The following is a 199,072-nucleotide window of genomic DNA, read 5'->3' on the forward strand; positions in this document are numbered from 1 at the left end:
ACCGCCGCCCGTTGCTCGACCGGCGCCGCCTCCGCCTGCGATGGCGCGTCCTGCACCACCTCCACCTCCGATGGCGCGACCCGCGCCGCCGCCACCTCCGGTTGCGCGGCCTGCACCGCCTCCCATGGCGGCCGCGCCGCCGCGTGCCGCGCCGCATCCCCCGCCACGGCCAGCCGGCCCGCCACCAAAGGCCTGTCCGCCCGGCCAGCCCAAGTGCTAGGAGGCTGAAGGGCAGGGACGTCGGGAAGTGACAGGGAGCTTGCGGGCGTCCCGGATGGCCCCTTATTTCCTTGCTTCTGGCCGAAATGGCGCTATATAGCGCGCCATCTCACACGGAAACATGGCTCACAAGGCCGTCCGGTGGCAGCCGGGGCGAGAACGCTCCGTTTTGCTCACACGTTTCCGGAGGAACCAACCGGAGAATTAGAACGATGGCGCTACCCGATTTCACCATGCGTCAGCTGCTCGAAGCTGGCGTGCACTTTGGTCACCAGTCTCACCGCTGGAATCCGAAAATGGCTCCGTTCATTTTCGGCACCCGCAACAACATCCACATCGTCGACCTCGCCCAGACCGTGCCGATGCTGCACCAGGCCCTCCAGGCCGTCAGCGACACGGTGGCCAAGGGCGGCCGCATCCTGTTCGTCGGCACCAAGCGCCAGGCGCAGGACGGCGTCGCGGACGCGGCCAAGCGCTGCGCGCAGTATTTCGTCAATTCGCGCTGGCTCGGCGGCACGCTGACCAACTGGAAGACGATCTCGGCCTCGATCAAGCGCCTGCGTCACCTCGACGACGTGCTCTCGGGCGGCGAAGCCAATTCCTACACGAAGAAGGAGCGCCTGACGCTTCAGCGCGAGCGCGACAAGCTCGACCGCTCGCTCGGCGGCATCAAGGACATGGGCGGTCTGCCCGACCTGATCTTCGTGATCGACACCAACAAGGAAGACATCGCGATCCAGGAGGCCCAGCGCCTCAACATCCCGGTCGCCGCGATCGTCGACACCAATTCGGACCCCAAGGGCATCACCTATGTGGTGCCGGGCAATGACGACGCCGGCCGCGCCATCTCTCTGTACTGCGATCTCATCGCGCGCGCTGCGATCGACGGCATCTCGCGTGCCCAGGGCGATTCGGGCATCGACGTCGGCGCTTCGGCTCAGCCGGTCGCCGAAGAGCTGCCGGCGCCCTCGTCGAGCGGTTTCCAGGGCCTTGCGGGTCCGCGCGGCACCGCCGACGACCTCAAGAAGCTCCCGGGCGTGTCGGGTGCGATCGAGAAGAAGTTCAACGACCTCGGCATCTTCCACTATTGGCAGCTCGCCGAGCTCGACCACGACACCGCGCACACGATCGGCGAAGAAGTCGGTCTGCCGAGCCGCGCGGACGCCTGGGTGGCCAAGGCCAAGGCGCTGACCGCGGAAGCGGAATAGTCAAAAAGAGCGATGGGTTGGCCGGATAGGATCCGGCCACCATTCCAGTTGACGCAAATTGCTGAGATGGAGCGCGGCGGGGCGCTACGATGCCACGCTGCGGCAAACCGGCAGGCACAAAGGATTTCAACGATGGCAACGATCACAGCGGCGATGGTCAAGGATCTGCGCGAGTCGACCGGCGCAGGCATGATGGACTGCAAGGCCGCGCTGACCGAGAACGACGGCAACATGGAAGCGGCGCAGGACTGGCTTCGCAAGAAGGGTCTGTCCAAGGCTGCCAAGAAGTCGGGCCGGGTCGCGGCAGAGGGCCTGATCGGCGCGCTCACCAAGGGCACCAAGGGCGTCGTGGTCGAGGTCAATTCCGAGACCGACTTCGTCGCGCGCAACGGCCAGTTCCAGGGCCTCGTCAAGATGATCGCCCAGGTCGCCTTCGACGTCGGCGCCGACGTCGAGAAGATCAAGGCCGCCAAGGTCGGTGACGTCACGATCGAAACCGCGATCAATGACGCGATCGCCACCATCGGCGAGAACATGACGCTGCGCCGCGCCGCCCAGCTCGAAGTGAGCCAGGGTGTGGTGTCGCACTATGTCCACGGCGCCGTCATCGACGGCGCCGGCAAGATGGGCGTGATCGTGGCGCTGGAATCGCCGGGCAAGGCCGACGAGCTTGCCGCGCTCGGCCGCCAGATCGCGATGCATGTCGCCGCCGCCAACCCGCTGGCGCTCGATCCGTCCGGCCTCGATCCGGCGGTAGTCAAGCGCGAGAAGGACGTGCTCGCCGACAAATATCGCCAGCAGGGCAAGCCCGAGAACGTGATCGAGAAGATCGTCGAGTCCGGCCTCAAGACCTACTACAAGGAAGTCTGCCTGCTCGAGCAGGCCTTCATCCACGACACCGGCAAGTCGGTGGCGCAGGCGGTGAAGGAGGCCGAGGGCAAGGTCGGCGGCGCTGTGAAGATCGCGGGCTTTGTGCGCTATGCTCTCGGCGAGGGAATCGAGAAGCAGGAAAGTGACTTCGCGGCCGAGGTCGCCGCGGCCAGCGGCAAGAAGTAAGCGCCGGAACGTTCCTTCCGGCGTGCCGCCGGAAGCGGCGCCCGGACAAGGAAGGTGCTCATGACTGATCCGGTCTACCGTCGCGTCGTGATCAAGCTGTCCGGCGAATATCTCGCGGGACAGCAAGGCTTTGGCATCGATCAGCCGACCGTCGACCGGGTTGTGGACGATCTGATCGCGGCCCGCCATCTCGGCACCGAGGTCGCGGTCGTGATCGGCGGCGGCAATATGGTCCGCGGTGTCGAGGTCTCCTCCCGCGGGGTGTCGCGCACAACCGGCGACACCATGGGCATGCTCGCCACCATGATGAACTGCCTCGCGCTGGAAGCGGCGATCGAGCGCAAGGGAACGCCGGCGCGGACGCTGTCGGCCTTCGTCATGCCGGAGATTTCCGAGCTGTTTACCCGCACTGCGGCACACAAATACCTGGCCGAGGGCCGGATCGTGCTGCTTGGCGGCGGGACAGGCAATCCGTACTTCACCACCGACACGACCGCGGTGCTGCGTGCCGCCGAGATCGGGGCGCAGGCGGTCCTGAAGGCGACCAATGTCGACGGCGTCTACTCGGCAGACCCGAAGACGGATCCGACCGCCACGCGGTTCGACCGTCTGACGCATTCGCAGGCGATCGAGGGCGGCTACAAGGTGATGGATGCGACCGCCTTCGCGCTTGCCCGCGAGACATCGCTGCCTATCATCGTATTCTCGATCGCGGAGCCGGGGTCGATCGGCGCGATTCTGCGTGGCGTCGGCCACGGAACCATCGTCGCCGGCTGACGGCTCGTCTTGCGTGCCCCGAGGGAAGGGCGCGGAGCGGTTGCCGGGATTTTGAAGGAGAAACGTGATGGCCACGGGTAATTTCGACCTCAACGAAGTGAAGCGCCGCATGCAGGGCGCCGTCCAGTCCCTCAAGCACGAACTCGGCGGCCTGCGCACCGGCCGCGCCTCCGCCTCGATGCTCGATCCGGTTCAGGTCGAGGCCTATGGCAGCCATATGCCGCTGAACCAGCTCGCCACCGTCAGCGTGCCGGAGCCGCGGCTGATCTCGGTGCAGGTCTGGGACAAGTCGATGGTCAAGGCGGTGGAGAAGGCAATCGTCGATTCCAATCTCGGCCTGTCGCCTGCGACCGAGGGCCAGGTGCTGCGCCTGCGCATTCCCGAGCTCAACGAGGAGCGGCGCAAGGAGCTGGTGAAGGTCGCGCACAAATACGCCGAAGCCGCCAAGGTCGCCGCGCGCCACGTCCGTCGCGACGGCCTAGACGTGCTCAAGAAGCTCGAGAAGAATCACGAGATGTCGGAGGACGATCAGAAGCGTCACGCCGACGAGGTGCAGAAGGCGACCGACGGGACCATCGCCGAGATCGACCAGTTGCTGGCCGCCAAGGAAAAAGAAATCCTCACCGTCTAAGGCCGCTTCCATGTCCAACGCCGCCGCGCCAGCAACGGAAGGACCCGACCGGTCCGAGGCGCCTGCGCATGTCGCCATCATCATGGATGGCAACGGGCGTTGGGCGGCCGCGCGCGGCCTGCCGCGTGCGGAAGGGCATCGCCGCGGTGTGGATGCGCTGCGCCGCGTGGTGCGCGCCTCGCACGAGCTCGGCATTCGCTATCTCACCATCTTCTCGTTCTCTTCGGAGAACTGGTCGCGCCCGGCGAGCGAGATCGGCGACCTGTTCGGCCTGCTGCGGCGCTTCATCCGCAACGATCTGGCGAGCCTGCATCGCGACGGCGTCAAGGTTCGCATCATCGGCGAGCGCGAGGGGCTCGAGAGCGACATCTGCGGGCTCCTCAACGAGGCCGAGGAGCTGACACGCGACAACACGCGCCTGACGCTCGTCGTCGCCTTCAACTACGGCTCGCGGCAGGAGATCGCGAAAGCGGCGCAGAAGCTCGCCCGCGAGGTTGCGGAGGGCAAGCGGGATCCAGCCACGATCGACGCCGAGACGCTCGGGGCGCATCTCGACGCGCCCGACATTCCCGATCCCGATCTCATCATCCGCACCAGCGGGGAGCAGCGCCTGTCCAACTTCCTGATGTGGCAGGCCGCCTATAGCGAGCTCGTGTTCGTGCCGATCCACTGGCCCGACTTCGACAAGGCGGCGCTGGAAAGCGCGATTGCCGAATTTGCCAGGCGCGAACGCCGTTTCGGCGGCCTGGTCGCGAAAAACGCCTCGTGAGCGAACCGGACGCCGCACCGGCGGGCGCTCAGCCTGCCCCGAGCAATCTCGTGCTGCGAGTCCTCGCAGGGGTGGTGCTGGCGCCGCTCGCCATTGCGCTCGCCTACGCCGGCGGCTGGCTCTGGGCACTTCTCGTCACCCTGGTCTCGATCGGACTGTTCGCCGAATGGCTGATGGTGGTGGGCGCGAGCTCGGTCGCGCTGACGGGCGCGGGGACGATCGTCATTGCCATCGTGGGATTTTGCACGGCCTTCGGTGCCCTCAAGACGGCCGTCATCAGCGGCTTCCTCGGCGGCGCGATCGTCACGCTGATTGCGCGGAGGAAGTTCTTCTGGGCGGCGACCGGGTTTGCCTATGCGTCGGCGGCGCTGCTGGCCTCGATCCTTTTGCGGCAGGATCTCGTCAACGGTTTCGCCGCGCTGATGTTCGTGCTGCTCGTGGTGTGGGCGACCGACATCGGCGGCTATTTCGCCGGCCGCAGCATCGGCGGGCCGAAACTGTGGCCGCGCGTGAGCCCGAAAAAGACTTGGTCCGGAGCGCTCGGCGGCTTTGCGGCGAGCCTTGCCGTTGCGGCCGGCTTTGCCGCCTGCGGGATCGGAAAGGCGGTTCCACTGCTGCTCGTCAGCGCCGTCCTGTCGGTGGTATCGCAACTCGGCGATCTCTTCGAATCCGCAGTGAAGCGGCGCTTCGGAGTCAAGGATTCCAGTCACTTAATTCCCGGCCATGGCGGGCTTATGGACCGCCTGGACGGTTTCGTCGCCGCCATCCTGGCGGCATGGATTATCGGCTTTCTCCGCCACGGTGTGCATAGCGCCGGAAGCGGTCTTATGGTTTGGTGAGGATATGAGCGCGGTCCCATTGCGTAACAACAGGCTTGCGGCGTCCGGCGTCCGCAGCGTCACGGTTCTCGGCGCCACCGGCTCGATCGGCGACAGCACGATGGACCTGCTGCGCGCCTCGCCCGAGCGCTACCGTGTCGAGGCGCTGACGGCGAACGGCAATGTCGCGGCGCTGGCCAAGCTCGCCAGGGAATTCTCCGCGCGCTATGTCGCGATCGCCGACACCTCCAAGCTCGGCGAGCTCAAGGCCGCGCTGGCGGGCACCGGCACCGAATGCGGCGCCGGCGAAAGCGCGGTGATCGAGGCCGGCGCACGTCCGGCCGACTGGGTGATGGCGGCCGTGAGCGGCGCAGCGGGACTGAAGCCGGCGCTGGCGGCGGTCGATCGCGGTGCCCATGTCGCGCTCGCCAACAAAGAGTGTCTGGTCTGCGCCGGCGATTTCTTCATGCAGCGCGCGGCAAAGGCGGGCGCCTGCATCCTGCCGGCCGATTCCGAGCACAATGCGCTGTTCCAAGCGCTGAGCTCAGGCAATCGCGACGAGCTCGTCCGCGTCATCATCACGGCCTCGGGAGGTCCGTTCCGGACCTGGAAGCCCGCCGACATCGAGCAAGCCACGCTCGAGCAAGCGCTGAAGCATCCGAACTGGAGCATGGGCCAGAAGATCACGATCGATTCCGCCTCGATGATGAACAAGGGGCTCGAAGTGATCGAGGCGTCCTATCTGTTCGCGCTCGCGCCCGACGAGATCGACGTGCTCGTTCATCCGCAGTCGATCATTCACGGCATGGTCGAGTTCTCCGACTGCTCCGTCGTGGCCCAGCTCGGCGCGCCCGACATGCGGACGCCGATCGCGCATTGCCTCGGCTGGCCCGATCGCATCAAGGGGCCGGCGGCCAGGCTGGACCTCGCCAAGATCGGCCAGCTGACCTTCGAAGCGCCGGACTTCGAGCGCTTCCCCGGACTTCGGCTGGCCTACGATTCGCTCCGGACCGGGAAGGGCGCGACCACCGTCTACAACGCCGCCAACGAGGTCGCGGTCGCCGCCTTCATCGCCGGCAAGATCCGGTTCGGCGCGATTGCCCGGCTGGTCGAGGCGACCCTTGACGATTGGATCAAAGGTGGGAACCAGGCGCCCCTGACGTCCGCCGACGATGCAATATCCGTTGACCATGTTGCGCGAAATAGGGCTGCCGCCCTATTGCCTCAAATTGCCTTAAAGGCATCCTAGCTGGTTCGGTGCCAGGGCCTTGCGGCGCTGGGTGAGGGAAATCGATGATCGACTTTTTCGTCCATAGTTTCAATACGTTGAGCCATGGGCTCCTCGGTTACGCAGTCCCCTTCTTGTTCGTCCTGACCATCGTCGTGTTCTTCCACGAGCTTGGCCATTTCCTGGTCGCGCGCTGGGCGGGTGTTCGCGTGCTGACCTTCTCGCTCGGTTTCGGACCAGAGCTGGTCGGTTTCAACGACCGCCATGGCACCCGCTGGAAGATCTCGGCAATCCCGCTCGGCGGCTACGTCAAGTTCTTCGGCGACGAGAGCGAGGCCTCGACACCGTCGTCCCAGACGCTCGCGGCGATGACGGCCGAGGAGCGCGCCGGCAGCTTCCACCACAAGAAGGTCGGTCCGCGCGCCGCCATCGTCGCGGCCGGACCGATCGCGAATTTCATCCTGGGCGCGCTGATCTTTGCTGGCATGGCGCTCTACTATGGCAAGCCGAGTACGATCGCGCGTGTCGACGGTGTGGTCGCCGACGGCGCGGCGGCTGCGGCCGGCTTCAAGGTCGGCGACGTCGTCATCCAGATCGACGGCAAGCCGATCGAGAGCTTTGCCGACATGCAGCGAATCGTTGCGATGAACGCAGGTTCGGCGCTTGCGTTCCAGGTGAAGCGGGACGGCGCCATCGTCTCCCTGACCGCGACCCCGGCGCTGCTGGAGCGCAAGGATCCGTTCGGCAACAGTCATCGTCTCGGCGTTCTCGGTATCGAGCACAAGTCGCAGGCCGGGGAGGCCTCGACCACGCCGGTCGGCGTCGGTGAGGCGCTCAAGATCGGGGTCGAGCAGGTCTGGTTCATCATCACCAGCACCTTCAAGTTCCTAGGCTCGCTGTTCGTCGGGCAGGGCAATCCGAACGAGGTCAGCGGCGTCCTGGGAATCGCGAAGATGTCGGGGCAGGCGGCCAGCGCCGGGTTCCAGTTCGTCATCAATCTCTGCGCGGTGCTGTCGGTCTCGATCGGCCTGTTGAACCTGTTCCCGATCCCGCTGCTCGACGGTGGCCACCTCATGTTCTATGCGGCCGAGGTGGTCCGTGGCCGGCCCTTGTCCGAGCGGACCCAGGAGATGGGGTTCCGAATCGGACTGGGCTTGGTGCTGATGTTGATGGTGTTTGCGACCTACAACGACATCCTGCGGATGGCCGCTTCCTGATCGAGGCTTTTTTGTGGCGTTGCTGTTCAGCAACGTCCTGGAATGAAATTGAAATCACGGCGCTTTCGGCCGTTTGCGCCGTCGGTGAAATTGGCTACAAGCGGCCTGAACTTGGGGAATCTCCAGACCGGCGTTGGGGTTGGGTCTGGCAGGGAATGATAAGGGCGCGTTGCGCGATGAAGTTTGGACTGCGACTCCGGGGGGGCTTGCTCGCAACCCTGATCATGTTCGGCGCGCCGGTGATTGCCCCGGTTGGGGCTGTTTTCGTGTCTTCGTCTGCATTCGCTCAGACCGTCCAGTCGATTTCCGTCGAGGGAAATCGCCGGGTCGAGGTGGAGACGATCCGCTCCTATTTCAAGCCGGGTCCGGGCGGCCGCCTGGATCAGGCTGCCATCGACGACGGCCTCAAGGCGTTGATCGAGACCGGCCTGTTCCAGGACGTCAGGATCAACCGCGGTCCCGGCGGCCAGATCATCGTCTCCGTGGTGGAGAATCCGGTGATCGGGCGCCTCGCCTTCGAGGGCAACAAGAAGATCAAGGACGAGCAGCTCTCCGCTGAAGTCCAGTCCAAGGCGCGCGGCACTTTCTCCCGCGCCATGGTGCAGTCCGACACGCTGCGAATCGCCGAAATCTATCGCCGGTCCGGCCGCTACGACGTGCGCGTCACGCCCGAGGTCATCGAGCAGCCGAACAATCGCGTTGACCTGATCTTCACGATCGAGGAGGGCGCCAAGACCGGCGTCAAGTCGATCGAGTTCGTCGGCAACAACGCGTTCTCGTCCTACCGCCTCAGGGACGTCATCAAGACGCGCGAATCGAACCTGCTGAGCTTTCTCGCCAGCGGCGACATCTATGATCCCGACCGCGTCGAGGCCGACCGCGACCTGATCCGCCGCTTCTACCTCAAGAACGGCTTCGCCGACGTCCAGGTCGTGGCCGCGCTCACCGAATACGATCCGGAGAAGAAGGGCTTCAACGTCACCTTCAAGATCGAGGAAGGCGCGCAGTACCGCGTCGCCGCGGTCAACTTCCGCTCGAGCATTCCGAACTTCGATCCAACCTCGATGCGCGGCTATTCGCGCGTCAATGTCGGCTCGCTCTACAACGTCGAATCGGTCGAGAAGTCTGTCGAGGAGATGCAGATCGAGGCCTCGCGCCGCGGCTATGCCTTCGCCGTGGTCCGGCCCGGCGGCGACCGCAACTTCGAGGCACACACGGTGTCCGTCGTTTTCAACATCGACGAGGGCCCGCGCACCTATATCGAGCGCATCAACCTGCGCGGCAACACCCGCACGCGCGACTACGTGATCCGCCGCGAGTTCGACATCTCGGAAGGCGATGCCTACAACCGCGCGCTGGTCGATCGTGCCGAGCGGCGCCTGAAGAACCTCGACTATTTCAAGAGCGTGAAGATCACGACCGAGCCGGGCTCGTCGAGCGACCGCGTCATCCTGATCGTCGACATGGAAGAGAAATCGACCGGCGACTTCTCGATCTCGGGCGGTTACTCCACCACCGACGGCGCGCTGGCCGAAGTGTCGGTCTCCGAGCGCAATCTGCTCGGCCGCGGCCTGTTCGCCAAGGCGTCGGTGACCTATGGCCAGTACGCCCGCGGCTACTCGCTGTCGTTCGTCGAGCCGTATCTGCTCGACTACCGCGTCGCGCTCGGCCTCGACCTCTATCAGCGCCAGCAGCTGGCCAACAGCTACATCTCCTACGGCACCAAGACGCTCGGCTTCTCGCCGCGCCTCGGCTTCTCCTTGCGTGAAGATCTGGCGCTCCAGCTGCGCTACTCGATCTACCAGCAGGAAATCACGCTGCCGAGCTACCTGGCGAACTGTAACAACGTGCAGTTCCTGCCCGATGGCAGCGCGAATCCGTTGTTCAATCCGAGCCCGGCCTTTGCCAATGCCAACGGCATCAACCTTGCGTCGACGAACGGCCTGGGCTGCTACAACGATGGCGAAGCCTCGCTGCCGGTGCGCAAGGAGCTTGCCAACGGCAAGACCCTGACCTCGGCGCTCGGCTACACGCTGACCTACAACACGCTGGACAACAACAAGAACCCCACCGACGGTCTGCTCATCGACTTCCGGCAGGATTTCGCCGGCGTTGGCGGCGACGTGAGCTATCTGAAGACCGTGGCGGACGGAAAGTACTATACTCCGCTGGTGTCTGACATCGTCGGCATCGTCCGTCTGCAGGGCGGTATCCTGACCAAGGTAGGCAGCGATCTGCGCATGCTCGACCACTTCCAGATGGGTCCGAACCTCGTCCGCGGCTTTGCCCCGAACGGCATCGGCCCGCGCGACCTGAATCCCTTCGGTACCCAGGACGCGCTCGGCGGCACCAAGTACTGGGGTGCTTCGCTCGAACTGCAGATGCCGTTCTGGTTCCTGCCCAAGGAAGTGGGTCTGAAGGGTGCGGTCTATGCCGATGCCGGCGGCCTCTTTGATTACCAAGGGCCAACGAGCTGGACCACGACCAACGAGGTCAATGCGCCCGGCTGTATCCCGTCGACCATCAATCCGTCATCAGCGGGCACCTGTACCGGTCTCGTGTTTGACGACAGCAAGGTGGTCCGCACGTCGGTTGGTGTCGGCCTGATCTGGCAGTCGCCGTTCGGCCCGCTGCGCTTCGACTACGCCGTGCCGCTCACCAAGGGCAAATACGACCGCACGCAGGAGTTCCGGTTCGGCGGCGGCACCACGTTCTAATTCGATCAGCACGGCACGATCCGGATCACTGGAGCCGGTTTCCGAAAGGGATCGTGCCAATCCAAGACATGAGGCATGATGCGGCCCGACCGCTTCATGCCGAAGCCGGACCGCGACGGGGTGGAATGGCGCAGCCGATCTTCTTCACAAAACCGCCTGCCACAGCGTTGGCCGATATCGCCACGCTGACCAAGGCGCAGCTGGTCGACCCCGCGAGGGGCGGCCATGTCATTACGGGCCTGGCGTCGCTCGACGAAGCCGGCCCGATGCATCTGGCATTCTTCGACAATCTCAAATATGCCGAGCAGCTCAAGGCAACCAGGGCGGGCGCTTGTCTGGTCAGTCCGCGTTTCGAGGCGGAGGTGCCCGCACATGTGGCCGTGCTGCGGGTGGCGCAGCCGTTCCGCGCCTTCGTCAGGATCGCGCGCGAATGGCACGGGGACGCGCTGAGGCCGCAATCCTGGGTCGGCAATGACGGTATCGCGCCCTCGGCGATCATCGATCCCTCGGCCCGGCTCGAGGACGGCGTGATCGTCGATCCCCTGGCCGTGATCGGCCCGGGCGTCGAGATCGGCAGCGGCACCGTGATCGGCGTCGGAGCGGTGATCGGCCCCGGCGTCAAGATCGGCCGGGACTGCAACGTCGGCGCCCGCACGGCGATCCAGTGCGCCCTGATCGGCAACAACGTGCTGATCCATCCCGGCTGCTCGATTGGCCAGGACGGTTACGGCTTCATCTTCTTCGGCCCCGAGGGCCATCTGAAGGTGCCGCAGACCGGGCGCGTGCTGATCCAGAACGACGTCGAGGTCGGCGCCAACACCACGATCGACCGCGGCTCCTTGCGGGACACCGTGATCGGCGAGGGGACCAAAATCGACAATCAGGTCCAGATCGGCCACAATGTGACGATCGGCCGGCACTGCCTGCTGGCGGCACAGATCGGCCTCGCCGGCAGCCTGACCATCGGCGACAACGTGGCGCTTGGAGCGAAGGTTGGCATCAACAATCACCTCAAGATCGGCGACGGGGCTCAGGTCACCGCCATGAGCGCGGTCAAGGACGACATTCCGCCGGGCGGCCGCTGGGGCGGGCATTTCGCCAAACCGACCAAGCAGTGGTTCAAGGAGATCATCGCGGTGGAGCGCCTGGTACGCGACAGCAAGGCCGAGCCGAAGGACGAGGGACGGGAATGACGGCGGAATCACCTGTTAAGTTCGAGCTGGTGGATATCAACGCCATCCTCCAGACCCTGCCGCACCGTTTTCCGATGCTGCTCATCGACCGCGTGATCAACATCCGCGCCGATTACAGCGGCATTGGCATCAAGAACGTCACCTTCAACGAGCCGGCGTTCCAGGGGCATTTCCCCGAGCGCCCGGTCTATCCCGGCGTCATGATGATCGAGGCGATGGCGCAAACCGCGGGCGTGATCGGCATCAAGTCGGTCGAAGGCACCGAGAAGCCGCGGGCGGTGTATTTCCTCACCATCGACAAGTGCAAGTTCCGCAAGCCGGTGCTGCCCGGCGACACCATCGAATATCACATGCGCTCGCTCGGGCGCCGCAAGGCCATGTGGTGGTTTCACGGCGACGCCAAGGTCAACGGGCAGGTCGTCGCGGAGGCCGATGTCGGCGCCATGCTGACGGACTGAGCGGCCAGATGCTCCCGCATGGGCCTCACGCGCGACAATCGTAACGGCTGCCGGCCGTCTCTCGCCTGATATTCTGGTTGAAGAACTGGCCCATGGACGGCGCGCCCAGGAGGCGTTCGACCGTGTCGGCCGTCACGCCGCAATAGCGGTCATAGGCGCCGTCAGCCGCGACGACGAGATCCTGCCGCGCGCGATCGTAACAGACCCGCTGAAGCACCGTGCTCCTGGTGATGTCGCGGCACTCGAACGTGCCGAGATCGATGAGCTGGCGTTCACCGGTCTCGACCGTCTCGGACACGATCGGTGTACCGGCGAGCTGTGCAAGCAGAAGGACCAGGGCCCTGACCACGATAGCTGAAGCTCCGTATGAACATGTTGATGGGCCGGCAGGACCGCTTCATCCGGCACTTGAAATACGCCGAGATGATACGTCACTGGACAGATCGGGCATAGTCGCGCTAACGAGCGGAAAACCAAGCGACTTCAACACATAACCAGACCTTCTTGACGAGTAAGATTGGCTTGATGAGCAAGATTGATCCCACCGCACGGATCGCGGACGGCGCCGTGATCGGCGAGGGCTCCGAGATCGGACCCTATTGCATCATCGGCCCGAACGTCGTGATCGGCGCGAATTGCAGGTTGATCGGACAGGCCACAATCATCGGCCATACCTCGGTCGGGGACGGCTGCGTGATTTCGCCGTTCGCCGTGCTCGGCGGTGCGCCTCAGGATCTCAGCTATAGGGGCGAGCCGACCCGGCTTGAGATCGGCTCGGGCTGCACCATCCGGGAAGGTGCGACGATGAATGTCGGCACCATCAAGGGCGGCGGACTGACGCGCGTCGGCAGCGGCGGTTACTTCATGAACAACAGCCATGTCGGCCATGACTGCATGGTCGGCGACAACGTGATCTTCGCGACGTCAGCAACACTCGGCGGCCATTGCGAGATCGGCGATGCCGTTTACATCGGCGGCCTGTCTGCTGTGCACCAGTTCACCCGCATCGGCTCCTATGTCATGGTCGGAGGTGTCTGCGGTGTGCGCGACGACGTCATCCCGTATGGGCTCGTCAACGGCCAGTACGCGGTGCTGGAGAGCCTCAACCTGATCGGCATGAAGCGTCGCAAGTTCACCAGGCAGCGGCTCGCGACCGTGCGCGCGTTCTACCAGAAGCTCTTCCACGGGCCCGGCACGTTTGCGGAGCGTCTGGAGGCGGCGCGGCCGCTCGCAGGCGAAGACCCCGCGATCGCCGAAATCCTCGACTTCATCGGCAAGGGCAAGCGTCCGCTCTGTCTCCCCGCCATCGCGAAGTGAGTCCGGGATGGCCGCGGGCATGACATCGGCGGCTTCGCAGGTTTCATCACCGGTCGGCATTGTCGCCGGCGGCGGCGCCATGCCGTTCGCGGTCGCCGAGTCGCTCGCCGCGCACGGCATTACGCCAGTGCTGTTTCCGCTGCGCGGGGCCTGCGATCCCGTGCGGGTGGAGAAATTCCGCCATCGCTGGATCTCGGTCGGCCAGCTCGGCCGCGCGATGCGGCTGTTTCGCGAGGAGGGCTGCCGCGACCTGATCTTCATCGGCACGCTGGTGCGGCCTTCGCTGTCGGAGATCCGTTTCGACGTCAAGACGCTGCGCCTGCTCGGCAACGTCATCCGCGCCTTTCGCGGCGGCGACGATCATCTGTTGTCCGGTGTCGGCCGCATGCTCGAGCAGGACGGCTTTCGCATGGTCGGCATCAAGGACGTCGCACCGGATCTCCTGATGCCCGAGGGCTGCATCAGTCGCGCCTGGCCCAGCGACACCAGCAAGGCCGACATCGAGCGCGGGCGCGCGGTGCTGACCGCGCTCGGTCCGTTCGACATCGGCCAGGCTGCCGTGGTGATCGACGGCCATGTCGTAGCGGTCGAGGACATCGAGGGCACCGACGCGCTGCTCGCCCGCGTCGCGCGGCTGCGTGAGGAGGGCCGCATCCGTGCCGCCACGGGTCGCGGCGTGCTGGTGAAGGCGCCGAAGAGCGGCCAGGATCTACGTTTCGACCTGCCGACGATCGGCCCGCGCACGATCGAGGGCGTCGCGGCCGCCGGCCTTGCGGGCATCGCCGTCATTGCCGGCAACACCATTGCCGCGGAGCCGCAAGCGATGATCGCGCTTGCCGACGCCAAATATCTCTTCATCATCGGCCTGCCCGCGTGATGCAGGGGCGCGATCCCATGCGCAAGATCTTCCTGATCGCCACGGAGGAATCCGGCGATCGGCTCGGCAGCGCCTTGATGAAGGTGCTGCGCCAGCGCTTCGGCGACGGTGTGCAGTTCGTCGGCGTCGGTGGCCGCACCATGGCGCGTGAAGGGCTCGAATCGCTGTTTCCGATCGAGGAGCTCTCGATCGTCGGCTTTGCCGCCGTGGTCCAGCAATTGCCGAAGATCCTGCGGCTGATCCGAGAGACCGCTGACGCGGTGGCCGAGGCCGCGCCCGACGCCCTCGTCATCATCGACAGCCCCGACTTCACCCATCGCGTCGCCCGGCGCGTGCGTTCGCGCAGTCCCGGAATCCCGATCGTCGATTACGTCTCGCCGCAGCTCTGGGCGTGGCGGCCGGGACGCGCACGGACCATGCTCGGCTATGTCGACCATGTGCTCGGCCTGTTGCCGTTCGAGCCGGAGGAATACCGCAAGCTCGGCGGGCCGCCCTGCAGCTATGTCGGCCATCCCCTGATCGAGCAATTGTCCTCGCTGCGGCCGAACGCAGAGGAGCAGGCGCGCCGCGACGGCGCGCCGCCGGTGCTGCTGGTACTGCCCGGCAGCCGCCGCAGCGAGATCCGGCATCACCTCGACGTGTTCGGTGCGGCGCTCGGCCGGTTGCAGGCGGCGGGCCGCACGTTCGAGCTGATGCTGCCGACCATGCCGCATCTCGAAGCCACCATCCGCGGGGGCATCGCGAACTGGCCGGTCAAGCCGCAGATCGTGATCGGCGAGAACGAGAAGCGTGCCGCTTTCCGCATTGCCCACGCCGCGCTGGCCAAGTCCGGCACGGTGACGCTCGAGCTTGCGCTGTCGGGCATTCCGATGGTGACGGCCTATCGCGTCGGCGCGATCGAAGCCTTCATCCTGCGCCGCGCGATCCGCGTCTCCTCGGTGATCCTTGCCAATCTCGTGATCGGCAAGGATGTCATTCCCGAGTATCTGCAGGAGGACTGCACGCCGGAGAAGCTGGCGCCAGCGCTCGCCGAGCTGCTGACGGATTCGCCGCTCCGCCGGCAGCAGGTCGAGGCCTTCGCCCAGCTCGATCAGATCATGTCGACCGGCAACAAGTCGCCGAGCGTGCTCGCGGCCGACATCGTGCTGGCAACGATGCGCAAGGGGCGGCGGTAGACGAGGGGTCTTGCAGGGGGCGAGCGCCAGGGTGGCCGGATCACATTCTACGTAAGTCCACCATCGACCCGGAAACACTGGCTGGTGATGCGCCGGCTTTCGTCGGAAGCGAGGAACAGCGCCATATTGGCGATGTCATCCGGCGTCACCGCATCCGGCACGGCTTGGCGCGAGCGCATGCCCGCAATCACCCGTTCGTCCGGATACCACAGCCGGCGCTGGCGCTCGGTGATCACCATCCCCGGTGCAATCGCGTTGACGCGAATGCGGTCGGGGCCGACGATCCGGGCCAGCGAGTTGGTGAAGCCGACGATCGCGGCCTTCGCCGCGGCATAGGCCGGCAGCGCCGGCGCGCCGCGCATCCAGGCGACCGACGACATGTTGATGATCGAACCGCCGCCACGCGCCTGCATCTGCGGCACAACCGTCTGCGCTGCGAAGAAGACATGCTTGAGGTTGACGCCGATCGTCCAGTCGAACTCGGCCGGCGTCACCTCGGAGAGCACATGGCGCTGATCGTTGGCGGCGTTGTTCACGAGGACGGCGGCATCGCCGAGGGAGCGGTGGATGTCGATCATCGCGGTGCGCAGGGCCTCGATGTCCAGGAGATCGCAGGGCACGAACAACGGCGCGGTCCTGCCTGCGGCCGCGATCTCTCGCACCAGCGTTTCGCCGGCATTGGTGTCGATGTCGAGGAAGGCGACGCGCGCGCCCTGAGCCGCGAAGGCTCGTACGAAAGCGGCACCGATGCCGCTGGCGCCACCGGTGATCAGCACCACGCGGTCCGCGAGGCCGGCATAGCTCGTCTGGGTCATGCGATCAGTCGCTCCGTCTCGGGGTCGAACAGGCAGATGCGCCGGGTGTCGAGCGCAAAGGGGGCGGGGGAGCCGGGCGTCGGGCGAACGTCCGGAGAGATGCGCGCCTGCGCCGGCTCGCCGCCAAGCCGAAGCAGGACGATGGTCTCGGCACCGGTGGGTTCGACCATCTCGACCGGCGCGGTGACGACAACGGGCGAGCTTGCTGCGCCGGAGAACACGCGGTCCCCCTCGGCGATGCATTCCGGTCTGATCCCAAGCACCACCTCGCGGCCAATATAGGATGCGGCGCTATCGTAGCCCCGCAGCTGCAAGCGGACCTCGTCCGGCCGCCCGGCGCCGACCACGACCACAGGCCCGCCGGTACCGGTCTCCAGCCGCGCCGGCATGGTGTTCATCGGCGGCGAGCCCATGAAGCGTGCGACGAACAGGTTGGCGGGGTAGCGGTACACGGTATCGGGGTCGGCGAATTGCTGCACGCTGCCCTGATGCATCACGGCGATCCGGGTCGCCATCGTCATGGCCTCGATCTGGTCGTGGGTGACATAGACGATGGTGGCCCCGATGCGCTGGTGCAGCCGCTTGATTTCCATCCGCATCTCGACGCGCAGCTTGGCGTCGAGATTGGACAGCGGCTCGTCGAACAGGAAGAGCAGGGGATCGCGCACCAGCGCACGGCCCATCGCCACGCGCTGGCGCTGGCCGCCGGACAATTGCGAGGGTTTTCGGCCGAGCAGCGGCTCGATCTGGAGCAGCTTTGCGACGTTCGCGACCGCCTTGTCCTGCTCGGCCTTCGGTACATGGCGGCATTCCATACCGAAGGTGATGTTCTGGCGCACCGTCATCGAGGGATAGAGCGCGTAGGACTGGAACACCATGGCGATGTCGCGGTCCTTGGGCGGGATGTCGTTGACCACGCGTCCGCCGATCTCGACCGTCCCCGCGCTCGGCCGGTCGAGGCCTGCGACGATGTTGAGCAGGGTGGACTTGCCGCAGCCGGACGGCCCGACCAGCACGGTGAACTCGCCGCTCTCGATGTCGAGCGCGATGTCCTTGAGCACCTCCAGATTGGCGTAGCGCTTGGACAGGGCGCGAATGCTCAGTGCTGCCATGACTGCTCCATCATTTCACGGCCCCGGCAGTCAGGCCGCGGACGAAATATTTGCCGCCGAGGAGATAGATCAGCAGCGTCGGCAGCGCCGCGATGATCACCGCTGCGCTCTGCACGCCGTGCTGCGGGATGTCGGCGACGGCGGCGGACAGCGCGATCAGAGCGGCCGTGACGGGCTGCTGCTGGCCGGTCGTGAATGTCACGCCATAGAGGAATTCGTTCCAGATATGGGTGAACTGCCAGATCACCGTGACGATCAGGATGGGGCCTGAGAGCGGCAGGATGATGCGCCAGAAGATGCGGAAGAAACCGGCGCCGTCGATGCGCGCGGCCCTGATCAATTCATGGGGAATGGCAACGTAATAATTCCGGCAGAACAGCGTGGTGAAGGAGAGCCCCTGAATGGTGTGGATCAGCACGAGTCCCGTCAGCGTATTGATGAGACCGATGTCGCGCAGCACGATGGTCCAGGGCAGCAGGCGCATTTGCTGGGGCAGGAAAAGGCCGAGGGTCACGATGCCGTAGATCCAGTTGTCGCCGCGAAATCGCCAGAGCGATACGGCGTAGCCGGCGATCGCACCGAGCAGGGTCGAGAAGATCGTGGCGGGGATCGTGACGAGCGCGGAGTTCAGCATGTACGGCCGGATGCCGGCGCAGGTCTCGGCGACGCAGAAGCCGCTCCAGGCGACGGCGTAATTGCTCCAGGCCCATTGCTGCGGCCAGCCGATCATCGAGGCCTGCGCGATCTCCTCGTTGCTGCGGAGCGAGTTCAGCACCACGACGACCAGCGGCGTGAGCCAGGCTGCCGCGATCAGCGAAACGATGAGATAGATCAAGATCCGGCTCGGGGCGAAGGTGTGCTCACGCATGGGCGGCCCGCCGTCGCTGGACATATCGCCACGCCGCATAGGGCAGCAGCACTGCGAGAAGGATGAGCAACATGAGTACGGCCGCCGCCGCGCCGCGGCCGAGCAGGCTGCGCTGGAACATCAGGTCGTAGACCACCAGTGCCGGCAGCTGCGTGGCTATTCCCGGGCCTCCATTGGTGAGCGCGCGGACGAGATCGAACGTCGAAATCGCGAACTGCAACTGGATCACGACCACGGTGATGGTGATCGGCCACAGCGAGGGCAGGATGATGCGCCGGTAGATCCGGATCGGTTCGGCCCCGTCGATCTGCGCGGCCTTGATGATGTCCGTGTCGACGGAGCGAAGGCCGGCAAGGAACAGCGCCATGGCAAAGCCGGAGGATTGCCAGATCGCCGCGATGACGATGGTCCAGATGGCCATGTCGCGGTCGATCAGCCAGTCGAACTTGAAGGAGGTCCAGCCGAGGTCGTGAACCAGCTTCTGGATTCCAAGACCAGGGTTGAGCAGCCAGCTCCAGACCGTGCCGGTGACCACGAACGACACCGCCAGGGGATAGAGGAAGATGGATCGCAGCACGTTCTCGCCGCGAATGCGCTGATCGAGCAGGATCGCAAGGATGAGGCCGGCCGCTGCGCTCAACAGCACGAAAGCGCTGCCGAACAGCAGCAGATTGTCGAAGGCGATCTGCCAGTTCCGCGAAGCCGCGACCGCCGTGTAGTTGCGCAAGCCCACCCAGCCCGTGACAGGGACCAGAGTGGATGGCGTGAACGATATCCAGATGGTCCACAGCGAGAACGAGACGAGGTGCGCGGCAGACAGCAGCAGCGGCACCCAGATCATCAAATATTCCGGCAGCCGGCGCACCCATTCGGGAAGCGCCGGCCGACCCGGTCTCGTCAAGACGGCATTGCTCAACGTGCGCCCTCGACGGCCTCGGCGAGGCGCGTGGCGGCCTGCTCGGGCTTGATCGTCTTGTTCTTCACATACTCCGTGATCACGTCGATCATCGCGGCGGTCATGCCGTTTTCCTGCGCCATGTTGTGCGCAAGGCTCAGGACCGCCTGATTGCTGGCGATGGCCTCTTTCAGCGCTGCCGCGGTCCGGCGTTGACCGTCCGACCAGCCTTCGCCGGACAGATCGACATCGGTGCGCACCGGGATCGATCCCGTGATCTGCGAGTACATCGTCTGGATCGCCGGATCCATGACGAGCTGGGCCATCAGCGTCTGGCCGGCTTGCAGGTCGGCCTCCTTGCGCTGCCAGAAGATGAAGGCATCGGCATTCAACAGGAACACCGGCTTGCCGTTGTCGCTGGGGCCCGGCGCAATCATGAAGTCCTCGAACTTGAAGCCGGCATTGCGCAACACGCCCTGGGCCCAGCCGCCCATGATCATCATGCCCATGTCGCCGTCGACGAAGCGCTTCAGGTTGGTCGAGAAATGCTGGGCACCGACATTGGGATCCATCCAGTCGGCGATCTTGCGCAGCTGCGCGAAGGCAGCCTTGATCTCGGCCCCCTTCAACGCCTTGTCGTCGAGATTCATGATGGCGGCGCGATAGGCGGCGGGACTGATGCCGGCAAGAGCTGCCTCGAATTTTTGACCGTCATCCGGGCGCGTACCGCCATTGGCGATGGGATGGTTGACGCCGCCCGATTTCATCTTCTCGGCCAGCTCGTTGAAGTCCGTCCATGTGACCGGGACCTTGTCAGCCTTGGCCTTGTCCATCGCGCGTTTGGACAGGAACAGCATGTTGGTGCTGTAGATCTGCAGCGGCAGTGCAATCCATTTGCCTGCCGGCTTGTGCAGGCGCGCAAGATCGGGAGCGACGACCTTTTCGTAGCCGGCAGCGGCAACGAGAGCGTCGAGATCGACGGTCGGCGCGATCTTCGACCAGGCCGCAATCTCCGGACCCTTGAGCTGCGAGCAGGCCGGCGGATCGCCAGCCATGATCTGCGCGCGCAGCTTGTTCATCATCTCGGTGGTGAAGCCGGGGACGGGCGAGTGCTGCCAGACGCCGCCTTTCTCCTCGAACTTCTTGCCGAGCGCCGTGATGGCCGCCCCATCGCTGCCCGCGGACCATTGCGAGATCGCGGTCAGGCGCGGCTTGGCCGTGCCTTGCGCACGGGCAAATGCAGGCAGCGCGAGCGCAGCAACGGATCCAGCGAGCAGACGGCGCCTTGTTGTGGTCATCGGCATGGCAGTTCCTCCCGGTATGATGTTCTTTGCGCGTTCTCGACGCGTTGCGGCGGCACGGTTCAGGCCATGTCAGGCGGCCTCCGTCGAGGTGACGGGCATGCCGCCGCGGCTGGCGAGGCAAAAGGCGGCGAAGGCAAGGGCAGCCTGCGGATCGTTGCCGGTCGAGGGCGGCACGAAGGCGACGGACACTTTCGCCAATGTCCGGCCGCCCAGGAGGCAGGCGTCGATCCCCTCGATCACGGCGCTGCGATCGTCATCACGGAGCAGCGATGGCCAGCCACTGATGGCAACGCCACCGCATGGCTTCACGTTCAGCGTGTTGCCGATCGCAAGGCCGAGCCGGAACAGCCGCCGCCGCAACTCCTGGCGCACCCGCGCAGGGAGCGGGACCGCGTGCACCCATTCGCTGCCGAGCTGGAGCAATTCGGCTTCGGAGATGTCGAGCAGCTCGGCCAATGCGGGGAGCGAGGTGTAGGCCTCGACGCAGCCGCAATGACCGCAGCGGCAGCGCGGTCCCCCCGGTTCAAAGACCATATGGCCCAATTCGACCGGCTGGAGTGCATCGGCCTCGGTCGGGTCGTCCATCCAGGCGCCGGCGACGCCATGGCTGACAAAGACGAACAGATGCGTGCCGCTGAACGGATAGTCTTGCGTCCGGCAGCGATGAAAGGTGGCGTGCGCCACGACCGAATTGGTGAACTCCAGCGGCACGCCGGCGAACATCTCGCCGATCATGGCACCGAGGTGCGCGACGTCGCAGGGGATGATCGGATTGCCTGCCGCCGTCAACCGGCCAAGGCCCGGAATGGAGACGCCGATCTGTGCGAGCGTGATGCGGCGGCGGCGTGTCCAGTCGCGCAGCAACGTCATCGCCTCGCGGAACACGCGACCAACCGTTTCCACGGTTGGTGCTTTCGGCAACGGCAGGCGCTCGGTGTAGTGCAGTTCGCCCGAGAAACTGCCGACGCCGATGCTGAGCCATTGTGCCGTCAGTTCGAAGGCTGCGAGCGCCACCGTGCCGTCGAGCGACACCAGGCCCGTCGGGCCGCCGACGTAAGGGGCAGGGCGCCGTACCTCCTCGATCAGGCCTTCGGCCTTCAGGTCGAACAGGATGCGCGACAGGCTCGCCTCGGACAGCCGCACGGCCTTCGCCAGCGGCGGCCGGAACGAGCCGCCGAACTGGAGCAAGTGAGTCAAAATGGCAGCGCGCGTCTGCCGCCGACTTCTCGGCTGCTCCGGCATCTCCGTCCCTATCGTCATTCTTACTTAGAGTAAGAATGCGCGCGGAGCGTTCAGGCTGTCAAGCGTTTGCGGCGTGAGCCGCCGACTTGTTGTTGTGCGCGGCAGCAAGCGTGGGACAACATGATGGTCTCGCAGGGTGGCAAAGCACTGACCCACTCCACGAATGCACAAACAAGAACGGCGCCATCGCGAGATGGCGCCGTTTCGAAAGCCGTGATGGCCGAACTTACTTGCGATCGCCGATCGGCACGTAATCGCGCTTGGTGACGCCGGTGTAGAGCTGGCGCGGTCGGCCGATCTTCTGCTGGGGATCCTCGATCATCTCGCTCCACTGGCTGATCCAGCCGACGGTGCGGGCGACCGCGAACAGCACGGTGAACATCGAGACCGGGAAGCCCATCGCCTTCAGCGTGATGCCCGAATAGAAGTCGACGTTCGGGTAGAGCTTGCGATCGATGAAGTACTGGTCGCTGAGCGCGATCTTCTCGAGCTCCATCGCCACCTTCAGCATCGGATCGTCGCCATGGCCGGTCTCCTTGAGCACGGCGTGACACATCTTCTGCATGATCTTGGCGCGCGGATCGTAGTTCTTGTAGACGCGGTGACCGAAGCCCATCAGGCGGACTTCGGAGTTCTTGTCCTTCACCTTGGCGATGAACTCGGGGATCTTGTCGACCGTGCCGATGTCGTAGAGCATGTTGAGCGCGGCTTCGTTGGCACCGCCATGCGCCGGGCCCCAGAGGCAGGCGATGCCCGCCGCGATGCAGGCGAAGGGGTTGGCACCGGAGGAGCCGGCGATGCGCACCGTCGAAGTCGAGGCGTTCTGCTCGTGGTCGGCGTGCAGGATGAAGATCTTCTCGAGCGCATCGGCGAGCACGGGGCTCACCTTGTAGTCCTCGCAGGGCACCGCGAAGCACATGTTGAGGAAGTTCTCGGCAAAGCCCAGCGAGTTCTTCGGATAGATGAAGGGCTGGCCGACGGTGTACTTGTAGGCCATCGCCGCCAGCGTCGGGATCTTTGCGATCATGCGCATGGACGCGATCATGCGCTGCTTCGGATCGTTGATGTCGGTCGAGTCGTGATAAAATGCGGCGAGCGCGCCGACGGCCGCAACCATGATCGCCATCGGATGGGCATCGCGGCGGAAGCCCTGGAAGAAGCGGGCCATCTGCTCGTGCACCATCGTGTGATGGGTCACGCGGTGGTCGAAATCCTTCTTCTGCGAGGCGGTCGGCAGGTTCCCGTAGAGCAGGAGATAGCAGGTCTCCAGGAAGTCGCCGTGCTCGGCGAGCTGCTCGATCGGGTAGCCGCGGTATTCCAGCACACCCGCGTCGCCGTCGATATAGGTGATCTTGGACTGGCAGCTCGCGGTCGAAGTGAAGCCCGGATCGTAGGTGAACAGGCCGGACTGGCCGTAGAGCTTGCCGATATCGACGACATCGGGCCCGACGCTGCCGCTGAGGATCGGAAGCTCGTAGTTCTTGTTTCCTACCGTCAGCGTGGCGGTCTTGTTGCTTGGTTTTGCGTCCATCGTAGTCCCCGATGTGTGGTGAAACGGGCCGAAGCCGGAGGCCCCTAGGCAGATCAGGGGGCAGGCCGGATGTTCCAGAATGTACGGGGGAGATGGGTATATTATTGCTGTGTGCGCTGCAAGATCGCCGCACGCATGGTCGACTTACGTCGTAGACTGGTCCTTGAGCCGGCCCAGGGTTTCCTGGCGCCCCAGGACGTCCAGAACCTCAAATATACCAGGCGACGTCGTCCGTCCGGTGAGCGCCGCCCTGAGCGGCTGGGCAACCGCGCCGAGCTTGAGACTGTTTTCCTCGGCAAAGGCGCGCAGCGCGGCTTCGGTGGTGGCGCCGCTCCAGGTCTCGACCTTCTCCAGCGCGGAATGAAGCTGGCCGACCAGCCTGCGGTTCTCGGGTGTCAGCACCGCTTGCGCCTTGGGATCGAACTCCAGTGGCCGGTCGGCGAAGATGAAATGGGCGGCGTCGATCAGCTCGATCAGCGTCTTGGCGCGCTCCTTCAGGGCCGGCATGGCCTTGAGGAGCTGCGCGCGCGTGGTGTCGTTTAACTTGGCCTTAAGCTCGTTGCGTCCGGGCACGTGGTCGAGCACGTCCTCGAACATCTTCACGAGCGATTGATCGTCGGTGTGGCGGATGTAGTGACCGTTGAGGCTTTCCAGCTTGGCGAAATCGAAGCGGGCGGCGGCGCGGCCGACGCTGGCGAGGTCGAACGCCGCGATCATCTCCTCGGTCGAGAAAATCTCCTGGTCGCCATGGCTCCAGCCGAGCCGGACGAGGTAGTTGCGCAGCGCAGCCGGAAGGTACCCCATGGCGCGGTAGGCATCGACGCCCAGCGCGCCGTGCCGCTTGGACAGTTTTGAGCCGTCCGGGCCATGGATCAGCGGGATGTGGGACATGCTCGGCAGCGCCCAGCCCATCGCATCGTAGATCTGCTTCTGGCGCGCGGCGTTGATCAGATGGTCGTCGCCGCGGATCACATGGGTGACACCCATGTCGTGGTCGTCGACCACCACGGCGAGCATATAGGTCGGGTTGCCGTCGCCTCGGAGTAGGACGAGATCGTCGAGGTTCTCGTTCTGCCAGACCACGCGTCCCTGGACCTGGTCCTCGATCACGGTCTCGCCGGTCTGCGGCGCGCGCAGGCGGATCGTGGGCTTCACGTCTGCGGGGGCAGTCGCGGGATCGCGGTCGCGCCACATGCCGTCATAGAGGCGGGTGCGCCCCTCGGCGCGCGCCTTCTCGCGCATGGCGGCGAGCTCCTCGGCCGTGGCGTAGCAGCGATAGGCCTTGCCGTCGGCCAGCAGCTGCTCGGCGACCTCGCGGTGGCGGGCGGCGCGGGCGAACTGGTAGATGACCTCGCCGTCCCAGCCTAGCTCCAGCCATTTCAGGCCGTCGAGGATGGCGGCGATGGCGGCCTCGGTGGAGCGCTCCCGGTCGGTGTCCTCGATCCGAAGCAGCATCTTGCCGCCGTGCTTCTTCGCATAGAGCCAGTTGAACAGCGCCGTGCGGGCCCCCCCGATATGGAGGAAGCCGGTCGGCGAGGGAGCGAAGCGGGTAACGACGGAATCGGACATTCTTGGCAGGGCCTATGCATTGGAGGCGGTGGTGTATAGCAGGACCGGAGCATAACTAAAGCCCGACGGCGGACATGCTAGGCCTTGGCTCAGCCACGCGAATTTGGCAGAAGGGCCGCTGATTTCCCTACAGGATTTTCGTGATGACAGAACCGGTGGCGACTGAGGTTGGGCGCGATTTCATTCGTGACATCATCCAGGCCGACCTCGATCAGGGCAAGTACAAGGAGATCGTGACCCGGTTCCCGCCGGAGCCGAACGGCTATCTGCACATCGGCCACGCCAAGTCGATCGCACTCAACTTCGGCATCGCCCAGGAATTTCCGGGCCGTTGCCATCTGCGCTTCGACGACACCAACCCGGTCAAGGAAGAGCAGGAATACATCGACTCCATCCAGGCCGACGTGCGCTGGCTCGGCTTCGATTGGGGCAAGAACCTGTTCTTCGCCTCTGACTATTTCGACCGCCTGTACGAATGGGCGGAGCAGCTGATCCGCGATGGGCTCGCCTATGTCGACGACCAGACCCAGGAGGAAATCCGCCTCACGCGCGGCACGCTGACCGAGCCCGGCAAGAACTCGCCGTTCCGCGACCGCAGCGTGGACGAGAACCTCGACCTGTTCCGCCGCATGAAGGCCGGCGAATTCCCGAACGGCGCGCGCGTGCTGCGGGCCAAGATCGACATGGCCGCGGGCAACATCAACCTGCGTGACCCCGTGCTGTACCGCATCCTGCATGCGCATCATCCGCGCACCGGCACCAAGTGGAACATCTATCCGAGCTACGACTATGCGCATGGCCAGTCGGACGCGATCGAGGGCATCACGCATTCGATCTGCACGCTGGAGTTCGAGGACCACCGGCCGCTCTATGACTGGTTCATCGAGAAGCTGCCGGTGCCGTCCAAGCCGCACCAGTACGAGTTCGCGCGGCTGAACCTGACCTACACGCTGCTGTCCAAGCGCGTGCTGACCCAGCTCGTCCGCGACGGCCATGTCGCAGGCTGGGACGATCCGCGCATGCCGACCATGGCGGGCATGCGTCGCCGCGGCGTGCCGCCGGCCGCGCTACGCGAATTCGTCAAGCGCATCGGCGTCGCCAAGGCCAACAGCGTGGTCGACGTCGGCATGCTGGAGTTCTGCATCCGCGAGGAACTGAACCGCACGGCGCAGCGCCGCATGGCGGTGCTGAAGCCGCTGAAGGTCGTGATCGAGAACTATCCGGAAGGGCAGACCGAGGAACTCGAGGCGATCAACCATCCCGACGACGCTAGCGCCGGCACGCGCAAGATCACGTTCGGTCGCGAGCTCTATATCGAGCAGGACGACTTCATGGAGAACCCGCCGAAGAAGTTCTTCCGCCTGTCGCCGGGCACCGAGGTGCGGCTGCGCTATGCCTATTTCGTCAAGTGCACCGGCGTGATCAAGAACGACGCGGGCGAGGTGGTGGAGCTGCGCTGCACCTACGATCCCGCGACCAAGGGCGGCAACGCGCCCGACGGCCGCAAGGTCAAGGCGACCATGCACTGGCTGCCGGCGGCGACCTCGAAGCCGGCGGAGATCCGCATCTACAACCAGCTGTTCGCAAATCCGAGCCCGGATGCCTCTAATTTTGCGGCCGATCTCAATCCGAACTCGCTGGAGATCCTCTCCGATGCGCGGGTCGAGGCTTCCGTCGCGGAGAGCAATTCGACCGCGCCGATGCAGTTCGAGCGCCAGGGCTACTTCGTGCGTGACAGGGACTCGACCCCCGGCAAACCGGTGTTCTCGCGCACCATCGGCCTGCGCGACACGTTCGCGAAGGAAGTCGCGAAAGGTTGATGCGCCCATGAGCAACGAAGCCGACGCCATCGTTTCCGCTGTCATCGCGAAATGGTGCGCCGGCTTTGCCAAGCTCGACGCCGTGGCGCTGTCATCGCTCTATGCGAAGGATGCGTTCTTCTTCGGCTCCAACCCCAAACTCTATCGGGGCAGGGACGGCGTCGCCGACTATTTCAACGGGCTGCCGCGGTGGCGCAAGCCGAGCGCGGCCTTCTCCGAGGTGAACGCGGTGCAGGCCAGCCCCGATCTGGTCAACATGGCCGCGACCATCGCGTTCGATCTCGCCGGCGAGCGCCCCGATCTCGTCGTCAAGATGAGCTGGGTCCTGATCCGCGAGGACGGCGACTGGAAGATCGTCAATCATCACGCCTCGTCACAGGCGCCGCTGATCTGATTGGCCATCTGCGTCAGTTTTGTCATTCCGGGATGGCCCGAAGGGCCAGGCCCGGAATCCATAACCCCAGCTCGTGGTTATGGATTCCGGGCTCGCGCCAAGCGGCGCGCCCCGGAATGACATCCGAACAAGAACCCGAGGTCTCTTGCTGCGTTGAGGTAGATTCCAAATAAGGATCCCGCCATGCAGAACATCGCAGAGCATATGGAAGTCATCGGCGCCGACGGCGTCCATGTCGGCACCGTCGATCGTGTCGAGGGCAACCGCATCAAGCTGACCAAGAAGGACAGCGGCGAGGGCAGCCACAAGGGGCACCATCATTTCATCGACAAGAGCCTCGTTGCCGACGTCGAGGGCAACAAGGTCCGGCTGTCGGCCAAGGCCTCGGTCGCGGTGACGATGGAAGAGGAAAAGTAAGGCGCCGCGACGCCTGTTCCTGATCTGTACCGCTATTCGCCCGGTCGCACGTTCCGGTAGCCTCCGCACCCGTCGCGTATCGTAAGGTGCAGGGGAATGGCGGAGCCGGGCCGGCCAGTGCGCTCCCAGGGAGTTGCCGGGACGTGGCCGGTCGGCCGCGCCGTACCGGCTGGCGGCTTTGCGCCGGCGCGCTTTGGCGTCTGGCCGGCTATCGTCGAAACGCTGCGCGAATGGGCCCGCGCCGAGGCCGGCCCTGGCCGGCTATTGCCCTGGGTGCCGGTCGCCTTTGGTGGCGGCATCGCGCTGTATTTCGCCGCCGATCATGAGCCGGTGCTGTGGGTCGTTGCCGCGACGGCGGCCGTTCTCGCGCTCGGCGCGGTCGTGCTGCGACGGAGCCGGCTGTTTGCCCTCGCGATCATGATCGCGGCGGCCGCGGCCGGTTTTGCCGTGGCGACCTGGAAGACGGCGCGCATCGCCCATACCGTGCTGGCCAAGCCGCTCTATTCGGTGTCGCTGTCGGGCTTCGTGGAGGCGCGCGACATCCGCGAGCGCACCGATCGCTTCGTGCTGCGCGTCAGCGCGATGGAGGCGCAGCGCAGCGACGTCAAGCTCGATCGCGTGCGCCTGTCGGTGCGCAAGGGGACGGCACCGGAGGTCGGCGGCTTCGTGCAATTGAAGGCGCGGCTGCTGCCGCCGATCTCGCCGGTGCGCCCCGGCAGCTACGATTTCTCGCGCGACATGTTCTTCCAGGGCATCGGCGCCTCCGGCTTCGTGATGGGCGCGATCACGGCCGCGCCGACGCCGGATGCCGTCGGCTCGCGGCTGCGCTACGCGGCCTTCATGCAAGGCTTGCGCGATGCGATCGATGCCCGCATCCGTGCGACGCTCGAAGGCGACAATCGCGCGATCGCGACCGCGCTACTGACGGGGCGGCGCGACGCGATCACCGCGCCCGTCAACGACGCGATGTTCGTCTCGGGGCTCGGCCATGTGCTGTCGATCTCCGGCTATCACATGGCGGTCGTCGCCGGCGTCGTGTTCTTCGCGGTTCGCGCGCTGCTGGCGCTGATTCCGGGGCTGGCGGTCGGCTTCGCTATCAAGAAATGGTCGGCGGCCGCTGCGCTTGTGGCGGCTGCGTTCTACCTGCTGCTGTCCGGCGCAGAGGTCGCGACGCAGAGATCGTTCTTCATGACGGCGGTGGTTTTGATCGCCGTGATGGTCGATCGCCGCGCCATCACGTTCCGGACGCTGGCGGTGGCCGCGCTGATCGTGCTCGCCGTCGCGCCCGAGGCGCTGGTTCATCCGAGTTTCCAGATGTCCTTTGCGGCAACGCTCGGGCTGGTGGCGCTGGTGCAGATCGGCATGCCGAACCTGCTCGCATCGCCCGATCATTCCGCAACGGCGCGGATCGCGCTGTGGGGCGGCCGCGAGATCGCGATGCTGTTCCTGGCCTCGCTGATTGCGGGGCTCGCGACCACGCCATACGCCGCCTTCCACTTCCACCGCGTGACGCCATACGGCGTGCTCGCCAATCTCGGCGCGATGCCGGTGGTCTCGGCGCTGGTGATGCCGGCGGGGCTGTTGGGGTTGCTCGCGGCGCCATTCGGGCTCGACGGCGCGTTCTGGTGGCTGATGGGGATCGGCATCGAGTGGATGATCGCGGTCTCGCGCTGGGTGGCGGCACTGCCGGGTGCCGTCGGCCGCATTCCCGCGTTCGAGATCGCGCCGCTGATCGCGGCGAGCCTCGGGATCATCGTGATGGGGCTGTTGCGCACGCCCCTGCGCTGGTCCGGGGCCCTGGTGCTGCTTGCCGCGATCCTCTGGGCGATGTCGGTGCGGCAGCCCGATATCCTGATTGCCGGGGATGGCGCGAGCGTCGCCGTGCGGGGCCGTGACGGGCGGCTGCATGTGATCCGCGCGAGCAAGGATGGCTTCCTGCTGAGGGAGTGGTTGGCTGCCGATGCCGATCCGCGCGATGCCGGCAGCGCCTCGTTGGCCGACGGTGTGTCGTGTGACGAGTCCGGCTGCGTGACGCCGCTCGCGGACGGACGGCTGGTCGCGTTGGCGTTGCGCATCGACGCGCTGGCTGATGATTGCAGCCGCGCCGCGCTGGTGGTGACGGCGCGCCCAGCGCCGCCCGATTGCGCGGCGATGGTGGTCGACAGGCCGCGGCTCGCCAGTCAGGGCGCGCTGGCTCTGACGCGGAGCGGTGACGGCTTCTCGGTTCGGGCGGTGAGGGCGAGAGGCACAAGCCGCCCCTGGCTGCCGGCCGGCGCCGGCGAGGGGGATTTCGACGGCAGCCTTGCGCCGAAGACGGCCGTGCCCCGCAACCGGGACGCAACGCCATCGGAGACGGATTTTCAGGCGGACGATTGAGGAGCGGTGCGGGGGAGGTCGGACCGGATTTCGCAGGACGCAAACCATACCATCTCGCCGGCCTCGGCCGGCGATGGCATTGCATTCCTGGCCCACGACCATCGGCCGGGGCGACGACGTCAGCCGATCGGCAGGCGCGTGATGGTGGACCGCGTGTCGGCGACGATCTGCGGCTTGTGCTCGCGTTCGCCAACCGGCTGGGTCACCGGCAGTTGCAGCACGGTCGCGCGCTGGCCTTCGACGAGCTGTGTCACCAGCACGTATTTGCCGTCGGGGAATTCGATCGCGTCATGATGGCGATCGGGAATGTGCGGGTCGATCTTGCCGAACTTGCCGACGCGGGAGTTCACGGTGCGCGTCCAGATCCAGCGATTGTCGTAACGGACGTTGTCGGCGAAAGCGAGCTCCGTTCCCGGCAGCAGGCAGACTGCGACGGAGAGATCGGCTTCGGAGGCGAAGCCGCGCGTCGAGGTGCCACGGAAGGTTGTCGTGACGATCGTCTCGCCGACTTCGGCGGGGCGCGTCGCGACGGCATGCAGGCTGTAGTCACACATCGGGTGCTCCTCATGCGAAGATAGCAACCCGCACCTCTTTTGGAGGCGCAGGCCTCTATCAGGTGGAAGCAAGCAACGCTCTGCTTCGTTGTAGGCAAATCTGCGGCTTTGCGCCGCAAGCCGCGATCACATTATCTTTCCCGGATTCGATAGGAACAAAGCCGATGCATGCGTATTCGGAAGGCGTGCGTCAGCGCCCCGCGGGCGCCGACCAGCCCGAGTATTGCCAGCTCGCTTGCGGAATGGCGGTGCGATTGTATGGCAGCGGCTTACGTCACCGTTGCTGCGATCGGCGCAGCAACGATCGTCCATGAAACGTCCGGCGCAACACCTGTCCTCGCATTCTCAGGCCGCGAAGCGATGTTGCGTCGTGCGGCGTGTCGAGGATGAGCCGCCGAAAGAGGGGGCCGGACAATCTGAGCAGAACCGGAAAAACCATCCAGCCGGAGCGGATAGCGGATCCGCTCCAATAGGTGTCGAGCGACCGCAGGACCGCTCAGTACTTGCGGTACAGCCCGATCAGCTTGCCCTGAATCTTCACGCGGTTCGGCGGAAGAATGCGGACCTCGTAGGCGGCGTTGGCGGGCTCGAGCGCGATAGAGGCGCCGCGGCGGCGGAAGCGCTTGAGCGTGGCTTCCTCGTCGTCGATCAGCGCCACCACGATGTCGCCGGTATCGGCGCTCTCGTTGCGCTGGATCAGCGCCATGTCGCCATCGAGGATGCCGGCCTCGACCATCGAATCGCCGCGGACTTCGAGCGCGTAGTGCTCGCCCGAGCCGAGCATGTCGGGCGGCACGCTGATGGTGTGGCTGCGGGTCTGCAGCGCCTCGATCGGCGTGCCGGCCGCGATGCGGCCCATCACGGGCACCGCGACGGGACGCTCGCCCTCGTCCACAGGCGGGCTGGAGGTCGCGCGCACCTTGCCGAGATTGCCCTCGATGACGCTCGGCGTGAAGCCGCGGCGGCTGCCGGCGGCGGCCTGGAGCTCGGGCAGCTTGATCACCTCGATGGCACGGGCGCGGTTGGGCAGGCGGCGGATGAAGCCGCGCTCCTCGAGCGCAGTGATCAGGCGATGGATGCCTGACTTCGAGCGCAGGTCGAGCGCATCCTTCATCTCGTCGAAGGACGGCGGCACGCCGCTTTCCTTCAGACGTTCGCTGATGAACCGTAGAAGCTCGTATTGTTTGCGCGTCAACATCTCGACGAAAGTCCCCCGGTTGATGTCGTTCGATTCCGAGACGAGGAGTTCAGCGATAAGCTGCTACACGTTCGAAACAAATCATGAACGGACACTATATGTTCGATATGTGTTCCGCAACTGCTTAATTTACGGTGAACAGAGCGAAGCTCGCGCGATGCGTGTGGCCGTGCAGCTCAGGCGGGCAGGCGCAGCACCTCGCAAGGCGTGCCGGCCTCGGCCCTCGGCGCGAACGGTGCGCGCACGAGAAGTACCTGCGCCGCAGCGAGATTCGCAAGCAGAGAGGAGTCCTGATGGCTGACGGGATGGGCGACGAGCGCGCCGTCGTCACGCTGTTCCAGGCGCGCACGCAGATAATCCTCGCGCTGGTCGTTGGCACCGAGATCGCGGCCCAGCACGGCGCGCTCGCGGCGATGATGAATCACTGATCGGCCCGACAGGGCGCGAATCAGCGGCACCATGAACAGGAAGGCGCACACGTAAGACGACACGGGATTGCCGGGGAGGCCGATCACGCGCATTGCGCCGAGCCGTCCGTGCATCATCGGCTTGCCGGGCCGAATCGCGATCTTCCAGAACGACATCGAGATGCCTTCGTCCTTGAGCGCCTGCTGGACCAGATCGTGGTCGCCGACCGATGCGCCACCGGTCGTGATCAGGATGTCGGCGCCGCTCTCCCGGGCGCGACGGATGCCGGCGGAAGTGGCCTCCAGCGTATCGGCGGCAACGCCGAGGTCGATGGTCTCGGCGCCCTCGCTGCGGGCGAGCGCGTGCAGGGCATAGCCATTGGAATAGACGATCTGCCCGTGACCGGGCGTGGTGCCGGGCATCACCAACTCGTCGCCGGTGGCGAGGATCGCGACCCTCGGACGGCGGCAGACGGCGAGATGCGGGTGATTCATTCCGGCGGCCAGCGCGAGATCGCGCTCCGTGAGACGGCTTCCCTTGCGGAGCAGCACGTCTCCCTCGCGGAAGTCGACGCCGGCGGGGCGGATATGCCGCCCGGAAATCGCGGCTTCCTTGATCGTGACAAGCTTGCCTTCCGCGACGGTGTCCTCCTGGATCACGACCGCATCGGCGCCGTCGGGAACGACGCCGCCGGTGAAGATCCGCACGGCTTCGCCGGGGCCAACCCTTCCCGCGAACGGGCGACCCGCCGCGACCTCGCCGACGACCGCGAGCCTGGAATCGACCGTTGCCGCGTCGGCCGCGCGCACGGCATAGCCGTCCATCGCCGACATGGCCTCCGGTGGCTGCGTGCGCCGCGAAGCGACGTCGCGCGCAAGCACGCGATGGTAGGCCTCATCGAGGGAAACCATCTCTTCAGGCAACGGCTCTGCACCCGCCAGCACCGCGGCAAGCGCGTCAGAAACGGGCATGAGGGCCACGGGCGGAAACTCCTGCAAATCGTTGGCGAGAGTTCTAGCCGAGTGCAGGCGCGAGGCAAAGCAGCACACAGGATGATTTATCCTGCGCGATTTCCGTCGTGGGCAGGGAGCTCAAGTCCGCCGCGGCATGATCCGGACGGCGAGACAGACCGGCACGAGGATAGCCATGGCGAGGACGAGAATGACGAGCGCCACGGCCAACATCGCTCAACGTCCTGTCGGATCGCTCGGACCGACGTCCGGTGCGACGTCGGGAGCTCTGGGATCCTGATCCTTGTCGGGCAGCGGATCGGCCAGGGACTTCAGGTCGGCCGCCTTGCTGATCAGCTTGGCGGAGAGGTCAGAATCCGAGGTGGTTCTGGCGAATTCAAGCAGGAGAGAGGCTTGCTTGGTGAGATAGGTTTTGCCCAGCACGTCGATCAGTCCGATGTAGAAATCCCAACAGACTCATGAGTCCGAAGGGTGGTACTCCGTTCCCGGAACTCCGTATAAAAATGCACAAAGGGGTTGGGTTCCTCATCCTCCGCAAATTTGGCTCCGGGAACCGAGGGCATGACCTGTCGCGGCGACTGCCTGGCATTCAGATGCCAAGCGCCCTCAACGCGTTCCCGACGTCGCCGGGCGACGTCACGTGCACGGGCGTTCAAGCCGACAGCCCGCTGAGGCTCGGCGGCCAAACTGGTGTAAGCTCTGCGGCACACGTTCTCTTGAAGCGAGGAGCGCCCATGACACGAAAAATTCTCATCATGGGGCTTCCGGGCGCGGGTAAGACGACGCTCGCCAATATTCTGGCGCCGCTGCTCAATGCAGTTGTTTTCAATGCGGACTCGGTTAGGGCCAATATATCGAGAGACCTCGGCTTTAGTCACGAAGATCGCGTTGAACATGCCCGCCGCATGAGCTGGATGTGTGACCGGGTAGTCGAAGCGGGAGGAACGGCGATCGCGGACTTCATTTGCCCGACGGAGGAAACGCGGGCTGCATTTGGTTCTAGTTTCACGATTTGGATTGATCGCATTCAGGAGAGCCGATACGCAGACACCAATCGCATGTTTACACCGCCCAGCCATTTTGATGTGCGCGTCAATGCGGATGGCACTGTCCGATATTGGGCGGAGCAAGTGTTGGCACGCTTGCGACCGGCATTTGATCCACAACTGCCGACCGCGCTGTTCATCGGCCGCTATCAGCCGTTTCACCTTGGCCATCAGCGCCTGATCGAAGAGGGCCTGCGTCGTGTCGGCCAGGTGTGCATCGCTGTTCGCGATACGCACGGAATCGATCAGAAAAACCCGCTATCGTTCTTCGCGGTGAAGCAACGGATCGAAGCTGCGCTGTCGGCCCACGTAGGCCGCTTCATTGTCCTGCCGATGCCCAACATTACCAATGTCTATTACGGACGCGACGTTGGTTACGCAGTCGAACGCATCGTGCTCGACGAGGCAACGGAAGATATCTCCGCCACGGACCTGCGTCGGATGAGTGCCGCGCCGATGCCCCGATAATCGTCGTCAAGCGCTGCCGTCGGTCTCGAGCGGATCGTGAGTGATGAGGTTCAGAATCTCGTCGGAGGTGAAGCCGAGCGCCATCGGCCGCACCACATCCGGGACCACGCCGAGATCGTAGAGTTCCGTCACAGATCCATCGATACGGAACCAATGAACGCACGCACCCGTATCGAGATCGATGATCTGCACCCCGCACCATGGCTCCGAATCGGCCTCGGCGAGCCTGCGGTCGAGGGCCAGCCCTTCAAAGCGCTCGTAGCGTGGTTTTGACAGTCCCACGAATGCGTACCTGCCATGGAAGGCGAGCCCGCGCACGAAACCCGGACAGAAGGCGAGCACCCGAAATCGCCCATCTTCCGCCGAGGCGCCGCGCTCGATCCAGCCGATCTCGCCGGTTCCGGAGTTCAGCAACCACAATCTGCCGCGATACATGCGCGGAGAATGGGGCATTGAGAGCCCTCCGAGAACGACGGCGCCGGACTGCACGTCGATGACGATGCCGCCATTGGCGCGCCGGTCGCGCCAGCCATCGACGGTGTCGGATTTGCTGACCGCCGTCACGTAGCGTGGCACGCCGGCTTCCATGGCGAGTCCATTCAAGTGGCACCGATCCTCTTTGACGATCTTCGAAATGAAAGAAGGCTTCCAAAATGGCGTGAAGCTGTGCCGCTCGGATGTCGTGGCAAGGCAGTTATAGAGCGTATTGACGAAGACGATGCCGCCATCTTTCGTCAAGCCGATGTCGTGAACGTCGAGCTCGCCGGTGATGAATAGTTCACGCGGGACGTAGCATGCATCATGCAGATCGTTGATTGTCTGCTCGCGCTTGAGCACGTTCCTGAACTTGACGATCTGGAACAGTGTGGCGAGAAGAATGGTGTCTCGATCCGCGACGCAGATTCCCATCGCTTTGTGAAAAAAACGCTCATGCACCAGAAGTCCGCCATCGACGTTCTGCCCGATCAGATAGAACTTGCCTGATTGATAGGACGAAACGGCGAGTGCGATGCGCTCTGAACCAAGAAAGGACGGCAGCCCTGGCGACATGGAATACTTGACCGCGTCGCCGCCGCGCTTGCCGCCCTGCTCAGCAGCAGCGTCCGTGCGCAGTCGATCGGCAGGTCGCTCGATCACTTCGTTGCCTGTGATGCTCCTGGATAACGTCAACACTAACCGAGTTCTTGCGGAAACACCAAGCCGGAGTCTCGCCCGACCCGGCTGACTACTAGCGCGGGAGGTCGTTACTGTGTAAAAACGCAGGTAGCGCGATTTAGGTGGGTTGGAACCTGCATTTGCTGGAGGCCTTATTGGCCGAACGGTCATTGCGTCATCTGATCTTGTCCTCCTCGATGCTCGCCAGCGCGGTCATCGGTTATGGCCGCCGCGCGTACGCCGCCTGTGTTCCGGCCGGCGGATCGAACTTCCTATGCTCCGGCGCCAGCACGGCCCAGTCGGTCTCGGCTGCCAATGCCAATGTCTCGACGCTGCCCGGCTTCAGAGTCACGACCGTGTCGTCCAATGCCCTGGCCATTACCGGATCCGGCGATCTCTTTTACACGGACACGAATTTCTCGGCCCTGACCGCGACCTCAGGCAATGGGTTGAACGTATCCAATGCCGCCGGCCCGGGCAGCATTACCATCAACACCAACGGTGCCGTCACCGCCCGCAACTACGGCATTCGCGGCCGAAACTTCGGTAGCGGAGCGCTGTCGATCACGGCCAATGGAGACGTCATCAGCACCGGCACCGGCGTGGCTTCGCTGTCGCGCGGAATCGTTGCCGTGAGTTCCGGAACCGACCTTAGCGTGACGACGGGAGTCGGGACCACCGTGAGCGGATTGCGATACGGCATCTTGAGCCGCAACTACGGCACCGGCACGACAACTGTGACCGCCAATGGGGATGTCGCAGCCAGTGGCACGACGGGAACAGACGTCGGCATCCTTGCGCGCGGGACCGCAGACGTCGTTGTGACGACGGCGGCCGGCACAACTGTCAGCGGGCAAGAAATTGGCATATCCGCGCGGAGCGACGGCGCCGGTGCATTGAATATTACCGTCAATGGCGACGTCACGGGAAATACGGCCATTTACGCCAGAACAGGCGCCGGCGGTTCCATTGCGATCAACGTCGGATCGGGGAGCAGTGTGACCTCCAACGGCACTGGTTATGCCGTCGACACGTCCACTTTTGCTTCCGCTAACGGAGCCACCAATCTTACGGTCGCCGGCACACTGAACGGCGGGACGGGCGGCGCAGTCCGCTTCCATCAAGGATCGGCGCTGGCTGACCGGCTGGAATTGCATCCGACCGCGGTGATCAACGGCACCGTCTTCGCCGGACCGGGCACCGATACGCTTGCGTTGGGGGGGACTGGCACCGGGAGCTTCGATGTCTCGCGGATCGGCTCGGCCGCGCAATATCGGGATTTCGAGACCTTCGAGAAGGTCGGCGCAAGCCAATGGACCCTGACGGGCATCAACACCGGGATCCCCGACTGGATCGTAAATGCGGGCGTGCTTTCCATCCAGGCGACGATGCCCAACACCGACTTCAGCGTGAACGGCGGAACGCTGGCGCTGGTCGGCGCCGGCAACATCTCCAATTCGATTGTCAACCTGAACGGCGTCACCAGCGTGCTGGATATCTCTGGCGCGGTGGCGGGGGGAACGATCGCGTCGCTCTCAGGTGTGGTCGGCAGCGCGGTTACGCTCGGCAATCAGACTCTGATACTGTCGAACGCCTCCGGGACCTTCGGCGGCGCAATCGCCGGCTCAGGCGGGTTGACGCTCGACGGTGGCACCGAAAGGCTAACCGGGATCAGCACCTACACGGGCGCCACCACCATCAATGGAGGAACGCTGCTGGTGGACGGCTCCATTGCATCATCGAGCGGCGTTACCGCCAACAGCGGCAGTACGCTGGGCGGCACGGGGACCTTGCCGACCACAGCGATCAACGGCGGCATACTCTCCCCCGGACCTATGATTGGCACACTTAACGTTCAGGGCACCATCAGTTTCACGCCCAACTCCACGTACCAGGTGGACATTTCCCCTGGGTCCAGCGACCGCACGAACGTGACCGGGACCGCCGCACTCGCCGGTACCGCACACGTTATCGCCGGGGCCGGCAGCTATCCAAGGAATACGACGTATGTCATCCTCACCGCTGCCGGCGGGCTGAGCGGAGCATTCTCAGGCTTGAACTTCGCATCCGACTTCCTCTGTGCCTGTCTCAGCTACGATGCAAACAATGTGTATCTGCAGATCACCAGCACGGGGCTGACGTTCGCGGGTGCCGGGCAGACTCCGAACCAGATCGCTACGGGCGGCGCCGTTGAAGGACTCGGCGTCGGCAATCCGATTTATGACGTGATCGTACTCGGCAGCGCGGAGCAGGCCCGCTCCGCGTTTGACCTGCTTTCGGGAGAGGTTCACGCCAGCGCCGTCGGCATGGTGCTTGACGATTCGCGCCATGTCCGCGACGCGCTGCTTGGGCGGCTGAGACAATCCTATGGCGGCAGTTCCAATCCGCTTGCGAGTCTCACTCCCGGCGGTCCGGTGTTGGCCTATGCCACGACGATGACCGATCATCCCGCACCTGGCTTCGGAGCCAAGAAAACAGCTATGCCTGCGGAGAACGTTGTCGCGGGGTGGGGGCAAACGATCGGAGCCTGGGGGCGTAATGCCGGTGACGGCAACGCGTCCGCACTTTCGCGCTCGGTCGGCGGTTTTATGACCGGGTTCGATGCGAACGTCGGCGAAATGTGGCGATTCGGCGTTGCCAGTGGCTATGCGCGCTCCTGGCTTCGAGCCGACGAGCGGAAGTCGTCCGGAACGGTCGGCAGTTACCATTTCGGTCTTTATGGCGGTGGCCAATTCGGCGCCCTCGGATTGCGGGCCGGCGTGGCCCATACGTGGCACGACCTCGAGACGAGCCGCAGCATAGCCTTCGCAGGCGGGGAAGGGTGCTGCGCCTCCATGTTCAGCGATACGGCGACGGCCAGCTTCGCGGCTCGCACCGCGCAGGCGTTCGGCGAAATTGGCGCTAGCTTCTTTGCCGGCCGTGCTGCCATCGAGCCGTTTGCGAGCGCTGCCTATGTGAACGTCCACACCCATGGCTTTACGGAAAGCGGCGGCGCGGCGGTGCTCACCGCAAACGGACAGTCGAATGATGCGGTCTTCACGACGTTGGGGGCACGGGCCGCCATGACCTATGCGCTGCCCGATCGCGCGACGATCACGACTTATGGCATGCTCGGCTGGCGCCGCGCCTTCGGCGACACTACGCCGGTCATGGCCATGGCCTTTGCCAGCGGCGGTGCCGGATTTAACATTAGCGGCAATTCGCTCGCACGGAACGCGGCCCTCGTCGAAGCGGGCCTAAACCTGCACTTCAGCCCGACTGCGACCATTGGCCTCTCTTACGTCGGCCAGCTCTCGGATCGGGTGACTGATCACGCGATCAAGGGAAATCTGATCTGGCGGTTCTAAGCGGGCCGTCCAACGCGTCTTGATTTAAGTGTTGCCGACGAACTCCGACAATGCGGGAGCGGGTCTAGGACAAGCCTCGGTCGCGCCCCCAAGCTACCGGTCGTCGCAGCCCAATTCAGATGCCAAGCGCCCTCAATGCGTTCCCGACGTCGCCGGGCGACGTCACGTGCACGGCGTTCAAGCCGACAGCCCGCGCGCCCTCGATGTTCTCGGCGAGGTCATCGAAGAATACGATGCGCTCCGCCGGCACGCCGATCGCGGCGACGACGTGGTCGAACGCCTCCGCGTCCGGTTTGCGCAGGCCGATGCTGGACGACAGATACAGCTCGCGGAAATGGCCGAGCACGCCGGCATATTCCTTCGAGAAATAGTCCACGTGCGGCCGATTGGTGTTGGAGAACGCGTAGAGCGGCATCTGCTTCGCCGCGCGCGGCAACAGCTCGGCGATGTCGGGCATCTCCCCGGCGAAGATCGCATTCCAGCCTTCCAGGAACTGCGCGTCCGAGATGCCGATTCCGAGTGAAGCACGCAGCGAGGCGAAATAGTCCTCGTCGCTGATCTTGCCCATCTCGTGCAGCCGGTAGGCCTCGTCGCGCACATAGCGCGCGACGATGGCCTCGGGCTGGCAGCCGGCATGTCCCGCCCAGCAGGTGATCGCCTTGGAGAAGTCGATATCGAGCACCACGCGCCCGAGGTCGAACAGAAGCGCATCCGCGCTGCCGGGAGAGAGCGATGTCATTGCGTCCTTTTCACTTCAGTATCGGCAAGTCAGTAGCGATAGGGCTCGTGGTCGAACAGCGGGAATGCGCTGAACACGCTGGGCGCGTTGGTGGCGGTCGCCGGATGCAGGCAAGATTTGTCGACCTCGGCGAATGAGGTGGCGCCCAGGAGGCCAAGGCAGCGCAGCACCTCGTCCTCGAGCAGCTCCAGCATCCGGGTGACACCGGCTTCGCCCGCCGCCGCCAGCGCCCAGCATTGCAGCCGGCCGATGCCGACGAGGTCCGCGCCCGCCGCGATCGCCTTGACGATATCGGTGCCGCGGCCGAAGCCGCCGTCGACCATGATCTTGGCGCGGCCCTTCACGGCATCGACAATCTCGGGCAGCACATGCATGGCGCCGCGGCCGTGGTCGAGCTGGCGGCCGCCATGGTTGGAGACGTAAATCCACTCGACGCCGTGATCCAGCGCGATCAGCGCGTCCTCTGCCGTGGCAATGCCCTTGAGGATCAGCGGTATTTTGAACTTGTCCTTGATCATCTTCACTGTCCGCCACTCCAGACCCTTCTGGAAATCGCCGCCGGTGGCGCGCAGGCGGCTCTCGCGAACGTAGCGCTTGGCGATGTCGCGTTCACGACGGCTGTAATGGGCGGTGTCGACGGTCAGGCAGAAGGCGGCATAGGCGCTCTTCTCGGCCCGGCTGACGACATCGGCGACGAAGGCATCGTCGCCGCGGACATAAAGCTGATAGAGGCGCAGCGCGTCGGGCGCGGCTTCGGCGGTCTTCTCCAGTCCTGGCTCGGACACCGAGCTCAGCATGTGCGCCGCACCGAAAGTGCCGGCGGCGCGTGCCACGCTTGCCGCGCCATCCGGATCGAAGATCTCGAGGGCGCCGACCGGGGCGAGCACCACCGGCAGGCGCATCCTGCGGCCGAATTGATCGACCCCTCCGTCGACCTTGCGGACATCGCGCAGCACGCGCGGGCGGAAGGCGATCTCGTCCAGCGCCATGCGGTTGCGGCGCATCGTGGTCTCGGTCTCGGCCGCGCCGACGATGTAGTCCCAGGCGTTCTGGTTCAGGTTGGCGCGCGCTTTCCGGATGAACTCGTGGAGGTTCTGGAACGTCTCGTTGCTGGCGCCGAGCTCGACGTTCCTTTCAGGCCGGATGCGGGGCGCTTCGTTCATTGTCGTCCTCCCGAGAATTTGAAGTCTTATCGTCATCGCCTATCGCGTCCGGCCCTCGAAAACCATCCTAAAATCGCATAGCTGCGAGGCATGGGCGGCCCGACCGGTTTCCCGCTTTGCGCGAAACAGTTTCGGAACGTTGCCAAAAGTTTAGTCCAAGGCGAAGGGATTTCTTCGGTATACCCGCCAGCGTGGCATCCCGGCCTTGAAGAAACCGGAATGGTATTGTGAGAAGTGGGCTGGATCGCCATTTGCATGGCGCTCCCAACCCGAAGAGAACCGCCAAGCAAAAGGCTACGTCATCCATGCGGAAAACCCTGCTGTTCCCCCTCGGCGCGCTCACCGGAGCGTGTCTGACTCTTCTGGTAGCCGGCCCACATAGCGGAGTATGGGCGGCGCGGGCAGCAGCGAGCGCGGACGATGCCTATTCCCAGCTCAATTTGTTCGGCGCGGTGTTCGAGCGGGTCAAGGCCAGCTATGTCGAGAAGCCCGACAACGCCAAGCTGATCGAGGGCGCGATCACCGGCATGGTGACCTCGCTCGATCCGCACTCGCGCTACATGAACGCCAAGGCCTGGACCGAGATGCAGGAGACCACCTCCGGCGAGTTCGGCGGGCTCGGCATCGAGGTCACCATGGAGGATGGCCTCGTCAAGGTGGTCTCGCCGATCGACGACACGCCGGCCTCGAAGGCCGGCATCATGTCCGGCGACCTCATCAGCAAGATCGACGGCGAGGCGGTGCAGGGCATGACGCTCGAGCAGGCCGTCAACAAGATGAAGGGCCCGGTCGATACCAAGACCAAGCTCACCATCGTGCGCAAGGGCGCGGACGCGCCGCTCGACGTTTCGATCACGCGCGAAATCATCCATGTGCGCCCGGTGCGCTTCCGCGTCGAGAACGGCGACATCGGCTATATCCGCGTCACCTCTTTCAACGAGCAGACCACCGACGGTTTGAAGAAGGCGATCGCGTCGATCTCCAGGCAGGTCCCGGCGGAGAAGCTGGCAGGCTACGTGATGGATCTGCGCAACAATCCGGGCGGACTGCTCGATCAGGCCGTGTCGGTGTCGAGCGCCTTCCTGCAGCGGGGCGAGGTCGTCTCGACCCGCGGCCGCAATCCGGAAGAGACTCAGCGTTTCACCGCGCATGGCGGCGATCTCACCAAGGGCAAGCCGCTCGTGGTCCTGATCAATGGCGGATCGGCCTCGGCCTCGGAGATCGTGGCCGGCGCGCTGCACGACCACAAGCGCGCGACGCTGATCGGCACGCGCTCGTTCGGCAAGGGCTCGGTGCAGACCATCATTCCGCTCGGCTCCGGCAACGGCGCGCTGGCGCTGACCACGGCGCGCTACTACACGCCGTCGGGCCGCTCGATCCAGGCCCAGGGCATCGCGCCCGACATCGAGATCCTGCAGGACGTGCCGCCCGAGCTGAAGGGCCGGATGGACACCATGGCGGAATCCCAGATGCGCGGCCATCTGCAAGCCGCCGACGGCACCGAGCAGACCGGATCGCAATCCTACGTCCCGCCGGAAGAGAAGGACGACAAGGCCCTGCATGCGGCCTATGACTTCCTCCACGGCGTGACCGCGAATGCCGTCGCTTCGAAGCCCGCGTCGAAGGCTGCGGTTCCGAACTAAATCTGACGACCTCCAGATGCGGATCGCCCGGGAGTGGATGACCACTTCCGGGCGAATGTCTTTCGGGACGCTCTCGGAGTCATCCCTCCATCGCGGCGGAAGGCCTAACCGGCCTCGCGGCGGCGGCCCTCACTGCCTTCGCGCCGGGCAAGCCGGCTGCGATGCAGCGCGAACAGCTCCAGCATCTTGTCGGCCGGCTTCGCGGCGCTGAACAGATAACCCTGCATCTCGGAGCAGCCGAGCGTGCGCAGCAGGCGCCGCTGCTCCTCGGTCTCGACGCCCTCGGCTGTGGTGGTCATGCGGCGGGAGGCCGCCAGGTTGACGACGGCCTGAACGATGCTGGCGGAGCCGTCGGGGCGGGCGATGTCGTCGACGAAGCAGCGGTCGATCTTGATCTTGTCGAAGGGGAAACGGTGCAGATAGCTCAGGGATGAGTAGCCGGTGCCGAAATCGTCGAGCGCGATGCGGACGCCGATGGCACGGAGCTGGTGCAGGATCGCGAGCGCGGCATCGTCGTCGCGGATCAGAACTGCTTCGGTGATCTCGAGCTCGAGCCGGCTCGCCGGCAGGTTCGACGCAGCGAGCGCCGCCATGATCTTCAGCGCCAGCGTGCCGCTCTTGAACTGCACCGGCGAGACGTTGACAGCGAGACGGATGTCGTCGGGCCAGGTGGCCGCGTCCCGGCAGGCGGTCGCGAGCACCCATTCGCCGATCTCGTTGATCAGGCCGGTGTCTTCGGCGATCGGGATGAACTCGGCAGGCGAGACCATGCCGCGCTCGGGATGGCGCCAGCGCACCAATGCCTCGCAGCCGGTGATGCGGTCGTCCTTCAGGCCAAGGCAGGGCTGGTAATAGACCTCGAGCCCGCCTTCGAGACTCCCTTGGGCGATGGCGTGGCGCAGGTCGCTCTCGAGCCGGCGGCGCTCGCGGACCCTGGCGTCCATGTCCGGCTCGAAGAAGCGGTAGGTACGGCGTCCGGCGGACTTCGCCGCGTACATCGCCATGTCCGCATTCTTGAGGATCTGGTCCAGCACCGTTCCGTGTTTCGGCGCAAGCGCAATGCCGATGCTGGCATCGGTGGTAAGATGATGGCCCATGCAGTCGAACGGCGTGCGGATGGCCTCGAAGACCCGCGCGACGAGCTCGTCGACCTGATCCAGCGACGTCACCGCGCTCTGTACGATGGCGAATTCGTCGCCGCCGAGCCGCGCCACGAAGTCCGCCGGGCCTGCACAGCGCTGGAGGCTCGCGGCTACCGATTTCAACAGCTCGTCGCCGACGAGATGGCCGAGCGCGTCGTTGACGCCCTTGAACTCGTCGATGTCGATGTAATGCACCGCGATCTGTTCGCCGTCGCGGACCGCGGCCAGCGCTTCGCGCAGATGCTCGTGGAACATGGCGCGGTTGGGCAGGTCCGTCAGCGCGTCGTAATGGGCGAGGTGGGTGATGCGCTCCTCGATGCGACGGCGCTCCGTGATGTCCTCATGGGTCGCGACCCAGCCGCCATCCGCGAGCGGTTCGTTGAGGATGTGGATCGAGCGGCCGTCGGAAGTATCGACCACCATGGAATTGCGGACATGGATGTCCTTCAGCACGAGCGCGACGTAAGCGTCGACGTCGCCGGTGAACGAGCCGGTTGCCCTGCGATGGGCGATGATGTCGTGGAAGCTGGAGCCGGGCTTCACGACCTCGGCCGACAATCCATACATCTCGATGTAGCGCTGGTTGCAGACCACGAGCCGCTGCTCGGCGTCGAACAGCAAGAGGCCCTGCGTCATGTTGTTGACGGCGCGGTCGAGCCGCTGCTTCTCCAGAGTCAGCCGTTCGCGCGAAAGGCGGTGCTGCTCCAGCAGCTTGCGCACGATCGCAATCAGCACGCCTGCGATGGCGAGCGCGGAAGAGGCGGCGACCGAGATCAGGATGCCGATCTGCTCGCGCCAGTCAGCCAGGGCCGCCGCGCGCGTCGTGCTGGCCATCATCAGGATCGGGAAGTGCGGCAGGGCGCGCGCGGAGATCAGCCGGTCCTCGCCGTCGACGGGACTCGTGAAACGGCCCGCGAAGTGATCGAGGCCGAAAATCCTCTGGTTCGCGAACGAACCGGTCTTGAAATTGTGTCCCATCAATTCGCTGGAATGGGGATAACGGGCGAGCAGCGTGCCGTCGCGATGCAGCATCGAGATTGTTGCACCTTCGCCGAGCACGACGGAGGCAAAGAATTTTTCAAAGTTGGCGGGCTCGATTCCGCGTCCGACGACACCGAGGAACTCGCCACGTGGCCCGACGATCCTCCGGGCCACCAGGATGGTCCATGCGCCGGAGATGCGGCTATGAAGCGGCTCGATCAGGACATCCGGCGAATGGGGATCGTACTTGAAGGTGCGGAAATAGGCGCGATCGGCAACGTTTACTTTTGGAGCCGGCCATGCCCTCGTCGTGTTGATCAGATTGCCTTCGGCATCGATGACGTTGACGCCTCCGATGTAGGGCAGCGCCTCGATCTTCGACCGCAGCATCTGGTGGACGTCCTCGCCCGAGAGACGCTTGCGATAATCTTCCCCGGTCATGATTCCGCTCGAGCGGACGTGGTCGACGAAATCCTTCTGGATGACCGCGAAATCCTGCAATTGCTGATCGAAATGGTGAGCGAGCAGCAGCACGGTGTTTTCCAGCTCGCGGCCGGAGTTGCGCAGCGCTCGCTCGCGGAAATTCTGCGCCATCAGGACCGAGCCTATGGCGATGGCCGCGATCAGCAGCGTGCCGCCCACCACCAGCCAGCGGATCGGTCCGCCGCGCACGAAGGCCTGGTCAAAGAAGCGACTGCCGAATTTCGTCATCATGCTGGATCATTGCCGGGCACACCTCAGGATCAATTCTTGGCCCTGGAAACACCCGTTGGTTTACGGGAACGGTGTGGAGGCAAAGTTAGCAAGCGCGGTTAACGCAACGTGAAAGGCCGCGCACAAAAGCAATCGATGTGCGCCGCGCGAGGGGGGCCGAAGCAAGCGGTTTCAGGCGCGGTAGTGGCCGGACTTGCCGCCGAGCTTCTCGACCAGGTGGATGCCTTCGATCCGCACGCCGCGCTCGACCGCCTTGATCATGTCGTAGATGGTGAGGCAGGCGACCGAGACGGCCGTGAGGGCCTCCATCTCGACGCCTGTCGGGCCCGTCACCTTCACGCTGGCCCGAACGAGGCAGCCCGGCAACGTCACGTCAGGCTCGATGTCGACCGTCACTTTCGACAGCGCGAGCGGATGGCAGAGCGGGATCAGCTCCGATGTGCGCTTGGCGGCCATGATGCCGGCGATGCGCGCGGTGCCAAGCACGTCGCCTTTCTTGGCATTGCCCGACACGATCAGGTCGAGCGTCGCCCTGGTCATCACGACGCGGCCTTCCGCGACAGCAAGCCGCTCGGTCGCGGGCTTGTCCGAGACGTCGACCATCCGCGCCTCGCCGGAGGCGCCGATATGGGTGAGGGCGGGGCCGGCCTTGGATTTGGCCGGCTTCGTCCTGGCTGGATCCGTCCTGGCTGGCTTGCGCGCCATATCAGCGCGTGCCCGTCGCGCGCGCATTCGTGTTGCGCGCGAGCAGCGCGCGCGTCGCCGCAGTGACGTCGGCCTGCCGCATCAGGCTTTCACCGACGAGGAACGTCGTTATGCCGACGCGCTCGAGCCGGGCGAGATCTTCTGGCGTGAAGATACCGCTTTCGCCGACCATCAGTCGGTCCTGAGGGATCAACGGCGCCAGCGCCTCGCTGGTCGCAAGCGTGGTCTCGAAGGTGCGCAGGTTGCGGTTGTTGACGCCGATCATCGGCGACCGCAGCTTCAGCGCCCGCTCGAGCTCGGCGCGGTCATGGATCTCGATCAGCACGTCCATGCCATAGGCGATGGCGGCGTCTTCGATATCCCTCGCGGCGGCATCATCGAGCGCCGCCATGATGATCAGGATGCAGTCGGCGCCGTGCGCGCGCGCCTCGACCACCTGATAGGTGTCGAACATGAAATCCTTGCGCAGCACCGGCAGGGACGTTGCCGCGCGCGCCGCCACCAGGAAGTCGAGATGGCCCTGGAACGAGGGCGTATCCGTCAGCACCGACAGACAGGCCGCGCCGCCCGCCTCATAGGCTCTTGCGAGTGCAGGCGGGTCGAAATCGGCGCGGATGAGGCCCTTGGAGGGCGAGGCCTTCTTGATCTCGGCGATCAGCGCATAGTCGCCATGGGCAAGCTTGCTCTTGATCGCGCGCACGAAACCACGCGGCGCGGACGCGGCCCTGGCTTGCGCCTCCACGGCGGAGAGCGGACGCGTCCGCTTCGCTGCCGCGATCTCCTCGCGCTTATAGGTCTCGATCTTGGTCAGGATGTCGGACATGCGCAATTCAGCTGTTGGAGACTGCGACCAGGTGCTTCAGCTTCGCGTTGGCCGCGCCGCTGTCGATTGAGCGGGCGCCGATCACGACGCCCTCCTTGAGGTCCTTGGCGCGGCCGGCCACGACCAGCGCGGCGGCGGCGTTGATCAGCGCCACGTCGCGATAGGGGCTCGGCTTGCCGTCGAGCACGCTTTGCAGAGCGATCGCATTGGCATCGGCGTCACCGCCCCTGAGCGCGCCGGCCTCGCAACGCGACAGTCCGGCCTCCTCGGGCGTCACCTCGAAATTCCGGATCTCGCCATTGTGGAGCGCGGAGACGAAGGTCGGGCCGGTGAGGGTGATCTCGTCGAGGCCATCGGAGCCGTGCACGACCCAGGCGGATTCCGAGCCGAGGTTCTTCAGCACCTGCGCCAGCGGCTGCACCCATTGCCGGGAGAACACGCCGACCATCTGCCGCTTCACGCCGGCCGGATTGGACAGGGGGCCGAGCAGGTTGAAGATCGTGCGCGTCGCAAGCTCGACCCGGGTCGGGCCGACGTTCTTCATCGCGGGATGGTGGGCGGGGGCGAACATGAAGCCGATGCCGCATTCGCGCACGCAGCGCCCGACCTGCTCCGGCTTCAGATCGATCTTCACCCCGAGCGAGGCCAGCACGTCGGCGGCGCCCGAGCGCGACGACAGCGCGCGGTTGCCGTGCTTGGCCACGGGCACGCCGGCGCCCGAGACGATGAAGGAGGCGCAGGTCGAGACGTTGACCGAGCCGGATCCGTCGCCGCCGGTGCCGACGATGTCGACGGCTTCGGGCGGCGCCGTCACGGTCAGCATCTTGGAGCGCATCGCGGAAACGGCGCCAGTGATCTCGTCCACGGTCTCACCGCGCACGCGGAGCGCCATCAACAGGCCGCCCATCTGCGAGGGCGTAGCCTCGCCCGACATCATGGCGTCGAAGGCGGAAGCGGCTTCGTCACGCGACAGGCTGGCGCCGGTCGCCACTTTTCCAATGATCGATTTCAGGTCGTCCATCGCGTGCTTTCAACTCACTGGTTCGCGCCGGTCACCTGCGCGAAGGCGGCCTGATTGATGGTGGTCCCGATGTCGGTCTCGAGCTTGTTGACGTAGGAGGCAACCTGCTCCTCGGTCAGGGCCCGGTCGAGGCTCTCCTTCAGCTTCTTGACCGCGTCGGAGGCGAAATCGACCGCGGGATCGACGATGTCGGTGACGCGGAAGACGATGACCTCGCTGCCGCCGCTCACGGCCGTCTGTCCGACGCCGTCCTTGGCGGTGCGGAAGGCGGCCGACACGACGGTGGCGGGCACGCCGGCGGGCGAGTCGTCGCGCTTGAAGCCGGTGGCGGTCTCGACCTTGGCGCCGACCGCGGCGGCCTCGTCAGTGAGCTTGCCGCCTGCTTCGAGCTTCTGCACCATCTCCGTCGCCTTGGCCTTCAACCTGGCCGCGATCTGGTCCTGGCGCCAGCGCGCCTCGACCTGGTCGCGGACCTCGTCGAGATTGCGGTCGTGCGAGGGCGTGATGGCGAGCACGTCGTACCAGACATAGCCGCCCTTGAACGAGATTGCGTCGTTGTCGACGCCGACGTCGGTATTGAAGGCCTGCGACACCACGTCGAGACCCTGCGGGATATTGGCGACCGGCTGGCCGTTCGGGGCGCGGCCGGAACGGTCGACGGCGTCGATGGTCACGGCGGTGAGGCCGAGCTTCTGCGCCGCGTCGATCACGCTGGAGCCGCCGCCACGCTCGTCTTCCATCTTGTCGCGGAGATCGGCGACCTTGACGCGCGCGCGCTCGGTCGCGATCTCGCGCTTGATGTCGCCGGCGAGGCTCGCGTAGTCCGCCTCTTTGCCCGGCTCGATCTTGTCGACCCTGACGATGGAGGTGCCGAGAGCGCCCTGGATCGGCTGGCTGATCTCACCGACGGGAAGCGCGAAGGCGGCATCGCCGACCGCGGGATCGAGCGAAGACTTGGTCACGAGGCCAAGGTCGACGTCGGAGGCACTCAGCCCGCGCTCCTTGCCGAGATCCTCGAACGACATCCCGCCGGCGAGCCGTTCGCGCGCGGCCTGCGCCTCGGCCGCATTCGGGAATACGATCTGGTGGATCTGGCGCTTCTCCGGGGTGCCGAGCCGGTCCTTGCGCTGCTCGAACACCTTCTTCGCGTCCTCGTCGGAGACCTCGGTCCATTTGCCGATGTCTTCCGGCGAGATCACGACGAAGGCGATCTTGCGGTATTCGGGCGCGCGGAACTGGACCTTGTGATCCTCGAAATAGGTGGCGAGGGCTTCGGGAGAGGGCGCGTCGATCTGGCCGGCTTGAGCTGCGTCGAGCCTGACGAATTCAATGGCGCGCTGTTCGTTCTGGTAGCGCGTCAGCACGTCGATCATGGTCTTCGGCGGCTCGATGCCAGCGCCGATCGTGCCAGTGATCTGGCGGCGCAGCGACACCTTGCGCTGCTCGGCGACGTAGCGCTGCTCGGTATAGCCGAAATTGCGGATCACGGCCTGGAAGCGGTTCGCATCGAAATTGCCGCCGACGCCTTTGAAGTTGGGGTCGTTCATGATGACCTGGCGGATCTGGTCGTCGGTTTGGCCGAGCCCGAGCCGGCGCGCCTCTTCGTCGAGGGCGGCTTCCGCGATGGTCTGCTGGAGCACCTGGCGATCGAGGCCGAAGGCGCGGGCCTGGTCGGGCGTCAACGGCCGGCCGAACTGGCGGCTGATCTGCTGCAGGCGGTCGGTGTAGATCTGACGGAACTCGTTGACCGAAATCTCCGTGCTGCCGACCTTGGCCACCGTGGACTGTCCAAAGCCTTTGAAGATGTCGGCGATACCCCAAATGCCGAAACTGACGATCAACACGCCCATCACAATGGCCATTATCGTCTTGCCGAGCCAGTTTGATGAGGCCTTGCGCATTCCTCGAAGCATTTGGTCCAACTTGTTTGGTCAGGAGGGGAACGGAGCGCGTCTTAATGCAGATTCCGCAAAAGCGCGTCACCAAATTGATCAATCATCATAAAGTGGCGGCTTTCCCCCCGCAACCTCGCCTCACGCGGCCCCTCGAGACTGCGGTTAAAGGCCCCAAAGCGTTTTCCAGCGAAGTGGACCCGGTTCGCTTCACGAAAACGCGTCAAAACAAGAATCTGGAACTGCCGCGACAGCTCTGCTAGCGCATCCACAAACCTCATTTTGCTGGACCTTGACATGACCGACGCCATCCGACCGCTGATTGCCGGCAACTGGAAAATGAATGGCCTGAAGGCCCAGGCTGCCGAATTCGACGCCATGCTCAACGGTGCGGCAGACGTAGCCGGCAAGGCCGACCTGCTGGTTTGCCCGCCGGCGACCCTGGTCGCCGCCTTCGCCGACAAGGCGCGGGGCAAGAAGGTCGCGGTGGGAGCCCAGGACTGCCATCCCAAGGCCTCCGGCGCCCATACCGGCGATGTCGCCGCCGAAATGCTGGTGGATGCGGGCGCAACCGCCATCATCGTCGGCCATTCCGAGCGCCGCGCCGACCACGGCGAGGGCGATGCTCTGGTCCGCCAGAAGGCCGAAGCCGCCTGGCGCGCCGGGGCGACGGCGATCGTCTGTATCGGCGAGACGCAAGGCCAGCGCGATGCCGGGCAGACCCTGGACGTCCTGCGTGGCCAGCTCGACGGCTCGCTGCCGGACGGCTCCACCGCGGCCAATCTGGTCGTGGCCTACGAGCCGGTCTGGGCGATCGGCACCGGGCTGACGCCCACGGCCAGGGATGTCGAGCAGATTCATGGCTTTATCCGGGAACTCCTGATCTCCCGGTTCAAAGACGAAGGTGCCAGAATGCGCATCCTCTACGGCGGATCGGTCAAGCCGTCCAACGCGGCCGAGCTGATGGCGGTGAAAAACGTCGACGGCGCGCTGGTCGGCGGCGCCAGCCTGAAAGCGGCCGATTTCCTTGCCATCGCCAAAGGCTGTCCTAACTAAGCGCTGCCCGACCTCGTTCAAGCCGTTGGTTCGGATCCGATCGGGGGTGGCAATACCCCTCCCGATCGTGTAACACCGCGCAACTTCAGGAAAACCCGCGAAGCGCGATCGGCCGCCGTCAGGCGCCGTCCGCTTGTGAAGGATACTATGCAGACCGTTGTCATCGTCATCCACCTCATGATCGTTGCCGTCATGATCGGCACCGTCCTGCTCCAGAAGTCGGAAGGCGGCGGGCTCGGCATGGGCGGAGGCGCCGGCTTCATGTCGAGCCGCGGCACTGCGAATCTTCTGACGCGGACCACTGCGATCCTGGCCGTCGGATTCTTCCTCACAAGCCTGTTCCTGTCCTGGTACGCCGGCTACGACCGCAAGCCGTCATCCATCATTGGCACGCCTGCGTCACAGACCCAGCCGGCCGGCGGGTCGCCGATCGCGCCGCCGACCTCGGGTGGCATCCTGGATTCGCTGAAGAAGGCCGACGAGCAGCAGAACCAGGCGCCATCGGGCCCGCAGGTGCCGCGCTCGCAATAAAGCAGGGGGGCCATGCAGGCCGGCTGCTACCGTCCTGCATCAACAATCCCCATCAAGGCACTGTCACCACTCTTAGTTCTGGCTCACCCACAGGCCCGCAAAATCTTTGGGGCGGAATACGAATCGCTTTGGCGAATCGAATTTAGGGGATTAGAGGTTAAGTCCCATGGCGCGGTACATATTCATCACCGGCGGCGTGGTTTCTTCGCTCGGCAAGGGTTTGGCTTCGGCGGCACTCGGTGCCCTGTTGCAGGCCCGGGGCTACAAGGTCCGCCTCCGCAAGCTCGACCCCTATCTCAACCTCGATCCCGGAACGATGTCGCCGTACCAGCACGGCGAAGTGTTCGTGACCGACGACGGCGCGGAGACCGATCTCGATCTCGGTCACTACGAGCGCTTCACCGGGCGGCCGGCGACCAAGGCCGACAACATCACGACGGGGCGCATCTACCAGGACATCATCTCCAAGGAGCGCCGTGGCGACTATCTCGGCGCGACCATCCAGGTGGTTCCGCACGTCACCAACGCCATCAAGGAATTCGTCCTCGACGGCAATGACGATTACGATTTCGTGCTGGTCGAGATCGGCGGCACCGTCGGCGACATCGAGGGGCTGCCGTTCTTCGAGGCGATCCGCCAGCTGAAGAACGAGCTGCCGCGCGATCACGCCGTTTACATCCATCTCACGCTGCTGCCCTATATCCCGAGCGCCGGCGAGCTGAAGACCAAGCCGACGCAGCACTCGGTGAAGGAACTGCGCTCGATCGGCATCCAGCCGGACATCCTGCTCTGCCGCACCGACCGCGAGATCCCGAAGGAAGAGCGACGCAAGCTCGGGCTTTTCTGCAACGTGCGCGAAAGCGCCGTGATCGAGGCGCGCGACGTCGACAACATCTACGCCGTGCCCGAGGCCTATCACGACGCGGGGCTCGACGACGAGGTGCTCGCCGCCTTCGGCATCGCCTCGCGTATTCCGCCGGAGCTGCGCAGCTGGCAAGAGATCAACGAGCGCATCCGCAACCCCGAAGGCAACGTCACCATCGCCATCGTCGGCAAGTACACCGGCATGAAGGATGCGTATAAGTCGCTGATCGAGGCGCTCTCGCATGGCGGCATCGCCAACAAGGTGAAAGTCAATCTCGACTGGATCGAGAGCGAGATCTTCGAGAAGGAGGATCCGGCGCCGTTCCTCGAGCACGTCAACGGCATCCTGGTGCCGGGCGGCTTCGGCCAGCGCGGCGCGGAAGGAAAGATCAAGGCGGCACAGTTCGCGCGCGAGCGCGACGTGCCGTATTTCGGCATCTGCTTCGGCATGCAGATGGCGGTGATCGAGGCGGCGCGAAACCTCGTCGGCATCGAGGACGCCAACTCCACCGAGTTCGGCCCCACCAGGGAGCCTCTGGTCGGCCTGATGACGGAATGGCTGCGCGGCAACGAGCTCGAGAAGCGCTCGCAGGCCGGCGATCTCGGCGGCACGATGCGGTTGGGCGCCTATCCCGCGACTCTGAACCGCGGCAGCCGGGTCTCGCGGGTCTATGGCGGCGCGACCGAAATCTCCGAGCGTCACCGCCATCGCTACGAGGTCAACACCGCCTACAAGGATCGGCTCGAACAGCACGGCTTGAAGTTCTCGGGGCTCTCGCCCGACGGCGTGCTGCCTGAAATCGTCGAGTACGAGGACCACCCCTGGTTCATCGGCGTCCAGTTTCACCCCGAGCTGAAGTCGCGGCCATTCGAGCCGCATCCGCTGTTCGCCTCGTTTATCGAGGCGGCGGCGAAGCAGAGCCGGCTGGTGTAGCGCGCTCTGGGCCTTTGACGATCGCGCCGTTCGTTGCGACAACTCCCTGCCGCAAGAACAACAATGCAGGGAGTGAGCTCCGATGATCTACGAAATGCGTCAGTATCGCTGCGTGCCCGGCCGTCTGCCGGCGCTGTTGAAGCGCTTTGACACGGTCACGCTGAAGATCTGGGAGAAGCACGGCATCAAGCAGGCCGGCTTCTTTACGACGCTGATCGGTGAATCCAACCAGGAGCTGACCTATTTCCTGGCCTGGGAGTCGCTCGCCGAGCGCGAGAAGAAGTGGGGCGCGTTCATGACCGATCCGGACTGGCTTGAGGCGCGCGCCAAGTCGGAAGCGGACGGCCAGATCGTCGGCAACATCGTCAGCCAAATCCTGGCGCCCACCGCTTTCTCGGCGGTGAAGTAGCCATCCCTGCCGCAGCGGGGAACCCTGGCGCAACCCTGATATTCGAACGGCCAGGGCGGAAGAGGGTTGATCCGACCCTCATCGCGGTTATGGTCGCGCCGAAACGAGGGATTTGTCTTGAGCTCTTCGAATTCAGCGGCGCCGGTCGTCACCATTGGCACGGTCAAGTTCGGCAATGATCTGCCGATCTCGGTCATTGCCGGGCCGTGCCAGCTCGAGAGCCGCCAGCATGCGCTGGAGGTGGCCTCCGCGCTGAAGGAGATCGCCGCGCGGCTGAACATCGGCCTCGTCTACAAGACCTCCTTCGACAAAGCCAACCGCACCAGCGCGTCGGCGGCGCGCGGGCTTGGCCTCGCGCAGTCGCTGCCGATCTTCGCCGAGATCCGATCCTCGCTTGGCCTGCCGGTGCTGACCGACGTGCACGAGGCCACGCAATGTGCCGAGGTGGCGCAGGCCGTGGACATCTTGCAGATCCCCGCCTTCCTGTGCCGCCAGACCGATCTCCTTCTGGCCGCGGCCGCAACCGGCAAGGTCGTCAACGTCAAGAAGGGCCAGTTCCTGGCGCCCTGGGACATGGCCAATGTGGTGAGCAAGATCACCGGCGCCGACAATCCCAACGTGCTCGTCACCGAGCGCGGTGTGTCCTTCGGCTACAACACGCTGGTCTCCGACATGCGCGCACTGCCGATCCTGGCGCGCACCACCGGCGCGCCCGTGATCTTCGACGCCACCCATTCGGTGCAGCAACCCGGCGGGAAGGGGACCTCCTCCGGCGGCGAGCGCGAATTCGTGCCGGTGCTCGCACGCGCGGCCGTTGCGGTCGGCGTTGCCGGCGTCTTCATCGAGACCCATCCTGATCCCGACCACGCGCCCTCGGACGGACCCAACATGGTGCCCCTGCGCGAGTTCGAGTCGCTGATCGCAAGACTGATGGCGTTCGACGCGCTCGCAAAGAATCCGCGCTGATGCAGGAAGGCGAGGCGCGGCCACACGATCACGGCTTGCCGCCAGCGCTCTACGTCATATCAGGCGCGAGCTTCGCCGCTGCACTCTCGGCACGTGCGCTCGATCCGGTGCTGCCGCACGTTGCCGAGGATTTTGGCGTCAGCATCGCCACTGCCGCGGGCTTTGCCGCGGTGTTCGCTTTTACCTTCTCGATCATCCAGCCGATCATCGGCGCAGCCGCCGATCTGTTCGGCAAGACGCGGCTGATGATCGGCTGCCTCGCGCTGCTCGGCCTTGCCAACATCCTGGGCGCGCTATCGTCCTCGTTCTCGGTTTTGTTCGCGACCCGCATTCTCGCCGGCATCGGCTCCGGCGGCGTGTTTCCGGTGGCGCTGAGCCTCACCAGCGATCTCGTCGGGCCCGACAAACGCCAGGTCGCGATCAGCCGCACGCTCGCCGGCGCCATGACCGGCAATCTGCTCGGCGCCTCGGCTTCCGGCCTGATCGGCGATTTCCTCGGCTGGCGTGGCGTGCTGGCGGTGCTCGGCGCGCTCGTGATCGTTGCCTCGATCGCCGTTGCGGCCGGCTTCCGCGGCGCCAAGGTCAAGCATCCGCCGAAGATGAGCCTGTCGGCGCTGAAGGCCGGCTATCGCACCATCTTCACCAATCCGAACGCCTATGTCTGCTACTCGGCGGTGTTCATCGAAGGCTGCTGCGTGCTCGGGCTGTTTCCCTACATCGCTTCGTTCCTGTTCGAGCTCGGCCAGACCTCGCTGTCGATCGCCGGCATCGTCATCGCCGGCTTTGCGGTCGGCGGCCTGTTCTACACGCTGACGGTGTCGCGCCTGCTGCCTTGGCTGGGCGTCAGGGGCATGATGATCGCGGGCATGACGCTGGTGGCCTCGCAGCTCGTCGCCGTGGCCTTCGGCCCGCGCTGGGAGGTTCAGGCGCTCAACCTCATCGTCATGGGCTGGGGGTTCTACATTGCCCATGGCTGTCTCCAGGTGTTTGCCAGCGAGCTCTCGGTCGAGGCGCGCGCCACCGCGCTGTCGCTGCATTCGTTCTTCTTCTTCATGGGGCAGACCGTGGGACCGCTCGCCTATGGCTTCGGCCTCCAGCACGGCGGCAAGGTGCCGACGCTGCTCGTGAGCGCCGCGATCATGGTGGTGCTGGGCCTCGTCTGCGCCCGACTGCTCAAGCAGCGCGCGCCGGCGGATGCGCTGGCCTGACGGACAGCGACACGAGACTAGCTCAAGCAGTTCTTGCGATACTCGGCCGGCGTGACGTTCATGTGTCTGCGGAAAATCCGATTGAGATGGCTTTGATCTGAAAATCCGCTCAAGAGCGCAATTTCTTTCAGGGCGAGCCGATCCTTGCGCAGAAACTGACAGGCGCGCTCCACCTTGCGGCTCAGGACATAGGCATGCGGGCGCATGCCATAATGCACCTGGAACTTGCGCGCGAACTGCACCGGCGAGCAGTTGCAGATACTGGCCAGTTCCTCGAGCGTGATGTTCCTGGAGATGTTCTGCTCGACATAGTCCTCGATCAGCCTTGCGTGCGCTGGCCTGAAGCGCCCGTGCGAACAGGGCAGCTTGAATTCCACCGAGGCATAGTTTCGCAAGATGTGCACGCTCGCCTGAAGTGCCAGCGCATCGTAGCAGAGCCGGCCGCCCGGACCGCCTTCGGACACCTCCTGCACCATCCGGTCGCCGATCCAGGTCAGCACCGGATCTTCGATCCTGAGCAGATCGTGGAGCTCAACGCCCTCTGAGTCGCGGTCGAATGCCTCGCTCGCGGTCTTCGTCATCAGGCCCGGCGAGATGTAGAAATGGCTGACCTCGAGGTCATTGCTCCAGCGCCAGTTCGAAGGCTCCGCGCGTGTCAGCAGGGTTGTGACGCCGCGTCCGACGTGATCCTGCTTCCAGGCGCCAGTGACGCGGCGGTTCATCGACGTTGTGCCTTCGCGATAGACGACAATCAGGAAGTTCTCCGACGGCGGCACCCAGATGTCGGACGGCGCATAGCGGAAGACGCGCAGCCTAAAGTCAGCCTTGCCTACCGCGGAACTGTCCAGCATCAATTGGCCGGGAGCGTAGCGTGGCAGCTCCTCGACCGTGATGAATTGGCCCATCGCGTGAGACTCCTTCCCTGAATTGTAAGGCGCGTTGACCGCTTCTGCTTCTCATTGGCCGTACGGCGGAGACGAGCATAAGCCGGTTTTGCCATTTGCCAAGCGAGCCGCGTTGCCGAACTGCAGTACCGGCAAGGGAACGTGCGGCTTCGTTCAAAGGATTGTCCGATTTGTTCAAGCTCCAACCGCCGGAAGACTCATAGCTTCCCCCGTCCCGCACTGACGGGATCAAAAATGACGCGCTGCACCACCATCCGATCGCATGACGGGTGGGGAAGATCGTGCGCACTCAAAAATCACCGAGGAGGAAAGAATGGCGGAAGTCGCGACCAAGTCCAATGGAAGCAACGGTTCGCATGGAACCGCGAAGTTCGATGCCGTGGTTGTCGGAGCCGGCGTCGCCGGGCTCTATCAGCTCTATCGTCTGCGCGAGCAGGGATTGAGCGTCAGGGCGATCGACGCCGCGTCAGGCGTCGGCGGCACTTGGTACTGGAATCGATATCCCGGCGCGCGCTTCGATTCTGAGGCCTACATCTATCAGTATCTTTTCTCCGAGGAGCTCTACAAGGGTTGGAGCTGGAGCGAGAAGTTTCCGGGCCAGCCCGAAATCGAACGCTGGATGAACTACGTCGCCGACCGTCTCGATCTGCGCAGGGACATCCAGTTCGGCACGACGGTCAAGAGCGCGCATTTCAACGAGGCCACGCAGCGCTGGCTGGTCACGACCGACCAAGACGACGTGATTGATACCCAGTTTCTGGTGACCTGCTGCGGCATGCTGTCGGCTCCCTACGTGTCGTTTCCGGGGCAGGAGACTTTCGAGGGGCAGTTGTTCCATACGGCGCGCTGGCCAAAGCAGCCTGTCGACCTCGCGGGCAAGCGCGTCGGCGTCATCGGCAACGGTGCGACCGGCATCCAGGTCATCCAGACGATCGTCGGCGATGTCGGCCATCTCAAGGTGTTCATCCGCACGCCGCAATACGTCATCCCGATGAAGAATCCGAAATTTGGAGCCGCGGATGCCGAGGACTACAAGTCGAGATTCAAGTCGCTCACGGAACGCCTGCCGCGCACCTTCACCGGCTTTGAATACGACTTCGAGCACGCCTGGGCAGACCTCACGCCGGAGCGCCGCCGGGCGGTGATCGAGGATTGCTGGAATGACGGTTCCCTGAAACTATGGATATCCTCGTTCGCCGAGCTGTTCTTCGACCCGGAGGTCAATGCCGAGATCTCGGAATTCGTGCGCGGGAAGATGCGCGAACGGCTCGGGGATCCGAAACTGTGCGATGCGTTGATTCCGGCCGAATATGGGTTCGGAACGCACCGTGTACCGCTCGAGCAGAACTTCCTCGAGGTCTTCCATCGTCCCAACGTCGAGATCGTCAGCGTCAAGAGCAATCCGATCGAACGCGTAACGCCGCAGGGCATTCAGACCGCTGACGGTACGGTCCACGAGCTGGATGTCATTGTCCTTGCAACCGGCTTCGACGCCGGCACCGGTGCCTTGACGCGCATCGATATCAGGGGCCGCGACGGCCGATCGCTGAGGGAGGACTGGGGCAGGGACATCCGCACCACGATGGGCCTGCAGGTTCACGGCTATCCCAACCTGTTCACGACCGCCGTCCCGCTCGCGCCGTCGGCCGCGCTGTGCAACATGACCACGTGCCTGCAGCAGCAGGTCGAATGGATCGATGACTGCATCAGGTACATGCGCAGCAAGGACCTGAAGGTGGTCGAGCCGACAAAGGACGCCCAGGATGGCTGGGTGGCCCATCACGACGAGATCGCGAATGCGACGCTGATCGCGAAGACCAGTTCCTGGTACCTGGGCTCGAACGTCGAAGGCAAGCCGCGCCGTGTCCTGTCGTATTGCGGCGGCGTCGGCGCCTATCGGCAGAAGTGCGACGAGGTCGCGGCGAACGGTTACGAGGGCTTCGCGATGCAATGAGCGCTCGCGATGCGAGCGTCGACCATATCAATCCAATCCAGCACGGAAGGACGATCATGATCATGAATTTTGGCGCGACGGCAGATGCCGTTCTCGACGGCGTCGTCACATCCACACCGCGCGTGCCCGGCGTTGTCGCAATGGTGACGGACCGCCAGCGCAACATCTATGAAGGGGCGGCCGGCAAACGCCGTCTCGATCAGCCGGCGGACATGACCACCGACAGCGTCTTCGCCATCTTCTCCACGACCAAGGCGATTACCGGCACGGCCGTTCTGCAACTCGTCGAGGAGGGCAAGCTCGATCTCGATGCGCCCGCGAAGCGCTACGCGCCCGAGATCGGAAAGCTGCAGGTGATCGAGGGCTTCGATGCAGCGGGCGAGCCGATCCTGCGCGCGCCGAGGCGGGATATTACCACGCGCATGCTGATGACCCACACGGCGGGCCTGAGCTACGATTTCATCAACCACACCTATAACCGGCTGGCCCAGGAGAAAGGGCAGCCCAGCGTGATCACCGCGACCAAAGCCTGCCTGATGACCCCGCTGCTGTTCGATCCCGGCGAGCGCTGGGACTATGGGACAAATCTCGACTGGTGCGGCCAGATCGTCGAGGCCATCACGGGCAAGCGACTCGGTGAGGTCTTCAAGACGCGCATCTTCGAACCGCTCGGGATCAAGGACATGACCTTCGAGCTGACCGACGCTATGCGCAAGAAATTGGCCGGCATCCACGCGCGAAACGCCGACGGGTCGCTGACGCCGATGGATTTCGAGCTTCCGGCAAAGCCCGAGGTCCACATGGGCGGCCACGGCCTGTACGGCACGGTCGGCGACTACATGCGTTTCATCCGCATGTGGCTGAATGACGGGGCTGGCGAGCACGGTCGCGTGCTGAAGGCCGAAACCGTGCGGATGGCGGAAAAGAACCATATGGGCGACAAGAAGGTAACGCCGATCACAGGCGTCATCCCGTCGCTTTGCAACGACGCGGAATTCTTTCCGGGTCAATCCAAATCCTGGGCGCTGAGCTTCATGGTCAACGACGAGGAAGCCCCGACGGGACGTCCCGCCGGCGCGCTGGGCTGGGCCGGGCTTGCCAACCTGTTCTACTGGATCGATCGGCAGAACAATGTCGGCGGGTTCTGGGCCACCCAGATTCTGCCCTTCGGCGATCCGACGTCGTTCATCGGCTATATGAACTTCGAGACGGCGTTCTACCAGAGCCAGAGGCAGCGCTTGGCAAGCTAGGACCATGACGCGAGAACGGCATCGTCGCTATCGACCGAGGCCGTTTTCTCTCGAAGGTCAGCGTGACCGAGATATGCATTAGCCCCGCCCGCGATAGGGCGCGACGCCTTGCTCGGGCACCCACAGGCCCTTCGGTACGCGGCCGGTCTGCCAGAACACGTCGATCGGGATGCCGCCGCGCGGATACCAGTAGCCGCCGATGCGCAGCCACTTCGGCTTGATCTCGCTGGCGATACGCTTGCCGATCATCACGGTGCAGTCCTCGTGGAAGGCGCCATGATTGCGGAAGCTCGCGATGTAGAGCTTGAGCGACTTCGACTCCAGCAGCCACGCACCCGGCGCGTAGTCGATCGTCAGATGCGCGAAGTCAGGCTGGCCAGTGACCGGGCACAGCGAGGTGAATTCCGGCACGGTGAAGCGCACCAGGTAATCGGTGCCCTTTTGCGGATTGGGCATGCGGTCGAGCTGGGCTTGTTCCGGTGTATGCGGCCACTCGACCGCCCGGCCGAGCTGGAGGGGTTTCTTCGCCATCGTCGTCACATCCTGTTTCGGGTGCCGGGATGGACGCAAATGCCGCTGCCGTCAACCGCTCGCGATCGTCTGGATCATGACGATCCGGTCGTTGCCGGACTCGCAGCCCCAGAGCTCGCCCGGCCTGCCATCGAGCTGGCGCACATTGGCGTTGGCCTTGTCGCTGACGAACACGTTGAACCGTTCGGTGGTGGGATCGAAGCGCACGATGGCGTTGGCGGAGAAATCCGTGAGCCAGACCTTGTCCTTGTCGTCGACGTAGACCGCGTAGGCGCGGGGACGTTCGCCCGGCAGCTTCCACGTCTTCCAGGAGCCATTGGCGGGATCGTGCACCGAGACATGGCCGCTATTCCACTCGCTGACCCAGATCAGGCCCTTCGAATCCGACCAGACGCGCCGCGCGCCCTGGTTCGGCGTCGGCGGTTCGGCCACGGTCGCATTCCCGCTCGCGAGATCAATCTTCGCGATGTAGCTGCCGGCGAGCGAGGCGTACCAGACATCGCCCTTGGGCGTGACAGTGATGCCGTAGGGACCGATGCCCTTCGGCGCCTTGAACACATTCATCTCGCCGGTCTTCGGCGCGAGCCGGCCGTAATAACCGGATTGGCCGGTGAACCAGTAGGTGCCTTGCTTGTCGAACACGCCAGTGTTGAGATTGGCGTAGGCGAACTTTTCCGGCAGGCGGAACAACGTGACCTTGAGATCGCCGGGGTCGACCCGCGCGATCGCGTTCTGGCCGCCCTCGGTGATCCAGGGCGCGCCGTCGGGACCGATGGTCACGCCATGCGGCGCTGCGCCCTGGCCGAGGCTCACCGTCTTGAAACTGCCATCCCGGGGATCGAGCCTGCCGAGCAGGCCCTTGCCCTGCGCCGTGAACCAAACCGCGCCGTCAGGAGCGGGCGTGAGATCGTGCAGGCCGACGCCCGGGCTGACCGGATAGTATTTTGTCCGGAATGGGGCGTCCTGCGCAAACCCTGGGCGGGCGGTGAGCAGCGCGGCGCTCGAAGCAAGAAACTGGCGGCGATTCATGGCGTTACCCCGACTGTTTCAGATTGAGGTTGGGCACGCGGACCAGATGCAGTCGAGCATAATCTCAGGCGCTTCACGCGTCAGTCGAAGCGGCTCTTCCAAGCGTTCACATTTGCTTGCGGCCCGTGTAAGACCCGCGGCACCGATCAGCCCTAACGAACGGAAGTGGACATCATGACCGCCATCATCGACATCATCGGCCGCGAAATCCTCGATAGCCGGGGCAATCCCACCGTCGAGGTCGATGTCGTGCTGGAGGACGGCGCGCTCGGCCGAGCCGCGGTGCCGTCGGGCGCCTCCACCGGCGCCCACGAGGCCGTGGAACTGCGCGACGGCGACAAGGCCCGCTATCTCGGCAAGGGCGTCTCCAAGGCAGTCGGCGCCGTCAACGGCGAGATCTTCGAGGCCCTGAGCGGCCTCGACGTCGAGCAGCAGGCCCAGATCGACCAGATCATGATCGACCTCGACGGCACGCCGAACAAGAGCCGGCTGGGCGCCAACGCCATCCTCGGCGTCTCGCTTGCCTGCGCCAAGGCCGCGGCGAACTCGCTGGACATGCCGCTCTACCGTTACGTCGGCGGCACCTCCGCGCGCCTGTTGCCGGTGCCGATGATGAACATCATCAATGGCGGCGTGCATGCCGACAACCCGATCGACTTCCAGGAGTTCATGATCCTCCCCGTCGGCGCGTCGAGCTTTGCCGAGGGCCTCCGCTACGGCGCCGAGGTGTTCCACACACTGAAGTCGGAGCTCAAGAAAGCCGGCCACAACACCAATGTCGGCGACGAGGGTGGCTTCGCCCCGAACCTGCCGTCGGCCGACGCCGCGCTCGACTTCGTCATGAACGCGATCGGCAAGGCCGGCTTCAAGGCGGGCACCGACATCGTGCTCGGCCTCGACTGCGCCTCGACCGAGTTCTTCAAGGACGGCAAATACGTCTATGAAGGTGAGGGCAAGACCCGCTCGATCTCCGAGCAGGCGAAGTATCTTGCAGACCTGGTCTCGCGCTATCCGATCGTGACCATCGAGGACGGCATGTCGGAAGACGACATGGAGGGCTGGAAGGAGCTCACCGATCTCATCGGCAGGAAGTGCCAGCTGGTCGGCGACGATCTCTTCGTCACCAACGTCAAGCGCCTCGCCGAAGGCATCAAGGCTGGCCGCGCCAACTCGATCCTGATCAAGGTCAACCAGATCGGCACGCTGACCGAGACGCTCGCCGCCGTCGAAATGGCGCACAAGGCCGGCTACACCTCGGTGATGTCGCACCGCTCCGGCGAGACCGAGGATTCCACCATCGCCGACCTCGCGGTCGCCACCAATTGCGGCCAGATCAAGACCGGCTCCCTTGCGCGGTCGGATCGCACCGCCAAATACAACCAGCTCCTGCGCATCGAGCAGCAGCTCGGCAAGCAGGCGCTCTACGGCGGCAAGGCGGCACTGAAGGCGCTGGCATAAGCCGGCGCCGCGCAAAGATGGACAGGGGAGGATCACATGAGCGACGGCAAGACCGGACTGCAACTGCGTTCGCTGCTGAAGAAGAGCGGCGAGCTTGAATTGTCGCTCGTGAATGTCCCGACGCCGGAGCCGGCCGACGACGAGGTCGTGGTCCGCGTCGAGGCGACGCCGATCAACCCCTCCGACCTCGGGCTCCTGATCGGGCCGGCCGACATGTCGGCCGCCAAGGCTTCCGGCACCAAGGAGATGCCGGTCATCACGGCAACGATGCCGGAAGCTGCGATGCGGATGATGACGGCCAGGTTCGATCAGTCGCTGCCGGTCGGCAACGAGGGTGCCGGCACGGTGATCCGGACCGGATCGTCGGACGCGGCGAAGGCGCTGATGGGCAAGACGGTGTCGATGATCGGCGGTGCGATGTACACACAGTACCGCGTGCTCAAGGTCCGCGACGTCATGGAGCTGCCGGCCGGCACCACAGCCGCGGACGGCGCGTCCTGGTTCGTCAATCCGCTGACAGCGCTCGGCATGACCGAGACGATGCGGCGCGAGAACCACAAGGCGCTCGTGCACACGGCCGCCGCCTCCAATCTCGGCCAGATGCTCAACAAGATATGCATCAAGGACGGCATCGGCCTCGTCAACATCGTCAGGAGCAAGGAGCAGGCCGACATCCTGCACAAGATCGGCGCCAAGCACGTCGTGGATTCCAGCGCGCCTGATTTCATGGACGACCTCACCAACGCACTGGTCGAGACCGGCGCCACCATCGCCTTCGACGCGATTGGCGGCGGCAAGCTGGCGAGCCAGATTCTGACCGCCATGGAAATCGCGGCCAACAAGACCGCGAAGGAATACAGCCGCTACGGCTCCAACGTGTACAAGCAGGTCTACATCTATGGCAGCCTCGACACGCGTCCGACGGAGCTGAACCGCTCGTTCGGCCTGAGCTGGGGCGTCGGCGGCTGGCTGCTGACGCCGTTCCTCCAGAAGATCGGCCCGGCCGAGATCGGCCGCCTGCGCCAACGCGTGGCGTCCGAGCTGAAGACCACCTTCGCCAGTCATTACACCAAGGTGGTGTCGCTTGCCGAGGCGCTCGATCCCGCCAACATCGCGGTGTACGCCAAACGCGCCACCGGCGAAAAATTTCTCATCAACCCGAATAAATAACCGTGACCTGCGACGGCGCGTGACCCGGGGGCAGGGGCCGGCCGCGCCGGCCTATCCTGGCTTGCTCGACATGTTCATGCCTGAGCAGTCGGGCGAACGACGATCTCGCCGACATCCACGCGATCCGGTTGCGCTATCGCGAAAGCGATGGCTTCTGCGACCGCGCTCGCCGGAATGGCCAGCGCCTTCATGCTCGCCAGCCCCTCCGCCCGTAGCGCGGAATCCGTCATGGAGGATGGAAGCTCGGTGTCGACATAACCGGGGGAGATGGTCGTCACCCGAAGCGACGGGCCGGCCTCCTGACGAAGCCCTTCGGAAATCGCCCTGACGGCGTTCTTCGATCCCGCGTAGACGGCCATTGTCGGAACGATCTTGATGCCGGCGGTCGACAGGGTGTTGACGAAGTGGCCAAAGCCCTGACGACGGAAGACGGGAAGGGCCGCAGCGATCCCGTAGAGCACGCCTTTCACATTCACGTCTATCATATCGTCCCAATCGTCGACCCTCAGATCGTCCAGACGGGAAATCGGTGCAATCCCGGCATTGTTGATCATGACGTCCAGCTTTCCGCATCGGTCTGTTGCGAGACCGACGAGCCTGGCGACATCCTCGCGCTGCCTGACGTCGGTGACGAGATACAACGCCTTTCCGCCCTTCGAGGTGATGCTCGCGGTCAGCATCTCCAGCCTCTCGGAACGCCGTGCGGCGAGGACCACGATGGCGCCACGTTCTGCGAGATGCCGGGCCGTGGCTTCGCCAATTCCGCTGCTGGCGCCCGTAATGGCGATGACCTTGCCTGCGATGCCTGTCATAGGTGTTCCATCCAATTCGCTGCGCGATGAAATTCGCATCGGTCGCGAGGATGATCTATGTTTGAAATGCTCGAAAATCGTCGAGATCGGATCAAGCCTTGGACAAACTTTCGGACGAGCGCTTCGACAAGCACTTGGGCAAACAGTTGGGCAAGACCTCGGACCCTCTGTCCCAGGCCTTCTCACTCTTGGACGTTCGCGCTGCGCGTTGCACGAGGTTCGAGGCGGGCGGCCATTGGTCGTATCGGTTCCCGGCAAAACCCGCCGTGAAGTTCGGCGCGGTCATCCGAGGCGATTGCTGGATCGATTTTGGCGACGAAGCCCATCATCGGCTTGCCAGCGGCGACTGTTTTCTTCTGGCCCATGCACCAGCCTACGTTCTGGCCAACGACGAACGCCTCGCTCCCGAAGACGGAATAGCGGCGTTCGATTGGGCGCAGTCGGATGTCGCGCGTGGCGCGGGGAGCGATACCGTTCTGCTTGCCGGCAGTTTCGGTTTCGAGGCATCGGACGCCGAATTGCTGCTCGATGCCCTGCCTCGCTTTCTGCTCATACCATCGCGCAGTCCGTCGGCAGCCGTCATTCATTCCACGCTCCACATTCTCGACCTTGAAATCAGGGGGACGGGAATCGGAACGGCCGTACTCACCGACAGGCTCGCCGACGTCCTGCTCGTCCAGGTGCTCCGCGCGGCGCTGGATCAGGGGGCCGGCGAGGGACTTGGATGGATCAACGCGCTGGTCGATGCCAGGATCGGCAAGGCAATCAGGCTGATGCACGAAGACGCTGCTCACCCCTGGACCCTGGAAGCATTGGCCGACGCGATCGCAATGTCGCGATCCGCATTTTCGAAGCGGTTCAAGTCCCTGGTGGGGCTGGCGCCGCTCGACTACCTCCTTCGGTGGCGAATGCGGCTTGCGCGCGATCAGCTGCGACGTGGTGCGACCGTGTCGGCAACCGCCGCGCAGCTGGGATATTCGTCGGAGAGCGCCTTCGGGCATGCCTTCAAACGAATCTACGGCCATGCACCGAAGCGATACTGGCGTGGACAGGCCGCCGGCGAAAAATTCCCCATCGCCCCAAATAAATAATCGTGACGTGCGACGGCACGTCACCGAAAGAAGGTCTTGCCTTCCGAGCGACGCGGGGGATTATTCCGCCGCCATTTGAAGCGGAAGAACCGCAAGGCGCTCAGAAGGGACATTTCCATGACCGATCTCAATCGCCGTCACCTGCTCGCGGGCGCCGCCGCCATGGGCGCGGCGGCCGTCACCGGGCTCGGGCCCATCGCCGCGAATGCCGCAGCCCCGCAAGCCGGGACACAGGCGCCGGGCTTCTATCGCTACAAGGTCGGCAGCTTCGAGTGCACCTCGATCAACGATGGCGCGCGCACCTTCCCGATGCCGGACAAGTTCGTCGTCAACATTCCGAAGGAGGAGGCGCTGGCGGCCGGCGAGGCGGCCTACATGCCGAAGGGCATGGTGACCGTGCCGTTCAATCCGCAACTCATCAACACCGGCTCCAAGCTGGTCCTCATCGACACCGGCAATGGCATTGCGAATTTCGAGGCCAGCAAGGGCGCGGTCGGCCGCACGCTGCAAAACCTTCAGGCCGCCGGCGTCGACCCCAAGAACGTCGACGTCGTGCTGTTGTCGCATCTGCACCCCGACCATACCAACGGCATCCGTTTGGCCGACGGCGCGCTGGCCTTCCCGAATGCGGAGATCATGGTGCCGGGCAAGGACTGGGAGTTCTGGACCAGCGAGGACAACGCCGCCAAGGCCGAAGCCAATCCGATGATGAAGAACTACTTCGCCAACGTGAAGAAGACCTTCGCCGGCCTCGAATCCAAGGTGACGAAGTACGAATGGGGCAAGGAGGTCGCGCCCGGCATCACCTCCATCGCGACACCCGGCCACACGCCGGGGCACACCTCCTTCGCGGTCGCATCTGGCGATGCCAAGGTGCTGATCCAGTCCGACGTCACCAACATTCCGGAGTTCTTCCTGCGCAATCCGGACTGGCACGTGCTGTTCGACAACGATGCCGCGATGGCGCAAGCGACGCGCCACAAGTTCTACGACATGGCGGCAGCGGAAAAGGCGACCGTGATCGGCTTCCACTTCGCCTTCCCCTCGGTTGGCCATGTCGAGAAGGACGGCGCCAAGTATCGCCTGATCCCGTCGGCGTGGAATCCGACGATCTGATCCGCACGCGGCGTTTGCACGAACGATCGGGCCGCCGCTTGGCGGCCCGATTTGTTTGTTTGGTCTGCATTCGCGAAACGCAGCGTTTCCAAATCGGACCAGTTCATGCACTTGCATCCATCGGTCCGGATGGCTTAAGTGCCGTCCCGGCACTCCCGCTCAAGCCCTCGAGGACATTCCATGGCCTATAACATCGTCACGATCGCCGGCAGCCTGCGCAAGGACAGCTTCTCGCTCAAGATCGCCAATGCGCTCGCCAAGCTGGCGCCTGGTTCGCTCAAGCTCGAGGTCGTCACGCCTGCAGGCATTTCGTTCTTCAACCAGGACCTCGAGGGTGCGCCGCCCGCGGACTGGCTCGCCTTCCGCGAAAAGCTCCAGAAGTCGAACGGCGTCCTGTTCGTCACGCCCGAATACAACCGCTCGATCCCGGGCGTCCTCAAGAACGCCATCGACGTTGCCTCGCGGCCCTACGGCAAGAGCTCGTTCCTCGGCAAGCCGGTCGGCATCATCTCCAACTCGCCGGGGCTGCTCGGTGGAGTCAGCGCGGCCAAGCATCTGCAGAACATTCTGCCGGGCATTTCCGGTCCGGTTCTCCAGCAGCCGGAAATCTACCTCAGTGGCGTCGGCGACGCCTTCGACGCGGACGGCAACCTGACCAAGGACTCCCTGAAGACGGTGCTGCAGCAGTACATCGACGCCTTCGCCGCGCATGTGGCGAAAAATCAGGGCTGAGGTTTAAGCCAAGGCTGCTCAACTCTCCGTCATGGCCGGGACAAGCCCGGCCATGACGGGATAGTGTGCCTCGTTTTGCCAATTAGCACTCCCTTAACCAACCTGTCCCATCTTGCCAGGATGGTCTCCCGCGCCCGCCTGAAATCGATCCTGACTGGCCTTGCCCTCTATGCGATGGCGGCGGCCATCGTCGGCTATTTCGGCGTCAACGCCTATACCGGCAAATACGGCCTCAACGCGCGCCAGGAGCTCGACCAGGAGATCATCGCGCTGACCAGCGAGCTGGCCCAGCTCAAACGTGAGCGTGCCAGGAGCGAACAGCGGGTGTCGCTGTTGCGGTCCGAGAGGATCGACCCCGACATGCTGGACGAGCGAGCGCGCTTCCAGCTCGACTATGTCAATCCGCGCGATCTCGTTCGGATGATCCCGGCGAAGTAGCGCATCCGCAGCTTTCGAAAGCGGCACCGAAAGCCGCCGCCGAAACCGACTTGCGTGTCCCAATTCCAGCGAAAGTCGTAGGCCTCGAGCCGGACGGCCGCCTTGACGGCCGCGCCGCAACGGGCGCATGCCTTCTGTCGCCTGTGTTGACGCAGATCAACCGGGCAGCACCGGCAGTTTCTAGACTGCCATCCGGAGGAAACTGTGATGAATGGGTCAATGCCCCGGCATCACGCGGCCCGTGTCGAGGCCGCCATCGCGTCAGGCCAGGCGGCTCGGTCCGCGCTCGTGGCCTCGTGGCGTCGTTCCTCCCGGTTGCATCATCTCGATCCCGGCGGCCGCACCGCGCCGATACGACTGACCGAGGCCGAGCTGCAGCGGGCGCGCGAACGTGTCGCGCCGCTTCTGGCCGCGGCGCAAGGCGCGATGGACCGGCTGTATCAGGCCGTCGGCGCCGCGGGCTGCTGCGTGCTGCTCGCCGACGGCGATGGCGTGCCGGTCGATCGCCGCGGCACGGTGGCGGACGACGCGACGTTTCAGTCCTGGGGCCTGTGGACTGGTGCGCTCTGGAGCGAGGAGCACGAGGGCACCAACGGCATCGGCACCTGCCTCGTCGAGCAGCGCCCGCTGACGATCGATCGCGACCAGCATTTCTTTGCCCGCAATACGCTTCTGAGCTGCACCGCCGTTCCGATCTACGATCATGAGGCGGCGCTCGCGGGCGTGCTCGACGTCTCCTCCTGCCGGGCCGACCGCACCGACGCCTTCGCCAGCCTGATCGCACTCGCGACGGGCGAGGCCGCCAAGCGTATCGAGGCCGACCTGTTTCGAAAGGCTTTTGCCGATGCCCGCATCGTGCTGACGCAAGCGGCGGACGGAAGTTGCAGCGGCCTCGTTGCAGTCGATGCGGACGATCTCGTGATCGGCGCGACCCGCTCCGCCCGGGTGGCGCTCGGAATTGCGCCCGGCCGGGCCTTGCAGCCGGTGCCTGCCGCCGACCTTCTCGGCGGTGATACCGCACGCGATCATCTTGCCGGCGGCCAGCGCGCGGTCTTGCAGCGGGCGCTGCTTCGCGCCGGCGGCAATGTCTCGGCGGCCGCCAAGGCCCTCGGTGTCAGCCGCGCCACGCTGCACAGAAAGCTCAAGCGGTTCGAGCTGAACCACTAAGCTGAGCCGTTTCGTCAATCGCAATGACGGGCCGCCCTACCTGTCGCAGAAGTGCGACAGGTCCGCCCCACCATCGCTCCCGCCCGGGCTGACAGAAAACGCCTCCCGCATCATCGTCGGCGCAAGTCGTGAACACACGGCGACAAGCAAGCAGCAAACATCGGGAGTGATCAATGAACAAGGTGGAATTCCTCAGCGTCACCAAAGTTCCCTTTGCCGAACGCTACGACAATTTCATCGGCGGCAGGTTCGTGGCGCCGATCTCCGGCAAGTATTTCGACAATGCCTCGCCGGTGACCGGCCAGATCGTCTGCAAGATCGCGCGGTCCGACGCGCAGGACGTCGAGGCGGCGCTCGACGCGGCGCACGCCGCCAAGGCCGCCTGGGGCCGCACCAGCGTCGCCGAGCGCGCCGCGGTCCTGAACAAGATCGCCGACCGCATGGAAGACAATCTCGAGCGCCTTGCGATTGCCGAGACGTGGGACAACGGCAAGCCGATCCGAGAGACCCGCGCCGCCGACCTGCCGCTCGCGATCGATCACTTCCGCTATTTCGCCGGTGTCGTGCGCGCCCAGGAGGGCTCGATCGGCGAGATCGACCACGACACCATTGCCTATCATTTCCACGAGCCGCTCGGCGTGGTCGGCCAGATCATTCCCTGGAACTTCCCGCTGCTGATGGCCTGCTGGAAGCTCGCCCCCGCGCTCGCCGCCGGCAATTGCGTGGTGCTCAAGCCCGCCGAGCAGACGCCGGCGTCGATCATGGTGTGGGCCGAGATCATCGCGGATATCCTGCCGCCCGGTGTCCTCAATATCGTCAACGGCTTTGGCCTGGAGGCCGGCAAGCCGCTGGCGTCCAGCCCGCGCATCGCCAAGATCGCCTTCACCGGCGAGACGTCGACGGGCCGGCTGATCATGCAGTATGCCAGCCAGAACCTCATTCCGGTTACGCTTGAGCTCGGCGGCAAGTCGCCGAACATCTTCTTCAAGGACGTCATCGCCGAAGACGACGACTTCTTCGACAAGGCGATCGAAGGCTTCGTCATGTTCGCGCTGAACCAGGGCGAGGTCTGCACCTGTCCGAGCCGGGCGCTGGTCCACGCGGATATCTATGACCGCTTCATGGAGAGGGCGCTGAAGCGCGTCGCCGCGATCGAGCAGGGCGATCCGCGCGATCCCACGACCATGATCGGCGCTCAGGCATCCAGCGAGCAACTGTCCAAGATTCTCTCCTACATCGACATCGGCAGGCAGGAGGGCGCCAAGGTGCTCGCCGGCGGCGGCCGTGCCGAGCTCCCGGGCGATCTCGCCGGCGGCTTCTACGTCCAGCCGACCGTGTTCGAGGGCCACAACAAGATGCGCATCTTCCAGGAGGAGATTTTCGGCCCCGTCGTCTCGGTCACGACCTTCAGGAGCGATGAGGAGGCGCTCGCGATCGCCAACGACACGCTCTACGGATTGGGTGCTGGCGTCTGGAGCCGCGACGCCAATCGCTGCTACCGCTTCGGCCGGGAGATCCAGGCCGGCCGGGTCTGGACCAACTGCTACCATGCCTATCCCGCGCATGCGGCCTTCGGCGGCTACAAGCAGTCGGGCGTCGGGCGCGAGACCCACAAGATGATGCTCGATCACTATCAGCAGACCAAGAACCTCCTGGTCAGCTATAGCCCCAAGAAGCTCGGATTCTTCTGATGAGGGATGTCCCGCTCAGGAGGCCGTCGTGCCCGGGCTTGTCCCGGGCATCCACGTCCTCCGTGCCGCGGGGCAAGGCGTGGATGGCCGGGACGAGCCCGGCCATGACGTCGCGGAAGCTGCAGCGCCCCATTCGTGGGACGAGTTTTCGACCGGCAGGATTCTGTTGGTTCGCAGGTTCTTGATCCGCTCACGAATTCGCGCGCGCCGTGGCGCGCATAGATTTGTTGCCCGTTCGGCGCCAAAGATTTTGCAATATTTCGATCACGTTGCAGTGCGGCATAATGAAAGGCGTGTCATGCCGCCGCGGTGCTTTCGCACGCGATTGACTTGGGTTAGAGAGGGCGAAAGTTTTCTCTGACCCGGAATTCCCATGGCCGCCCCCAAGAAAGCCGCCGCAAGCCCTCCACAGGACAAGACCGACGGCGGTTCGCCTCCGGAATTCACCAGGGAGCAGGAGCTCAAGGCGCTCCGCGACATGCTGCTGATCCGTCGGTTCGAGGAAAAGGCAGGCCAGCTCTACGGCATGGGCGCGATCGGCGGCTTCTGTCACCTCTATATCGGCCAGGAGGCCGTGGTGGTCGGCATGCAGATGGCGCTGAAGCAGGGCGACCAGGTCATTACAGGCTATCGCGATCACGGCCACATGCTTGCCACCGGCATGGATGCCAACGGCGTCATGGCCGAGCTCACGGGCCGCCACGGCGGCTACTCCAAGGGCAAGGGCGGCTCCATGCACATGTTCAGCAAGGAGAAGCACTTTTATGGCGGCCACGGCATCGTCGGTGCCCAGGTCTCGCTCGGCACCGGTCTCGCCTTCGCCAATCACTATCGCGGCAACGACAATGTCAGCGTCACCTATTTCGGCGACGGCGCGGCCAATCAGGGCCAGGTCTATGAGAGCTTCAACATGGCGGAGCTCTGGAAGCTGCCGGTGATCTACGTCATCGAGAACAACCGCTATGCCATGGGCACATCGGTCTCGCGCGCCTCGGCGCAGCAGGATTTTTCCAAGCGCGGCGTCTCCTTCAACATCCCCGGCAAGCAGGTCGACGGCATGGACGTCCGTGCCGTGAAGGCGGCGGGCGAGGAGGCGGCGGCCTGGTGCCGCGCCGGCAAGGGTCCCTTCATCCTGGAGATGCAGACCTATCGCTATCGCGGGCACTCGATGTCCGACCCTGCAAAATATCGCACGCGTGAGGAGGTCGAGAAGGTCCGTCACGACCAGGATCCGATCGAGCAGGTGCGTAACCGCCTCCTGGCGGCGAAAGTCAGCGAGCAGGATCTGAAGGCGATCGATGCCGAAGTGCGCGACATCGTCAACGCCGCCGCCGATTTCGCCCAGCACGATCCAGAGCCGGATGCCGCCGAGCTCTGGACCGACGTTTACCGCTGAACGCGCGCAAGCTTTCTTTTGGAGCCGATATGCCAATTCAAGTGCTGATGCCCGCGCTGTCGCCCACGATGGAGAAGGGTAACCTCGCCAAATGGCTGAAGAAAGAGGGCGAGACGATCAAGTCCGGCGACGTCATCGCCGAGATCGAGACCGATAAGGCGACCATGGAGGTCGAGGCGACCGACGAAGGCACGCTCGGCAAGATCCTGATCCCCGAGGGCACCGCCGACGTTGCGGTGAACACGCCGATCGCCACCATTCTCGCCGACGGCGAGAGCGCCGCTGATCTCGGCAAGGCGTCCGCGCCGGCCAAGCAGGAGAAGGCTGCCGAGTCAGCGGCCGCGGCCAAGGCCGAGGCGCCGCAGCCGAAGGCCGCACCGGCTGCCCCGCAGGCCGTTGCCGAGCCGGATCCGGAAGTGCCCGCCGGCACCGAGATGGTGACGCAGACCATCCGCGAAGCGCTGCGCGATGCCATGGCCGAAGAGATGCGGCGCGACGCGGACGTCTTCGTGATGGGCGAAGAGGTCGCCGAATATCAGGGCGCCTACAAGGTGACCCAGGGCCTGCTCCAGGAATTCGGCGCCAAGCGCGTCATCGACACCCCGATCACCGAGCACGGGTTTGCCGGCGTCGGCGTCGGTGCCGCGATGACCGGCCTGAAGCCGATCGTCGAGTTCATGACCTTCAACTTCGCCATGCAGGCGATCGACCAGATCATCAACTCCGCGGCCAAGACGCTGTACATGTCCGGCGGCCAGATGGGCTGCTCGATCGTGTTCCGCGGACCCAACGGTGCGGCCGCGCGCGTTGCCGCCCAGCACAGCCAGGATTACTCGTCCTGGTACTCGCACATTCCGGGCCTGAAGGTGGTCGCGCCGTATTCGGCAGCCGACGCCAAGGGCCTGCTCAAGGCTGCGATCCGCGATCCCAATCCGGTGATCTTCCTCGAGAACGAGGTGCTCTACGGTCACACCGGCGAAGTGCCCAAGCTGGATGATTTCATCATCCCGATCGGCAAGGCACGCATCGTGCGCTCCGGCAGCCACGTCACCATCATCTCCTGGTCGAATGGCATGACCTATGCGCTCAAGGCCGCCGACGAACTCGCCAAGGACGGCATCGAGGCCGAGGTGATCGACCTGCGCACGCTGCGCCCGATGGACACCGAGACCATCATCAACTCCGTCAAGAAGACCGGTCGCGCGGTCACAGTGGAAGAGGGTTGGGCCCAGAGCGGCGTCGGCGCCGAGATCGCCGCGCGCATCATGGAGAACGCTTTCGACTATCTGGACGCGCCGGTCGCGCGCGTCTCCGGCAAGGACGTCCCGATGCCTTATGCCGCGAACCTGGAGAAGCTCGCGCTGCCTTCGGCGGCGGAAGTCGTCGAGGCCGCCAAAGCCGTTTGCTACAGGTAGATCATGGCGGGCACCAAGGAGCAGCCACTGCCACCCGACGTCATGGACCGCGAGGACGCGGTCGAGATCCTGCGCGTGTTCGTGCTGGACGGCGGGCTGTCGATGGCGTTCCAGCGCGCCTTCGAGGAGCCCGACATGTGGGGCCTCTTGCTCGTCGATCTCGCCCGCCATGCCGCGCGCGCCTATGCGCGCGAAAGCGAATATACCGAGGAGGACGCGTTGAACCGGATCCTCGACATGTTCCAGGCCGAGATCGAGCGTCCCACCGACACCGGCACCACGACGCCGCGCGGGAAGGGGCACTGACCATGGCGATCGAATCCTATCACTTCGATTTCATGCTCGAGGCGATCCGCGAGGCTGAAGCCTCGATCGCGCAAGGCGGTCTGCCGATCGGTGCCGTGCTGACGCGCGACAACAAGATCATCGCCCGCGGCCACAACAACCGCGTGCAGGAGAACAACGTGATCCTGCACGGCGAGATGAGCTGCCTGCGCGAAGCCGGCGCGATCAAGTTCCACGACACCGTGATGTACACCACGCTGTCGCCATGCTCGATGTGTGCCGGCGCACTCGCGCTGTTCAAGGTCAAGCTGGTGGTGATCGGGGAATCCGTCACCTTCGAAGGCTCCAAGGACATCCTCGACAAGTTCGGGATCCCCTGGATCGACCTTGCCGACGACCGCTCCATCACCATGATGAAGAATTGGCGTTCCATCCCAGCAAATGAGCGCCTGTGGCAGGGCGACATCGGCAACTAAACCTGGTCTGCTCGTCTTCACATCGAGGACGGCGTTTTTGAGAAGTTCTTCGTGAGGTCAGCATGCCCATCAACATCCTGATGCCCGCTCTGTCGCCGACGATGGAGAAGGGCAACCTCGCCAAGTGGCTGAAGAAGGAAGGCGACAAGGTCAAATCCGGCGACGTCATCGCCGAGATCGAGACCGACAAGGCGACCATGGAGGTCGAGGCGATCGACGAGGGCACGATCGCCAAGATCCTGGTGCCCGAGGGTACGCAGGATGTCCCGGTCAACGACGTGATCGCCGTGCTCGCCGGCGAAGGTGAGGACGTGAAGGCTGCGGGTAGTAGCGCCAAGCCCAGCGCTTCGGCCGCGCCGCCCAAATCTGCTGAAAAGACGGCAGGCAAGCCCGCTGAGGCTGCTGCGCCGGCTCCGGCGCCCGCCGCGCCCAAGGCCGCTCCGCCGCCCGCCGCCGCACCTGCGCCGCAGGCGGCAGCGCAAAGCAACGGCCATGGCGGCCGCGTGTTCTCGTCGCCGCTGGCGCGGCGTCTGGCCAAGGACGCCGGCATCGATGTCTCGATGATTGCAGGTACCGGTCCACATGGCCGCGTGGTCGCCCGCGACGTCGAGCAGGCCAAATCGGGCAAGGGCCTCAAGGCACCTGCTGCTGCTCCGTCGTCCGCGCCTTCGATCGCGCCGACCATGTCGGACAAGCAGATCCTGTCGCTGTTCGAGCCCGGCTCCTACGACATCGTCCCGCATGACGGCATGCGCCGCACCATTGCGCAGCGCCTGACCGCATCGATCCAGAACGTCCCGCACTTCTACCTCACCATCGACTGCGACATCGGCAAGCTGCTCGCCGCGCGCGAGGAGATCAACGCTGCCGCGCCGAAGGACAATGAGAAGAAGCCGCTCTACAAGATCTCGGTCAACGACTTCGTCATCAAGGCGATGGCGGTGGCGCTGCAGAAGATTCCGAACTGCAACGTGAGCTGGACCGAAAGCGGCATGGTCAAGCATCACCATTCCGACGTCGGTGTTGCCGTCGCGATGCCCGGCGGCCTGATCACGCCGATCATCCGGAAAGCGGAGACCAAGACGCTCTCGACCATCTCCAACGAGATGAAGGACTTCGCCGCGCGCGCCCGCTCGCGCAAGCTCAAGCCCGAGGAGTACCAGGGCGGCACCACGGCCGTTTCCAACCTCGGCATGTATGGCATCAGCCATTTCACTGCCGTGATCAACCCGCCTCATGCGACGATCCTTGCGGTCGGCACCAGCGAGGAGCGTCCCGTGGTGCGCGGCGGCAAGATCGAGATCGCGCACATGATGAGCGTGACCTTGTCCTGCGATCACCGCGCCATCGACGGCGCGCTCGGCGCCGAGCTGATCGGCGCCTTCAAGCAGCTGATCGAAAACCCCGTCATGATGATGGTCTGACGCGGCGGCAGAGGGGGCAACCTTGCATGTCCGGACCCGCTGGCCATGGATATCGCTGCTGCTCGGGGCCGTCGTCGCGCTCAACCCGATCGGGCTCGATTTTCTTCACTCAGCGTTCTTTGCCGGCGAGCAACTGGCACGGAACATCGCCCAGCCGATCGCGCTCACCGCACTGGCCGTGATGGTCCTGGTGGTGGTGCTCGAATGGCTGGTGAGGTCTCTTTTGGTCAAGCGCCGCGCCCGCGGCGCCTCTTGAGTTGAACGGGAGCCGCTATGGCCGACACATCCTTCGACGTCATCATCATCGGCTCCGGTCCCGGCGGCTACGTCACCGCGATCCGGGCCGCGCAGCTCGGCTTCAAGACGGCGATTGTCGAAAAATCCTATCTCGGCGGCATCTGCCTGAACTGGGGCTGCATTCCGACCAAGGCGCTGCTGCGCTCGGCCGAGATCTATCACTACATGCAGCACGCCAAGGATTACGGCCTGTCGGCCGAGAAGGTGTCGTTCGATCCGAAGGCGGTGGTGCAGCGTTCGCGCGGCGTCTCGAAGCGGCTCAATGACGGCGTCGGCTTCCTGATGAAAAAGAACAAGGTCAGCGTGATCTGGGGCGCCGCCTCGATCGACGCGCCCGGCAAGGTCACCGTGAAGAAGTCCGACGTCGAGGGCCCGAAGGGCGCGCTGGGCGAGGGGACTTATCAGGCCAAGCACATCATCGTCGCGACCGGTGCGCGGCCGCGCGTGCTGCCCGGGCTCGAGCCCGACAAGAAGCTGGTGTGGACCTATTTCGAGGCGATGGTGCCGGAGCGGATGCCGAAATCGCTGCTGGTGGTCGGCTCCGGCGCGATCGGCATCGAGTTCGCCTCCTTCTTCCACACCATGGGCTCCGACGTCACCGTGGTCGAGGTGCTGCCGCAGATCCTGCCCGTCGAGGATGCCGAGATCGCGGGCCTTGCGCGCAAGCGGCTGGAGAAACAGGGCATCAAGATCATGTCCTCGACCAAAGTGACCAAGCTGGAGAAGAAGGCCGACAGCGTCGTCGCAACCATCGACGACGGCAAGGGCAAGCCCGTCACGACCGAGTTCGAGCGCGTGATCTCGGCCGTCGGCGTCGTCGGCAACATCGAGAATATCGGCCTCGAAAAGGTCGGCGTGAAGACCGACCGCGGCATCATCGTCGTCGACGGCTACGGCAAGACCAACGTTCCCGGCATCTACGCCATCGGTGACGTTGCCGGCCCGCCCATGCTGGCTCACAAGGCCGAGCATGAAGGCGTGGTCTGCGTCGAGGCGATCAAGGGCCTCAACCCGCACCCGATGGACAAGAACATGATCCCGGGCTGCACCTATTGCCATCCGCAGGTGGCGTCCGTGGGGCTCACCGAAGCCAAGGCGAAAGAGAGCGGCCGCGAGATCCGCGTCGGCCGTTTCCCCTTCGTCGGCAACGGCAAGGCCATCGCGCTCGGCGAGGACCAGGGCCTGGTCAAGGTGATCTTCGACAAGAAGACCGGTCAGCTCCTCGGCGCCCACATGGTCGGCGCGGAGGTCACCGAGTTGATCCAGGGCTACGTCGTCGCCATGAACCTGGAGACCACGGAAGAAGAACTCATGCACACGGTGTTCCCGCATCCGACGCTGTCGGAGATGATGAAGGAAGCCGTGCTGGATGCGTATGGAAGGGTGTTGAATATCTGATCAGTTCTCCGATCTTGATGCGCAGGCTTGTCCCGCGCATCCATCAAGCGAAGCGCTCTTCAAGGGATGGATTGCCGGGTCAGGCCCGGCAATGGCGGATGCAAGAAACTGGCGACACAAGGAAGAAGAAAGAATCGAGCCATGCACGACAACGACAACCTCACCATCGAACGCCCGACCTTCGTCACCCATCTCGAATGCGCGATGGAGGGCGACCATTACGCCGCCGACCAGGTCCACAACCTCTCCAAGGCCGGCAAGCCGCTCTTGGTGCGCTATGACCTCGCCGGCGTGAAGAAGGCGCTGACGAAGGATGCGCTGGCCCAGCGCCCCGGCGACATGTGGCGCTACCGCGAGCTGCTGCCGGTGCGCAAATGCAAGGACATCGTCTCGCTCGGCGAGGTCACGACGCCGCTGATCCGGCTGCCCAAGCTCGGCGCAAAACTCGGCGGTGGCGAGATCATCGTGAAGGACGAGGGGCGGCTGCCGACCGGCTCGTTCAAGGCGCGGGGCCTCGTGATGGCGGTGTCGATGGGCAAGGCGCTCGGCATCAAGCACATGGCGATGCCGACCAACGGCAACGCCGGCGCGGCGCTTGCGGCCTATGCGACGTCCTGCGGCATCAAGACCACGATCTTCTGCCCGGCCGACACGCCCGAGGTGAATGTCAGCGAGATCGAGCTGCAAGGCGCGACCGTCTACCGCGTCAATGGCTATATCGACGATTGCGGCAAGATCGTCGGCGAGGGCAAGGCGAAGGTTGGCTGGTTCGACACCTCGACGCTGAAGGAGCCGTATCGCATCGAAGGCAAGAAGACGATGGGCCTCGAGCTCGCCGAGCAGCTCGGCTGGGATGTGCCCGATGTGATCTTCTATCCAACCGGCGGCGGCACCGGCCTGATCGGCATGTGGAAGGCGTTCGACGAGCTCGAGAAGATCGGCTTCATCGGAAGCAAGCGCCCGCGCATGGTTGCGGTGCAGGCGTCGGGCTGCGCGCCGATGGTGCGCGCCTATGAGGCCGGGACCGAGCACGCCACGCGCTGGGAGGACGCCCACACCATTGCCTCGGGCATCCGCGTTCCGCAGGCGATCGGCGATTTCCTGATCCTGCGCGCGGTGCGCGAAAGCAAGGGCTTCGCGATCGCAGTCGACGACGACAAGATCTCGTCGGCGCTGAACGAGGTTGCGCGCGAGGAGGGGCTGCTGTTGTGCCCCGAGGGCGCCGCCACCTACGCCGCCTACAAGCAGAGCCTCGCCGACGGCCGCGTCAGCAAGACCGACCGCGTGATGCTGTTCAACTGCGCGACCGGCCTGAAGTACCCGCTGCCGCCGGTCACCCGCACGCTCGACCGTCACAAGCCGATTGATTACGCGCAGTTCTAGCGCGAAGAAAATTGGCTGCGAATGATCCCTCTTCCCGTACGCGGGCAGAGCGCCAAAAAAACAACAAAGACATCGCTGGGGAGAAGACAATGAAGAAGGCCGCTTGGGCTGCGCTGATTGCTATTCTCGCTGTGACCGGCGCCGCGCGCGCCGACGACTATCCCTCACGTCCCATCACCGTCATCGTGCCCTTCGCGGCCGGCGGACCGTCGGATGCGATGGCGCGAGTCCTCGCTGACCGGATGCGGGTGACGTTAGGGCAGCCCGTGGTGATTGAGAATGTCACCGGCGCGGGCGGTTCGATCGGCGTCGGCCGTGCCGTGCAATCACCGCCGGACGGCTACACCATCTCCTTCGGCCATCTCGGCACCCACGTCGCCAACGGTGCCGTCTACAAGCTCAAATACGATCTCGTCGCCGACCTCGAGCCGGTGGTGCTGTTGCCGAGCAATCCGATGATCGTCGTCAGCAAGAACTCGGTGCCTGCGACCTCGCTGAAGGAGCTGTTGGACTGGCTGAAGTCGCGGCCGTCGCCGCCGACCGCAGGCACCGCCGGCGCGGGCTCCGGCAGCCATATCGCCGGCGTCTATTTCGAGAACATCTCCGGCATCAAGCTGCAATACGTGCCGTATCGCGGCACCGCGCCCGCGCTGAACGACCTCATCGCCGGCCAGATCGACCTCATCGTCGACCAGACCTCCAACTCCATCAACCAGGTCCGCGCCGGCACCATCCGCGCCTATGCCATCACCGACGACAAGCGCCTGCGCTCGGCGCCCGACATTCCGACCGCGGAGGAGGCGGGCCTGAAAGGCTTCAACATGACGCTGTGGTCGGGCATGTGGGTTCCGAAGGGCACGCCGAAGGAGATCGTCACCAAGCTCAATGCAGCCGCCGTGGAAGCGCTGAACGACCCCGGAGTGAGGAAGCAGCTCGAAAGCCAGGGCCTGGAGATGCCCCCTAAGGATCAGCTCACGCCCGATGCGCTCGGCACCCGCCAGAAGGCCGAGATCGCAAAATGGTGGCCGATGATCAAGGCGGCGAACATCAAGGTGGATTGAAGCGGGCAACGCATGCCTCGCGGTATGTCGTGAGGTTCTGCGAGCGCGCGGGCCATTTCGCGGGAAGCCCTCGCGAGAAGCGGGATTGATCCTGATCGCCGTCATCGTCGCGTCTGCTGGCCGCCGGGCGCTCGCTGCAAGGTTTCGTGACCTGCCGCCAGCGCACGGTCCAGGCACTGCATCAGATCCGAGGCGGCGAACGGCTTGCCGAGAAAACAGATTGCTCCGGCTTTGAGGGCACGCACCCGTACGCTCTCATCCGGGAAGGCCGTGATGAAGATGAACGGCGCCGCCGAACCATGCGCGCGCATCTGCGTCAAAAGATCGATTCCAGTCATCAGCGGCATCTGCACGTCGGCGATCACACACGAGGTGCCATTCGAATCGGGCGACCTCAAAAACTCCTCGGCTGAGGCGAATGTGTGGACGACGTACCCGCGCGATTCCAGAAGATTTTTGATAGCGGCCCGCACGTAAGGGTCGTCGTCAAGCACCGAAATGACCGAAGCCGCTGACAAGACGTCCGCTCCTCACCCGGCATCACGCTTGCCGTCGCCACGGCTGCACATAAACCGATAAGGTGGACCTGCCTGTTGCGATTGGAAACTCATACTTAGGTTTGTGCGTCGGGCTTGTTGGACCCTATCCCGAGCGCCTCGCTCATTCTCACCAGATCGGCCAGCGACTTCGCGCCCATTTTCCGCATGATCTGGCCGCGATAGATTTTGACGGTAATTTCCGCCAATCCGAGCTGGGCGGCCACCTGCTTGTTCATCAGCCCGGCCGTCACCAGGGACAATACGTCTCGCTCCCGCGAGGACAGTGACTCGAAGCGGGATCTCACGGTCGAGACCGTCCTGTTGAGGTCGCGGCGCTTGCGGTCTCTCTCGATCGCGGCCTGGACTGCATCCAGGATGTCTTGGTCGCGGACCGGCTTGGTCAAGAAGTCGATCGCGCCGCTCTTCATGGCCCGAACCGTCATGGGAATATCACCGTAACCGGTAATGAAGATGATAGGCGTGTGGATATTCGCCTTGGCAAGATCGGATTGAAGGTCAAGGCCGCTGGCGCCGGGAAGGCGGATGTCGAGCACGAGGCAACTGGGGACTTCCGGCGGCTTGGCCTGGAGGAGTTGTGGTGCCGAGCCGAATGCCTCGACCTTGAGGCCGACCGACTCGAATAAATTGGTGAGCGCACGGCGCATGGACGCGTCGTCGTCGACGATAAAGACAATTGGCTGATCGCCGTCCTCCGCCTGCGGTGGTGGAGGTTCCCCGCGCTCGGTCACGAAGTTTCCTCTCGATGGAGGGGCAAGGTGATCTGAAAAGTCGCGCCGTGCTCCTGGTTGGGTGCGGCGAAAAGCCGTCCACCATGCGCCTCGATGATGGATCGACAGATCGACAACCCCATGCCCATGCCGGTGGACTTCGTGGTAAAGAACGGCGTGAACAGTCGGTCGATCGCCTGTTCACTGATGCCGACTCCGCAGTCGGAAACGCTCACCAGCACCGCGCCATCGCCGCTCGCCGCTGAACGGATCGCCAGCTCGCGCGGGCGATCATGGACGTCTTCCATGGCCTCGATCCCGTTCATGATCAGGTTGATCAGGACCTGTTGCAATTGAATTCGATCGCCGAATATTTTCGGCAGTGCCGACGACAGCTCCATTCGCACCGACACGGCGTGGCTGGCCATCTCACGCTGAACGAGCGCCACCGACTCCCGTACGACGACATTGGCGTCGAGCGGAGCCATGTCGATGTCGGAGCGCTTGGCGAGCGCTCGAACGCGACGGATCACGTCGCTGGCGCGCGTGCCATCCTCGATGATCCACTCGACGGAGCGGCCGGCCGCTTTGAGGTCGGGCGGATTGCGCTGCAGCCAGGCGAGGCAGGCGTCGGCGTTTGCGATCACAGCGGCGAGCGGCTGATTGATTTCGTGGGCAATGGAAGCGGTCAGCTCACCCAGAGTCGTGACACGCGTCACATGGGCGAGTTCGGCCTGGGCCTTGCGCAGTGCGTCTTCGGCCTGATTGGCCCGGATGGCCGCGGTTACGTCAGTGCAGACGCCACGATAGCCCAGAAAAGCGCCGTCGGCGTCGAAGAACGGCTTGCCGCTGGTCCGGACGTAGATCGGCTGCCCGCTGCGATCCTTGCTGCGATACACCAGGTCGCGGAAGGGGACGTGGGCGTCGAGCGCCGCCCGGTGTTGTTGCCATTTCTCCGGTTCGAGATCGGCGTCAGGAGCGATATCCCAACGCGTGAGTCCGATCAGGCCGGCGGGAGCGGTCATGGTATCGGAGTGTTCCGATATCTGGGTGACGCGATGGTCTGGCCCTGTTTCCCAGAACCAGTCGGAAGCGGTCTCGGCATAGTCGCGGAAGCGCTGCTCGCTCGCACGCAGTCTGCGCTCTGCCTCTTTGGTCGCCGTGATGTCGGTCACTGATCCCACGAACTCCATGCTCCCGTTTGAATCTCGCATCGCGCGGGCCACCGCTCGGACATACTTGATGGAGCCGTCGGGCATCACGAGCCGGTATTCGTGATCGTAATCCTTTCCCTCTCGCGCGGCCCGAGCCGTTGTCTGTTGCACCGCGAGCCGGTCGTCCGGATGGATCCGCTGGAGCATGAACGGGATCTTTGGCTTGGTTCCCTCCTCGCACTGGAAGATGCGATAGGTCTCCTTGGACCAGGTGATCTCGCGGGTTGCGGCCTTCCATCCGAAACTGCCGGTGTGGCTCAGTTCCTGCGCCTGGGCGAGATAAGCCTCGCTTTGTCGTAGCGCATTCTCGGCTTCCTTGCGCTCGGTGATGTTCTCGCAGGCAACCAGGACGATTGGTCCGCCATCGCCCCGCAGCATGGTCTTGGCATTCTCGCGCACCCATAGCACCGAGCCGTCCTTGCGTATCTTCCGGATCTCCCAGGTGTGGGACTGATCGACGGTCTCAAGGCACAGCGTGACACAGGCGCGGACGAAGTCGCGATCCTCCTCGAAGAAGACATCCAGCACCGATCGGCCGATCAGCTCCGCGGCGGCATAGCCCAGTTGCGCGGCGCCGAACGTGTTCACGTTGATCACGGTTCCGGCTGGATCGACCATGAAGTACATGACCGGGGTGTGCTCGAAGACTTGCTGCCACTGCTTGACCGCCTCGAGCAAGTCGTCACCATCGGGCTCGCTGCGCGGCTTAGCGGTGACGGTTTGCCTTACGCAGCCGGCGAGGAATTGCGCGGCTGACTTCCCGAATGTTGCTGCTCGGCCAGGCTTCATCGCAGATGCTCCCGGCGTTCTCTGCGCAAATACGAGTAGAGCACGTTGCGGTGGGACGAGCAATTCCCGCCAAAGTCGGATGGGCAGTTATCACGTTCGCCTGTGACTTGACCGTCGCCACCCTGTCCGGTGCGGCGCATCACGTACGCCATGCGGGCAAAGATTTTCACGGTGACCGTGCGGCCGGAGCATCGTGCGCCGTCTCGTTGCACATGAGCCGTCGGGAGCCCCGGGCGAGTACGGACAAACCTAAGTATAGCTCCTCCATTCCTAATCATATCGGTCATTTACCTGCGTACAATTGAGCGTCTCGTGCCCTGGGGAATAGCCTCATGACCGATCGGGAGTGTCGCAGCCAATCGCAGCGAGCGCACGAAAACCGGTCTGAAGCTTGCGGCGGAGGCGTCTTGCCGGCAGGCAAAGACCAAGGACGATGCCGCTGCAATTTGTGGCAATTCACGACCCGCATGAGTCGAAGGAAACGAACTGGCAAAGCGCGAGCAAGGGAGGAAGACGACAATGTGCGTGACATCGGTGCTTCCTGAGCGTGGCCGATCCGAGTCCGAATGTTGCTCTTCAGTCAATGGCTGTGCGGTGTGTGGCGGCAAGTTTGGTCTGATCCGCTATTATTCCTGGCGCACCGCGCTCTGCTCCAAGAAGTGTGTCGATCGCTTCCGCACGCGCCGCGAGCGCGATCACCGGTGGTTGTTCCGGGTTCAGGCCGCGTGAGGCCGAATAAGAGAGCTGACATCGTCCGAGGGGCTGATCCGGGAGCGTACGTTGAACCGTTCATGCAAGCTGTTGTGCTCGATGGTTCTCCTCGGCTCCACTGCGACGGTCCGGGCACAGGAGACGGGACATGATGCCGTACATCGCCGGCACCCACCCCAGGACCAGGCGCTGCACGAGAAATTCTATTCGACCTGGCACATGCCGGATAATCCGGGCGTCAGTTGTTGCAACAGTGCTGACTGCTATCCGACCGATATCAAATACATCGACGACCAGATCTATGCCCGGCGCCGGGAGGACGGGAGATACATTCTGATTCCACCGCAAAAGGTGGAGCGAAACAGGGATAATCCGGACGGCCGAAACCATCTTTGCGCTCCGCCGCCCGCAGTGTCGCCGTTGGATAGCGTTTACTGCTTCGCTTTGGGAGGTGCCACATGAGATTCGCGTTCGTGCTGGTGAACGACCGGACCCCGTTCCGGCAGGCCTGGTGCATGCAGTGCTGCGAGCCGATCAGCGGCAGCTATCTCCGCGAGATCGCGACCCGTCTGCCTTACTGCGATCATCAGTGCTACGCGCTGTTCTGCGAGATGCTTGCGAAAGATCGCATGAGGGCGGCTTCATGAAATTCATGGTGGTCAATCACGAGCCCCCGTTGTGCGCGGCCACGTGCAGCACCTGCTCGCGATCGATCCGGTCCGGCTATGTCCGGCATGTGCGGACGCAGCGTCGCTACTGCGATTACGATTGCTACCGGCGTGGCGAACTCGTGACGCTGCTAACGCAATGGTCGGTGCCTGGGCGCAACGAGCCGGCCTCCGGGAACGTCGAGGTCGCCGCTCGCAACGCGGTCGAGATGTTTACGGTCCTGGGTGCCGTCTTCTGCTGGAGCTGCACGATCCACGCCTGGACCTTCGCAAGAACCTTGACCGGCGCATACTTGGACGGTCGCGATCCGATCACGATGGAAGGAGGTGACACCTAGCTACGCGACGGCGCTCGCGTGGAAGCCGCAGCGACGCAACCTGGCAGGCGCCGTGTCCAGCCCCGGCGACGTCGCCTAGGGAGCGGGCGCTGCGGCCGCCACGGGTGCCGTTGCGCCGGCCTCCTGCGCGACGACGCGCTGGTCGCTCTTGCCGGCGACCATGCCGCTGCCCTCGAACCTCGTGCGGTAGACCAGCACGTTCTCCATCACGCGCTGGACGTAGTTGCGGGTCTCCGACAGCGGGATGCGCTCGACCCAGTCGACCGGATCGACATTGGGATTCCTGGGATCGCCGCGCGTCTGCACCCATTCGCGCACGCGGCCACGGCCGGCATTGTAGCCGGCGAAGGTCATGATCTGGTTGCCGCGGTATTCCGAAAAGAGCGCACTGAGCTCGGCCGCGCCCATCTGCGTGTTGTAGACGGGATCGGAGACCATCTTGCCCCAGTCATAGGTCAGGCCGAACCGCTTGGCGGTATCGCGGCCCGCTTCCGGCGTCACCTGCATCAGCCCGACCGCGTTGGCATGGGACTTGTCGCGCTGGTCGAACGAGCTTTCGGTGCGCGCCACCGAATAGATCACGCTGGTCTCGATCGCGGGCGCGACCTGCTTGTGCTCGGGGATGCCGATGGTGGGGAAGGCGTAATGGTCGAGCGCGAGCCCGCGCGCCAGCGCCGTCTTGCCGACCTCCAGCATCACGCGCGCATCGTTGCGCCGGCGGGCAACCTCGCCGAGGGCTTCGAGCGCTGCGACATCGCTGCTCTCCTTGGCGAAGTCCTCGGCGTAATAGAACACCATGTCGCGCTCGCCGATGGCGTAGAGCATGTCGGCCGCGCGCACGCGCTCGTCCGCGGGGGCCGTGTCGGCCGAGGCCAGCACAGGCGAGGGCGGACGCAGCTCGATCCGGTCGAGGCCCAGCTTTGCGCGGGCGAGCTGGCCGTAATAGGCGGTGTGATAGCGTGCCGCCGCCCGATAGCTCATGCGCGCATCGGCCATTGCGCCCAAGGCTTCGGCGGTGCGGCCGCGCCAGTAATGGGCGCGCGACAGCGCGATCGGATTGGATGAGCCCTCGTCGATGGCGGCGAAGTGCACCATCGCCGTCACGGGATCATCGAGAAAGCGCAGCGCGATCCAGCCGCACATGAAGTGATAATCGACGCGATAGACTTCTTTCTCCGGCACCGCGGCCGTGCGCACCACGTCATAGGCGGTCCTGAACTTGCCCTGGTCGAGCAGCTTGCGTGCGAGCAGGCGACGCTCGCGCCACCAGGCGTCGGTGTCCTGGGCCGCCATGGTGTCCGGTGCGGCGGCCAGGATCACCTCGGCAGCGTCGTCGATGCGGTCCTTCTGAAGGTACCATTGTGCGCGGCACAGAACGTAGCCGAGATCGCGGCGGGCGTCAGCGGAGACGTCATCGAGATCGTCCCCGGCCTTGCTGGACTTGCCGGTGACCGCGGCACAGGCTTTCACGATCGCGAGCGCATCCTCGCCGAGCCGTTTGGCCGCGCGCCTCGCGCCCGCGTAATCCTTGGCGCCGAGCCGCTTGTCCATGCGCGCGCGGTGATCGTCAGCGGACAGAAGATCGCGAAACGCTTCGTAGAAATCCTCCTCGCTGCGCTCGGACAATTCGTCGGCGCGCCAGGCTTCGCGCACGAGCCGGGCGGCGCTGTCGGTATCGCCTTCGGTGCGCAAGACGCGGGCGAGCGCAAACTTGCCCTTGGCGCTGGTCGGCCGGCCCATCGTGAACTTGTGCACGGTGGCGGCGTCGGCCTTCTCCTGCCACAGCCGCGCCTCGGCGCGCCGGCGCAAAAGCGCGCTGCTCGGCCAGTCCGGATTGGCGGCCAGGAAGGCGGCATAGCGCTTGAAATTCGCCGTGCTCTCGGAATGGCGCAGCATGAACCAGTCGGCGAGCTTCTGTCCGGCGGGATCGGCGATGCGGTCGCGCGCCGCGCTCGCGTCATCCGTCTTGCCCTTGCGCACAAGATCGATGGCGTCCTTCAGCGCGGCGAGGTCGCCGGTCAGCGGTGGCGGTGCCGGCCTGTCCGCGGGCTGGTCGACCGTCTTCTTCGACTTGCGCCTGGCCTCGGCATGCTTGCCGTGCCGCGCCTTGCCGGCGGAGGCATGGCGGTGCTTGCCGGCTTTCGCCTCATGCGTCTTCTTCGGCGCGGCCGATTTGTGGCTGCTTTTGGCGGCCAGTTCTGTGGGAAGGAGGGCCATCGCGGCCACGGCAACGAAACACGCGAGCGAGCGTAGGCACTGGTTCATTCGATGGTCCCCCCTGCGAAACCACTACAAAACCAAGGTCCGCGACGACATGCGGCTGGAGAATCAAACTAGCGAACGATGCCGAGGCATCGTTCCGCATCCTGACGCTGTCGCAACAATGCGGCAAAAAACCGATGCCCCGTGGGAACTTCCGCAAAGGAGAAAAGGGCAGAGCCGTTAACCTTTGTTAACGGTCGGGCTCGCGCGACGGTTGCATGGTGCAGGACGCCAGGAGGGCCAAGATTGCGCGTGTTCCCGCAGCCAGTCCGGTGTATGGAGTTCCCTCGTTCCGTCCTCTTGGCCTTTGCCTTCCGCACCCATGCCGATTTTCAACCAGTCGATCCGGCGCAAGATCGTCGGCATCGCCCTCGGATTGATCGTCCTGATGCTGGTCACCTCGATCCTGTCGATGGTGATGTCCAGCCAGGTCGGCGTCCTGCTCGATGAACTGACCAACCGCTACATCCCGGCCTACAGCCATCTGGCGCGCGCCAACATTCGCTCGCTGGAGCGGGCGCTGGCGCTGCGGCGGATGATCATGACCCGGATGGAGGCGCCGTCGGACGAGGAGGCCTACGCGGCGCGCCTTCGCGAATTCGAGCAATCGGACCGCAGGATCGAGGAGGAGGCCGAGGCCGCGCGCAAGCTGATCAACGCGATCATCGAGGACCCCAGGACGTTTTCCGACAATGCCGCGCTGGCGCGAATCGATATCCGCATCGACACCGCCGTTACCGAGTTGCGGCGCGATCTGAGCGAGGACCATGCGAAGCTCCTCAAGCAGGTCGACGCCAAGCAGATGGCCGAGGCGCGCGGCACGCTGGAACACATCGACGTGCTGCGCGAACAGTTCAACCGGAAGATCGATACGATCCGCGGCGATATGCTGGCGCAGGTCTTCTTTTCGACGTCGCAGGTGATCAGCCGCCAGCATCAGACGATCATCGTTTCGGGAGTCGTGACATTGCTCGCGGCGATCGTCGGATTTGCGTTTGCGCTGCTGGTGTCCAGCGGCATCACGCGTCCGGTACGGCTGCTGCTGGCCGGCACCCGCGAGGTCGAAGCGGGCCGGTTCGACAAGCCCATCGCCGTCTCGACGCAGGACGAGATCGGGGAGCTCGCCGCGGCCTTCAACCGCATGATCGAGCAGCTGCGGCACAACGAGCGCATCCGGGAGACCTTTGGCCGCTACATCGACCCCAAGGTGGTGCAGGGTCTGATCGAGCGGCCGGAGGTCGCAATCGAGGGCGAGCGCCGGGTCATGACCATCATGTTCTGCGATATGAGCGGCTTCACCTCGATGAGCGAGGGCATGACCCCGCGCGGCCTCGTCAAGGTGATGAATCACTATTTCACCGTGATGTCCGGCCCCATCAGGAGCAATCGCGGCGTCATCGACAAATATATCGGCGACGCCATCATGTCCTATTGGGGCCCGCCCTTCATCGAAGAGGACGAGCAGGCCCTGCTCGCCGGGCTTGCTGCCGTCGAGATGGCCGACCAGGTGCCTGCGCTGCAGAAGCAGCTGCCCGATCTGCTCGGTATCCGCGCCATGCCCGCGCCGTGCGATCTGCGGATCGGCATCGCCACTGGCGAGGTCCTGACCGGCAGCATCGGCTCCGAGCTGATGATGAGCTTTACCGTGATGGGCGACGCCGTGAATCTCGCCTCGCGGCTGGAGACCGTCAACAAGGTCTACGGCACCCGCATTCTGATCTCGCAGGCGACAGCGGATGCGATTGGATCGCGCCTCGAATTGCGCGAGATCGACCGTCTTGCGGTCGCGGGCCAAAGCGCGCCGCAGGCGATCTTCGAGGTGATGGCGCGACCGGGCGCACTCACCGATGCGCAAGTCAGCCTGCGTACGCACTATGCCGAAGGTCTCGCCGCGTATCGTGCCCGGCGCTTCGACGACGCACGTGCCGCCTTCAACGCGGCGCTCGAGGCGGTCCCCGGCGACGGTCCCTCGCGCACGATGCTCGGCCGCATCGGGCAGTTCGCAGCCAATCCGCCGGATGCCGCTTGGGACGGCACCTGGCGGCTCGAGCAGAAATAGGCTGTCGCGGAAAAATTGATGCTACCCCATAACGATGTTCGCTGTGACCTATTTCCCGGATTTAGGTTAGCTGTCCTTGTGGCGTTTGACGGGGACACGCCGATGACAGAACTTCAGGACAGGTTGGAACGGTTCGAGACGCTCACCGCCGAATGCGAACTGATCGCCAAGCTCGCCACCGACAGCACCAAGCGCGAGTTCTATCTGAAGCTCGGGGAGCAGTACCGCCAGCTGGCGGTGGATATTCGGCAGGCGATCGCGACCACGGCTGCGGCCTGAGGCCGGCTGAAATCCGTTCTTAACATTTAGCGCGCATTCTCGCAGCATGCGGGCATCGCCGATCGGCGGTGGCTCGTGGTGGGAAGGCCGGGGTTCGTTGCAATGCAGCGCACCTCGCGAGTGTCATCGTGCCATGCCTGACAGGGCAAGTCCCATGCGCCTCGTTGCCGTGATCATATGCGCGCTCATGACGGCGGCCTGCGACCAGGAGCGGGACATCACCGGCTCGACGACGTCGACCTGTCCGATACGAAACTACAGCTACAATCCACGCGACATGAACCAGTGCGTCAACGCCTGCAGATCGTGCGATCGCGGCACCACGGTCACCTGCACGACCTCCTGCACCCTCAAGGGGGCTCGCTGAGCAAATTGCCTTCTGCCTGCAAGGGCTCGCAACCGCGCATCCCCGGCCCCCATCGCCCCCGCCGTCTCGACCTGATAGGGTCGATCGGAGCAGGGGGACATCGGATGAAATTCGCAAGCTTTGAAATCGACAACGCCGGAGGTCTCGTGGGAACGGCGAGCAACGCGCAGGCTTCCAGCGAACGTGGCGTTGACGGTGCCGAGGCACCGGAACGATTTACATAGGATAGTCATTGGAAGCAGTGGGCAGGACGCGGAGTCCGATGGAATGGGTATGCTCGATCCCGGCCGGTTCCTGGTGTCGTGCTCGCATTGCGATGCCTGGCCGATGGCCGCCAACGTGAAGCGTTCAAGCTGGTCGGCATCCCCGCATGAGGTCCGTTTCGTCTGCACGCGCTGCCGGCGCGAAGAGACCGCGATCGTCTCGGCCTCCGGCGAGCTGATGCCGATCAAGCGCCTCGACGTTCCGCCGCGCGATGTCGCTGTCGCCTGGGCTCAGGCCCAGCGCCCGCGAGGACGAACGTAGGCGGCGCAGGGCATTGTTCGATTCGCTTTGAAGCCGGCCCACCGGTCGATTGACTCCCGGCCTGGGCGCCCCGTAGATTGGCCGCCGACGGTTCTCCCCATGGAGATCAAAAGGGAATGTGGTGCGAGATGTCCCAAGGCCGGGATCTTCTCAATGCCATGGCTGCCCCCGCAACTGTAAGCGGTGAATCTCTCGTCCTATGCCACTGGGAATCTCGGTCCTGGGAAGGCGACGCAGAGGTAACGACCCGCGAGCCAGGAGACCTGCCGTCAGCCGTGGTCACACGCGAAGATGTCGGTCGGGGAGTACAGACATTAGCTTCACCGGAGCAATCGATCGCTCCGCCGTAAAGCCTCGTTCGCTGTGACGTGCCACTGACGTCATGCCGAGGTTACAATTGTGTCCCGTATTGTCACTGCCGCCAGGCGCCGCTGCGCCGGCATCGTTGCGGCCGTTTCGCTGTATTCGCTCGATCCCTCCATCGCCCACGCCCAGCAGTCCGTCGCCGAGCAGCTGCCACCGGTTGAAGTGACCAGATCCGACGATCAGAACCGTACGCGTGCCAGGGCGATCGGCGATGGCGAGGCGGGGCGGCGCCGAACGGCGCCGGACGGGGCGCCGAGTGGGACCGGCTCGTCCGGCTCGGGCAATGAGGCCGCCGCCGGCAATGGCGGTATCGTCGGCGCGGCCACGACCGTCATCACGGCCGCGGACATCGCTCATGCGCCGTCGCAGACGCTGGCCGAGATCATCGCGACGCAAGTGCCGGGCGCCCAGATCACGACGTTCTATGGCGGCCCGATCGGTGCCAAGACCAGTGTCGACCTGCGCGGCTTCGGTGCCTTCGCCACGGCCAACACGCTGGTGCTGGTCAACGGACGGCGGCTGAACGACATCGATATGGCCCAGGTGGACCTCTCCACCATCCCGCTCAATGCCATCGAGCGCATCGAGATCACGCGCGGCAATTCCGGTGCGGTGCTGTATGGTGACAATGCGGTTGGCGGCGTCATCAACATCGTCACCAAGAATGGCGTGGGCGGCCCGCCCGTGACAGCGCGCATCGAGGCCGGTTTCGGCTCATTCAATACCAGGCTCGGCAACGTCTCGGCCGCGATCAATTCCGGTCCGTGGTCGACCTCGTTCTACGGCAATGCCGTCAGGACCGACGGCTATCGCGACAACAATCGCTATTCGCAGGAGAACGGCGTCGGCAATCTGAACTACACGACGCCGGGCTTGACCGCCTTCCTGACCGTCACCGCTGACAATCAGGAGTTGCGACTGCCGGGCGGCCGCACCGTCGATCCCTCCATCGGCGTCGACGAGCTCGCGACCAACCGGCGAGGGACCAGCACGCCCTTCAACTACGCCAATCAGCAGGGTTTTGGCGCGACCGCGGGCTTCACGAAAACTCTTGTCAACGGCGTCGATCTCATCGTCGACGGCGGCGTGCGCGACAAGAAGCAGCAGAGCGCATTTTTCTCGAGCCCGGCGCCGGTTCCGGCTTTCTTCACGTCGACCTATGTCGATGCTGACCTTACGACATGGTCGATTACGCCGCGGCTCAGCGTGAAGAGCCTGCTCTTCGGAATGCCCTCGCAAGTGCTGACCGGCGTCGACTACTACGATGCGAGCTTTCAGCAGAACCGCGGCGCCGGCCAGGGTCTCGCTCCCTGGCACAATTACGATCTCAGGCAGCGGACGGTTGCGGGCTATATCCAGCACACGCTCGGCGTCGCGCCAACGACCGATATCTCCTACGGCGTCCGGGTGCAGAACACCAATCTCTCGGCACGTGACAATTTCGACCCGGCCGCTCCGTTCAACGCCGACATCGGCGCGCTCCCGCTCAGGACCGACGAGACGCAATATGCGCTACACCTCGGTGCGGAGCATCGTCTCAATGACACCGTCGCGCTGTTCGGCCGCGTTGCGCGCGCCTTCCGCACGCCTGATGTCGACGAGCGGGTGTCGTCAGGCCCTTCATTCGACCCGTTCTTCAATCCGCTCCCGCAAACGTTCCAGCTCAAGACCCAGACGTCGCAGGATATCGAGGGCGGGCTGCGCATCAGAGGAGGCGGACTGCAGATGCAGAGCAGCCTCTATCTGATGGACCTCGCCAACGAGATCCATTTCAATCCGATCCTGTTCTACAACACCAATCTGGATCCGACCCGCCGCTACGGTTCGGAGACCAGTGTCTCCTATCGGATCAACGACGCCCTGCTGGTGCGTTCCGGCATGGCCTATACACGGGCCGTCTTCCGCGAAGGCGTCTGGGCGGGCAACGACGTGCCGCTGGTGTCGCGCTACACCGCGAGTGCGGGCCTCACCTGGAAAATCTGCCAGAACTATCTGGTGCTGGACGCCACCGCGCGCTTCTGGAGCGAGCGTCGCATGGACAACGACCAGGCCGGAACCCAGAAGCCGATTCCCGCCAACGGCACGATCGACCTCAAGCTCAGCGGCCAATATGAGCGCTACTTCTGGTCGCTCAGCGTCAGCAATGTGCTCAACGCGCTTTACTACGACTACGCCGTCGCAAGCGCCTTCACGGACGGTCGCTTCAGCGCCTATCCGCTGCCCGGTCGCACCTATCTGCTCAAGGCCGGCGCCACGTTTTGATTTCAATGGGGCTGTCACAGGCCCCCAAATGGACTAGAACTCGAAGAGAAGGAGATCACTTATGGCTCTCGACATCCTGCCGTCCGACGGCGACGGTTCCCGCCTCCATCCGGTGACGCCGCGTCTCGCGCCGATGTTCGGCTTCGCGCTGCTGACGGTTTCATGCGCGCTCGCAAGTTTTGCGTTCGCCTGTGCGACGCCGTTCGCGGCCTTCGCCGTCGTCGCGGCTGCAATGCTGCCGCTGCGTCCGGCGCTGCTCGTCGTCACCGGAGCCTGGCTCGTGAACCAGAGCATCGGTTTCGGCGCGCTGCACTATCCCATCGATGGCAGCACCATCGCCTGGGGTTTCGTCATCGGCGCGGCTGCGCTGCTGGCGACGGCGGCGGCGGCGGCCGTGCTCCGCAGGCTGCCGCAGGGCCGCACGCCGCTGATGCTGGCGCTCACGCTCGTCGCCGCCTATGCGGCCTACGAGCTCGCGCTGCTCGCCGCAACGCCGTTCCTGGGCGGAGAGGCCGCCTTCACCGCCGCCATCGTCACGCGCATCGGGCTGACCAATGTCGCCTGGCTCGCCGGCCTGGTCGCCGTCTGCGAGGTCGTGCGCCTGTTCGATCCGTTCGGGCGCAAGGGCGTGATGTCGGCCTGAGCAGTCCTCTCGTAGCCCGGATGGAGCACAGCGAAATCCGGGGCAACTCGTTCCGTAGCGCGTCATTTCTCCGGATTGCGCTTACGCTCCATCCGGGTTGCGTCGCCGCGCCTGTGTCGCCCTTCTGTCAATCCGTCAGCGCGGAAATATTCCGCTTTACCGAAATTCGGATTTGTCGTATGTGTTGCCCATCCCGGCTCATCCTTGAGGGGCGACCATGTGGTCGTCATTGTCGCGAGCCGGGCTTTGCGGTGGACGCGGCAGCGTCGTGCACGAGAGGTGAAGGGCAGGGCGGATTGCTCTCCGTGAGCCCGAAACTGCGTGCGGACGAGCGGCGCTGTCAGGTTCGTCGTGCCAGCATTTCGGCGGCAAAGTGCACAACGCCGTCGAACCCTGTGGCGCCAACGAACCGCGCGTACGGCAAAACCGTGTGGTCCTGGCCGTCGTTGCTACGGTCAAGCTCTTGCGGAGGCGGCAGTCGCGTCAACCAGCGCGGCGCCGGTGGATTTCGCAGGGGTGAGGGAGGCCAGAACGAACTCGGCTCCCGGGAGAGCGCGGCATAAGCCGTCCGACCATCGCGCAGGGAAGGCCGTGTGTTGGGCTTCACCTGTATGCTGCTGTGCGGTTTTCTGCGTGTGCTCTATGCGCAGCAGACCGCGGGTGCGAGCCGGCACCCGGCCTTCCCTGCGCCCTCTTGGCTCAAGAGGGTGGAACGACGAAGCAAAGCTCGGGCGAGTTCAGCCGCGAGAACGCGAAGGCATGTCTACGATTTCAGATGCGCGTAGAGGCTGCGATGCCGCCCCTTGCTCCGTCATTGCGAGCGCAGCGACTTGTCCGCCGAAGCCTTCGGCGAAGGCGGAAGCAATCCAGAATCGTTCCACAGCGGCAGTCTGGATTGCTTCGTCGCAAGAACTCCTCGCAATGACGAGGCGGAGAGAACGTGCGCCATACTCCACTCTCGTGCCCCAGACGCAGCGCAGCGTCCCTTCGACGGTGCGCTGCAGAGCCGGGGCCCATGTCGCTGTGTCGTACTGTGGCCCTGGGTCCCGGCTCTGCGCCGCAACGCCTGCACGTTGCAGCTTGTCCGGGACACGAGCGGCAGATTGGCTGCCTATGCCCAAGCCGACTCAGCCGCGATGATGCGTTGTTCTAGCTGGCAGAAAGGGCGCACTGCATCCGTCGCAAAATCTGAAGTTGCCAGATGGCCCCCTTAGTGGAGGTATCAAAGTAGTCTTGTCCGTGTCTTCCACGCCACGATTGTTGTGCCTCCGCAACACTCACGCCGGATTTAACCCTCATCAGCGGCGGTTCGCATCGTCGCCGCTTTTTGGCCACACCCGAACATGAATAAAATCACTCTAGTGTTTTAAGGGCAGTGGCGGTCTTCGAAGGCGACGAGAAAATCCCAAGGTCGATTCAAATCTTGGCTCTGATTTTTCGGGTCTGAAAGGGTTGGCCGGGGAAACTGGTTGCGATGGTCGCAAAGATTGACAAGCAGAGGCTGCCGAGCCGTCACGTGACGGAAGGCCCTGCGCGTGCGCCCCATCGGTCCTATTTCTACGCCATGGGTCTGACCACCGATCAGATCCACCAGCCTTTCGTCGGTGTCGCCTCCTGCTGGAACGAGGCCGCTCCCTGCAACATCGCGCTGATGCGCCAGGCCCAGGCGGTGAAGAAGGGCGTGGCGTCGGCCGGCGGCACGCCGCGCGAATTCTGCACCATCACCGTCACCGATGGCATCGCCATGGGCCATGACGGCATGCGCTCCTCGCTGCCGTCGCGGGAATGCATCGCCGACTCGGTCGAGCTGACGGTGCGCGGTCACGCCTATGACGCGCTGGTCGGCCTTGCCGGCTGCGACAAGTCGCTGCCAGGCATGATGATGGCGATGGTCCGCCTCAACGTGCCCTCGATCTTCATCTATGGCGGCTCGATCCTGCCCGGCAATTTCCGCGGGCAGCAGGTCACCGTGCAGGACATGTTCGAGGCGGTCGGCAAGCACTCGGTCGGCGCCATGTCGGACGAGGACCTCGACGAGATCGAGCGTGTGGCCTGTCCGTCGGCGGGCGCTTGCGGCGCCCAGTTCACCGCCAACACCATGGCGACCGTCTCCGAGGCGATCGGCCTCGCTTTGCCGTACTCGGCCGGTGCCCCGGCACCCTACGAAATTCGCGACGCGTTCTGCATGACCGCGGGCGAGAAGGTGATGGACCTGATCGCCCAGAACATCCGGCCGCGCGACATCGTCACCCGCAAGGCGCTGGAGAATGCGGCTGCCGTTGTTGCGGCGTCCGGCGGCTCGACCAATGCTGCGTTGCACCTACCGGCGATCGCGCACGAGGTCGGCATCAAGTTCGACCTGTTCGACGTCGCTGAAATCTTCAAAAAGACACCTTATGTCGCGGATTTGAAGCCAGGCGGCCGTTATGTCGCCAAAGACATGTTTGAAGTAGGTGGCATACCGCTTCTGATGAAGACGCTGCTCGACAATGGCTTCCTGCACGGTGATTGCCTTACCGTCACGGGCCGCACGATCGCCGAAAACCTCAAGAGCGTGAAATGGAATCCGCACCAGGACGTGGTGCACCCGGCAGACAAGCCCATCACCGTGACAGGCGGTGTGGTCGGTCTGAAGGGCAATTTGGCGCCAGAAGGTGCGATCGTGAAAGTCGCGGGAATGTCCAACCTCAGGTTTACCGGTCCGGCCAGGTGCTTCGACCGTGAGGAGGATGCGTTCGAGGCGGTCCAGAACCGCACCTACCGCGAAGGCGAAGTCATCGTGATCCGCTACGAGGGGCCGAAGGGCGGCCCCGGCATGCGGGAAATGCTCCAGACCACAGCTGCGCTGACCGGCCAGGGCATGGGCGGCAAGATCGCGCTCATCACCGACGGCCGCTTCTCCGGCGCCACCCGCGGCTTCTGCATCGGCCATGTCGGGCCGGAGGCGGCGGTCGGCGGCCCGATCGGGCTGCTCGAGGACGGCGACATCATCGAGATCGACGCGGTCGCCGGTACCCTTAACGTAAAATTGAGCGACGCCGAGCTCGCCCAGCGCAAGACCAAATGGAGCGCTCGCGCGACTAATCATACGTCGGGTGTGCTCTGGAAATATGCGCAGCAGGTCGGACCGGCGGTTGGTGGGGCGGTAACCCATCCGGGCGGGGCGCACGAGAAACAGTGCTATGCGGACATCTAGGCGTGCCATAGTTGCGTTTGTGTTGGGGGCGGCTGCGCTGGCCGCGCCGGCGCTCGCCTTCGACGGCGCGCCGGTCAACCCAAAGGACGCGGCCATCCCGGTCGTGACCACCTTGCCCGGCGCCGCGGGTGCTGTGCGCACCAAGGTTCCGCCGGCAGTCGCACCCCAGGAAACCTCGCTCAGCGCGCTGCAATATGCCGCCGAGGGTGGCCACCCCATCGCGCAGTGGAAGCTCGGCCGCATGTACGCCAACGGCGACGGTGTCGCCCAGGACGATTTGCGTGCCTTCGAATATTTCAGCCGGATCGCCAACGCGCATGCCGAGGACAGCCCGTCGGCGCCGCAGGCGCAGATCGTGGCCAACGCCTTCGTCGCGCTCGGCCGCTATTATCTCAGCGGCATCCCGAACTCGAAGATCAAGTCGGACCCGGAGCGGGCGCGGGAGATGTTCTCCTATGCGGCCTCCTATTTCGGCAATGCCGACGCGCAATACGATCTCGCGCGGCTGTACCTGAAGACCCCCGACGCCTCTCGCGAGGATTTCCGCTATGGCGCGCGCTGGCTCGGCCTCGCCGCGCAGAAGGGCCAGCACCAGGCACAGGCGCTGCTCGGCCAGATGCTGTTCAACGGCGACCGCCTGCCGCGCCAGGCCGCGCGCGGCCTGATGTGGCTGACCCTGGCGCGCGACAGCGCCGGCGCCGAGGAGACCTGGATCAAGGAAAGCTACAACCGCGCCTTCGCCAAGGCCTCCGATGACGACCGCGCCATGTGCCTGCAAATGCTGGAGCAGTGGGTGCAGGGCCGCCGGGACTAGGTTCCCGTGGGATAGGCAAAGGCGCCCTGGCACCGTGCCCACCACCTGATCGGCGCTCACGCCGCGTCGAGATCCAGATCCGCCCACACCGGCACGTGGTCCGACGGCTTCTCCCAGCCGCGCACATAGCTGTCGATGCCGACATTGGCGAGCCGGTCGCTGGCCTGTGGCGACAGCAGCAGGTGGTCGATCCGCAGGCCCTGGTTCTTCTGCCAGGCCCCGGCCTGGTAGTCCCAGAAGGTGTAGAGCCCGGGCTCATCGGTGACGGCGCGCAAGGCGTCGGTCAGGCCGAGGCCGAGCAGGGACTGGAAGCTTTCGCGCGTCTCCGTCTTGAACAGGGCGTCCTCGGTCCAGGCGGCCGGATTGTGCACGTCGCGGGCATGCGGGATGACGTTGAAGTCGCCCGCGAGGATCAGCGGCTCCTCAGCCTTGAGGCGCTCCTTCGAATATTCAAGAAGCCGGGACATCCATTTGAGCTTGTAGGGATATTTGTCGCTCCCGACCGGGTTGCCATTGGGAAGGTAAAGGCAGGCGATGCGCAGCACCCCGCGCTTGAGCGTGACCACGCCCTCGAGGAAGCGGGCATGCGTATCCTCGTCGTCGCCGGCGAGCCCCGACTTGGTCTCGTCGAATCGCAGCTTCGAGAGCAGGGCGACGCCGTTGAACGTCTTCTGCCCATGGGTGACGACGTTGTAGCCCAGCGCCTCGATCTCCAGCCGCGGAAAGGCCTCGTCGACGCATTTGATCTCCTGGAGGCAGACGATGTCGGGCTGGCACTCCTTCAGCCAGGTCAGCAGGAGATCGATCCGCTGCCGGACCGAGTTCACGTTCCAGGTGGCTACTCTGATGGACATAGGGAGGGGCTCCGGGCGGGGCCATGGTTAGAACAAACTGCAAACGCGCCCGTCAAGGACGCCGCAAAATCTCCCACAAAATTAACCCGGTCTAAGCAGGCGGCGGGCCATTGATCGTCGAAAGGTTCCGCGGATGGGTTGGCCGGACAAGTCGATGAAGCGAACTGAACCGCGTGACGGCCTGATCGGCGCATTCCTGTATTGGCTCGGCGGCTTCGAGATCGAGGACGGCCTGACAGCCGATCTCAGCGAGCGCGAGATCCGCCGCATCCGCGCCAAGCAGATCGACGCCGTGACGCGGCTGATGCCGGTGACGATGGCGGTGACGATGCTGAACGTCGCCATCGTGCTGATCCTGTTCTGGGGCAGGGGCTGGAACGACTTCCTCGCGATCTGGGGCCTGACGCTCGCCGTCACCGCCTCGCTCGCGGTGCGTTCCTGGCAACGGTCGCATCAGAACCCGCCGCAAGAGGCTTCGCCCCGCGCGGCGCGCCAGATGCTGCGGCAGGCATTCTTCCTCGCCGCGATCTGGGGCACGCTGCCGCTCGCGCTGTTCAGCCGCATCGAGCCGACCAGTCAGCTCATCCTGGCCTGCCTGATGGTCGGCATGATGTCGGGCGGCGCCTTCACGCTCTCGACCTTTCCGCGTGCGGGCCTCATCTATCTCGCGACCATGACCGTCGCCTGCGCCGGCGCGCTGCTGCTGTGCGGGACCGGGCCCTATCTCGTGACCTCGGTGTTCCTGCTGCTGTTCGCATTCTTCATGGCGCGCAACATCGTCTCGCAGGGCAATCTGTTCCTCGGCAATCTCAAGGCCCAGCTCGAGCTCGAGCGCCAGACCGAGATCATCTCGCTGCTGCTGAAGGACTTTCAGGAGAACGCCAGCGACTGGCTGTGGCAGACCGACGCCGACGGGCATCTGATCGACGTGCCCCAACGCTTCGCGGACGTAGCGCAGCTGCCGCTTCCGCTGCTGAAGGGATCGCATTTCGCCGACGTGCTCGACATGCTCTGCCCGGAGGACAAGAGTGCAGCCTACAACGTTGTCGGCCTGATGGAGCAGAACGAGCCGTTGCACGAGATGAACCTCAAGGTCGTTGCCGGCGGCGAGGCGCGGCTGTGGTCGCTGACGGCGAAGCCCGCCTATGATCGCGAGGGACATTTCCTCGGCTATCGCGGCTTCGGGCGCGACGTGACCGAGCGTTGGCGCGCGGAAAAGGCGGAGGCCGAGAGCCGCGCCAAGTCGGACTTTCTGGCGGTGATGAGCCACGAGATCCGCACGCCGATGAACGGCGTGCTCGGGCTCGCCAGCATGCTGCTCGAAACCCAGCTCGATGCGGAGCAGCGCGAGGCGGTCACCACGATCCGCGACTCCGGCGACAATCTCCAGCGCATCCTCAACGACATTCTGGACTTGTCCAAGCTCGAGGCCGGGCGCTTCACCTTCGAGGCGATCGACTTCGCCCCGCAGGCGCTGGTCGAGGCTGTCGCGACCGTCATTCGCGCGAGCGCCAAGAACAGGGGGTTGACGGTCAAGGTCGAACTCGATCCGAACCTGCCGCCGACCCTGCGCGGCGACGTCGCACGCATCCGCCAGGTGCTGCTCAACCTCGCGTCCAATGCGGTGAAGTTCACCGACCAGGGGGAGGTGACGATTTCGGTCACCTGCCAGGCGCGACGCGATCTGTTGGCGACCGTCGAATGGACGGTGACCGACAGCGGCATCGGCATCGCCCCCGAAAAGCTCGGCCAGCTCTTCAGCGACTTCGCGCAAGCCGATGCCTCGATCAGCCGTCGCTTCGGCGGCACCGGCCTCGGCCTTGCGATCTCACGGCGCATCATCGAGCAGATGGGCGGCACCATCGGAGTCACCTCGACGCCGGGCCAAGGCTCGACCTTCCGTTTCACGCTGGTGCTGCCCTGGAGCCAGGCGCAGACGTCCGATCAGGCAGGCGGCCGCGACGAGGCCGACGATCTCAAAGCCCGCATTGCCGGCCTCGACCGGCCGCTGAAGGTGCTGGTCGCGGAGGACGATGCCGTCAACCGCATGGTCGTGAGCAAGATGTTGGGATCCTTCGACGTCGAGCTGCGCGTCGTCGCCGACGGCGCCGAGGCCGTCGCGGCGGCATCCGAGGGCAATTACGACGTCGTGCTGATGGACGTGCGCATGCCCGACATGGATGGACTTGCGGCCACCCGCACGATCCGCGCGCAAGGCGGACGCCTCGAAGCTTTGCCGATCATCGCGCTCACCGCCAATGCCTTCCCCGAGGACATCAAGGTCTGCCGCGAGGCCGGTATGTCGGACTTCCTCGCCAAGCCGCTGCGCAAGCCGGCGCTGGTCGCGGCACTCCTGCGTGCGCTGAACGGCCATGTCATGTCGGAGGACGCACCGCTCCAGCCGGACCTGACGCCGGTCGAGGTGGAGTGGACGGAGGAGGAAAGGCAGATAACGGGCGCGTAGCCGGTCAGACCGAGAAGCTGGTCCCGCAGCCGCAGGACGCTGTGGCATTGGGATTGTTGACGCGGAACGAGGCGCCGATCAGATCGTCGACGAAATCGACCTGCGATCCCGCCAGGAAGGGCTGGGAGGCGGAATCGACCAGCACCACCGCATTGTCCTGCTCGATCACGAGATCGTCGTCGGTGCGGGCACGGTCGATGTCGAACTTGTACTGGAAGCCGGAGCAGCCGCCGCCCTCGACGGAGATGCGCAGCATCGCGCCAGAACCTTCGCCCTTGAGGATCTCCCCAATCCGGCGTGCGGCCCGGTCGCTGATGGTCACGGCAGTCGTCATCGTTCGTCTCCGATAGTCCCGCAGTCATACCCAATTCATTTGGTATCCCGCGCCCGACATAGTTAAGTGCCACCATACGCAGAATCAAATGGATAGGGACTAAATTCGCCGTGTCCGTCGGAATGGCAGCCCCCCGCGCGCCCTATGCCTGCGATCCCGATCGCAGCCGTGGCCGGCTGGTCGCCGAACCCCCGAGCCGAACCCGCAGCCCGTTCCGGCGGGATTGCGACCGGGTGATCCATTCCACCGCCTTCCGCCGCCTGAAGTACAAGACCCAGGTGTTCGTGTTCCATGAAGGCGACCATTACCGCACCCGGCTGACCCATTCGCTGGAGGTGGCGCAGATCGCCCGCGCGCTGGCCCGGCAGCTCGGGCTGGATGAGGACCTCACTGAAACCCTCGCGCTCGCCCACGATCTCGGTCATCCGCCGTTCGGGCATGCCGGCGAACGGGCCCTGGACGCCTGCCTGAAGGAATTCGGCGGCTTCGACCACAACGCCCAGACGCTCCGCGTCGTCGCTTCGCTCGAACACCGCTATCCCGAGTTCGACGGGCTCAACCTGACCTGGGAATCGCTGGAGGGCATCGTCAAGCACAACGGTCCGCTGACCGACCGCAGCGGCGCTCCGGTCGGGCGCTATCGCGAGCACGGCATTCCCGTCGGCATCGCCGACTACATCAAGACCTACGACCTCGAACTGTGGAGCTTCGCCTCACTGGAGGCGCAGGTCGCCGCGATCGCCGACGACATCGCCTATGACGCGCACGACATCGACGACGGCCTGCGCGCCGGCCTGTTTCACCTCGACGATCTCAAGGTGATGCCGCTGACCGCGGAGATCATCGCCGGGATCGCTGCGCATTATCCCGACCTTGAAGACGTCCGGCGCGGCGCCGAACTGGTGCGCGAGCTGATCTCGCACCTGATCGGGGCGGTGTTTGCGGAGGCACAGAAGAACCTCGCCGCCACCAAGCCGCAATCGGCTCAGGAGGTGCGGCAGCAGAGCCGGGCGCTGATCGCGTTCCCCACCGAGGTCGCGGAGGAAGAGGCCGCCATCAAGGCCTTCCTGTACCAGCACATGTACCGCCACAAGCGGGTGATGCGGGTGATGGGCGAGGCGGAGCGGATCCTGTTCGACCTGTTCGCAAAATACCTGAAATCCCCCGGCGAGCTGCCGCCGGAATGGCTGCTGGGGGCGGAGGCGGACGACGAGGGCGACCGCGCCCGGCGGATCGGCAATTTCATAGCCGGAATGACGGATCGCTTCGCACTGACCGAGCACCAGCGGCTCTTTGACTCGACCCCGGATTTGCGTTAGGCGGCGGCCATGCCCCAGACATCCTCATCCCTGCATCTGTTCGCCGACGTGCTCGCGCGCGTGCACGCCGCCTGCCGCGCGCTTGCGGCGGACGCCAGCTGGCCGGAGGGCATCGATTTCTCGCGCGTGGTGGTCGAGCCGCCGCGCGACGCCTCCCATGGCGACATGGCGACCAACGCTGCCATGGTGCTTGCGAAAGAGGCAAAGGCAAAGCCGCGCGACCTCGCCGAGCAGATCGCCGAGCGGCTCCGTGCGGACGCGCTGATCGCCAAGGTCGATGTCGCGGGCCCCGGCTTTATCAACCTGACACTGAAGCCGGCCGCCTGGGCCGAGGCGCTGCGGACCGTGCTGCGCGAAGGCGCCGATTACGGCCGCATCCGCGGCGGCTCCAAGGTCAATGTCGAATACGTCTCGGCCAATCCGACCGGGCCGATGCATGTCGGCCATTGCCGTGGTGCCGTGTTCGGCGACGCACTGGCGAGCCTGCTCCAGTTCGCCGGCCACGACGTCACGCGCGAGTACTACATCAACGATGCCGGCGCTCAGGTCGACGTGCTCGCACGTTCCGCGTTCCTGAGGTATCGCGAAGCGCTCGGCGAGGACATCGGTGCCATTCCCGAAGGGCTCTATCCCGGCGACTACCTCAAGCCGGTGGGTGAGGCGCTGGCGAAGGAGCACGGCGACAAGCTTCTCTCAATAAGCGAGGCCTCGTGGCTGCCGACCGTGCGTGCCAAGGCGATCGCGATGATGATGGACGAGATCAAGGACGATCTCGCCGCCCTCAACATCCGTCATGACGTGTTCTTCTCCGAGCGCTCGCTGATCGAGGCGGGTAACAACAAGGTCGCCGAGACCATCGATTTCCTGCGCGCCAAGGGCGACATCTACGAAGGTCGCCTGCCGCCGCCGAAGGGCGCACCGGTCGAGGATTGGGAAGACCGCGAGCAGCTGCTGTTCAAGGCGACCGCCTACGGCGACGACGTCGATCGTCCCCTGATCAAGTCGGACAATTCCTACACCTACTTTGCCTCCGACATCGCCTACCACAAGAACAAGTTCGACCGCGGCTTCGCCGAAATGATCGACGTCTGGGGCGCCGACCATGGCGGCTACATCAAGCGCATGCAGGCGGCGGTAAAGGCGACCACCTCCGGAAAGGGTGCGCTCGACGTCAAGATCGTTCAGCTCGTGAAGCTCTTGCGCAACGGCGAGCCGGTTAAAATGTCGAAGCGAAGCGGGGACTTCGTCACCTTGCGGGAGGTGGTGGATGAGGTCGGTCAGGACGCCGTCCGCTTCATGATGCTCTACCGGAAGAACGACGCGGTGCTCGACTTCGACCTCGCCAAGGTCATGGAACAGTCGCGCGACAATCCGGTGTTCTACGTCCAGTACGGTCACGCCCGCGGCCACTCGATCTTCCGCAACGCGCGCGCCGAGGTGTTTCCGGAACTGCCCGAGGATACCGGCAAACGGATCGCCTGGCTCAGTGAGTCGGCCGTGGAGCGGCTGTCGGACCCGGTCGAACTCGATCTTCTCAAGCGCCTCGCAATTTATCCGCGCATGCTCGAGGCCGCCGCCGCGGCCCACGAGCCGCACCGAATTGCCTTTTATCTCTATGAGTTAGCGAGCGAATTTCACGCACTTTGGACGAAGGGGCGTGATTTGCCCTATTTACGCTTCATTATCAATAATGATGCAGATCTTACAAAGGCGCGACTGGCCATGGTCCAGGGCGTCGTCTCGGTCCTGGCATCGGGCCTCGCCATCCTCGGCGTCCATGCCCCGGACGAGATGCGGTAGTTTGGGGCGAACTACTTAAGGGGAACTCGGGGGGTAACCGGCAGAAGCCGGATCGCTTAGACTTGGTTGAAAGCCTTGTGGGTCGAAAGCCGCGCCTTGGTCGAGGGGCGCGCGGCTTTCCCGAAGGGACGCATCATTACGATGGCCGAACGATATCAGGACAGACCGTTTCCTTCCGACGACTATGGTCGCGGTGGCGATCAGCATGGGAAGGCGGAAAATGATCCCTTGGCCGAGCTCGCCCGTCTGATCGGACAAACCGATCCGTTTGCAGCGCAGGGCCGGCCGACCGCGCGCCCGCCGGCAGCGCCGGCCCGGAGCAGTCGTCCAGACGATTATCGCCAGAACGATGATCAACAGGACGATGATCAACAGGATTACACCGAGCAAGCCCCGCCGCCGCCCGGGCCGCCCTCATGGATGCGACGCGCCAACGTGCAGCCGGCGCCCGCGCCAGAGCCCGACTATCCCGTCTCCGTCAGCCCGGTTCATCCGCTGCATCGCTATTCGGCCAAGCCTGCCATGCCGGAGCCTGATGTTCATCAGGCTCAAGCCTATCAGGATGGTCCATATCAGGATCAGGCATATCAAGGTCAGGCCTACCAGCAGCACGGCCAGGCTTACCAGGATCAGACCGAGCCGGAGCCGTACGCGCAGCCCGATCCGTCGCGCTACGACGACGCGCTCTACGGCCGGCTGGAGACAGGCGAGCAGGACTATCAGCGCGATCCCGCATATCCGGACGATCCTTACGCGTTCCAAAGCGACTACCCCGACGACGCCGAAATCGAAGAGCCGAAGAAGCAGCGCGGCGGCATGATGACGGTCGCGGCGATCCTCGCGCTCGCCGTGGTCGGCACCGGTGCGGCCTTCGCCTACAAGACCTATATCGGCTCGCCCCGCAGCGGCGAGCCCCCGATCATCAAGGCCGACAACACGCCGACCAAGATCGTGCCGGCGCCGACGGACTCCTCGGCCAAGGTGCCGGACCGTATGGCCAGCGGCGATGGCACAGAAAAGATCGTGCCGCGCGAGGAGGCGCCCGTCGACGTCAACGCCAAGGCGGGCGGTCCCCGTGTCGTGTTCCCGCCACTGAACCAGAATGCGAACCCGCCGTCGGTGGCCAGCGTCTCGCCATCCTCGGTTCCGCCGCCAAGCACGGGGGTCCCGAGCAATGGGACGTTGCCGAGCAATTCGCCGCGCCCGATCCGGACCGTCGCCGTAAAGGGCGACCAGACCGACAGCGCTGCGCCGCAATCGGCCGCCGCCAAGCCGACGATCGCCGCGCCCAAGCCTGTTGCCGCGCCCGCTGCGACGGCGGCGCCGCACAATTCGCCGACCTCGGCAAATGCCAGCCTCAACCAGCCCCTTTCGCTCTCGCCGCAGTCGGGACCGACGGCCGAGCCTGCGCACCGGATGGCTGCCACCAACCCGACGCAAATCGCCCCCGCCAGCAACGGTGGCGGCTACATCGTGCAGGTGTCTTCGCAGCAAAGCGAAGACAGCGCCGCGGCGTCCTACCGAGTGCTTCAGAGCAAGTACGGCAGCGTGCTCGGCTCCCGTTCGCCGGTGATCAAGCGGGTCGATCTGACCGACAAGGGCAAGGGGATCGTCTATCGCGCCTTCGCCGGTCCCTACGCTTCGGCCGAGGAGGCGACGCAGGCCTGCAACAGCCTGAAGGCTGCCGGCCTGCCGTCCTGCTTCATCCAGAGGAATTAACGGCCGTTTCCTTGACCCCCTCGCGGGGCAGGGTTAATCGGCCGTTATGAGCACGCGGGCCTTCATTACCGGCGTATCCGGAACGGAACTGACCGCCGCCGAGCGGGAGTTTATCCGTGCCGAACGCCCATGGGGCTTCATCCTCTTCAAGCGCAACGTCGCGACACCGGCCCAAGTTACTGCATTGGTTGCGGAATTGCGGGCAGCTGCCAATGCTCCGGATGCTCCGGTCCTGATCGATCAGGAGGGCGGACGGGTGCAGCGGCTGGGCCCGCCGCACTGGCCGGTCTATCCGCCGGGCGCCGTATTCGCGACCTTATACGACACTGATTCGGCGCTTGGGCTCACCGCGGCGCGCCTCAGCGCCCGCCTGATCGCAGCCGATCTCGCTGATCTCGGCATCACCGTGGATTGCCTGCCGCTGGCCGATGTGCCCGTGCCGGGTGCCGACGCCGTCATCGGGAACCGGGCCTATGGCACTCATCCGGGCAAGGTCGCGGCGATTGCCCGTGCGGTCACCGAGGGCCTGGAGCAGGGCGGTGTCCTGCCGGTTCTCAAGCACATTCCCGGTCATGGCCGTGCCACCGCCGATACTCATTTCAAGCTGCCGACGGTCGACACGCCGCGGGACGAGCTGGAGCGGACCGATTTCGCCGCGTTCAAGTCACTCGCGAATCTGCCGATGGCCATGACTGCACATGTTGTGTTTAGCGCGGTCGACCCCGCCCATCCGGCGACGACATCTGCGACAATGATTGCTGACGTGATTCGCGGCGCAATCGGGTTCCAGGGTTTGTTAATGAGTGATGACGTGTCGATGAACGCGCTGTCGGGGAATATCGCCGAGCGGACCCGCGCCATCTTCGCGGCCGGCTGCGACGTTGCCCTGCATTGCAACGGCAACATCGAGGAGATGCGCGACGTCGCCAGCCGGACACCTGAATTGTCGGGCAGGGCATTGGAGCGGGCGAAAGCCGCGCTCGCCGCACGCAAGCCGCCGCAGCCATTCGACCGGGCGGCCGCGCGCGCGGAGTTGGACGCATTGATCGCACGGGCAAACACGGCATCGGCATGACCGCAGAAATCCTATCGTTCGAAACCGGGCGGCCCGCAGAGCTCGCCGAGGGTGAGCCGGCGTTGGTGGTGGACGTCGAGGGCTATGAGGGCCCGCTCGACCTCTTGCTCGCATTGGCGCGGCAGCAGAAGGTCGACCTCGCCAAGATTTCGATCCTGGCGCTGGCCGACCAGTACCTCCACTTCATCGAGGCCGCGCGGAAGATCCGGCTCGAGCTCGCCGCCGACTACCTCGTCATGGCGGCCTGGCTTGCCTTTCTGAAGTCGCGCCTGCTGCTGCCGGAGCCGCCGAGTGCGGAAGGCCCGAGCGCGGAGCAGATGGCGACGGCGCTCGCCAACCGCCTGCGCCGGCTGGAAGCCATACGCGAAGCCGCCAACCGGCTCATGAACAGGCCGCAATTGCAGCGCGACATCTTCCCGCGCGGCGAGCCCGAGCAGATCGCCGAGATCAAGCATCCGAAATATACCGCGACGCTGTACGACCTGCTCACCGCCTATGCCGCACAGCGCCAGTCGCGCGTGCTGGCGAGCGTGCATCTGGCCAAGCGCACGGTGTGGTCGCTCGCCGAGGCGCGTGCCACGCTGGAGCGGCTGGTCGGCAGCCTCAACGAACAGGACGACTGGGGCGTGCTCGACGATTTTCTGATCCGGCATGTCGCCGATCCGACGCAGCGGGCAACGGTGTTCGCCTCGAGCTTTGCCGCCGCGCTCGAGTTGGTGCGCGAAGGGCAGCTCGAGCTGAACCAGAAAGAGGCGTTTGCGCCGATCTATTTCCGGAAGGGGCGCCCAAAACCGGTCCCGGACGCAGCTCCTGCGCCCGACGCGCCGGTCGCTTAAGTGCAAGAAGGAGAATCTGCCATGGCAAGCCTGGCTGAAGTGCGGGTAGAAGAGGCCGAGCCGATGGAGAACGAATCCCAGGCACGTCCCGAAGAATTGCGGCTGCTTGAAGCGCTGCTGTTCGCATCGAGTGAACCGCTGGATACCGCGACGCTGGCCAAGCGCATGCCCGAGGGCGTGGACGTGAAGTCCGCGCTTGAGCAGCTCCAGGCGGATTATGCCTCGCGCGGCGTCAACCTCGTGCGTGTCGCCAACAAGTGGACATTCCGCACGGCCGGCGACCTCGCCTGGCTGATGACGCGGGAGACCACCGAGACCCGCCGCCTGTCGCGTGCGGCGATCGAGGTGCTGGCAATCATCGCCTATCACCAGCCCGTGACACGTGCCGAGATCGAGGAGATCCGCGGTGTCGTGACATCAAAGGGCACGCTCGACGTGCTGCTGGAGACCGGCTGGATCAAGCCGCGTGGCCGTCGCAAGACGCCCGGCCGTCCCTTGACCTTCGGAACCACCGAGGAATTCCTGTCGCAGTTCACCCTGGAACAACTGGGTGACCTGCCGGGTCTCGAAGAGCTGAAGGGCACTGGCCTGCTGGATTCGCGCCTGCCAACCGGATTTAGCGTGCCGACGCCGTCCGACGACCCGGCTCTGCGCGAGGACGAGGATCCGCTGGAACCGGGCGAGGACCTCGATCTCGCGCTGGCGCCTGCGGTTGAGCCCGAGACGCCGGAAGGCGGCAATGAGGGTGGCAGCGAAGGCGGCACCGAGGCGTGATGCCCGTCCGCCTACGGGCCCTGCGACCAGTTAACACTAGCAAGATTGCGTAGTGCCGACAGCGAATTGGCGCTGCCTTGGTCCTTGTTTTTGAGACCTGCCAAGCCTAGGTTTCGGTGAAGATCGGCCGGGTCCCCGGCCATGCGCGTTTGGAGGGTTGCAGGATGGGTTCACTCAGCATTTGGCACTGGATCTTGGTGATCGCAGTGGTCCTGCTGCTGTTCGGCCGCGGCAAGATTTCGGATCTGATGGGCGACGTGGCGCAGGGCATCAAGGCCTTCAAGAAGGGCATGCAGGACGACGACAAGCCCGCCGAGAAGCCCGAGCCGGCCAAGTCGATCGAGCACAATGGTGCGCCGACCGCCGCACGGTCCGACGTCGGCAGCAAGGCCGTCTGAGCCAGAGAGCACGCGAGACACGGGTAGCGGCCCCGATCCTGCGCGCGAGGATTGGGCCGGCTCCGGCTGGCGTGAACGGAAGACCTCATGTTCGACATCGGGTGGAGTGAACTGGTCCTGATCGGGGTCGTGGCCCTGATCGCCATCGGCCCGAAAGAGCTGCCGGGCGTGTTGCGCATGGTTGGGCAATGGATGGGCAAGGCCCGCAAGATGGCCGCGGAGTTCCAGGGCCAGTTCCAGGAAGCGATGCGCGAGGCCGAGATGGCCGACCTCAAGAAGAGCTTTGACGAGGTCAAGGAAGCCGCCACCGGCTTTACCAGCAACAATCCGCTGACCTCGCTGCAGAAGGATGTCAGCGACGCGCTCCGCGTCGATGCGCTGGACAAGCCGGCCGAGACGCCTGCCGCCACCGCCATCGATCCGCCCGTCACACCGACGGCACCGGAAGCGCCGACGCCTGCGACCTTCATGGAAGCCGAAGCGCATGCGGCTACGAACGAGCCGCTCGCGATCACCCGCGACGTCGAACCGGCACCGGTTGCGCAGGACACCGCGCCATCCGAGGCGATCAAGGACGCCAAAGCGTCATGACCGACGCCGATATCGAGGCCAGCAAAGCCCCGCTGATGGACCATCTGATCGAGCTGCGCTCGCGGCTGATCAAGGCGCTGCTCGGCTTTGGCATTGCCTTCATCTTCTGCTTCTTCTTTGCGAAGCAGATCTACAACGTTCTGGTCTGGCCGTTCGTGTGGGTCGCAGGGCCCGAGAACTCCAAGTTCATCTACACGGCGCTGCTGGAATATTTCATCACTCAGCTGAAGCTCGCGCTGTTCGGCGCCGGCTTCATCTCGTTCCCGATCGTGGCGACGCAGATCTACAAGTTTGTCGCGCCCGGCCTCTACAAGCACGAGAAGCAGGCCTTCCTGCCGTATCTGGTCGCCACCCCGTTCTTCTTCGTGCTCGGCGCGGCGCTGGTCTATTTCGTCGTGCTGCCGATGCTGGTCCGCTTCTCGCTCGGCATGCAGCAGGCCGGCAGCGACGAGACCGCGCAGATTCAGCTCCTGCCCAAGGTCGGCGAATATCTGTCGCTGATGATGTCGCTGATCTTCGCCTTCGGCATCGCCTTCCAGCTTCCGGTGATCCTGACGCTGCTCGGGCGGATCGGCATCGTCACCTCGAAGATGCTGCGCGAGAAGCGCCGCTATTTCATCGTGATTGCCTTCGTCATCGCGGCCGTGCTGACACCGCCCGACGTGCTCAGCCAGTGCTCCCTGGCCATTCCGTTGATGGCGCTCTACGAGGGCTCGATCATCGCGGTGGGGATGGTGGAGAAGAAGGCAGCGGCTTCGCAGGCCGCCACCGGCACCGACGTGTCGACGCCGGCCAATCCGGCGGAGTAGGGCACTTTCGCTTTATCATCGCACTGCTCAGCCCATGATTCGTCATGCCCGGGCTTGACCCGGGCATCCACGACTTGATCTAAGGCGGCAGACACGTGGATGGCCGGGATAAACCCGGCCATGACGGGAAAACAGCCATGCACGACATCAAATCGATCCGCGACAATCCGCAAGCCTTCGACGCCGGCCTCGCGCGGCGCGGTTTGAAGCCGATGTCTGCCTCGCTGCTGGCGATCGACGAGAGGCGGCGTGCGGCGATCCTCGCTTCCGAGCAGGCGCAGGCGCGGCGCAATGCGGCTTCGAAGGAGATCGGCGACGCCAAGAAGGCCAAGGACGAGGCGCGGGCGGCCAAGCTGATGGCTGAGGTCGCCGAGCTCAAGACCACGATGCCGCAGCTCGAAGCCGCCGCCAGGGCCGCCGACGAGGAGCTGACGAAAGAGCTGTCGGCGATCCCGAACATTCCGTTCGACGAAGTGCCTGACGGCGTCGACGAGCACGGCAACGTCCAGCACCATGTGTTCGGCAACAAGCGCAACTACAGCTTTGCGCCAAAACTGCATGACGATCTCGGTACCGCGCTCGGCTATATGGATTTCGAGGCGGCGGCCAAACTCTCCGGCGCGCGCTTCGTCGTGCTGAAGAAGGGGCTGGCGCGACTCGAACGCGCCATCGGCCAGTTCATGCTCGACCTGCACACGACCGAGCACGGCTACACCGAGATCAATCCGCCGCTCTTGGTGCGCAACGAGGTGATGTTCGGCACCGGGCAACTGCCGAAATTCGAGGACGACCAGTTCTGGGCGATCAAGGGCGAGCTGCTCGCCTCGCCCGACCACGAGCGGTTGAAGACCGAGCGCCTCGGTCTGATCCCCACCGCGGAGGTGTCGCTCACCAATCTCGCGCGCGAGTCCATTCTCGACGAGAAGCAATTGCCGATGCGCCTCACCGCGCTGACGCCGTGCTTCCGCGCCGAGGCGGGCGCTGCGGGGCGCGACACCCGTGGCATGATCCGCCAGCATCAGTTCACCAAGGTCGAGCTGGTCTCGATCACCACGCAGGAAACCAGCAAGGACGAGCTGGAGCGGATGCTGTCCTGCGCCGAGCAGGTGCTGCAGAAACTCGACCTGCACTATCGCGTGATGACGCTCTGCGCAGGAGATATGGGTTTCTCGTCGCAGAAGACCTATGACATCGAGGTCTGGATGCCCGGGCAGGGCGACGGCGGCATGTTCCGCGAGATCTCGAGCTGCTCGGTCTGCGGCGACTTCCAGGCGCGCCGCATGGATGCGCGCTCGCGCGGGCCGGATGGCAAGCCGCGCTTCGTGCACACGCTGAACGGCTCCGGCACCGCGGTCGGCCGCGCGCTGATCGCCGTGATGGAGACCTATCAGCAGGAGGACGGCTCGATCGCGGTCCCCGGCGTGCTCCAGCCCTATATGGGCGGGCTGAAGGTGATCGCGCGCGACTAAAGCGTTTTCCCGCGAAGTGGGCACCGGTTCGCGTCCGAAAACGCGGCATGACGAGAATCGCGTTGCGAAGATCGGACGGCCGGCTATCCTGCCGGCCCCCTCAGCGCGATCCCACCCTTCATGCCCTTGCACCGCGACATCTTCTGGATCGGCAGACAATGGGCGGTGACAGGTGCCGGGATCCAGGCCATCGATCAGCGTCTCCGCGGCGTCCTGGACATCGAGATCGTGCGGCTCTGGGACGACGATCTCGTGCAGAGCCGACGGGCCAAGCCCGGAGTCAATGCTGCCGACTTCGACAAGGCGCTGACGGTGGCACGCGAACGGTTTCCGCAGGCGCCGACACCTGACCCGTTCGTCGCGCAGCTGGAGGCGCTCGGGGTGATCGAGGCTCCCGTCGTGAATTCAGTCGTGCCGGCGATGCAAATGCGTGCCGAGGGCCGGCTCGCGCGTTTCCTGCCGCAATGGCGCATTCGGCGCTAGCGGAACAGGCCGGGAACCTGCTGCCGGGGCCCTGATCAGCCGGTTTGCCTGATGGGCCATGGCCGGATATGACAGATCAAACGGTTTTTCGGAATCGACCTCTCGCATGCGCATTCTCTGCACCAATGACGACGGCATCCATGCTCCCGGCCTCAAGGTCGTGGAGGAGATCGCGCGCGCCTTGTCGGACGACGTCTGGGTCGTGGCGCCCGAGCTCGACCAGTCTGGCGTGTCGCATTCGCTGTCGCTGAACGATCCCCTGCGCCTGCGCGAGGTCGGCCCGCGGCACTTTGCCGTGCGCGGCACGCCGACGGACTGCGTCATCATGGGGGCCCGCCATATCCTGGGTGCCAAGCTGCCTGATGTCGTGCTGTCCGGCGTCAACAAGGGCCGCAACGTCGCCGAGGACGTGGTCTATTCCGGCACCATTGCCGGCGCGCTGGAGGGCACCATCCTGGGCCTGCCGTCATTCGCACTGTCGCAGGAATTCAGTGTCGAGACCCGTGAACGGCTGCCGTGGGACACCGCGCGCAAATTCGGACCCGACATTCTGCGCAAGGTGATCGCTGCCGGCGTTCCCAAAGACACCGTCATCAACGTCAACTTCCCGTCCTGTGCGCCCGAGGATGTGCTGGGCGTCCGCGTCACGCGCCAGGGCAAGCGCAATCTCGGCTTCCTCAAGATCGACGAGCGCAGGGATGGCCGCGGCAATCCCTATTTCTGGATCGGCTTCGAGCGCACCGCGATGATGGATACGCCCGCCGACGGCACCGATCTCGCCGCGCTGCGCGAGCGCTACGTTTCCGTCACGCCGCTCAGGCTCGATCGCACCAACGAGGCGTTTTCGGAAGAGCTGAGCCTCACGCTGAAATAGGGCTAGCCGCCGCGAAGCGCGGCTTCGATGGTCTTGCCGAGTGCATCGAGCTGAAACGGCTTTTGCAGCGACGGCCGGTCGCGGTATTGTTCGGGCAGGCCGGAAGAGCCGTAACCGGTGGCGAAGATGAACGGGCAGCCCTTCGCCATGATGACATCGGCCACTGGCGAGATGACCTTGCCGTTGACGTTAACGTCCAGAATGGCGAGGTCGAACTCGGTGGATTGCGCAAGCCGCATGGCCTCGGTGATGTCGCCCGCTTCGGCGGCAACCTTGTAGCCGAGCTCCTCCAGCATGTCCGCGACCATCATTCTGATCATGACCTCGTCCTCGACGAGGAAAACAGAGCGGCCCGAAAGCCCTGTCGCAGTCATAGGTGAGTCCTTGCCCATTCTCGTGAACGTTCGCAGATAACGATAGGGGACGCAATGCGCGTTTCGGCGAACGCAAACCCGCAAACGGCTTAGCGCTTTGAAAGCCCGGTTGTGGTCAAATGATGCGCCGAAAGGCTATCATGAGTTCCTGAGCCGGAACAAGATTCTCGTCTCGGGTTCTTGCGGTGCAGTACGCGATGCGCCAGACGAGATGAGCAACAGCAGCTATGACGTCCCATCAGCACCCGCCGGAAAAGATGATGTTTCAGCTGACGCTGAGGCGCCGGGGCATCAGCGATCAGGCCGTGCTGAGGACCATGGAAGAGGTGCCGCGCGAGCTTTTCGTCGAGGGCGCCGATCGCGACGGCGCCTATCGTGACAGCGCACTGCCGATCGCCTGCGGGCAGACCATCAGCCAGCCCTTCGTCGTCGCGTACATGACCGAGCAGCTCCAGCTCAAAAAGCAGCACCGGGTGCTCGAAATCGGCACCGGGTCTGGCTACCAGGCTGCCGTGCTGTCGCGGCTCGCCGGCCAGGTGCTGACCGTCGAGCGCTATCGCAAGCTCGCCGACACGGCACGCGCGCGACTCGAAAAGCTCGATTGTCACAATGTCGAGGTGATGCTCGGCGACGGTCTCAATCTGCCTCCCAATATCGGTCCGTTCGATCGCATCATCGTCACCGCCGCGCTGGAGCAGATTCCGGAGAACCTGATCGAGCGGCTGGAGGTCGGGGGTATCCTGATCGCCCCCGTCGGACCGCATCAGGGCGTACAGACGCTGACCCGCTTGACCCGCACCGAAACCGGGATCGAGCGCAAGGAACTCGTCGAGGTCCGCTTCGTGCCGGCACTGCCCGGGGTGGCGCGGGAACTGTAGAACCCGGATCGGCTGTGCCGCCAACACCTTATTGGGAGGGTTAAGCCGTTATTTACTCGGCAGGTGTTTACTTAAAACACCAGTTCTGTTGCGTACGAGTGAGTAACCATGTCCGCTGTCGCCGAGTTGCTTTACTCGCGCCGCGTGCCGCAGGTCGCGGCGCTGGCGCTGATCTCCTTCAGCTTTGCAGGGTGCAGCGCCGACATGTCGTCGCGGCTGTCCCAGACGAATTTCTCCAATCCCTTCGCCTCGGAATCCACGGGATCGGTGCAGCAGGCGCCGCCGCAGCAGCGTGAGCTGCCGCAATATGCGCGCCCGCAGACGCAGTCCGGCCATTATCAGTCGCAGCCCTTGCCGCCGCCGGCAGTGTCCGCGCCGCAATCCTATCCCGTCGCGTCGGGTGGGGGAGTGTCCGGTGGCGGACGCGGCGTCGGCTCCTATGCGCCTCCGGCGCAGCCGCATCTCGAGACCACGGCCACCGTGCCGCCGCGCTCGGTTGCGGCCGCCCAGCCGGCCGGCGGGACCAAGATCATCGTCGGTACCAGCGATACGCTGGACGTGCTGGCCAAGCGCTATCGCGTCACGCCGCAGGCGATCCTTGCCGCCAACGGCTACAAGGGGCCGCGCGCGCTCTCGCCCGGCCAGCAGCTGATCATCCCGCATCCGGCGACGGCCGCTGCGCCGGCGCCCGTGCCGGCGATGGCGCCCGTTGCGGCAGCGCCCGCGGCCAAGCCGGTCGCGGCCATGATTGCGCCGTCGAGCACCCATTTCGTCAATCGCGGCGACACGCTCGCCAGCATTGCCCGGAAGAACCACATCTCAGCGGCTGAACTCGCCCGTGCCAACGGCCTCGATCCGTCTGCAAAACTCAAGCTCGGCACCAGGCTGACTGTGCCCGGTGCCAAGACTGCCGCCGTCGCGGCGCCTGCGGCTCCGGCCACAGCTGCGCCCGTTGCGGGGACGCTCCAGCCCGTCGCGGCTGCTCCCGCGCCTGCCACCAAGATGGCGGCGGCCGCGCCGGTGCAGAGCGCGCGCCTGGCCCAGGCGACAGCCAATGTCGAAGAGAAACCCGCTGAGACGCCGGCGAAGGCCGCGGAGGCCACCGGCGCGCTGCCGACCTTCCGCTGGCCGGTCCGCGGCAAGGTGGTCACGAGCTACGGCGCCAAGACCAATGGCAAGGCCAATGACGGCATCAATCTCGCGGTGCCCGAAGGGACGCCGGTCAAGGCGGCTGAAGACGGCGTCGTCGCCTATTCCGGCAACGAGCTGAAAGGTTACGGCAATCTGGTCCTGGTTCGGCACTCCAACGGCTACGTCACCGCATATGCCCATGCGAGTGAGCTGTTGGTGAAGCGCGGCGACACCATCAAGCGCGGCCAGGTCATTGCCAAGTCGGGTCAATCCGGGGAGGTGGCGTCGCCGCAGCTCCACTTCGAGATCCGCAAGGGATCGAGCCCGGTTGACCCGCTTCAATTCCTGAACGGGGCGTGAGGCGCAGCGCTTCGGTCGGGCACACCCTCGCCAAAAACACGCTGTCATCGTCCGCGAAGGCGGACGATCCAGTATTCCAGAGACGCCAGTTGTTGAGCCGATAAGCCGCGGCGTACTGGATTCCCCGCGTGCGCGGGGAATGACAGTTGTGGGTGAGGTGATAACGAGCCTTACTTCGCCGTCAGCTTCACGCCGAGCCGTCCCGCCAGCTCCTGCACGAACTGCCAGGCGACGCGGCCCGAGCGCGAGCCGCGCGTCGTGGACCATTCCAGCGCCTCGCGCTCCAGCGCCTCGTCGTCGATCTTGACGCCGAAATGGCTGCAATAGCCGCGCACCATGGCGAGATATTCGTCCTGGCTGCAGCGGTGAAAGCCGAGCCAGAGGCCGAAGCGATCCGACAGCGATACCTTCTCCTCGACCGCTTCGCCCGGATTGATCGCGGTCGAGCGCTCGTTCTCGATCATCTCGCGCGCAAGCAGGTGGCGGCGGTTGGAGGTGGCGTAGAGAATGACGTTCTCGGGCCGGCCCTCGATGCCGCCTTCGAGCACGGCCTTGAGCGACTTGTAGGAGGCATCGTTGCCGTCGAAGGAGAGGTCGTCGCAGAACACGATGAAGCGGAAGGACGAGGCCCGCAGCTGCTCCATCAGCGCGGGGAGGCTCTCGATGTCCTCGCGGTGGATCTCGATCAGCTTCAGCCGGTCGGCCGGTTTGCGCTCCGCGTTGATGCTGGCATGTGCTGCCTTCACCAGCGACGACTTGCCCATGCCCCGCGCACCCCAGAGCAGGGCGTTATTGGCCGGCAGGCCATTGGCGAAGCGCTCGGTGTTCTCCATCAGGATGTCGCGCATCCGATCGACGCCCTTCAGCAGGAACAGCTCGACGCGGCTGACCCGCGGCACGGCCGCAAGGCGCCCGTCGGGATGCCAGACATAGGCATCTGCCCGTTCGAACGATTCGCGCTCGACGGCCGGCATGCCCTGGGCGGAGAGGTGCGCCGCGATCGTCTCCAGCGCGCGGACGATCCGCTCCTGGGAGAGGTCTGGGGCTGTCTTGGCGATGGCTTTGGAGGCTGCCGTGGGGCGTTTTGCCGCGACGCGGGCGGGCTTGCTGGCAGGGGGGCGGGGGCCTTTGCCGGCCGGGCTTTTGCTAAGGTTTTTGGGCATGTCCGAAGTTCCTGAGAACGCAGCCTTATCGGGCCTCGCGGCGCGCCGCAAGGTGGCCCAAAAGGGCGGTCTGGCAGCGTTGCAATTGGGACAATGGCCGCTATAGTCCGCGCGAATTTGACCGAACCGGTCGCCTTTGAGGGCCTGACCGGCTTTCCCCCGTTCTCACGAGGATCGTCCGAATGCTGATTACCCCTGCGTATGCCCAGGCCGCGGGCGCCGGCGACACCAACAGCATGTTGATGTCGCTGCTGCCGTTCGCCCTGATCTTCGTGATCATGTACTTCCTGATTCTGCGTCCGCAGCAGAAGAAGGTCCGCGACCACGCCGAGCTCGTGAAGAACATCCGCCGCGGCGACACCGTCGTGACCTCGGGAGGCCTCGTCGGCAAGGTCACCAAGGTCGTCGATGACGACCAGATCGAGTTCGAGATTTCCGACGGCGTGCGCGTGCGGCAGATGCGCCAGATGATCTCCGGCGTGCGAGCCAAGGGCGAGCCGGCGAAAGAGAGCTCGAAGGAAAGCGCCAAGGACGACACCGCGGCGAAGTGAGCGCTCGCGCGAGTCTCTCAAGTCTCCTGATCTGACAGGTCCAGTCGATGTTGTATTTCACGCGGTGGAAGGCGCTGGGGATTATCCTGACGGCGCTGATCGTGTGCCTCTGCGCGGTCCCCAACTTCTTCCCCGAGGCGCAGGTCAAGACCTGGCCCGCCTGGGCGCAGCGCAGGCTCGTGCTCGGCCTCGACCTCCAGGGCGGCTCCTATCTGCTGCTCGAGGTCGATTCCAACTACGTGAAGAAGGAGCGGCTCGACCAGGTCCGCGACGACGTTCGCCGGACGCTACGCGATGCCAAGATCGGCTTCACCGGCGGCGTCACCGTGCGCAACGACGCGGTCGAGGTTCGGATCACCAAGGAATCCGATGCGCAGGCCGCACTCGCCAAGCTGCGGGAGCTGTCCCAGCCGTTGGGCGGGCTGATGGGATCCAGCGGCCAGCGTGACCTCGAAGTGACCGATGCCGGCGGCGGTGTGATCCGCCTGAGCATCCCGCAGGCTGCGATGCTCGACCGCATGCGCAAGACCATCGAGCAGTCGATCCAGATCGTCGAACGCCGCGTCAACGAGCTCGGCACCGTCGAGCCCGTGATCCAGCGCCAGGGCAATGACCGCATCCTGGTGCAGGTCCCGGGTCTCCAGGACCCGACGCGCCTGAAGGAATTGCTGGGCAAGACCGCGAAGATGGAATTCCGCATGGTCGACACCTCCGTGCCGCCGGATCAGGCGCAGCAGGGCAGGTTGCCGCCGGAATCCGAACTCCTGATGAGCGCGTCGCCGCCGCCGACGCCTTACGTGGTCAAGAAGCAGGTGCTGGTCGCAGGCGGCGACCTGACCGACGCCCAGGCGACCTTCGACCAGCGCACGGGCGAGCCGGTGGTCAGCTTCAAGTTCAATACGTCGGGCGCCCGCAAGTTCTCGCAGGCCACGACCGAGAACGTCGGCCTGCCCTTCGCGATCGTGCTCGACAACAAGGTGATCTCGGCGCCCGTGATCCGCGAGCCGATCACCGGTGGCCAGGGCCAGATCTCCGGCAATTTCACCGTGCAATCGGCCAACGACCTCGCCATCCTGCTGCGCGCCGGCGCGCTGCCGGCGCCGCTCACGGTGGTCGAGGAGCGCACCGTCGGTCCGGGCCTCGGCCAGGATTCGATCGAGAAGGGCGAGCTTGCGGCCTATGTCGGCTCGATCCTCGTCATCGTCTTCATGCTGTTGACCTATCGCCTGTTCGGCGTGTTCGCCAACATCGCGGTGGCCATCAACGTCGCGATGATCTTCGGCCTGCTGTCGCTGCTCAATGCCACGCTGACCTTGCCCGGCATCGCCGGCATCGTGCTCACCGTCGGCATTGCGGTCGACTCCAACGTGCTGATCTACGAGCGCATCCGCGAGGAGCTGCGCGGCGGCCGCAACGCGATCTCGGCCATCGACGCCGGCTTCAAGCGGGCGCTCGCAACCATCCTCGATTCCAACATCACCACCTTCATTGCCGCCGCGGTGCTGTTTTACATCGGCACCGGCCCGGTGCGCGGCTTTGCCGTGACGCTCGGCATCGGCATCATCACCACGGTGTTCACCGCCTTCACCATGACTCGGCTGATCGTCGCCTGGTGGGTGCGGTGGAAGCGGCCGCAGAGCGTGCCGATCTAGGAGCCTGATCGTGACTCACACCGTTCTCATCGGGCTCGGCGTCCTCATTGCCATTCTCACCGTGGTCTCGGTGTTCGGCTGGCTGCCGTCGCTCCGCATCGTCCCTGACGATACGCATTTCGACTTCACGCGCTTCCGCCGCATTAGCTTCCCGATCTCGGCCGCGCTGTCGATCCTCGCGATCGTGTTATTCTTCACCCATGGCCTGAATTTCGGCATCGACTTCCGCGGCGGCACGCTGCTGGAAGTCAAGGCGAAGTCGGGCGCCGCCGACATCGCGGCGATGCGCACGACGCTGGATGCTCTGCGTCTCGGCGAGGTCCAGCTCCAGCAGTTTGGCGGACCCGAGAACGTCCTGATCCGCGTCGCGGAGCAGCCGGGTGGCGACGCCGCCCAGCAGGAGGCCGTGCAGAAGGTTCGCGCCGCGCTCGGCGATTCCGTCGAATATCGCCGCGTCGAGGTGGTCGGCCCGCGCGTCTCAGGCGAATTGCTGGCTTACGGCATGCTCGGCCTGATGCTCGCGATCCTGGGCATCTTGATCTATCTCTGGTTCCGCTTCGAATGGCAGTTCGCGCTCGGCGCCATGATCGCGAACGTGCATGACATCGTGCTGACCATCGGCTTCATGTCGATCAGCCAGGTCGATTTCGACCTGACCAGCATCGCCGCACTGCTGACGATCTTGGGCTATTCGCTCAACGATACCGTCGTCATCTACGATCGTATCCGCGAAATGCTGCGGCGCTACAAGAAGATGCCAATGCCGCAGCTTCTCAACGAGTCCATCAACTCGACGCTCTCGCGCTCGATCATCACGCACTTCACGGTGACGCTGGCGCTGCTCGCGCTGCTGTTGTTCGGCGGGCACGCGATCCATAGCTTTACCGCCGTGATGATGTTCGGCGTGGTGCTGGTCGGCACCTACACCTCGATCTTCATTGCGGCCCCGATCCTGATCTACCTCGGCGTCGGCGAGCATCGCGAAGATGCGCCCGATACGGCTACGCCGGCGAAGAAAAGCAAGGCATGATCCGAACCTCGCGCCCTCGCAGGAGTTTGCGAGGGCAGTAAGCCCATTCGGACGAAGCTCATGGCCGGCGATCCCAATGCTCCGCATTTCCCGCGCTCGGCGCCGATCGATGCCTATGGCAAGGGCGGCTTCGCCTTTGCCGGCATGTCGCATCGGGGCTCGCTGCTCTGCCTGCCGGACGCGATCTGGGCCTGGGACGTGACGGACCCCCAGAAGATCGACCGCTATTCGCTGGATCGGGTCTTCACGGCGGCCAACAGCATCGACACGCTCCTGGTCGGCACCGGAACCGGGCTGTGGTTGCCCCCGCCGGAGCTCCGTCAGGCGCTTAAGGCGGTGAGGGTGGTGCTGGACACGATGCAGACCGGACCCGCCGTACGCACCTATAACATCATGATCGGCGAACGGCGGCGGGTCGCCGCTGCGCTGATCGCCGTGCCATGAGCAGCCCTGCGCCGCCGCCCGATTCCGTTGCCTTCTGCGCCGATCTGGTGCGCAGCCATGACTTTCCGCGTTACGCCGCGACCCTGTTTGCGCCGGCCGCCGAGCGCCGTGCGTTGCTGGCCCTGTATGCCTTCAACGTCGAGATCGTCCGCGTCCGCGACCAGGTGAGCCAGCCCTTGCCCGGCGAGATCCGCCTGCAATGGTGGACCGACATGCTGTCGGGTCATGTCCATGGCAGCGCCGAGGGCAATCCGGTGGCAGCCGAGCTGCTCCGCGCAATCCGTGATTTCAACCTGCCGGTCGAGCCGCTGTCGCTGCTTGCCGACGAGCACCAGTTCGATCTCTACAACGACCCGATGCCGACCATGGCCGCGCTGGAAGGCTATCTGGCCGCGACCTCATCGGCGCTGTTCGGTCTGGCGGCGCAGGTTTTGGGACCGCCGTCGGAGGCGGTCGATCATCTCGCCCGCCATGCCGGGCTGGCGCAGGGCATCGTGCAGGTCATCGCCAACTTGCCGCGCGATGCCGCGCATCGGCAGTTGTTCCTGCCGCAGCAGCTGATGGAGAGGCACAATTGCAGCATCGAGGATGTCTTCTCCGGCAAGGAGACACCCAATCTCCATGCGGTGCTGGAGCAGCTTGCGGGTGAGGCCCGGCAGCATCTGACGACGGCTTCGTCGCTGCTGGCGCAGGTGGCGCCGTCCATGCGGCCGGCGTTTCTGCCGCTGAGCCAGGCGCAGGCCGATCTCAAGCGCCTGTCGCGTCCGGGACGCAACCCGTTTACGCTGCAGCCATCGTCGCGGCTGCGCACGCTCTGGACATTGTGGCGCGCCTCGCGATCGCGTGAATTTACCAAATAGCGGCTGGCTTATCGCCTGAGCCGGCCAAATGCTCTATGCTGTCCTATGGCTGACTTATCCCGAAGCACGTCCGATCTCAGCGGCTTTCCGGTCGCACCAAGCGACATTCTTGCGGCCGCCGAGACCATCCGCGGCGCCGTCGTCGAGACGCCCTGCAGCCATAGCCGGACACTGAGCAGTATTTGCGGCTGCGACATCTGGCTGAAATTCGAGAACCTCCAGTTCACCTCCTCGTTCAAGGAGCGCGGCGCGCTCAACCGGCTCACCGCGCTGACGCCGGAAGAGCGCGTGCGGGGCGTGATCGCTATGTCCGCGGGCAACCACGCGCAAGGCGTCGCCTACCACGCCAAGCGGCTCGGCATTCCCGCCACCATCGTGATGCCGATCGGCACGCCCATGGTGAAGATCGAGAACACCAGGCATCACGGCGCCGAGGTGGTGGTCACGGGCGCGACGCTGGAAGAGGCCGCCGCCTTTGCGCGCAGCCACGGTGAAGCGCGCGGCATGATCTTCGTCCACCCTTACGACGATCCGCTTGTCATCGCGGGGCAGGGCACGATCGGGCTGGAAATGCTGAAGGCCGTACCGGATCTCGACACGCTGGTCGTTCCGATCGGCGGCGGCGGGTTGATCAGCGGTATCGCCATTGCCGCGAAATCGATCAAGCCGTCGCTGCGGATATTGGGCGTCGAGGCCTGGCTGTATCCCTCGATGTACAACGCCATCCATGACGGCAATCTGCCGGCGCGCGGCGACACGCTGGCCGAAGGCATCGCCGTGAAATCGCCGGGGAAGATCACCACCGAAATCGTCCGTCGTCTCGTCGACGACATCGCGCTGGTCAACGAAGCCGAGCTCGAGCGTGCGGTCGCAACCCTGATTTCGATCGAGAAGACGGTGGTCGAAGGGGCCGGCGCCGCGTGCCTCGCCGCGCTGATGTCCGATCCGTCCCGCTTTGCCGGCCAGAAGGTCGGCCTGGTGCTGAGCGGAGGCAATATCGACACGCGGCTGATTGCCTCCGTCCTCACCCGAGAGCTGGCGCGCGAGGGGCGGCTGACGCAGTTGTCGCTCGATATTCCTGATCGCCCCGGGCAGCTTGCCGCCGTGGCCGCGCTGCTGGCCGAAGCCGGCGCCAACATCATCGAGGTCTCGCATCAGCGGACCTTCTCGGATCTTCCGGCCAAGGCGACGCTGCTGCAGCTGGTCATCGAGACCCGCGACAGCGCGCATCTCGACGAGGTGATGGCGAGATTGAGCGCATCCGGACTGAGCGCGCGCTGCACCTGAGCGGTGCGCGGGCGTGCCGCTATCGCGCCGCCAGAGCCGCGAGGTGACCGATCAGCCGATCGATCTCGGCTTCGGTGTTGTAATAGTGCGGTGATGCCCGCACGAGCGGCGGCAGCGAGCGGAGCTCGGCATCGATGCGGGTACTTGATGGATCCGACGCGCCGATCGTGATGCCGGCGGCAGCGGCGCTGCCCACGATGGCGTCCGCCTCATACCCGTCCATCGTGAAGCTGACGATGGCGCCCGGCGCGCAGCCGAGGTCGCGAATGGCGAGGCCGCGGACGGACGCAAGGCCGCCCCGAAGGCGATCCGCCAGCAGACGGCAGCGCTGCTCGATGGGACCCATGCCGATATCGAGTGCATAGTCGACGGCAGCGCCGAGCCCGAGCCGGGCCGCATAATTGTTCTCCCAGGTCTCGAAACGGCGTGCATCGTCGCGGAGCCGATATTCATCCCGCGAGACCCAGGGCGCCGCGAAATGGTCGATCATCGGTGGTTCGAGCTGTTGCAATAGCGCCCGGCGCACGTAGAGAAAGCCGGTGCCGCGCGGGCCGCGTAGGAACTTGCGCCCCGTGGCCGACAGCATGTCGCAGCCGATCGCCTCGACGTCGACGGCCATTTGACCGACCGCCTGACAGGCGTCGAGCAGGTAGGGAATACCATGTGCCCGCGCGATCTTGCCGATCGCCGCGGCGGGATTGATCAGCCCGCCATTGGTCGGAACCCAGGTGATGGCGATCAGCTTCGTGCGCTCATCGATCATGCGTTCGAGCGCGTGCACGTCGAGTTCGCCGCTGGCATCGCTAGGCACGACATCGATCGTCGCGCCGGTTCGCTTCGCGACCTGAAGAAAGGCGACATAATTGGCAGCGTATTCCGCCTCGGCCGTCAGGATGCGGTCTCCCTTGCGGAAGGGAAGCGCATAGAACGCCATCTGCCAGGCAACCGTCGCGTTCTCCACCAGGGCGATCTCGTCAGGTGCGGCATTGAGCAGGCGCGCCACCGAGCCATACACCGCGTCGAGCCGATCGGACTCGCGGTCGGCGGCGGCATAGCCGCCAATTTCGCTTTCCAGGTCGATATGTCCCTTCACGGCCGCGACGACTGGCGCCGGCATCAGAGCTGCACCCGCATTGTGCAGGTATGCGAGCCGGGAGGCGGCAGGCGTGTCGGCACGTATCCGGTCGATGTCGATCACTTACGCCTCCGCTTCTCGCGATCTTCGTGCATGAATTAGACGCGTCGAGGACTGCGAGCAAGACGGCGCAGTCTTGGCTCAGATGCAGAGGCTGAGCAGCTTGATGTGGCAGGTGCTGGATTTGGGCTTGGTTGCGGGCGCCGCCTCACGCTTCACGGCAACCAGCGGCTCCTTGTCCTTCTTGCCCTTACCCTTGCCCTTCGGCTCGTAATCGCCGGCGATCACCATGGCCCAATAAGTGCGCCTGCCGTTGGCATTCTTGGCGCTGGCAATGCCGACGCGGGAGGCGTTGTGCAGCAGGAGGTTCTTGCGGTGCCCGGACGAGTCGATCCACTGTCCCAGCGTCTTCTCGAAATTGTCGTAGCCGTAGGCGATGTTCTCGGCGGCGCGGCCCGCGCCCGCCGGCGCGACACGGCGGTTGAAGGGCCCGAGCGCATCGTGACTGAGGTCGTCCTTCGCCGCCATAGCGCGGGCCTGATCCATGGCGATGCGGTCGAGGGTTGAATCGCGAACGACGCGGGCCTCACCATGCTTGAGACGGAAGCCCGAGATCAGCTCGGCCGGTGAGTCAGCCATCGCGGGCGCGCCTGCCAGCAGCAGAAGGCCAGCGATCATCCCGCCAACCACACGATGCATCATGGTCCCCCGAGTGCCCATAATCCTTGCCAGCCCTTCGCTATCCAAGCGTTTCTCTATCGCCAATGTGGACGCTTCAAGGCACGCCGCAATGCTAGCTCGCCGGCAGCTTCGCCTCGAAATTGAAGCGGTCGCGCAGGTTCTTGCGCTGCTCCAGGATATCCTTGAGGAAGGCACGGTCCTGCTCGTTCTTCATCATCGGCTCGATCAGGTCGAGCTGGTTCATTGCGACCAGTTGCAGGACCTCGGTGCGCGGCGCGCCGCTGGCGTTGCGCGGCAAGGCGTGCACGATCTGGATGTGCTCGGGCGGCTTCGGTCCCTTGGCGGCGGCAAGCTCGCTGCGGAGCTGGCCTTCGAGCGCGGCCTGATCGGCTTCGACGAAGGCATAGAGCCCGACGCCGGAGCGGCGGTCGGCAAAGGCGACGATGGCGGTGTCGCGCACGGCAGGATTCCGGCGGATCAGCTCGGCGAGCACCGGCGCGTCGTTGACGAGCCGGCGGCCGCCGCCCTCGCGGTCGGTGAAGTTGAACAGGCCGCGGGTGATGGCGCGATAGACCTTCTTGCCGGTGGCGAGCCACAGGCGCGCGGCGAACGACTTCTTCGCCAGGATCTTCCGCTCCCGCGGCGTCAGCGCCTCCGGCGCGTAGGAGCGCTTGTGCTTCAGCAGATGCCGCAGGTCTTCATAGGCGAGAATGCGATACAGCCGGCCGCGACCGTTGAAGCACGCGGCAAGCTGAAAATCGGTCACGTAGGCGCGGCCGTCGCGGCCGACCAGCCAGTTCTGCTCCTTGGCGAGATCGTTGTGGCAGATACCGGCGCGACGCAGCCGGCGCAGCGCGGCCTTGGCCGAGCGGAAATAGGCGAGATCGCCATGCGGCTTTGCCAGATGCAGCGCGACGCCGTCGACGAAGCCGCGCACCAGCGCGCGGCGTCCGGCCCACAGCAGCTCGGGACCGACGTTGAGGCCTTTGGCGCGCACCAGCGCATGCTTCTCGCGGGCGAACAGATGGCGTGCCAGCAGAAACGACCACCATGGCACCTCGTCGAGCCGGCGCAGCACCGCGTCGGTCTCGCCGCTCTCGGTGCGGAAGCGGCCGCGCTCGACGGTCGAGAACACGTCGCGCTTGAGCAGCACGCCTTCGGTCCAGCGCGCCGACAGCTCTGCGGCGTCGTCTTTGGGGAGGCTCATCGAAAACTCATGCGGCAGCGGCAATGCGCAGGTGATCGGCGATCCAGCGATCGAGATCGGCGAGCGCCCGTGCGCTGAGCGCCTGCTTCTTGGCCACCGTCTTCTCGTTGCCGCGCAATCGCGTGCCATCGGGCTTCTTCGTCGGTGCGGTCGCGAGCGGCGGGAACAGGCCGAAATTGATGTTCATCGGCTGGAACGACCGTGTGCCCGGCTCGATGGTCTCGATATGGCCGCCGGTGATGTGGCCGAGCAGCGATCCGAGCGCGGTCGTGCCAGGCGGACTGACAAGCGTCTCGCCGCGTGCGTGCGCTGCTGCATAGAGACCGGCGATCAAGCCGACGCTGGCGGATTCCACATAGCCCTCGCAACCCGTCATCTGGCCGGCAAAGCGTAGCCGCGGCTGTGCGCGCAGCCGCAACTGGCCGTCGAGCAGCTTCGGCGAATTCAGGAAGGTGTTGCGATGCAGACCGCCGAGTCGGGCGAACTCGGCCTTCTCCAGACCGGGAATGGTGCGGAAGATGCGCTGCTGCTCGCCGTACTTCAATTTCGTCTGGAAGCCGACGATGTTGTAGAGCGTGCCGAGCTTGTTGTCCTGACGGAGCTGCACGATCGCATAAGCCTTCGTGGCGGGATCGTGCGGATTGGTGAGGCCGACGGGCTTCATGGGGCCATGGCGCAGCGTCTCGGGGCCGCGCTCCGCCATCACCTCGATCGGCAGGCAGCCGTCGAAATAGGGCGTGTTGGTCTCCCATTCCTTGAATTCGGTTTTCTCGCCGGCCATCAGCGCGGCGACGAAGCTGTCATACTGCTCCTTTGTCATCGGGCAGTTGATGTAGTCGGCGCCATTGCCGCCGGGGCCGACCTTGTCGTAGCGCGACTGGAACCAGGCCACCGACATGTCGATGGACTCGCGGTGCACGATTGGCGCGATGGCGTCGAAGAACGCGAGCGCGTTCTCGTCGGTGAGTTCGCGAATGGCTTCGGCCAGCGGCGCGGAGGTGAGGGGGCCGGTGGCAACGATGACGTTGCTCCAGTCGGCCGGCGGCAGGCCCGCGACTTCGCCACGGGCGATCTCGATCAGGGGATGGTCTTTCAGCGCCTTGGTGACGGCCGCCGAGAAGCCGTCGCGGTCCACCGCGAGTGCGCCGCCGGCGGGCACCTGGTTGGCATCGGCCGCACGCATGATCAGCGAGTCGAGCCGGCGCATCTCCGCATGCAGGAGGCCGACGGCGTTGTTGGCGGCGTCGTCCGAGCGGAACGAGTTGGAGCAGACGAGCTCAGCAAGTCCATCGGTGCGGTGCGCCTCGGTCATGCGGGTTGGCCGCATCTCGTGCAGCACCACGGGCACGCCGGATTTCGCCACCTGCCAAGCAGCCTCTGAACCGGCAAGGCCGGCGCCGATCACGTGGACGATGTTGGATTGGGGTCCTGTCATGGGGCGGACAGGTAGCGCTTTTCGGCGGAGAGTGGAATCGCCGAGATCGAGTTTTCTGCCACCAGATACGACAACGCCCGCACGAGGCGGGCGCTATCGGGTCGTCCGGTTGGGGCTGAGGTTATCAGCCCTGATACTGACCGGCGGCAACGCGCGGGATGTCCGAGCGATCGAGGCCGATATCGGCCAATTCGCGATCGCTGAGCTGAGACAGCTCGGCAACATTGCGCTGATAGTCCCGGAAGGCCTGGATCATGCGGATGAGCGAGAGCAGCATTGGTAGTCTCCTGTAGTTCGATTCAGCTCTTGCCCGAGCCTCATCGTTGAAGTGGATATAGATGGGAGTAGTGCAGTGCGAAAGTTCCTATGTTGCGATGCAGCTAAGCGCAGAGTGCATAGCGCCTGTAACGAACGATTAACCCGAGGGCGCTCCCGCCCAAGCAGCGGGCACAGTCTCGGGCGACGAGCAACAAATGTCCGTGAATTCACGGACTTATGGCGGCAGCGTGAGCTGGATGCGCCAGGAGAATATGTTGCGTTTCCTGCACCCGCCAAGGACCCGAACTAGCTACTGAACCCAAGTCACACATGCGCGATTCGCATGTGTCAGGAACAAAAGATATGAATTTATATTCATTCATATCTGTTGTTGGATCCGCTTGGATGCTTGTTGCTTTCGACCCGTAAATGCCCTGCGCCTGAGTGCACGCTTTGCGTGCAGTCTTCATTACGGGGCTGTCATGAAGATTAGAATTTCCGCATGCCGCTCTGCGCCATGCGCAGCATCACGCATTTCTCGCGGAGAATTTATTGCGACAAGTTGACGCGCCGAGATGAAAGTCGTGCCGCAGAATCCGGCAATGTCGCTGGTCTGTGCAAGGACAAGAAGGAAGGTAACGTCATGTCGAAGTTACTCGGGGTTATCGCAATTGCTACCGTCGCGTTCGCCGTTGCGCCGGCTGAGGCCGGCAAGCACGCCGCGGTCGGCTGCAGCGGGACGAATCTGGAGAAGACGGAGACCGCGATCGAGAACATGGCCGACGGCGACAGCAAGTTCGTCGCGCAGAAGGAAATCACGGCGGCGCAGGACGCGCTGCTCAACGGCAAGATGGGTGTGTGCGGTGCGCATCTGAGCAAGGCGATGCAGGCCACCATGTCCAAATAGAAACGTTGAGAAGTCAGCGCATCAAAGAGGGGGCCGATCGCCGCGCGGTCGGCCCTTACTCGCTTGTCCGAGGGCCCAAAGCATGATCCGGAAAGTGCACAGCGGTTTCCGAAAAGATCATGCTTAAACAACAACCTAAAGCGCGATGACGATTCATCCTGATCGCATCGCGCTTTAAGGAGCGCGCGCCAGCTGGGTGGCGAAATAGGCGATGGTCTTGGAATAGACCTCGCTCTTGTTCCATTGCTGAAGCACGGCGAAGTTGGGACTGCCCGGCTGCCAATCCTTGCCTCGTTGCCAGCCATAGCCGGCGAGATAGTTGGCGGTGGAGGCGAGCACGTCGGGCGCGTTATGCAGGAGATCGCGCTTGCCATTGCCGTCGAAATCGACGGCATATTTCATCCAGGATGACGGCATGAACTGGGTCTGGCCGAGCTCGCCAGCCCAGGCGCCCTTCATGTCGGCTGGGGCGAGATCGCCGCGCTGGACGATGCGCAGCGCGTCCATCAGCTCGGCGCGAAACTGCTCGGAGCGGCGGCAGTCATAGGCAAGCGTTGCCAGCGAGCGGATCGTCGCGAACTTGCCGGTGTTGACGCCGAAATCGGTCTCCAAACCCCAGATCGCAACCAGGATCTCGCCGGGCACCCCATAGGCCTGCTCGATGCGCGACAGTACCGAGCCGTATTGCTTCATCATGTTGGAGCCGCGCTGCATGCGCGGCGGCACCATGCGGCCGGAAAACTCCTCGAAGGACTGGGTGAAGACCTTTTGCGAGCGGTCGCGGTTGAGGACGCTCTGATCGAGCGTCACGCCGGCAAGCCCGGTGGTGATGGCCTGCTGCGAGATGCCTTTCGCCGCAGCGTCAGTTTTGAAATCCGCAAGCCAGGCGTCGAAATTGCCCGAGCCGCAGGCAACAGCAGCGAGCGCGGGCTGGGCTGACAGGATTGAAGCGGAGAGGGCGAAGGCTGCGAGAGCGAGACGAGAAATCGTCGGGGTCATTCGAGCAAATGAATTCCGTGAAGCGATCTGACCGGTGGGCACAATCTCGGTCGGAACCGCGGCCAAAGCAAGGCGCACGACAGGATGCGATCCTGCCCGACCCGGGGCAGGATCGCACGTCACGATATCGTCAGGCGTCGGTCCGATTGCGCCAGGGGAAGAGGTTGGCCGGGAAGTCGGCGGCCGGCTTGCGCGGACGATGCGGCGGGGGCGGCACCGGGCGTGCCCCGGGCTCCGAGACGATCACCTTGCGGTAGAGGTGCCACGTGGCATGCCCGAGCAGCGGGATCACCACGGCAAGGCCGAGGAAGGCCGGTATTGTGCCGAGCGCGAGCAGCACCGCCACAATGAAGCCCCACGCCGCCATCGGCACGGGGTTTCTTGCGACGACCCGCAGCGACGTCACCATCGACTCGAATGCGCCGGCATGACGGTCCAGCATCAAGGGGAACGACACGACGCTGATACAGAGCGCGGCGAGCGCGAATAGGAAGCCGGTGCCGCAGCCAACCGCGATCAGCCACCAACCTTGCTGAGTCGTCAGCACGCGCGTCACGAAGTCCGAGAGTCCGGTCACGCCCTCGTAGCCGAACGCTGCGATGTAGATCGCCTGCGCGGTCGCGACCCAAGTGACGAGCAGGGCGAGCAGCAACGTGCCGAGGCCCAGCATCGCACCGAACGAAGGCGAGCGCAGCACCTCCAGGGCATCCCAGGCGCTGGCCGGTTCATAGCGCTCGCGCCGGCTGGAGAGCTCGTAAAGTCCGAGCGCCGCGAAGGGGCCAATCAGCGCGAAACCGGCAGCCAGTGGAAACAACAGCGGCAACACCGAATAGCCCATCACCACGCGGGCGAGCACGAGGCCGAGCACCGGGTAGATCAGGCACAGGATGATGGCGTGGCTCGGAACGGCCTTGAAGTCTTCCCAGCCGCGCCTGAGCGCATCCTGCAGATCGGACAGTCGGATGGTTCGGATCACTGGTCCAGCCGCATCCGCGGGCTGGCCCATCGTAGGAACATTGCCCTGGTAGAGTGTGGCCATGGTCGCTAGCTCCCTTGCCAGGCGGCCAAGACCGGCGCCGGCAAACGGCGCAAGCGGCCGCCATTCTCTGAAATCTCGCGATCCCGACCACACGCGAATTCCGGCTGGCATCGCGAGCTGAACGCCAACCATACTCTCAAGTCCAAGTCCTGTCCCTCACGCTGGGGTAAAATTCGATGTCGCGGCGCAACCACAACGACGTCATTCTGTCGTCATTTCGCCGCAGATAAGCTGATGCTGCTGTTAGCTTGCGGAACTTCGCGGGCGCAGCGCGGCAACTTCGTCTATAAGTGCCACTCAAGGCCCTTCCAACGGATTCCTTTTCGGGGAGCAGACATGAGCATTTTCGGGAAAATCATGAGCGCGATCTTCGGCAGCGAGCCGGCCTCCGCCGCGCCCGCCGGTGGCGCAGCTTCGCCCGGCGCGTCCGCAGGCGCGCCAGGCGCTTCGGCGCCGGCCGCCGCGCCCATGGCGGCCGTCGACGTGGCGGCGATCGTCGACAAGGCCGCGGCCGCACACAAGGGCGAAAAGCTGGAATGGCGGACCTCGATCGTCGACCTCATGAAGGCGCTCGACATCGATTCCAGCCTCGCTGCGCGCAAGGATCTCGCCAAGGAGCTCGGCTACGGCGGCGACATGAACGACTCGGCCAGCATGAACGTCTGGCTGCACAAGCAGGTGATGTCCAAGCTCGCAGCCAACGGCGGCAAGCTGCCGCCGGAGATCAAGCACTGACCCGCCCCGGGTCGTGCCGGAGGGGCCCGCGATCTCGCGGGCCCTTTTGCACTCAGGCGACCAGATCCGCATCCTCCGGATGCTTGTCGAGATAGTCGACGACGAAGCCGCAGCCGGCGATCACCTTCCTGCCGTCGCGCCGGATCAAGTCCAGCGCGCCCTTGACCAGCTCGGAGCCGATGCCGCGGCCGCGCAGCGCGCGCGGCGTCTCGGTATGGGTGATGATGACGGCGGACGGCGTCAGCCGGTAATTGGCGAAGGCGATGTCGCTGCCGACATCGAGCTCGAAGCGGCTCCTGTCCTTGTTGTCGCGTACCGATGCCGCCATAAGGGATCCTTCCGAAATGCAGATTGCCTCCTGATCTAGGAGGCCAATTCCGCCCTTGCCAAGGTGAGACCAAGGCAGATTGGCGCAGAGGAGATATCCGCAAATGCGCCGCGGTGACCGCAGTGCAGTATGGAAGTCGCGCCCTGCGAGCATGGCGCGGCGACCGCAAATATTCCTCGATACGACTCTTGCAAGCCGAAGTTCGGTTCCCACGTCCTGGAAAGGACATACGCCCGAATGCGGCCGGCAGGGTCGCCAGATATTCGGAGTGTCGTGATCGCCAGCCGCAGACGTATGCCTCTTTTGCAGGAGGGTACGATGTCGGACTCTGGTTTCTTGAAGACTCATCGAACATGGGAAGACTGGTGCGGGATGCTGCTCGGCGCGGCGATCGTGGCTTCGCCGTGGTTTCCCGTCCAGGATCAGGCGATCGCCGGACACCAGACGGCCATCCTCAACACCGTCGCGATCGGTCTGATCGTGTTCGGCCTCAGCCAGCTCGAGTACGTGGCCTTGCAGCGGTGGCAAGAGGTGACGACAATCCTGGTCGGGCTGTGGCTCATCGCCTCGCCTTACGTGATCGGTTACTCCGCTGACGGCTTCCTCCGCATCTATCACACGACCCTCGGTGCGGTGGTGGTGCTGCTCGGCATACTCCAGCTGTGGCAGGACTGGGGTCAGACTGACCAGGACTTGCTCAAGCATGGGCAATAGGCCCTAGATATTGGAAGGCCCGCCGGCCACGGGGGGCGGGCCTGTGCACTCATGTCGTTACGAGATCTGCATAGTCCGGGTGCTTGTCGATCCACGCCTTCACGAACGGGCATTGTGGGATCAGATTCAATCCGGCGGCGCGGACTTGGTCGAGTGCGCCTTGTACCAGCTTCGAGCCAATGCCCTTGCCACCAAGTTCCTTCGGCACGTCCGTATGCTCGAACGTGATCACGTTTCCATCGAGCTTGTAATGCTCGGTCGCAAGATGGCCTTCCACCGCGAGCTCGTAGCGGTGTTGGGCCTTGTTGTCGATGACGTCGCTCATGTCGTGGCCCCTCCAGCTGCCAGCCTCGCACACGAGACCGTAACGCGCGGTCGGGTCGGCAGGTTTCCGATGTTGCGGTCGTTCGGTTCAATCGGTCGCTTTGGCCAGCCTGGAATCCTCGGGCTGCGGCGGCTGGCGGAGGCAACCCTGGCAGATGACCAGGGAGCGGTTGACCTTGGCGTCCTGCTCGGCCTCGATGCCGTCCTGCGCCTGCCACCATTCCTTCGAATAGGGCTGAATGCCGGCTTGCGACTTGTTGCGCTCGGAGTGGGCAGCGGTACGCGTTGGTTGTGAAGCAGCGCGCGGCCGGTTGGGATCCTCGCCGGCGCCATCCCAGGCGTAACGCGCAGGCTTGAAGGCGGGATCGGAAGCCAGATGCGCCTGTGGCGCAACGGCACATCCGGCGAGCGCCAGCGTGAGCAGGATGGCGGCGGGCGCTTTGATCATGGAATGCACTCTGTACGCGGAGACGGATGAAGCGTGCGCCGATCATGTTTAAAATTCCCTGAACAATTGCGGTTGTGGCTGCGACCAACGCCAATGCGATCTCTGATCCTCCTGCTCACCTTGCTCGTGACCTGCGCGCGCGCCGACGACGCAAAGCCATTCAATCCGGCCGACTATCCATCGGACGTGCAGAAGGCGCTGCGCTACGCCAATGAGGAATGCGACAGCCAGGAGGGCGGCGAGGTGACCTTCGCGCCAAACACCGTGCGCAAGATTGACCTCACCGGCGATGGCCGCGAGGACTACATCGTCGATTTTCAGGACACCAAATGCGGCGATCGCGAAACGACCTATTGCGGAACCGGCGGCTGCGTCATGAAGATCCTGGTGACGCTGCCGCACGGGAGCGTGCGCGAGGTGTTTGGCGGCTATGTCCTCCGCTACGAGATCATGGCGCCGCCGGCGAAGCGCGGCGCCGCGCGCACCGTCCGCTTCGATCTGCACGGCAGCTTCTGCGGCGGCTTCGGTGCGCAGGCCTGCTGGAAGGCGAAGGCCATTACGGCGACGCCGTTTGCGTTCAAGCAGCCGTAGAGCTGGTCCGCGGCCGCTGGCCTTGCAGGGGCGCCGGCGATGGCGATAAATGGGCGGCAATGAGCGGGCGGCTTGTGCGCTGTCCGTCGTCGAAGAGGAAGCCCGATGCAGCCCCTGCGCATGTCCCGCCGCGTCATGAATCTCGCCTACATGCTGACCCAGAATGCGCGGCGGCATGGATCGCGCCCCGGCTTCGTCTGGGGTGACAAATCCTGGACCTGGCGCGAGATCGATGCACAGGTCTCGGCGCTGGCCGCGGCGCTCGCCGCACGCGGCATTGCCAGGGGCGACCGCATCCTCGTCCATTCCAAGAACGGCGAGGAGATGTTCGTCTCGATGTTCGCCGCGTTCCGGCTCGGCGCGGTCTGGGTGCCCACCAACTTCCGCCTGATGCCGGACGAGGTCACTTATCTCGCGCAGGCCTCCGGCGCCAAGGCGTTCCTGTGCCATGTCGATTTCCCCGAGCACGCGGCGGCGGTGAAGGGCGGCGCACTCGAATTCAACTGGAGCATCGACGGCAAGGCGCCATTCGCGGATATGTCGGTTGCCGAGGCCATGGCCTCGCGGGCAGGAACGGCAGTCGAGAACGTCGCCGTCGAACACGACGATCCCTGCTGGTTCTTCTTCACCTCCGGCACCACCGGTCGTTCCAAGGCGGCCGTGCTCACCCATGGCCAGATGGGGTTCGTCGTCACCAATCATCTCGCCGATCTGACGCCAGGTGTGACGGAGCAGGATGCCTCGCTGGTGGTAGCACCGCTGTCGCACGGCGCCGGCGTGCACCAGCTGATGCAAACCGCGCGCGGCGCATGCACGGTGCTGCTGCCGACCGAAAAATTCGACATCAACGAGGCGTTCCGCCTGATCGAGGCGCATCGCGTCAGCAATCTCTTCACGGTGCCGACGATCCTCAAGATGATGGTCGAGCATCCCGCCGCCGACAAATACGATCATTCCTCGCTGCGTCAGGTGATCTATGCCGGCGCGCCAATGTATCGCGAGGACCAGAAGGCGGCGCTGAAGAAGCTCGGCAAGGTCATCGTGCAGTATTTCGGCCTTGGCGAGGTCACCGGCAACATCACCGTGCTGCCGGCCGCGCTGCACGATCCCGAGGACGGCCCGCATGCAAAGATCGGCACCTGTGGCTTCGAGCGCACCGGCATGCAGGTTTCGATCCAGGACGACGAGGGACGGGAGCTTGCCCCGAACCAGAGCGGCGAGATCTGCGTGATCGGGCCTGCGGTGTTCGCCGGCTATTACGACAACCCCGAAGCCAATGCCAAGGCGTTCCGCAACGGCTGGTTCCGCACCGGCGATCTCGGCCACATGGACGAGGAGGGATTCGTCTACATCACGGGACGTGCCTCCGACATGTACATCTCCGGCGGCTCCAACATCTATCCGCGCGAGATCGAGGAGAAGATCCTGACGCATCCCGCGATCGGCGAAGTCGCCGTGCTCGGCGTGCCCGATGCGACCTGGGGCGAGGTCGGAATAGCTGTCTGCGTTGCGCGCGAAGGCGCGAAGCCAGTGAGCGAAGCGGAGATGGCGGCGTTCCTCTCGCCAAAAGTGCCGCGCTACAAAATGCCGAAGCGGTTTTTCTTCTGGGAGGCGCTGCCCAAATCCGGCTACGGCAAGGTGCCGAAGCGGATGGTGCGCGACGAGCTCGAGGCGCGCGGGCTGCTCGATCTCGACAAGATCAAGGCCAGCTGAGCAGGCGTCATGCGCAGCATCAAGCAGCCGGGCCCGCCCGTCGCCGAACGCATTCAATGGGTGGAGGCGAGGGGGCGCGCCTTTTCCTTCACGCTTCAGGCGGGACTGCCGCTGCTGGAAGCTGCACGGCGCGGATTTGCGGCAGAGGGATTTGCCGGCGGCGTGCTCAATTTCGGCCGCTGTGCGCTCGAACCGTTCGCCTATGTCATGCCGGCGCTGTCGAAGACCGGCGAGAACGCGGCATTCTACAGCGAGACATATCGGCCCGAAGGCGTGACGCGCACGAAGCTTGGCAGCATGACGCTGGGCGTGCGGGACGGCGCACCGTTCTTTCATTGCCATGGGCTCTGGACCGAGGCCGACGGCAAGGCAAGCGGCGGCCACATGCTGCCGGACGAGACCGTTGTGGCCGAGCCCTTCGAGGTCGAGGCGTTCGGCATCGATGGCGCGATGTTCACTGCCGAACCCGATCCGGAGACCAATTTCAAGCTGTTCGGGCCCGTCGCGGTCGCGAGCACCGGCGCCCGCACGACGAGCCGAAGCTTCGCATTGCGGCTGCGGCCCAATCAGGATTTTGCCGGCGGCCTCGAGGACTTCTGCCGTGCACATGGCATCGCGCGTGCGAAAATTCACGGCGGCGTCGGCTCGACAATCGGCGCGCGTTTCACCCATGGCGGCATCACCGAGCCCTTTGCCACCGAGCTGGCGATCACGGCCGGCGCGATCGCGCCCGGCGCTTCCGGCCAACTGCAGGCCGCGCTCGATGTTGCATTGATCGATTACACCGGCGGCATCGCCGAGGGCCGCCTGATCCGCGGCGACAATCCCGTGCTGATGACCATGGAGCTGGTGCTGGAGGCGTTGGCGTAGCTGGTCAGGCCTGGGCGGGCGGGGCAGATATCGCTTTGCAATTCTTATGTTCCTGTTATGTTCTAGCGGAGGTTTCAGGGGTGGGCAATGGCACGAAAAGGCAATCGGACGATCAATCTGCCTGCGCCTTATCTGAAGCGGGTCTGGCTCGATCCGTCGCAAGTTCACGATCGCGAGGCCTATCCGTTTTGCCTGCCCATCTTCCCCGATGACTTCGAGCTCAACTTCGACGCGGCCATCACCATCATCGTGGGAGAGAACGGCACCGGGAAGTCGACGATCCTCGAGGGCATCGCAGCGCTCGCCGGCTATGACGATGCCGGTGGCGGCAAGGGCTACATGCCGGTCGATCATTCCGAAGCACGCGAGAAGATGGGCGGCCAACTCTCGAAGGCGCTGCGCGCAAGCTGGCTGCCGAAGATCACCAATGGCTGGTTCTTCCGTGCGGAGAGTTTTTTCTCGGTTGCGCGATATCTGGACAAGGCGGCACGGGATGCCGGCTAGGCCGGTCCCGATTTCCTCTCGCACTCCCACGGTGAAGGCTTCCTGCGCTTCTTCGAAGAACGCTGCCAACGCCAGGGCATCTTCATCTTCGACGAGCCGGAATCGGCGCTGTCGCCGGCGCGCCAGATCGAATTCCTGAAGCTGCTGCGCCGCATGGAAGAGTCCCGCATCTGCCAGGTGATCATGGCAACGCATTCGCCGGTGCTGATGGCCTATCCCAATGCGCGGCTGCTGCGGCTCGGGAAATACGGCCTGGAGCCGACCACGGTGGAGCAGACCGATCATTACCGGGTGATGCGGGAGTTTTGTGCCGATCCACGCGGGTTCGTGGAGGCGACGCTGGCGGAGTAGGGGCGCACCCGACGCCCACACTCGTGTCCCGGACAAGCCGCAACGCGTGAGCGTTGCGGCGCAGAGCCGGGACCCAGGAGTCCGCGCGTCGTGCTGCTGCATGGGCCCCGGCTCAGCAGCGCACCGCCGAAGGGGCGCTGCGCTGCGTCCGGGGCACGAGAGCCCGAATTTCTCTAGCATTGCTACCCGCATTATACGCGCGGCTTCGCATTCTCGCGGCACACCGTGTCCGAGCTTTGCGTTGATCGCCGCCCTCAAGAGTGCCGAGGGCGCAGGGAAGGCCGGGTGCCGGCTGGCACCCGCGGTCCGCTGTGCGCGTAATGCGCTGGAAGTGATGCACAGCGGCATACAGGTGAAGCCAAACATCCGGCCTTCCCTGCGCAGTGGTTTTACGGCTTATGTCGTGATCTCCTCGGGGAGCGATGCACTATTGCCCCCGTCGCCTTGCGGATGGTTGACGATGCGAACCCGGTCGGGCCGCAACGTCACCACAAGCCTTGGCGCACAGACCCCGGGCGCCAGGACCACACGATTTTGCCGTACGCTGGCTGCGCCCGTCGTGTGCGCGTCTCGTCTGCCCACGGAGTGACCCGTCCTGCAAACCGCCTGCGCGCGACGCTGCCTGCGTCCACCACATTCCCATCCCGCGTTCGTGACGATCGCGATCCGCCCCTCGGCCCGGGCTGGGATGGCCAAAACATGCGACAATTCCGAATTCGAGTAAAGCGAATTTTTTCCGTTTGCAGGCGTTGACCGTGTTCTGGCGTGTTTTGCCCGTCAGGCAACGCAACGGATGGTGTGATAGTGGGAGCGCGCCGCCACAGCCGCGCCACGAACCGGTCTCCCCACCGTCCAAAAATGCGCTACGATGCTCCCAGCGCGCTTCAAGTCGCGCAGGATCAAATGAGGAAACGACATGAGGATGACGATGGGACCGGCGATCGCCGGGGTCGCGGCGCTGGCGGTGGCGGGGATGGCGCTGACAACGGCGTTCGAGCCGGTCTGGGCGCACGGGCCGACGCGGCAGAAGGTGAGGGAATCCATCGAGATCAACGCTGCCCCGGCCAAGGTATGGGCGGTGATCGGCAATTTCCAGGACATGAGCTGGCTTCCACCCGTCACCAAGACCACGGGCGAGAAGGGCAACGAGATCGGCGCGACGCGGACGCTGACGCTGACGGGCGGCGCAACGGTCGAGGAGGAGCTCTACAAATACGAGCCCGACATGCTGAGCTATTCGTACCGGATCACCAAGGTCGACGTGAAGGTGCTGCCGGTGACCAACTATTCCTCGACGCTGACGGTGTCGCCCGCGCCTGATGGCAAGGCGAAGCTGGAATGGGCCGGCGCGTTCTATCGCGGCTATCCCAACAACGATCCGCCGCCGGAGCTGAGCGACGAGGCCGCCAGGACCGCGGTGAGCGGGCTGTACAAGGCCGGGCTCGAGGCGCTCAAGAAGAAGATCGAGAGCGGAAGCTGACAGTGCGGGCGCTGGTTCTGGCGGCGCTCGCCGCCAGCCTTTGCCTCGTCGGTCCCGGCGGCACGTTCGCCGAGGAGGCGTTCGTCACCAACCAGCTCAGCGAAGACTTGATGGTCGTGGACCTCACGACGTCGCGCAGCGTTGTGACCATTCCGATCGGCGGCAAGCCGGCCGGTGTCGCCGTCAGCGCCGACGGGCGCTTTGCCTATGTGACGAGTCCCGAGGCCAAGGCGGTGACGGTGGTGGACGCGGCCGCGCGGCAAGTCGCGGCGCGGATCGTGGTCGGCGGCGGGCCGCTCGGCATTGCCGTCGCGCCCGATGGCCGCACCGTCTATGTCGCCGACTGGTATGCCGCCGCGGTGCGGGTGATCGATACGGCTTCGCGCAGCGTCACGGCCAGCATCGCGGTCGGGACCTCGCCATCGGGCCTCGCCGTGACGCCGGATGGCAAGCTGCTGCTCTCGGCGGACCGCGACGACGACAGCGTCTCGGTGGTGGACACCGCGATGCGCCAGCGCAGGGCCATGATCAACGTCGGCACCCGCCCGTTCGGCGTCACCATCGATGCCGACGGAACACGCGCCTACACCGCCAATGTCGGCTCCGACGATGTCTCGGTCATCGATATCGCGGAGGCTCGCGAAATCGGCCGTGTGCCGGTCGGGATGCGCCCCTATGCGGTGGCGCTGACGGCGGGCCGCGGTTTCGTCACCGACCAATATGGCGGCACCGTCAGCGTGTTCGACCTCGCGAGCCTGAAGCCGATCAAGCGCATCACTGTCGGCGACTATCCCGAAGGCATCGCGGTAACCGCCGACGGCAAGCGCATCATCGTCGCCTGCTGGGAGAGCAACACGCTCAATATCATCGATGCCAGCGAGCTGAAGGTGATCGGCGAGATCAAGACCGGCGATGGCCCGCGCGCATTCGGGGCGTTCTTGCGCAGGACGGAGTAGTTCGCCAAAACCCGCGGCCGCTATCCAACGACGACGTTGCATGAAGGTGCTGTCGATCGCTCATCCAGTAACACCAGTCAGCGCTGATCAGTTAGCGGGGGGCCAGCCTGATCGGTGACCGCGGCTTCCGGGGCTGCGTTGGCCGGCGCACCCCGGTCGGTCCAATCCGGCGGCAGCCCAATCCTCTCTCCGGCCATTCCAATCAGTCCCGGCGCTCGCCCGAATGTTTCACAGATCACCTCCTTGGGCGCGCCGCCGAGAGAGGCCTGCAGACTGCCGATGGATGGCGGCGCCGAGACCTTTCCGAACGGACTCTCGCCGGTAACAAGCATCTTCCCGAAATCGTCTCCGAAAGCGCTGGCGAGATCATAGGCATCCCCGTCGCTCGATGCGCGCGGAGCGCTGGTGAAGGAATTCGCTCCGCGCGCCCAGATCATGGCAGCTTTTTGGTCGCCGCTGCGGTCACGGGCCTCGGCCTCTACGGACAGGCTCCCAAGTCCGATCGGAAGCCGCGGTACAGGGATGGGCACACCGGGAGCAACGATGGACGGTACAACGCTCGCGACCTTGGAGACGCCGGCTGCCGTCGCATCGGTCGGCGCAATGTGGGTAATGACCGCCCGAACATTCAAGTCCGCGGCTTCCGTCGGCGCTACGATGCGGAAGCGCTCGCTCAGCGCAAGACACATCGCTCTGTTCATCGCATTCTTGATCAGGCTGCGCTGCCGGTCGGAGAACGGCTGGCTTGCGGCGGTTACCGCGAACGCAGCTGGCTCGATACGCGCAGTCTTTGCGGCGAGAACATCAGCCTTGCTGATCCGAACCTGCGACTTGGTCAGAAGACCATCGGACGGCGTCAGATTGTCGTAGGAGGCCAGGGACCCGGACCGCTCCAGCGGTGCAACCGCGCAACCAGCAGCCATCAAGCTCAAGGTCGCGACGACTGACCATCTCATGGCGAGGGAGCAAGACCGATCGCCGCCCTCTGGACCATGCGCCGGGAACGCGCGACCGGAACGGGAGACGGCGCGGCGCCGGGCGCCGATGCCAGGATTGGCTGCCAGGTCGCATTCCAACGCGCCAGCGTCGTCTCGTTGCCGTCGAAGGCCAGGTCGAGGAAAGCCAGAGTGAGCTCGGCCGTCGCAGCCTTCACTTTCGGATTGAGAGCCGGACCACCCGTGAACGAGCGATCGGTAAAGATGCTGTGCGAGCCGCCCTCGAACACAGCAAGCAGCTTGCGCGGTTCGGCAACGGCGTTGAAGACAGCCAATCGATCGGCAGCAGGCGAGTGGTATCCGGGGATTTCGATCACGTCGTTTGTCGCAGTCACGTGCAGGTTCGGAACTGCGATCTTGCCCAGGACCGAGGCAAGATCGGACTCGCCGTAGAACGGCGGCGCAGAGATGACGATCGCCGCCGAGAAGCGCGGGTCGCGGGCCTCGACCCACCGTCCTTCACGCATCACGCGGGCGCCAACCGCAAGAAGGGCCGTGTTCGCGCCATATGAATGTCCGGCCGCTACGATACGCCGGCGGTCGATCTGGGCGCCGTAGGGGCTCGACAGCACAAGGTTCAGAGCGAAGTGCAGATCCCTGGCCCGCGCCAGCGTCTCGCTCTCATGAGCCGCTCGCTGCAAGCGGTCCACGACGGCGAGAGGATTGCCTCGCCAGAGCGATGAATCGCTGCCCGCATGCTGAACATGCAGACTGGCGATGCCACGGGCCGCCCAATATCGTCCCAGATAGCTGTAGCCCCGGCGGGAGCCGCCCAGGCCATGGGAGAACACGATGAGTGGTACGCGCGATCCTGGCGCGACACTGGTCGGCCAATGCAGGCGCGCCGGAACGTCCCGCGAACGCGCGGGATCGACCCAGTCGAAGTCGATGAAGGCGGGCGGGACGGACTGCGCTTGCGCTGGAGGTGCCGCAACGGCGGCTGTGACTGCGACGGCGAGCAGCATGGCACCAAGGCGCCGTCGCGTCATGTTGCCCGGCGCGATTGCGTCGCCCCCGCCACCTGCGTGAGGGGATGAAACATGCCACAAGGGAGTATCGCCGCCCACCCTGTTCGCCATGAACACACCTTGAACACAATTCGCACTGGGTGTAATTTTGTATTGCACTTGGTGTAATTTTGCAAGCGGATTTGTTTCGTGCCAGAACAGGTTATGAAGAGCTCGTCTCGAAGGGAGGAAGGCCTGCGCGAACGGAAGCGGCGCGAAACGCTGCATCGCATCGCCGAGCAAGCCCTGAAACTGTTTCTGACCCACGGCTACGAGGCTACCACGCTCGACGCGATCGCGGAGGCAGCCGGGATCTCGCGGCGGACGTTCTTCTATTACTTCAAGTCGAAGGAAGAGATCCTGCTGGCGTGGCAGGACGGCGGTTTCAGCGAGACCCTGCGAGCCGCCGTGCTGGAGCAATCGACCAAGCAGTCACCCCTCGATGCCGTGAAAAACGCCTTGTTGGAGCTGACAGCCCGCTTTCAGGCGGATTACAAGCAAGCCAAGGTGATCGAACGCCTGATGTGTGCGAACGAAGCGCTTCGCATTCGACAGCAGGCGAAATACGTAGAGAAGGAAGAAGCGGTATTCGATGCGCTCTGCCAGTTGTGGCCGCAGCCCAGCCGACAAGCTGCTCTCCGCATGGTCGCCATGATGTCGGTCGGAGCACTACGTCTCGCGATCGACAACTGGAACGGCGATCAGGGCAAGCGACCTTTGGCCATCCACCTGAGAGAGGCTTTCGCGTGCCTGGACCAGGAAATTGGAGGGGCGTCCTCGCGCAAGACTGCCGGCCGCTCCGGCGAGTGAGTGAGCGTCAGGCCGGGTGGCCTGCAGAACGCTGTCGCTCCGCAGCTTCGGCTGAGTGATTTGCCGGATGAGCCGTCCTCATCCACCGACGTTCCCGGGTATCGCTCTGCTCATCCGGGTTACGGCACCGGAGCACAGCGTCGGCGCAATTTCATCCATTCGCTCGAACATATGGTCCGGCCGCAGCGCCCGCAGCGCCGCCGGCGCCGCGTAGCCCCAGCACACGGCGCCGCAGGCGATGCCGACGGCGCGAGCGGCCTCGATGTCGCGAACCTCGTCGCCGATCGCAATCACACGCTCAGGGCTTACGGCTGCCCGCCGGATGACTCGGCGAAATTTCGCGGGCTTGCCGAATATCGACGCAGAACAGTCGAAATGCGCGAACAACGCGGCGGCATCCCCGAGCTTCTCGCGCGCATTGGCCTCGCTGTCGGAGGTCACCAGCGTGAGCTGCACGCCGTGTTCGGCCAGTGTCCGCAGCATCGCCTCGACACCCGCAAACAGCGGAATCTCGCTAGCGGCCTCCGCCTTCAACCGCCGCGCATGCCGCGCGATCGCCGGCAGCTTCCACAGCGGCACCTCGAGCCGGGAGAGGATCTCGCGGCTCGACGCATGCCGCAGCTCTTCAATGTCCTCATCCTTCACGCGGCGAAAATTGAAGCGATCGGCGACATCGTTGATGGTGCGGAGGAACCACGGAAAGCTGTCGGCGAGGGTGCCGTCGAGATCGAAGATGGCGAGGGCGTAGGGCATGAGTCGGGTTCTGGAATTCGCTGACAAAACGCGATGGGGCAGAACTGCACTGGGAATGAATCAACGCAATTTGCGAACATGAACATTGATGTCGATATCGATGTTGTTGACGCAAGTCTGCGTTGTCCGATGCGAGCCGCCTTCGTGCCAGCGCCCGTCGCGCGCCCGGGCGCCGCTAACATTTGCCAGCTTGAGACACCGCCATTGCGGCAACGATCCGGTGCTCTCGCCGGCAAACTGCCACGCCAGCACAGCCTCCTCGCCAGCCTTGTTGGTGCCGATGATGTGCGGGCAGAGCTCGCGAGGGCGACCCTCGTAGACGCAGGTCACCTGCTGCTCTGCGAGGATTGCGTCACGAAAGAGTGTATAAGTTCGGCTCGGCATGGAGACCACTCCACGGCAGCTTCAGCCGGTCGGCCCAGCGGGCGGCGCTATTCCGCCGCCTCGCTCGCCGTCCGTCTCCGCTTCGGCTTCCGCGCCTTCTCCAGCACCGGCGCCAGGAACTTGCCAGTATAGCTCCGCGGCGCTTTCGCGATGTCTTCCGGCGGGCCCCAGGCGACGATCTCGCCGCCGCCGTCGCCGCCTTCGGGGCCGAGATCGATGACCCAGTCGGCGGTCTTGATGACTTCGAGATTGTGCTCGATGACGACGACCGTGTTGCCCTGCGCGACCAGCTCGTGCAGCACCTCCAGCAGCTTCTTGACGTCATGGAAGTGCAGGCCGGTGGTGGGCTCGTCCAGGATGTAGAGCGTGCGGCCGGTGGCGCGCTTGGACAGCTCCTTCGCCAGCTTGACGCGCTGGGCTTCGCCGCCCGAGAGCGTGGTGGCCTGCTGGCCGACATGGATGTAGTCGAGGCCGACGCGGTGCAGGGTCTGGAAGGTCTCGCGGACACGCGGCACCGCCTTGAAGAATTCCGCGGCTTCCTCGACGGTCATGTCGAGCACGTCGGCGATGCTCTTGCCCTTGAACAGGACTTCGAGCGTCTCGCGGTTGTAGCGCTTGCCCTTGCAGACGTCGCAGGTGACGTAGACGTCGGGCAGGAAGTGCATCTCGATCTTGATGACGCCGTCGCCCTGGCACGCCTCGCAGCGGCCGCCCTTGACGTTGAAGGAGAAGCGCCCTGGCTCGTAGCCGCGCGCCTTGGATTCGGGCAGGCCGGCGAACCATTCGCGGATCGGCGTGAAGGCGCCGGTATAGGTCGCCGGATTCGAACGCGGGGTACGGCCGATCGGCGACTGGTCGATGTCGATGATCTTGTCGATGTGCTCGAGGCCCTCGATGCGATCGTGCGGCGCGGCGCCTTCGCTGGCGTTGTTCAGCTTGCGGGCGATGGCACGATAGAGCGTGTCGATCAGCAGGGTCGACTTGCCGCCGCCGGAGACTCCGGTGACGCATGTGAACAGGCCGAGCGGGATCTCCGCCGTGACGTTCTTGAGGTTATTGCCGCGCGCGTTCACCACCTTGATGGTGCGGCGATGGTTCGGCGGGCGCCGCTCCGGCACCTCGACCTCGAGCTCGCCGGTCAGATACTTGCCGGTCAACGATTTCGGGTTGCGCATGATCTCGGCGGGCGTGCCTTCGGCGACGATGTTGCCGCCATGCATGCCGGCGCCGGGGCCGATGTCGAGGACGTAGTCGGCGAGGCGGATGGCGTCCTCGTCATGCTCGACCACGACCACGGTGTTGCCGAGGTCGCGCAGCCTCTTGAGCGTGTCGAGCAGGCGGGCATTGTCGCGCTGGTGCAGGCCGATCGAGGGCTCGTCGAGCACGTAGAGCACGCCCGTCAGGCCCGAGCCGATCTGCGAGGCCAGGCGGATGCGCTGGCTCTCGCCGCCGGACAGCGTGCCGGAGGCGCGGGACAGCGTGAGATAGTTGAGGCCGACGTCGAGCAGGAAGGTCAGGCGCTCGCGGATCTCTTTCAGGATGCGGCCGGCGATCTCGTTCTGTTGCTTGTTCAGCGTCTCGGGTACGCCTGCGAACCATTCGCCGGCCTTCTTGACCGACAGCTCCGAGATCTCGCCGATATGCTTGCCGCCGACCTTGACGCAGAGCGCCTCGGGCTTGAGCCGAAAGCCGTGGCACGCCTCGCAGGGCACGTCGTGGAAGTATTTCGCCAGCTCCTCGCGCGCCCACTCGCTCTCGGTCTCGCGGTAGCGGCGGTTGATGTTGGTGATGACGCCCTCGAACGGTTTCCTGGTGTCGTAGGAGCGGACACCGTCCTCGTAGGAGAACTTGATCTCGTCCTCGCCGGAGCCATAGAGCAGCGCGTCTCTCGTCTTCTTCGGCAGATCCTTCCATTTGGTGTCGAGCGTGAACTTGTAGTGCTTGCCGAGCGCGGTCAGCGTCTGCACGTAATAGGGCGATGACGACTTGGCCCAGGGCGCGATCGCGCCCTTGCGCAACGTCAGGTCCTTTTCGGGGATGACGAGGTCCTCGTCGACATGCTGCTCGACGCCGAGGCCGCCGCAGGCCGGGCAGGCACCATAGGGATTGTTGAACGAGAACAGACGCGGCTCGATCTCGGGGATGGTGAAGCCGGAGACCGGACAGGCGAACTTTTCCGAGAACAGGATGCGTTCGGGGCCGCTCTTGTCGTGGATCTTCGCGGTCTTCTTTTTCTCTTTCTCTTCGGCAGGCGCGGCCGCCGGCGCGTCGGCGAACTCGACGACGGCGAGGCCCTCGGCGAGCTTCAGCGCGGTCTCGAAGCTTTCGGCGAGGCGCTGGCCGATATCGGCGCGCACCACGATGCGGTCGACGACGACGTCGATGTCGTGCGGGAATTTCTTGTCCAGCGTCGGCGCTTCCGCGAGCTCATGGAAGGTGCCGTCGATCTTGACGCGCTGGAAGCCCTTCTTGAGCCATTCGGCCAGCTCCTTCCGGTACTCGCCCTTGCGGCCGCGCACGACGGGCGCGAGCAGATAGAGGCGGGTGCCTTCGGGCAGCGCCAGCACGCGGTCGACCATCTGCGAGACGGTCTGGCTCTCGATCGGCAGGCCCGTGGCCGGCGAATAGGGTACGCCGACGCGGGCCCAGAGCAGGCGCATGTAGTCGTAGATCTCGGTGACGGTGCCGACGGTGGAACGCGGGTTCTTCGACGTCGTCTTCTGCTCGATCGAGATCGCCGGTGACAGGCCGTCGATCTGGTCGACGTCGGGCTTCTGCATCATCTCCAGGAACTGGCGGGCATAGGCCGACAGCGATTCGACGTAGCGGCGCTGGCCCTCGGCGTAGATGGTGTCGAAGGCGAGCGAGGATTTGCCGGAGCCGGAGAGGCCGGTGAACACCACCAGCTTGTCGCGGGGGATCTCGACGTCGATGTTCTTGAGGTTGTGCTCGCGCGCGCCACGGATCGAAATTGCGCGCAGGCTGGAGCCCGCGTTCTGTTGTTGGCGCTTCGCCTTGATCACTTCGTCCATCCCGCTGGTCCTTAAGGAATCCAAAGACGCGCGATCGCGCCAATGTTGAAGGCGCGCTTCGCCCGGAACCGGGAACGGCGCCGATGGGTATGGCAGCGAACGTAGGAAGAACGGCGGCGGATTTCCAGTGCGACTTGCGAATCGTCAACGGATTGTTGGCGCGCTGGCGGCATCTGGCAGTAGCAGGAGCGGGCGGAACTGCGCAGAGCGAGCCATCAAACAAAAAGGCCGGCGCTGGCGCCGGCCTTTCGTGACGATAAGACGTCGGTCGCGATCAGTACTTCAGATCAGTACTTGGCGACGACCGGGCCCCCGAAGTGATAGTTCACGCCGACCTGCACGGTGTGGAAGTTGAGCGTGCCGGATGCCAGCGGCGCGCCGAGGTTCGAGAAGTAGTTCTCGCTGTCGAGGCTGCGATAGAGGTACTCGCCCTTGACCGACCACTGCGGAGCAAAGAACGCCTCGACGCCCGCACCGACGGTCCAGCCGGAGTGCCACTTGCTGTCCGACACGGACACGCCCAGTGCCGTGAGGGTGATCTTGTTGTCGATCCAGGCATAACCACCGGTGCCGTAGAACAGGAGGTTGTTGACGGCGTAGCCGATGCGGCCGCGGACGGTGCCGAGCGCGTCGGTCTTGGACGACGCGGTGACGCCGAGAGCGGTCGCCGAGGCGCTGACGTCAGCCCAGGAGCCATCGGCCTCGAGGCCGAACACGACGTTGCCGGTCTGCCAGTTGTAGCCGGCGGTGCCGCCGACGAAGCCACCCTGCATGCGGGGGCTGCCAGCGTCTTCCCAAGCGCCGCCGCCGACGACACCGAGATAGAAGCCGGTCCAATTGTAAACAGCGGCCGGAGCGATCGGAGCCTTGGTGTAAGGGCGAGCTGCGAGATCAGCAGCCGAAGCAGGGGCCGCAAGAGCGAACAAACAGGCCGAAGCCAACAAAACTTTCTTCATCTTTAACTAAATCCCAGTCCCAGTTTCTGTTGTTGCCTTCCGTGACCGGAAGGGCAGCGGACTCAACGGCCCAACTGAGGTTGTGTTTACACCACCAAAGCCGCAAGTTGTGTCTCCGAAAAGCCACAACGACGCAAAAGGTAATGGTTACTGACTCGTTGTCCCCCCGGTACTTCTCGCCCAAAGCAGAAAGGCCGGCGCGAGGCCGGCCTTTGATCTCCAAACAATATCAGCGGGATATCAGTACCTCGCGATCAACGGACCGCCCCAACGATAATTCACCCGGATGAGGCCGATATCGACGTCCTGGCTGATGCGATTGGAGGCCGTGAAAGCACCGAGCGGAGCCCCGGCAAAATTGCCGGACCCGGTGAAATCGATCGTGCGGTGGCCGAGGAAGATGTGATTATACTCGAAGCCGACCGACCAGTTCGGGGCGAATCCGAACTCGACGCCCGCGCCCACCGTGCCGCCCCAACGGGTCTCGTTGGCCCGGTCGAACTCGAGGCCGGTCGCCACATCGTAGGTCCGGTAGCGATCGCCGACGACGGCGGCGCCGCCCTTCACGTAGAGCAGCACGTTGTTCCAGGCATAGCCGATCTGCCCGGTGATCAAACCGAAAGAGTCGATCGTGGAGTGGTTGCGAAGGCCGGATACCGCGCTGATGTTGTCGCCGGAAAAATCGGCCCAGTTGCCCTGGCCCTCGAAGCCGAACACCCAGTTCGTCGACTGCCAGCGATAGCCGACCTGGCCACCGACGGTGCCGCCGGTCGCATTGTGGCAGCCCTCGCCAACCAGAACGCCGGTTGCCGGGGTCACGAAATCCCAACACTTGCGGCTTGTGCCACCACCGCCGTTGATGCCGATGTAGAAGCCGCTCCAGTCGTAGATGGCGGCAACCGGAGCTGGCGCCTTGGTGTAGGGACGGGCGGCAAGATCCGCCGCGCTTGCGGGGGCCGCCAGCCCCAACGCCATTGCACTGATTGCACCAAAAAGAATCTTATTCATTGCAGTCTCCCCAGTTTCGTCCGCTTCTCGAGGTCCCCGAAAGCGGCGGATCAGGCGCGACGCCCATATGAACTAATTCCAAGGCAACCATAGCCCAAGGAAGGGGCAAAATCCGTCTCCGAAATGCCACAGTTGCCCACCGATTGAAGTGTCCGCAACTCGATGAAAGTTAAACGGTTTTCGTCCTTCTCGGGAACCCGGAAAAGTTCCATCCGGGTTCCCTGGCTGTCGGCGCGTGTCCAGAATCTGTTCTGGCTCTTGGCACGAAAGAACAAATCTGGAACGAAGCCGGGCGCGATGCTATATATGGGGATAACCGTGGGGGTGGCGGGCTGATCGGTGCCCGCAAGCGTATAGGGTCGCCTCAGCGGGGCGCAGAGGAACGCGGGCAGCGGGATTCGCCCTTTTGAAATTCAGTGGCATTCGGAGTGGAGAGCGGCGATGGCGGGAAGCGTCAACAAGGTCATTCTGGTTGGAAATCTCGGCAAGGATCCTGAAATCCGCCGCACCCAGGACGGGCGGCCGATCGCGAATTTGAGCATCGCCACCTCGGAGACATGGCGTGACAAGGCGACCGGCGAGCGCAAGGAAAAGACCGAGTGGCATCGCGTCGTGATCTTCAATGAAGGGCTCTGCAAGGTTGCCGAACAGTATCTGAAGAAGGGCGCGAAGGTTTACATCGAGGGCGCGCTGCAGACCCGCAAATGGACCGACCAGAGCGGCGTCGAGAAGTACTCGACCGAGGTCGTGCTCCAGGGCTTCAACTCGACGCTGACGATGCTCGATGGCCGCGGTGGCGGCGGAGGAGGCGGCAGCTTCGGCGACGAGCCGGGCGGCGATTTCGGCTCCTCCGGTCCCGTCAGCAGCGCACCGCGCCGTCCCGTCGCCGCCGGCGGCGGCCGCAACAACGACATGGACGACGATATCCCGTTCTGAGGACAGGGATCGCGGCCCAGGCACATTGCCCGATAGGGCTGCGCCTGGCGTGCCGTGTCAGCCATTCCTATTAATTCGCGGGGCGGGCTCGGGTTTTCCGGCCGCCTTCATGTTTGAGGTGAGCTCGGATTGCGCCGGGGCAAAACAGGCTGACAGGGCCCGCTCTCGGCGCGGTTTCGCGGGCTTCGGAGATCGTTTGGGCAAGCCGGTTCCGGGCCTCTCGGAAGCAGTGCTTGCAAGGGCCTAAGTCGTTGGAAGAATAGGCGGAAAAATCGCTTGTCCTGATCTGCGCGAGGGTGGTTATCAGGACCCCGATGCGCTATATGATTCCCAGACAAAATCTCACCGGATTCCCCTTTGGCTGACGACGACAACAAGCCCGGCGACCAGCCGGCGCAACCCTCGGACATTCGCCCCGTCTCCATCTTCGAGGAGATGAAGAAGTCGTACCTCGACTACGCCATGAGCGTGATCGTGGCGCGTGCGCTGCCCGATGCGCGCGACGGCCTGAAGCCGGTGCACCGCCGCATCCTGTTCTCGATGAACGAGCAGGGGCACACGCCCGACAAGAAGTACGTCAAGTCCGCCCGCGTGGTCGGCGACGTCATCGGTAAGTATCACCCGCACGGCGACCAGTCGATCTACGACGCCATGGTTCGCATGGCGCAGGACTTCTCGATGCGCGTGCCGCTGATCGACGGCCAGGGCAATTTCGGTTCGGTCGACGGCGATCCCCCGGCCGCCTATCGTTACACCGAAGCGCGCCTGACGAAGGCGGCGCTGGCTCTGCTGGCCGACATCGACAAGGACACCGTCGACTTCCAGCCGAACTACGACAACAACGAGACCGAGCCATCGGTCTTGCCGGCCAAGTTCCCGAACCTTCTCGTCAACGGCGCGGGCGGCATCGCGGTCGGCATGGCGACCAACATCCCGCCACACAATCTCGGCGAGGTCATCGACGCCTGCGTCGCTCTGATCGACAACCCTGCGCTCACCATTGACGAGCTCATCAACATCGTGCCGGGACCTGACTTCCCGACCGGCGGCGTCATTCTCGGGCGCGCGGGCATCCGCGCCGCCTATCACCTCGGCCGCGGCTCGATCGTCATGCGCGGCAAGGTCGCGATCGAGACCATCCGCAAGGAGCGCGAGGCGCTCATCATCACCGAGATTCCGTACCAGGTGAACAAGGCGACGATGGTCGAGCGCATCGCCGAGCTGGTGAAGGAAAAGAAGATCGAGGGCATCGGCGACCTGCGCGATGAATCCGACCGCGAAGGCTACCGCGTCGTCATCGAGTTGAAGCGCGACGCCGTGCCGGATGTGGTGCTGAACCAGCTGTACAGATTCACGCCGCTGCAGACGAGCTTCGGCGTCAACATGGTGGCGCTCGACAGCGGCCGTCCGCGGATCATGCATCTGAAGGACCTGCTGACGATCTTCGTAGACTTCCGTGAGCGGGTCGTCACGCGGCGTACCAAGTACCTGCTCGCCAAGGCGCGCGATCGGGCGCACATCCTGGTCGGTCTCGCGATCGCAGTCGCCAATATCGACGAGATGATCCGCGTCATCCGGAGCTCGCCCGACCCGACCACCGCCCGCGATACCCTGATGTCGCGCGACTGGCCGGCCCGGGACGTCGAGGACATGCTGACACTGATCGACGACCCGCGTCACCGCATGAGTGCGGATGGCACGATCCGGCTGTCGATGGAACAAGCGAGAGCCATTCTCGATCTGCGCCTTCAGCGCCTGACCGCACTCGGCCGTGACGAAATCCGCGACGAGCTCGACAAGCTCGCCGGCGAGATCGCCGATTATCTCGACATCCTGCGCTCGCGCGAGCGCGTGCTGGGCATCATCAAGACCGAGCTTGCCGAGGTGAAGGCGGAGTTCGCCACGCCACGCCGCACCGTGATCATGGAGCAGGAAGGCGAGGTCGAGGACGAGGACCTGATCCAGCGAGAGGACATGGTCGTCACCGTCTCCCACGCCGGCTACGTCAAGCGCGTGCCGCTGTCGGCCTATCGCGCGCAGCGCCGCGGCGGCAAGGGCCGCTCCGGCATGCAGACCCGCGACGAGGATTTCGTCAGCCGACTGTTCGTCGCCTCCACGCACACGCCGGTGCTGTTCTTCTCCTCGCGCGGCCAGGTCTACAAGGAAAAGGTCTGGCGGCTGCCGATGGCCGCTCCGAACGCGCGCGGCAAGGCAATGATCAACATCCTGCCGCTGGAGCAGGGCGAGCGCATCACCACCATCATGCCGCTGCCGGAGGATGAATCGACCTGGGGCAATCTCGACGTGATGTTCGCCACCACCGGCGGCAACGTCCGCCGCAACAAGCTGTCCGACTTCGTCGACGTTCGCCGCTCCGGCATCATCGCGATGAAGCTCGACGACAACGAGGCGATCGTCGACGTGCAGATCTGCACCGAGCGCGACGACGTGCTCCTGACGGCTGCCGGCGGCCAGTGCATCCGCTTCCCGGTCACCGACGTGCGCGTATTCACCGGACGCACCTCGATGGGCGTGCGCGGCATTGCGCTTGCCGAGGGCGACAAGGTGATCTCGCTGGCGATCCTGCGCCATGTCGAGACCACGTCCGACGAGCGCTCGGCGTACCTGAAGATGCGCCGAGCGGTGGCCGGCGAAGCCTCGGCGGAAGAGGTTCCGGCCGATGCCGAGGCCGAGGAGACCTCCGGCAGCTTCCAGCTGTCGCAGGAGCGTTATGCCGAGATGTCGGCGCAGGAACAGGTGGTGCTGACCGTCTCCGTCAACGGCTACGGCAAGCGGACCTCGTCCTATGAGTACCGCACCACGGGCCGCGGCGGCAAAGGCATCGTGGCCATGAGCGTCAACAACCGCAATGGCAATCTGGTGGCTTCCTTCCCGGTGGAGGACGCCGACCAGATCATGCTGGTCACCGACAAGGGCCAGCTGATCCGCTGCCCGGTCGAAGGCATCCGCATCGCCGGCCGCTCGACCCAGGGCGTGATCGTGTTCGATACCGCCGAGGACGAGCATGTGGTGTCGGTCGAGCACATCACGGAAGAGGCGGAGAGCAACGGCGCGAACGGAGAGTAACGTTCAGCCCGGTCGCCAGGACTGCGCGGCGCTGGATCCGGGCTACGCCCCGCTTGGCTGACACGAAATCGTCAGACGCCGACTACGGGGTCCGATCGGCAGTCACGAGGCGCGCCTCGCGGACATTGGTCTTCGTGCCGGCGCGGCGCAGGCACGAGGTCTCGAAGTTCGGCCAGGCCTGCTGCGAGCAGTCCTTTCCGATGCTGCGGATGTCGAGCCGGTCGCTCTTGGCCAGCGGCTGCGGCACGCTGGCTTCGACGGTGGGGGCGAAGCCCGGCAGGAGGGTGAGGCCCGCGGCAACACATGCAGAGAGTGCGATCGCTGAAAGGGTCTTGATCATTGACGGTCCCCTGTGATGCGGCCGCTCACGCCCTGTGTGCGGCCCGTCATTCGTTGACCGGATTGGTAACCATGACCAGTTTCGGGACGTCTTCGCCGATGCGGGAAATGGTTTCGTTCTCGCTCCGTTTTGTTTCGTGGCTGCCTGGGGACGAAACAAACCAGCCATTGCCGACACGTCCGGCGAGACATTTCCGGGCGACGTGGCAGGAAGCGGGCAAGGAAGCGGGCAAGGAACCTGCCCGGCTTGCCGGGCCGGGCCGGGCGCGGTAGGAGGGAGCCATGCCGCGCATTGCCTTCTATCCCGGTTCCTTCGATCCCATCACCAACGGCCACCTGGACGTGGTTCGGCACAGCGCTTCGCTGTGCGACAGGCTCGTGGTCGCGATCGGGGTGCACCCGGGCAAGAAGCCGCTGTTCTCGACCGAGGAACGGTTGAAGATGCTCCGTGACGTCTGCGGACCCGTGGCAGCCCAGGCTGGCTGCGTGCTCGAGGCCGTGACATTCGACGATCTGTCGGTCACCTCGGCGCGCAAGCACGGCGCGACGATCATGATCCGGGGCCTGCGCGACGGCACCGACCTCGATTACGAGATGCAGCTCGCCGGCATGAACGAGGCGATGGCGCCCGAGGTGCATACGGTCTTCCTGCCGGCCTCTCCCATGGTCCGCCCGATCACCGCCACTTTGGTGCGCCAGATCGCCGGCATGGGCGGGGATGTCTCGGCCTTCGTCCCGCCGCAGGTCGCGGCACAGCTCAAGGCAAAATTCGCCGGATAACGGCCCGCTTCCTTTCTCATCCTGACCGGAGTTGTCATGATCCGAATTCTCGCAGTTCTTGCCGCGCTTCTGTTCGCGGTGCCGGCGGTCGCGCAGCAATTGCCGGCGAACCTCGACAAGGCCAACGCCATCGTCATCGACAGCACCAAGGGTCGCATCGTCATCAAGCTCAGGACCGACATTGCGCCGCAGCATGCCGAGCGCATCAAGCAGCTCGCGCGGGAGGGCTTCTACAACAACGTGCCGTTTCATCGCGTGATGGACGGCTTCATGGCGCAGACGGGCGACGGCCAGAATTTCAACGGCACCGGCGGCTCGAAATACCCGAACCTGAAGCAGGAATTCTCCAAGGTGCATTTCGCCCGTGGCATCGTCGGCATGGCCCGCCGCGGCGACAGTGTCGACAGCGCCAACTCCCAGTTCTTCATCATGTTCGCCGATGGCGGCAGCCTCGATGGCCAGTACACGGTGATCGGCGAGGTCGTGCAGGGCATGGACGTCGTCGACAAGCTGAAGAAGGCGCCCCCGGGCTCGCCAGGCGGCGCGGTCGCCGATCCCGACAAGATGGTGAAGGTTCAGGTCGCCTCCGACATCAAATAGGAGCGGCCATGGCGCGCCGCGGTGGCAAGCTCCTGCTGGTTGCTGCGATGCTGGTGCTCGGCGTCTCGAGTACTGCCGCCGAGGACGCGCAGGTCAACACGATCCAGGACATCTTCCGGCACCTGCGCACCTGCTGGAGACCGCCGTCGCCGGCCAAGGCGCGCCCACTCGACATCACTGTCGTGGTGAGCTTTAACCGGGCCGGAGACATTCTGGGCCATCCGAGGATTACCTATGAATCCGCGGAGGCCTCCGACAATGACCGGCTGCAATACCGGATCGCGGTGATGGAAGCGTTGCAACGCTGCACGCCGATGCCATTTACCGATGCAATGGCCGGCGCCGCCGCAGGACGTCCATTCGCGATCCAGTTCCGCAGCCGGAAGACTTCACCCCCAACGCAAGAGAGACGAGCATGAGCGCCACCGAAAACACCCTGATCCTCGAGACCACGCAGGGCCCCGTCACCATCGAGATGCGGCCCGACCTCGCGCCGAACCATGTGGCTCGCATCAAGGAGCTGGTCCGCGAGGGCTTTTACGACGGCATCGTGTTCCACCGCGTGATCGAGGGCTTCATGGCGCAGACCGGCTGCCCGCACGGCACCGGCACCGGCGGCTCCGGCAAGAAGCTGAAGGCCGAGTTCAACAAGGAGCCGCATGTGCGCGGCACCGCCTCGATGGCCCGCGCCGCCAACCCCGATTCCGGCGACAGCCAGTTCTTCATCTGCTTCGACGACGCCCGCTTCCTCGACAACCAGTACACGGTCTGGGGCAAGGTCACCGAGGGCATGGAGAACGTCGACAAGATCAAGCGCGGCGAGCCCGTGATGAATCCTGACAAGATCGTCAAGGCGCGGATGGCAGCCGACAAGGAATAGTCACTCATTCCGGGGCGCACCTTGGCGTGAACTATGGTGCGCAATTGGGCTCCCGAGAATCTCGCGCCACAATCTCGGGATTCCGGAGCGCCGCGCTCGAGGCGCGGCGTCCGGAATGACGGCGATAGTGACACATGCGCACCGATCTCTTCGATTTCGACCTGCCGCCCGAGCGCATCGCGTTGCGCCCGGCGAGCCCGCGCGACTCCGCGAAAATGCTGGTGGTGGCGAACGGCGCGTTGCGTGACCAGACCGTCGCCGACCTGCCTCAATGGCTGGAGCCTGGCGACCAGCTCGTCGTCAACGACACCAAGGTGATCGCGGCGCAATTGAAGGGCCGCCGCATCGGTCGCGAGACCGAGCCGAAGATCGAGGCGACCCTGATCAAGCGCCTCGACGGCTCGCGCTGGCAGGCCCTGGTGAAGCCGGCGAAGAAGCTCACGGCCGGCGACCGCATCCGCTTTGGCAATGAGGGCAAGGTCTGCCTGCTCGGCCATCTCGACGCCGAGGTCGAGGCCAAGGGCAGCGAGGGCGAGGTGACGCTGTCGTTCTCATTCCATGGCCCTGCGCTCGACCAGGCGATCGCCGATCTCGGCAGCCCGCCGCTGCCGCCCTACATCGCCTCGAAGCGCACGCCCGACGATCAGGATTTTGCGGATTACCAGACAATGTTCGCGGCGAACGAGGGCGCGGTGGCGGCGCCGACCGCGGGGCTGCATTTCACGCCGGCACTGGAGCTGGCGCTGCGCGCGCGCGGCGTCGGCATCAACAGCGTCACGCTGCATGTCGGGGCGGGGACGTTCCTGCCGGTCAAGGTGGACGACACCGAGGGCCACAAGATGCATGCCGAGTGGGGCACGATCTCGACCGAAACGGCGGAGCGGCTCAACACGGCGCGAAAGAACGGCGGCCGCATCGTTGCGGTCGGCACGACGTCATTGCGCCTCTTGGAGAGCGCGGCGGGCGAGGATGGCGTGATCCAGCCGTACGCGGCCGAGACGTCGATCTTCATCACGCCCGGCTATCGCTTCCGCGCGGTCGATGTCCTGATGACCAATTTTCATCTGCCGAAATCGACGCTGTTCATGCTGGTCTCGGCCTTCTCCGGGCTCGAGACGATGAAGCAGGCCTATGCGCACGCCATCGCGAACGGCTACCGGTTTTATTCCTACGGCGACGCGTGCTTGCTGTTTCGGGCGGTGCCGTAGCCGGATGAGCGAAGCGATATCCGGGATTCCGTCTTCGCAGCTTCCCGCATGTCGCTGCGCTCATGCGGGCTACAGCACTGCCGGAGGGTGGGCAAGAGCGCGAAGCGCCGTGCCCACCATCCATCTGCATAGTTGAGGTCGATAGACCTCTACGCCATCACCCGCTGCGGCAGCAGCTCGGCGATCTGCACCGCGTTCAGCGCTGCGCCCTTGAGCAGCTGATCGGCCGCCACGAACATCGAGATCGAATGGCCGCTAGCGTCGCTGAGGTCCTTGCGGATGCGGCCGACCAGGACGTCGTCCTGGCCCGAGGCGTCGATCGGCATCGGGAAGTAGTTCCTGGCGCGATCGTCGACGACCTTCACACCCGGCGCCTGCGCCATGATGGCGCGGACCTGGTCCTCGGTAATCGGCTTCTCGCATTCGAAGGTGATGGCCTCGCAATGGGCGCGCAGCACCGGCACGCGGACGCAGGTGACGCCGACCGCGATGGTGTCGTCCTCGAAGATCTTGCGGGTTTCCTTGATGACCTTGGTCTCTTCGTCGTTGTAGCCGGTCCCGGGATCGACGGCGGTGTTGTGGTTGAAGAGGTTGAAGGCGTAGGGGTGCGGCATCACCCTGGGCGTATAGACCTGCCCGTTGAGGTTGGCGCGGGTGGATTCGACGAGCTCGTCCATTGCGGCGGCGCCTGCGCCGGAGGCCGCCTGATAGGTCGAGATGATGACGCGCTTGATGCGGTTCTGCTGGTGGATCGGCCACAGCGGCACCAGCGCGGTGATCGCGGCGCAGTTGGGGTTGGCGATGATGCCCTTGTGGTCGCGGATGCGGCTGGCGTTGATCTCGGGGATCACCAGCGGCACGTTCGGGTCCATGCGGAAGGCGGAGGAGTTGTCGACCACCACGGCGCCGGCCTTGACCGCGATCGGCGCGAACTTCCTGGAGATACTGCCGCCGGCGGAGAACAGGGCGATGTCGACGCCCTCGAAGGCGCGCTCGGTCAGCTCCTCGATGACGACGTTCTGGCCGCGGAACGACACCGTCTTGCCCGCCGAGCGGGCGCTGGCGAGCGCCTTGAGTCTGCCGACGCGAAAGCTGCGCTTGTCCATGGTGGCGATGAATTCGGCGCCCACCGCACCGGTGACGCCGACAATCGCGACGACGGGATCGTTACTCACTTTGTCCTCCATTGCTTTTGAAATCCAGACAACAAAAAAGCCCCGGACCATCGAGGGCGGGGCTTCGGTAGAGCTGATGCGTTTTCGTCGACGACTACGCGCGCACGCCTCCCCGGGCCCCTGAGGCCGTGGTGGTTTTGGTCGTGCGTTTGGTGGTCGTGAACATGGCGGCGACTTATGCGGGAGAGTCTTGCGGCCGTCAATGGCTTTTCGCCCCGGTCGATACCGGGGGAAAATCTGTCGCTATCGGGCCCGGGCGCCCGGCGGCTCCAGGATGACCTCCTTGAGGTCGTCGCCGCTGATCACCACGATCGCAAAATTGAGCCGGCCGCGTTCGCGCACGAGGCCGCCGCTGATGGCCTTGCCCGAGGCTGCGCGCTCGGCGACGCGCACGGCATCGGCAAGGCGGTGCCTGATCGCACCCAGCGCTGCGAGGTTGCTGCGGTCCTCGTTGTCGAGCTCGGTGAGGGGCAGGGCGGCCTCGCCACCGACGAACTCGCCGGTCGCGGCATTGATGGTGTGGCGCCAAATCCGGTCGTTGTGCAGGGTCTTCACCCGGTAGACCGGGACGCCTGAAGCGCCGTCGAAACTCACGTCGGCGGTAGTGGCGCCGGCATGGCGGGCTTCCGCGATCGCCATGGCCTGGCTGATCGTGATCGACGAGCTGCGGAAGCGTTCGATCTCGCGGCCGACGGCCTGGCGGTCTGCTTCGGCATCACCATCTGTGTCGTTGTGGAGCGCGGTCGGCGTGCTCGCGGTCACGATCGCCTGCGCCGGTGCGGCGAGGAGCAGCGCGGGCAAGGCGATCGCAAGCAGTTGCGAGGTCCGTCGTCTGGCTGTCGTCATGATCGAAACCTTCGGCCTGCGAGTGTGCCGGATGAACGTAAAGAATTCGCGGCCGGCCCTGGGCAAGGCCGGCCGCGGAACGCCGCGGCGGGCTGCACCTGCCGTGACGATCGAAGCGGTCCGGACCTCTTTTGGGGCTGGTGAAAAAAGCGGCCCGTACCAACTTATAACTAAACCATACCGTATCGTTTTGTTTTGGTCAATGCCCTTGCGACGCCCCCTTGGGGGAAAGAGCGTGATTTCACGGAAACGTCAGCGGGAGGAGCGGCGCCGCGCCGGACCCTTTGCGGCGTCCTGGACCCGGTCGGCAGGACCCAGCGCACCGGCAAGGAACAGTTTGATCGCAATGCGCATGCGCTTCTCGGCCGATTTCGGCTCGAGCGCAGTTCCGAACGTCGCCATGCGGTGGGTGTGTCCGACGACGACGTCGAGGAACACCTCGGCTGCGATGGTGGTGTCTTCGACATCGAGCGCACCTTGCGCCACCAGATGGTCGAAGAAGCGCGCGGTGGTGGCGACGGCCTTGAGCCAGCCTTCCTCCTTGCCGAGCTTGGCGACGTCAGGGAAGTTGATGGCCTGTGACGTCATCATGCGGCTGAAGGCGACCGCGTCGGGACCACAGGTGAATGAGAGCATCTCGCGCCCGATCTCGACCAGCCGCTGCTCGACCGAGATGTCGGCGGCGCTGCTCAGCTGGGTCTCTGCCGCGGCCGACAGCGGCGCGAGCCAGCGCGCGATCTCCCGCCTCAGTACGGCCGCGAACAGCCCGCGCTTGTCGCCATAGCGCGAATAGACCGTGGGCTTGCTCACTCGGGCCGCTTCCGCGACCGCGTCGAGCGAGGTCGCCTCGAAGCCGCGATCCAGGAAAAGGCGGGTGGCGACCTCGATCAGCCGCTGGTCGCGCTCGATCGCGGCGGTTTTCGTCGGCCGGCCGCCGCGGGATTTCGGCATCTCGCGCCGTGGAGCTGCCGGTTTTGTCCTGGTCGCAGTCAATCCCATGCCCAATGATTCCTGCGCGTTTCTGACAGTCGTCTTTGCTCTATAACGCGCAGCAGCCGGGGCGTCATCGCGAATCTGGCCGAATTGGCCGCATCGTCAACGGCCTCGACACGGCCTCGTTCCGTCGCGCGGACTCACGGAAGCGCCGAGGTCCAGGCCTGGCCGGATGCGGCCTTCTCGTATCCGTACTGATACAGCGCCCGCATATAGGTGGTATCGAACCCTTCGGAGGGCGGGGCGGGGTAGTCGCGCGCGATGTAGGAGAGATGGAAGCCCAGTCGGTTGCGCTTGGCGAAATCGTAAGTCGAGAGGATGATCGAGCGCGTCTGCGACTGGGTGATTGCCGACAGGCTGCGTGAGGCAACGTCGATGGTGCCGTTGGAGACGAGTTCGAAGTTGCGTTCGATCTTCTTGTTGACGAGGATGTAGATGTCCATCTTCGCACTTCCGGGCAGGCGGCCGCCCTGGAACAGCAGGGCTTCCGGCAATGTCAGCACCGGGGCCGTCACGCCGCCGTCGACATGCATCTCCTGAAACTTGCGGCCCTGGCCTTCGGCGTCGATCATGATCGGCGGAAACACCAGGGGAATGCTGGCCGAGGCCGCCATCACGTCGCGAAACAGCTTCAGGGCCTCGGGCGTTCCGACTGCGGCGATCTTGCCCATGTCCCAGATCGCAGTGCGCTGGGTGTCGAGGTCCGTCGTCACCACCAGCAGTGTCCGACCTTTCGCATGCTCGCGCGCGACCTGCGCCATGATCTCCGGACCGACATAGCGCGCGACCAGCTCGCGCAGCCGCGTGTTGCCGAACAGGCCGGATCCGAACAGCACGCGCACGATGCTGGGATCGTTCAGGAGGCTCTCGGCGATGCCGCTGGTGTAGACCTCCTTCAGCGTGTCGTCATATTGCGGGCCGAGGAAGGCGAACGGCGCGATCAGGCCGCCGGTGCTCACGCCCGAGACGACCGAGAAGGAGGGGCGGGTTCTGGCCGCGGTCCAGCCGTTGAGCACGCCGACGCCATAGGCGCCGTCAGCACCGCCGCCGGACAGCGCCAGATAGGATCTCGTCGCGGTGCTGTTGTTCTTCTCGAAGCTGAACTTCGTGACGGGATCGTCCGCGTAGCGCCGGAGGCCGTCGATATCGAGCACGCGCGATGTGCTGGCTTCAGCGGCCGTATAGGGCGTGCGGGGCAGGGAGGTGCAGGCGCCGAGCGCCAGGCCGCACACCAGGACCAGCGATCCGGTCAGGCGGACACAAGTCTGCCTGATCCGGTCACACGAGGAGACGGATGCGTCGGTCGAACACGAAGGGTGAGGCATTGTCGGTGGCTGGCGATCACGCGTTTACCGCCGCCGGCAAATTCGCCACGGCATTCTCGTCCAGCCCCCAGGAAGAAACTACACGGTATCGTTTTGTTTGACAAGGTGGACCGCACCGATCCTCGCGCTGGTTGGTGTCCCAGTCTGGAGCACAAATCCGCCGGAGCGCGGTCTGGCGGGTTGATCGGCCTGCCCCGACACGCAATAAGCACCGCCATGAATCCGGACAATGGTCTCCCCAATCACTTTGAATTGCTCGCCGTCGATGGGGCCGCGCGCACTGGGCGGCTGACCACGCCGCATGGCGTGGTGCGGACGCCGGCCTTCATGCCGGTCGGCACCGCGGGTGCCATGAAGGGGATGCACTGGCGCGAGGTGCGCGATGCCGGCGCCGACATCGTGCTCGGCAACACCTACCACCTGATGCTGCGTCCGAGCGCCGAGCGGATCGCCGCGCTCGGCGGATTACAGCGGTTCACCGGTTGGAACGGACCGATGCTGACGGATTCCGGCGGCTTCCAGGTGATGTCGCTGGCGGATTTGCGCAAGGTCAGCGAGAACGCCGTCACCTTCCGCTCGCATATCGACGGTGCCAAGGTCGAGCTGTCGCCGGAGCGCTCGATCGAGGTGCAGCGTTTGCTCGGTTCCGACATCGCCATGCAGATGGACGAATGCGTACGGCTTCCGGCCGAGCGCGCCGACATCGAGCGTGCGATGCAATTGTCGCTGCGCTGGGCCGAGAGAAGCAAGCGCGCCTTCGAGAGCGCCCCCGACGGCTACATGTTGTTCGGTATCGTGCAGGGCGGCGACATCCCCCAACTACGTCATGCGAGCGCCGAAGGTCTTGTTGCGATCGGCTTTCATGGCTATGCGATCGGCGGTCTTGCGGTCGGCGAACCGCAGGCAGTGATGCTGGCGATGATCGACGAGACCGCACCATTGCTGCCGAGAGAGCGCCCGCGGTACCTGATGGGCGTCGGCACGCCCGACGACATCCTCGAAGCCGTGAAGCGCGGCATCGACATGTTCGATTGCGTGATGCCGACGCGCAATGGGCGGCACGGCGTCGCCTTTACGCGGTTCGGCCAGGTGAATCTGCGCAATGCGCGCCACGCCGACGATCCGCGTCCGCTCGACGAAGACAGCTCATGGCCTGCGGCGCGCAACTACGCGCGTGCCTATCTGCACCATCTCGTCAAAGCGGGCGAGACGCTGGGCGCGATGCTGCTGTCCGAGATCAATGTCGCTTACTACCAGTTCCTGATGCAGGGCATCAGAGGTGCGATCGCGCAGGGAAAGTTCGACGAGTTCTATCAGCGCACGCGCGAGGACTGGGCGAGGGGCGACATCGCCCCGCGCTAGGTCAGTTGCAAGTGAAGCGTTGCTTCAGGGCGTGCTTGGTCACGAAGCCATAGCCGCAATTGTCGCAGGTCCAGAGATAGCTGATCATGTGGTCCGAGACGTAGGCGGATGCTTCGGCGGCGACCATGGAGTCGGCGCAGACGGGACAGGTCGGCAGCTCGCTGCAACGAGGATCGCGGGTCGACGCGACGGTCGGCAACACTTCAGCAATTGCTGACATCGTGGACCTCCCTGTTTGAGGTATGAACCTAACATAAGCAGAAGCGGTTGACGAGGTCGCAACACAAATGCGTAGCTTTTCTGATTTTACCGCTCACGTGATTTTGCGATGCAGCGTATTTAACATGTGCCGCATTGTCGCTTGCGTGTCGCCGCAAGCTGTCTGTAACTGCGCAATGGTCGGGACGGAAATGCAGATCGTTGCCACAGGGAGTTCATCATGGACGCATCGTCCACCACGGGTGCAGCGCACCAAGCCGGCCGCGGCCGGATCTATGACTCGATCGTCGATGCCTTCGGCAACACGCCCGTTGTGCGCTTGCGCCGGCTGCCCGGCATGCACGGCGTAAACGCGACCATTTTGGCAAAACTTGAATATTTCAATCCTGCAGCAAGCGTGAAAGACCGCATCGGCGCGGCCATGATCATCGCGATGGAGAAGGCGGGCATCGTCAAGCCCGACACCGTGCTGATCGAGCCGACCTCCGGCAACACCGGTATTGCGCTCGCCTTCGTGGCGGCTTCGCGCGGCTACCGGCTCAAGCTGGTGATGCCGGAGTCGATGTCGATCGAGCGGCGCAAGATGCTGGCTTTCCTCGGCGCCGAACTGGTGCTGACGCCAGCGGCGCAAGGCATGAAGGGTGCGATCGCTGCCGCCGAGGAGCTGGTGAGGACGACGCCGAACTCGGTGATGCCGCAGCAGTTCAAGAATCTCGCCAATCCCGAGGTGCACCGCCGCACCACCGCGGAGGAAATCTGGAACGACACCGGCGGCAACATCGATTTCTTCGTGGCCGGCGTCGGCACCGGCGGAACGATCACCGGCGTCGGCCAGGTGCTCAAGCCACGCAAGGCCTCGCTGCGTGTGGTTGCGGTCGAACCGGAGGAGAGCCCGGTGCTGTCGGGCGGACAGCACACGCCGCACAAGATCCAGGGCATCGGCGCCGGCTTCATCCCTGACATCCTCGACCGCGCAGTGATCGATGAGATCGTGAAGATCAACTCGACGACGGCGATTGAGACCTCGCGCGCGCTGGCACGGCATGAAGGCATTCCGGGCGGCATCTCCTCGGGTGCGGCGATCGCGGCCGCGCTGCAGATCGGCAAGCGGCCGGAAGCTGCGGGAAAAACTATCCTGGCGATCGTGCCGTCGTTCTCCGAGCGCTATCTCTCGACAGCGCTGTTCGAAGGAATCTAGCAGATGGCGGATCAACCGAGACGACCGCGCACGCTTGGCGATGCTAGGACCGAAGCGGAGGCGGCATTCAAGAAGGTGACCGCCAAGGTCGCCGCGGCGCCGCCGAAACAAAGCGCCGTTCCCGGCATCAAGGAGCAGGTCACCCTGCGCATCGACCAGGACGTGCTGGAGTTCTTTCAGGAGGGCGGTCCAGGCTGGCAGGACCGCATCAACGAGGCGCTGCGGAAAGCTGCGGGGAAGTAGGCACCAACCCGACACCACTGCGAGGACGACCAAAGACAAAAGCCCGGCGTGAGCCGGGCTTTTGTGTTGTCGATCTCGCCTCGGCTCAGCGGCGGAACATGCCGCCCATCATGCCGCCGACGACACCGCCGACGAAGGCCGCACCGGCTGCATCGCCGGGACTGCTGCTGCGTTGAGGTGCCGGTGCCGGCCCACTGCTCGGAGGCGGAGCGCTGGCGCGCCGGGCCGGCTTCTGGCTGGTGTCGCTGGCGGTCGCTGGGGCAGCGACGATCTCCGCGAGCAGGGCCTTGTGCTGGTTCTTGTTGAGATAACCCGACGAGGGATAGCCGCGCGCGGTCTGCCAGCGCTTGAGCACGGACCGCGTCTCGTCGTTGAATACGCCAGTCTGCTTGGTGTCGAACCCTAACGCCGTCAGTCGACGCTGCACGTCGCGGCGCTTGTTCTTGTCGAGGCCGATCTGGTCCTCGGTGACTTGCGTGGCCTCGTCGGTGAAGGTAGCGGGATCGACGCCGGCGTTGAGCGTGCGGGTCGCGGTCGAGGCGCCGCTCTTGATTGCCGCGAGGCGCGCCAGCGCCAGCGCCTTGAACTGGCCGTTCGGGTAGGCGGTGAGGTAGGCGTTGAGCTCTTCGGGCTTGTTGGACTCCTTGACCGAGCGCCAGTATTCGAGCTCGACACCATCCCCGGCCGCCGCCGGCACGATGCCGGACGCGGTCGGCGCCGCGTTGGCGACCTGGGTCATCGGCGCCTGATTGAGATAGACGGAGCCCGTCAGGTTGGTGTGGCCCCAGGGCAGCTGGCCTTTGCGGGTCTCTTCATTGACCTGGGCGCGCACCGACGTCATCGCCTGCTGGATCTCGACGCCGGGCTTGGTGATGTTGTCGATCAGCGCGCGGGTGAACGGGCTGTTGTTGCCCTCCTGGCCGTCGAGCGCGGTCTGGCCTGGGCCGGTGGCGAAGGCGATCAGGGTGCCTTCGCCGGACTTCATCTCGGCGAGACCGCTCTGGACGTTGACGCTGCGGGTCGCCGCGTTCGACTTGATCTTGGCGGCGAACGGATTGTCGCGGCAGGCATCGAGGAAGACGAGCTTGACCTTGGCATCGCCCATGGTCTGCTCGAGCGTCAGGTCGATGTTGATGGCGGCGCCCAGCTTGACGTCCATCTCCGACTTGATGTCGGCATCGACGGGCAGAAGGTAGTTGGTGCCGCTGACGGCGATGCCGTGGCCGGCATAATAGAACAGCGCGATGTCGGAGCCCTGCGCCTTGCGGCCGAAGTCGAGCAGCTTCTCCGTCATCTGGTCGCGGCTGAGATTGGACCCCTCGATCACCTCGAAGCCGACATTGCGCAGCGTGGCCGCCATCGCCTTGGCGTCGATCGGCGGGTTCGGCAATTGCGCGACGTTCTTGTAGGAGCCGTTGCCGACGACGAAGGCGACGCGGCGGTCAGCCTTGGCGGCACTGATCGACAGTGCCATGCACACCAGCGAAGTGAGGAGGGTAAGATAGCGCATTCTGAAATCCCCAGAATCGAATTGCAGGCAGCAACAAATTGGCAACGAACCTACACGAAGTGCCCGACGTCGCGCCACCAAAACGGCCGGTCCGTTGCGTCAACCCGCTGCTGTGTGGCCGAATGTGCACGATGGAGTGTCCCTCCAACGTGATCCAGATCACACGGCCACTTCGTTTTGTCGCGCGAGGCGGCGCGAGGTTCACCGCGCGCGAGCGGCAACGGGCGAAGTGGGCTTCAAATTCAGCAAATTACCGCCCAGGATCAGCACCGCGCCGAGCACGGTCCAGGCGTCGAGCCGCTCGGAATACAGTAGCCAGCCGGCGGTCGCGGTCAGGGGGACCCGCAGGAAGTCCATCGGAACCACGATCGTCGCGTCGGCGTAGCGCATCGCGCTGGCGAGGCAATAGTGTGAAAATGTGCCGCAGACGGCGATCACGCCGACCCAGGCCCAGACATAGACCGATGGCCAGGTCCAGACGAACAGCGTCGGAATGAAGCCTGCGGCGGATTGCACCACCAGCATCCAGAACAGGATCGAGAGCGCACTTTCAGTGCGGGTCAGCGATTTGACCAGCGCCATCGACACGCCAAATCCCATGGCGGCCCCGAGCGCGATGAGCTGGCCCGGATTGATCTCCCCGGTCGCGGGTCGGACGATGACGATCACCCCGACGAGTCCGAGCACGATGGCGGCGATCTTCCATGGCGTCATCCGCTCGGACAGGAAGCTTGCCGCGAGGATCGCCGTCCAGATCGGCATTGTGAACTCGATCGCGACCACCTGGCCGATCGGAATCAGCGTCAGCGCGAAGAACCAGCCGAGCTGGGCGACATAGTGCACCAGGTTGCGCCCGACATGCTGCGGCAGGCGTGATGTCTTGAGCACCTTCAAGCCGCCGGCGCGGTAGATGATCGGCGAGAGCAACACGAAGCCGACCAGCGATCTCACCTCCATGATCTGAAAAACATTGAGTTCGCGCGTGGTCTCGCGCCCGGCAATCGCCATGACCAGCATCAGCGACAGCCAGCCGGCCATCCACAGTGCAGCCATCGTTTTGGACGGTGTCGCGCTCATTGGGGCAGGATGCCGGAGGAAGGAAACCCGAAGGGACGGTCGGTATCGGCGACATCACCGGCGTTTGCAACGGCCAAATCTGCGGATGCAGCGATGCAGGGTGTCGTGCTAGGCATCTCTGGACAACGAGAAGATCGGGAGAGCGTCGCTCATGCATATCTTGCAGCCGGCCGAGTGGAAAAAACCGCGCGGCTTTTCCCATGGCGTCGTGGTCGAGGGGCCGGGGCGCTGGGTGGTTCTGGCCGGCCAGACCGGCGGCGACGAGGCCGGCAATTACGCGTCCGACATGGCAGCGCAGGTCGCGACTGCGCTGAAGCGGATCATCAAGCTCCTGGGCGAGGCCGGCGCCGGCTCCGAGCACATCGTCCGCCTGACCTGGTACCTGACCAGCCGCAGCGAGTATGAAGCGGCCGGTGCTGGCATTGGTGCGGCCTGGAAGGAAACGCTCGGGCGAAATTTCCCGCCCTCGACGCTGCTCTATATCGGTGGCCTCGTGGACGACCGGGCCAAGGTCGAGATCGAGGTCACGGCGTTCGTACCGGACGCGTAAAAAATCGACCCGGCGAAGCCGCCGGGCCGATTGTCAAAAGTGTCGTCCGCCTTAGCGCGACATCGAGATGTTGGCGCCGCGGAACTGGCTGTCCGCGCGCATCGTGACGGTCTGCTTGTTGCCGTGCGTCCTCAGTGCGATGTTGGCGTTGAAGCCGGCGGCGGAGGCGACCACCTCGAAGTTTCCGCCGCCACCGCGGCCCTGGAGCGAGCCGGAGATGTTGCGGCTGGCCTCGCTCCAGCCTCCCGAAATGGCACCGCCCGCCGACTGAACGTTGGCGGAGAGGATGAACTTGTAGGCGTCGCTGGCGCAGGTCAGCGTCATTTCCATTGTGGGGCCGATGGGAGCGTATTTGGCCCGGCAGCGGATGCGTTCCGTCGATCCGTCCTCGAGGCTGACCGTGCCGCCGCCGCTCCAGCTTCCCGCCATCGGAGCGAACGGACCGGACTGCGCGTTGCTTTCGGAATTGGCGGCTGCGGCCGCAAACAATACGGCGGCCGCGATCAGCAGCCGCCGATTCCGGGCAGGAACCTGCGTTGGTTTATTGGCGCGATGCTTCCCAGCGCCCGCTGCACGGTATGCCTGCTGATGCTCCATTCCACTTCCCCGATCCGGCGTTGCCGTTGAGTTGACCGTTGGCATATGCACCATTGATCGAAACTTTCACAAGTCCCTCACGGCCGATGGTGCCGGAAACGTTAGCGCCGGGCGCGGTGATCTTGCCATCGGCAACCGTCAGCATGGAACTCGCGGTCGGCTCGCACGATCCGCTCTTGGTGACGATCGTGACCTGCCAATTGCCATCATAGGGGCTCTGGGCAAAGGCGGGGGCGGCGAGGGTGCCGGCGAAAACTGAAGCGGCACAGAACACCGCAATGCGACCAAAACGCATAAATTCCGTCCTTGAATTTGTCTGATATGCTGACGCTTATTCGGACGAAATGTGACGGAAATTTGTTGCGATGCCAAATCGAAAATTGTTCCTGTTGGCACAATGGTTTATTTGAGATTCTGACACCGATTTTCGAAGCAGAATCAACGCGGGCTCACGTTAAGGGTAAACGTCAGGAGAGACTCGGCGCGGTGGTCGCGAACTGCTCGTCCTGCGCTTTCGCGGGCAGCGCCTTGTGGACCTTGGCGTAGTCGATCACATCGGCCAGCAGCTTGAGCCCGAGCGGCGCCAGCGCGCGCTCCCAAAGCTCCCGTGCGGTCTCGCCCTTCTTGACGAAGCACCAGTCCTGGGCGGCGATGGCGCCAGCGTCCATACGGTCGGCGAGGTGATAGATCGTGCCGCCGGCGATCGGATCGGCTTCCTTGATGGTCCATTCCACCGCGGCCTTGCCGCGATGGCGCGGCAGCAGCGAAGGGTGATATCCAATCCCGCCGAGCTTGGCGGCGGCGAGCGCGTCCTTGCCGATCCGGGCGTGGCTGTGGGCCGTGATGATCAGATCGGTGTCGGGGGCAATCTCGGAAGCCACCACGAGCTTCGGATTGGCCTGGACCACGACCTCGATTCCGGCGGCCCTCGCCGTCGCGGCGAGGCGATCCTCGGCATCGGCTACCACGACCCGGACGACCGAGACGCTATGCTCCCGGAGCATGTTCAGGGTGGTCACGCCGAAATGGCGGGAGCCGACGAGGGTAATGCGCATGGGTGTCCGATCCGTTTCGCAACTGCGTCATCCCCGATAACACGTCAGCACGCCCTGTCACCACCCGCGCAGTGTTTGCGTGGGTTATCAACAATGCGCCGGGCGCCAGCGGCCGGCGAACCTATTTCTGCGTCACGGACTAGCGTTGCCGCGCCGCCACGGTCGGACGATAAGCGGCCGACAAGTGGTTCCTGTGTCTCGTTTTTAACAGAGATCCCCCTGATTGGCTGGTAACGTGCGCCGGACCGGGGCTGGCGACATTTCAACCCGCATCCATTTTCGAACCCGGCTTTGGCCGCTGGCGTGATCGCCGGCGGCCTTTTCATGCCACGCATCACGAAATCGTCCGACGGTAACACGATCTCAACCAGCTTGGCGTATCGACGAAACCGTCGCGGATTTGTATTGCGTACCGCGACACCGAAAACGTCCGCCGGCGTGGGCGCGCCGCCGGGCCTTTTCACGGGACAGGTTTCATGCCGAGCGCAATCGAGCAGATCGTCGACGCCTATGTGCGTCTGAAGAACCGCCGCGGACTCGACGAGCTGATGATGCATAGGCAGCGGCTTGCGGTCGATCTGAAGAGCAGGTCTGGCTATGATTTCAGCCTGCCGATCGGCCAGATCGACGAGGAGATCGCGATCATCGAGGCGGGGCTCAGCCGGCTCAAGGCGGAGAACGCCACGGGGATCTAGAGGTCTGCGGCGCACGCGCTCCCGGCACGTCTGGCCGATGGCGGGCCTAAAATGTCTGTCGCTCAGTCGCGACGGCCTCCGTCGATGACCGTGAACAGCGGCCGCGCCGGGGTCGGCTCGACCAGGAGCTCCTCCACCAGTGCGGTTGCCGCATCGACATATTTGCGCGTCGGCTTGTCGAGAGGGCGCTTGGCCTCATCATCGAGCGCGACCTTCGCGGCCTCGACCAGCTTGCGCATGCGTGCCGCATGGTCGTCGCCGGCCGTCAGCGTCGCGCGTGCCAGCGAGCGCAGCACGAACAGCTCGCCCTCGAGGCGGAGCAGACGGTCGTTGAGTCTGGTCAGGACGGCGTTGAGGTCGGCCATGATTGGGGTTTGGCGCGGAGGATCCATCCTGATCTAGCGGCGACCGGTGAACGGAGTGCAAACGGCGGCGGTGCAATTGGGCCGATCCTGCGACGCGGACCGCTTACCACCCGACGCCCGCCCAGCGCCTTCCGAACACCGGCGGTCTCGTCTTCACGGCCTGCCAGCCGAAGAAATGATGCTTGCCGGACCAGGCGTGCACGACGCCGCTACAGATGCCGCATTTGAAGCTGCCGGTATGGGCCTCGCTGTGCTCCTCTCTGGTCGCGGTGTAGTTCATGCCGCAACCCGCACAGGTGAACTCTTCGATCGTCCAGATGCTGTTGGCCATTGCACAGAATGCGTTTCGGTGACCTCGATCCACAATAGCCGCCAGCGTTTGCAGCGGCGTAAACCGGCGCGGGGAAATCCGGTTAACGGGCGTTAGCTAAGCTGGGCCGGGGCGCAGGCCAGGGGGAGGCGTCATCGTCGCGGAATGCGGGATGGCCCGATGGGGTCCTGATCGTGGGTGCGGTCAGTTCCGGTCGTCTTGACGCCGGAAGCGTTGCTGGCAATAACGGCCGGGCCGTGCAAGCGCGGGAAGTTGCGTTCATGTCGCAAGGAAAGCTGTGCCCGTGAAAAGCCTCCGTCAGCTCCTGACGGGAGAGGACGTCATCCAGCTCGTGATCCGGCTTGGGCTGCTCGCCCTGCTGATCATCTGGACCTTCCTGATCATCCGCCCGTTCGTGCCGATCCTGGCCTGGAGCGGCGTGCTCGCGGTCGCGTTCTATCCGGCGTTCAGCTGGGTCGCCAAGATCCTCGGCGGCCGGCCCAAGACTGCAGCAGCGATCCTGACCCTGATCACGCTCGGCATCGTCATTGGTCCGGCGACTTGGCTCGGCATCAGCGCGGTGGACGGCGTGCGCGAGCTGGCGCACCAGCTCGGCACCGGCGACCTCGCGCTCCAGTCGGCGCCGGAGCAGCTCAAATCGTGGCCGCTCGTCGGGCCCTGGCTCTACGAGCTCTGGGAGCAGGCCTACAACAACGTCCGGGCGGTGGTGCGCGAGGTGGCGCCGTATCTCCAGCCGCTGGCGGGCCCGCTTCTCTCGCTCGCGGGCGATGCCGGCGTCGGCACGCTCCAGTTTCTCGTCTCCGTGTTCGTCGCCGGATTCCTGTTTCCGCACGGGCCGAGGCTGGTCGCGGCCGGCCGCGGCTTTCTGTTTCGCATCGTGCCCGAGCAGACCGAGCATTTCCTGGGTCTTGCGGGTGCGACCATTCGCGCCGTGGCGCAGGGCGTGATCGGCGTCGCGATCGTGCAGGCGTTGCTCGCCGGCATCGGCTTCAAGCTCGCCGAGGTGCCCAGCGCGGGCCTTCTCGCCTTCATCGTGCTGCTGCTCTCGATCGTGCAGATCGGTGCCTTCCTCGTGCTGCTGCCGGTGATCATCTGGATCTGGACCGCCAAGGACGTCACCACGGCGTTGCTGCTCACCGTGTTTTTCGTCCTCGTCGGCTTCATCGACACCATGCTGAAGCCGCTCGTCATGGGGCGGGGGCTGACCACTCCGACCATCGTGATCTTCGTCGGCGTGATCGGCGGCACGCTGGCCCACGGCATCGTCGGACTGTTCATCGGCCCGATCATCCTGTCGGTGGCCTGGGAGATCATGATGGCCTGGATCAGGACCGAGGATCAGGCGGAGGCGGGCGAGGGCTGATCTCGCGCCCCGCACGTGCGTCCTTCCGGCCGTGCCGCGCCAGGACCCGATATCTCGCGGCCTGTGATCAAAGCATGCCGCGAACTTGTCTGTTCGACTAGACAAGTTACGATCGGGTCGATTCTGTTTTTGATGACGGCAGCAATGGCGAAATCTTCCAAGCTGGTTGCCGCCAGGCGCGGCAAGGTATTGTTGGTCAGGCGCCGGTCGGATGGCCTCTGGATGTTCCCGGGCGGCCGCAAGCGTGCGCGCGAGTCGGAGAAGGACTGCCTGCGGCGGGAGATCAAGGAGGAGCTTCCAAAGCTGAAGCTCGGCAGGATCACACTCTGGAAGGAAGTGAAGACGAGGAACAAGCGCTCAGGCCGCAAGATGAATGACGCGATCTTCATCGCCAAGTCCGCCAAGGGCAGGCTGGCGATCGGCGACAAGAAGGAGATCGACCGCGCTGCCTGGCAGAAGCCCCGCGGTATCCGCCTGACGCCGACCTCGCGCTACATCCGCGACCGCCTGTTTCCGCGAAAGCGGCGGCGGAGCTGAGCTAGTCCTCTCGCCCGGCCGATCGCGTCCGCCCGGCGAATGACCGCGGACCTTGCGCGCATCGCGCCAAGACGCCGGTTGGGACAGTCGGCCGTTATCGCTTGGCCGCCATCGTCTCCAGGCAATGGTTGAGAAAGGCGGTGCGATCCCTGGGCAGCACCTTCTCGAGATCGGCCTTCAGTGCGCATTCACGCTGGCGCAACTGCTCGGCCCGGCGCTTCTCGGCTGCCTCGCGGTATTCGGGAGCAACCTTGTTGGGATCGACCAGCGTCTGTGCGTGGGCGGCCGTCGCAAGCAGTGCGATGGCGCCGATGAAAATGAATAACCTCAAATGAGCCTCCGTAAAATGCGGGCATCCTAACGCGTGGCGCGCGCGCACTCAAACCGGCAGATGTGAGGTACTCGGTTCCGGCATGGTTGGAGCGCCCAAGCATGTTGGACCTCCGATCGGCCAGCTTTGGAACGACTCTGCATGACGTGCGTCGAATCCAGGCTCACGGCCCATCCCCAAGCCCCAAAGCCCCCGGGCCGCGAGAAAACCTACCCATAAAGGTTGGCGACCTCAGGGCCTCTCGCGCTGAGGTCGTTTGCTCGGCGCAAAGCGTGTGAACCAGTTCACAAGCGCGCGGCGAAACCGCTGCTATGAAGACGTCATTGCTTAACTTATTCATGTTGAACGAAACGCCCCAGTGTGGCTCCAAGCGCTGGGGCTTTTTCGTGGCCCCATGCGCGCACGACGTCTTCGATCGCCGCAACGCTTGCATCGAGCGATGCCGATCTCGGGCCGCATGAGTTCCGCGCTCCAGGCCTGCCAAAACAGCCAGATTATCGGGATCGCGGCGCCGCCTTTGAATGTTGCCACGAGGGGTGCGTTTGCGGGGCAAATCCCATATGCATGGCGGCGAGTTGCCGATTCGAGATGAGGGCGGCTCGCATTCTGTTGGCTACAATATAAGACCAGAAACGGGTTCAAGTGAGGCTTTCCAAAAAGACAGGGGTGGCCAAGAAGGCGCCGAAGAAGAGCAAAGGATCGCAGCGCGTCACGATCTCGTCGTCGTCGCCCCTCGGCATGATGGCTCTTCACCTGCTTGCACAATGGAAGCAGTCCGGACGCAGCGGGATCGTCTTCCTCGCCGAGAACGAGAACAGGGCGGAGCGGCTGGGCAGCGTCATTCACGCGCTCGATCCGTCCTGCGAGGTGCTGGTGTTTCCGCGATTGAACACCTTGCCGTTCGATCAGCTCGAGCCGTCGCACGAGCTCGCCGGGCGCAGAGCCTCCGTGCTGAGCCGCCTCGCAAAATCCAGGAAGCCGTTGTTTCTCGTGTCGACCGCGGAAGCGGTGATGGAGCGCCTGCCGCCGCCGGCGAGTCTGTCGCGCCTGAGCCTGAGCTTGAAAGTGGGCGGCTCGTTCTCCGAGCGGGACCTCGAGACCCGCCTCCTAGCCCTGGGATACGATCTCGACGACGAGCCGGACTATCCGGGCGGGGCGCTGTTCCACGGGCAGACCTTCGAGATATTTCCCGCGGGCGCGCTGGGGCCGTTCCGGATCGAGCATTCGGACCATGCGATCAAGCGGATCGTGGCCTTCGACCCGAACGAGCACAGGATCATCTTCGAGACCAAAGAGCTGCTCGTCGATCCCATGTCGGAGCGGCTCGGCCTTGCCGGCAGGCGCGGCAAGCGCGCGAGCCTGTTCGACTATTGTGGGGGTGCCAAATGGATCGCGGACGCCGGCGTCCCGTTGCATGCCGACGCCTGGCTGGACACGATCGAGGAGGCCGCAGGCCGATCGGAACGGGAGCGTGAATATCTCGCACGGCGCGACTGGAAGCAGCTCTCCAAGAGCATGAAGGTGCTGCCGCGGACTGCGCCCTTCCAGCACATCCCGGAGTTTTCGAAGCTGACATCCTCCAGGAAGGCGCTGCGCGCCTTCGTCGAGGAGACACGCCGGGCCGGATCGCGACTGATCCTCGTCGCCGCGCACGAGGACGATCTGCGCGTGATGGAGCGGATGAGCGGCGTCAAGGCGGAGCGCTCCGATGACTGGGACGAGGCGGCGCGGGGGCGGGGCGGCGAGGCGACGCTGCTGGCCGATCTCGATGCCGGCTTCGTCGTGCCCGGGAAGAAGCCCCTCGTCGTGGTGACGGCGTCGGACGTGCTCGGCAGCCGCGCGCATCATCCGCAACCGATGGCGCGCGCCTGGAGTGCGGCCTTCGACCATGCCGATGTGCCCGAGCAGGGCACGGTGGTCGTCCACCTCCAGCGCGGCCTTGCCGTGCTCGACGGCTTGCAGACCGTCAACACCGGCGGCGGCGCCATGCGCGAGATGATCCGCCTGAAGTTCGCAGGCGACAATGCGGTTCTGGTGCCGCCGGCCGATCTCGCCTTGATGTGGCCTTACGCGACCGAGCTCGGCAAGCTCGCGCTGGACAAGGCGGATGGCAGCACATGGTGGGCCCGCCGCGGCGAGGCCGAGCGCGAGATCCGGGCCGCGGGCAAGGTGCTGGCCAAGCACATCAGCCAGCGCCGGCGGCGGCGCGCCGAAAAGCTGGTGCCGCCGGGGTCGACGTACGAGAAGTTCGTCGCGCGTTTCCCTTACTTCACGACGATCGACCAGGCCCAGGCGATCAGCGACGTGCTGGACGATCTTGCATCCGGTCATCCCATGGACCGGGTGGTCTGCGGCGACGTCGGCTTTGGCAAGACCGAGGTGGCGCTGCGGGCGGCCGCCGCGGTGGTGCTGTCGGGCAAGCAGGTGGCGATCGCGGTGCCGACGACGGTGCTGGCAAGGCAGCACGTCGCGACGTTCCAGAAGCGCTTTGCGCCGTTCGGCATCGAGGTGGGCAACCTGTCGCGGGCAACGTCCGGCGCGCGGCTGCGGGAGACCAGGGAGGGACTGCGCAGCGGCCGGATCAAGGTCGTGATCGGCACGCAGGCGCTCACCGGCAAGGACGTCAAATTCGACGATCTCGGCCTCGTCATCATCGACGAGGAGCAGCATTTCGGCGCGGCCGAGAAGACCAAGCTCGCCGGCCTCGCCAGGAACGTCCACGTGCTGATGATGAGCGCGACGCCGATCCCGCGGACGCTCGCCGCCGGGCTTGCCGGCTTCCGCGACCTCAGCGTGATCGCCTCGCCGCCGGTGCACCGGCTTCCGGTCGCGACCCGGATCGCGCCGCTGTCGGATGCCGCCATCGCCTCCGCGCTGCTGCGCGAGCAGCGCCGCCACGGGCAGAGTTTCCTGATCTGTCCGCGCATCCATGATCTCGATCCGATGCTGGCGCGGGTGCAGGCGGTGGCGCCCGACCTGCGCATCGTCTGTCTGCACGGCAAGCTGCCTGCCGACGAGATCGATGACCGGATGATGAGCTTCGTCGAGGGCGGTGCCGACGTCCTGCTCGCGACCAACATCGTCGAGAGCGGCCTCGACATTCCCCGCGCCAACACCATCGTGGTGTGCTGGCCGGAAAAATTCGGCCTTGCCCAGCTGCATCAGCTGCGCGGACGCGTCGGCCGCAGCGGCATCCGCGCCTTCGCCCATCTCTTGACCGAGACGGCTTCGGGACAATCCGAGAAGCGGCTGGCCGTGCTCGAGGAGTTCAGCCGGCCGGGCGCCGGCTTTGCCATCAGCGAGCGCGACCTGGATTTGCGAGGCGCGGGCGATTTGTTCTCGGAGCAGCAGTCCGGCCATGTCCAGGTGTTCGGGCCGGTGCTCTACAGCCACCTCCTGAAGATGGCCTCGGAGAAGGCCGACGAGGAGCGCGCTGCGGTGTGGGTGCCCGACCTGAACCTGCCGGTCGGGGACATGCTGCCCGAGACCTATGTGCAGTCCGAGCCCGTGCGGCTCGAGCTCTATGCGCGCGCCGCAAGATGCAATGGCGAGGATGACCTCGAAGACCTCGAGGAGGAAACTTCCCGCCGCTTCGGACCCTTGCCGAAGGTGGCGCGCGATTTCTTCGCCGCAGCCAGGCTCAGGATCGAGTGCAAGCGCAGAGGCATCATCCGCCTCGACGTCGGTCCCGAGGCGGTGGCTGCGACGTTCCTGCCGGGGCGCTTGCGGAAATCGAGAGGCAAGTCGCTGCAACGCGACGGCGATCGGGTGGTCCATCACAGTGCGATGCGCGATGCGCCGTTCGAGCGGGTGGAGGCGCTGTTCGAGGTGCTGGACGAGGGGTGAGCTCCAAAAAACGCGAAAACAACCCCATGCACAGTAGCCAAGTGCTTCTGCCACAACGCCTTCTGCATCAGGCGCAAAAGGCCCGTTTGACCTGTCGGGCAAAACAGTGGCATGATGCCAACTTCGGAAAATCCGTCGGTGAGAAGCCGCTGCTGCGGGGCGCGTGTTCGGGCTCCAGAGCGAGTGCGCAGCGCAACAGCCCCGTAATCGGCCGGGGGCGTCGGGCCCGTCAGCCGGCTGGGCCGCTAACGTGGAATTAATCCGAAAAGCCCACAATTTTAGGCAGTTGGAGATGGGTGCTGCGTACAGGAGCCGTCACGAGGACGTTCCGGCGACGGCGTCCTGTTGCTCGCTCATTGGGGTCAACGCAGATGACCACGTCCCTGGAAACGCCAAGCTTCGCCGAAGAGCTCGACGCGGTGGCCCTCGCAGCCGCCGCAGCCGCGCACGATCCCGCGGCTCCGGAAGCTGCAGTGCCGCGCACGCGGCCCGGCCGAAAAACGGTGCTGCTGCTGGCGGTGTGTGCCCTGGCCATCAACGGCGCGGCGGCCGTCTATACGTTGCCGTCCGGCTTGCCGTCGCTGAATGTCGGCAGCCTGGCTGGGCTGCTTCCGCGCCAGGAAGCGCCCGCGCCGAAACCGGATCCGGTCGTCGCTGCCTTGAAGGACATTCAATCCGCCCAGCAGCAACACACGGCTTCGCTGCAGGCGAACAACCACGCCTTGCAGCAGAATGCGGCTGTGCTGCAGCAGGATTCACTGGTGCTGCTGTCGCTGCGGCAGAGCATCACGGACGAACGGGTCGATGTGAAGAAGATATCTTCGCAGCTGTCCACGCTGATCGCGAAGGTCGACTCGCTGCAAAATGTGATGATGTCGGACGTCACGTCCTCGATCCGGCGCGCGAATGCTCGCTATGGACTGTCCGCAGCGATGCGCAAGCGGCTGGTCCGGCCGTCGAAGCCGGTAGGGCCGGTTTCGGTGGGAGGAGCTCCGCTGAGTGTGCCGGCGACGGTTTCAGCGCCGGAAAGCTGAAGATCGGAAGATCTTTCATTATCCGCGCCCGGCCTGGTTTGATTTAGGCCGCAATCCGGTGGTCGACAGGTGTCGTCAGAAACTTGAGCGCTTCTGCATGTGCGAGGTCGGGAACCGCGATCGCGGTGTGGCTGTACATCGCATGCGTCCGCGACTTTGCAATCCTGTCCAGGATCTCGCGGCCCTTGATGACGTGGAGACCCATACCCTCTTCAGTGGGGAAGATCGCCAGCACCACGTCGTAAGCCGCGATGACGGCCCTGAGCGCTTCGGCCTTGTCTTCGGCGACGTCGACATAGATACGAACATCAGCCGCGAGTTCACGCAGCTCGTCAAAATCCAGCACTGTGGGATACTCCAACGCAACGAACCTGATTGGAGCTTGGCCGCGTTAGGTTACTGAAGTGTCAACGACGCCGGCCGAGCCACAGGTTTCACGTGCAGGTCACACAGCAGGCGGATCAACAAGAGTCGCGACAGAGAAAACCCCGCCTGGGGGAAGCGGGGCTCTCTGGTGGGGGAGGCTTAGGGACCTCGATCATAAGACGCGCCAGCCGCCGAATGGTTCAAAAAGAAGCGGGCATGGGTCCACAGGAGGGAGGGAGTCCCTGAGAACCCGTGCTTGCGTTTTCGGCCTCGATGGGTTCTAAGCCCGGACACTTCATGACCCCTGGCATGAATCAGCAGCGCGCCCCCGCGGTTCGGCCGCGTCCTCAGCAGGAATTGCTCGCGCGCCCCCATTCAAAGGAATTCAGACATGGCGAAGATGACGAAGACCCAATTGATCGATGCAATTGCCGAGGGCACGCAGCTTTCGAAGAACGACGTGAAGTCGGTGATCGAGTACATGGCGACGGTCGGCTACAAGGAGCTCAATGAGTCCGGTGAGTTCGTCATTCCCGGCTTCGTGAAGATGTCGGTCGTGAACAAGCCGGCGACCGAAGCCCGCATGGGCGTCAATCCCTTCACCAAGGAGCCGATGCAGTTTGCGGCGAAGCCCGCGAGCAAGTCGGTCAAGGCCTCGCCGCTGAAGGTCGCCAAGGACGCCGTCTGAGGCGCAGGCGACATCGTTGCGGCGGGCACTTTCGCAAGGCCGCGCGACGAACAATGGCTGAAGAGGTGGTGCTCGGCGAAGGCGATGCCGAACATCACCGGACGATCAGGACAAACCATAGGGAGCGCCGTTCGCTCTGGCCGGGCGCGCTCTGCCGTTTCCCGCAAGCCGCGCAGACCGATAGAGGGTTCTCTCACAGACCTCGCAGGTCATCGGCGCCTCGATGACGAATCTCGCGATGCCGGCTTCCGTGGCGTCGAACGGCTGCGCCGCACCGTTGCCGGCCCACTGGATTTCGGCCGGTCGATGCGCAAGGGCGAGGCTTCGCTTCGATAGCATGCAATCCGCGCGCGTTGCCAAGTCCACCGACTTCAAGAGAAAAGCCCCGCGCTTTCGCGCGGGGCTCTCTTGGCTGACGGCGTTGGGATTTCAGCGCCTGGCCGCCAACCGTATCTCAAACTTAAGGTTGAAAATGTAAAAAGCAACAGCGCCGCGGTGACGGAGTATGTTCGTCAGGCGGCGCTGCCGTGTGACTGGGCGCTGAAATCCCCAGCTTCCGTAAGTCTATGCCGTTCCGAAAAGGTTCAACGCGGGGCCAGCGAAATTCGGCTGGAGGGGGCTGGACTTTTTGTTCTCATTTTGTTCTAGTGTGAGCCGCCTTGGGAGACTTTTTGGAGGTGGCTCATGACTGTCGAAAAACAGCGCGAAGTGATCAGGCTCTGGAACGAGCTCAGGAAGCTCGAGGGGCCTGCCGCGGAAGAGCTCCGCATCCAGATCCTCGAATGCTTCTCCAAGGTGAAGGCGAAGCGGGCGGCTTGATCAGCGTCGACGACACGCGGCAACCCGCGATCGCGTCTGTCGGCTCGCGCTCGATTGGCCGCCGAAGAGTTTGCCGGCAAAGAGCTCTGCCGCCGAAGGTGTGAGAGCTCGCGCTTTCATCGATCGTTAGGATTCGCTCCGCACCGATTTTCGCGACTCCGATTCGTTCTTCGAGAACGAAATGGAGTCGAAGCCGGAACAGGGCGCGCCTAAAGCGCGATGCGATTAGAATGAATCGTCATCGCGCATTAGGTTTTTGTTCAAGTGTGATCTTTTCGGAAGACCGCTGCGCACTTTTCCGGCTTTAACGGCGGCGATGCGGCCGCGCGTGTCAGAGCGAGACGGAGTGATGCCTGGCCCCGCGCGTGTCTTCTCCGAAAGCGTAAGGCGAGGAAAGCGCCATGGATGCTGACTGCTCTGATCGAGGTCGCAAAGTGCTTGTTAAGAACTGCTCCGCACTCATTTCTGCGATTCCGATTCGTTCTTCTGGAACGAAATGGAGTCGAAGCCGGAACAAAGCCGGTCGGTCGTTCGCCTGTCCCGACGGCAGAGGCGCTGCCTCTGATGTGCCTAACGAGTGCTTGCGCGGACGCCGATAACCCTATTCGGTTAGGTTAAAAGCCCAATCGCGTTGCGCTTGCTGCGGGCTGGGGTAGGTGTCTGGCAAAGACAAGCAAGAAACGCCTTTGCCAAGAAGCAATTTTGTCATGACGCCTTTTTCGACACCGTCCTTTTACCAGGGCGACCGGCACACCTACCGGCGCGTCGCCGTCGTCGCCACGCTGCTCTGTCTCGCCTTCGTGGTGATCAGCTTCTCGCTGCGGCCGCAGGCCGAGGACACGCGCGTGGCGGTCAAGGCCGACCGGCTGGTGCGCACGGCGGGCCAAGCGGCGCACGCCAATTAGCGTTCGTCACCGTAGATGCGATCGTCGGCCGGCGCCTGCGGGCAAGCGGCGCCGCCGCGAGAGGCGAGCGCCACGAAGCCGGCATAGCCGGACAGGTTGAGCAAGACTTCGAGCCACGCGGGCATGTCGGGCCTCTTTTCCTTCATCTCAGCGTGAGGAAGGACTCAACGTCCGCGCGCAATCCTGGTTCCCTGCTCCCGAAAGAAACTCAAACCGGCGAGGAGGGGTCGAGCCGGCGGCCGAGGGCCGCGACGGATTCACTCGACGGCCGCTCCTTCAGGAACTCGGCGATCGCCCGCGCCAGCTCGCCGTCGCTCATCGGCGTCGGCGGCGGGCGCAGCGTACCGACGCCGAAGCTGCGGACAATCTCGTCGTAATGCTGATCGTCGGATCTGGGAACCAACCTGCGAATACGTGCCAGCAAAGCGGATAATGGCAAGAATTCCTCCTCGATCGTCCGCCCCGCTGGCAGCAATTGCGGCCTGCTGCCATTGGCTCCCGTTAAACTGAAAAACCCCGCCAGCATCGCGGAGATACTGACGGGGTCTTCGTGCTGTTGCCTCAACCCGGATGGCGGAGGCTCCCGCACTTGGCAAACCAATCCGCGTTCGGCGATTTCGTTCCCCGCGCATCAACGCTTTTTGAATGCGCCGGGCTTCTTCGAGTTGCGCAACCATCGCAGTTGCTCGCGGTTATCTCCGCAAGACGCGAAGGAGACGAGCATGAAGACATTGGCAGTTCTGGCCACCGTCGCGGCCGTCGGCGTGACCGCCGTCGCGGCGCCTGCGCCGGCCGAGGCACGCGGTCGCGGCATCGGCCCGGGCCTCGCGTTCGGCCTTGCCGCCGGCGCCATCACCGCGGGCGCGGTCGCAGCCTCCCGACCGTATGGCTATTACGGTTCCGGTTACGGCTATTATGGCGGCCCGAGCTATTATTACGGGCCGGGTCCGTACGCCTATTACGGCGGCGGGCCGTACTACCGCCATCACCACTGGCGCCATTGGTAGCCGCCAATAGCGAAAAGCCCGGAGCGTTGCTCCGGGCTTTTTTCATTCGCATGTCCTCGCACTTGCCTGCGCGACGATGCTACGGCCAGAGCGATGGCCGTTCCACCTTGCGGGCGTTCTCCAGCGTCGACACGAAGTATTCTTCGCGCTCGCGCTGGAACTTCTCTTGCGTAGCACGGAAGGCGGCGACCCGGGCGGCGATCTCATCGCGCTCGCGCGCTTTGCGTTCTTCGTCTTCGGTCATGTGAAATCCCCTCCACACCTGAGTATGTGCACATCTGAACTCAAGCGCTGCCGCCGCAATCACGTTGAGTCGCGTCAACACATCCATTGGCGCTCCTGAATGGGGCGTCAATGGGGAGGAGGCATTGCAGGATTGTGATAAGCGAAGGCCGGAAGAAAAAGTTGCCGAGCGCGTTGCGTTCGCGCTTGATAAGTACGTCAGCGATCTTGTCGCTTGTGCATATTGCTGTCAGGCCAAACGAGTCGGGAGGCGCGATTGATCGCATCGGATCTTCAGAGCGGCGTCGAGCGGCTCGGCGACATGATCGCCGAGGCCAGGGCCATCGTGCCGTTCACCGGCGCCGGCATCTCGACCGAATGCGGCATTCCCGACTTCCGCTCGCCGGGCGGAATTTGGACGCGCAACCGTCCGATCCCGTTCGACGAATTCGTCGCGAGCCCGGAGGCGCGCAACGAATCCTGGCGCCGCCGCTTCGCGATGGAGGAGGTGTTTGCCGCAGCGAAGCCTGGCCGCGGCCATCGCGCGCTGGCCTCGCTCTACCGCGCCGGCAAGGTTCCCGCCGTCATCACCCAGAACATCGACAATCTGCACCAGGCCTCGGGCTTCGCCAGCGAACACGTGGTTGAACTTCATGGAAATACCACTTATGCGCGCTGCATCGGATGTGGGCAGGCCTATCCGCTCGACTGGGTGAGGCGCCGTTTCGATGACGATGGCGCGGCGCCCAATTGCACGGCATGCGACGAGCCGGTGAAGACCGCCACGATCTCCTTCGGCCAGATGATGCCGGACGACGAAATGCAGCGCGCGACCGCGCTGTCGCAATCCTGCGACCTCTTCATCGCGATCGGTTCCTCGCTCGTGGTCTGGCCGGCCGCGGGCTTTCCGCTCATGGCCAAGCGCGCCGGTGCACGTCTGGTCATCATCAACCGCGAGCCGACCGAGCAGGACGACATCGCCGACCTCGTCATCCATCACGACATCGGCGAGACGCTCGGTCCCTTCGTCGGCAATTGAGACGAATCAATTTGATTCGCGGCAATGCAAGCTGTTCATAGGTTCCGGCGAATCTCTTTTTTGTCTATGCCTCTCAACCGGGAGTGTTATCTTTTGAGTCGGAAGATTCGCGTCGCGTCGAGTTGAGAAGATTTTCAGAAGACGCGTGATTCGAGCGCCGCCAATGTGGCGGGTGGCATGGCAGTGTGGGGTCCGGGGTTATGGGGTCGTCGGACGGATTTGAGTCCAAGAAGCTCGGAGTTCCCGGGCAGGGAGTATCGCCCGGGCGGATGACGCCGGGCGAGCACGGCGGCGCCGGCCACGACAGCGGGCTCAGCCCCTTCAGCGGGCTCGGTGAGGCCAGCGCCAATCTCGTCGAGGTCCATGGCGTCATCAAATGGTTCGATGCCTCCAAAGGCTATGGCTTCATCGTTCCCGACAATGGCTGGCCCGACGTGCTCCTGCATGTGACCGTGCTCAGGCGCGACGGCTTCCAGACCGCTTATGAAGGCGCCCGCATCGTCGTCGAGTGCATTCAGCGTACCAAGGGTTACCAGGCCTTCCGCGTGGTCTCGATGGACGAGTCGACCGCGATCCATCCGGCGCAGATGTTGCCGCCGCGCACCCATGTCACGGTCACTCCGACCAGCGGGCTGGAACGGGCCCAGGTCAAATGGTTCAACCGGCTGCGCGGCTTCGGCTTCCTGACCTGCGGCGAGGGCACGCCCGACATTTTCGTGCACATGGAGACACTGCGCCGCTTCGGCATGACTGAACTCAGGCCGGGCCAGTACGTCCTGGTCCGCTTCGGGCCCGGCTCCAAGGGCATGATGGCGGCCGAGATCCATCCCGAGACCGGATCGCCGGGATTGCAGTCGCACTGAACCCCACCAATTCTCGCGATCGTGAGCAGAGGCGTGCCGGCTGGCCGGCGCGCCTCTTTCTTTTCCGATGGCCGCCGCGTAAGGACTTGCCCAGTCTCCCACGCCTCGAGAGCCCCATGAATTCTGATCGAAAGGCCGCTTGGTCCGCTGCGAAGGGCTGGCTTGCCGCCATCCTCGTCATCATCGGCTGTGTCGTCGCCAGCGCGCCTGTCGGCGCCGCCAGCTTCCAGCCGCTCGAGATCGTCACCAAGAACGGCGTGCAGGTTTTCTCGGTGGAAATGGCGACGACCGAGGAGGAGAAGCAGACCGGCCTGATGTATCGCAAGGAATTGGCGGACGGCAAAGGCATGCTGTTCGACTTCAATCCCGAGCAGGAAGTGTCGATGTGGATGAAGAACACGTATGTGTCGCTCGACATGATCTTCATCCGCGCCGACGGCCGCATCCTGCGCATCGCCGAGAACACCGAGCCGCTGTCGACGAAGATCATCTCGTCCCGGGGGCCGGCCCGGGCCGTGCTGGAGGTGGTGGCGGGAACGGCGCAGAAATACGGCATCCGCCCCGGTGACCGCGTCGGGCACCCTCTGTTCGGCAGCAAATAGGACGGGCGAGGCGATTGCCGGCCTTGCTGGCGCCTTTTGGAAGCTTGCTGGCGCCTTGGGAAGCGTGTATCGACGGGGCTCGCCGGACATTCGGGGTATAGCGCAGCCTGGTAGCGCGGCAGTTTTGGGTACTGCAGGTCGTTGGTTCGAATCCAGCTGCCCCGACCATTAGCGTCTTTTCTCAATAAAATCAAAGAGTTACGACGATGCAACCAGACAAAAATGGTGCAACTCGTAACAGTCGCTAGTGAGCCTCCGGCGTAGCAAATTGAGCCCATGGGCGCCCCGGTTGCTCAAGCTTTGCGATGATGTTTCGGTGACTTTCTGCACGCCGTTTGGTCATCGATTTGTCGGGGTGCATTCGGGCAACCTTGGCATCCGACGCCTTGGCACCGAACCGCTTCCGGGCGCATTGCTGCACAACCCACGAGTCGGTCAGCTCGACTACACGCGGTCGAATGCTGATCAAGAATTTGTCGCCGCAAGGGTTGGCCGTCGCCGTGATCAGGGCGTTCAAGCGGGCCTTGTATTGTCGCGACGATCGCCCGGGCAGGGGCTTTTGATCGGGCGTGGCTTCCAATTCTTTGAGGGCTTGATCCAGCGGGATTGCACGCTTGGCCGCGCGATACTTACGCACGCGATCGGCCGTGAGCTTCCGCTGGTGCGCCTTCTTTGCCGCTAGGCGCTGCTCAAGCTTTCGCCGTGCATCCGCTGCCAATATAGCCCGGAATTTGGCGAGCGGCGACGGAACGTCGCCGGAGACTCCGCCCCGACTCATGGCGTAGTGGTTCGCGGCCAGCACCATTTCATCATGGCTAGGTTCTTGCGGCGCCTTCTCGGAAGTTTCTTCCGTTGGCGCGTCGATCGCGGGCGGCGCCTCGCAGTCGTCGAGGGCGTCCAGCGCGGCCATCAAATCTTCAAAGGCAGTATTGTGCGCATCGCCGCCGATCGTGACGCACCGCCCGGGTTGGCAGCCGTCGGGGAAAAGACTGCGCTCCAGTTGGTCGTCTGACATGTCCGCCATGGCGGGCTTGGACCAACGGGCCTTCGAATTATTGCTATAGTCTAGGCAAGGGTCTGACGCCGACACGTCGGAAACTCCTTCTGTTGAGCCTCAGGGATGCGGGTCCCTGGGGCTCTTATTTTGGGTTCAAAACGGAGTATAGCGTTTGGCGGAAGGTTCGCCTTGGTCCGCTTTTGACCCGCAACGGGCATCAATGGCCTTGACCCGGTGCGGCCTACCTTTGGTTTGACAGGGTTCTCTCAGGGGCGCGTTGTTCGCGTCCAGCAACGACCTCGGGCGGTCGATCCGGCGCGAGGCTGAAATGGCGACGGTCCTATTGGAACTCCCCCCTTCGTGATAGGCAAGGCATCAGGCAACAAAAGAGAGGACCGAACCGGCATGATCAGCCTAATAAATGTCTTCACGGTAGATCCAGCCAACCAGGACCGGCTCCTCGATTTGCTTGCGCGCGCGACCGATGAATTCGTCAGCCGGGCACCTGGCTTTGTTTCCTCGACCCTTCATCGGAGCCTCGACGGCACGAAGGTGACCATGTATGCGCAGTGGCGCAGCGCGGAAGACTATGAGTCCATGCGCCAGGATCCTGGACCGCTACCCTTTCTCGAAGAGGCGCTCACGATCGCGAAATTTGAGCCGGGCATGTATGAGGTCGTGCGCACATTCTCGCCCATTGATAGGTAGGCCTCGCCCCCGCGCGCGAATCCGGACTTCCGCTGTTGGCCCATTAGCTGACCTTTAGCGCTTCAGCATGCCACCCGGGCGCGTCTGAGTTCGCAACTCTTCGCCAATCATCTGCTTCGCTGCGATCCGGACCTGTTGGGCGATCTGCTGGGCGAGGGCGCGATTATCGGCCGGTGATCCGTTGGAGGCGCCGCCGTTGACGTGAATGTCGCCCATGATGAAGTTGCCGCCTTGACCGCCGAACATGGGCGCCGCGCCGCCGCCAACCATGCCGCCGTCTGCAAACCTGGGCGCTCGGTTGATCTGCTCCAATAGCGCCCGGTGCTTTGCGGTCGATGCCGCGTTGACGACGAATTCGCCCGGGCTGAGGCGGACCACAACCCGGTCATCCCGGGGGCCGCCCGGACCTGATACTTCGCCGCCGTCCGCAAACCTCGGAATCATCCCGCCATCTGCAAAGCCAAGGCCGCCAGACAAGCCACGCATCAGCGGCTGAACGATCAGCATCTTGATCGCAGCCTCTTCGATCGCCCGGACGATGTTCTTTGCCATGGACGCGAAGCCGTCGCTTACGCTCTTGGTGCCGTCCAAGATATCGGCAAGGCCGGTCGTGAGGCTGCTCGACATGGTGTTGCCGATCGATCGCATGGCCTCATTGGTGCGCATAGCCTGGGCCTCAACCGAGTTAAGGGCGGTGGCGACGTCCGGATAGAGGCCCCTTAGCTGTTCGGCAATCTGAACGTCCTGAGGATCGAGGAGGGCGGTTTGACTGCCCCGGCTGATGGACAGCGCAACAGTGGCCTTTTCCACGGCCTGAGTTGCCTTGCTGTAGGCCTCGGTGACTTCCTCAATCCGCTGGCGCTGTTCGGCCGTAACGACGTTTTCACCCTTGCCCGCCGCCGCGTTGGCCTGCATGGCGACTTCCTGTAGCTGGGCCGCGATTTTGTTGCGCTCGCGGGCGGCGGTGCTCAGGTCGAGGCTTTGGGCTTCCGCATTCAATGCGGCGGTTCGCTTGTCGATACTGTCAGCGGCCGAATTCAGCTTGTCCACGTTGCCGCCGGTGCTGATCTTGGTCGGCGCCGCGCCGGTGCCGCGCGAGGTAGGGGCCTCGGGACCTTCCGGAGCGCCACGCTCTGAAGCATCGATCTCAGCCTGTAGCTGGTCGCGGCGCCGCCTCAAGGCGTCCTGGGGCTTCTCAGCGCCGATCGCGTCATAAAGCTTGCTGACACCGGGGATGTTTGTGACCTGAGGCAGTCCGCCCAGGGCGGTCCCGTTCTTGATCGCATCATTGATCGCGGCAAGCTCGCTCCTCTTGCGCGCCGTCTCGGAGGTTAGGCCCAGCTTGTTAGTGAATTCGACCGCCTTTGCGATCAGATCGACCGTGTCGGACCAATGCCCCTTGATGGTGAGCAAAATTGACGCGAGATCGTCCCAGCTAGGCTTCAACGCCGTCGAGAGGCGCTGATGGGCCAAGTCTAGTTGCAGGTCCATCTCTTTGGCACGCTGGACCAGGGCGTTGCTAAAAATGCCGTCCGAATTCGCGGCGGCCTCTTTGATCGTCGCAAGCATGCTATCGGCGGAGGTTTTGCCTTGCCGCATGCGGTCGATCAGCGCCGAACCGAACATTTTCTCGCCCAAGTCATAGGCAGCGGCTTGCTGGCCGATGCTCTGCAACTGGATCATGGCCTTAAGCACGGCCTGAATTCGATCTTCCTGGGTCCGCGCGTCCCGGAACAGAACCAACCCCTCAAGGCGCTGGCCTGCGCTCTTCGCCAGCGTCTCGTTATAGACGCGAAGCATATGCTCTACGGCGGTGATCTTCTCTTCAACAACGGTCCATTCCGACACGTCGATAGGGGACCGTTCCTTGGTCGCGTTGAAGGCGTGATCAAGGGCGGCTTCTAGGTCGCCAGTTTCAACCTTGAGCTTCCGGGCCTCCGCCGTGACTGCCTGAAAGAATGCAGGCGCAACGCCAACGTTCTGCGATTTGTCGGCAAGATCGACCATGGTCTTAAGCTGGTCGCGGGCGCCTTCGATCGCCGCTGACATGAGCTTGAAAGATCCCACGACCAACGCGACCCTACCAGCAACACCGAGGGCCATGCGCGCGGCGCCGCCGACCATGGATGCGCCGATGGCCTCATTCATGTCCAGAAACTGCTTCGCGATGTTGCGAGCGGCGCTTTGGGTGAGCGAACTGGTCTGTTTCAGGCCGTCCTTCAACTGATCAAGGTTGACGCTGATCGGGATGTTGAGGGCAGGGGTGGTCACTGGGCGTCTCCGGAGAACAGGGCGGCCAACACCGCATTGGCAAGCAAAACATTGGGATTGAGCGGCTTTCCGCGAACATGTGAATTGAGAAGCGTTTCCACCTCGCTTTCCGGGACACCGCCACCAAGCAAGCCAAGCTCAATCACGCGCTCAACGTCGTCGGCGGTGTAGCTGCCGGTTTCAAACCGGGCGAGGGCGGCGGAAGGCGAATAGCCATTGATGCCTCGCCATGAGATCACGCGCTGCACCCAGCGATCGGCCAGGGTAAAAGTGTGGGTGCCACCGGCCCAATTGATTTCGCGGGCGCACTTGTCGTCAGTCATTATTCAGAACCTCGCTAACTCCGTCGTCGATCGCCTTTTGCAGGTCGTCGCGCATGGCTTCATAGGTGTTGAAAAAGAAGGGCCGGGCGGCTTGGCGGCTCGTCCCGAATTCGAATCCCAGCGCGTAGTCATAGGGTTGGCCGCTGCCCTCGCGGACTTCTTTGGTGGTCAGCTCGCCGCCCGCCTGAACGATGAATTCGAGGTCATTGGAGCCGGGCACGACCACGCACGACTCTTCAAGGTGCCCGGTTTCGTCGGGCGATTGCTCCAGGGCCTGCAATGCTTCGCGCTGGGCGTGGGAAAGCCGTTCCGCCTGTTCCCGGACGACTGCCGATAGCTGCTCGGTGAGCTTGTCGGGCAGGGCTTCTAGGAATGCTTCAAGGTTGTCGCTCATTCCAGCACCAACATGTCAGCCGTGATCGCGGGGTTATCGAGAAAAGACCGGCCGGTGTCGCCGGTCGAGGCTCGGCTAACGGCCATTGCGGTGGCAACCGCACCGTCAATGCTCAGCCAGCGCTTCGATTTGTGAAAGCGAACCGCATGCTGTTGTTTGTTCCGCTCAACCTCCGCATTGGCGAAGCAGAAGCGCAAGACCGGATGCGCACCATGCCGGAAGCGGCGCGCGATGATCGCCCGTTCAAGCTCCGATAGCGCGGGCATCATGAGGCTAGGCACCTGCCGAAAATCCACTACCGGCAAGCCCTTCTCAAGCAACCGTGCCTGCATCATGCGGGCCATGTAGGGGTCGAAAGCGATCTCTTGGACGTTGAATCGGTCGCAAACCTCTTCGATCGTGGCTTGCACCGCGTCAAAGTCGATTACATTGCCTTCGGTCGCCGTGATCAGTCCGTTTTTGACCCATTCGGAATAGGGCGCACCGGTCTTGTTTTCCCGCTCCCGCAAATTCGCGCGCGGACAGAAAAACCACGGGTGCACGTCGTAACTCCCGTCATCGTCGGGCCATGCGGCGGTGACAACTGACAAATCAGTGTTTGAGGAGAGATCGACCGCTAGCCAGCATGGGCGCGAGGCGAGGGCGTTCAGATCAACGGGGGCCTCGCCTTCGTCATAGATCGACATTTCGACGAACGGGCTAGATGCCGCGTCGAGCCATTGATTCAGATTATAGCAACAGAAGTCTTCGCGATCGGCGGGCTTGTCGGCAGCTTCCGACGCGGCTTGCCGCATGCCTTTGAGATCCGGGAAGCCGTATTTCAGACCCGGATTGACCCGGTGCCAAACTTTTTCGTCGCGCCAATCGAACTTCGCGGGCGGCTCGAAAATGATAGGCAGATAGGACGGATTGACGATCTCGCCCGACGCGACCTTTTTCGCGTAGCTGTATTCCTCAAAGCCAAGATTGTCTTGGCCGCGCCCCGCCGTGGTGATGATCACCAGTAGGGTGTTCGGCACCTTGAGCAAGCCGCTCTTCAACGCGCGCCAGAGGCGGCGGTTTCTCCAAACGTGCAGTTCATCGATCAGGACGAAGTAGGGGGTCTTACCTTGCTGAACGTCGCCTTCGGCCGGAATGGCTTTCAAAGTCGAGCCCGACGCAACGTGCTCAAGCTCTAGCTCGGACTCAACAATGTAAGTCGCCTTCGCGAGCGGCGCCGTTGCCTTGATGAAGGCGCGCGCTTCGTCAAAAGCAAGCTCCGCCTGATCTTCAGCACTGGCCGCGAGAATGCAGGCACCGCCGGGCACCTTTTCATGCCCGCAAGCGTGCAGAAGGCTGAGCGCTGCGCCGAATGTGGTCTTACGGGCGCCGCGCGGAATTTGAATGTAGACCGTCCGAACCTCCCGATCGCCGTTGGCGTCGGAAGGCCCATAGATGCGCCGTAGAATGCGTTCCCAGAACGGCGCGAGCTCAAAGGCGTGCCGGGGCGCGGCTGACTTGGGGTGCTTCAATGCCCGGAAGAACTTCACAGCGCGTTCGCCGCGCCCGTGCGGGTCCGGGATGGGTGTTTCGTCAAACACCCAGGTCGGATGCACTGTCATCGTCTTCCTGGTCGGTTCGAATTGAGGGGCGGTTGCGGCTAACAGGCGAAAGGCCTAGTTCAGCCGCCAGAAGGCGCGCCCGGGTCATTGCGTCGGCCTGAATACGGACGGCGGGATGCGCGCGTGGCCCTCGCTCGGTCATGACGACATAGCCTTCGCGATCAATCGTCTTTTGCTGATCTTGAACCGTGCCGGTAGCAGCGCAGTAATGGGCGAGGGTGGTCAGGTCGGTTTCCGCGAGAATGCGACGTTCCATCAACAGTGGAGCGATGCGGCGCCATTCGGCCTTCGCCGCTCTGCTCAGCCACGATGGTGCCTTCGGCGAGGCGAGGATCGGATTGTTATCGGGATTAAGAATAGGCTTCCGTCCGCGCATTAATCGACCCTCGCAAACTCGCCGAAGTGCTCTTGCGCGGCGGTGGCATAGGCTTTGGCCGCCGCCTCCTTTGTGGTAAAGGTCCCTAGGTTCAGGGTGCGATCGTTCACGTGGATGGATGCGCGAAAGTTGCCGTTCGGGGTCTCACGAACCCCTTTGATACCGAGCTTGTTACGGGCTTTGCGGCCATAGGCCGTCTGCTTAGGAGAAGCCAAGCGGAGATTGGCCCAGCGAAGATTCGCCGGGTCATTGTCCCGATAGCTCACGCTGCGCGGCGGCCATTCGCCCGTCATGTACAGCCAGGCCAAACGGCTAGCGAGGTAAGACCGATAGTCGACCTTGATATAAACCAACCCGTCATGCGGACGTGTCCAGCCGGCCGGCTTGCCGCCCCGGGTGAACGCGCCAGTAGCGGGGTCATAAGTCAGCACTTCGCGGAGGCGATCAGCGGCAAGCTGTGGTTTTCCGTGGGTCACGCCGCAACCCTCTCGACAAAAATCGAATCGCGCGGCAGTTTTTCTCCATGAACGGAAACAACCTTCCTGGTCTCGCCACCATCGCGGCTTTGATGTTGGCGGCGGTCCTCACAACATGGCTTGGTATAAGCGGCGCGGTGATCTCCGACATTGATGCTCGCGGGATCCTGAAGGTCATCCAGGATTGGCAAACACTGATCGGCGTAGTAGGCGCCGCCTTGATCGGCTGGATGGCCGTTGCGCCAGTCTGGCGGCAAGTGCGCATCATGGCCGCCCAGGCGGCTTCGCAGCTCCAACCTATCCTGGTTTCGGATTTGGAGGCGATCGATGCTGACATCGCGTTCATCGGTGAGATAAGAGCAATCCAAAATGGCCTCGGTAAGGTATCGGCCACGATCGATTTCTGGGAGAAGGGAGATATCGCGTTGGTGGATGTTCTCGCCAATGAGCTGCTCGCCCTTCGGGCCTCGATCGATCGGCTCGGAGACGTAAACTGGGGAAGATTTTGCGACCGTTTGAGATTGACACGCATTCAGCGAACCGAACGTGCGGACCTGCGCCAGATAATTGCGAGCATCCATGACGAGTCGCGGGCCCTCACTCTTAGGCAACAACAAGGTTCGCCCGACGAATCTAGAATGCAGTTCCTGGGACGAATTGCCCCGCATTTTGTGAGAAGCGTGCACGAGTTTATTGATAGCACCCGTCATGCCATCAGCGACGCTCTCGCGAATCATGAAATTCGGCTGCGAGCCGAACGTCGACGCTTGCTCGCAAAGGGCGAGGAAATTGATCGTTCGTTGGAGCTTCGTCACTGACTTCAAGGCCCAACCCGCTCGCAGGTCACGTCCATCCCAACGCGGCGGCCGATCTCGGTGATCTGCTTCACGTCGTATTGCTGCCCCTCATAGAGCAGCCGGTCATTGAGGCTGAGGCTCGCGAAATAGTACATGCGGAAGGTCAGCGCCGTGTCGGTGGTGTGCCCGCGTGCGTCTTCCCGGTCGTCGGTGGCATTCTTGAGCAGTTGCGCCCGCATAGTGGTGAACGTGGTCCAGGTCTCAACGGGGGTGCCGTTGAGTTTCAGGCTTGTGCTGCGGCGTTGGATTTCAATAAGCCGGTCGAGGTTACCCGCGCGCATGTCAGGCGGCCTTCATGATGCCGGCGGCGGAGACAACGCCGTGCGAGAAAGAGCCGTGCGGATCGCGCATAAACCGGGTGAGGGTGACTGTAAGGTCGTGGCAGTCCCAGCCGTCGAGGTGCAGCACGCCATCAAGCTGGGCATCCACCCGTAGCGCTGCGACGATCGCGGACACGGCCTGCTTGCACTGCTCAAGGCCCGGTTCCTGAAACCAGACGTGCAGGGTTTGTAGGCTGGTCGCGTCCCAGCGCCGGAAAGAGGTGCTGCCCTCGCCAATGTAGACAGCGGGCATGATCTCAGGGCGTCCAGTAGCGTCCCTGATGTTGTCCGGCGGCACCAGGGCGAGAAGCTCTTGGGACGCGATCAGGCGTGCCCGAATAGCCTCTTGCAGGACAAATGAGGGGTCAGAATTGGTCATTATCCGAAGCAAAACGCGCGATAAGGGGCCAAGAGATCGATGAAGCCGAAGGGCAATTCGGTAGCAGTCAGGCCGACAACGGAAGCTTCCCGGTTCTGATAGAGGTGGGCCGTCAATTGCAGTACGGCTTCATTGACCGGGGGCGGGGTGCCGTCCGTATCCACATCGGAGGCCGTATAGGCGCCAACCCACGCCTTTGCCGCCGCCAGCTTGTCGGTAAGCAGCGCGTCGTCAGCGTCGAACGTGACGTTCAGGTGGGCCTTCGTTTGGTCCAAGGTGAGGGCGGGCATGGTCAGAAAAACTCCAATTAGGCGCTCTCTTGCGCGACCCGGGGGCACCGGTCGCGGCGACTTTTTGCGATGTTTCGACCCACCCCCGGGTCTAGCTCTTCCAACATCAGAGAGCCGACGTGTTTGCGATAGACGCGCAACGCGCCATCGATCGAGCAGACAAGCTTGTGAAACTCGGTCTCAAGCTGTGCTGAGGGAGAGACAGTGACGCGCTTCCACTTCGGTGAGGTCAGTGCATCCTCAACGCTCCATCCTTGGCTAAGACGCCAATAGATGATCCTAGGCGAATGACCGGTGAGCTTGGCCCACTCACGGACGGTGAGGGTTAGGCCTGTATGGGTGAGGGTTCGGACGGTCATTGTTTTCTTTCCTGGGACTGCTTGGTGCTGTTGTGGTGATGGGCGCAAAGGGACTGCCAGTTCGTCTTGTCCCAGAACTTGGCCTTGTCACCCCGATGGGGTGTCTTGTGATCGACCACGACGGCAGGCTTGCCGCACATGGCGCAAGACGGGTGCTTGTCGAGGAAGGCGCGGCGCGCTTGCTTCCAATGGCTGTCATAGCCGCGATCGTGAGCGCTGGGCCTGCGCTTGTCGGTCTCAGCCTTGCGCCGTCGCTCGCACAGACAGAGCACGTTCGCGGGTGTGATCTTGCCGCAAGAGCAAATCCGGGGTGGCTTCGTCGGCATTATCGTTTGCCCCTGCCGATTGCGTTGATCTCTTTGCGGAGATCGGCGGGCATGCCCTTGGTCGCATCGATTGTCTCGGTATCGTCGCGCTTGCCGTTGCGGAGGGCCATCAGTTCCAGATAGCCGTCGCGAGCGTTGACGATCTCGGCAATTGACGCGGACCATGCAACCGAAGGCGGCCACTTTAGCCAGCCGGTCGCGACCTTATAGAGGTCCGTAAATTCTTCCTCGAACGTCCTGGGCTCGCCGGACTGCGGTTCGGCGTCGGTCTTATTGTCGTCGGCGCCGCACAACACGGGGATGAATGCGAGTAGTCGGTCTTTCACTTCCGGCGCCAACAGCTCGGCAATGCTGGGCTCGCGATACCGATGGCCGATGCGCGTTGCGTCGATCAGGTCGGTGATTGCAGTCAGATTGCCTTCACGGATTGCCAGAAAGAGGGCCTGAAAGCCGTCATACTTCTCATTGAGGCGGAATGCGGCTCGCAAAGACGGGCGCAAGGTCACTGTCACGCTCGGAGACAAGGCGAGGGTGATTTCGTCGTTTGCGAGCCGCATAGCCATTATGCCGTTGCCTTGATCAGGACCACGGCTTCCGGCAGAATCGGCTTGCCGCCGACGCGGCGACGGGCGCGGAGCTTCACGATGCCATTGTCGGCACCGGTGAAATCGTCGCGCTGAATCGCCACGCCGACGCGATCGACGATCTGGTAGGCGCTCGCGTAATCACCGAACGCAATCGGGAACGTATCCGCCGCCGGGCTACCGCTGCCGACAAACGAGTCCATGTCGATCGCCTCATAGACCGGACGACCCAAGAGGGTCGCGGGCGTGCCGTTCGCGAGGCCATCGGACCAAAGCGTGCGGTTGGCGGTCGAGGCATCAGCCAGCTTACGGATCAGGCCCATGGTCTCGCGCTTCATCAGCCAGCTACCGACGTTGGCATACTCGCTGGGCAGCGCATAAAAGGTGTCGATCAGCTTCGCGAGCAGGTCGCTGCCGTCCTGGTCCGCCGTGATCTGATTGTAGGAACCGGGCGTGTGCATCAGGCCAGTGGGCTTACCGTTGCCGTCACCGACGATGAAGGCGGCCGATTCGCCCTTGGCAAAACGCTTGGTGATGTGACGCGAGAGGAAGCCAGCCAGATCGACGAACGAATCTTCGAGGAGCTGCACGCTGACGGGAACGACGGCGGCATATTCGAACGTCTTGATATCGGCCTGCCCAAACACGGGCTCGGTCGTCGGGCGCGTGCCGGTCTCGGTAACCCAACCACCATCGGCATTGCCGGTGAGCGTAGGGATATAGATTTCGGTGCCACCAATCGTCATCGACGACGCAAGACCACGAAGGGGCGAGAACTGGGTCAGGCCCTCAACGATCTTGGTCGAGTATTCCGGAGCGACGACATAACCACCCGCCGTGGTCGTACCGAGATTGAGCGTCTTGCGTTCAAGATCGTCCAGCGACTGAACGCCGGCATGCAGGAACTTATTGAGCGCCTTGGTTTCGACCCGGGGCTCATTGTCATTGGCGGCGGACTTGTTGCCCGGCCGGTTGACCTTTGCCTCGATACGGTCGAGCCGTTCGGTGAGCTTGGTGTTGTCGTTGGCGGCCTTCGTTTCGAGGTCCGCTTTCAACGCTGCCAACTCTTTGGCAACTTCGGCAATCGGATCGTCCGCTTCGCCGCTGTCTTTGAATTCGAGTGCATGCGCAGGCTTCATTTGGTCGTCTAAGCTCCTAGGAGACTAAAGGCATTGCCGGAAATGCCGGATGAGATCGGCCACGCTGCGAAGCGCGTCTTGTTTTGCGCCCGTGAGGCGGGCGCGTGGATGGGCTGGGTCGCGGACCAAGCTGATCTCGGCAAGGTCGAGCGCGTCGATGATGCGGCCCCGCGCTTGCTTGCGGGCCGCCTTGGTTCGGAAGCCAATTGACAGGCCGGTAACGAGGCCAGTCGTGAGCATCGCGCGAATTGAACGCGCGCGCGGCTGGTCGAGGTGAAGAGTGCCCTTGACGGTCAGTCCGTCGTCGGTCTCTTTCACTTCATTCCACGTACCAACCAGATCGTCGGGGCGATGCTGATACAAGATTGGCAGATCAGGGATAATCGTGCCGAAAGCGCCCTTGGTGATCAGGTCGCCATAGCTGTCCGGCCCGGCATTGTACGGCCATGCGATGCCGGTGATCTCACCTTCATCGCTCACGCTGAGCTTTGCTTTGATCTCAAGCCTGTCGATTATGCTCACGATCGTGCCACCTTGAAGGAAACGGAAGGCGACGTGGCATTGATCAGCTTTGCCCGGAGCATGCACGGCGGGAGCGTGAAGCCAAAAATGAAAAAACTTTGGGGTTTGGTGCTGCCGAAACCGTCGTACTGAATCCAAGTGTCCCCGTTGTCCGGCGATATTTCGAGCACCAGCGAACCGCCGCCGAACGTGCCCCAGGACATGAAGGTGCCGTGACCACCGGGCCAGAACTCCGGGTCCGAAGTGCCATTTGCGGCGAGAGTCGCCTTCATTGTTTTGAGTCCTCGTCTGGGTTTCCGCACAAAGTCCGCTCAAGGATCTTCGCGGCGAGTTCGTGTGTTTCGATCAGGGGGCGGCCGTCGACATAGGCGACGATCAGCTCATAGGCGCGCTTGGGCGTGATGCCGCCGCCGATCAGGGCAAGACGGATGGTTTCGTTGATGTCAGCAAGGGCGAAGTTGCGCGCGGCGATGCGATTAGCGATCGCGCCGATTCCGGAGCCGCACTTGATTTGAAGCTCTTCAATCTCGCGCTTGGTCAGGCGGAACGTGTGCTCGCCGTCGCCAAAGAACGCGGTGTAAGAGAGATTAGCCATCAGCCGGCCTCTCCGAATGCGGTTTCAATGGAGCCGACGCTGTCCGCGTAAACATCGATGTCCTCGATGTCGGACCACGCCGAGATCGGTGTCGATCCAACCAGACATTCGCCGTAGATCAGCGGGATCGCATTGCCCTGCTGTCCTGAATTTCCGACGTTGCCGCCGTTGACGTTGAGGGCGTTAGATGCCTCCGTCGACTGATTGGCAGGCTTGGCGAGCAGCGTTGACGCGCCGGAAAGAGCGAGGCCCAAGCCGATTGCAGCGATGGCACCGTAAGTTGTGCCACCAAGCAGCGGAACGCCGCTGAGCGCGCCGATCGGAGTTGCGAGCACGCCGCCGGACAGGAAGATTGCGCCGCCAACCAGAGCCGCACCAAGCACGATCTTGGTGGTGCCCTTGGCGCTCTGACTCATGGCCGCGCCCTTGGCGACCGGGATGATGTGCAGGTCGGCTCCGCCCAGATTGAACTCGTTGATGAGATCGATGTCGAGCTGCATGCCGGAGCGCTTATCGCCGCGCACGACCTTGTAATAGCCGCCGTCGAGCGCCGCCACGAACCGCTTCGGGAGCGCACAATTGAGCGCGCGCAGCGCCTCGGCCGCAGTCGCAACCTCGAAGCGATGGGACTGACCGAACTCCTTGCCGAGCTTGCCGTGCAGAAGGACGGTCCTCATGCTTCGAGCACCTTGTTTGCATTGGTTGACTCGATTGCTGGATTCAGGAATTTGTCGCCGTCCGCATATCCGGCCTTGTCGAGTTCCGCGCGAGCTTCATTCGGATTGTAAATGCGTGACGCAACGGCCTTGCTCAGGGCTTCAATGAGCTGGGGAAAGTCGGGCCGCAGAAACTGGCGGGTGTCGAATTTCGCGACGTAGTTATGGCGCTCTTCCGACGTGAAGAGCTTCAACGCGATCTCGCTTTCCCAGCGCCGAATCCAAGGCAACAGCGTGTAGACAAGAAACACGGTGCCCATCGTCTCGCTATTGTTGAAGGTCGCGCGGCCCATCTGAAACAGCATGTGCGGCGGGACGCGGAACAGCCGCGCGACGTTGGTAATCGCGAGCTGGCAAAGCTCTTCAAACTGAGCATCCACTGAGCTGAGCGTCACCGATTGGAACGACGCTTCGGAAGGAATCACGGCTGTGCTGCCGGACTTACCAGCGCCATGGGCTGCCTTCCATGCGGCGCCCACCTTTGCGATTGAGTCAGGCGTCTGCACACCTTTCAGGGTCAGGATGCCGGAAGGGCGCGCGCTGTTTCCGAACAAACGCGAAGCATGGCGGTCCAATGTGATAGCCCGGCCTATCTCCTCCCTGCCTTCATAGACCAGACCCCGACCGTTCAATGACGGGCTGGGAATGTGCAGAAGGTTGCTGCGATCAATTTCCTGGGCGCCAATCTTGTAGATCGGTTCATTGTCGTCGCCGTAAGTGACGCTGACGGGTGTTCGCTCAGGATCAATGCGGATAAGTTCGGCTGGCTTGTCTTCGACGCGAACGATGTGAGCGAAACCGCCATGGGGATAGAGAAGGGCGTCACGGGTGACTTGCTCGCGGAAGTCACCCGCCGCCGTCCAATCGTTAGCCGCGTCGTGCAGGAGTGTGTGAACGGGGTGGCTTGTGTCGGGGGTCTTGGCGCCATCGCTGGCGACGCTGTAAACCGGCAACGGAAGAGAGCCGATGGCCTCAGCGATCAACTGCACGGCGCAATGGACCGGGCTGCATTCCATCGCCGTGCGCGGAGTGACAACAACACCGGCGGCGGTCGGGCTCGCGCCGAACATCTCGACAAGCCAAGGCTCAGGCGAGGAGAGGCCTGACTTTGTTTCGAGTCCGATCAGTTGTTTGAGGCGTGAGGCGAACGACATAGACCAATAAGGGTTGCGCAGCCGCTGGATTGCGGTTGCGTCGAGTGCGTCCTTATTGCTCTGCTAGATCAGCGCCTTCCCCAAGGCGCGGCACTGATGCGTTTCGATCAGCGACACAACTATAGTCTCACGCTTTCAAATTGGGCGCAAGCGGAATTTCGGATTGTCGCAATTGTATACTTAGTGACGCGACGGCGGGGAAGGTGATTGCCGGGGAGCCTGCATCCCGGGGCAGATTATCCACTCCGGGAGTCTCCCCATTCCGGGAAGGGTGAGCACTGATCGGGGCAACCCTGTAACGCCGCGCCGACTATCTAATAGATATACCCTCTTACTTCTCTTCTCTTACTTAGACGACACAGC

Annotated in this window: 200 protein-coding genes, 1 tRNA gene, 1 pseudogene and 1 riboswitch; of the genes and pseudogenes, 114 read left to right on the forward strand and 88 right to left on the reverse strand. The window is 64.3% G+C overall.

Going from position 1 to position 199,072, the window contains the following annotated elements:
• A partial coding sequence (locus ACM42_RS12120) for a hypothetical protein (RefSeq protein WP_271528140.1) occupies positions 1–185 on the reverse strand: 185 nt, incomplete at its 3' end.
• 246 nt (positions 186–431) lie between these two features.
• On the opposite strand from ACM42_RS12120, the gene ACM42_RS12125 reads away from it, so the two are divergent.
• From ACM42_RS12125 to fabZ, 11 genes are all read left to right on the forward strand, one after another.
• On the forward strand, positions 432–1,427 hold the full coding sequence (locus tag ACM42_RS12125; protein ID WP_271528141.1) for a 30S ribosomal protein S2: 996 nt from the start codon (positions 432–434) through the stop codon (positions 1,425–1,427).
• Positions 1,428–1,559: 132 nt separating this feature from the next.
• Positions 1,560–2,483, forward strand: coding sequence for a translation elongation factor Ts (tsf, locus tag ACM42_RS12130; protein ID WP_131868196.1), 924 nt, complete (start codon positions 1,560–1,562; stop codon positions 2,481–2,483).
• Between the two features lie 60 nt (positions 2,484–2,543).
• The gene (gene pyrH / locus ACM42_RS12135) at positions 2,544–3,260 is read left to right on the forward strand and encodes a UMP kinase (protein WP_271528142.1); all 717 of its coding nucleotides are present in this window, start codon (positions 2,544–2,546) and stop codon (positions 3,258–3,260) included.
• A gap of 67 nt (positions 3,261–3,327) precedes the next feature.
• The gene (gene frr / locus ACM42_RS12140) at positions 3,328–3,891 is read left to right on the forward strand and encodes a ribosome recycling factor (RefSeq protein WP_027575609.1); all 564 of its coding nucleotides are present in this window, start codon (positions 3,328–3,330) and stop codon (positions 3,889–3,891) included.
• 10 nt (positions 3,892–3,901) lie between these two features.
• Positions 3,902–4,660 (forward strand): isoprenyl transferase, encoded by a 759-nt coding sequence (locus ACM42_RS12145; RefSeq protein WP_271528143.1) that lies wholly within the window; start codon positions 3,902–3,904, stop codon positions 4,658–4,660.
• Positions 4,657–5,499 (forward strand): phosphatidate cytidylyltransferase, encoded by an 843-nt coding sequence (locus ACM42_RS12150; protein WP_271528144.1) that lies wholly within the window; start codon positions 4,657–4,659, stop codon positions 5,497–5,499. Before ACM42_RS12145 ends, ACM42_RS12150 begins: the two co-directional genes overlap by 4 nt.
• A 4-nt stretch (positions 5,500–5,503) precedes the next feature.
• Positions 5,504–6,727 carry a 1-deoxy-D-xylulose-5-phosphate reductoisomerase gene (gene dxr / locus ACM42_RS12155; protein ID WP_271528145.1) on the forward strand — a complete coding sequence of 408 codons (1,224 nt, stop codon included), beginning with the start codon at positions 5,504–5,506 and terminating at the stop codon, positions 6,725–6,727.
• A gap of 44 nt (positions 6,728–6,771) precedes the next feature.
• Complete coding sequence (gene rseP / locus ACM42_RS12160) at positions 6,772–7,923, forward strand: RIP metalloprotease RseP (RefSeq protein WP_035670731.1); 1,152 nt, start codon at positions 6,772–6,774, stop codon at positions 7,921–7,923.
• 176 nt (positions 7,924–8,099) lie between these two features.
• Positions 8,100–10,640: an outer membrane protein assembly factor BamA gene (gene bamA / locus ACM42_RS12165; protein WP_271528146.1), complete on the forward strand. Its 2,541-nt coding sequence runs from the start codon at positions 8,100–8,102 to the stop codon at positions 10,638–10,640.
• Positions 10,641–10,765: 125 nt separating this feature from the next.
• Complete coding sequence (gene lpxD / locus ACM42_RS12170; protein ID WP_271528147.1) at positions 10,766–11,833, forward strand: UDP-3-O-(3-hydroxymyristoyl)glucosamine N-acyltransferase; 1,068 nt, start codon at positions 10,766–10,768, stop codon at positions 11,831–11,833.
• Positions 11,830–12,291 (forward strand): 3-hydroxyacyl-ACP dehydratase FabZ, encoded by a 462-nt coding sequence (gene fabZ, locus ACM42_RS12175; protein WP_024341283.1) that lies wholly within the window; start codon positions 11,830–11,832, stop codon positions 12,289–12,291. Before lpxD ends, fabZ begins: the two co-directional genes overlap by 4 nt.
• A 25-nt stretch (positions 12,292–12,316) precedes the next feature.
• Here fabZ and ACM42_RS12180 read toward each other — a convergent pair whose 3' ends face one another.
• A complete protein-coding gene (locus ACM42_RS12180) occupies positions 12,317–12,640 on the reverse strand; it encodes a KTSC domain-containing protein (protein WP_271528148.1) in 324 nt (107 codons plus the stop codon).
• Between the two features lie 176 nt (positions 12,641–12,816).
• On the opposite strand from ACM42_RS12180, the gene lpxA reads away from it, so the two are divergent.
• Genes lpxA through lpxB form a run of 3 tightly spaced genes read left to right on the forward strand, consistent with a single transcriptional unit; the run spans position 12,817 to position 15,660 of the window.
• Complete coding sequence (gene lpxA, locus ACM42_RS12185; protein WP_271528149.1) at positions 12,817–13,608, forward strand: acyl-ACP--UDP-N-acetylglucosamine O-acyltransferase; 792 nt, start codon at positions 12,817–12,819, stop codon at positions 13,606–13,608.
• Between the two features lie 19 nt (positions 13,609–13,627).
• Entirely contained in the window at positions 13,628–14,485 is an 858-nt protein-coding gene (locus ACM42_RS12190) for an LpxI family protein (RefSeq protein WP_158626710.1), read from the forward strand.
• On the forward strand, positions 14,482–15,660 hold the full coding sequence (gene lpxB, locus ACM42_RS12195) for a lipid-A-disaccharide synthase (protein ID WP_271528150.1): 1,179 nt from the start codon (positions 14,482–14,484) through the stop codon (positions 15,658–15,660). Before ACM42_RS12190 ends, lpxB begins: the two co-directional genes overlap by 4 nt.
• Positions 15,661–15,707: 47 nt before the next feature.
• On the opposite strand, the gene ACM42_RS12200 is transcribed toward lpxB, so the two are convergent.
• The 8 genes from ACM42_RS12200 to gltX form a co-directional block, all read right to left on the reverse strand.
• A complete protein-coding gene (locus ACM42_RS12200) occupies positions 15,708–16,475 on the reverse strand; it encodes an SDR family NAD(P)-dependent oxidoreductase (protein WP_271528151.1) in 768 nt (255 codons plus the stop codon).
• Positions 16,472–17,587, reverse strand: a complete 1,116-nt coding sequence (locus tag ACM42_RS12205; RefSeq protein WP_271528152.1) for an ABC transporter ATP-binding protein — start codon at positions 17,585–17,587, stop codon at positions 16,472–16,474. Before ACM42_RS12205 ends, ACM42_RS12200 begins: the two co-directional genes overlap by 4 nt.
• A gap of 10 nt (positions 17,588–17,597) precedes the next feature.
• Positions 17,598–18,455 (reverse strand): carbohydrate ABC transporter permease, encoded by an 858-nt coding sequence (locus ACM42_RS12210; protein ID WP_271528153.1) that lies wholly within the window; start codon positions 18,453–18,455, stop codon positions 17,598–17,600.
• Positions 18,448–19,371, reverse strand: a complete 924-nt coding sequence (locus tag ACM42_RS12215; protein ID WP_271528154.1) for a carbohydrate ABC transporter permease — start codon at positions 19,369–19,371, stop codon at positions 18,448–18,450. The genes ACM42_RS12210 and ACM42_RS12215 overlap by 8 nt, the downstream gene beginning before the upstream one ends.
• Positions 19,368–20,654, reverse strand: coding sequence for an ABC transporter substrate-binding protein (locus tag ACM42_RS12220; RefSeq protein ID WP_271528155.1), 1,287 nt, complete (start codon positions 20,652–20,654; stop codon positions 19,368–19,370). The genes ACM42_RS12215 and ACM42_RS12220 overlap by 4 nt, the downstream gene beginning before the upstream one ends.
• A gap of 69 nt (positions 20,655–20,723) precedes the next feature.
• Complete coding sequence (locus tag ACM42_RS12225; protein ID WP_271528313.1) at positions 20,724–21,896, reverse strand: ROK family transcriptional regulator; 1,173 nt, start codon at positions 21,894–21,896, stop codon at positions 20,724–20,726.
• A 226-nt stretch (positions 21,897–22,122) separates the two neighbouring features.
• Complete coding sequence (gene gltA, locus ACM42_RS12230) at positions 22,123–23,427, reverse strand: citrate synthase (RefSeq protein ID WP_124158115.1); 1,305 nt, start codon at positions 23,425–23,427, stop codon at positions 22,123–22,125.
• Positions 23,428–23,571: 144 nt separating this feature from the next.
• Positions 23,572–24,996, reverse strand: a complete 1,425-nt coding sequence (gene gltX / locus ACM42_RS12235) for a glutamate--tRNA ligase (protein ID WP_271528156.1) — start codon at positions 24,994–24,996, stop codon at positions 23,572–23,574.
• 143 nt (positions 24,997–25,139) lie between these two features.
• On the opposite strand from gltX, the gene ACM42_RS12240 reads away from it, so the two are divergent.
• The 4 genes from ACM42_RS12240 to ACM42_RS12255 all read left to right on the forward strand — a co-directional run bounded on the left by ACM42_RS12240 (position 25,140) and on the right by ACM42_RS12255 (position 30,003).
• Positions 25,140–26,816, forward strand: coding sequence for a glutamine--tRNA ligase/YqeY domain fusion protein (locus ACM42_RS12240; protein WP_271528157.1), 1,677 nt, complete (start codon positions 25,140–25,142; stop codon positions 26,814–26,816).
• A gap of 7 nt (positions 26,817–26,823) precedes the next feature.
• A complete protein-coding gene (locus ACM42_RS12245; RefSeq protein ID WP_271528158.1) occupies positions 26,824–27,210 on the forward strand; it encodes a YybH family protein in 387 nt (128 codons plus the stop codon).
• Between the two features lie 183 nt (positions 27,211–27,393).
• The gene (locus tag ACM42_RS12250; protein WP_061028066.1) at positions 27,394–27,627 is read left to right on the forward strand and encodes a DUF2171 domain-containing protein; all 234 of its coding nucleotides are present in this window, start codon (positions 27,394–27,396) and stop codon (positions 27,625–27,627) included.
• A gap of 96 nt (positions 27,628–27,723) precedes the next feature.
• On the forward strand, positions 27,724–30,003 hold the full coding sequence (locus tag ACM42_RS12255; protein WP_271528160.1) for a ComEC/Rec2 family competence protein: 2,280 nt from the start codon (positions 27,724–27,726) through the stop codon (positions 30,001–30,003).
• Between the two features lie 119 nt (positions 30,004–30,122).
• Here the strand turns inward: ACM42_RS12255 and ACM42_RS12260 are convergent, their stop codons facing one another.
• The 4 genes from ACM42_RS12260 to ACM42_RS12275 all read right to left on the reverse strand — a co-directional run bounded on the left by ACM42_RS12260 (position 30,123) and on the right by ACM42_RS12275 (position 33,557).
• Positions 30,123–30,557, reverse strand: a complete 435-nt coding sequence (locus ACM42_RS12260) for a hypothetical protein (protein WP_027574385.1) — start codon at positions 30,555–30,557, stop codon at positions 30,123–30,125.
• 496 nt (positions 30,558–31,053) lie between these two features.
• Entirely contained in the window at positions 31,054–31,755 is a 702-nt protein-coding gene (gene lexA / locus ACM42_RS12265) for a transcriptional repressor LexA (protein WP_028177622.1), read from the reverse strand.
• A gap of 176 nt (positions 31,756–31,931) precedes the next feature.
• On the reverse strand, positions 31,932–33,143 hold the full coding sequence (locus tag ACM42_RS12270; protein WP_271528161.1) for a molybdopterin molybdotransferase MoeA: 1,212 nt from the start codon (positions 33,141–33,143) through the stop codon (positions 31,932–31,934).
• 207 nt (positions 33,144–33,350) lie between these two features.
• Complete coding sequence (locus ACM42_RS12275) at positions 33,351–33,557, reverse strand: hypothetical protein (protein ID WP_271528162.1); 207 nt, start codon at positions 33,555–33,557, stop codon at positions 33,351–33,353.
• A 311-nt stretch (positions 33,558–33,868) separates the two neighbouring features.
• Here ACM42_RS12275 and ACM42_RS12280 point away from each other — a divergent pair, with 311 nt between their 5' ends.
• A complete protein-coding gene (locus ACM42_RS12280) occupies positions 33,869–34,648 on the forward strand; it encodes an adenylyl-sulfate kinase (RefSeq protein WP_271528163.1) in 780 nt (259 codons plus the stop codon).
• A gap of 6 nt (positions 34,649–34,654) precedes the next feature.
• Here the strand turns inward: ACM42_RS12280 and ACM42_RS12285 are convergent, their stop codons facing one another.
• Entirely contained in the window at positions 34,655–35,821 is a 1,167-nt protein-coding gene (locus ACM42_RS12285) for a TIGR03032 family protein (protein WP_271528164.1), read from the reverse strand.
• A gap of 104 nt (positions 35,822–35,925) precedes the next feature.
• On the opposite strand from ACM42_RS12285, the gene ACM42_RS12290 reads away from it, so the two are divergent.
• Positions 35,926–39,150, forward strand: coding sequence for an autotransporter outer membrane beta-barrel domain-containing protein (locus ACM42_RS12290; protein WP_271528165.1), 3,225 nt, complete (start codon positions 35,926–35,928; stop codon positions 39,148–39,150).
• Positions 39,151–39,265: 115 nt separating this feature from the next.
• On the opposite strand, the gene ACM42_RS12295 is transcribed toward ACM42_RS12290, so the two are convergent.
• Both ACM42_RS12295 and ACM42_RS12300 read right to left on the reverse strand, forming a co-directional pair.
• Positions 39,266–39,889, reverse strand: a complete 624-nt coding sequence (locus ACM42_RS12295; RefSeq protein ID WP_271528166.1) for an HAD-IA family hydrolase — start codon at positions 39,887–39,889, stop codon at positions 39,266–39,268.
• 29 nt (positions 39,890–39,918) lie between these two features.
• Entirely contained in the window at positions 39,919–41,052 is a 1,134-nt protein-coding gene (locus tag ACM42_RS12300) for an alpha-hydroxy acid oxidase (RefSeq protein WP_271528167.1), read from the reverse strand.
• A gap of 305 nt (positions 41,053–41,357) precedes the next feature.
• Here ACM42_RS12300 and ACM42_RS12305 point away from each other — a divergent pair, with 305 nt between their 5' ends.
• Positions 41,358–42,695, forward strand: a complete 1,338-nt coding sequence (locus ACM42_RS12305) for a S41 family peptidase (protein WP_271528168.1) — start codon at positions 41,358–41,360, stop codon at positions 42,693–42,695.
• A 104-nt stretch (positions 42,696–42,799) separates the two neighbouring features.
• Here ACM42_RS12305 and ACM42_RS12310 read toward each other — a convergent pair whose 3' ends face one another.
• The 5 genes from ACM42_RS12310 to ACM42_RS12330 all read right to left on the reverse strand — a co-directional run bounded on the left by ACM42_RS12310 (position 42,800) and on the right by ACM42_RS12330 (position 49,994).
• Positions 42,800–45,532 (reverse strand): bifunctional diguanylate cyclase/phosphodiesterase, encoded by a 2,733-nt coding sequence (locus tag ACM42_RS12310; RefSeq protein WP_271528169.1) that lies wholly within the window; start codon positions 45,530–45,532, stop codon positions 42,800–42,802.
• 171 nt (positions 45,533–45,703) lie between these two features.
• Positions 45,704–46,237 carry a cyclic pyranopterin monophosphate synthase MoaC gene (gene moaC / locus ACM42_RS12315; protein ID WP_271528170.1) on the reverse strand — a complete coding sequence of 178 codons (534 nt, stop codon included), beginning with the start codon at positions 46,235–46,237 and terminating at the stop codon, positions 45,704–45,706.
• Position 46,238: 1 nt separating this feature from the next.
• On the reverse strand, positions 46,239–47,060 hold the full coding sequence (trpC, locus tag ACM42_RS12320; protein ID WP_271528171.1) for an indole-3-glycerol phosphate synthase TrpC: 822 nt from the start codon (positions 47,058–47,060) through the stop codon (positions 46,239–46,241).
• Positions 47,061–47,067: 7 nt separating this feature from the next.
• The gene (trpD, locus tag ACM42_RS12325; RefSeq protein WP_271528172.1) at positions 47,068–48,081 is read right to left on the reverse strand and encodes an anthranilate phosphoribosyltransferase; all 1,014 of its coding nucleotides are present in this window, start codon (positions 48,079–48,081) and stop codon (positions 47,068–47,070) included.
• A 14-nt stretch (positions 48,082–48,095) separates the two neighbouring features.
• On the reverse strand, positions 48,096–49,994 hold the full coding sequence (locus tag ACM42_RS12330) for a SurA N-terminal domain-containing protein (protein WP_271528173.1): 1,899 nt from the start codon (positions 49,992–49,994) through the stop codon (positions 48,096–48,098).
• A gap of 44 nt (positions 49,995–50,038) precedes the next feature.
• Between ACM42_RS12330 and ACM42_RS12335 the strand changes: the two genes are divergently transcribed.
• From ACM42_RS12335 to ACM42_RS12365, 7 genes are all read left to right on the forward strand, one after another.
• Entirely contained in the window at positions 50,039–50,236 is a 198-nt protein-coding gene (locus ACM42_RS12335) for a hypothetical protein (RefSeq protein WP_271528174.1), read from the forward strand.
• A gap of 34 nt (positions 50,237–50,270) precedes the next feature.
• On the forward strand, positions 50,271–51,029 hold the full coding sequence (gene tpiA, locus ACM42_RS12340) for a triose-phosphate isomerase (protein ID WP_271528175.1): 759 nt from the start codon (positions 50,271–50,273) through the stop codon (positions 51,027–51,029).
• A gap of 147 nt (positions 51,030–51,176) precedes the next feature.
• Complete coding sequence (secG, locus tag ACM42_RS12345) at positions 51,177–51,560, forward strand: preprotein translocase subunit SecG (protein ID WP_197966412.1); 384 nt, start codon at positions 51,177–51,179, stop codon at positions 51,558–51,560.
• A 166-nt stretch (positions 51,561–51,726) separates the two neighbouring features.
• The gene (locus tag ACM42_RS12350) at positions 51,727–53,358 is read left to right on the forward strand and encodes a CTP synthase (RefSeq protein WP_271528176.1); all 1,632 of its coding nucleotides are present in this window, start codon (positions 51,727–51,729) and stop codon (positions 53,356–53,358) included.
• An 82-nt stretch (positions 53,359–53,440) separates the two neighbouring features.
• Positions 53,441–53,767 (forward strand): NIPSNAP family protein, encoded by a 327-nt coding sequence (locus ACM42_RS12355; protein ID WP_271528177.1) that lies wholly within the window; start codon positions 53,441–53,443, stop codon positions 53,765–53,767.
• A 117-nt stretch (positions 53,768–53,884) separates the two neighbouring features.
• A complete protein-coding gene (gene kdsA, locus ACM42_RS12360) occupies positions 53,885–54,733 on the forward strand; it encodes a 3-deoxy-8-phosphooctulonate synthase (RefSeq protein WP_271528178.1) in 849 nt (282 codons plus the stop codon).
• The gene (locus ACM42_RS12365) at positions 54,733–55,941 is read left to right on the forward strand and encodes an MFS transporter (protein ID WP_271528179.1); all 1,209 of its coding nucleotides are present in this window, start codon (positions 54,733–54,735) and stop codon (positions 55,939–55,941) included. The genes kdsA and ACM42_RS12365 overlap by 1 nt, the downstream gene beginning before the upstream one ends.
• Before the next feature lie 17 nt (positions 55,942–55,958).
• Here ACM42_RS12365 and ACM42_RS12370 read toward each other — a convergent pair whose 3' ends face one another.
• Complete coding sequence (locus tag ACM42_RS12370; protein ID WP_271528180.1) at positions 55,959–56,846, reverse strand: helix-turn-helix domain-containing protein; 888 nt, start codon at positions 56,844–56,846, stop codon at positions 55,959–55,961.
• A gap of 313 nt (positions 56,847–57,159) precedes the next feature.
• Here ACM42_RS12370 and ACM42_RS12375 point away from each other — a divergent pair, with 313 nt between their 5' ends.
• Both ACM42_RS12375 and ACM42_RS12380 read left to right on the forward strand, forming a co-directional pair.
• Positions 57,160–58,800 carry a flavin-containing monooxygenase gene (locus tag ACM42_RS12375; protein WP_271528181.1) on the forward strand — a complete coding sequence of 547 codons (1,641 nt, stop codon included), beginning with the start codon at positions 57,160–57,162 and terminating at the stop codon, positions 58,798–58,800.
• Positions 58,801–58,856: 56 nt separating this feature from the next.
• Complete coding sequence (locus ACM42_RS12380) at positions 58,857–60,050, forward strand: serine hydrolase domain-containing protein (RefSeq protein ID WP_271528182.1); 1,194 nt, start codon at positions 58,857–58,859, stop codon at positions 60,048–60,050.
• Positions 60,051–60,128: 78 nt separating this feature from the next.
• Here ACM42_RS12380 and queF read toward each other — a convergent pair whose 3' ends face one another.
• On the reverse strand, positions 60,129–60,581 hold the full coding sequence (queF, locus tag ACM42_RS12385; protein WP_271528183.1) for a preQ(1) synthase: 453 nt from the start codon (positions 60,579–60,581) through the stop codon (positions 60,129–60,131).
• A gap of 51 nt (positions 60,582–60,632) precedes the next feature.
• Positions 60,633–61,610, reverse strand: coding sequence for a Vgb family protein (locus tag ACM42_RS12390; RefSeq protein WP_271528184.1), 978 nt, complete (start codon positions 61,608–61,610; stop codon positions 60,633–60,635).
• 174 nt (positions 61,611–61,784) lie between these two features.
• Here ACM42_RS12390 and eno point away from each other — a divergent pair, with 174 nt between their 5' ends.
• Complete coding sequence (gene eno, locus ACM42_RS12395; protein ID WP_028177597.1) at positions 61,785–63,068, forward strand: phosphopyruvate hydratase; 1,284 nt, start codon at positions 61,785–61,787, stop codon at positions 63,066–63,068.
• A gap of 36 nt (positions 63,069–63,104) precedes the next feature.
• Positions 63,105–64,238, forward strand: a complete 1,134-nt coding sequence (locus ACM42_RS12400) for a zinc-binding dehydrogenase (protein WP_271528185.1) — start codon at positions 63,105–63,107, stop codon at positions 64,236–64,238.
• 74 nt (positions 64,239–64,312) lie between these two features.
• On the opposite strand, the gene ACM42_RS12405 is transcribed toward ACM42_RS12400, so the two are convergent.
• A complete protein-coding gene (locus tag ACM42_RS12405) occupies positions 64,313–65,050 on the reverse strand; it encodes an SDR family oxidoreductase (RefSeq protein ID WP_271528186.1) in 738 nt (245 codons plus the stop codon).
• Positions 65,051–65,184: 134 nt separating this feature from the next.
• Here ACM42_RS12405 and ACM42_RS12410 point away from each other — a divergent pair, with 134 nt between their 5' ends.
• The 15 genes from ACM42_RS12410 (at position 65,185) to ACM42_RS12480 (ending at position 80,420) form a co-directional block, all read left to right on the forward strand.
• A complete protein-coding gene (locus tag ACM42_RS12410) occupies positions 65,185–66,141 on the forward strand; it encodes an AraC family transcriptional regulator (RefSeq protein ID WP_442868925.1) in 957 nt (318 codons plus the stop codon).
• Positions 66,142–66,258: 117 nt separating this feature from the next.
• Positions 66,259–67,257: an MBL fold metallo-hydrolase gene (locus ACM42_RS12415; RefSeq protein ID WP_271528188.1), complete on the forward strand. Its 999-nt coding sequence runs from the start codon at positions 66,259–66,261 to the stop codon at positions 67,255–67,257.
• 180 nt (positions 67,258–67,437) lie between these two features.
• Entirely contained in the window at positions 67,438–67,989 is a 552-nt protein-coding gene (locus tag ACM42_RS12420; RefSeq protein WP_271528189.1) for an NADPH-dependent FMN reductase, read from the forward strand.
• A 120-nt stretch (positions 67,990–68,109) separates the two neighbouring features.
• Positions 68,110–68,427, forward strand: a complete 318-nt coding sequence (locus ACM42_RS12425; RefSeq protein ID WP_028141594.1) for an FtsB family cell division protein — start codon at positions 68,110–68,112, stop codon at positions 68,425–68,427.
• A gap of 207 nt (positions 68,428–68,634) precedes the next feature.
• Positions 68,635–69,594: a helix-turn-helix domain-containing protein gene (locus tag ACM42_RS12430; protein WP_271528190.1), complete on the forward strand. Its 960-nt coding sequence runs from the start codon at positions 68,635–68,637 to the stop codon at positions 69,592–69,594.
• A 173-nt stretch (positions 69,595–69,767) separates the two neighbouring features.
• The gene (gene adh, locus ACM42_RS12435; RefSeq protein ID WP_271528191.1) at positions 69,768–71,285 is read left to right on the forward strand and encodes an aldehyde dehydrogenase; all 1,518 of its coding nucleotides are present in this window, start codon (positions 69,768–69,770) and stop codon (positions 71,283–71,285) included.
• Positions 71,286–71,658: 373 nt separating this feature from the next.
• On the forward strand, positions 71,659–72,681 hold the full coding sequence (gene pdhA / locus ACM42_RS12440; protein WP_028177589.1) for a pyruvate dehydrogenase (acetyl-transferring) E1 component subunit alpha: 1,023 nt from the start codon (positions 71,659–71,661) through the stop codon (positions 72,679–72,681).
• 29 nt (positions 72,682–72,710) lie between these two features.
• The gene (locus ACM42_RS12445; protein WP_271528192.1) at positions 72,711–74,096 is read left to right on the forward strand and encodes a pyruvate dehydrogenase complex E1 component subunit beta; all 1,386 of its coding nucleotides are present in this window, start codon (positions 72,711–72,713) and stop codon (positions 74,094–74,096) included.
• A gap of 3 nt (positions 74,097–74,099) precedes the next feature.
• The gene (locus tag ACM42_RS12450) at positions 74,100–74,402 is read left to right on the forward strand and encodes a DUF5076 domain-containing protein (protein ID WP_271528193.1); all 303 of its coding nucleotides are present in this window, start codon (positions 74,100–74,102) and stop codon (positions 74,400–74,402) included.
• A 2-nt stretch (positions 74,403–74,404) separates the two neighbouring features.
• On the forward strand, positions 74,405–74,857 hold the full coding sequence (locus tag ACM42_RS12455) for a nucleoside deaminase (RefSeq protein ID WP_035672010.1): 453 nt from the start codon (positions 74,405–74,407) through the stop codon (positions 74,855–74,857).
• A gap of 62 nt (positions 74,858–74,919) precedes the next feature.
• On the forward strand, positions 74,920–76,281 hold the full coding sequence (locus ACM42_RS12460; RefSeq protein WP_271528194.1) for a pyruvate dehydrogenase complex dihydrolipoamide acetyltransferase: 1,362 nt from the start codon (positions 74,920–74,922) through the stop codon (positions 76,279–76,281).
• Between the two features lie 22 nt (positions 76,282–76,303).
• Positions 76,304–76,537, forward strand: coding sequence for a hypothetical protein (locus tag ACM42_RS12465; protein ID WP_271528195.1), 234 nt, complete (start codon positions 76,304–76,306; stop codon positions 76,535–76,537).
• 17 nt (positions 76,538–76,554) lie between these two features.
• Positions 76,555–77,976, forward strand: a complete 1,422-nt coding sequence (gene lpdA / locus ACM42_RS12470) for a dihydrolipoyl dehydrogenase (protein WP_271528196.1) — start codon at positions 76,555–76,557, stop codon at positions 77,974–77,976.
• Between the two features lie 141 nt (positions 77,977–78,117).
• Complete coding sequence (locus ACM42_RS12475) at positions 78,118–79,359, forward strand: threonine synthase (RefSeq protein WP_271528197.1); 1,242 nt, start codon at positions 78,118–78,120, stop codon at positions 79,357–79,359.
• 89 nt (positions 79,360–79,448) lie between these two features.
• On the forward strand, positions 79,449–80,420 hold the full coding sequence (locus ACM42_RS12480) for a tripartite tricarboxylate transporter substrate binding protein BugD (protein WP_271528198.1): 972 nt from the start codon (positions 79,449–79,451) through the stop codon (positions 80,418–80,420).
• 101 nt (positions 80,421–80,521) lie between these two features.
• On the opposite strand, the gene ACM42_RS12485 is transcribed toward ACM42_RS12480, so the two are convergent.
• The 3 genes from ACM42_RS12485 to ACM42_RS12495 form a co-directional block, all read right to left on the reverse strand.
• Positions 80,522–80,938 carry a response regulator transcription factor gene (locus ACM42_RS12485; RefSeq protein WP_271528199.1) on the reverse strand — a complete coding sequence of 139 codons (417 nt, stop codon included), beginning with the start codon at positions 80,936–80,938 and terminating at the stop codon, positions 80,522–80,524.
• A 95-nt stretch (positions 80,939–81,033) separates the two neighbouring features.
• Entirely contained in the window at positions 81,034–81,708 is a 675-nt protein-coding gene (locus tag ACM42_RS12490; RefSeq protein WP_028181758.1) for a response regulator transcription factor, read from the reverse strand.
• Positions 81,705–83,690: a PAS domain S-box protein gene (locus tag ACM42_RS12495; RefSeq protein WP_271528200.1), complete on the reverse strand. Its 1,986-nt coding sequence runs from the start codon at positions 83,688–83,690 to the stop codon at positions 81,705–81,707. Before ACM42_RS12495 ends, ACM42_RS12490 begins: the two co-directional genes overlap by 4 nt.
• Positions 83,691–84,859: 1,169 nt before the next feature.
• On the opposite strand from ACM42_RS12495, the gene ACM42_RS12500 reads away from it, so the two are divergent.
• Positions 84,860–85,048 (forward strand): hypothetical protein, encoded by a 189-nt coding sequence (locus tag ACM42_RS12500; RefSeq protein ID WP_035672022.1) that lies wholly within the window; start codon positions 84,860–84,862, stop codon positions 85,046–85,048.
• On the forward strand, positions 85,045–85,407 hold the full coding sequence (locus ACM42_RS12505; protein WP_271528201.1) for a hypothetical protein: 363 nt from the start codon (positions 85,045–85,047) through the stop codon (positions 85,405–85,407). Before ACM42_RS12500 ends, ACM42_RS12505 begins: the two co-directional genes overlap by 4 nt.
• 75 nt (positions 85,408–85,482) lie before the next feature.
• Here the strand turns inward: ACM42_RS12505 and ACM42_RS12510 are convergent, their stop codons facing one another.
• Positions 85,483–87,672 carry a lytic transglycosylase domain-containing protein gene (locus ACM42_RS12510; protein WP_271528202.1) on the reverse strand — a complete coding sequence of 730 codons (2,190 nt, stop codon included), beginning with the start codon at positions 87,670–87,672 and terminating at the stop codon, positions 85,483–85,485.
• A 319-nt stretch (positions 87,673–87,991) separates the two neighbouring features.
• On the opposite strand from ACM42_RS12510, the gene ACM42_RS12515 reads away from it, so the two are divergent.
• The 8 genes from ACM42_RS12515 (at position 87,992) to ACM42_RS12550 (ending at position 98,180) form a co-directional block, all read left to right on the forward strand.
• Positions 87,992–89,728 carry an adenylate/guanylate cyclase domain-containing protein gene (locus ACM42_RS12515; protein WP_271528203.1) on the forward strand — a complete coding sequence of 579 codons (1,737 nt, stop codon included), beginning with the start codon at positions 87,992–87,994 and terminating at the stop codon, positions 89,726–89,728.
• A 102-nt stretch (positions 89,729–89,830) separates the two neighbouring features.
• Positions 89,831–90,007 (forward strand): hypothetical protein, encoded by a 177-nt coding sequence (locus ACM42_RS12520; RefSeq protein WP_271528204.1) that lies wholly within the window; start codon positions 89,831–89,833, stop codon positions 90,005–90,007.
• 154 nt (positions 90,008–90,161) lie between these two features.
• Positions 90,162–90,374, forward strand: a complete 213-nt coding sequence (locus tag ACM42_RS12525) for a hypothetical protein (protein WP_271528205.1) — start codon at positions 90,162–90,164, stop codon at positions 90,372–90,374.
• 267 nt (positions 90,375–90,641) lie between these two features.
• Positions 90,642–90,899, forward strand: coding sequence for a hypothetical protein (locus tag ACM42_RS12530; RefSeq protein WP_271528206.1), 258 nt, complete (start codon positions 90,642–90,644; stop codon positions 90,897–90,899).
• Positions 90,900–90,970: 71 nt separating this feature from the next.
• Positions 90,971–91,184, forward strand: a riboswitch (cobalamin riboswitch).
• A gap of 114 nt (positions 91,185–91,298) precedes the next feature.
• Positions 91,299–93,527 carry a TonB-dependent receptor gene (locus ACM42_RS12535; protein WP_271528207.1) on the forward strand — a complete coding sequence of 743 codons (2,229 nt, stop codon included), beginning with the start codon at positions 91,299–91,301 and terminating at the stop codon, positions 93,525–93,527.
• A gap of 61 nt (positions 93,528–93,588) precedes the next feature.
• Positions 93,589–94,170, forward strand: coding sequence for a hypothetical protein (locus ACM42_RS12540; protein WP_271528208.1), 582 nt, complete (start codon positions 93,589–93,591; stop codon positions 94,168–94,170).
• Between the two features lie 1,474 nt (positions 94,171–95,644).
• Positions 95,645–97,366: a dihydroxy-acid dehydratase gene (gene ilvD / locus ACM42_RS12545; RefSeq protein WP_028182308.1), complete on the forward strand. Its 1,722-nt coding sequence runs from the start codon at positions 95,645–95,647 to the stop codon at positions 97,364–97,366.
• Positions 97,353–98,180, forward strand: a complete 828-nt coding sequence (locus tag ACM42_RS12550) for a tetratricopeptide repeat protein (protein WP_028182307.1) — start codon at positions 97,353–97,355, stop codon at positions 98,178–98,180. Before ilvD ends, ACM42_RS12550 begins: the two co-directional genes overlap by 14 nt.
• Positions 98,181–98,236: 56 nt before the next feature.
• On the opposite strand, the gene xth is transcribed toward ACM42_RS12550, so the two are convergent.
• Positions 98,237–99,034 carry an exodeoxyribonuclease III gene (gene xth, locus ACM42_RS12555; protein WP_035679920.1) on the reverse strand — a complete coding sequence of 266 codons (798 nt, stop codon included), beginning with the start codon at positions 99,032–99,034 and terminating at the stop codon, positions 98,237–98,239.
• 133 nt (positions 99,035–99,167) lie between these two features.
• Between xth and ACM42_RS12560 the strand changes: the two genes are divergently transcribed.
• Positions 99,168–101,498 (forward strand): ATP-binding protein, encoded by a 2,331-nt coding sequence (locus tag ACM42_RS12560; protein WP_271528211.1) that lies wholly within the window; start codon positions 99,168–99,170, stop codon positions 101,496–101,498.
• Positions 101,499–101,502: 4 nt separating this feature from the next.
• On the opposite strand, the gene erpA is transcribed toward ACM42_RS12560, so the two are convergent.
• Positions 101,503–101,832 (reverse strand): iron-sulfur cluster insertion protein ErpA, encoded by a 330-nt coding sequence (gene erpA, locus ACM42_RS12565; protein WP_024342679.1) that lies wholly within the window; start codon positions 101,830–101,832, stop codon positions 101,503–101,505.
• Between the two features lie 122 nt (positions 101,833–101,954).
• Here erpA and ACM42_RS12570 point away from each other — a divergent pair, with 122 nt between their 5' ends.
• From ACM42_RS12570 to surE, 12 genes are all read left to right on the forward strand, one after another.
• A complete protein-coding gene (locus ACM42_RS12570; protein ID WP_271528212.1) occupies positions 101,955–103,151 on the forward strand; it encodes a deoxyguanosinetriphosphate triphosphohydrolase in 1,197 nt (398 codons plus the stop codon).
• A 9-nt stretch (positions 103,152–103,160) separates the two neighbouring features.
• Entirely contained in the window at positions 103,161–104,951 is a 1,791-nt protein-coding gene (argS, locus tag ACM42_RS12575) for an arginine--tRNA ligase (protein WP_271528213.1), read from the forward strand.
• 141 nt (positions 104,952–105,092) lie between these two features.
• Entirely contained in the window at positions 105,093–106,670 is a 1,578-nt protein-coding gene (locus ACM42_RS12580) for an SPOR domain-containing protein (RefSeq protein ID WP_271528214.1), read from the forward strand.
• A 46-nt stretch (positions 106,671–106,716) separates the two neighbouring features.
• A complete protein-coding gene (gene nagZ / locus ACM42_RS12585; RefSeq protein WP_271528216.1) occupies positions 106,717–107,745 on the forward strand; it encodes a beta-N-acetylhexosaminidase in 1,029 nt (342 codons plus the stop codon).
• Positions 107,742–108,581 (forward strand): segregation and condensation protein A, encoded by an 840-nt coding sequence (locus ACM42_RS12590; protein WP_028179491.1) that lies wholly within the window; start codon positions 107,742–107,744, stop codon positions 108,579–108,581. Before nagZ ends, ACM42_RS12590 begins: the two co-directional genes overlap by 4 nt.
• A 21-nt stretch (positions 108,582–108,602) precedes the next feature.
• Positions 108,603–109,355 carry an SMC-Scp complex subunit ScpB gene (scpB, locus tag ACM42_RS12595; protein WP_271528217.1) on the forward strand — a complete coding sequence of 251 codons (753 nt, stop codon included), beginning with the start codon at positions 108,603–108,605 and terminating at the stop codon, positions 109,353–109,355.
• Between the two features lie 164 nt (positions 109,356–109,519).
• Positions 109,520–109,753, forward strand: a complete 234-nt coding sequence (locus ACM42_RS12600) for a twin-arginine translocase TatA/TatE family subunit (RefSeq protein WP_018317874.1) — start codon at positions 109,520–109,522, stop codon at positions 109,751–109,753.
• An 87-nt stretch (positions 109,754–109,840) separates the two neighbouring features.
• Positions 109,841–110,344 (forward strand): Sec-independent protein translocase protein TatB, encoded by a 504-nt coding sequence (tatB, locus tag ACM42_RS12605; protein ID WP_271528218.1) that lies wholly within the window; start codon positions 109,841–109,843, stop codon positions 110,342–110,344.
• The gene (gene tatC, locus ACM42_RS12610; protein ID WP_028179494.1) at positions 110,341–111,153 is read left to right on the forward strand and encodes a twin-arginine translocase subunit TatC; all 813 of its coding nucleotides are present in this window, start codon (positions 110,341–110,343) and stop codon (positions 111,151–111,153) included. Before tatB ends, tatC begins: the two co-directional genes overlap by 4 nt.
• 137 nt (positions 111,154–111,290) lie before the next feature.
• A complete protein-coding gene (serS, locus tag ACM42_RS12615) occupies positions 111,291–112,622 on the forward strand; it encodes a serine--tRNA ligase (RefSeq protein WP_271528220.1) in 1,332 nt (443 codons plus the stop codon).
• A 120-nt stretch (positions 112,623–112,742) separates the two neighbouring features.
• Entirely contained in the window at positions 112,743–113,105 is a 363-nt protein-coding gene (locus tag ACM42_RS12620) for a hypothetical protein (RefSeq protein WP_271528221.1), read from the forward strand.
• A 106-nt stretch (positions 113,106–113,211) separates the two neighbouring features.
• Complete coding sequence (surE, locus tag ACM42_RS12625; RefSeq protein ID WP_271528222.1) at positions 113,212–113,979, forward strand: 5'/3'-nucleotidase SurE; 768 nt, start codon at positions 113,212–113,214, stop codon at positions 113,977–113,979.
• Positions 113,980–113,981: 2 nt separating this feature from the next.
• Here the strand turns inward: surE and ACM42_RS12630 are convergent, their stop codons facing one another.
• Complete coding sequence (locus ACM42_RS12630; RefSeq protein ID WP_271528223.1) at positions 113,982–114,353, reverse strand: response regulator; 372 nt, start codon at positions 114,351–114,353, stop codon at positions 113,982–113,984.
• A 227-nt stretch (positions 114,354–114,580) separates the two neighbouring features.
• Here ACM42_RS12630 and ACM42_RS12635 point away from each other — a divergent pair, with 227 nt between their 5' ends.
• Both ACM42_RS12635 and ACM42_RS12640 read left to right on the forward strand, forming a co-directional pair.
• Positions 114,581–115,231 carry a protein-L-isoaspartate(D-aspartate) O-methyltransferase gene (locus ACM42_RS12635; RefSeq protein ID WP_271528224.1) on the forward strand — a complete coding sequence of 217 codons (651 nt, stop codon included), beginning with the start codon at positions 114,581–114,583 and terminating at the stop codon, positions 115,229–115,231.
• 108 nt (positions 115,232–115,339) lie between these two features.
• Entirely contained in the window at positions 115,340–116,722 is a 1,383-nt protein-coding gene (locus ACM42_RS12640; protein WP_271528225.1) for a peptidoglycan DD-metalloendopeptidase family protein, read from the forward strand.
• A gap of 170 nt (positions 116,723–116,892) precedes the next feature.
• On the opposite strand, the gene ACM42_RS12645 is transcribed toward ACM42_RS12640, so the two are convergent.
• Positions 116,893–117,885, reverse strand: a complete 993-nt coding sequence (locus tag ACM42_RS12645) for an ATP-binding protein (RefSeq protein WP_271528226.1) — start codon at positions 117,883–117,885, stop codon at positions 116,893–116,895.
• Between the two features lie 182 nt (positions 117,886–118,067).
• On the opposite strand from ACM42_RS12645, the gene yajC reads away from it, so the two are divergent.
• From yajC to ACM42_RS12675, 6 genes are read left to right on the forward strand one after another with little or no spacing between them, the layout of a single operon-like run.
• Positions 118,068–118,436 carry a preprotein translocase subunit YajC gene (gene yajC / locus ACM42_RS12650; RefSeq protein ID WP_027576227.1) on the forward strand — a complete coding sequence of 123 codons (369 nt, stop codon included), beginning with the start codon at positions 118,068–118,070 and terminating at the stop codon, positions 118,434–118,436.
• Positions 118,437–118,483: 47 nt separating this feature from the next.
• Positions 118,484–120,088 carry a protein translocase subunit SecD gene (secD, locus tag ACM42_RS12655; protein WP_271528227.1) on the forward strand — a complete coding sequence of 535 codons (1,605 nt, stop codon included), beginning with the start codon at positions 118,484–118,486 and terminating at the stop codon, positions 120,086–120,088.
• A gap of 10 nt (positions 120,089–120,098) precedes the next feature.
• A complete protein-coding gene (gene secF, locus ACM42_RS12660; RefSeq protein ID WP_271528228.1) occupies positions 120,099–121,118 on the forward strand; it encodes a protein translocase subunit SecF in 1,020 nt (339 codons plus the stop codon).
• Between the two features lie 60 nt (positions 121,119–121,178).
• Positions 121,179–121,562 (forward strand): Mth938-like domain-containing protein, encoded by a 384-nt coding sequence (locus ACM42_RS12665; RefSeq protein ID WP_061881784.1) that lies wholly within the window; start codon positions 121,179–121,181, stop codon positions 121,560–121,562.
• A complete protein-coding gene (locus ACM42_RS12670; protein ID WP_271528230.1) occupies positions 121,559–122,422 on the forward strand; it encodes a phytoene/squalene synthase family protein in 864 nt (287 codons plus the stop codon). Before ACM42_RS12665 ends, ACM42_RS12670 begins: the two co-directional genes overlap by 4 nt.
• 45 nt (positions 122,423–122,467) lie before the next feature.
• Positions 122,468–123,709 carry a threonine ammonia-lyase gene (locus ACM42_RS12675; protein ID WP_028179507.1) on the forward strand — a complete coding sequence of 414 codons (1,242 nt, stop codon included), beginning with the start codon at positions 122,468–122,470 and terminating at the stop codon, positions 123,707–123,709.
• Positions 123,710–123,728: 19 nt separating this feature from the next.
• Here ACM42_RS12675 and ACM42_RS12680 read toward each other — a convergent pair whose 3' ends face one another.
• The 5 genes from ACM42_RS12680 to ACM42_RS12700 form a co-directional block, all read right to left on the reverse strand.
• On the reverse strand, positions 123,729–124,907 hold the full coding sequence (locus ACM42_RS12680) for an aminotransferase class V-fold PLP-dependent enzyme (protein WP_271528231.1): 1,179 nt from the start codon (positions 124,905–124,907) through the stop codon (positions 123,729–123,731).
• Between the two features lie 78 nt (positions 124,908–124,985).
• Complete coding sequence (locus ACM42_RS12685; RefSeq protein WP_271528232.1) at positions 124,986–125,543, reverse strand: CAP domain-containing protein; 558 nt, start codon at positions 125,541–125,543, stop codon at positions 124,986–124,988.
• 94 nt (positions 125,544–125,637) lie between these two features.
• Positions 125,638–126,732, reverse strand: coding sequence for an AMP-binding enzyme (locus ACM42_RS12690; RefSeq protein ID WP_271528233.1), 1,095 nt, complete (start codon positions 126,730–126,732; stop codon positions 125,638–125,640).
• A 7-nt stretch (positions 126,733–126,739) separates the two neighbouring features.
• Positions 126,740–128,167 carry a methylenetetrahydrofolate--tRNA-(uracil(54)-C(5))-methyltransferase (FADH(2)-oxidizing) TrmFO gene (trmFO, locus tag ACM42_RS12695; protein WP_271528234.1) on the reverse strand — a complete coding sequence of 476 codons (1,428 nt, stop codon included), beginning with the start codon at positions 128,165–128,167 and terminating at the stop codon, positions 126,740–126,742.
• A 124-nt stretch (positions 128,168–128,291) separates the two neighbouring features.
• Positions 128,292–128,444, reverse strand: a complete 153-nt coding sequence (locus ACM42_RS12700) for a DUF1127 domain-containing protein (protein WP_007590701.1) — start codon at positions 128,442–128,444, stop codon at positions 128,292–128,294.
• 624 nt (positions 128,445–129,068) lie between these two features.
• Here ACM42_RS12700 and ACM42_RS12705 point away from each other — a divergent pair.
• Positions 129,069–129,332 (forward strand): hypothetical protein, encoded by a 264-nt coding sequence (locus ACM42_RS12705; protein ID WP_442868926.1) that lies wholly within the window; start codon positions 129,069–129,071, stop codon positions 129,330–129,332.
• A gap of 174 nt (positions 129,333–129,506) precedes the next feature.
• Here ACM42_RS12705 and ACM42_RS12710 read toward each other — a convergent pair whose 3' ends face one another.
• The gene (locus ACM42_RS12710; protein WP_271528236.1) at positions 129,507–130,331 is read right to left on the reverse strand and encodes a lytic murein transglycosylase; all 825 of its coding nucleotides are present in this window, start codon (positions 130,329–130,331) and stop codon (positions 129,507–129,509) included.
• A gap of 130 nt (positions 130,332–130,461) precedes the next feature.
• Positions 130,462–131,370: a DUF2189 domain-containing protein gene (locus tag ACM42_RS12715; RefSeq protein ID WP_271528237.1), complete on the reverse strand. Its 909-nt coding sequence runs from the start codon at positions 131,368–131,370 to the stop codon at positions 130,462–130,464.
• A 336-nt stretch (positions 131,371–131,706) separates the two neighbouring features.
• Between ACM42_RS12715 and ACM42_RS12720 the strand changes: the two genes are divergently transcribed.
• On the forward strand, positions 131,707–132,105 hold the full coding sequence (locus tag ACM42_RS12720) for a DUF3597 domain-containing protein (RefSeq protein WP_271528238.1): 399 nt from the start codon (positions 131,707–131,709) through the stop codon (positions 132,103–132,105).
• A 52-nt stretch (positions 132,106–132,157) separates the two neighbouring features.
• On the opposite strand, the gene ACM42_RS12725 is transcribed toward ACM42_RS12720, so the two are convergent.
• Positions 132,158–132,433: a GNAT family N-acetyltransferase gene (locus ACM42_RS12725; RefSeq protein WP_271528239.1), complete on the reverse strand. Its 276-nt coding sequence runs from the start codon at positions 132,431–132,433 to the stop codon at positions 132,158–132,160.
• Positions 132,434–132,751: 318 nt separating this feature from the next.
• Here ACM42_RS12725 and ACM42_RS12730 point away from each other — a divergent pair, with 318 nt between their 5' ends.
• Entirely contained in the window at positions 132,752–133,147 is a 396-nt protein-coding gene (locus ACM42_RS12730) for an SPW repeat protein (protein ID WP_271528240.1), read from the forward strand.
• Between the two features lie 49 nt (positions 133,148–133,196).
• Here the strand turns inward: ACM42_RS12730 and ACM42_RS12735 are convergent, their stop codons facing one another.
• Positions 133,197–133,472, reverse strand: a complete 276-nt coding sequence (locus tag ACM42_RS12735; RefSeq protein ID WP_271528241.1) for a GNAT family N-acetyltransferase — start codon at positions 133,470–133,472, stop codon at positions 133,197–133,199.
• 87 nt (positions 133,473–133,559) lie between these two features.
• Entirely contained in the window at positions 133,560–133,919 is a 360-nt protein-coding gene (locus ACM42_RS12740; RefSeq protein WP_271528242.1) for a hypothetical protein, read from the reverse strand.
• Positions 133,920–134,012: 93 nt separating this feature from the next.
• Here ACM42_RS12740 and ACM42_RS12745 point away from each other — a divergent pair, with 93 nt between their 5' ends.
• From ACM42_RS12745 to ACM42_RS12770, 6 genes and pseudogenes are all read left to right on the forward strand, one after another.
• Complete coding sequence (locus ACM42_RS12745; RefSeq protein WP_271528243.1) at positions 134,013–134,510, forward strand: hypothetical protein; 498 nt, start codon at positions 134,013–134,015, stop codon at positions 134,508–134,510.
• Positions 134,511–134,615: 105 nt separating this feature from the next.
• Positions 134,616–136,223: an acyl-CoA synthetase gene (locus tag ACM42_RS12750; RefSeq protein WP_271528244.1), complete on the forward strand. Its 1,608-nt coding sequence runs from the start codon at positions 134,616–134,618 to the stop codon at positions 136,221–136,223.
• Positions 136,224–136,232: 9 nt separating this feature from the next.
• Positions 136,233–137,093, forward strand: coding sequence for a PCC domain-containing protein (locus ACM42_RS12755; protein WP_271528245.1), 861 nt, complete (start codon positions 136,233–136,235; stop codon positions 137,091–137,093).
• 87 nt (positions 137,094–137,180) lie between these two features.
• Positions 137,181–137,948: pseudogene (locus ACM42_RS12760) on the forward strand (AAA family ATPase).
• Between the two features lie 916 nt (positions 137,949–138,864).
• A complete protein-coding gene (locus ACM42_RS12765) occupies positions 138,865–139,428 on the forward strand; it encodes an SRPBCC family protein (protein ID WP_271528246.1) in 564 nt (187 codons plus the stop codon).
• A gap of 2 nt (positions 139,429–139,430) precedes the next feature.
• A complete protein-coding gene (locus ACM42_RS12770) occupies positions 139,431–140,384 on the forward strand; it encodes a YVTN family beta-propeller repeat protein (RefSeq protein WP_271528247.1) in 954 nt (317 codons plus the stop codon).
• Between the two features lie 77 nt (positions 140,385–140,461).
• On the opposite strand, the gene ACM42_RS12775 is transcribed toward ACM42_RS12770, so the two are convergent.
• On the reverse strand, positions 140,462–141,307 hold the full coding sequence (locus tag ACM42_RS12775) for a DUF3313 domain-containing protein (RefSeq protein WP_271528248.1): 846 nt from the start codon (positions 141,305–141,307) through the stop codon (positions 140,462–140,464).
• A 29-nt stretch (positions 141,308–141,336) separates the two neighbouring features.
• Positions 141,337–142,614, reverse strand: coding sequence for an alpha/beta hydrolase family protein (locus tag ACM42_RS12780; protein ID WP_271528249.1), 1,278 nt, complete (start codon positions 142,612–142,614; stop codon positions 141,337–141,339).
• Here ACM42_RS12780 and ACM42_RS12785 point away from each other — a divergent pair.
• On the forward strand, positions 142,552–143,196 hold the full coding sequence (locus ACM42_RS12785) for a TetR/AcrR family transcriptional regulator (protein WP_271528250.1): 645 nt from the start codon (positions 142,552–142,554) through the stop codon (positions 143,194–143,196). The two genes, ACM42_RS12780 and ACM42_RS12785, sit on opposite strands and share 63 nt — an antisense overlap.
• A gap of 78 nt (positions 143,197–143,274) precedes the next feature.
• Here ACM42_RS12785 and ACM42_RS12790 read toward each other — a convergent pair whose 3' ends face one another.
• The 5 genes from ACM42_RS12790 to ACM42_RS12810 all read right to left on the reverse strand — a co-directional run bounded on the left by ACM42_RS12790 (position 143,275) and on the right by ACM42_RS12810 (position 149,329).
• On the reverse strand, positions 143,275–143,949 hold the full coding sequence (locus ACM42_RS12790; RefSeq protein ID WP_271528251.1) for an HAD-IA family hydrolase: 675 nt from the start codon (positions 143,947–143,949) through the stop codon (positions 143,275–143,277).
• A 60-nt stretch (positions 143,950–144,009) separates the two neighbouring features.
• Positions 144,010–144,333 (reverse strand): hypothetical protein, encoded by a 324-nt coding sequence (locus ACM42_RS12795; protein WP_271528252.1) that lies wholly within the window; start codon positions 144,331–144,333, stop codon positions 144,010–144,012.
• 47 nt (positions 144,334–144,380) lie between these two features.
• Entirely contained in the window at positions 144,381–147,365 is a 2,985-nt protein-coding gene (uvrA, locus tag ACM42_RS12800; RefSeq protein ID WP_271528253.1) for an excinuclease ABC subunit UvrA, read from the reverse strand.
• Between the two features lie 287 nt (positions 147,366–147,652).
• Positions 147,653–148,321, reverse strand: coding sequence for an outer membrane protein (locus ACM42_RS12805; protein ID WP_271528254.1), 669 nt, complete (start codon positions 148,319–148,321; stop codon positions 147,653–147,655).
• A gap of 240 nt (positions 148,322–148,561) precedes the next feature.
• The gene (locus ACM42_RS12810; RefSeq protein WP_271528255.1) at positions 148,562–149,329 is read right to left on the reverse strand and encodes an outer membrane protein; all 768 of its coding nucleotides are present in this window, start codon (positions 149,327–149,329) and stop codon (positions 148,562–148,564) included.
• 441 nt (positions 149,330–149,770) lie between these two features.
• Here ACM42_RS12810 and ACM42_RS12815 point away from each other — a divergent pair, with 441 nt between their 5' ends.
• On the forward strand, positions 149,771–150,265 hold the full coding sequence (locus ACM42_RS12815; protein ID WP_271528256.1) for a single-stranded DNA-binding protein: 495 nt from the start codon (positions 149,771–149,773) through the stop codon (positions 150,263–150,265).
• A gap of 357 nt (positions 150,266–150,622) precedes the next feature.
• A complete protein-coding gene (gene gyrA / locus ACM42_RS12820; RefSeq protein ID WP_271528257.1) occupies positions 150,623–153,352 on the forward strand; it encodes a DNA gyrase subunit A in 2,730 nt (909 codons plus the stop codon).
• An 82-nt stretch (positions 153,353–153,434) separates the two neighbouring features.
• Here the strand turns inward: gyrA and ACM42_RS12825 are convergent, their stop codons facing one another.
• Together ACM42_RS12825 and ACM42_RS12830 are read right to left on the reverse strand one after the other, a co-directional pair.
• Positions 153,435–153,692: a hypothetical protein gene (locus ACM42_RS12825; protein WP_271528258.1), complete on the reverse strand. Its 258-nt coding sequence runs from the start codon at positions 153,690–153,692 to the stop codon at positions 153,435–153,437.
• A 46-nt stretch (positions 153,693–153,738) separates the two neighbouring features.
• Positions 153,739–153,984, reverse strand: a complete 246-nt coding sequence (locus ACM42_RS12830) for a hypothetical protein (RefSeq protein WP_271528259.1) — start codon at positions 153,982–153,984, stop codon at positions 153,739–153,741.
• On the opposite strand from ACM42_RS12830, the gene coaD reads away from it, so the two are divergent.
• The 5 genes from coaD (at position 153,974) to queA (ending at position 157,159) form a co-directional block, all read left to right on the forward strand.
• Complete coding sequence (gene coaD, locus ACM42_RS12835; RefSeq protein WP_194393844.1) at positions 153,974–154,471, forward strand: pantetheine-phosphate adenylyltransferase; 498 nt, start codon at positions 153,974–153,976, stop codon at positions 154,469–154,471. The two genes, ACM42_RS12830 and coaD, sit on opposite strands and share 11 nt — an antisense overlap.
• A gap of 36 nt (positions 154,472–154,507) precedes the next feature.
• The gene (locus ACM42_RS12840; protein WP_271528260.1) at positions 154,508–155,071 is read left to right on the forward strand and encodes a peptidylprolyl isomerase; all 564 of its coding nucleotides are present in this window, start codon (positions 154,508–154,510) and stop codon (positions 155,069–155,071) included.
• Between the two features lie 8 nt (positions 155,072–155,079).
• The gene (locus ACM42_RS12845) at positions 155,080–155,490 is read left to right on the forward strand and encodes a hypothetical protein (protein WP_271528261.1); all 411 of its coding nucleotides are present in this window, start codon (positions 155,080–155,082) and stop codon (positions 155,488–155,490) included.
• Positions 155,487–155,951: a peptidylprolyl isomerase gene (locus tag ACM42_RS12850; RefSeq protein WP_271528262.1), complete on the forward strand. Its 465-nt coding sequence runs from the start codon at positions 155,487–155,489 to the stop codon at positions 155,949–155,951. The genes ACM42_RS12845 and ACM42_RS12850 overlap by 4 nt, the downstream gene beginning before the upstream one ends.
• 134 nt (positions 155,952–156,085) lie before the next feature.
• On the forward strand, positions 156,086–157,159 hold the full coding sequence (queA, locus tag ACM42_RS12855; protein WP_271528263.1) for a tRNA preQ1(34) S-adenosylmethionine ribosyltransferase-isomerase QueA: 1,074 nt from the start codon (positions 156,086–156,088) through the stop codon (positions 157,157–157,159).
• Positions 157,160–157,308: 149 nt separating this feature from the next.
• Here the strand turns inward: queA and ACM42_RS12860 are convergent, their stop codons facing one another.
• From ACM42_RS12860 to ACM42_RS12875, 4 genes are all read right to left on the reverse strand, one after another.
• The gene (locus tag ACM42_RS12860) at positions 157,309–158,346 is read right to left on the reverse strand and encodes an aspartate-semialdehyde dehydrogenase (RefSeq protein ID WP_271528264.1); all 1,038 of its coding nucleotides are present in this window, start codon (positions 158,344–158,346) and stop codon (positions 157,309–157,311) included.
• 231 nt (positions 158,347–158,577) lie between these two features.
• Positions 158,578–159,180 carry a PepSY domain-containing protein gene (locus ACM42_RS12865; protein ID WP_271528265.1) on the reverse strand — a complete coding sequence of 201 codons (603 nt, stop codon included), beginning with the start codon at positions 159,178–159,180 and terminating at the stop codon, positions 158,578–158,580.
• Positions 159,181–159,432: 252 nt separating this feature from the next.
• Positions 159,433–160,179 carry a TetR/AcrR family transcriptional regulator gene (locus ACM42_RS12870; RefSeq protein WP_271528266.1) on the reverse strand — a complete coding sequence of 249 codons (747 nt, stop codon included), beginning with the start codon at positions 160,177–160,179 and terminating at the stop codon, positions 159,433–159,435.
• Between the two features lie 134 nt (positions 160,180–160,313).
• Positions 160,314–161,498, reverse strand: a complete 1,185-nt coding sequence (locus tag ACM42_RS12875; RefSeq protein WP_271528267.1) for a patatin-like phospholipase family protein — start codon at positions 161,496–161,498, stop codon at positions 160,314–160,316.
• A 216-nt stretch (positions 161,499–161,714) separates the two neighbouring features.
• On the opposite strand from ACM42_RS12875, the gene tgt reads away from it, so the two are divergent.
• Positions 161,715–162,860, forward strand: coding sequence for a tRNA guanosine(34) transglycosylase Tgt (gene tgt / locus ACM42_RS12880; RefSeq protein WP_271528268.1), 1,146 nt, complete (start codon positions 161,715–161,717; stop codon positions 162,858–162,860).
• A gap of 1 nt (position 162,861) precedes the next feature.
• On the opposite strand, the gene ACM42_RS12885 is transcribed toward tgt, so the two are convergent.
• Positions 162,862–163,080: a hypothetical protein gene (locus tag ACM42_RS12885; RefSeq protein WP_271528269.1), complete on the reverse strand. Its 219-nt coding sequence runs from the start codon at positions 163,078–163,080 to the stop codon at positions 162,862–162,864.
• Positions 163,081–163,299: 219 nt separating this feature from the next.
• Between ACM42_RS12885 and cysK the strand changes: the two genes are divergently transcribed.
• Positions 163,300–164,277 carry a cysteine synthase A gene (gene cysK, locus ACM42_RS12890; protein WP_271528270.1) on the forward strand — a complete coding sequence of 326 codons (978 nt, stop codon included), beginning with the start codon at positions 163,300–163,302 and terminating at the stop codon, positions 164,275–164,277.
• A gap of 3 nt (positions 164,278–164,280) precedes the next feature.
• The gene (locus tag ACM42_RS12895; protein ID WP_035678505.1) at positions 164,281–164,520 is read left to right on the forward strand and encodes a BrnA antitoxin family protein; all 240 of its coding nucleotides are present in this window, start codon (positions 164,281–164,283) and stop codon (positions 164,518–164,520) included.
• Positions 164,521–164,605: 85 nt separating this feature from the next.
• Here ACM42_RS12895 and ACM42_RS12900 read toward each other — a convergent pair whose 3' ends face one another.
• A complete protein-coding gene (locus ACM42_RS12900; RefSeq protein ID WP_271528271.1) occupies positions 164,606–166,030 on the reverse strand; it encodes a caspase family protein in 1,425 nt (474 codons plus the stop codon).
• 201 nt (positions 166,031–166,231) lie between these two features.
• Entirely contained in the window at positions 166,232–167,107 is an 876-nt protein-coding gene (locus tag ACM42_RS12905) for a DMT family transporter (protein ID WP_271528273.1), read from the reverse strand.
• A 151-nt stretch (positions 167,108–167,258) separates the two neighbouring features.
• On the opposite strand from ACM42_RS12905, the gene ACM42_RS12910 reads away from it, so the two are divergent.
• The gene (locus tag ACM42_RS12910; protein WP_271528274.1) at positions 167,259–167,657 is read left to right on the forward strand and encodes a RidA family protein; all 399 of its coding nucleotides are present in this window, start codon (positions 167,259–167,261) and stop codon (positions 167,655–167,657) included.
• Positions 167,658–167,708: 51 nt separating this feature from the next.
• On the opposite strand, the gene ACM42_RS12915 is transcribed toward ACM42_RS12910, so the two are convergent.
• The 3 genes from ACM42_RS12915 to ACM42_RS12925 all read right to left on the reverse strand — a co-directional run bounded on the left by ACM42_RS12915 (position 167,709) and on the right by ACM42_RS12925 (position 169,309).
• Entirely contained in the window at positions 167,709–168,254 is a 546-nt protein-coding gene (locus ACM42_RS12915; RefSeq protein ID WP_271528275.1) for a hypothetical protein, read from the reverse strand.
• Positions 168,199–168,549, reverse strand: a complete 351-nt coding sequence (locus ACM42_RS12920; RefSeq protein ID WP_212432599.1) for a hypothetical protein — start codon at positions 168,547–168,549, stop codon at positions 168,199–168,201. Before ACM42_RS12920 ends, ACM42_RS12915 begins: the two co-directional genes overlap by 56 nt.
• Positions 168,550–168,721: 172 nt before the next feature.
• The gene (locus ACM42_RS12925) at positions 168,722–169,309 is read right to left on the reverse strand and encodes a formyltransferase family protein (RefSeq protein ID WP_271528276.1); all 588 of its coding nucleotides are present in this window, start codon (positions 169,307–169,309) and stop codon (positions 168,722–168,724) included.
• A 476-nt stretch (positions 169,310–169,785) separates the two neighbouring features.
• On the opposite strand from ACM42_RS12925, the gene ACM42_RS12930 reads away from it, so the two are divergent.
• On the forward strand, positions 169,786–170,004 hold the full coding sequence (locus tag ACM42_RS12930; RefSeq protein ID WP_271528277.1) for a hypothetical protein: 219 nt from the start codon (positions 169,786–169,788) through the stop codon (positions 170,002–170,004).
• Between the two features lie 62 nt (positions 170,005–170,066).
• On the opposite strand, the gene ACM42_RS12935 is transcribed toward ACM42_RS12930, so the two are convergent.
• Together ACM42_RS12935 and ACM42_RS12940 are read right to left on the reverse strand one after the other, a co-directional pair.
• Positions 170,067–170,369 carry a hypothetical protein gene (locus ACM42_RS12935; RefSeq protein WP_027575377.1) on the reverse strand — a complete coding sequence of 101 codons (303 nt, stop codon included), beginning with the start codon at positions 170,367–170,369 and terminating at the stop codon, positions 170,067–170,069.
• Between the two features lie 103 nt (positions 170,370–170,472).
• Positions 170,473–170,700: a hypothetical protein gene (locus ACM42_RS12940; RefSeq protein ID WP_239623695.1), complete on the reverse strand. Its 228-nt coding sequence runs from the start codon at positions 170,698–170,700 to the stop codon at positions 170,473–170,475.
• Positions 170,701–170,977: 277 nt separating this feature from the next.
• On the opposite strand from ACM42_RS12940, the gene ACM42_RS12945 reads away from it, so the two are divergent.
• Together ACM42_RS12945 and ACM42_RS12950 are read left to right on the forward strand one after the other, a co-directional pair.
• Positions 170,978–172,063 (forward strand): AI-2E family transporter, encoded by a 1,086-nt coding sequence (locus tag ACM42_RS12945; RefSeq protein WP_271528278.1) that lies wholly within the window; start codon positions 170,978–170,980, stop codon positions 172,061–172,063.
• 144 nt (positions 172,064–172,207) lie between these two features.
• Complete coding sequence (locus ACM42_RS12950; protein ID WP_271528279.1) at positions 172,208–172,600, forward strand: NUDIX hydrolase; 393 nt, start codon at positions 172,208–172,210, stop codon at positions 172,598–172,600.
• Between the two features lie 94 nt (positions 172,601–172,694).
• Here the strand turns inward: ACM42_RS12950 and ACM42_RS12955 are convergent, their stop codons facing one another.
• Positions 172,695–172,931: a hypothetical protein gene (locus tag ACM42_RS12955; RefSeq protein ID WP_271528280.1), complete on the reverse strand. Its 237-nt coding sequence runs from the start codon at positions 172,929–172,931 to the stop codon at positions 172,695–172,697.
• 738 nt (positions 172,932–173,669) lie between these two features.
• On the opposite strand from ACM42_RS12955, the gene ACM42_RS12960 reads away from it, so the two are divergent.
• Complete coding sequence (locus tag ACM42_RS12960) at positions 173,670–176,777, forward strand: DEAD/DEAH box helicase (RefSeq protein ID WP_271528314.1); 3,108 nt, start codon at positions 173,670–173,672, stop codon at positions 176,775–176,777.
• Between the two features lie 371 nt (positions 176,778–177,148).
• The gene (locus ACM42_RS12965) at positions 177,149–177,811 is read left to right on the forward strand and encodes a hypothetical protein (RefSeq protein ID WP_271528281.1); all 663 of its coding nucleotides are present in this window, start codon (positions 177,149–177,151) and stop codon (positions 177,809–177,811) included.
• Between the two features lie 43 nt (positions 177,812–177,854).
• Here the strand turns inward: ACM42_RS12965 and ACM42_RS12970 are convergent, their stop codons facing one another.
• The gene (locus ACM42_RS12970; protein ID WP_271528282.1) at positions 177,855–178,157 is read right to left on the reverse strand and encodes a hypothetical protein; all 303 of its coding nucleotides are present in this window, start codon (positions 178,155–178,157) and stop codon (positions 177,855–177,857) included.
• A gap of 411 nt (positions 178,158–178,568) precedes the next feature.
• Between ACM42_RS12970 and ACM42_RS12975 the strand changes: the two genes are divergently transcribed.
• The 3 genes from ACM42_RS12975 (at position 178,569) to ACM42_RS12985 (ending at position 180,589) form a co-directional block, all read left to right on the forward strand.
• On the forward strand, positions 178,569–178,865 hold the full coding sequence (locus ACM42_RS12975; protein ID WP_018323108.1) for an HU family DNA-binding protein: 297 nt from the start codon (positions 178,569–178,571) through the stop codon (positions 178,863–178,865).
• A gap of 684 nt (positions 178,866–179,549) precedes the next feature.
• Entirely contained in the window at positions 179,550–179,684 is a 135-nt protein-coding gene (locus tag ACM42_RS12980) for a hypothetical protein (protein WP_271528283.1), read from the forward strand.
• Between the two features lie 707 nt (positions 179,685–180,391).
• Entirely contained in the window at positions 180,392–180,589 is a 198-nt protein-coding gene (locus tag ACM42_RS12985) for a hypothetical protein (RefSeq protein ID WP_271528284.1), read from the forward strand.
• Here the strand turns inward: ACM42_RS12985 and ACM42_RS12990 are convergent.
• Together ACM42_RS12990 and ACM42_RS12995 are read right to left on the reverse strand one after the other, a co-directional pair.
• Positions 180,586–180,714 (reverse strand): hypothetical protein, encoded by a 129-nt coding sequence (locus ACM42_RS12990; RefSeq protein WP_256439286.1) that lies wholly within the window; start codon positions 180,712–180,714, stop codon positions 180,586–180,588. The two genes, ACM42_RS12985 and ACM42_RS12990, sit on opposite strands and share 4 nt — an antisense overlap.
• An 83-nt stretch (positions 180,715–180,797) precedes the next feature.
• Positions 180,798–181,115: a hypothetical protein gene (locus tag ACM42_RS12995; protein ID WP_271528285.1), complete on the reverse strand. Its 318-nt coding sequence runs from the start codon at positions 181,113–181,115 to the stop codon at positions 180,798–180,800.
• Positions 181,116–181,311: 196 nt separating this feature from the next.
• Between ACM42_RS12995 and ACM42_RS13000 the strand changes: the two genes are divergently transcribed.
• The gene (locus ACM42_RS13000; protein ID WP_271528286.1) at positions 181,312–181,596 is read left to right on the forward strand and encodes a hypothetical protein; all 285 of its coding nucleotides are present in this window, start codon (positions 181,312–181,314) and stop codon (positions 181,594–181,596) included.
• Between the two features lie 79 nt (positions 181,597–181,675).
• Here the strand turns inward: ACM42_RS13000 and ACM42_RS13005 are convergent, their stop codons facing one another.
• Entirely contained in the window at positions 181,676–181,840 is a 165-nt protein-coding gene (locus ACM42_RS13005; RefSeq protein ID WP_271528287.1) for a hypothetical protein, read from the reverse strand.
• Between the two features lie 255 nt (positions 181,841–182,095).
• On the opposite strand from ACM42_RS13005, the gene ACM42_RS13010 reads away from it, so the two are divergent.
• From ACM42_RS13010 to ACM42_RS13025, 4 genes are all read left to right on the forward strand, one after another.
• The gene (locus ACM42_RS13010) at positions 182,096–182,857 is read left to right on the forward strand and encodes an SIR2 family NAD-dependent protein deacylase (protein ID WP_271528288.1); all 762 of its coding nucleotides are present in this window, start codon (positions 182,096–182,098) and stop codon (positions 182,855–182,857) included.
• Between the two features lie 200 nt (positions 182,858–183,057).
• Positions 183,058–183,720: a cold-shock protein gene (locus ACM42_RS13015; protein WP_271528290.1), complete on the forward strand. Its 663-nt coding sequence runs from the start codon at positions 183,058–183,060 to the stop codon at positions 183,718–183,720.
• Positions 183,721–183,836: 116 nt separating this feature from the next.
• A complete protein-coding gene (locus ACM42_RS13020) occupies positions 183,837–184,322 on the forward strand; it encodes a DUF192 domain-containing protein (RefSeq protein WP_271528291.1) in 486 nt (161 codons plus the stop codon).
• 91 nt (positions 184,323–184,413) lie between these two features.
• A tRNA-Pro gene (locus tag ACM42_RS13025) sits at positions 184,414–184,490 on the forward strand.
• A 76-nt stretch (positions 184,491–184,566) separates the two neighbouring features.
• Here ACM42_RS13025 and ACM42_RS13030 read toward each other — a convergent pair.
• Complete coding sequence (locus tag ACM42_RS13030) at positions 184,567–185,346, reverse strand: hypothetical protein (RefSeq protein WP_271528292.1); 780 nt, start codon at positions 185,344–185,346, stop codon at positions 184,567–184,569.
• Between the two features lie 378 nt (positions 185,347–185,724).
• Between ACM42_RS13030 and ACM42_RS13035 the strand changes: the two genes are divergently transcribed.
• Entirely contained in the window at positions 185,725–186,027 is a 303-nt protein-coding gene (locus ACM42_RS13035) for an antibiotic biosynthesis monooxygenase family protein (RefSeq protein ID WP_271528293.1), read from the forward strand.
• A 54-nt stretch (positions 186,028–186,081) separates the two neighbouring features.
• Here ACM42_RS13035 and ACM42_RS13040 read toward each other — a convergent pair whose 3' ends face one another.
• Genes ACM42_RS13040 through ACM42_RS13065 form a run of 6 tightly spaced genes read right to left on the reverse strand, consistent with a single transcriptional unit; the run spans position 186,082 to position 191,468 of the window.
• Positions 186,082–188,298: a hypothetical protein gene (locus ACM42_RS13040; RefSeq protein ID WP_271528294.1), complete on the reverse strand. Its 2,217-nt coding sequence runs from the start codon at positions 188,296–188,298 to the stop codon at positions 186,082–186,084.
• Positions 188,295–188,621 carry a GTA-gp10 family protein gene (locus ACM42_RS13045; protein WP_271528295.1) on the reverse strand — a complete coding sequence of 109 codons (327 nt, stop codon included), beginning with the start codon at positions 188,619–188,621 and terminating at the stop codon, positions 188,295–188,297. The genes ACM42_RS13040 and ACM42_RS13045 overlap by 4 nt, the downstream gene beginning before the upstream one ends.
• Entirely contained in the window at positions 188,614–189,015 is a 402-nt protein-coding gene (locus tag ACM42_RS13050) for a hypothetical protein (protein ID WP_271528296.1), read from the reverse strand. Before ACM42_RS13050 ends, ACM42_RS13045 begins: the two co-directional genes overlap by 8 nt.
• The gene (locus ACM42_RS13055) at positions 189,012–190,616 is read right to left on the reverse strand and encodes a terminase large subunit (RefSeq protein WP_271528297.1); all 1,605 of its coding nucleotides are present in this window, start codon (positions 190,614–190,616) and stop codon (positions 189,012–189,014) included. Before ACM42_RS13055 ends, ACM42_RS13050 begins: the two co-directional genes overlap by 4 nt.
• A complete protein-coding gene (locus tag ACM42_RS13060; RefSeq protein ID WP_271528298.1) occupies positions 190,588–190,992 on the reverse strand; it encodes a phage terminase small subunit P27 family in 405 nt (134 codons plus the stop codon). The genes ACM42_RS13055 and ACM42_RS13060 overlap by 29 nt, the downstream gene beginning before the upstream one ends.
• The gene (locus tag ACM42_RS13065) at positions 190,992–191,468 is read right to left on the reverse strand and encodes an HNH endonuclease (RefSeq protein ID WP_271528300.1); all 477 of its coding nucleotides are present in this window, start codon (positions 191,466–191,468) and stop codon (positions 190,992–190,994) included. The genes ACM42_RS13060 and ACM42_RS13065 overlap by 1 nt, the downstream gene beginning before the upstream one ends.
• Before the next feature lie 47 nt (positions 191,469–191,515).
• Here ACM42_RS13065 and ACM42_RS13070 point away from each other — a divergent pair, with 47 nt between their 5' ends.
• Positions 191,516–192,286 (forward strand): hypothetical protein, encoded by a 771-nt coding sequence (locus tag ACM42_RS13070; RefSeq protein WP_271528301.1) that lies wholly within the window; start codon positions 191,516–191,518, stop codon positions 192,284–192,286.
• A 2-nt stretch (positions 192,287–192,288) separates the two neighbouring features.
• Here the strand turns inward: ACM42_RS13070 and ACM42_RS13075 are convergent, their stop codons facing one another.
• The 11 genes from ACM42_RS13075 to ACM42_RS13125 form a co-directional block, all read right to left on the reverse strand.
• Positions 192,289–192,606 carry a phage head closure protein gene (locus ACM42_RS13075; protein ID WP_271528302.1) on the reverse strand — a complete coding sequence of 106 codons (318 nt, stop codon included), beginning with the start codon at positions 192,604–192,606 and terminating at the stop codon, positions 192,289–192,291.
• 1 nt (position 192,607) lies between these two features.
• The gene (locus ACM42_RS13080; protein ID WP_271528303.1) at positions 192,608–193,024 is read right to left on the reverse strand and encodes a DUF3168 domain-containing protein; all 417 of its coding nucleotides are present in this window, start codon (positions 193,022–193,024) and stop codon (positions 192,608–192,610) included.
• Positions 193,024–193,314, reverse strand: coding sequence for a head-tail connector protein (locus tag ACM42_RS13085; protein ID WP_271528304.1), 291 nt, complete (start codon positions 193,312–193,314; stop codon positions 193,024–193,026). Before ACM42_RS13085 ends, ACM42_RS13080 begins: the two co-directional genes overlap by 1 nt.
• A gap of 355 nt (positions 193,315–193,669) precedes the next feature.
• Positions 193,670–193,999, reverse strand: a complete 330-nt coding sequence (locus ACM42_RS13090) for an HNH endonuclease signature motif containing protein (RefSeq protein WP_271528305.1) — start codon at positions 193,997–193,999, stop codon at positions 193,670–193,672.
• Positions 193,999–194,562: a hypothetical protein gene (locus tag ACM42_RS13095; protein WP_271528306.1), complete on the reverse strand. Its 564-nt coding sequence runs from the start codon at positions 194,560–194,562 to the stop codon at positions 193,999–194,001. Before ACM42_RS13095 ends, ACM42_RS13090 begins: the two co-directional genes overlap by 1 nt.
• Positions 194,562–195,722 carry a phage major capsid protein gene (locus ACM42_RS13100; protein ID WP_271528307.1) on the reverse strand — a complete coding sequence of 387 codons (1,161 nt, stop codon included), beginning with the start codon at positions 195,720–195,722 and terminating at the stop codon, positions 194,562–194,564. The genes ACM42_RS13095 and ACM42_RS13100 overlap by 1 nt, the downstream gene beginning before the upstream one ends.
• Before the next feature lie 24 nt (positions 195,723–195,746).
• Positions 195,747–196,244: an HK97 family phage prohead protease gene (locus tag ACM42_RS13105; RefSeq protein ID WP_271528308.1), complete on the reverse strand. Its 498-nt coding sequence runs from the start codon at positions 196,242–196,244 to the stop codon at positions 195,747–195,749.
• Positions 196,241–196,516, reverse strand: a complete 276-nt coding sequence (locus tag ACM42_RS13110) for a hypothetical protein (RefSeq protein WP_271528309.1) — start codon at positions 196,514–196,516, stop codon at positions 196,241–196,243. The genes ACM42_RS13105 and ACM42_RS13110 overlap by 4 nt, the downstream gene beginning before the upstream one ends.
• Complete coding sequence (locus ACM42_RS13115; RefSeq protein WP_271528310.1) at positions 196,513–196,839, reverse strand: gene transfer agent family protein; 327 nt, start codon at positions 196,837–196,839, stop codon at positions 196,513–196,515. Before ACM42_RS13115 ends, ACM42_RS13110 begins: the two co-directional genes overlap by 4 nt.
• Positions 196,839–197,516: a hypothetical protein gene (locus ACM42_RS13120; protein WP_271528311.1), complete on the reverse strand. Its 678-nt coding sequence runs from the start codon at positions 197,514–197,516 to the stop codon at positions 196,839–196,841. The genes ACM42_RS13115 and ACM42_RS13120 overlap by 1 nt, the downstream gene beginning before the upstream one ends.
• The gene (locus ACM42_RS13125) at positions 197,513–198,625 is read right to left on the reverse strand and encodes a phage portal protein (RefSeq protein ID WP_271528312.1); all 1,113 of its coding nucleotides are present in this window, start codon (positions 198,623–198,625) and stop codon (positions 197,513–197,515) included. The genes ACM42_RS13120 and ACM42_RS13125 overlap by 4 nt, the downstream gene beginning before the upstream one ends.
• Between the last annotated feature and the right edge of the window lie 447 nt (positions 198,626–199,072).

The sequence above is a fragment of the Bradyrhizobium sp. CCBAU 25338 genome (assembly GCF_028128965.1).
Classification (GTDB): domain Bacteria; phylum Pseudomonadota; class Alphaproteobacteria; order Rhizobiales; family Xanthobacteraceae; genus Bradyrhizobium; species Bradyrhizobium liaoningense.

Excerpts from the sequence above, each read along its gene's own strand:
- ACM42_RS12125 (WP_271528141.1), top strand. The coding sequence starts at position 432 with ATGGCGCTACCCGATTTCACCATGCGTCAGCTGCTCGAAGCTGGCGTG.
- tsf (WP_131868196.1), top strand. The coding sequence starts at position 1,560 with ATGGCAACGATCACAGCGGCGATGGTCAAGGATCTGCGCGAGTCGACC.
- pyrH (WP_271528142.1), top strand. The coding sequence starts at position 2,544 with ATGACTGATCCGGTCTACCGTCGCGTCGTGATCAAGCTGTCCGGCGAA.
- frr (WP_027575609.1), top strand. The coding sequence starts at position 3,328 with ATGGCCACGGGTAATTTCGACCTCAACGAAGTGAAGCGCCGCATGCAG.
- ACM42_RS12145 (WP_271528143.1), top strand. The coding sequence starts at position 3,902 with ATGTCCAACGCCGCCGCGCCAGCAACGGAAGGACCCGACCGGTCCGAG.
- dxr (WP_271528145.1), top strand. The coding sequence starts at position 5,504 with ATGAGCGCGGTCCCATTGCGTAACAACAGGCTTGCGGCGTCCGGCGTC.
- rseP (WP_035670731.1), top strand. The coding sequence starts at position 6,772 with ATGATCGACTTTTTCGTCCATAGTTTCAATACGTTGAGCCATGGGCTC.
- bamA (WP_271528146.1), top strand. The coding sequence starts at position 8,100 with ATGAAGTTTGGACTGCGACTCCGGGGGGGCTTGCTCGCAACCCTGATC.
- lpxD (WP_271528147.1), top strand. The coding sequence starts at position 10,766 with ATGGCGCAGCCGATCTTCTTCACAAAACCGCCTGCCACAGCGTTGGCC.
- fabZ (WP_024341283.1), top strand. The coding sequence starts at position 11,830 with ATGACGGCGGAATCACCTGTTAAGTTCGAGCTGGTGGATATCAACGCC.
- lpxA (WP_271528149.1), top strand. The coding sequence starts at position 12,817 with ATGAGCAAGATTGATCCCACCGCACGGATCGCGGACGGCGCCGTGATC.
- ACM42_RS12190 (WP_158626710.1), top strand. The coding sequence starts at position 13,628 with ATGACATCGGCGGCTTCGCAGGTTTCATCACCGGTCGGCATTGTCGCC.
- ACM42_RS12200 (WP_271528151.1), bottom strand. The coding sequence starts at position 16,475 with ATGACCCAGACGAGCTATGCCGGCCTCGCGGACCGCGTGGTGCTGATC.
- ACM42_RS12205 (WP_271528152.1), bottom strand. The coding sequence starts at position 17,587 with ATGGCAGCACTGAGCATTCGCGCCCTGTCCAAGCGCTACGCCAATCTG.
- ACM42_RS12210 (WP_271528153.1), bottom strand. The coding sequence starts at position 18,455 with ATGCGTGAGCACACCTTCGCCCCGAGCCGGATCTTGATCTATCTCATC.
- ACM42_RS12220 (WP_271528155.1), bottom strand. The coding sequence starts at position 20,654 with ATGCCGATGACCACAACAAGGCGCCGTCTGCTCGCTGGATCCGTTGCT.
- ACM42_RS12225 (WP_271528313.1), bottom strand. The coding sequence starts at position 21,896 with ATGCCGGAGCAGCCGAGAAGTCGGCGGCAGACGCGCGCTGCCATTTTG.
- gltA (WP_124158115.1), bottom strand. The coding sequence starts at position 23,427 with ATGGACGCAAAACCAAGCAACAAGACCGCCACGCTGACGGTAGGAAAC.
- gltX (WP_271528156.1), bottom strand. The coding sequence starts at position 24,996 with ATGTCCGATTCCGTCGTTACCCGCTTCGCTCCCTCGCCGACCGGCTTC.
- ACM42_RS12240 (WP_271528157.1), top strand. The coding sequence starts at position 25,140 with ATGACAGAACCGGTGGCGACTGAGGTTGGGCGCGATTTCATTCGTGAC.
- ACM42_RS12245 (WP_271528158.1), top strand. The coding sequence starts at position 26,824 with ATGAGCAACGAAGCCGACGCCATCGTTTCCGCTGTCATCGCGAAATGG.
- ACM42_RS12250 (WP_061028066.1), top strand. The coding sequence starts at position 27,394 with ATGCAGAACATCGCAGAGCATATGGAAGTCATCGGCGCCGACGGCGTC.
- ACM42_RS12255 (WP_271528160.1), top strand. The coding sequence starts at position 27,724 with ATGGCGGAGCCGGGCCGGCCAGTGCGCTCCCAGGGAGTTGCCGGGACG.
- ACM42_RS12260 (WP_027574385.1), bottom strand. The coding sequence starts at position 30,557 with ATGTGTGACTACAGCCTGCATGCCGTCGCGACGCGCCCCGCCGAAGTC.
- lexA (WP_028177622.1), bottom strand. The coding sequence starts at position 31,755 with ATGTTGACGCGCAAACAATACGAGCTTCTACGGTTCATCAGCGAACGT.
- ACM42_RS12280 (WP_271528163.1), top strand. The coding sequence starts at position 33,869 with ATGACACGAAAAATTCTCATCATGGGGCTTCCGGGCGCGGGTAAGACG.
- ACM42_RS12295 (WP_271528166.1), bottom strand. The coding sequence starts at position 39,889 with ATGACATCGCTCTCTCCCGGCAGCGCGGATGCGCTTCTGTTCGACCTC.
- ACM42_RS12300 (WP_271528167.1), bottom strand. The coding sequence starts at position 41,052 with ATGAACGAAGCGCCCCGCATCCGGCCTGAAAGGAACGTCGAGCTCGGC.
- ACM42_RS12305 (WP_271528168.1), top strand. The coding sequence starts at position 41,358 with ATGCGGAAAACCCTGCTGTTCCCCCTCGGCGCGCTCACCGGAGCGTGT.
- ACM42_RS12310 (WP_271528169.1), bottom strand. The coding sequence starts at position 45,532 with ATGATGACGAAATTCGGCAGTCGCTTCTTTGACCAGGCCTTCGTGCGC.
- moaC (WP_271528170.1), bottom strand. The coding sequence starts at position 46,237 with ATGGCGCGCAAGCCAGCCAGGACGGATCCAGCCAGGACGAAGCCGGCC.
- trpC (WP_271528171.1), bottom strand. The coding sequence starts at position 47,060 with ATGTCCGACATCCTGACCAAGATCGAGACCTATAAGCGCGAGGAGATC.
- trpD (WP_271528172.1), bottom strand. The coding sequence starts at position 48,081 with ATGGACGACCTGAAATCGATCATTGGAAAAGTGGCGACCGGCGCCAGC.
- ACM42_RS12330 (WP_271528173.1), bottom strand. The coding sequence starts at position 49,994 with ATGCTTCGAGGAATGCGCAAGGCCTCATCAAACTGGCTCGGCAAGACG.
- ACM42_RS12335 (WP_271528174.1), top strand. The coding sequence starts at position 50,039 with ATGCAGATTCCGCAAAAGCGCGTCACCAAATTGATCAATCATCATAAA.
- tpiA (WP_271528175.1), top strand. The coding sequence starts at position 50,271 with ATGACCGACGCCATCCGACCGCTGATTGCCGGCAACTGGAAAATGAAT.
- secG (WP_197966412.1), top strand. The coding sequence starts at position 51,177 with ATGCAGACCGTTGTCATCGTCATCCACCTCATGATCGTTGCCGTCATG.
- ACM42_RS12350 (WP_271528176.1), top strand. The coding sequence starts at position 51,727 with ATGGCGCGGTACATATTCATCACCGGCGGCGTGGTTTCTTCGCTCGGC.
- ACM42_RS12355 (WP_271528177.1), top strand. The coding sequence starts at position 53,441 with ATGATCTACGAAATGCGTCAGTATCGCTGCGTGCCCGGCCGTCTGCCG.
- ACM42_RS12365 (WP_271528179.1), top strand. The coding sequence starts at position 54,733 with ATGCAGGAAGGCGAGGCGCGGCCACACGATCACGGCTTGCCGCCAGCG.
- ACM42_RS12370 (WP_271528180.1), bottom strand. The coding sequence starts at position 56,846 with ATGGGCCAATTCATCACGGTCGAGGAGCTGCCACGCTACGCTCCCGGC.
- ACM42_RS12375 (WP_271528181.1), top strand. The coding sequence starts at position 57,160 with ATGGCGGAAGTCGCGACCAAGTCCAATGGAAGCAACGGTTCGCATGGA.
- ACM42_RS12380 (WP_271528182.1), top strand. The coding sequence starts at position 58,857 with ATGATCATGAATTTTGGCGCGACGGCAGATGCCGTTCTCGACGGCGTC.
- queF (WP_271528183.1), bottom strand. The coding sequence starts at position 60,581 with ATGGCGAAGAAACCCCTCCAGCTCGGCCGGGCGGTCGAGTGGCCGCAT.
- ACM42_RS12390 (WP_271528184.1), bottom strand. The coding sequence starts at position 61,610 with ATGAATCGCCGCCAGTTTCTTGCTTCGAGCGCCGCGCTGCTCACCGCC.
- eno (WP_028177597.1), top strand. The coding sequence starts at position 61,785 with ATGACCGCCATCATCGACATCATCGGCCGCGAAATCCTCGATAGCCGG.
- ACM42_RS12400 (WP_271528185.1), top strand. The coding sequence starts at position 63,105 with ATGAGCGACGGCAAGACCGGACTGCAACTGCGTTCGCTGCTGAAGAAG.
- ACM42_RS12405 (WP_271528186.1), bottom strand. The coding sequence starts at position 65,050 with ATGACAGGCATCGCAGGCAAGGTCATCGCCATTACGGGCGCCAGCAGC.
- ACM42_RS12415 (WP_271528188.1), top strand. The coding sequence starts at position 66,259 with ATGACCGATCTCAATCGCCGTCACCTGCTCGCGGGCGCCGCCGCCATG.
- ACM42_RS12420 (WP_271528189.1), top strand. The coding sequence starts at position 67,438 with ATGGCCTATAACATCGTCACGATCGCCGGCAGCCTGCGCAAGGACAGC.
- ACM42_RS12425 (WP_028141594.1), top strand. The coding sequence starts at position 68,110 with ATGGTCTCCCGCGCCCGCCTGAAATCGATCCTGACTGGCCTTGCCCTC.
- ACM42_RS12430 (WP_271528190.1), top strand. The coding sequence starts at position 68,635 with ATGAATGGGTCAATGCCCCGGCATCACGCGGCCCGTGTCGAGGCCGCC.
- adh (WP_271528191.1), top strand. The coding sequence starts at position 69,768 with ATGAACAAGGTGGAATTCCTCAGCGTCACCAAAGTTCCCTTTGCCGAA.
- pdhA (WP_028177589.1), top strand. The coding sequence starts at position 71,659 with ATGGCCGCCCCCAAGAAAGCCGCCGCAAGCCCTCCACAGGACAAGACC.
- ACM42_RS12445 (WP_271528192.1), top strand. The coding sequence starts at position 72,711 with ATGCCAATTCAAGTGCTGATGCCCGCGCTGTCGCCCACGATGGAGAAG.
- ACM42_RS12450 (WP_271528193.1), top strand. The coding sequence starts at position 74,100 with ATGGCGGGCACCAAGGAGCAGCCACTGCCACCCGACGTCATGGACCGC.
- ACM42_RS12455 (WP_035672010.1), top strand. The coding sequence starts at position 74,405 with ATGGCGATCGAATCCTATCACTTCGATTTCATGCTCGAGGCGATCCGC.
- ACM42_RS12460 (WP_271528194.1), top strand. The coding sequence starts at position 74,920 with ATGCCCATCAACATCCTGATGCCCGCTCTGTCGCCGACGATGGAGAAG.
- lpdA (WP_271528196.1), top strand. The coding sequence starts at position 76,555 with ATGGCCGACACATCCTTCGACGTCATCATCATCGGCTCCGGTCCCGGC.
- ACM42_RS12475 (WP_271528197.1), top strand. The coding sequence starts at position 78,118 with ATGCACGACAACGACAACCTCACCATCGAACGCCCGACCTTCGTCACC.
- ACM42_RS12480 (WP_271528198.1), top strand. The coding sequence starts at position 79,449 with ATGAAGAAGGCCGCTTGGGCTGCGCTGATTGCTATTCTCGCTGTGACC.
- ACM42_RS12495 (WP_271528200.1), bottom strand. The coding sequence starts at position 83,690 with ATGAAGCCTGGCCGAGCAGCAACATTCGGGAAGTCAGCCGCGCAATTC.
- ACM42_RS12500 (WP_035672022.1), top strand. The coding sequence starts at position 84,860 with ATGAGATTCGCGTTCGTGCTGGTGAACGACCGGACCCCGTTCCGGCAG.
- ACM42_RS12505 (WP_271528201.1), top strand. The coding sequence starts at position 85,045 with ATGAAATTCATGGTGGTCAATCACGAGCCCCCGTTGTGCGCGGCCACG.
- ACM42_RS12510 (WP_271528202.1), bottom strand. The coding sequence starts at position 87,672 with ATGAACCAGTGCCTACGCTCGCTCGCGTGTTTCGTTGCCGTGGCCGCG.
- ACM42_RS12515 (WP_271528203.1), top strand. The coding sequence starts at position 87,992 with ATGCCGATTTTCAACCAGTCGATCCGGCGCAAGATCGTCGGCATCGCC.
- ACM42_RS12520 (WP_271528204.1), top strand. The coding sequence starts at position 89,831 with ATGACAGAACTTCAGGACAGGTTGGAACGGTTCGAGACGCTCACCGCC.
- ACM42_RS12525 (WP_271528205.1), top strand. The coding sequence starts at position 90,162 with ATGCGCCTCGTTGCCGTGATCATATGCGCGCTCATGACGGCGGCCTGC.
- ACM42_RS12530 (WP_271528206.1), top strand. The coding sequence starts at position 90,642 with ATGGGTATGCTCGATCCCGGCCGGTTCCTGGTGTCGTGCTCGCATTGC.
- ACM42_RS12540 (WP_271528208.1), top strand. The coding sequence starts at position 93,589 with ATGGCTCTCGACATCCTGCCGTCCGACGGCGACGGTTCCCGCCTCCAT.
- ilvD (WP_028182308.1), top strand. The coding sequence starts at position 95,645 with ATGGTCGCAAAGATTGACAAGCAGAGGCTGCCGAGCCGTCACGTGACG.
- ACM42_RS12550 (WP_028182307.1), top strand. The coding sequence starts at position 97,353 with ATGCGGACATCTAGGCGTGCCATAGTTGCGTTTGTGTTGGGGGCGGCT.
- xth (WP_035679920.1), bottom strand. The coding sequence starts at position 99,034 with ATGTCCATCAGAGTAGCCACCTGGAACGTGAACTCGGTCCGGCAGCGG.
- ACM42_RS12560 (WP_271528211.1), top strand. The coding sequence starts at position 99,168 with ATGGGTTGGCCGGACAAGTCGATGAAGCGAACTGAACCGCGTGACGGC.
- erpA (WP_024342679.1), bottom strand. The coding sequence starts at position 101,832 with ATGACGACTGCCGTGACCATCAGCGACCGGGCCGCACGCCGGATTGGG.
- ACM42_RS12570 (WP_271528212.1), top strand. The coding sequence starts at position 101,955 with ATGGCAGCCCCCCGCGCGCCCTATGCCTGCGATCCCGATCGCAGCCGT.
- argS (WP_271528213.1), top strand. The coding sequence starts at position 103,161 with ATGCCCCAGACATCCTCATCCCTGCATCTGTTCGCCGACGTGCTCGCG.
- ACM42_RS12580 (WP_271528214.1), top strand. The coding sequence starts at position 105,093 with ATGGCCGAACGATATCAGGACAGACCGTTTCCTTCCGACGACTATGGT.
- nagZ (WP_271528216.1), top strand. The coding sequence starts at position 106,717 with ATGAGCACGCGGGCCTTCATTACCGGCGTATCCGGAACGGAACTGACC.
- ACM42_RS12590 (WP_028179491.1), top strand. The coding sequence starts at position 107,742 with ATGACCGCAGAAATCCTATCGTTCGAAACCGGGCGGCCCGCAGAGCTC.
- scpB (WP_271528217.1), top strand. The coding sequence starts at position 108,603 with ATGGCAAGCCTGGCTGAAGTGCGGGTAGAAGAGGCCGAGCCGATGGAG.
- ACM42_RS12600 (WP_018317874.1), top strand. The coding sequence starts at position 109,520 with ATGGGTTCACTCAGCATTTGGCACTGGATCTTGGTGATCGCAGTGGTC.
- tatB (WP_271528218.1), top strand. The coding sequence starts at position 109,841 with ATGTTCGACATCGGGTGGAGTGAACTGGTCCTGATCGGGGTCGTGGCC.
- tatC (WP_028179494.1), top strand. The coding sequence starts at position 110,341 with ATGACCGACGCCGATATCGAGGCCAGCAAAGCCCCGCTGATGGACCAT.
- serS (WP_271528220.1), top strand. The coding sequence starts at position 111,291 with ATGCACGACATCAAATCGATCCGCGACAATCCGCAAGCCTTCGACGCC.
- ACM42_RS12620 (WP_271528221.1), top strand. The coding sequence starts at position 112,743 with ATGCCCTTGCACCGCGACATCTTCTGGATCGGCAGACAATGGGCGGTG.
- surE (WP_271528222.1), top strand. The coding sequence starts at position 113,212 with ATGCGCATTCTCTGCACCAATGACGACGGCATCCATGCTCCCGGCCTC.
- ACM42_RS12630 (WP_271528223.1), bottom strand. The coding sequence starts at position 114,353 with ATGACTGCGACAGGGCTTTCGGGCCGCTCTGTTTTCCTCGTCGAGGAC.
- ACM42_RS12635 (WP_271528224.1), top strand. The coding sequence starts at position 114,581 with ATGACGTCCCATCAGCACCCGCCGGAAAAGATGATGTTTCAGCTGACG.
- ACM42_RS12640 (WP_271528225.1), top strand. The coding sequence starts at position 115,340 with ATGTCCGCTGTCGCCGAGTTGCTTTACTCGCGCCGCGTGCCGCAGGTC.
- ACM42_RS12645 (WP_271528226.1), bottom strand. The coding sequence starts at position 117,885 with ATGCCCAAAAACCTTAGCAAAAGCCCGGCCGGCAAAGGCCCCCGCCCC.
- yajC (WP_027576227.1), top strand. The coding sequence starts at position 118,068 with ATGCTGATTACCCCTGCGTATGCCCAGGCCGCGGGCGCCGGCGACACC.
- secD (WP_271528227.1), top strand. The coding sequence starts at position 118,484 with ATGTTGTATTTCACGCGGTGGAAGGCGCTGGGGATTATCCTGACGGCG.
- ACM42_RS12665 (WP_061881784.1), top strand. The coding sequence starts at position 121,179 with ATGGCCGGCGATCCCAATGCTCCGCATTTCCCGCGCTCGGCGCCGATC.
- ACM42_RS12670 (WP_271528230.1), top strand. The coding sequence starts at position 121,559 with ATGAGCAGCCCTGCGCCGCCGCCCGATTCCGTTGCCTTCTGCGCCGAT.
- ACM42_RS12675 (WP_028179507.1), top strand. The coding sequence starts at position 122,468 with ATGGCTGACTTATCCCGAAGCACGTCCGATCTCAGCGGCTTTCCGGTC.
- ACM42_RS12685 (WP_271528232.1), bottom strand. The coding sequence starts at position 125,543 with ATGCATCGTGTGGTTGGCGGGATGATCGCTGGCCTTCTGCTGCTGGCA.
- ACM42_RS12690 (WP_271528233.1), bottom strand. The coding sequence starts at position 126,732 with ATGAGCCTCCCCAAAGACGACGCCGCAGAGCTGTCGGCGCGCTGGACC.
- trmFO (WP_271528234.1), bottom strand. The coding sequence starts at position 128,167 with ATGACAGGACCCCAATCCAACATCGTCCACGTGATCGGCGCCGGCCTT.
- ACM42_RS12700 (WP_007590701.1), bottom strand. The coding sequence starts at position 128,444 with ATGCTGCTCTCGCTCATCCGCATGATCCAGGCCTTCCGGGACTATCAG.
- ACM42_RS12705 (WP_442868926.1), top strand. The coding sequence starts at position 129,069 with ATGTCGAAGTTACTCGGGGTTATCGCAATTGCTACCGTCGCGTTCGCC.
- ACM42_RS12710 (WP_271528236.1), bottom strand. The coding sequence starts at position 130,331 with ATGACCCCGACGATTTCTCGTCTCGCTCTCGCAGCCTTCGCCCTCTCC.
- ACM42_RS12715 (WP_271528237.1), bottom strand. The coding sequence starts at position 131,370 with ATGGCCACACTCTACCAGGGCAATGTTCCTACGATGGGCCAGCCCGCG.
- ACM42_RS12720 (WP_271528238.1), top strand. The coding sequence starts at position 131,707 with ATGAGCATTTTCGGGAAAATCATGAGCGCGATCTTCGGCAGCGAGCCG.
- ACM42_RS12725 (WP_271528239.1), bottom strand. The coding sequence starts at position 132,433 with ATGGCGGCATCGGTACGCGACAACAAGGACAGGAGCCGCTTCGAGCTC.
- ACM42_RS12730 (WP_271528240.1), top strand. The coding sequence starts at position 132,752 with ATGTCGGACTCTGGTTTCTTGAAGACTCATCGAACATGGGAAGACTGG.
- ACM42_RS12735 (WP_271528241.1), bottom strand. The coding sequence starts at position 133,472 with ATGAGCGACGTCATCGACAACAAGGCCCAACACCGCTACGAGCTCGCG.
- ACM42_RS12740 (WP_271528242.1), bottom strand. The coding sequence starts at position 133,919 with ATGATCAAAGCGCCCGCCGCCATCCTGCTCACGCTGGCGCTCGCCGGA.
- ACM42_RS12745 (WP_271528243.1), top strand. The coding sequence starts at position 134,013 with ATGCGATCTCTGATCCTCCTGCTCACCTTGCTCGTGACCTGCGCGCGC.
- ACM42_RS12750 (WP_271528244.1), top strand. The coding sequence starts at position 134,616 with ATGCAGCCCCTGCGCATGTCCCGCCGCGTCATGAATCTCGCCTACATG.
- ACM42_RS12755 (WP_271528245.1), top strand. The coding sequence starts at position 136,233 with ATGCGCAGCATCAAGCAGCCGGGCCCGCCCGTCGCCGAACGCATTCAA.
- ACM42_RS12765 (WP_271528246.1), top strand. The coding sequence starts at position 138,865 with ATGAGGATGACGATGGGACCGGCGATCGCCGGGGTCGCGGCGCTGGCG.
- ACM42_RS12775 (WP_271528248.1), bottom strand. The coding sequence starts at position 141,307 with ATGGCTGCTGGTTGCGCGGTTGCACCGCTGGAGCGGTCCGGGTCCCTG.
- ACM42_RS12785 (WP_271528250.1), top strand. The coding sequence starts at position 142,552 with ATGAAGAGCTCGTCTCGAAGGGAGGAAGGCCTGCGCGAACGGAAGCGG.
- ACM42_RS12780 (WP_271528249.1), bottom strand. The coding sequence starts at position 142,614 with ATGCAGCGTTTCGCGCCGCTTCCGTTCGCGCAGGCCTTCCTCCCTTCG.
- ACM42_RS12790 (WP_271528251.1), bottom strand. The coding sequence starts at position 143,949 with ATGCCCTACGCCCTCGCCATCTTCGATCTCGACGGCACCCTCGCCGAC.
- ACM42_RS12795 (WP_271528252.1), bottom strand. The coding sequence starts at position 144,333 with ATGCCGAGCCGAACTTATACACTCTTTCGTGACGCAATCCTCGCAGAG.
- uvrA (WP_271528253.1), bottom strand. The coding sequence starts at position 147,365 with ATGGACGAAGTGATCAAGGCGAAGCGCCAACAACAGAACGCGGGCTCC.
- ACM42_RS12805 (WP_271528254.1), bottom strand. The coding sequence starts at position 148,321 with ATGAAGAAAGTTTTGTTGGCTTCGGCCTGTTTGTTCGCTCTTGCGGCC.
- ACM42_RS12810 (WP_271528255.1), bottom strand. The coding sequence starts at position 149,329 with ATGAATAAGATTCTTTTTGGTGCAATCAGTGCAATGGCGTTGGGGCTG.
- ACM42_RS12815 (WP_271528256.1), top strand. The coding sequence starts at position 149,771 with ATGGCGGGAAGCGTCAACAAGGTCATTCTGGTTGGAAATCTCGGCAAG.
- ACM42_RS12825 (WP_271528258.1), bottom strand. The coding sequence starts at position 153,692 with ATGATCAAGACCCTTTCAGCGATCGCACTCTCTGCATGTGTTGCCGCG.
- coaD (WP_194393844.1), top strand. The coding sequence starts at position 153,974 with ATGCCGCGCATTGCCTTCTATCCCGGTTCCTTCGATCCCATCACCAAC.
- ACM42_RS12830 (WP_271528259.1), bottom strand. The coding sequence starts at position 153,984 with ATGCGCGGCATGGCTCCCTCCTACCGCGCCCGGCCCGGCCCGGCAAGC.
- ACM42_RS12840 (WP_271528260.1), top strand. The coding sequence starts at position 154,508 with ATGATCCGAATTCTCGCAGTTCTTGCCGCGCTTCTGTTCGCGGTGCCG.
- ACM42_RS12845 (WP_271528261.1), top strand. The coding sequence starts at position 155,080 with ATGGCGCGCCGCGGTGGCAAGCTCCTGCTGGTTGCTGCGATGCTGGTG.
- ACM42_RS12850 (WP_271528262.1), top strand. The coding sequence starts at position 155,487 with ATGAGCGCCACCGAAAACACCCTGATCCTCGAGACCACGCAGGGCCCC.
- queA (WP_271528263.1), top strand. The coding sequence starts at position 156,086 with ATGCGCACCGATCTCTTCGATTTCGACCTGCCGCCCGAGCGCATCGCG.
- ACM42_RS12860 (WP_271528264.1), bottom strand. The coding sequence starts at position 158,346 with ATGGAGGACAAAGTGAGTAACGATCCCGTCGTCGCGATTGTCGGCGTC.
- ACM42_RS12865 (WP_271528265.1), bottom strand. The coding sequence starts at position 159,180 with ATGACGACAGCCAGACGACGGACCTCGCAACTGCTTGCGATCGCCTTG.
- ACM42_RS12870 (WP_271528266.1), bottom strand. The coding sequence starts at position 160,179 with ATGGGATTGACTGCGACCAGGACAAAACCGGCAGCTCCACGGCGCGAG.
- ACM42_RS12875 (WP_271528267.1), bottom strand. The coding sequence starts at position 161,498 with ATGCCTCACCCTTCGTGTTCGACCGACGCATCCGTCTCCTCGTGTGAC.
- tgt (WP_271528268.1), top strand. The coding sequence starts at position 161,715 with ATGAATCCGGACAATGGTCTCCCCAATCACTTTGAATTGCTCGCCGTC.
- ACM42_RS12885 (WP_271528269.1), bottom strand. The coding sequence starts at position 163,080 with ATGTCAGCAATTGCTGAAGTGTTGCCGACCGTCGCGTCGACCCGCGAT.
- cysK (WP_271528270.1), top strand. The coding sequence starts at position 163,300 with ATGGACGCATCGTCCACCACGGGTGCAGCGCACCAAGCCGGCCGCGGC.
- ACM42_RS12895 (WP_035678505.1), top strand. The coding sequence starts at position 164,281 with ATGGCGGATCAACCGAGACGACCGCGCACGCTTGGCGATGCTAGGACC.
- ACM42_RS12900 (WP_271528271.1), bottom strand. The coding sequence starts at position 166,030 with ATGCGCTATCTTACCCTCCTCACTTCGCTGGTGTGCATGGCACTGTCG.
- ACM42_RS12905 (WP_271528273.1), bottom strand. The coding sequence starts at position 167,107 with ATGAGCGCGACACCGTCCAAAACGATGGCTGCACTGTGGATGGCCGGC.
- ACM42_RS12910 (WP_271528274.1), top strand. The coding sequence starts at position 167,259 with ATGCATATCTTGCAGCCGGCCGAGTGGAAAAAACCGCGCGGCTTTTCC.
- ACM42_RS12915 (WP_271528275.1), bottom strand. The coding sequence starts at position 168,254 with ATGGAGCATCAGCAGGCATACCGTGCAGCGGGCGCTGGGAAGCATCGC.
- ACM42_RS12920 (WP_212432599.1), bottom strand. The coding sequence starts at position 168,549 with ATGCGTTTTGGTCGCATTGCGGTGTTCTGTGCCGCTTCAGTTTTCGCC.
- ACM42_RS12925 (WP_271528276.1), bottom strand. The coding sequence starts at position 169,309 with ATGCGCATTACCCTCGTCGGCTCCCGCCATTTCGGCGTGACCACCCTG.
- ACM42_RS12930 (WP_271528277.1), top strand. The coding sequence starts at position 169,786 with ATGCCGAGCGCAATCGAGCAGATCGTCGACGCCTATGTGCGTCTGAAG.
- ACM42_RS12935 (WP_027575377.1), bottom strand. The coding sequence starts at position 170,369 with ATGGCCGACCTCAACGCCGTCCTGACCAGACTCAACGACCGTCTGCTC.
- ACM42_RS12940 (WP_239623695.1), bottom strand. The coding sequence starts at position 170,700 with ATGGCCAACAGCATCTGGACGATCGAAGAGTTCACCTGTGCGGGTTGC.
- ACM42_RS12950 (WP_271528279.1), top strand. The coding sequence starts at position 172,208 with ATGGCGAAATCTTCCAAGCTGGTTGCCGCCAGGCGCGGCAAGGTATTG.
- ACM42_RS12960 (WP_271528314.1), top strand. The coding sequence starts at position 173,670 with ATGATGGCTCTTCACCTGCTTGCACAATGGAAGCAGTCCGGACGCAGC.
- ACM42_RS12965 (WP_271528281.1), top strand. The coding sequence starts at position 177,149 with ATGACCACGTCCCTGGAAACGCCAAGCTTCGCCGAAGAGCTCGACGCG.
- ACM42_RS12975 (WP_018323108.1), top strand. The coding sequence starts at position 178,569 with ATGGCGAAGATGACGAAGACCCAATTGATCGATGCAATTGCCGAGGGC.
- ACM42_RS12980 (WP_271528283.1), top strand. The coding sequence starts at position 179,550 with ATGACTGTCGAAAAACAGCGCGAAGTGATCAGGCTCTGGAACGAGCTC.
- ACM42_RS12985 (WP_271528284.1), top strand. The coding sequence starts at position 180,392 with ATGACGCCTTTTTCGACACCGTCCTTTTACCAGGGCGACCGGCACACC.
- ACM42_RS12990 (WP_256439286.1), bottom strand. The coding sequence starts at position 180,714 with ATGCCCGCGTGGCTCGAAGTCTTGCTCAACCTGTCCGGCTATGCCGGC.
- ACM42_RS12995 (WP_271528285.1), bottom strand. The coding sequence starts at position 181,115 with ATGCTGGCGGGGTTTTTCAGTTTAACGGGAGCCAATGGCAGCAGGCCG.
- ACM42_RS13000 (WP_271528286.1), top strand. The coding sequence starts at position 181,312 with ATGAAGACATTGGCAGTTCTGGCCACCGTCGCGGCCGTCGGCGTGACC.
- ACM42_RS13005 (WP_271528287.1), bottom strand. The coding sequence starts at position 181,840 with ATGACCGAAGACGAAGAACGCAAAGCGCGCGAGCGCGATGAGATCGCC.
- ACM42_RS13015 (WP_271528290.1), top strand. The coding sequence starts at position 183,058 with ATGGGGTCGTCGGACGGATTTGAGTCCAAGAAGCTCGGAGTTCCCGGG.
- ACM42_RS13020 (WP_271528291.1), top strand. The coding sequence starts at position 183,837 with ATGAATTCTGATCGAAAGGCCGCTTGGTCCGCTGCGAAGGGCTGGCTT.
- ACM42_RS13030 (WP_271528292.1), bottom strand. The coding sequence starts at position 185,346 with ATGGCGGACATGTCAGACGACCAACTGGAGCGCAGTCTTTTCCCCGAC.
- ACM42_RS13035 (WP_271528293.1), top strand. The coding sequence starts at position 185,725 with ATGATCAGCCTAATAAATGTCTTCACGGTAGATCCAGCCAACCAGGAC.
- ACM42_RS13045 (WP_271528295.1), bottom strand. The coding sequence starts at position 188,621 with ATGACTGACGACAAGTGCGCCCGCGAAATCAATTGGGCCGGTGGCACC.
- ACM42_RS13050 (WP_271528296.1), bottom strand. The coding sequence starts at position 189,015 with ATGAGCGACAACCTTGAAGCATTCCTAGAAGCCCTGCCCGACAAGCTC.
- ACM42_RS13055 (WP_271528297.1), bottom strand. The coding sequence starts at position 190,616 with ATGACAGTGCATCCGACCTGGGTGTTTGACGAAACACCCATCCCGGAC.
- ACM42_RS13060 (WP_271528298.1), bottom strand. The coding sequence starts at position 190,992 with ATGCGCGGACGGAAGCCTATTCTTAATCCCGATAACAATCCGATCCTC.
- ACM42_RS13070 (WP_271528301.1), top strand. The coding sequence starts at position 191,516 with ATGAACGGAAACAACCTTCCTGGTCTCGCCACCATCGCGGCTTTGATG.
- ACM42_RS13075 (WP_271528302.1), bottom strand. The coding sequence starts at position 192,606 with ATGCGCGCGGGTAACCTCGACCGGCTTATTGAAATCCAACGCCGCAGC.
- ACM42_RS13080 (WP_271528303.1), bottom strand. The coding sequence starts at position 193,024 with ATGACCAATTCTGACCCCTCATTTGTCCTGCAAGAGGCTATTCGGGCA.
- ACM42_RS13085 (WP_271528304.1), bottom strand. The coding sequence starts at position 193,314 with ATGCCCGCCCTCACCTTGGACCAAACGAAGGCCCACCTGAACGTCACG.
- ACM42_RS13090 (WP_271528305.1), bottom strand. The coding sequence starts at position 193,999 with ATGCCGACGAAGCCACCCCGGATTTGCTCTTGCGGCAAGATCACACCC.
- ACM42_RS13095 (WP_271528306.1), bottom strand. The coding sequence starts at position 194,562 with ATGGCTATGCGGCTCGCAAACGACGAAATCACCCTCGCCTTGTCTCCG.
- ACM42_RS13100 (WP_271528307.1), bottom strand. The coding sequence starts at position 195,722 with ATGAAGCCTGCGCATGCACTCGAATTCAAAGACAGCGGCGAAGCGGAC.
- ACM42_RS13110 (WP_271528309.1), bottom strand. The coding sequence starts at position 196,516 with ATGAAGGCGACTCTCGCCGCAAATGGCACTTCGGACCCGGAGTTCTGG.
- ACM42_RS13115 (WP_271528310.1), bottom strand. The coding sequence starts at position 196,839 with ATGGCTAATCTCTCTTACACCGCGTTCTTTGGCGACGGCGAGCACACG.
- ACM42_RS13120 (WP_271528311.1), bottom strand. The coding sequence starts at position 197,516 with ATGAGGACCGTCCTTCTGCACGGCAAGCTCGGCAAGGAGTTCGGTCAG.
- ACM42_RS13125 (WP_271528312.1), bottom strand. The coding sequence starts at position 198,625 with ATGTTCGGCGCGAGCCCGACCGCCGCCGGTGTTGTTGTCACTCCGCGC.